The sequence below is a fragment of the Sphingobium sp. CECT 9361 genome, assembly GCF_918741285.1.
Taxonomy (GTDB): domain Bacteria; phylum Pseudomonadota; class Alphaproteobacteria; order Sphingomonadales; family Sphingomonadaceae; genus Sphingobium.
The window spans coordinates 1-223,357 of the sequence record NZ_CAKKNC010000004.1 but is presented as its reverse complement, the minus strand read 5'-3'; the positions used below and the strand labels follow the sequence as shown (position 1 = coordinate 223,357).

At 62.3% G+C, this 223,357-nt stretch carries 229 protein-coding genes, 3 tRNA genes and 1 pseudogene (1 of these 233 cut by a window edge); 115 read left to right on the top strand and 118 right to left on the bottom strand.

Going from position 1 to position 223,357, the window contains the following annotated elements:
* The 3 genes in view from LQ220_RS09165 to LQ220_RS09155 are tightly spaced (at most 15 nt apart) and all read left to right on the top strand, a layout consistent with a single transcriptional unit that may run on beyond the window.
* A protein-coding gene (locus tag LQ220_RS09165; RefSeq protein WP_230187975.1) for a cell division protein crosses the window boundary here: on the top strand, positions 1–535 show its 3' portion. The gene continues 401 nt to the left of window position 1, outside the view; the window shows 535 of its 936 coding nt (coding positions 402–936); its start codon lies beyond the left edge, outside the window; it ends in the stop codon at positions 533–535.
* Complete coding sequence (locus LQ220_RS09160; protein WP_230187974.1) at positions 532–1,062, top strand: YdcF family protein; 531 nt, start codon at positions 532–534, stop codon at positions 1,060–1,062. Before LQ220_RS09165 ends, LQ220_RS09160 begins: the two co-directional genes overlap by 4 nt.
* A gap of 15 nt (positions 1,063–1,077) precedes the next feature.
* Complete coding sequence (locus tag LQ220_RS09155) at positions 1,078–1,764, top strand: lysophospholipid acyltransferase family protein (protein ID WP_230187973.1); 687 nt, start codon at positions 1,078–1,080, stop codon at positions 1,762–1,764.
* 3 nt (positions 1,765–1,767) lie between these two features.
* Here the strand turns inward: LQ220_RS09155 and LQ220_RS09150 are convergent, their stop codons facing one another.
* Entirely contained in the window at positions 1,768–2,358 is a 591-nt protein-coding gene (locus tag LQ220_RS09150) for an ankyrin repeat domain-containing protein (protein WP_230188027.1), read from the bottom strand.
* 91 nt (positions 2,359–2,449) lie between these two features.
* Here LQ220_RS09150 and LQ220_RS09145 point away from each other — a divergent pair, with 91 nt between their 5' ends.
* From LQ220_RS09145 to LQ220_RS09135, 3 genes are read left to right on the top strand one after another with little or no spacing between them, the layout of a single operon-like run.
* Positions 2,450–3,064: an SCO family protein gene (locus tag LQ220_RS09145; RefSeq protein ID WP_230187972.1), complete on the top strand. Its 615-nt coding sequence runs from the start codon at positions 2,450–2,452 to the stop codon at positions 3,062–3,064.
* Positions 3,061–3,486 carry a YcgN family cysteine cluster protein gene (locus LQ220_RS09140; RefSeq protein ID WP_230188026.1) on the top strand — a complete coding sequence of 142 codons (426 nt, stop codon included), beginning with the start codon at positions 3,061–3,063 and terminating at the stop codon, positions 3,484–3,486. Before LQ220_RS09145 ends, LQ220_RS09140 begins: the two co-directional genes overlap by 4 nt.
* Positions 3,467–4,177: a SprT family zinc-dependent metalloprotease gene (locus LQ220_RS09135; protein ID WP_230188025.1), complete on the top strand. Its 711-nt coding sequence runs from the start codon at positions 3,467–3,469 to the stop codon at positions 4,175–4,177. Before LQ220_RS09140 ends, LQ220_RS09135 begins: the two co-directional genes overlap by 20 nt.
* Positions 4,178–4,207: 30 nt before the next feature.
* Here the strand turns inward: LQ220_RS09135 and LQ220_RS09130 are convergent, their stop codons facing one another.
* From LQ220_RS09130 to LQ220_RS09085, 10 genes are all read right to left on the bottom strand, one after another.
* Positions 4,208–5,044, bottom strand: coding sequence for a hypothetical protein (locus LQ220_RS09130; protein ID WP_230187971.1), 837 nt, complete (start codon positions 5,042–5,044; stop codon positions 4,208–4,210).
* A gap of 603 nt (positions 5,045–5,647) precedes the next feature.
* A complete protein-coding gene (locus LQ220_RS09125) occupies positions 5,648–7,735 on the bottom strand; it encodes a PBP1A family penicillin-binding protein (RefSeq protein ID WP_230187970.1) in 2,088 nt (695 codons plus the stop codon).
* 70 nt (positions 7,736–7,805) lie between these two features.
* Positions 7,806–8,213 carry a peptide-methionine (R)-S-oxide reductase MsrB gene (gene msrB / locus LQ220_RS09120; protein WP_230187969.1) on the bottom strand — a complete coding sequence of 136 codons (408 nt, stop codon included), beginning with the start codon at positions 8,211–8,213 and terminating at the stop codon, positions 7,806–7,808.
* A 36-nt stretch (positions 8,214–8,249) separates the two neighbouring features.
* Complete coding sequence (locus tag LQ220_RS09115) at positions 8,250–9,341, bottom strand: FAD-dependent monooxygenase (RefSeq protein WP_230187968.1); 1,092 nt, start codon at positions 9,339–9,341, stop codon at positions 8,250–8,252.
* A complete protein-coding gene (locus LQ220_RS09110; protein WP_230188024.1) occupies positions 9,338–9,988 on the bottom strand; it encodes a methyltransferase domain-containing protein in 651 nt (216 codons plus the stop codon). Before LQ220_RS09110 ends, LQ220_RS09115 begins: the two co-directional genes overlap by 4 nt.
* A gap of 38 nt (positions 9,989–10,026) precedes the next feature.
* Complete coding sequence (locus LQ220_RS09105) at positions 10,027–11,079, bottom strand: type III polyketide synthase (protein WP_230188023.1); 1,053 nt, start codon at positions 11,077–11,079, stop codon at positions 10,027–10,029.
* Positions 11,080–11,164: 85 nt separating this feature from the next.
* On the bottom strand, positions 11,165–12,196 hold the full coding sequence (gene holA, locus LQ220_RS09100; protein WP_230187967.1) for a DNA polymerase III subunit delta: 1,032 nt from the start codon (positions 12,194–12,196) through the stop codon (positions 11,165–11,167).
* The gene (gene lptE, locus LQ220_RS09095; protein ID WP_230187966.1) at positions 12,183–12,707 is read right to left on the bottom strand and encodes an LPS assembly lipoprotein LptE; all 525 of its coding nucleotides are present in this window, start codon (positions 12,705–12,707) and stop codon (positions 12,183–12,185) included. Before lptE ends, holA begins: the two co-directional genes overlap by 14 nt.
* A gap of 96 nt (positions 12,708–12,803) precedes the next feature.
* A complete protein-coding gene (gene leuS, locus LQ220_RS09090) occupies positions 12,804–15,362 on the bottom strand; it encodes a leucine--tRNA ligase (RefSeq protein WP_230187965.1) in 2,559 nt (852 codons plus the stop codon).
* 48 nt (positions 15,363–15,410) lie between these two features.
* Positions 15,411–15,863: a DUF3576 domain-containing protein gene (locus LQ220_RS09085; protein ID WP_230187964.1), complete on the bottom strand. Its 453-nt coding sequence runs from the start codon at positions 15,861–15,863 to the stop codon at positions 15,411–15,413.
* A gap of 256 nt (positions 15,864–16,119) precedes the next feature.
* Between LQ220_RS09085 and LQ220_RS09080 the strand changes: the two genes are divergently transcribed.
* The 6 genes from LQ220_RS09080 to LQ220_RS09055 all read left to right on the top strand — a co-directional run bounded on the left by LQ220_RS09080 (position 16,120) and on the right by LQ220_RS09055 (position 23,198).
* Positions 16,120–16,848, top strand: coding sequence for a hypothetical protein (locus LQ220_RS09080; RefSeq protein WP_230187963.1), 729 nt, complete (start codon positions 16,120–16,122; stop codon positions 16,846–16,848).
* A 113-nt stretch (positions 16,849–16,961) separates the two neighbouring features.
* Positions 16,962–17,123, top strand: coding sequence for a hypothetical protein (locus LQ220_RS09075; protein WP_230187962.1), 162 nt, complete (start codon positions 16,962–16,964; stop codon positions 17,121–17,123).
* 160 nt (positions 17,124–17,283) lie between these two features.
* Entirely contained in the window at positions 17,284–19,578 is a 2,295-nt protein-coding gene (locus LQ220_RS09070) for a glycosyltransferase family 4 protein (RefSeq protein ID WP_230187961.1), read from the top strand.
* Positions 19,579–19,594: 16 nt separating this feature from the next.
* Positions 19,595–20,878, top strand: a complete 1,284-nt coding sequence (locus tag LQ220_RS09065; RefSeq protein ID WP_230187960.1) for a glycoside hydrolase family 130 protein — start codon at positions 19,595–19,597, stop codon at positions 20,876–20,878.
* 38 nt (positions 20,879–20,916) lie between these two features.
* Complete coding sequence (locus LQ220_RS09060) at positions 20,917–21,684, top strand: ATP-binding cassette domain-containing protein (protein ID WP_230187959.1); 768 nt, start codon at positions 20,917–20,919, stop codon at positions 21,682–21,684.
* Positions 21,681–23,198 (top strand): ABC transporter permease/substrate-binding protein, encoded by a 1,518-nt coding sequence (locus LQ220_RS09055; protein ID WP_230187958.1) that lies wholly within the window; start codon positions 21,681–21,683, stop codon positions 23,196–23,198. The genes LQ220_RS09060 and LQ220_RS09055 overlap by 4 nt, the downstream gene beginning before the upstream one ends.
* A gap of 4 nt (positions 23,199–23,202) precedes the next feature.
* On the opposite strand, the gene LQ220_RS09050 is transcribed toward LQ220_RS09055, so the two are convergent.
* Positions 23,203–23,958, bottom strand: a complete 756-nt coding sequence (locus LQ220_RS09050; RefSeq protein ID WP_230187957.1) for a hypothetical protein — start codon at positions 23,956–23,958, stop codon at positions 23,203–23,205.
* A gap of 159 nt (positions 23,959–24,117) precedes the next feature.
* On the opposite strand from LQ220_RS09050, the gene LQ220_RS09045 reads away from it, so the two are divergent.
* The gene (locus tag LQ220_RS09045) at positions 24,118–25,734 is read left to right on the top strand and encodes an alpha-amylase family glycosyl hydrolase (protein ID WP_230187956.1); all 1,617 of its coding nucleotides are present in this window, start codon (positions 24,118–24,120) and stop codon (positions 25,732–25,734) included.
* A gap of 1 nt (position 25,735) precedes the next feature.
* Positions 25,736–26,746: a glycosyltransferase family 4 protein gene (locus LQ220_RS09040; protein ID WP_230187955.1), complete on the top strand. Its 1,011-nt coding sequence runs from the start codon at positions 25,736–25,738 to the stop codon at positions 26,744–26,746.
* A gap of 62 nt (positions 26,747–26,808) precedes the next feature.
* On the opposite strand, the gene LQ220_RS09035 is transcribed toward LQ220_RS09040, so the two are convergent.
* Positions 26,809–26,884, bottom strand: a tRNA-Val gene (locus LQ220_RS09035).
* Positions 26,885–27,028: 144 nt separating this feature from the next.
* Entirely contained in the window at positions 27,029–27,934 is a 906-nt protein-coding gene (locus LQ220_RS09030; protein WP_230187954.1) for a winged helix DNA-binding protein, read from the bottom strand.
* Between the two features lie 560 nt (positions 27,935–28,494).
* Here LQ220_RS09030 and LQ220_RS09025 point away from each other — a divergent pair.
* Both LQ220_RS09025 and LQ220_RS09020 read left to right on the top strand, forming a co-directional pair.
* Positions 28,495–30,216 carry a DUF885 domain-containing protein gene (locus LQ220_RS09025; RefSeq protein ID WP_230188022.1) on the top strand — a complete coding sequence of 574 codons (1,722 nt, stop codon included), beginning with the start codon at positions 28,495–28,497 and terminating at the stop codon, positions 30,214–30,216.
* Between the two features lie 78 nt (positions 30,217–30,294).
* On the top strand, positions 30,295–31,257 hold the full coding sequence (locus tag LQ220_RS09020) for a retroviral-like aspartic protease family protein (RefSeq protein WP_230187953.1): 963 nt from the start codon (positions 30,295–30,297) through the stop codon (positions 31,255–31,257).
* On the opposite strand, the gene LQ220_RS09015 is transcribed toward LQ220_RS09020, so the two are convergent.
* The gene (locus tag LQ220_RS09015) at positions 31,225–32,097 is read right to left on the bottom strand and encodes a rhodanese-related sulfurtransferase (protein WP_230187952.1); all 873 of its coding nucleotides are present in this window, start codon (positions 32,095–32,097) and stop codon (positions 31,225–31,227) included. The genes LQ220_RS09020 and LQ220_RS09015 overlap by 33 nt on opposite strands.
* Positions 32,098–32,139: 42 nt before the next feature.
* Here LQ220_RS09015 and pdeM point away from each other — a divergent pair, with 42 nt between their 5' ends.
* Positions 32,140–32,841, top strand: coding sequence for a ligase-associated DNA damage response endonuclease PdeM (gene pdeM, locus LQ220_RS09010; protein WP_230187951.1), 702 nt, complete (start codon positions 32,140–32,142; stop codon positions 32,839–32,841).
* Positions 32,842–33,021: 180 nt separating this feature from the next.
* Positions 33,022–35,868 (top strand): TonB-dependent receptor, encoded by a 2,847-nt coding sequence (locus LQ220_RS09005; RefSeq protein WP_230187950.1) that lies wholly within the window; start codon positions 33,022–33,024, stop codon positions 35,866–35,868.
* 57 nt (positions 35,869–35,925) lie between these two features.
* Here LQ220_RS09005 and LQ220_RS09000 read toward each other — a convergent pair whose 3' ends face one another.
* Complete coding sequence (locus LQ220_RS09000) at positions 35,926–36,612, bottom strand: YggS family pyridoxal phosphate-dependent enzyme (RefSeq protein ID WP_230187949.1); 687 nt, start codon at positions 36,610–36,612, stop codon at positions 35,926–35,928.
* Here LQ220_RS09000 and LQ220_RS08995 point away from each other — a divergent pair.
* On the top strand, positions 36,611–37,192 hold the full coding sequence (locus LQ220_RS08995; RefSeq protein WP_230187948.1) for a thiamine phosphate synthase: 582 nt from the start codon (positions 36,611–36,613) through the stop codon (positions 37,190–37,192). The two genes, LQ220_RS09000 and LQ220_RS08995, sit on opposite strands and share 2 nt — an antisense overlap.
* On the opposite strand, the gene LQ220_RS08990 is transcribed toward LQ220_RS08995, so the two are convergent.
* From LQ220_RS08990 to LQ220_RS08970, 5 genes are all read right to left on the bottom strand, one after another.
* Complete coding sequence (locus LQ220_RS08990; RefSeq protein ID WP_230187947.1) at positions 37,189–37,620, bottom strand: biopolymer transporter ExbD; 432 nt, start codon at positions 37,618–37,620, stop codon at positions 37,189–37,191. The genes LQ220_RS08995 and LQ220_RS08990 overlap by 4 nt on opposite strands.
* An 80-nt stretch (positions 37,621–37,700) precedes the next feature.
* Entirely contained in the window at positions 37,701–40,112 is a 2,412-nt protein-coding gene (locus LQ220_RS08985) for a ligase-associated DNA damage response DEXH box helicase (protein WP_230187946.1), read from the bottom strand.
* A gap of 268 nt (positions 40,113–40,380) precedes the next feature.
* Positions 40,381–41,763: a phosphoglucomutase/phosphomannomutase PgmG gene (gene pgmG, locus LQ220_RS08980; RefSeq protein WP_230187945.1), complete on the bottom strand. Its 1,383-nt coding sequence runs from the start codon at positions 41,761–41,763 to the stop codon at positions 40,381–40,383.
* A 34-nt stretch (positions 41,764–41,797) separates the two neighbouring features.
* Positions 41,798–42,250 carry a J domain-containing protein gene (locus LQ220_RS08975; RefSeq protein WP_230187944.1) on the bottom strand — a complete coding sequence of 151 codons (453 nt, stop codon included), beginning with the start codon at positions 42,248–42,250 and terminating at the stop codon, positions 41,798–41,800.
* The gene (locus tag LQ220_RS08970) at positions 42,250–43,080 is read right to left on the bottom strand and encodes a division plane positioning ATPase MipZ (protein ID WP_230187943.1); all 831 of its coding nucleotides are present in this window, start codon (positions 43,078–43,080) and stop codon (positions 42,250–42,252) included. Before LQ220_RS08970 ends, LQ220_RS08975 begins: the two co-directional genes overlap by 1 nt.
* 115 nt (positions 43,081–43,195) lie before the next feature.
* Here LQ220_RS08970 and panC point away from each other — a divergent pair, with 115 nt between their 5' ends.
* Together panC and LQ220_RS08960 are read left to right on the top strand one after the other, a co-directional pair.
* On the top strand, positions 43,196–44,047 hold the full coding sequence (gene panC / locus LQ220_RS08965) for a pantoate--beta-alanine ligase (protein ID WP_230187942.1): 852 nt from the start codon (positions 43,196–43,198) through the stop codon (positions 44,045–44,047).
* Positions 44,048–44,185: 138 nt separating this feature from the next.
* A complete protein-coding gene (locus tag LQ220_RS08960) occupies positions 44,186–44,482 on the top strand; it encodes an SEL1-like repeat protein (protein WP_230187941.1) in 297 nt (98 codons plus the stop codon).
* Between the two features lie 3 nt (positions 44,483–44,485).
* On the opposite strand, the gene LQ220_RS08955 is transcribed toward LQ220_RS08960, so the two are convergent.
* The 4 genes from LQ220_RS08955 to LQ220_RS08940 are packed head-to-tail and all read right to left on the bottom strand — an operon-like array spanning position 44,486 to position 47,101.
* Entirely contained in the window at positions 44,486–45,634 is a 1,149-nt protein-coding gene (locus LQ220_RS08955) for a GNAT family N-acetyltransferase (RefSeq protein WP_230187940.1), read from the bottom strand.
* 54 nt (positions 45,635–45,688) lie between these two features.
* Positions 45,689–46,150, bottom strand: coding sequence for a RidA family protein (locus LQ220_RS08950; RefSeq protein WP_230187939.1), 462 nt, complete (start codon positions 46,148–46,150; stop codon positions 45,689–45,691).
* A 31-nt stretch (positions 46,151–46,181) separates the two neighbouring features.
* A complete protein-coding gene (locus LQ220_RS08945; protein WP_230187938.1) occupies positions 46,182–46,820 on the bottom strand; it encodes an HAD family hydrolase in 639 nt (212 codons plus the stop codon).
* Positions 46,817–47,101, bottom strand: a complete 285-nt coding sequence (locus LQ220_RS08940; RefSeq protein ID WP_230187937.1) for a DUF3572 domain-containing protein — start codon at positions 47,099–47,101, stop codon at positions 46,817–46,819. The genes LQ220_RS08945 and LQ220_RS08940 overlap by 4 nt, the downstream gene beginning before the upstream one ends.
* Positions 47,102–47,164: 63 nt before the next feature.
* Here LQ220_RS08940 and LQ220_RS08935 point away from each other — a divergent pair, with 63 nt between their 5' ends.
* Positions 47,165–47,539 (top strand): response regulator, encoded by a 375-nt coding sequence (locus tag LQ220_RS08935; protein ID WP_230187936.1) that lies wholly within the window; start codon positions 47,165–47,167, stop codon positions 47,537–47,539.
* 98 nt (positions 47,540–47,637) lie between these two features.
* On the opposite strand, the gene rpmG is transcribed toward LQ220_RS08935, so the two are convergent.
* Positions 47,638–47,805 carry a 50S ribosomal protein L33 gene (gene rpmG, locus LQ220_RS08930; RefSeq protein WP_066599119.1) on the bottom strand — a complete coding sequence of 56 codons (168 nt, stop codon included), beginning with the start codon at positions 47,803–47,805 and terminating at the stop codon, positions 47,638–47,640.
* 223 nt (positions 47,806–48,028) lie between these two features.
* On the opposite strand from rpmG, the gene LQ220_RS08925 reads away from it, so the two are divergent.
* The 3 genes from LQ220_RS08925 (at position 48,029) to LQ220_RS08915 (ending at position 49,539) form a co-directional block, all read left to right on the top strand.
* Positions 48,029–48,346, top strand: a complete 318-nt coding sequence (locus LQ220_RS08925) for a hypothetical protein (RefSeq protein ID WP_230187935.1) — start codon at positions 48,029–48,031, stop codon at positions 48,344–48,346.
* A gap of 12 nt (positions 48,347–48,358) precedes the next feature.
* Complete coding sequence (locus LQ220_RS08920; RefSeq protein ID WP_230187934.1) at positions 48,359–48,925, top strand: TMEM165/GDT1 family protein; 567 nt, start codon at positions 48,359–48,361, stop codon at positions 48,923–48,925.
* Positions 48,926–49,047: 122 nt separating this feature from the next.
* A complete protein-coding gene (locus tag LQ220_RS08915) occupies positions 49,048–49,539 on the top strand; it encodes a DNA starvation/stationary phase protection protein (RefSeq protein WP_230187933.1) in 492 nt (163 codons plus the stop codon).
* Positions 49,540–49,678: 139 nt separating this feature from the next.
* Here LQ220_RS08915 and LQ220_RS24895 read toward each other — a convergent pair whose 3' ends face one another.
* Positions 49,679–50,515, bottom strand: a complete 837-nt coding sequence (locus LQ220_RS24895; protein ID WP_290369026.1) for a cold-shock protein — start codon at positions 50,513–50,515, stop codon at positions 49,679–49,681.
* A 205-nt stretch (positions 50,516–50,720) separates the two neighbouring features.
* Entirely contained in the window at positions 50,721–51,083 is a 363-nt protein-coding gene (locus LQ220_RS08900; RefSeq protein WP_230187932.1) for a hypothetical protein, read from the bottom strand.
* 74 nt (positions 51,084–51,157) lie between these two features.
* Between LQ220_RS08900 and LQ220_RS08895 the strand changes: the two genes are divergently transcribed.
* The 6 genes from LQ220_RS08895 to rpoN all read left to right on the top strand — a co-directional run bounded on the left by LQ220_RS08895 (position 51,158) and on the right by rpoN (position 56,303).
* Entirely contained in the window at positions 51,158–51,964 is an 807-nt protein-coding gene (locus LQ220_RS08895; RefSeq protein WP_230187931.1) for a TerC family protein, read from the top strand.
* Positions 51,965–51,995: 31 nt separating this feature from the next.
* Positions 51,996–52,613: a ribonuclease D gene (locus LQ220_RS08890; RefSeq protein ID WP_230187930.1), complete on the top strand. Its 618-nt coding sequence runs from the start codon at positions 51,996–51,998 to the stop codon at positions 52,611–52,613.
* Between the two features lie 6 nt (positions 52,614–52,619).
* Complete coding sequence (gene lptC, locus LQ220_RS08885; protein ID WP_230187929.1) at positions 52,620–53,264, top strand: LPS export ABC transporter periplasmic protein LptC; 645 nt, start codon at positions 52,620–52,622, stop codon at positions 53,262–53,264.
* A 2-nt stretch (positions 53,265–53,266) separates the two neighbouring features.
* Positions 53,267–53,812 carry an LptA/OstA family protein gene (locus LQ220_RS08880; RefSeq protein WP_230187928.1) on the top strand — a complete coding sequence of 182 codons (546 nt, stop codon included), beginning with the start codon at positions 53,267–53,269 and terminating at the stop codon, positions 53,810–53,812.
* A 115-nt stretch (positions 53,813–53,927) separates the two neighbouring features.
* Entirely contained in the window at positions 53,928–54,719 is a 792-nt protein-coding gene (lptB, locus tag LQ220_RS08875) for an LPS export ABC transporter ATP-binding protein (RefSeq protein WP_230187927.1), read from the top strand.
* Positions 54,720–54,764: 45 nt separating this feature from the next.
* Positions 54,765–56,303: an RNA polymerase factor sigma-54 gene (rpoN, locus tag LQ220_RS08870; protein ID WP_230187926.1), complete on the top strand. Its 1,539-nt coding sequence runs from the start codon at positions 54,765–54,767 to the stop codon at positions 56,301–56,303.
* Here rpoN and LQ220_RS08865 read toward each other — a convergent pair.
* Together LQ220_RS08865 and LQ220_RS08860 are read right to left on the bottom strand one after the other, a co-directional pair.
* The gene (locus LQ220_RS08865) at positions 56,300–57,043 is read right to left on the bottom strand and encodes a glutaminyl-peptide cyclotransferase (RefSeq protein ID WP_230187925.1); all 744 of its coding nucleotides are present in this window, start codon (positions 57,041–57,043) and stop codon (positions 56,300–56,302) included. The two genes, rpoN and LQ220_RS08865, sit on opposite strands and share 4 nt — an antisense overlap.
* 5 nt (positions 57,044–57,048) lie before the next feature.
* Complete coding sequence (locus LQ220_RS08860) at positions 57,049–57,786, bottom strand: folate-binding protein (RefSeq protein ID WP_230188020.1); 738 nt, start codon at positions 57,784–57,786, stop codon at positions 57,049–57,051.
* 66 nt (positions 57,787–57,852) lie between these two features.
* Between LQ220_RS08860 and LQ220_RS08855 the strand changes: the two genes are divergently transcribed.
* Positions 57,853–59,181 (top strand): dihydroorotase, encoded by a 1,329-nt coding sequence (locus LQ220_RS08855; RefSeq protein ID WP_230187924.1) that lies wholly within the window; start codon positions 57,853–57,855, stop codon positions 59,179–59,181.
* A gap of 33 nt (positions 59,182–59,214) precedes the next feature.
* Here the strand turns inward: LQ220_RS08855 and rarD are convergent, their stop codons facing one another.
* Together rarD and LQ220_RS08845 are read right to left on the bottom strand one after the other, a co-directional pair.
* Positions 59,215–60,135, bottom strand: a complete 921-nt coding sequence (gene rarD / locus LQ220_RS08850; RefSeq protein ID WP_290369025.1) for an EamA family transporter RarD — start codon at positions 60,133–60,135, stop codon at positions 59,215–59,217.
* A 15-nt stretch (positions 60,136–60,150) separates the two neighbouring features.
* Complete coding sequence (locus tag LQ220_RS08845; protein WP_230187923.1) at positions 60,151–60,372, bottom strand: hypothetical protein; 222 nt, start codon at positions 60,370–60,372, stop codon at positions 60,151–60,153.
* Positions 60,373–60,501: 129 nt separating this feature from the next.
* On the opposite strand from LQ220_RS08845, the gene LQ220_RS08840 reads away from it, so the two are divergent.
* From LQ220_RS08840 to LQ220_RS08810, 7 genes are all read left to right on the top strand, one after another.
* Positions 60,502–61,263, top strand: a complete 762-nt coding sequence (locus LQ220_RS08840) for a hypothetical protein (protein ID WP_230187922.1) — start codon at positions 60,502–60,504, stop codon at positions 61,261–61,263.
* A 57-nt stretch (positions 61,264–61,320) separates the two neighbouring features.
* Complete coding sequence (gene crcB, locus LQ220_RS08835) at positions 61,321–61,701, top strand: fluoride efflux transporter CrcB (protein ID WP_230187921.1); 381 nt, start codon at positions 61,321–61,323, stop codon at positions 61,699–61,701.
* Entirely contained in the window at positions 61,698–63,140 is a 1,443-nt protein-coding gene (locus LQ220_RS08830; protein WP_230187920.1) for an RluA family pseudouridine synthase, read from the top strand. The genes crcB and LQ220_RS08830 overlap by 4 nt, the downstream gene beginning before the upstream one ends.
* Positions 63,137–63,796: an HAD-IA family hydrolase gene (locus LQ220_RS08825; protein ID WP_230188018.1), complete on the top strand. Its 660-nt coding sequence runs from the start codon at positions 63,137–63,139 to the stop codon at positions 63,794–63,796. Before LQ220_RS08830 ends, LQ220_RS08825 begins: the two co-directional genes overlap by 4 nt.
* Positions 63,793–64,053 carry a hypothetical protein gene (locus tag LQ220_RS08820; RefSeq protein WP_230187919.1) on the top strand — a complete coding sequence of 87 codons (261 nt, stop codon included), beginning with the start codon at positions 63,793–63,795 and terminating at the stop codon, positions 64,051–64,053. Before LQ220_RS08825 ends, LQ220_RS08820 begins: the two co-directional genes overlap by 4 nt.
* A 10-nt stretch (positions 64,054–64,063) precedes the next feature.
* Complete coding sequence (locus LQ220_RS08815; RefSeq protein ID WP_230187918.1) at positions 64,064–64,759, top strand: ATP12 family protein; 696 nt, start codon at positions 64,064–64,066, stop codon at positions 64,757–64,759.
* A gap of 90 nt (positions 64,760–64,849) precedes the next feature.
* Positions 64,850–65,596: a hypothetical protein gene (locus tag LQ220_RS08810; protein WP_230187917.1), complete on the top strand. Its 747-nt coding sequence runs from the start codon at positions 64,850–64,852 to the stop codon at positions 65,594–65,596.
* A 24-nt stretch (positions 65,597–65,620) separates the two neighbouring features.
* Here the strand turns inward: LQ220_RS08810 and LQ220_RS08805 are convergent, their stop codons facing one another.
* The 5 genes from LQ220_RS08805 to LQ220_RS08785 form a co-directional block, all read right to left on the bottom strand.
* Entirely contained in the window at positions 65,621–66,268 is a 648-nt protein-coding gene (locus tag LQ220_RS08805; protein ID WP_230187916.1) for a hypothetical protein, read from the bottom strand.
* Positions 66,269–66,344: 76 nt separating this feature from the next.
* Positions 66,345–67,025: a guanylate kinase gene (gene gmk / locus LQ220_RS08800; protein WP_230187915.1), complete on the bottom strand. Its 681-nt coding sequence runs from the start codon at positions 67,023–67,025 to the stop codon at positions 66,345–66,347.
* 40 nt (positions 67,026–67,065) lie between these two features.
* On the bottom strand, positions 67,066–67,410 hold the full coding sequence (locus tag LQ220_RS08795; protein WP_230187914.1) for a hypothetical protein: 345 nt from the start codon (positions 67,408–67,410) through the stop codon (positions 67,066–67,068).
* 83 nt (positions 67,411–67,493) lie between these two features.
* Complete coding sequence (gene fumC / locus LQ220_RS08790) at positions 67,494–68,882, bottom strand: class II fumarate hydratase (protein ID WP_230187913.1); 1,389 nt, start codon at positions 68,880–68,882, stop codon at positions 67,494–67,496.
* Between the two features lie 142 nt (positions 68,883–69,024).
* Positions 69,025–69,504 (bottom strand): ClpXP protease specificity-enhancing factor SspB, encoded by a 480-nt coding sequence (locus LQ220_RS08785; RefSeq protein ID WP_230187912.1) that lies wholly within the window; start codon positions 69,502–69,504, stop codon positions 69,025–69,027.
* A gap of 119 nt (positions 69,505–69,623) precedes the next feature.
* Here LQ220_RS08785 and hisB point away from each other — a divergent pair, with 119 nt between their 5' ends.
* The 8 genes from hisB (at position 69,624) to LQ220_RS08745 (ending at position 75,214) form a co-directional block, all read left to right on the top strand.
* The gene (hisB, locus tag LQ220_RS08780; protein WP_230187911.1) at positions 69,624–70,220 is read left to right on the top strand and encodes an imidazoleglycerol-phosphate dehydratase HisB; all 597 of its coding nucleotides are present in this window, start codon (positions 69,624–69,626) and stop codon (positions 70,218–70,220) included.
* A gap of 33 nt (positions 70,221–70,253) precedes the next feature.
* Positions 70,254–70,538, top strand: a complete 285-nt coding sequence (locus tag LQ220_RS08775) for a YciI family protein (protein WP_230187910.1) — start codon at positions 70,254–70,256, stop codon at positions 70,536–70,538.
* On the top strand, positions 70,535–71,146 hold the full coding sequence (hisH, locus tag LQ220_RS08770; protein ID WP_230187909.1) for an imidazole glycerol phosphate synthase subunit HisH: 612 nt from the start codon (positions 70,535–70,537) through the stop codon (positions 71,144–71,146). The genes LQ220_RS08775 and hisH overlap by 4 nt, the downstream gene beginning before the upstream one ends.
* Positions 71,143–71,877 carry a 1-(5-phosphoribosyl)-5-[(5-phosphoribosylamino)methylideneamino]imidazole-4-carboxamide isomerase gene (gene hisA, locus LQ220_RS08765; protein WP_230187908.1) on the top strand — a complete coding sequence of 245 codons (735 nt, stop codon included), beginning with the start codon at positions 71,143–71,145 and terminating at the stop codon, positions 71,875–71,877. The genes hisH and hisA overlap by 4 nt, the downstream gene beginning before the upstream one ends.
* Positions 71,878–71,992: 115 nt before the next feature.
* Positions 71,993–72,793: an imidazole glycerol phosphate synthase subunit HisF gene (gene hisF / locus LQ220_RS08760; protein WP_230187907.1), complete on the top strand. Its 801-nt coding sequence runs from the start codon at positions 71,993–71,995 to the stop codon at positions 72,791–72,793.
* A gap of 5 nt (positions 72,794–72,798) precedes the next feature.
* A complete protein-coding gene (locus tag LQ220_RS08755; RefSeq protein ID WP_230187906.1) occupies positions 72,799–73,119 on the top strand; it encodes a phosphoribosyl-ATP diphosphatase in 321 nt (106 codons plus the stop codon).
* A gap of 22 nt (positions 73,120–73,141) precedes the next feature.
* The gene (locus LQ220_RS08750; RefSeq protein ID WP_230187905.1) at positions 73,142–73,519 is read left to right on the top strand and encodes a histidine triad nucleotide-binding protein; all 378 of its coding nucleotides are present in this window, start codon (positions 73,142–73,144) and stop codon (positions 73,517–73,519) included.
* A 162-nt stretch (positions 73,520–73,681) separates the two neighbouring features.
* Entirely contained in the window at positions 73,682–75,214 is a 1,533-nt protein-coding gene (locus LQ220_RS08745) for an amino acid permease (protein ID WP_230187904.1), read from the top strand.
* A 56-nt stretch (positions 75,215–75,270) separates the two neighbouring features.
* Here LQ220_RS08745 and LQ220_RS08740 read toward each other — a convergent pair whose 3' ends face one another.
* The gene (locus LQ220_RS08740; RefSeq protein ID WP_230187903.1) at positions 75,271–76,542 is read right to left on the bottom strand and encodes a multidrug effflux MFS transporter; all 1,272 of its coding nucleotides are present in this window, start codon (positions 76,540–76,542) and stop codon (positions 75,271–75,273) included.
* Positions 76,543–76,635: 93 nt separating this feature from the next.
* Between LQ220_RS08740 and LQ220_RS08735 the strand changes: the two genes are divergently transcribed.
* The gene (locus tag LQ220_RS08735; protein WP_281821551.1) at positions 76,636–77,229 is read left to right on the top strand and encodes a DUF2585 domain-containing protein; all 594 of its coding nucleotides are present in this window, start codon (positions 76,636–76,638) and stop codon (positions 77,227–77,229) included.
* A 21-nt stretch (positions 77,230–77,250) separates the two neighbouring features.
* Here LQ220_RS08735 and gyrB read toward each other — a convergent pair whose 3' ends face one another.
* Positions 77,251–79,746, bottom strand: coding sequence for a DNA topoisomerase (ATP-hydrolyzing) subunit B (gene gyrB, locus LQ220_RS08730; protein WP_230187902.1), 2,496 nt, complete (start codon positions 79,744–79,746; stop codon positions 77,251–77,253).
* Positions 79,747–79,828: 82 nt separating this feature from the next.
* Between gyrB and LQ220_RS08725 the strand changes: the two genes are divergently transcribed.
* Positions 79,829–80,347, top strand: a complete 519-nt coding sequence (locus tag LQ220_RS08725) for a hypothetical protein (protein ID WP_230187901.1) — start codon at positions 79,829–79,831, stop codon at positions 80,345–80,347.
* A 2-nt stretch (positions 80,348–80,349) separates the two neighbouring features.
* Here LQ220_RS08725 and LQ220_RS08720 read toward each other — a convergent pair whose 3' ends face one another.
* On the bottom strand, positions 80,350–80,751 hold the full coding sequence (locus LQ220_RS08720; protein ID WP_230187900.1) for a DUF1489 domain-containing protein: 402 nt from the start codon (positions 80,749–80,751) through the stop codon (positions 80,350–80,352).
* 17 nt (positions 80,752–80,768) lie between these two features.
* A complete protein-coding gene (mgtE, locus tag LQ220_RS08715; protein WP_230187899.1) occupies positions 80,769–82,187 on the bottom strand; it encodes a magnesium transporter in 1,419 nt (472 codons plus the stop codon).
* Positions 82,188–82,345: 158 nt separating this feature from the next.
* Between mgtE and LQ220_RS08710 the strand changes: the two genes are divergently transcribed.
* Entirely contained in the window at positions 82,346–82,795 is a 450-nt protein-coding gene (locus LQ220_RS08710) for a peptidylprolyl isomerase (protein WP_230188016.1), read from the top strand.
* 18 nt (positions 82,796–82,813) lie between these two features.
* Here LQ220_RS08710 and LQ220_RS08705 read toward each other — a convergent pair whose 3' ends face one another.
* From LQ220_RS08705 to LQ220_RS08690, 4 genes are all read right to left on the bottom strand, one after another.
* Positions 82,814–83,452: a hypothetical protein gene (locus tag LQ220_RS08705; RefSeq protein ID WP_230187898.1), complete on the bottom strand. Its 639-nt coding sequence runs from the start codon at positions 83,450–83,452 to the stop codon at positions 82,814–82,816.
* Positions 83,452–84,129, bottom strand: a complete 678-nt coding sequence (locus tag LQ220_RS08700; protein WP_230187897.1) for a peptidase — start codon at positions 84,127–84,129, stop codon at positions 83,452–83,454. The genes LQ220_RS08705 and LQ220_RS08700 overlap by 1 nt, the downstream gene beginning before the upstream one ends.
* 439 nt (positions 84,130–84,568) lie before the next feature.
* Positions 84,569–87,253 carry a phosphoenolpyruvate carboxylase gene (gene ppc, locus LQ220_RS08695; protein WP_230187896.1) on the bottom strand — a complete coding sequence of 895 codons (2,685 nt, stop codon included), beginning with the start codon at positions 87,251–87,253 and terminating at the stop codon, positions 84,569–84,571.
* Positions 87,254–87,330: 77 nt separating this feature from the next.
* Positions 87,331–89,250, bottom strand: a complete 1,920-nt coding sequence (locus tag LQ220_RS08690) for a methyl-accepting chemotaxis protein (RefSeq protein WP_230187895.1) — start codon at positions 89,248–89,250, stop codon at positions 87,331–87,333.
* Between the two features lie 104 nt (positions 89,251–89,354).
* Here LQ220_RS08690 and LQ220_RS08685 point away from each other — a divergent pair, with 104 nt between their 5' ends.
* Positions 89,355–90,818, top strand: coding sequence for an ATP-binding protein (locus tag LQ220_RS08685; protein WP_230187894.1), 1,464 nt, complete (start codon positions 89,355–89,357; stop codon positions 90,816–90,818).
* 15 nt (positions 90,819–90,833) lie between these two features.
* Here LQ220_RS08685 and LQ220_RS08680 read toward each other — a convergent pair whose 3' ends face one another.
* The 6 genes from LQ220_RS08680 to ptsP form a co-directional block, all read right to left on the bottom strand.
* Positions 90,834–91,208 (bottom strand): hypothetical protein, encoded by a 375-nt coding sequence (locus LQ220_RS08680; RefSeq protein WP_230187893.1) that lies wholly within the window; start codon positions 91,206–91,208, stop codon positions 90,834–90,836.
* Positions 91,209–91,273: 65 nt separating this feature from the next.
* A complete protein-coding gene (gene ftsH, locus LQ220_RS08675; protein WP_230187892.1) occupies positions 91,274–93,223 on the bottom strand; it encodes an ATP-dependent zinc metalloprotease FtsH in 1,950 nt (649 codons plus the stop codon).
* A 144-nt stretch (positions 93,224–93,367) separates the two neighbouring features.
* Complete coding sequence (gene tilS, locus LQ220_RS08670) at positions 93,368–94,303, bottom strand: tRNA lysidine(34) synthetase TilS (protein WP_230187891.1); 936 nt, start codon at positions 94,301–94,303, stop codon at positions 93,368–93,370.
* A 118-nt stretch (positions 94,304–94,421) separates the two neighbouring features.
* Positions 94,422–95,333 (bottom strand): tetratricopeptide repeat protein, encoded by a 912-nt coding sequence (locus LQ220_RS08665; RefSeq protein ID WP_230187890.1) that lies wholly within the window; start codon positions 95,331–95,333, stop codon positions 94,422–94,424.
* A 66-nt stretch (positions 95,334–95,399) separates the two neighbouring features.
* Positions 95,400–96,278 (bottom strand): RodZ domain-containing protein, encoded by an 879-nt coding sequence (locus LQ220_RS08660; protein ID WP_230187889.1) that lies wholly within the window; start codon positions 96,276–96,278, stop codon positions 95,400–95,402.
* A gap of 131 nt (positions 96,279–96,409) precedes the next feature.
* A complete protein-coding gene (ptsP, locus tag LQ220_RS08655) occupies positions 96,410–98,683 on the bottom strand; it encodes a phosphoenolpyruvate--protein phosphotransferase (protein ID WP_230187888.1) in 2,274 nt (757 codons plus the stop codon).
* A 151-nt stretch (positions 98,684–98,834) separates the two neighbouring features.
* Between ptsP and LQ220_RS08650 the strand changes: the two genes are divergently transcribed.
* The gene (locus LQ220_RS08650) at positions 98,835–100,001 is read left to right on the top strand and encodes a pyridoxal phosphate-dependent aminotransferase (protein ID WP_230187887.1); all 1,167 of its coding nucleotides are present in this window, start codon (positions 98,835–98,837) and stop codon (positions 99,999–100,001) included.
* A 101-nt stretch (positions 100,002–100,102) separates the two neighbouring features.
* Here the strand turns inward: LQ220_RS08650 and LQ220_RS08645 are convergent, their stop codons facing one another.
* Positions 100,103–101,116 carry a nitronate monooxygenase gene (locus LQ220_RS08645; RefSeq protein WP_230187886.1) on the bottom strand — a complete coding sequence of 338 codons (1,014 nt, stop codon included), beginning with the start codon at positions 101,114–101,116 and terminating at the stop codon, positions 100,103–100,105.
* Between the two features lie 127 nt (positions 101,117–101,243).
* A complete protein-coding gene (locus tag LQ220_RS08640) occupies positions 101,244–102,503 on the bottom strand; it encodes an aspartate kinase (RefSeq protein ID WP_230187885.1) in 1,260 nt (419 codons plus the stop codon).
* 95 nt (positions 102,504–102,598) lie between these two features.
* On the opposite strand from LQ220_RS08640, the gene ubiG reads away from it, so the two are divergent.
* Together ubiG and LQ220_RS08630 are read left to right on the top strand one after the other, a co-directional pair.
* The gene (ubiG, locus tag LQ220_RS08635) at positions 102,599–103,360 is read left to right on the top strand and encodes a bifunctional 2-polyprenyl-6-hydroxyphenol methylase/3-demethylubiquinol 3-O-methyltransferase UbiG (RefSeq protein ID WP_230187884.1); all 762 of its coding nucleotides are present in this window, start codon (positions 102,599–102,601) and stop codon (positions 103,358–103,360) included.
* 121 nt (positions 103,361–103,481) lie between these two features.
* Complete coding sequence (locus LQ220_RS08630) at positions 103,482–103,844, top strand: hypothetical protein (RefSeq protein ID WP_230187883.1); 363 nt, start codon at positions 103,482–103,484, stop codon at positions 103,842–103,844.
* A 6-nt stretch (positions 103,845–103,850) separates the two neighbouring features.
* On the opposite strand, the gene LQ220_RS08625 is transcribed toward LQ220_RS08630, so the two are convergent.
* From LQ220_RS08625 to LQ220_RS08615, 3 genes are all read right to left on the bottom strand, one after another.
* Positions 103,851–104,990: an ATP phosphoribosyltransferase regulatory subunit gene (locus LQ220_RS08625; protein WP_230187882.1), complete on the bottom strand. Its 1,140-nt coding sequence runs from the start codon at positions 104,988–104,990 to the stop codon at positions 103,851–103,853.
* Between the two features lie 197 nt (positions 104,991–105,187).
* Positions 105,188–106,768 carry a phosphoglycerate dehydrogenase gene (gene serA / locus LQ220_RS08620; RefSeq protein ID WP_230187881.1) on the bottom strand — a complete coding sequence of 527 codons (1,581 nt, stop codon included), beginning with the start codon at positions 106,766–106,768 and terminating at the stop codon, positions 105,188–105,190.
* A 99-nt stretch (positions 106,769–106,867) separates the two neighbouring features.
* A complete protein-coding gene (locus LQ220_RS08615; RefSeq protein ID WP_230187880.1) occupies positions 106,868–108,001 on the bottom strand; it encodes a phosphoserine transaminase in 1,134 nt (377 codons plus the stop codon).
* Positions 108,002–108,184: 183 nt separating this feature from the next.
* On the opposite strand from LQ220_RS08615, the gene LQ220_RS08610 reads away from it, so the two are divergent.
* Both LQ220_RS08610 and LQ220_RS08605 read left to right on the top strand, forming a co-directional pair.
* Positions 108,185–108,859, top strand: coding sequence for an extensin family protein (locus LQ220_RS08610; RefSeq protein ID WP_230187879.1), 675 nt, complete (start codon positions 108,185–108,187; stop codon positions 108,857–108,859).
* Positions 108,860–108,912: 53 nt separating this feature from the next.
* On the top strand, positions 108,913–109,791 hold the full coding sequence (locus tag LQ220_RS08605; protein ID WP_230187878.1) for an LOG family protein: 879 nt from the start codon (positions 108,913–108,915) through the stop codon (positions 109,789–109,791).
* 9 nt (positions 109,792–109,800) lie between these two features.
* Here the strand turns inward: LQ220_RS08605 and LQ220_RS08600 are convergent, their stop codons facing one another.
* From LQ220_RS08600 to LQ220_RS08585, 4 genes are all read right to left on the bottom strand, one after another.
* A complete protein-coding gene (locus LQ220_RS08600; protein ID WP_230187877.1) occupies positions 109,801–111,225 on the bottom strand; it encodes a UdgX family uracil-DNA binding protein in 1,425 nt (474 codons plus the stop codon).
* Between the two features lie 58 nt (positions 111,226–111,283).
* Positions 111,284–111,640 (bottom strand): hypothetical protein, encoded by a 357-nt coding sequence (locus tag LQ220_RS08595; RefSeq protein WP_230187876.1) that lies wholly within the window; start codon positions 111,638–111,640, stop codon positions 111,284–111,286.
* A gap of 104 nt (positions 111,641–111,744) precedes the next feature.
* A complete protein-coding gene (locus LQ220_RS08590) occupies positions 111,745–112,998 on the bottom strand; it encodes a putative DNA modification/repair radical SAM protein (protein WP_230187875.1) in 1,254 nt (417 codons plus the stop codon).
* A gap of 72 nt (positions 112,999–113,070) precedes the next feature.
* Entirely contained in the window at positions 113,071–114,474 is a 1,404-nt protein-coding gene (locus tag LQ220_RS08585) for a methyl-accepting chemotaxis protein (RefSeq protein WP_230187874.1), read from the bottom strand.
* Between the two features lie 122 nt (positions 114,475–114,596).
* On the opposite strand from LQ220_RS08585, the gene LQ220_RS08580 reads away from it, so the two are divergent.
* Complete coding sequence (locus tag LQ220_RS08580; protein WP_230187873.1) at positions 114,597–115,796, top strand: serine hydrolase domain-containing protein; 1,200 nt, start codon at positions 114,597–114,599, stop codon at positions 115,794–115,796.
* A 3-nt stretch (positions 115,797–115,799) separates the two neighbouring features.
* On the opposite strand, the gene LQ220_RS08575 is transcribed toward LQ220_RS08580, so the two are convergent.
* From LQ220_RS08575 to LQ220_RS08535, 9 genes are all read right to left on the bottom strand, one after another.
* Entirely contained in the window at positions 115,800–117,323 is a 1,524-nt protein-coding gene (locus tag LQ220_RS08575; RefSeq protein ID WP_230187872.1) for a fumarate hydratase, read from the bottom strand.
* A 69-nt stretch (positions 117,324–117,392) separates the two neighbouring features.
* Positions 117,393–117,758 carry a DsrE family protein gene (locus LQ220_RS08570; RefSeq protein WP_230187871.1) on the bottom strand — a complete coding sequence of 122 codons (366 nt, stop codon included), beginning with the start codon at positions 117,756–117,758 and terminating at the stop codon, positions 117,393–117,395.
* The gene (locus LQ220_RS08565) at positions 117,751–118,512 is read right to left on the bottom strand and encodes a HesA/MoeB/ThiF family protein (RefSeq protein ID WP_230187870.1); all 762 of its coding nucleotides are present in this window, start codon (positions 118,510–118,512) and stop codon (positions 117,751–117,753) included. The genes LQ220_RS08570 and LQ220_RS08565 overlap by 8 nt, the downstream gene beginning before the upstream one ends.
* Positions 118,509–118,958: a dUTP diphosphatase gene (gene dut / locus LQ220_RS08560; RefSeq protein ID WP_230187869.1), complete on the bottom strand. Its 450-nt coding sequence runs from the start codon at positions 118,956–118,958 to the stop codon at positions 118,509–118,511. Before dut ends, LQ220_RS08565 begins: the two co-directional genes overlap by 4 nt.
* Complete coding sequence (gene coaBC, locus LQ220_RS08555; RefSeq protein ID WP_230187868.1) at positions 118,939–120,165, bottom strand: bifunctional phosphopantothenoylcysteine decarboxylase/phosphopantothenate--cysteine ligase CoaBC; 1,227 nt, start codon at positions 120,163–120,165, stop codon at positions 118,939–118,941. The genes dut and coaBC overlap by 20 nt, the downstream gene beginning before the upstream one ends.
* Positions 120,162–120,509, bottom strand: coding sequence for a HepT-like ribonuclease domain-containing protein (locus LQ220_RS08550; RefSeq protein ID WP_230187867.1), 348 nt, complete (start codon positions 120,507–120,509; stop codon positions 120,162–120,164). Before LQ220_RS08550 ends, coaBC begins: the two co-directional genes overlap by 4 nt.
* Positions 120,509–120,811 (bottom strand): nucleotidyltransferase domain-containing protein, encoded by a 303-nt coding sequence (locus LQ220_RS08545; protein WP_230187866.1) that lies wholly within the window; start codon positions 120,809–120,811, stop codon positions 120,509–120,511. Before LQ220_RS08545 ends, LQ220_RS08550 begins: the two co-directional genes overlap by 1 nt.
* Positions 120,812–120,815: 4 nt before the next feature.
* The gene (gene ubiB, locus LQ220_RS08540; RefSeq protein WP_230187865.1) at positions 120,816–122,348 is read right to left on the bottom strand and encodes a 2-polyprenylphenol 6-hydroxylase; all 1,533 of its coding nucleotides are present in this window, start codon (positions 122,346–122,348) and stop codon (positions 120,816–120,818) included.
* Positions 122,349–122,478: 130 nt separating this feature from the next.
* Positions 122,479–123,210 (bottom strand): class I SAM-dependent methyltransferase, encoded by a 732-nt coding sequence (locus tag LQ220_RS08535; RefSeq protein WP_230187864.1) that lies wholly within the window; start codon positions 123,208–123,210, stop codon positions 122,479–122,481.
* Positions 123,211–123,290: 80 nt separating this feature from the next.
* Here LQ220_RS08535 and mutM point away from each other — a divergent pair, with 80 nt between their 5' ends.
* From mutM to dnaA, 3 genes are all read left to right on the top strand, one after another.
* On the top strand, positions 123,291–124,103 hold the full coding sequence (gene mutM / locus LQ220_RS08530) for a bifunctional DNA-formamidopyrimidine glycosylase/DNA-(apurinic or apyrimidinic site) lyase (RefSeq protein WP_230187863.1): 813 nt from the start codon (positions 123,291–123,293) through the stop codon (positions 124,101–124,103).
* Between the two features lie 129 nt (positions 124,104–124,232).
* Positions 124,233–124,496: a 30S ribosomal protein S20 gene (rpsT, locus tag LQ220_RS08525; RefSeq protein WP_230187862.1), complete on the top strand. Its 264-nt coding sequence runs from the start codon at positions 124,233–124,235 to the stop codon at positions 124,494–124,496.
* A gap of 449 nt (positions 124,497–124,945) precedes the next feature.
* Positions 124,946–126,376: a chromosomal replication initiator protein DnaA gene (gene dnaA / locus LQ220_RS08520; protein WP_230187861.1), complete on the top strand. Its 1,431-nt coding sequence runs from the start codon at positions 124,946–124,948 to the stop codon at positions 126,374–126,376.
* Here the strand turns inward: dnaA and LQ220_RS08515 are convergent.
* From LQ220_RS08515 to secB, 5 genes are all read right to left on the bottom strand, one after another.
* Entirely contained in the window at positions 126,373–127,632 is a 1,260-nt protein-coding gene (locus LQ220_RS08515) for an HD-GYP domain-containing protein (RefSeq protein ID WP_230187860.1), read from the bottom strand. The two genes, dnaA and LQ220_RS08515, sit on opposite strands and share 4 nt — an antisense overlap.
* A 188-nt stretch (positions 127,633–127,820) precedes the next feature.
* Complete coding sequence (locus tag LQ220_RS08510) at positions 127,821–128,483, bottom strand: DUF4136 domain-containing protein (protein WP_230187859.1); 663 nt, start codon at positions 128,481–128,483, stop codon at positions 127,821–127,823.
* A gap of 141 nt (positions 128,484–128,624) precedes the next feature.
* Complete coding sequence (gene trpS, locus LQ220_RS08505) at positions 128,625–129,629, bottom strand: tryptophan--tRNA ligase (RefSeq protein ID WP_230187858.1); 1,005 nt, start codon at positions 129,627–129,629, stop codon at positions 128,625–128,627.
* An 8-nt stretch (positions 129,630–129,637) separates the two neighbouring features.
* Positions 129,638–131,224, bottom strand: a complete 1,587-nt coding sequence (murJ, locus tag LQ220_RS08500; RefSeq protein ID WP_230187857.1) for a murein biosynthesis integral membrane protein MurJ — start codon at positions 131,222–131,224, stop codon at positions 129,638–129,640.
* 116 nt (positions 131,225–131,340) lie between these two features.
* Positions 131,341–131,838 carry a protein-export chaperone SecB gene (secB, locus tag LQ220_RS08495; protein WP_230188015.1) on the bottom strand — a complete coding sequence of 166 codons (498 nt, stop codon included), beginning with the start codon at positions 131,836–131,838 and terminating at the stop codon, positions 131,341–131,343.
* A 223-nt stretch (positions 131,839–132,061) separates the two neighbouring features.
* On the opposite strand from secB, the gene LQ220_RS08490 reads away from it, so the two are divergent.
* The 4 genes from LQ220_RS08490 (at position 132,062) to LQ220_RS08475 (ending at position 136,291) form a co-directional block, all read left to right on the top strand.
* Complete coding sequence (locus tag LQ220_RS08490; RefSeq protein WP_230187856.1) at positions 132,062–132,718, top strand: Tim44/TimA family putative adaptor protein; 657 nt, start codon at positions 132,062–132,064, stop codon at positions 132,716–132,718.
* Complete coding sequence (locus LQ220_RS08485; RefSeq protein WP_230187855.1) at positions 132,715–133,995, top strand: murein transglycosylase A; 1,281 nt, start codon at positions 132,715–132,717, stop codon at positions 133,993–133,995. Before LQ220_RS08490 ends, LQ220_RS08485 begins: the two co-directional genes overlap by 4 nt.
* Positions 133,970–134,509 (top strand): Smr/MutS family protein, encoded by a 540-nt coding sequence (locus LQ220_RS08480; protein WP_230187854.1) that lies wholly within the window; start codon positions 133,970–133,972, stop codon positions 134,507–134,509. The genes LQ220_RS08485 and LQ220_RS08480 overlap by 26 nt, the downstream gene beginning before the upstream one ends.
* A 108-nt stretch (positions 134,510–134,617) precedes the next feature.
* Positions 134,618–136,291: a bifunctional diguanylate cyclase/phosphodiesterase gene (locus LQ220_RS08475; RefSeq protein WP_230187853.1), complete on the top strand. Its 1,674-nt coding sequence runs from the start codon at positions 134,618–134,620 to the stop codon at positions 136,289–136,291.
* Here the strand turns inward: LQ220_RS08475 and dapE are convergent.
* On the bottom strand, positions 136,267–137,421 hold the full coding sequence (gene dapE, locus LQ220_RS08470) for a succinyl-diaminopimelate desuccinylase (RefSeq protein ID WP_230187852.1): 1,155 nt from the start codon (positions 137,419–137,421) through the stop codon (positions 136,267–136,269). The genes LQ220_RS08475 and dapE overlap by 25 nt on opposite strands.
* A 48-nt stretch (positions 137,422–137,469) precedes the next feature.
* Here dapE and LQ220_RS08465 point away from each other — a divergent pair, with 48 nt between their 5' ends.
* Positions 137,470–137,931 (top strand): cupin domain-containing protein, encoded by a 462-nt coding sequence (locus LQ220_RS08465; protein WP_230187851.1) that lies wholly within the window; start codon positions 137,470–137,472, stop codon positions 137,929–137,931.
* Positions 137,932–137,989: 58 nt separating this feature from the next.
* On the opposite strand, the gene LQ220_RS08460 is transcribed toward LQ220_RS08465, so the two are convergent.
* On the bottom strand, positions 137,990–139,426 hold the full coding sequence (locus LQ220_RS08460) for an FAD-binding oxidoreductase (RefSeq protein ID WP_230187850.1): 1,437 nt from the start codon (positions 139,424–139,426) through the stop codon (positions 137,990–137,992).
* 74 nt (positions 139,427–139,500) lie between these two features.
* On the opposite strand from LQ220_RS08460, the gene LQ220_RS08455 reads away from it, so the two are divergent.
* The gene (locus LQ220_RS08455) at positions 139,501–139,929 is read left to right on the top strand and encodes a hypothetical protein (protein ID WP_309298541.1); all 429 of its coding nucleotides are present in this window, start codon (positions 139,501–139,503) and stop codon (positions 139,927–139,929) included.
* 123 nt (positions 139,930–140,052) lie between these two features.
* Positions 140,053–141,504: a DEAD/DEAH box helicase gene (locus tag LQ220_RS08450; protein WP_230187849.1), complete on the top strand. Its 1,452-nt coding sequence runs from the start codon at positions 140,053–140,055 to the stop codon at positions 141,502–141,504.
* A 21-nt stretch (positions 141,505–141,525) separates the two neighbouring features.
* Here LQ220_RS08450 and LQ220_RS08445 read toward each other — a convergent pair whose 3' ends face one another.
* Entirely contained in the window at positions 141,526–142,524 is a 999-nt protein-coding gene (locus LQ220_RS08445) for an NADP-dependent oxidoreductase (protein ID WP_230187848.1), read from the bottom strand.
* Between the two features lie 116 nt (positions 142,525–142,640).
* Here LQ220_RS08445 and LQ220_RS08440 point away from each other — a divergent pair.
* Positions 142,641–142,716 (top strand) — tRNA-Ala (locus tag LQ220_RS08440).
* 430 nt (positions 142,717–143,146) lie between these two features.
* On the opposite strand, the gene LQ220_RS08435 is transcribed toward LQ220_RS08440, so the two are convergent.
* The 8 genes from LQ220_RS08435 to LQ220_RS08400 all read right to left on the bottom strand — a co-directional run bounded on the left by LQ220_RS08435 (position 143,147) and on the right by LQ220_RS08400 (position 148,311).
* Positions 143,147–143,680, bottom strand: coding sequence for a type 1 glutamine amidotransferase domain-containing protein (locus LQ220_RS08435; RefSeq protein ID WP_230187847.1), 534 nt, complete (start codon positions 143,678–143,680; stop codon positions 143,147–143,149).
* Between the two features lie 81 nt (positions 143,681–143,761).
* Complete coding sequence (locus tag LQ220_RS08430; protein WP_230187846.1) at positions 143,762–144,379, bottom strand: MarC family protein; 618 nt, start codon at positions 144,377–144,379, stop codon at positions 143,762–143,764.
* Positions 144,376–145,011: a nuclear transport factor 2 family protein gene (locus LQ220_RS08425; RefSeq protein ID WP_230188013.1), complete on the bottom strand. Its 636-nt coding sequence runs from the start codon at positions 145,009–145,011 to the stop codon at positions 144,376–144,378. The genes LQ220_RS08430 and LQ220_RS08425 overlap by 4 nt, the downstream gene beginning before the upstream one ends.
* A gap of 26 nt (positions 145,012–145,037) precedes the next feature.
* Positions 145,038–145,931, bottom strand: a complete 894-nt coding sequence (gene folD / locus LQ220_RS08420; protein ID WP_230187845.1) for a bifunctional methylenetetrahydrofolate dehydrogenase/methenyltetrahydrofolate cyclohydrolase FolD — start codon at positions 145,929–145,931, stop codon at positions 145,038–145,040.
* On the bottom strand, positions 145,928–146,239 hold the full coding sequence (locus LQ220_RS08415; protein ID WP_230187844.1) for a DUF167 family protein: 312 nt from the start codon (positions 146,237–146,239) through the stop codon (positions 145,928–145,930). Before LQ220_RS08415 ends, folD begins: the two co-directional genes overlap by 4 nt.
* A complete protein-coding gene (locus LQ220_RS08410) occupies positions 146,236–146,535 on the bottom strand; it encodes a YggT family protein (RefSeq protein ID WP_230187843.1) in 300 nt (99 codons plus the stop codon). The genes LQ220_RS08415 and LQ220_RS08410 overlap by 4 nt, the downstream gene beginning before the upstream one ends.
* 109 nt (positions 146,536–146,644) lie before the next feature.
* Positions 146,645–147,547, bottom strand: coding sequence for an acetylglutamate kinase (argB, locus tag LQ220_RS08405; protein ID WP_230187842.1), 903 nt, complete (start codon positions 147,545–147,547; stop codon positions 146,645–146,647).
* A gap of 116 nt (positions 147,548–147,663) precedes the next feature.
* Complete coding sequence (locus tag LQ220_RS08400) at positions 147,664–148,311, bottom strand: queuosine precursor transporter (protein ID WP_230187841.1); 648 nt, start codon at positions 148,309–148,311, stop codon at positions 147,664–147,666.
* Between the two features lie 217 nt (positions 148,312–148,528).
* On the opposite strand from LQ220_RS08400, the gene LQ220_RS08395 reads away from it, so the two are divergent.
* Entirely contained in the window at positions 148,529–149,767 is a 1,239-nt protein-coding gene (locus LQ220_RS08395; protein WP_230187840.1) for a NupC/NupG family nucleoside CNT transporter, read from the top strand.
* A 385-nt stretch (positions 149,768–150,152) separates the two neighbouring features.
* On the opposite strand, the gene LQ220_RS08390 is transcribed toward LQ220_RS08395, so the two are convergent.
* Both LQ220_RS08390 and purD read right to left on the bottom strand, forming a co-directional pair.
* Positions 150,153–150,671, bottom strand: a complete 519-nt coding sequence (locus LQ220_RS08390; RefSeq protein ID WP_230187839.1) for a hypothetical protein — start codon at positions 150,669–150,671, stop codon at positions 150,153–150,155.
* Positions 150,672–150,731: 60 nt separating this feature from the next.
* The gene (gene purD / locus LQ220_RS08385; protein ID WP_230187838.1) at positions 150,732–152,009 is read right to left on the bottom strand and encodes a phosphoribosylamine--glycine ligase; all 1,278 of its coding nucleotides are present in this window, start codon (positions 152,007–152,009) and stop codon (positions 150,732–150,734) included.
* Positions 152,010–152,016: 7 nt separating this feature from the next.
* Here purD and xseA point away from each other — a divergent pair, with 7 nt between their 5' ends.
* Genes xseA through LQ220_RS08370 form a run of 3 tightly spaced genes read left to right on the top strand, consistent with a single transcriptional unit; the run spans position 152,017 to position 154,608 of the window.
* Entirely contained in the window at positions 152,017–153,516 is a 1,500-nt protein-coding gene (gene xseA / locus LQ220_RS08380) for an exodeoxyribonuclease VII large subunit (RefSeq protein ID WP_230188012.1), read from the top strand.
* Positions 153,517–153,532: 16 nt separating this feature from the next.
* The gene (locus tag LQ220_RS08375) at positions 153,533–153,757 is read left to right on the top strand and encodes a DUF2093 domain-containing protein (RefSeq protein WP_230187837.1); all 225 of its coding nucleotides are present in this window, start codon (positions 153,533–153,535) and stop codon (positions 153,755–153,757) included.
* Positions 153,754–154,608 (top strand): M23 family metallopeptidase, encoded by an 855-nt coding sequence (locus LQ220_RS08370; protein ID WP_230187836.1) that lies wholly within the window; start codon positions 153,754–153,756, stop codon positions 154,606–154,608. Before LQ220_RS08375 ends, LQ220_RS08370 begins: the two co-directional genes overlap by 4 nt.
* Positions 154,609–154,612: 4 nt before the next feature.
* Here LQ220_RS08370 and LQ220_RS08365 read toward each other — a convergent pair whose 3' ends face one another.
* The gene (locus tag LQ220_RS08365) at positions 154,613–155,146 is read right to left on the bottom strand and encodes a hypothetical protein (protein ID WP_230187835.1); all 534 of its coding nucleotides are present in this window, start codon (positions 155,144–155,146) and stop codon (positions 154,613–154,615) included.
* Between the two features lie 411 nt (positions 155,147–155,557).
* Between LQ220_RS08365 and LQ220_RS08360 the strand changes: the two genes are divergently transcribed.
* Positions 155,558–158,503 carry a TonB-dependent receptor gene (locus LQ220_RS08360; protein ID WP_230187834.1) on the top strand — a complete coding sequence of 982 codons (2,946 nt, stop codon included), beginning with the start codon at positions 155,558–155,560 and terminating at the stop codon, positions 158,501–158,503.
* Between the two features lie 73 nt (positions 158,504–158,576).
* Here LQ220_RS08360 and LQ220_RS08355 read toward each other — a convergent pair whose 3' ends face one another.
* The gene (locus LQ220_RS08355) at positions 158,577–159,611 is read right to left on the bottom strand and encodes a hypothetical protein (protein ID WP_230187833.1); all 1,035 of its coding nucleotides are present in this window, start codon (positions 159,609–159,611) and stop codon (positions 158,577–158,579) included.
* Positions 159,612–159,797: 186 nt separating this feature from the next.
* Here LQ220_RS08355 and LQ220_RS08350 point away from each other — a divergent pair, with 186 nt between their 5' ends.
* Positions 159,798–160,952 carry an aspartyl/asparaginyl beta-hydroxylase domain-containing protein gene (locus LQ220_RS08350; RefSeq protein ID WP_230187832.1) on the top strand — a complete coding sequence of 385 codons (1,155 nt, stop codon included), beginning with the start codon at positions 159,798–159,800 and terminating at the stop codon, positions 160,950–160,952.
* Here the strand turns inward: LQ220_RS08350 and LQ220_RS08345 are convergent.
* The 3 genes from LQ220_RS08345 to LQ220_RS08335 all read right to left on the bottom strand — a co-directional run bounded on the left by LQ220_RS08345 (position 160,949) and on the right by LQ220_RS08335 (position 167,236).
* On the bottom strand, positions 160,949–162,421 hold the full coding sequence (locus LQ220_RS08345; protein WP_230187831.1) for a sulfotransferase: 1,473 nt from the start codon (positions 162,419–162,421) through the stop codon (positions 160,949–160,951). The two genes, LQ220_RS08350 and LQ220_RS08345, sit on opposite strands and share 4 nt — an antisense overlap.
* 406 nt (positions 162,422–162,827) lie before the next feature.
* The gene (gene clpB / locus LQ220_RS08340; protein ID WP_230187830.1) at positions 162,828–165,407 is read right to left on the bottom strand and encodes an ATP-dependent chaperone ClpB; all 2,580 of its coding nucleotides are present in this window, start codon (positions 165,405–165,407) and stop codon (positions 162,828–162,830) included.
* A gap of 170 nt (positions 165,408–165,577) precedes the next feature.
* Positions 165,578–167,236, bottom strand: a complete 1,659-nt coding sequence (locus LQ220_RS08335) for a M28 family metallopeptidase (RefSeq protein WP_230187829.1) — start codon at positions 167,234–167,236, stop codon at positions 165,578–165,580.
* Between the two features lie 182 nt (positions 167,237–167,418).
* Here LQ220_RS08335 and LQ220_RS08330 point away from each other — a divergent pair, with 182 nt between their 5' ends.
* Together LQ220_RS08330 and LQ220_RS08325 are read left to right on the top strand one after the other, a co-directional pair.
* Complete coding sequence (locus LQ220_RS08330) at positions 167,419–170,343, top strand: pitrilysin family protein (protein WP_230187828.1); 2,925 nt, start codon at positions 167,419–167,421, stop codon at positions 170,341–170,343.
* 25 nt (positions 170,344–170,368) lie between these two features.
* Positions 170,369–170,671 carry a hypothetical protein gene (locus tag LQ220_RS08325; protein WP_230187827.1) on the top strand — a complete coding sequence of 101 codons (303 nt, stop codon included), beginning with the start codon at positions 170,369–170,371 and terminating at the stop codon, positions 170,669–170,671.
* A 105-nt stretch (positions 170,672–170,776) separates the two neighbouring features.
* Here the strand turns inward: LQ220_RS08325 and pal are convergent, their stop codons facing one another.
* From pal to LQ220_RS08260, 13 genes are all read right to left on the bottom strand, one after another.
* Positions 170,777–171,289, bottom strand: coding sequence for a peptidoglycan-associated lipoprotein Pal (gene pal / locus LQ220_RS08320; protein ID WP_230187826.1), 513 nt, complete (start codon positions 171,287–171,289; stop codon positions 170,777–170,779).
* 117 nt (positions 171,290–171,406) lie between these two features.
* Positions 171,407–172,735 (bottom strand): Tol-Pal system beta propeller repeat protein TolB, encoded by a 1,329-nt coding sequence (gene tolB, locus LQ220_RS08315; protein ID WP_230187825.1) that lies wholly within the window; start codon positions 172,733–172,735, stop codon positions 171,407–171,409.
* The gene (locus tag LQ220_RS08310; RefSeq protein WP_230187824.1) at positions 172,732–173,697 is read right to left on the bottom strand and encodes a cell envelope biogenesis protein TolA; all 966 of its coding nucleotides are present in this window, start codon (positions 173,695–173,697) and stop codon (positions 172,732–172,734) included. The genes tolB and LQ220_RS08310 overlap by 4 nt, the downstream gene beginning before the upstream one ends.
* 12 nt (positions 173,698–173,709) lie before the next feature.
* Positions 173,710–174,180 (bottom strand): protein TolR, encoded by a 471-nt coding sequence (gene tolR, locus LQ220_RS08305; protein ID WP_230187823.1) that lies wholly within the window; start codon positions 174,178–174,180, stop codon positions 173,710–173,712.
* Complete coding sequence (tolQ, locus tag LQ220_RS08300; protein ID WP_230188011.1) at positions 174,180–174,875, bottom strand: protein TolQ; 696 nt, start codon at positions 174,873–174,875, stop codon at positions 174,180–174,182. The genes tolR and tolQ overlap by 1 nt, the downstream gene beginning before the upstream one ends.
* Positions 174,876–174,877: 2 nt before the next feature.
* A complete protein-coding gene (locus LQ220_RS08295; protein ID WP_230187822.1) occupies positions 174,878–175,369 on the bottom strand; it encodes a YbgC/FadM family acyl-CoA thioesterase in 492 nt (163 codons plus the stop codon).
* A gap of 103 nt (positions 175,370–175,472) precedes the next feature.
* Positions 175,473–176,495, bottom strand: a complete 1,023-nt coding sequence (gene ruvB, locus LQ220_RS08290; RefSeq protein WP_230187821.1) for a Holliday junction branch migration DNA helicase RuvB — start codon at positions 176,493–176,495, stop codon at positions 175,473–175,475.
* Between the two features lie 40 nt (positions 176,496–176,535).
* Entirely contained in the window at positions 176,536–176,862 is a 327-nt protein-coding gene (locus LQ220_RS08285; protein WP_230187820.1) for a GIY-YIG nuclease family protein, read from the bottom strand.
* 73 nt (positions 176,863–176,935) lie between these two features.
* On the bottom strand, positions 176,936–177,541 hold the full coding sequence (gene ruvA, locus LQ220_RS08280; RefSeq protein ID WP_230187819.1) for a Holliday junction branch migration protein RuvA: 606 nt from the start codon (positions 177,539–177,541) through the stop codon (positions 176,936–176,938).
* Positions 177,542–177,587: 46 nt separating this feature from the next.
* The gene (gene ruvC / locus LQ220_RS08275) at positions 177,588–178,076 is read right to left on the bottom strand and encodes a crossover junction endodeoxyribonuclease RuvC (RefSeq protein ID WP_230188010.1); all 489 of its coding nucleotides are present in this window, start codon (positions 178,074–178,076) and stop codon (positions 177,588–177,590) included.
* On the bottom strand, positions 178,073–178,816 hold the full coding sequence (locus LQ220_RS08270; protein WP_230187818.1) for a YebC/PmpR family DNA-binding transcriptional regulator: 744 nt from the start codon (positions 178,814–178,816) through the stop codon (positions 178,073–178,075). The genes ruvC and LQ220_RS08270 overlap by 4 nt, the downstream gene beginning before the upstream one ends.
* Before the next feature lie 106 nt (positions 178,817–178,922).
* Complete coding sequence (locus LQ220_RS08265; RefSeq protein WP_230187817.1) at positions 178,923–179,837, bottom strand: dienelactone hydrolase family protein; 915 nt, start codon at positions 179,835–179,837, stop codon at positions 178,923–178,925.
* 62 nt (positions 179,838–179,899) lie between these two features.
* On the bottom strand, positions 179,900–180,316 hold the full coding sequence (locus LQ220_RS08260) for a gamma-glutamylcyclotransferase family protein (protein ID WP_230187816.1): 417 nt from the start codon (positions 180,314–180,316) through the stop codon (positions 179,900–179,902).
* A 382-nt stretch (positions 180,317–180,698) separates the two neighbouring features.
* On the opposite strand from LQ220_RS08260, the gene LQ220_RS08255 reads away from it, so the two are divergent.
* The 6 genes and pseudogenes from LQ220_RS08255 (at position 180,699) to LQ220_RS08235 (ending at position 185,519) form a co-directional block, all read left to right on the top strand.
* Positions 180,699–180,881: a PspC domain-containing protein gene (locus LQ220_RS08255; protein ID WP_230187815.1), complete on the top strand. Its 183-nt coding sequence runs from the start codon at positions 180,699–180,701 to the stop codon at positions 180,879–180,881.
* A gap of 342 nt (positions 180,882–181,223) precedes the next feature.
* Positions 181,224–181,970, top strand: a pseudogene (locus tag LQ220_RS08250) (sulfite exporter TauE/SafE family protein).
* Positions 181,971–182,061: 91 nt separating this feature from the next.
* Complete coding sequence (locus tag LQ220_RS24890; protein WP_281821643.1) at positions 182,062–182,187, top strand: hypothetical protein; 126 nt, start codon at positions 182,062–182,064, stop codon at positions 182,185–182,187.
* 15 nt (positions 182,188–182,202) lie between these two features.
* Positions 182,203–182,502, top strand: a complete 300-nt coding sequence (locus LQ220_RS08245) for an alkylphosphonate utilization protein (RefSeq protein WP_230187814.1) — start codon at positions 182,203–182,205, stop codon at positions 182,500–182,502.
* A 78-nt stretch (positions 182,503–182,580) separates the two neighbouring features.
* Entirely contained in the window at positions 182,581–184,245 is a 1,665-nt protein-coding gene (locus LQ220_RS08240) for an MFS transporter (RefSeq protein WP_230187813.1), read from the top strand.
* 65 nt (positions 184,246–184,310) lie between these two features.
* Entirely contained in the window at positions 184,311–185,519 is a 1,209-nt protein-coding gene (locus LQ220_RS08235) for a UbiH/UbiF/VisC/COQ6 family ubiquinone biosynthesis hydroxylase (RefSeq protein WP_230187812.1), read from the top strand.
* On the opposite strand, the gene LQ220_RS08230 is transcribed toward LQ220_RS08235, so the two are convergent.
* Genes LQ220_RS08230 through LQ220_RS08220 form a run of 3 tightly spaced genes read right to left on the bottom strand, consistent with a single transcriptional unit; the run spans position 185,516 to position 187,235 of the window.
* On the bottom strand, positions 185,516–185,686 hold the full coding sequence (locus tag LQ220_RS08230) for a Trm112 family protein (protein ID WP_230187811.1): 171 nt from the start codon (positions 185,684–185,686) through the stop codon (positions 185,516–185,518). The genes LQ220_RS08235 and LQ220_RS08230 overlap by 4 nt on opposite strands.
* Positions 185,683–186,321, bottom strand: coding sequence for an LON peptidase substrate-binding domain-containing protein (locus LQ220_RS08225; protein WP_230187810.1), 639 nt, complete (start codon positions 186,319–186,321; stop codon positions 185,683–185,685). The genes LQ220_RS08230 and LQ220_RS08225 overlap by 4 nt, the downstream gene beginning before the upstream one ends.
* 2 nt (positions 186,322–186,323) lie before the next feature.
* Positions 186,324–187,235 carry a tetratricopeptide repeat protein gene (locus LQ220_RS08220; protein WP_230187809.1) on the bottom strand — a complete coding sequence of 304 codons (912 nt, stop codon included), beginning with the start codon at positions 187,233–187,235 and terminating at the stop codon, positions 186,324–186,326.
* A gap of 209 nt (positions 187,236–187,444) precedes the next feature.
* On the opposite strand from LQ220_RS08220, the gene LQ220_RS08215 reads away from it, so the two are divergent.
* The 4 genes from LQ220_RS08215 (at position 187,445) to LQ220_RS08200 (ending at position 189,999) form a co-directional block, all read left to right on the top strand.
* Positions 187,445–187,519: transfer RNA gene (locus tag LQ220_RS08215), tRNA-Gly, on the top strand.
* Between the two features lie 403 nt (positions 187,520–187,922).
* Positions 187,923–188,120: a hypothetical protein gene (locus LQ220_RS08210; RefSeq protein ID WP_176592467.1), complete on the top strand. Its 198-nt coding sequence runs from the start codon at positions 187,923–187,925 to the stop codon at positions 188,118–188,120.
* The gene (locus LQ220_RS08205) at positions 188,120–189,298 is read left to right on the top strand and encodes a nucleoside triphosphate pyrophosphohydrolase family protein (protein ID WP_176592466.1); all 1,179 of its coding nucleotides are present in this window, start codon (positions 188,120–188,122) and stop codon (positions 189,296–189,298) included. Before LQ220_RS08210 ends, LQ220_RS08205 begins: the two co-directional genes overlap by 1 nt.
* The gene (locus tag LQ220_RS08200; protein ID WP_176592465.1) at positions 189,295–189,999 is read left to right on the top strand and encodes a uracil-DNA glycosylase; all 705 of its coding nucleotides are present in this window, start codon (positions 189,295–189,297) and stop codon (positions 189,997–189,999) included. Before LQ220_RS08205 ends, LQ220_RS08200 begins: the two co-directional genes overlap by 4 nt.
* Here LQ220_RS08200 and LQ220_RS08195 read toward each other — a convergent pair.
* The 5 genes from LQ220_RS08195 to LQ220_RS08175 are packed head-to-tail and all read right to left on the bottom strand — an operon-like array spanning position 189,966 to position 193,125.
* Positions 189,966–190,745, bottom strand: a complete 780-nt coding sequence (locus LQ220_RS08195) for a hypothetical protein (protein WP_176592464.1) — start codon at positions 190,743–190,745, stop codon at positions 189,966–189,968. The genes LQ220_RS08200 and LQ220_RS08195 overlap by 34 nt on opposite strands.
* Complete coding sequence (locus tag LQ220_RS08190) at positions 190,717–191,397, bottom strand: C1 family peptidase (RefSeq protein ID WP_230187808.1); 681 nt, start codon at positions 191,395–191,397, stop codon at positions 190,717–190,719. The genes LQ220_RS08195 and LQ220_RS08190 overlap by 29 nt, the downstream gene beginning before the upstream one ends.
* A gap of 5 nt (positions 191,398–191,402) precedes the next feature.
* Positions 191,403–192,413: an ImmA/IrrE family metallo-endopeptidase gene (locus LQ220_RS08185; protein WP_176592462.1), complete on the bottom strand. Its 1,011-nt coding sequence runs from the start codon at positions 192,411–192,413 to the stop codon at positions 191,403–191,405.
* Between the two features lie 2 nt (positions 192,414–192,415).
* Positions 192,416–192,790 (bottom strand): helix-turn-helix transcriptional regulator, encoded by a 375-nt coding sequence (locus LQ220_RS08180; RefSeq protein WP_176592461.1) that lies wholly within the window; start codon positions 192,788–192,790, stop codon positions 192,416–192,418.
* Positions 192,787–193,125 carry a hypothetical protein gene (locus LQ220_RS08175; RefSeq protein ID WP_176592460.1) on the bottom strand — a complete coding sequence of 113 codons (339 nt, stop codon included), beginning with the start codon at positions 193,123–193,125 and terminating at the stop codon, positions 192,787–192,789. The genes LQ220_RS08180 and LQ220_RS08175 overlap by 4 nt, the downstream gene beginning before the upstream one ends.
* 476 nt (positions 193,126–193,601) lie before the next feature.
* Here LQ220_RS08175 and LQ220_RS08170 point away from each other — a divergent pair, with 476 nt between their 5' ends.
* A complete protein-coding gene (locus LQ220_RS08170; RefSeq protein WP_230187807.1) occupies positions 193,602–195,683 on the top strand; it encodes a ParB/Srx family N-terminal domain-containing protein in 2,082 nt (693 codons plus the stop codon).
* A gap of 96 nt (positions 195,684–195,779) precedes the next feature.
* On the opposite strand, the gene LQ220_RS08165 is transcribed toward LQ220_RS08170, so the two are convergent.
* Positions 195,780–197,417: a Na/Pi cotransporter family protein gene (locus tag LQ220_RS08165; RefSeq protein WP_255325819.1), complete on the bottom strand. Its 1,638-nt coding sequence runs from the start codon at positions 197,415–197,417 to the stop codon at positions 195,780–195,782.
* A gap of 229 nt (positions 197,418–197,646) precedes the next feature.
* Between LQ220_RS08165 and LQ220_RS08160 the strand changes: the two genes are divergently transcribed.
* Together LQ220_RS08160 and LQ220_RS08155 are read left to right on the top strand one after the other, a co-directional pair.
* The gene (locus LQ220_RS08160; protein WP_230187806.1) at positions 197,647–198,312 is read left to right on the top strand and encodes a heme-binding beta-barrel domain-containing protein; all 666 of its coding nucleotides are present in this window, start codon (positions 197,647–197,649) and stop codon (positions 198,310–198,312) included.
* 387 nt (positions 198,313–198,699) lie between these two features.
* Positions 198,700–198,999: a DUF736 domain-containing protein gene (locus LQ220_RS08155; RefSeq protein ID WP_176592457.1), complete on the top strand. Its 300-nt coding sequence runs from the start codon at positions 198,700–198,702 to the stop codon at positions 198,997–198,999.
* A 55-nt stretch (positions 199,000–199,054) separates the two neighbouring features.
* Here LQ220_RS08155 and LQ220_RS08150 read toward each other — a convergent pair whose 3' ends face one another.
* The gene (locus LQ220_RS08150) at positions 199,055–199,861 is read right to left on the bottom strand and encodes a methyltransferase domain-containing protein (protein WP_230187805.1); all 807 of its coding nucleotides are present in this window, start codon (positions 199,859–199,861) and stop codon (positions 199,055–199,057) included.
* A 178-nt stretch (positions 199,862–200,039) separates the two neighbouring features.
* Between LQ220_RS08150 and LQ220_RS08145 the strand changes: the two genes are divergently transcribed.
* The 26 genes from LQ220_RS08145 (at position 200,040) to LQ220_RS08020 (ending at position 221,705) form a co-directional block, all read left to right on the top strand.
* Entirely contained in the window at positions 200,040–200,480 is a 441-nt protein-coding gene (locus LQ220_RS08145; protein ID WP_176592455.1) for a hypothetical protein, read from the top strand.
* A gap of 17 nt (positions 200,481–200,497) precedes the next feature.
* The gene (locus tag LQ220_RS08140) at positions 200,498–200,794 is read left to right on the top strand and encodes a hypothetical protein (protein ID WP_176592454.1); all 297 of its coding nucleotides are present in this window, start codon (positions 200,498–200,500) and stop codon (positions 200,792–200,794) included.
* Positions 200,795–201,005: 211 nt separating this feature from the next.
* Positions 201,006–201,848, top strand: a complete 843-nt coding sequence (locus LQ220_RS08135; RefSeq protein ID WP_176592453.1) for a DUF932 domain-containing protein — start codon at positions 201,006–201,008, stop codon at positions 201,846–201,848.
* Positions 201,849–202,048: 200 nt separating this feature from the next.
* Positions 202,049–202,300, top strand: coding sequence for an XRE family transcriptional regulator (locus LQ220_RS08130; protein WP_176592452.1), 252 nt, complete (start codon positions 202,049–202,051; stop codon positions 202,298–202,300).
* A 140-nt stretch (positions 202,301–202,440) separates the two neighbouring features.
* Positions 202,441–202,704 (top strand): DUF2285 domain-containing protein, encoded by a 264-nt coding sequence (locus LQ220_RS08125; RefSeq protein ID WP_176597273.1) that lies wholly within the window; start codon positions 202,441–202,443, stop codon positions 202,702–202,704.
* 159 nt (positions 202,705–202,863) lie between these two features.
* Entirely contained in the window at positions 202,864–203,643 is a 780-nt protein-coding gene (locus tag LQ220_RS08120; RefSeq protein ID WP_176597272.1) for a DUF2285 domain-containing protein, read from the top strand.
* Between the two features lie 119 nt (positions 203,644–203,762).
* On the top strand, positions 203,763–204,029 hold the full coding sequence (locus LQ220_RS08115; protein WP_176592449.1) for a DNA-binding protein: 267 nt from the start codon (positions 203,763–203,765) through the stop codon (positions 204,027–204,029).
* Between the two features lie 6 nt (positions 204,030–204,035).
* A complete protein-coding gene (locus LQ220_RS08110; RefSeq protein WP_176592448.1) occupies positions 204,036–204,929 on the top strand; it encodes a replication initiator protein A in 894 nt (297 codons plus the stop codon).
* A gap of 238 nt (positions 204,930–205,167) precedes the next feature.
* Positions 205,168–205,689: a DUF2840 domain-containing protein gene (locus tag LQ220_RS08105; protein WP_176597271.1), complete on the top strand. Its 522-nt coding sequence runs from the start codon at positions 205,168–205,170 to the stop codon at positions 205,687–205,689.
* Positions 205,686–206,243: a S26 family signal peptidase gene (locus LQ220_RS08100; protein WP_176592446.1), complete on the top strand. Its 558-nt coding sequence runs from the start codon at positions 205,686–205,688 to the stop codon at positions 206,241–206,243. Before LQ220_RS08105 ends, LQ220_RS08100 begins: the two co-directional genes overlap by 4 nt.
* Before the next feature lie 36 nt (positions 206,244–206,279).
* The gene (locus LQ220_RS08095) at positions 206,280–206,615 is read left to right on the top strand and encodes a DUF736 domain-containing protein (protein WP_176592445.1); all 336 of its coding nucleotides are present in this window, start codon (positions 206,280–206,282) and stop codon (positions 206,613–206,615) included.
* A 211-nt stretch (positions 206,616–206,826) separates the two neighbouring features.
* Entirely contained in the window at positions 206,827–207,552 is a 726-nt protein-coding gene (locus LQ220_RS08090; RefSeq protein ID WP_230187804.1) for a lytic transglycosylase domain-containing protein, read from the top strand.
* 259 nt (positions 207,553–207,811) lie between these two features.
* Complete coding sequence (locus LQ220_RS08085) at positions 207,812–209,542, top strand: VirD2 family relaxase/mobilization nuclease (RefSeq protein WP_230187803.1); 1,731 nt, start codon at positions 207,812–207,814, stop codon at positions 209,540–209,542.
* Positions 209,543–209,562: 20 nt separating this feature from the next.
* A complete protein-coding gene (locus LQ220_RS08080; protein WP_230187802.1) occupies positions 209,563–211,575 on the top strand; it encodes a conjugal transfer protein TraG in 2,013 nt (670 codons plus the stop codon).
* Positions 211,572–211,991: a ribbon-helix-helix protein, CopG family gene (locus tag LQ220_RS08075; RefSeq protein WP_176592442.1), complete on the top strand. Its 420-nt coding sequence runs from the start codon at positions 211,572–211,574 to the stop codon at positions 211,989–211,991. Before LQ220_RS08080 ends, LQ220_RS08075 begins: the two co-directional genes overlap by 4 nt.
* Before the next feature lie 140 nt (positions 211,992–212,131).
* The gene (trbB, locus tag LQ220_RS08070) at positions 212,132–213,118 is read left to right on the top strand and encodes a P-type conjugative transfer ATPase TrbB (RefSeq protein ID WP_176592441.1); all 987 of its coding nucleotides are present in this window, start codon (positions 212,132–212,134) and stop codon (positions 213,116–213,118) included.
* Between the two features lie 32 nt (positions 213,119–213,150).
* Positions 213,151–213,447, top strand: coding sequence for a TrbC/VirB2 family protein (locus LQ220_RS08065; protein ID WP_230188009.1), 297 nt, complete (start codon positions 213,151–213,153; stop codon positions 213,445–213,447).
* Positions 213,447–213,716, top strand: coding sequence for a VirB3 family type IV secretion system protein (locus LQ220_RS08060; protein WP_176597267.1), 270 nt, complete (start codon positions 213,447–213,449; stop codon positions 213,714–213,716). Before LQ220_RS08065 ends, LQ220_RS08060 begins: the two co-directional genes overlap by 1 nt.
* A complete protein-coding gene (gene trbE / locus LQ220_RS08055) occupies positions 213,713–216,184 on the top strand; it encodes a conjugal transfer protein TrbE (protein ID WP_176592438.1) in 2,472 nt (823 codons plus the stop codon). Before LQ220_RS08060 ends, trbE begins: the two co-directional genes overlap by 4 nt.
* Positions 216,181–216,897 carry a P-type conjugative transfer protein TrbJ gene (trbJ, locus tag LQ220_RS08050; protein WP_230187801.1) on the top strand — a complete coding sequence of 239 codons (717 nt, stop codon included), beginning with the start codon at positions 216,181–216,183 and terminating at the stop codon, positions 216,895–216,897. Before trbE ends, trbJ begins: the two co-directional genes overlap by 4 nt.
* A gap of 9 nt (positions 216,898–216,906) precedes the next feature.
* Positions 216,907–217,212 (top strand): putative entry exclusion protein TrbK-alt, encoded by a 306-nt coding sequence (trbK-alt, locus tag LQ220_RS08045; RefSeq protein ID WP_230187800.1) that lies wholly within the window; start codon positions 216,907–216,909, stop codon positions 217,210–217,212.
* Positions 217,209–218,594, top strand: coding sequence for a P-type conjugative transfer protein TrbL (gene trbL, locus LQ220_RS08040; protein ID WP_230187799.1), 1,386 nt, complete (start codon positions 217,209–217,211; stop codon positions 218,592–218,594). The genes trbK-alt and trbL overlap by 4 nt, the downstream gene beginning before the upstream one ends.
* Positions 218,595–218,597: 3 nt before the next feature.
* Entirely contained in the window at positions 218,598–219,281 is a 684-nt protein-coding gene (gene trbF, locus LQ220_RS08035; RefSeq protein WP_176597263.1) for a conjugal transfer protein TrbF, read from the top strand.
* Positions 219,278–220,294: a P-type conjugative transfer protein TrbG gene (gene trbG, locus LQ220_RS08030; protein ID WP_230187798.1), complete on the top strand. Its 1,017-nt coding sequence runs from the start codon at positions 219,278–219,280 to the stop codon at positions 220,292–220,294. Before trbF ends, trbG begins: the two co-directional genes overlap by 4 nt.
* Positions 220,291–221,487: a TrbI/VirB10 family protein gene (locus tag LQ220_RS08025; RefSeq protein WP_176592432.1), complete on the top strand. Its 1,197-nt coding sequence runs from the start codon at positions 220,291–220,293 to the stop codon at positions 221,485–221,487. The genes trbG and LQ220_RS08025 overlap by 4 nt, the downstream gene beginning before the upstream one ends.
* The gene (locus tag LQ220_RS08020) at positions 221,484–221,705 is read left to right on the top strand and encodes a DUF2274 domain-containing protein (RefSeq protein ID WP_176592431.1); all 222 of its coding nucleotides are present in this window, start codon (positions 221,484–221,486) and stop codon (positions 221,703–221,705) included. Before LQ220_RS08025 ends, LQ220_RS08020 begins: the two co-directional genes overlap by 4 nt.
* A 15-nt stretch (positions 221,706–221,720) precedes the next feature.
* On the opposite strand, the gene LQ220_RS08015 is transcribed toward LQ220_RS08020, so the two are convergent.
* The 3 genes from LQ220_RS08015 to LQ220_RS08005 form a co-directional block, all read right to left on the bottom strand.
* A complete protein-coding gene (locus tag LQ220_RS08015; protein ID WP_176592430.1) occupies positions 221,721–222,020 on the bottom strand; it encodes a hypothetical protein in 300 nt (99 codons plus the stop codon).
* On the bottom strand, positions 222,017–222,964 hold the full coding sequence (locus LQ220_RS08010) for a LysR family transcriptional regulator (RefSeq protein WP_176592429.1): 948 nt from the start codon (positions 222,962–222,964) through the stop codon (positions 222,017–222,019). The genes LQ220_RS08015 and LQ220_RS08010 overlap by 4 nt, the downstream gene beginning before the upstream one ends.
* Positions 222,965–223,066: 102 nt before the next feature.
* Positions 223,067–223,357 (bottom strand): alpha/beta fold hydrolase (locus tag LQ220_RS08005; RefSeq protein ID WP_230187797.1); only part of this gene is annotated, 291 nt, incomplete at its 5' end.

Below are 223,357 nucleotides of genomic sequence, written 5' to 3'. Positions count from 1 at the left end.
CGCGCTGATCGACGTGCAACTGTCGCAGGCGGACGGCGATACGCTTGCCACCCTGCGGCGCGCCGTCGCGACCGCAGCGCCCAAGGCGCGGGTCGAACCGCATGCCGCTTTCCTCGCGCCGCTCTCCGGCCTGATGACGTCGATGGCATGGCTTGCGACCGCGCTCGTGCTGCTGATGGCGCTTGCGACCGGCGCAGTCGTGGTGCTGGCCGCCCGCGGGGCGCATGACAGCCATCGCGGGACCATCGACGTGCTGCATCTGATGGGTGCAACCGATGTGCAGATCGCCCGCCTGTTCCAGCGACGGATCGCGCTCGACGCGCTGTTCGGCGGTCTGCTCGGCTTCACTTCCGCCGCTGCGATCATCCTCATCATCGGGCAAAGGCTCGGCGCGACCGGATCGGACATGCTGCAAAGCATTTCGCTGCCTGCGCCAGCATGGTTGCTGCTTGCCGCGTTGCCGCTCGCAGGGGTGGCGCTGGCCATGCTCACGGCGCGGATGACGGTCATCTCCGCATTGACGCGGCAATTATGATCGTCCGCATCGCTTCCTTCGGCCTCATCGCCTGGATATTGGGGTTCGCTTGGTTCGGTGCCTTCCTGCCGCAGCCGCTGGACGGACGCACCACCGATGCCATCGTCGTGCTGACGGGCGGCGGCGGGCGGATCGACCGGGGACTGGCCTTGCTGAAGGGCAATGCGGCCAAGCGGATGCTGATTTCCGGCGTCGACCGCTCCGTGCGCCCCGTCGAACTGGCGGAACGGTACAAGACGCCGATGCGCCTGTTCGATTGCTGCGTCACGCTGGGCCGCGAAGCCATCGACACCCGCTCCAACGCGCTGGAAACCGCGCGCTGGCTAAAGCGTCGCGACTTTCGCACCGTGCGGCTGATCACGACCGACTGGCACATGCGCCGCGCCGCACTCGAACTGCGGCAGGTGCTGCCCCGCGACGTGATTCTGGTATATGATGCCGTACCCAGCCGCCCCAGCCTGACGATGCTGTTCAAGGAATATAACAAATATCTCCTGCGCCGCGTCGTGGCGCTGATCGGGATTTAAGGACCGTTTACCCCCATGATCGTGCTTCGTTCGCTGGCCTTTTCGGTCGTTTTTTATGGCCTCTCGCTCTTCTGGGTGCTGTGGACCATCGCTGCCGTGCCCTTCGGCGCGCGCGCGGTACAGTTCGCCGCCACGAAATGGAGCCAGTTTCATCGTGGCTGCGCACGCATCATCCTGGGGCAGAAGGTCGAGGTGGTCGGCACTCTGTCCTCCGAACCGATGCTCTATGTCTTCAAGCATGAATCGATGTTCGAGGCGATCGACATGCTCTGCCTGTTCGACGCCCCTTTGGTCGCCGCGAAAAAGGAGCTGACCGACATGCCGCTCTGGGGCTGGGCCGCGCGGCTCTATGGCCTGATCCCGGTGGAGCGCACGGCAGGTCCAGCAGCAATGCGCGCGCTGCGCAAGGCGGCGCTGGATGGACTGGCGACGGGCCGCCCGCTGTGCCTGTTCCCCGAAGGCACCCGCGTCCCCCATGGCGAATCGCCCGATCTGCGCGCAGGCTTTGCCGGACTCTATATGCTGCTCAAGGTGCCCGTGGTCCCGGTCGCCGTGAACAGCGGCATCGTCGCCCCGCGCAAAAGCTGGCTGAAACGCCCCGGCACCATCACCTATCTGGTGGGCGAGACGATCCCCGCAGGCCTTCCCCGCGCCGAAGCCGAAGCCCGCGCCCACGCCGCCATCAATGCGCTCAACCGCTAAGCCCTAAAGCGTCGGACCCTGCACCGCGCTGTTTGCGGGCTTGGCCGGTTTCGCTGCAGCCAGCGCATCGCTCAACCCTGCGGCGCGTCCTTCGCGCTCGGCATAATCGCGGGCGGTCATACCGGCGATGCTGTCCTTCTTGTCCGGGTTAGCGCCCTGCGTCACCAGAAAGCGCACCATGGCCAGGTCGCGGAGCTGCACTGCCCGAATCAACGGCGTTTCGCCATTATCGTTGGGCTTGTCGATGCTGGCCCCGTTCGCCAGCAGCACGCGTGCGCCATCGATCCAGCGCAATTGCGTTGCCGCCATTAACGGCGTGTCGCCCATTGCATTGGTCAGGTCAGGCTTGCCGCCCTTCGCCAGCAAAAACTGGAGCCAGGTCTCATCGCGGCGTGCGACCACGATGTGCAACGCTGTCTCGCCATTCTTGATATCGCGCGTGTTGACCACAGTGCCGCCCGGCTTTTCCAGAAGTTCGGTTGCCTTGGCACCATCGCGGTCGCGCACGGCTTTGAGAAAGTTATAGCTGTTGGAAAACTGTGCTTGCGCCACGCCCGGCATCAATAAAGCGGCTGCGGGCAGGCCCAGCATCATGCTGCGCCCTGCAACCGAAAGTGCCGTGCGAAGGAACGTCCGTTTCATGTCTCTGCCCTGTTCTTAATTGCTAAATGCAACCTAGCAGGGCATGGCTGGCTACGCCATGAACAAAGCAACTCTCCTGATCGCCTGCCTCGCTTTTGCAGGGCTTTCCGCTTGCTCCGCCGGGGGCAACAACGCCCAGCAAGGGCCGCTTGCCGGCGCGCGTATCGGCGCGCCCTTCGCCCTCACGAATCAGGATGGCAAGGCCGTGACGTGGGATAGCTTCAAGGGCAAATATCGCCTCGTCTATTTCGGCTACACCTATTGCCCCGATGTCTGCCCGGTCGACCTGCAGAAAATCACGCAGGCGTTCACTGCCTTTGAAAAACAGGACCCCAAGCGCGCCGCAAGGATTCAGCCGATCTTCATCACGCTCGATCCGCAGCGGGACACCGTGCCCGTCATCAAGAATTACGTCGCGGCTTTCCACCCCCGCCTCATCGGCCTTACCGGCACGCCCGATCAGATTGCGAAGGTCGCCAAGGATTTTGCCGTCGTCTACACCAGGGAAGGCACCGGCAAGGACTATCTCGTCAGTCACAGCCGCACCCCTTATCTCTTCGGCCCGACCGGCGATCCCATCGCGCTGATCCCGGTGGGCGAAGGCGCGGACAGCACGCCGGACGCCATCGTCAAAACGCTCGACCAATGGGTGAAATAGCCTTCTGGGAAAAGCCGCTTGCCGCCCTCGACCGGGCCGAATGGGAAGCGCTCTGCGATGGCTGCGGCAAATGCTGTCTGCACAAGGTGGAGGATGAGGACACGGGGAACATCTACCCCACCAACGTCGCTTGTCGTCTGCTCGACCGGGACAGCGGCCAGTGCAGCAATTATCGCGGTCGGCGCGCCTTCGTCCCCGATTGCGTGCGGCTGACAGAGAAGCTGGTCGACGAAATCTCCTGGCTCCCCCGCACGTGCGCCTATCGCCTGCGCGGCGACGGGCAGCCGCTGCCCGACTGGCACTATCTTATCAGCGGCGACCGGGAAGCGGTGCATCGTGCAGGCGAATCGGTGCGCGGTTGGACCGTGGCAGAGGTGGAGGCAGGCGATCTGGAAAACCATATTGTCGATCGGGACATCTGATCCCGCGATCACCGTGGACGGTATGCGCGTCGCGGTCCGCATCCGCCGCTCCGCCCGCGCCCGCAATTACCGCCTGACGCTCGACGCGACCCGGGGCGAGCTGCGCCTCTCGGTCCCCGCGCGCGCCAGCATCCGCAAGGCGCTGGGCTGGGCGCAGGGCCACGAAGCCTGGGTCCGCGACCAGATGGCCCGCGCCCCGCAGACGGTGCCGCTGGCCGATGGCGTCACCTTCCTGCTGGAAGGGCGCGACACCCTGATCGTCTGGGATGCCAAGGCCCCCCGCCGCGTCGTGCGACAGAACGACCGCCTGATCGTCGGCGGCCCACCCGATGCCGTCGGCGCGCGCGTATTGCGCTGGCTCCGCGCAGAGGCAAAGCGCGTGCTGGAAGACGAAACCCGCGCACTGGCACAGGCGCACGGCCTGCACGTCGCCACCGTCGGCATCGGCGACCCCAAATCCCGCTGGGGCAGTTGCGCCTCCTCCGGCGCGATCCGCTACAACTGGCGCCTGATCCTCACCCCCCCCGAAGTCCGCCGTGCCACTGTCGCCCACGAAGTCGCCCACCTCCTCCACATGGACCACAGCGCAGCCTTCCACGCCGCCCACACGCGGCTGCTGGGTGAAGACCCAAGGCCGGCGCGGGCGTGGCTGAAAGCGCATGGCGCGGGGTTGCATGGGGTGGGGGTTTAGGGGGGGGCGTAGCTAGCGTTTGGGAACTCGTTATTCCAAGCCAGAGTATGCGCGCCGTACATCTGTTCCTTTGGGCATCTCAACAAAACGCCTTAATTCGCCTATTTCTTTCCAATCGCGACCATTGAAGACCTGAATTGTCTCGGAAACTGCTTGGCTACCGCAATCTGGGCATTCCAAAACGCGCGTTTCCATGTTGATAGTACCTTTTTCAGCTTTGCCTGCTGAATACTCGGTCCCAACATGTCGTGCGAACTCGGCACTGCCTATTGGATGAGCAAATTCATTGTCATAATACTCGGCAAAAGACTCTTGGTCGCCAAAGCTGTCCTTCTTCTTCACAAGCGGCTTTAGATATTTATTGCATGGTTCACATGTTGGCTCCTGAAGAAGCGTAAAATAGACAAAGCCCCCACCAACCAAAAATCCCAAAAAGTCCAAAGCCGCGAGCCAATAGCCACCTTCGCCCACCGCACCGCCATCAATATGTGCGCCACGTCCAAATTTCAGGTGCTGGGTGGTTAGCGATATATCCATATACTGGCCAAACGGCATGAAGTCGGCAACATGGATGCCTTCAACCACAAGGGTTTGATATTCGAGCCAATAAATAAGAAATTGGGTGATCGCTGCGATGACGATCATTTGAAAAAGCAAAACTTTATTAGGTCGAATATGGAAAAACTTAGCTGCGAAATAGTAACCGTAGGCTGCTGCAAATCCACATAGGAGAGCACCTGCGGGCACTATAACAAAGAATGAAAGGCTAAAAAGATTAAATCCAGTAAACCAATGGATTAAGGTGTTCCCCGCCGCGGTTAAGATCGAAGTCACAAGGCCAGCGCCCGCTACGGCACTGATCTGCATGGTCCTATTCATATCTACATCCCCCCGGCGTTTTGCCCAGTTCCGTCAATACCGAAATCCCAAGAAATCGCTAGATTTTCTTGCAAATCCCACCCCAAATTCCCCTGTCCTACACCCCACCGCTAAACCCCCGCACGCGCCCAGCCTGACGCCCTGCACGAAATATAAGGCAACATCCCCTCCGCCCCGTTTCGCGCTACGCGGGATTAAGGGCGGACAGCCGAACAGCCGTACGATTTCACCTGTGCATTTTGGCGACATTCGGTGTGGCGCAACCGGGACTGCAGCACCCCAATGCTGCACCTATATCCGCTTCGGGCGGGGCGCGTTCGGCTGGCCTGAATGTGTGTCGATGAGGGAAGGGACGGGGGTCATGACTATTGCCGACATCGGTGTTCCTGCGAAGGCAGGAACCCAGGGCGCTTCGCGATGCTGGTGCCAGACACCTTGGACACCTGCGTTCGCAGGAGAACGGGAAGGCATATTTCTTGCTCCGCAATACAGCGTAACGCGCACCGCAAATCACCCGGGGAAATGCCCAATGGGTGGTGACGTAGTGGGGCTTTTGAGGCTTTCCGCGCCAACAAGGACCAAACGGCCCCCTCAATTTGGCGGAGGCTGCCCATTCCTCGGGCGTTCCCGCGCCGGACGTTCCCGGCCCAGCACATTGTCGATCCAGTTCTGGTCCATCTTCTGCGGCGCGACTACGTCCTGCGTGCTATCATCCACGGGCGGTTCGGGATCGACGGGCGCTTCGGTGCGGCCGCGTTCCACGGGCATGCCGTTTTCGTCGACATACATGCCGTTGTCCGGCTCCCCGAAATAGGATTCCTCGTCCGGCTCCAACTGCCATTCGGGCAAGGTCACTTCGGTCTCGAACTGTTCGACCGGGCGCTTGGCGACCGCGACCTTCATATATTGGGCAAAGGCTTGCGCAGGCGCGCGCCCGCCCTGCAATCCGCCGACCGCGCGGGCATTGTCGCGGCCCATCCACACGCCGGTGGTGATGCCGCTGGAAAAGCCCATGAACCAGCCATCCTTGTTGCTGTTCGTTGTGCCGGTCTTCCCCGCGACCGGGCGACCGATCTGCGCGGCCTTGCCGGTGCCGGTGTTGACGGCGGTCTGCAACAGGTCGGTGATCCCGGCGGCCACCCACGGCGCGACCAATACGCGGCTGGTGTCGTCCTCATGCTCATAGAGCATACGCCCGTCAGCGGTCGTCACCTTGGTAATGCCATAGGGCGTCACCGCCACGCCCTTGCGCGCGACAGAGGCAAAGGCCCGCGTCATGTCGATCAGGCGCACGTCGGACGTGCCCAGCACCATGGAGGGATGCGTGTTCACTGGCGTCGATATGCCAAAGCGGCGGGCCATGTCGGCAATCGTCGCAAAGCCCACTTCCATGCCCAGCTTCGCCGCGACAGTATTGATCGAATAGGCAAAGGCAGTGCGGATATCCATGTCGCCCGAATAACGGCCGGAGCTGTTGCGCGGCTGCCATCCGTCGATGTCCACCGGCTCGTCCTTGACCGCGGTGTCGGGGGTATAGCCTGCCTCCAGCGCCGCCATATAGACGAACAGCTTGAACGCGGAACCCGGCTGGCGCACCGCCTGCGTCGCGCGATTATAGTTGGAGGTGACATAATCATTGCCCCCCACCATCGCGCGGACCGCGCCGTCGCGGTCCACCGACACCAGAGCGCCTTGCGTTCCTGCCGGGGTGTTGTCCTTGATCGCGGCTGTCGCGGCGCGCTGCATATTGAGGTCGATGGTCGTCCACACTTCCAGCGGCTCGGCAGGCTCGTCGATCAGCGTATCGAGCTGCGGCAGCGCCCAGTCGGTGAAGTAACGCACACTGTTCTGCGGCGCTTCCGGCGCAAGCTTTACGCCCGCAAGGTTCGCGTCGGCGCGCTGCACGGCGGTAATTGCGCCATTCTCCCGCATCACGTCCAGCACCACGCCCGCGCGCCCGATGGCGGCTTCCGCGTCGGCGGTGGGGGAATAGCTCGACGGCGCTTTCACCAGCCCCGCGATGATTGCCGCTTCGGGCAGCGACAGCTCGGTGCCGGGATGGCCGAAGAATTTGCGGCTGGCGGCATCCACGCCATAGGCTCCGCCGCCGAAATACACTTTGTTGAGATACAGCTCCAATATCTGCCGCTTGGAGAATTTGCGCTCCAGCGCCATCGCCAGGATCATCTCGCGGACCTTCCGGCCCCAGGTGTAGCTGTTGTTGAGGAAGATGTTGCGCGTCACCTGCTGCGTGATCGTGGACGCGCCCTGCAAGCGCCGCTTCGTGCCGCGATTCTCCACCGCAAACCACGCCGCGCGCGCCAGCCCGATGGGGTCGACGCCCGGATGGCTATAAAACCGCTTGTCCTCGACCGAGACCATCGCATCGGTCATCACCGCCGGTATCTGATCGAACGACAGCCAGCGCCCGAAACTCGGCCCCAGCGACACGATCACGCTGCCATCGGCGGCATGGACGCGGATCATCTGGCCATTGGGCGAGGATTTGAGCGCTTCGTAATTGGGCAGCGACTGCATCGCCACGATGACCGCGATCACCAAGGCGATCAGCCCCGCGACCGACGCGAGCGCGCCGACCTTCAGCCCACGAATGAGCCATCGCTTCACGTTTGCGGACGTCCCGCCGGAGGATGCTGTGCTCTTGCCCGCTCGTGCCATGTTCTTCGCCGGATACGCATTAACTGCGTGTCCTACAAGCGGTTGGCACGTTTATGAGGGCTGAACGCAGTTATTCTGACGTTTCATCGCGCGGTTTGAAATCCAGCGACGCACTGTTCATGCAATAGCGCATGCCGGTGACGCCGGGACCGTCGGGAAATACATGCCCCAGATGCCCGTCGCATTTCGCGCAGCGTATTTCGACACGGCGCATACCGTGGCTGGTGTCGACCATTTCCTCGACCGCGTCGGCATCGACCGGCGCGGTAAAGCTGGGCCAGCCTGACCCGCTGTCATATTTTTCGCCTGCATCGAACAATTCGGTGCCGCACCCGGCGCAATAATAGACGCCATCGACCTTGTTGGCGTTGAGCGGCCCGGTAAACGCCCGCTCGGTGCCGCCTTCGCGCAGCACATGATAGCGTTCGGGGGAGAGGCGCTGGCGCCATTCGGCGTCGGTGAGATGCAGTTTTTCCATGGGTGGAATATGGGAGACATACGTGACCGGATCAAGTCACACCCGCGTCAGCCGCGCGACGATCTGCGCCGCACCCGGCAAGGCCAGCAGCGCGCGGGCGAGGGCAGGGCGGCTGCCCAGCCCTTTGACCAGACCCGCCAGCGCCACGGGCCGCGCGACATGGCGAGCAAAAGCGCGCTGATGCGGATGCGCACCCTTGGCTCCGTCCGAGAGCCAGTGGGCAACGGCACTCTGCGCACTCGCCAGCGCAATGCCGACGCCTTCCCCCGCGACCGAGGGAATCACCGCCGCCTGATCGCCCAGCCGGAACAGGCCTGTCCGTGTATCGGTCGCGCGCCAGCCATAGGGGACGTTGCCGATGGCATCGATCTGCGGATCGGCGGGCATATCGGCCAGGCGATCCGCCAGCGCAGGCATTTCGTCCGCCAGCCGAGCAAACAGGCGCGCAGGCGTCCCGCCCGCATCGGCCAGCCGACTCTTTCGCACCGCCATGCACGCATTGACGCTGCCATCCTCCTGCATGACGAGGCCGATATAGCCCCGGTCGAACAGATGCAGCTCGATCCGCCCGCCGACCATCCGCGTCAAAGCAGGCGAAGGCGCAAGACGCAGGCGCAACCCCAGTTCCGGGTCACCCCCCGTCCCACCACGAGGGCGCGATACCCCGCGCAGGTCGGACTTGCCGGTCGCAAGGAACAGGCTGTCCCACGGCACGATATTTCCATCCGCCAATGTCAGATCGGCATCGCCCAGCGCACGCACTGTCTGCCCGCGCCGCACATCGACCCCGCGCCCCTGCGCCGCATCCAGCAGGATGCTATCGAGCCGCTGCCGCGACACGCCCAGCGCCGGGGCGGGCAGGGTCGCACCCTGCTCCTTGCCCCCGACATACAGCGCGACGTCGCTCACGCGATGACCGCCCAGACTATCCGGATCGATCCCCAGCGCCGCAATCCGCTCCACCGTCCGCCAGCTTAGAAACCCGCCGCAGATCGTGTCTCCGGGCACATCGAGCCGTTCGAGCAGCACGGCCCGCACCCCGGCTTGCAACAGCGCGATCCCTGCCGCCGCCCCAGCAGGACCGCCGCCGACGATCACTGGTGCGACGGTTACTGGTGGCCGACTCACTTGTGCCGCTCTACGCACAGCCGGAAGGGAAAGACCCGCTTGACCTGCGCCACGTCGCCAAGCCCCGCCGTCGCCAGCATCGCCTCCCATTCGGCAGGGCGAAAACTCCGCGCGATCGACAATTGCCCATCCTCGCGCACGATCCGATGCACGCCCAGCAATCGCGCCAGCAGGGGATAGCCATGATAGGCAAAGCCATGCCGGTGCAGGTCGTTCACGAACCACCCGCGCCGTGCAACCCGCTCCATGAATGTCAGGAAATCGACGCGCTGCGCGTCGCTCATATGATGCGTGACTAGGCTGGAGACGATGAAATCCCACGGCTCGTCCGCCAGCGCCGCATAGTCGCCCGTGCGATATGCGATTCGCGCACCCGCCGGATGCCGCACCTGCGCCACTGCTTCGCTACGCGGGTTGAGGTCGATGCCGACCAGTTCGCATTCGATTCCATGCTTGCGCGCCCAATGCCAGATCGTGCGCAACATGCCGCCATCGCCATAGCCGACATCCAGCAACCGAAACGGCTTGCGCCCCGCCCGGTCGAGAAACGCCAGCGTAGGCCGCGCCGCCATCGTCGCCACATTCACCCGCGCCAATCCCGCCAGCACCTGCGCATAGACCGCAGGCGACAGCGTCTCGGCGTCCATCTGCTCCTCTTCCTGGGCGCGGACGGACAGGTCGCGTGTCACGGCTGTACGCCGGTAAAGGGGAACCCCTCGGCAGCCAGCCCTGGCCCGAAAGCGAGCGCCAGCCCCTGCGTCGGCGGCGGTCCGTCGAGAATGCGGGCAAGCACGAACATCAATGTCGCCGAGGACATATTGCCATTGGCGTCCAGCACCGCACGGCTGTCGTCCAGCGCATCGTGGGACAGATGCAGCGCATGGGTAACGGCATCCAATATCGAACGCCCGCCCGCATGCACCGCCCAGCTATCGACCGTTTCGGGCGCAACCGGCAGCATCGCCGGGTCGGCCAGTGCCGCACCGATGGCGCCGGGGACTTCACCCGACAGATGCATGGCAAATCCATGATCGCCCAGATCCCAGCGGATCAGATCGCCGCTCGCCGGCAGGTTGGTGGAAAAAGGCTGCCCGATGGCAAGCCCGCTCGGATCAGACGTGACCAGCGCCGCCGCAGCGCCATCCCCGAATTGCAGCATGGCAAGCAGCGGCTCCAGTTCGCTGTCCGCCTGCAAATGCAATGTGCTCAGTTCCACGCACACCACCAGCACCCGCGCATCGGCCTGCGACCGCACGATATGCCGCGCAGACCGCAACGCCGCCACCGCTGCATAGCACCCCATATAGCCCACCAGCAGCCGCTCGACCGAAGGCGAAAGATCAAGGCGCTGCGCCAATATCTGATCGACACCGGGCGCGGTGAAGCCCGTGCAACTTGCCAGCACCAGATGCGTGATGCCGTCCAGCGACACCTTCGCCGCCAGCGCATCCACCGCCTGCGCCGCCAGATCGGGCGCGGCGCGACCGTAAATCGCCATACGCTGCGCCGTGGTCGGCCAGCTATCGGCATAGAAGCCTTCCGGATCGACCGGCGACCCGGTCACCTGCGGCAAGACCGACCAGCGATGTGTGATGCAGCTGCGCTGCGCCATCCGGTCGAACAGCTTGGCCTGTCGCGGATCGCGCAATTGCGCCCGCGCCCAGCCGATAAAGGCCTGATGAATATCCTGATCGGGAACGGCGGTGCCGATGGCATTGATATGAGCAGTCACGGAAATGGGCGACACCTTGGGGTGATTTATCGGCGACACTACGCCACAATGTTCGGCGCTCCAACGGATCAGTTGAGGCGGGGGTTCCGCTTCAGCCTGCGCGTTCTCGGGCCGCCTGCCGCGCGATGGTCAGCAATTCGTGCGTGACCATGATGTCGCCAGCGTTGCGGCTGGACCGGCTGGCGCGTTCGGCCGCGCCCAGCCGCTGGATGACGCGCGCTATACCATTGGCATCCCACAGCTTTACCTGCCGCGTGATCGTGGCCTTGTCTTTCCAGAACACGGATTTGCCCGCGCTTTCGACCGCCGCGTCCAGCCGCCCCGATGCGTCGAATTCCGAACGGATCACCGCCAGCAGGATCGCCCGGTTCTGCAACGGACGCAATATGCTGCCCATATTCGTGCCGATCACGCGCAAGCTCGCCAGTTCGCTATGCATGGCCTTGAGGTCACCGCCCAGCACGGCATTCACCAGCGGTCCGATGTCCTCTTCGACCGATTCGGCGGAAAGCGCGTTCAACGCTTCGGCGGTCGCTTCGACGGGATGGTCGGGCGCAGCATCCAGAAACAGCGCCAGCTTCTCGATCTCGCCTGCCATCAGCGCGCGGTCGCCCCCGGTCAGGTCGCTTATCCGCCGCGCCAGGTCTTGCGGCAGTCGCAAGCCCAGATCGCGGGCGATGCCGATGGCAATCTGGTCGGCATCGCGCCCTTCCGGCACATAGCTGATGCACGCCATCACCGCCTTGTTATCGAGCGCCAGCTTGACCAGCTTCGACGTGTTCTTGAGCGCCCCGGCAATCGCGACCACGGGATTGCCGGTATGCGGCGCCTGCAACAATGCTTCGATGGCGGGCAGCGCTTCGTCGCCCAGCGGCGTCACGCGCACCCATTGCTTGTCACCGAACATGGACATGGACGCAGCTTCATCGGCCAGTCGTGCCGGATCGGCTTTCAGCGTCGCACCGTCCAGATCGATACGCTCGGCCCCCGGACCCATGGCGCGTTCCAGCCGCTTGGCCAGCGCAATGCTCCCCGACTCGTCGGGACCGTAGAGAAAGAAGAGGCGGATATCGGCGGGCGGCGCATCCAGCGCCCGCTCGATCTGCCCCTTATTGGCCTTCACGGGCCGAAGCGGCTTGGATCGCCTTCTGGTTTTCCACCGCGAACAGGGCCAGCCGCGAAATGATCTGATCGGCGATGGTCTGCGACAGGCGTTCCAGCGCGGTGTCTTCCGCCGCGATGGTGGCATATTCGCTGGATGTCACATCGATGCCTGCATCCGATCCGGCGGAGGCATCGACCATCTGCGTACCCGTCGCTTCATCGACCAGTTGATAGCGCGCGCGCAACGTCCGCCGTTCGCGAGTGATCGCGTCATCGGCGCGCACGCCAAAGCCTTCGATGCTGTCGTCCAGCTTCACCACCAGGCGATAATGCGGACCGCTCCCGCCGTGGATCAGGCGATCCTGCAACGCATTGCGCACCAGCCATCCTGCCTTGCCTTCGATCGGCGCGACTTCGACATTGGCCAGCGCCTGCGCCACCGGACCCGTGCTGCCCCCGCTATAGAGCGGGCGCAGCCCGCAGGCGGAGAGCAGGGCCGTTGCGGCGAGAAGGAGAACTATGCGCTTCATCACAAACTCTCTAGCCGTTCGCCCTGAGCTTGTCGAAGGGCAGTTCTTTCTTTGGTCGAAAGTGCGGGGCTTCGACAGGCTCAGCCCGAACGGAAATCAGATAACCAGATTGACCAAACGATCCGGCACCACAATCACTTTCTTCGGCGTCGCCCCGTCCAGCGTGCGGATCACATTGGGCGCAGCCATGGCCAGCCGCTCCAACTCGTCCTTGGGCGTACCCTTCGCGACCGTGATCGTGTCGCGCAGCTTGCCCATAACCTGACAGGCGATGGTCACTTCATCCTCGACCAGCAGGGCGGGATCGACGGCAGGCCATGCGGCGTCCGCAATCAGGCCTTCGCCGTTCATGTCCGCCCACGCTTCCTCCGCCAGATGCGGCGTCATCGGCGCGACGAGCAGTGCCAGCGTGCGGATCGCGGTCGAACGCGATGCCGATGGCGCAGCCTTTTCGACGGCGTTGGTCAGTTCATAGATCTTGGCCACCGCCTTGTTGAACGACAGTGCCTCGATATCGCGCGCCACGCCGTCGATGCTCTGGTGCAGCTTGCGATCCAGTGCCTTGTCTTGCCCTTCGGCAGCGGCATCGATCTGCCCGAACAAACGCCACAGGCGATTGACGAAGCGCCACGATCCTTCGATCCCGCTGTCCGTCCACGGCAAATCGCGCTCCGGCGGACTGTCGGACAGCATGAACCAGCGCACGGCATCCGCGCCATATTGCTCGATGATGTCATCGGGATCGACGACATTCTTCTTCGACTTCGACATCTTGATGACGCGGCCCTGAGTCACTTGTTGACCAGTGGCAATTTCAAAAACGCCCTCTGAACGCTTTTCTACTTCAGATGGCGAAAGGTAGATCGTTTTAATCTGAACAGGTTCATCTGCTTTTTGGATGCCTTGGAAGACAAATTCATTCTTCTCGTACGTCTCATGCGTCACCATCCCCTGCGTAAACAGGCCAGTGAACGGCTCGGCAATGTCCAGCGCACCAATATGCTTGAGCGCCCGCGTCCAGAATCGCGCATAGAGCAGATGCAAAATCGCATGTTCCACGCCGCCGATATACTGGCCGACGGGCAGCCAACGTTCGGCCTCCGCCTTGTCGAACGGCTTGTCCTTGGGCTGGCTGGCAAAGCGAATGAAGTACCAGCTTGAATCGACAAAAGTGTCGAGCGTGTCAGTTTCGCGCCGCGCGGGCTTGCCGCATTTGGGACAATCGACATGCTTCCACGTCGGATGCCGGTCCAGCGGATTGCCGGGAATGTCGAAGGTGATGTCTTCGGGCAGGACGATCGGCAACTGATCCTTGGGCACGCCAACCGGTCCGCAATCCTCGCAATGGATGATCGGGATCGGCGTTCCCCAGTAACGCTGGCGCGACACGCCCCAGTCGCGCAGCCGCCAGACGGTCGTGCCTTTGCCCCAGCCGCCGTCTTCGGCGCGGGCGATGACAGCCGCCTTGGCGTCCTCGATCCCCATGCCGTCCAGGAAGCGGCTGTTCACCAGCGCGCCCGGACCCGTATAGGCTTCGTCGTGAATAGGTTCGTTCGCGTCACCGACAACGCGCGGAACCGGCAGCATATATTTCCGCGCGAAATCCAGATCGCGCTGGTCATGCGCCGGCACGCCCATCACTGCGCCCGTGCCATAATCCATCAGCACGAAATTCGCGACGAACAGCGGCAACGTGATCGCCGGGTCGAGCGGATGCACCACCGAAATTCCGGTGTCGAAGCCCAGCTTCTCCTGCGTCTCGATATCCGCCGCCGCCGTGCCGGACTTGCGGCACTGATCGGCGAACGCGGCCAGATTCGCGTCGTCTTTCGCCAGCGCCAGCGCGATCGGATGATCGGCGGCAATCGCGGCAAAGCTCGCGCCGAAGATCGTGTCGGGCCGGGTGGAGAACACCTCCAGCCGCTCGATCCCCGCCACGGCTTTGTCGAGCGCGAAGCTGAATTGCAGGCCGACCGACTTGCCGATCCAGTTTTCCTGCATCAACCGCACCTTGTCGGGCCACTGGTCCAGCGTCCCCAAACCATCGAGCAGTTCATCGGCAAAGTCGGTGATCTTCAGGAACCATTGGCTGAGCTTCCGCTTCTCGACCGGTGCGCCGGATCGCCAGCCCTTGCCGTCGATCACCTGCTCGTTCGCCAGCACGGTCATGTCGACCGGATCCCAGTTTACGGCGCTTTCCTTGCGATAGACCAGACCGGCTGCATAGAGGTCGAGGAACAGCGCTTGCTCATGCCCGTAATAATCGGGTTCGCATGTCGCCAGTTCACGGCTCCAGTCGAGCGCAAAGCCCAGCTTCTTCAACTGTGCGCGCATCGCGGCGATATTGGACCGCGTCCAGTCACCCGGATGCACCTTCTTTTCCATCGCGGCGTTTTCGGCGGGCATACCGAAAGCGTCCCAGCCCATAGGGTGCAGCACTTCATGCCCCGTCATCCGGCGGAAACGCGCCAGCACGTCGCCCATCGAATAATTGCGCACATGGCCGATATGGATACGGCCGGAGGGATAGGGGAACATCTCCAGCACATAGCTGCGCGGCTTTGTGGACGTGTCGTCCGCGCGGAAACTCTGCCGTTCGTCCCAGACGGCCTGCCAGCGGGCATCCGCCTCAAGCGGGTTGAAGCGTCTTTGCATTGTCAGCTCCTGCGGCGGGCGGCCTTTGGCGCGTCCGTCGGATGGGGGTTATTGGCTGGTGATCGCCATGCGGCGAAGATCGCGGGCCTTGGTGAGGATGATTTCCTCCAGCTTCTGGACCGTGGCAGCCTGCAACGGCGCATCGACCCATTGTCCGCCCTGATTGACCTGACGGCTACCCGCGACGCGCAGGGCATCGGCGCGCAGATCCTGATCCAGAATCGTGACGGTCAGCTTCATGCGTTCGCTCGGCGAATTGGGGTTAGCGTACCAGTCGGTCACGATCACGCCGCCATTCGAATCGGTCTGCACCAGCGGCATGAACGACAGCGTTTCCAGGCTCGCACGCCACAAATAGCTGTTGACGCCAATGGTGGTGATCTTGGCGGCGGCCAGATCGGCCTTCGGGCGATCCTTCGATCCACCGCCACAGGCGGCCAGCGGCAGCGCCGCCATCAACACAATAGCCGTTGCACGCAAGCGGGCCGAAAGAGGGCGCATAAGCCTTGTCCTGTATAAATTCTGGAGCATTCGCGGCATCTATAGGGAAGATAGGGCGTGGAGCAAGCCTCCGTTTGTGTGTCGACCGCCAAAGGAATAGGGCGGTTCGATTGCTGCGGTGGCTCTAAGAAACGGGAATCTGTGTGAACTGTGCAACAGCAGGGTATAAAACGACTCCCGACCCTAGCCATTTCCGTTTCTGAAGTGTTATGTCGGTATTCAAGAATTTCTCGGGGCGGAAGAGTCGTTTAGGGTCATGGTGAGCAAGGGTGGATATCTGGGTTGGATGGGCGCAGCGGTCGCTGGCGTCACCATTGCCCTGTCCCCTGCGATGGGCGCGGCATCCGATCTGATCGCTGCGCGCAACCTTAACCCTGTGTCCCTGGGCAGCCTGGGTAGCATCGGTTCCTTTACCCCCGCCACCAAAGACCCGCGCTTGTCAGCCGCTTATGCCAGCGCCGTGATGAACGGCAGCGGCAAGAGCTTCCGTTTCACGCCGTCCAGCGGTTCGATGAGCGGTCGCCGCTCCATCACCGTATTGGTGCGCGCTGATGACGATCTGCCGGTACGGACCGACCGTACCTTGCCGTCGGTTGGCATTACACCTGTTGCGTTCAATCTGAACGTGTCGCGCGGCTGGCGCAAGTTTGCGTTGCCCGACTCGGTCGGTCGCAAGGCGCTCGATCCCATTCCGATGGAAACGCCGTCTGCAGCGCGCAACTTCTCGCTCGATCAGGGTAAGAAGAAGCAGCGGTTCAGCACCAATGTATTGATCGACGACAAGAACGAAGTCGGCACGACGGCTGTGACGCTGGGCGCGGAAAAGAACTACTCCGTCGATGTCGGCAGCTCCTACTCCCTGTCGCGCAACGTGAATGTGACCGCGGGCGTTCGGTATAACGGGCGCGCAAATCGCTTGGCACCGGTCACGGACGACCGTCAGGATGCGCAGGCCTTGTATCTCGGCACGATCTTCAAATTCTGATCTGTCCGACCTAATTCTACCATCGAAAATTTAATAGCCGCCTTGATACAGGTCAAAGCTGGCCTTGTTTTTGCGTGATATATTCCTCGGCGAATCCTGATAGGAGACACGTCGTGGCCAGTGATGCCGATCTTCAATATTATCAACGTCGCGCGATCGAAGAGCAGAAGCGCGCGGAAACCGCCGCCGATATCTGCGTCGCGCTCGTCCATCGTTCGCTTCAACGCGCCTATGAACGGAAAATGGCGGGCCAGAACATAATGTCTGCGATATAATTCGCACGATATTCGGTCTTAAAATGCCTTTAGTAGGCGCAGAACATTAAATAATTTCTTTGTTGCGATGCAACATGAAACTTTGCTTCCATACGGTCGTTGTGACATTGTGCAGATGCGGCTTTCGACAGCTCTGCACCCCCTTTTTTGAGGACGGCCGATGAACGAGATGTCATTCGACGCGCGTTTCGCGCGCGCGACGCCGACGCATGTGGCGCTTATTGGTAATGCGATGCCGCGCCGTTGTGGAATGGCCACCTTCACGAATCATTGTCGCGATGCCTTGTTCGGGCAGTTTCCGGATATCAAGATAGATCATTACGCCATGGATGACGGCCGGGCAGAGGTCGAATATCCCGATGACATCTACCTCATCGATGACAAGGATTCCCGGTCCTACGCCCGCGCCGCCCTGCATATCGAGGAAAGCGGCGCGGAGGCGATCTGGCTCCAGCATGAATTTGGTATTTTCGGCGGATCGGCGGGAGAGCTGATCCTGCATCTATTGGCGCGCACGCGGTTGCCGCTCGTCACGACTTTTCACACGATCCTTAAAAATCCGAACGCTGATGAGCGGCGCGTCATGGATCAGTTGCTGGCGCGCTCGCGTGACATCGTCGTGATGTCGGAACTGGGCCGGACGCTGTTGCAGCGCGTTTATGGCGTCGCCGATCATCGCATCAGTGTGATCCCGCATGGTGTGCCGGATCGCCCGCGCGTCGATGCAGACAGCATGAAGCCGCAGTTCGGCTGGGCCGGTCGTCAGGTCATCCTGACTTTCGGCCTGCTCGCGCCCGACAAAGGCATTCAGCACATGATCGAGGCGATGCCCGCCATTGTCGCGCAATGCCCCGGGGCACTGTATGTGGTCGTCGGCGCGACTCACCCCAACCTCATTCGGGAACAGGGCGAAAAGCTGCGCGAAGACCTTATTGCGCTGACACACAGCCTCGGCGTGGCGGACCATGTGCAATGGGTGGATGCTTATCAGGAGCAAGAAGAGCTTCTCGATCAGTTGCAGGCTGCCGACGTCTATGTGACGCCTTACACTAACCCTGCGCAGGTCACATCTGGCACGTTGAGCTATGCAGTAAGCATGGGCAAAGCGGTCGTTTCGACCCCCTATGTCCACGCCACCGAGATACTCGATGCGGATCATGGTATCCTCGTGCCGTTCCGCGACAGCGCCGCGATGGCGGAGGCGATCATTGGCCTGCTCACCGACGACGCGGCTCGCGAAGCTTATGGTCAGCGGGCCTATGCGCGGGGACGCAACATGTTGTGGCGCGAACTGGCCCGTCGCGTCGGCGATCTGCTGGTCGGGTCGGACGCCACGGCACCCGCCAAGCTGCCTATGCGGCGCAAGCAAGTGATATTGGAACCCGATCTTTCGGCGGTCCTGCGCATGAGCGACAGCACCGGCATTTTCCAGCACGGCATCCTCTCGGTGCCCGACCGTCGCCACGGCTATTGCATCGACGATAATGCCCGCGCGCTGTTGTTGATGACCCAAGTGCCTGCGATGGACGAGGAACTGCGCGACCGCTGGATCAGCACCTACGCAGCCTTCGTGCAGCATGCCTGGAATCCCGATAAGGGCCGTTTCCGCAACTTCATGGCCTTCGACCGGAGCTGGTGCGAAGACGAAGGCTCGGAAGACAGCAGTGGACGGGCAATGTGGGCGCTGGGCGTCACTGCCCGCGATGCCCCGCTCCCCAAGCATCGCGAATGGGCGCGGCATCTGTTCAACACTGCGATTGTCCCCATGCGCAGCGTCACGTCGCCGCGCGCGCAGGCCTTCGTGATGCTCGGTGCCAGTGCCATGCTGGAAGTCGAAGCCGATCATGTCGAAGCGAAGGGCGCGCTGGAAGATTTCGGCAACCATTTGCTCTTGCTGATTGCCGAAGCGCGTCGCCCTGCCTGGGTATGGTTCGAAACAGTCCTTGCGTATGACAATCCCCGCTTGCCCGAGGCCTTGCTCCGTGCGGGTGCCATGTTGGACAACGCGGCTTTCATTCAGTGCGGTCTCGACACGCTGGATTGGATCACGAAGCAGCAAACGGCACCGGCGGGTCACTTCCGTGCTGTCGGTTCGGAAAGCTTCGGCACGCCCTATGCGCCGCCCTTGCCCTTCGACCAGCAACCGCTGGAGGCGCAGGCGATGATCGACGCGGCAGACGCTGCGTTCGCTATCGATCCCGATAGCCGCTGGCTGGAATATGCGCAGATGGCCTATCGCTGGTATCTGGGCGACAACGACCTGTCCTTACCCTTGGCTACACGCAGCGACGGCGGTTGCTATGACGGCTTGACCCCCACGGGCGTCAACCGGAACCAGGGCGCGGAATCGCTGCTTGCGCTGCAATTGTCCTCCTGCGCGATGAACAGGATTTCCCAACGACAGGCAAACATGGCAATAGGGGCGGCCTTTGGGGATGAGATCATCCCCGCCTGACAATGGATGATCTCTTTTGCTCGAATGTCATACTTTGCCGCTGCGTCTTTATGCGGACGCCACCCGTGTTGTTGTGCGGCCGTTTCATCTGGGTTGGCAAAGCACCAAGGGTGGGCCTAGCCGTTCCCAGCGCATAGCGACCGAAGTCATCGGTTTCAGCGAAGAAACCGTTACCGAGCAACTGGCGCACGTTCTGCGCGATTTCGAAGCGCGGCATTGGCAGACGCGCCGGGTGTTTCGGACCCGCTACGAAGAAATTCGCGCGCAACTCGATCTGGACGACAGCGCCTTGTCCGAAGAACGGCGATTGCTGATCGGGGCTTATTTCTGCCACGAATATAGCTACGCCGCTGCCGCATTGATGAACCCCAGCGTGGTGTTGCACTACGATCAGAGCGGCATGGCCAAGGGAAGCTGCCGCATCATATTATCGCTGCGCGCCGTAGGCGAAGGGCACATCAGTTCCGTGGCGTTCCGGGAGGGCGTCATTACCACCGATGGCGAACTGCAACTCGCGCATCAACCGCCTTTCGCCACCGCCGCCGACGCTTATGGTGCCGAGGATGTGAAGCAGGAAGGGGTGGTGTCCGTATTCCGCCATCCCGACAGTACGGTATCCGGCACGGTGCTGTTCCCGATCACCGCTGCGCAGGCCAACGGTTTGGAGGATCTCCGCCTGGTGCAGTTCCATCATGACGACGGCATGGTCGAATGGCTGGGCACCTATACCGCGTATAACGGCCATGTGATCCAGTCCGAAATGCTGCGCACCCGCGACTTCCGGCGCTTCGACATGGTCCCGCTCACCGGCAGCGCCGCGCGCAACAAGGGCATGGCGCTTTTCCCGCGTAAGGTCGGCGGGAAATATATGATGATCGGACGACAGGATGGGGAGAATCTCTATCTCATCAAGTCCGATACGCTGACCCACTGGGACGAAGGCGAAAAGATACTCACCCCCCTCTATCCCTGGGAACTGGTGCAGATCGGCAATTGCGGCGCGCCTATCGAACTGGACGAAGGCTGGCTGCTGTTGACGCATGGCGTCGGCGCGATGCGCGAATATGCCATCGGCGCCGTGCTGCTGGACAAGGAAGACCCCTCCATCGTCCTGCGCCGCACACGGGCGCCGATATTGGGTGCAGGGGAAGGCGAACGCGAAGGCTACGTGCCCAACGTCGTCTACACCTGCGGCGCGATGAAGCATGGCGGCAATATCTTCATGCCCTATGGCGTCGCGGACAGCTCGGTGGCGTTCGCGTTCGTGCCGGTGCCGGAACTTCTGGCGCTGATGGATTAGGGGGAGGATCGTGCCGGTCCTCCTTCCGCGATAGCCAAGTGGGCAGGGAAGCCGGTCCGTCGATCCATCTCACCGATGTGACATTGCGCTTCGGCGATGTTCTGGCGCTGGACGATGTGCGCGTCACAATCGACGGCGGCAGCTTCGTTGCCTTGGTCGGCGCATCGGGTTCGGGCAAGTCCACCTTGCTGCGGTCGATCAACCGGCTGGTCCAACCAGACAGCGGCGTCGTTCAGTTGGACGGCCGATCCGTGTTGGAAGGTTCCGCTGTCGAACTGCGCCGAAAAATAGGCTATGTATTTCAAAATATTGGTCTTTTTCCGCATATGACGGTCGCCCAGAACATCGGCATCGGCTTGCGGATCGCCGGTGAATCGTTTTTCGCGTGTCGACTTATTGAACTGCTGACCCTCGTCGACTTGCCCGAAGACATCGGATCGCGGATGCCCGATCAGCTTTCGGGCGGACAGCGGCAGCGCGTCGGCGTGGCCCGCGCTCTGGCGACCGAACCGCATGTCCTGTTGATGGACGAACCCTTCGGCGCCCTCGATCCAGTGACCCGTGACGCCTTGGGCAAGCAGGTCCGCGCCCTGCACGACCGGCTGCGCCTCACCACCGTCATGGTGACGCATGACATGGCCGAAGCGCTGCTGCTCGCCGACCGCATCATGGTGATGGAGGCGGGCCGGATCGTCGCCGATGGCACACCCGCCGACCTGCTGGCCGGGAGGGGCGGAGCCGCCGCCGACGCGCTATTGGCCGTGCCGCGCGATCATGCCCGGCGACTGGCGGCGCTGGGCGCATGACCGATCTGCTCGCGCCTTTGGCAGCGCATGTGCAACTCGCCGCCGCCGCCTTGCTGCTCGGCCTGCTGATCGCCTTGCCGCTCACCCTCTGGGCGTCGCGCAACGCCCGCGTCGCGCAAATCGCTCTGGGTGCTGCCAGTCTGGTGCAGACCATCCCCGCGCTGGCGCTGCTGGCGTTGTTTTATCCGATCCTGCTCTGGCTGTCGGGATGGGTCGGCGGCGGTATCCCGGCGCTCGGCTTTCTGCCCGCCCTGCTGGCCCTCGCCCTCTACGCTGTCCTCCCGATCCTGCGGAACGGTGTGACGGGGCTGGCGAACCTCGATCCCGCCGTGCTGGAGGCTGCCGATGGCGTCGGCATGTCGGCGGGGCAAAAGCTGCGCTTGGTCGAACTGCCACTGGTCGCACCAGTGCTGATGGCGGGGATCAGGACAGCGGCCGTCTGGACCATCGGCGCGGCGACACTGTCCACCACCGTCGGCCAACCCAGCCTCGGCGATCCGATCTTCGCAGGGTTGCAGACGCAGAACTGGGCGCTGGTGCTGAAAGGCTGCGCCGCCGCCGCCGGACTGGCGCTCGTCACCGATATGCTACTCGCCTGGGCCGAACGCGGCATCCGCCAGCGCAAGCCTCGCCAGAGCTGGCTGGCCCTCGCAATTGTGTTTTCAGGTGTCGGCTTATCCTGCCTGCCCCTCCTGCACGCCGCCCCCCGACAAGTCGTGACCATCGGCGCCAAGAACTTCTCCGAGCAGTATATCCTTGCGCGCTTGATCGGATCGCGGCTGGAGGCAGCGGGCTACACCGTGCGCTATCGCGAAGGGCTTGGCTCCGCGGTCATCTACCGGTCGCTGGCGAGCGGCGATATCGACGTCTATGTCGATTATGCCGGAACGCTCTGGGCCAATGAAATGAAGCGAACCGACATCCTCCCACCCGCCAAAATGATCCCGGCCATCGACACATGGATGCAACGGACCAGTGGCGCGCATGTCCTCGGATCGTTGGGTTTCGAAAATGCCTATGTCTTCGCCATGCGCAGTACCGATGCGAAGGCGCGCCGGATCGCAACGCTGGCCGACTTGGCCCAAGCCTCCCCGCAGCTTCGCCTCGGCTCCGACCTGGAATTTCTGGAGCGGCCCGAATGGAAATCGGTCAAGGCGGCTTACCCGATGGCGTTCGCCCAATCGCGCGCCTTCAGCCCGACCTTCATGTATCGCGCCCTGCAGAGCGGCACCGTCGATGTCATATCGGCCTTTTCCTCAGACGGTCGCATAGCTGCTGACAAGCTGGCAGTGCTCAGGGATCCCAAAGGCGCCATCGCCCGCTATGACGCGCTGCTCCTGCTATCTCCGCGCCGCGCCAAGGATGACACCTTCGCCAAGGCTCTCCGACCGCTCATCGACAGTATCCCGGTCGAGAAGATGCAGAACGCCAACTATACCGTGGACCGCGACTCGGACAAGTTGACCCCGCAACAGGGCGCGCAGAAACTCGACGCCGCGATCCGCCGGAAATAAAGGCTCAGGGCGCGGCACCGCTTTCAGTATAGTCGATCCGGATACGCACCCACGCCCCGACCTGTGACTTGCCCCCGATACGCGGCGGACGAACGAGAAATTGCCACGCCGCCTGCCGCACCGCCCGCGCAAAGCCGGAACCGAGCGGCGATTCCCCCAGCGACTGGCAGTTTTCGACATGGAAATTCTCCACCGTCTTGCACGCCACCAGCCCCCAACCCGTGCGCGGCGCGTTGGATGGCAGATAGGTCGCCAATTCCGCATTAGTGGGCCGTCTGTACCAGTCGGCTTCGAACAGCGGTTCGCCGCCGGGACCTTCACCGGGACCATAAGTCGAGCTGCTGGTCTTGCCGCTGCCCGCTCCGGCGGAAGCCCCGCCGCCCTGTGTCGATGGCTTGTTGCCGATGTCGGCCGCTGCGTAATCCTGTCGGCTCATCTTGATGAAGGGCAGGTCCGGCGTCGGCGGCGTCTTTTCCACCACCGCAGCGGGGGGCCGGACGGTGGCGGGCACCGGCGGCGCGTCCTCACTGCTCTTATTCTTCGACTTTACCGGATTGGGTGCGGTCTTCGGCCCCGCCTCCGGCTCCGGCATCAACGTGAACGTGACCGGCATCCGATCCTCCAGCTTTTTCCGGATCGACGCTGGCCCCAGATTGAGCAGCAGGAACAGCAGCAGGAGATGCACCAGCAGCGTCAGCGCGAGGGCCGTGATCCGGCGTCGCGTTGCGGGGGTGGTATAAGAAGTCGATGCGGGGGGCATTGCGCGACTGCCTAGCCGCCGCAAAGGCGCGCGGCAATCCAGTGGCAACGGATTAAGTGTATCAAATCGTATCTAGCTGTACGCTTTGACTTCCCGTTGCAACGACCGCGCCTGCCGATCGTTGAGCGAGCAACTATCTGTCACAGATCGGACCCGCTCATGTCATCACCCACCTTATCAGGTGCGGTCGCGCACCATCCATGGTGGGAAAGCGGCGTAATCTATCAGGTCTATCCGCGCTCGTTTCAGGACAGCGACGGGGATGGCATCGGCGACCTTGCGGGTGTTTTGGCGCGCCTCGATTACATCGCGGCGTTGGGCGTGGACGCCATCTGGCTATCGCCCGTCTTTCCCTCACCCATGGCGGATTTCGGATATGATGTGGCCGACTATTGCGGCATCGACCCGATGTTCGGTGACCTTGCCGCGTTCGACAGCCTGCTGGCCGCAGCCCATGCGCGCGGGTTGAAACTCATTCTCGACTTTGTGCCGAACCATAGCTCCGACCAGCATCCCTGGTTCCTTGCAAGCCGATCATCGCGGGACGATCCCAAGCGCGACTGGTACATCTGGCGCGATCCTGCGCCGGGCGGTGGACCGCCGAACAACTGGATCAGCGATTTTGGCGGATCGGCTTGGGAATGGGATGCCCAAACCGGCCAATATTATCTCCACGCCTTCCTGAAGGAGCAACCGGACCTCAACTGGCGCAACCCGGCGCTGCGGGCAGCCATGATGGACGTCCTCCGGTTCTGGATGGATCGCGGCGTCGATGGCTTTCGCATCGACGTGCTCTGGCACATCGTCAAGGCTGAGGGACTGCCCGACAATCCCCCGAACCTCCATTGGACGTCTGCCCAGACCGAACGTGACAAGCTGATCCAGCGTCATTCCACGGACCAGCCCGAAGCCCACGCCATTTCAGCCGACATGCGCGCGCTTGCCGACAGCTATGGCGAGCGTGTCCTGATCGGCGAGATTTTCCTCCCCAACGACCGCCATGCCCGCTGGTACGGTACGCCGGATCGTCCGCAGGTGCATCTGCCTTTCAACTTTCAGTTGATCGAGAATGACTGGAACGCCGCGACGCTGACCCGCATCATTGCCGACTATGAGGCGTCGTTGCCGCCCTTCGGCTGGCCCAACTGGGTGATCGGCAGCCACGACGCGCCCCGCATTGCCGCGCGGATCGGCGAGGCGCAGGCGCGCGTCGCGGCCATGCTTCTCCTCACATTGCGGGGCACGCCGACGCTCTATCAGGGCGATGAGATCGGCATCGGTCCCGTCGATATCCCCCCGGACCGCATCCGCGATCCCCAGCATTGGCGACAGCCCACGCTCGATATCGGGCGCGATAGGTCGCGCACGCCGATGCCGTGGGACGCGTCCGCCAACGCAGGCTTCACGGCCGGCAAGCCCTGGTTGCCGCTCAACGCCGACTGGCCGGTGCGCAATGTGGACGCGCAATTGGCCGACCCGGATTCAATGCTGGCGCTCTACCGCGCCTTGATAGCCCTGCGCCGGGTCGCGCAAGCGCTGGCAATCGGCGGCATAGCGATCGCAGTTGGTGATAGCGACGTGCTGGCCTATGAGCGCTGGCATGACGATGACCGCCTGTTGATCGCCCTCAACCTTTGTGCCGAACCCCGACAACTGCTGTTGCCCGTCGGCGTCCGCATCGCGGAGGTGCTGGCTTCCACATTACCCTCCCACCCGATGGACGGGACGCTCCACGGGGATGAAGGGCTGGTCCTGCGCCTCGAACGGGATAACTGACATGAAGATCGCAATGCTTGCGCCCATCGCCTGGCGAACACCCCCGCGCCATTATGGTCCCTGGGAACTGGTGACGAGCCTTCTGACCGAGGCACTCGTTGCGCGTGACGTAGATGTCACCTTGTTCGCGACTCAGGACAGCATCACTTCCGCAAAGCTGGATGGCGTGGTCCCCGCCCCCTATTCCGAAGATCCGGCGATCGATGCCAAGGTCTGGGAATTTCGCCATCTCGCGCATCTGTTCGAGCAGGCCGGTAAGTTCGACCTCATCCACAATCAGGCCGATTTCCCCGCCCATGCTTTTTCCGGACTTGTCGATACGCCCATCGTCACAACCATTCATGGCTTTTCGTCGGACCGCATCCTGCCGATGTATGCGCCTTTTCAGCATCGCGTTCACTATGTCGCGATCAGCGATGCGGACCGTCACCCGGACTTGCGCTACGCCGCCACGATCCACCACGGCATCCCGATCGACGATTTCACCTTCAATCCTGACGGCGGAGACGGCCTTCTGTTTTTCGGGCGCATTCATCCTGACAAGGGGGCCAAGGAAGCCATAGTGGTCGCCCAGGCGGCCAACCGATCGCTCGACCTCTATGGCATCGTTCAGGACGAAGGCTATTATGAACGGGAGATCGTCCCTTCTGTCGATGGCGACATTGTCCGTTATCATGGCGCGGTCGGAGGGGCGGCGCGCAGAGAGGCGCTCGGTTCGGCACAGGCGCTGCTTCACCTGATCAATTTCGATGAGCCTTTCGGACTATCCGTGATCGAAGCGATGGCATCGGGCACCCCCGTCATCGCGACGAACCGGGGTTCCATGCCCGAATTGATCGAGCATGGTGTCAACGGCTTCCTCGTCGATGACATCCACGGTGCGCTCCGAGCAATCGATCGTCTGGATGAGATCGACCGTGCTCAGGTCCGCAAAACCGTGGCCGACCGCTTCTCGATAGAGCGCATGGCGGACGCCTATATCGACCTGTACCGGCGCATACTCGGGGCATGACCACAGCCACACGCCCGGCGCATCTGTGTATCTGCTAAGGGATTAGGCGGGATATGGGGAGGTGGTGGGCGATGACGGGCTCGAACCGCCGACATTCTCGGTGTAAACGAGACGCTCTACCAACTGAGCTAATCGCCCCCTTTTCAGGGTGGATCGGACATCTAGGTCGTTTTGGTCAAAGGTCAAGCCACATTGACCGCTATCCGGGAACATTCCTGATAACATATGATCGACTGATTTCGTAATCCCCCTTCGAAAACAGCCTCGGCGCGCTTTGGGTGTTTAGTCCAACCCCTCGCGCGTCAGGCTGCGTGTAGTGGAATACCAACGATGTATCGCGCTTGCAGATTGGTCTGATAAAGCAATGAACACCCGCCGGCCGTCATGCGGATCCGGGCGACGTTCGACGATGCCCCGATCGGTCAGGTGGCGTATCCATCGCAGCGCGGTCGTTGGCGGAACGGCGGAGGCAATGCACAGGCTGGATACGGACACGCGCTCTCCCGACAGGCGCGCTGCCATCAGGTCCAGCATCATATCCCACGCCGGATCGGCAAACAGCTCCTCCCCGAAAAACTCATCGCGCAAACGCCGCGATCGTAACAGTGCGCGGACGGTTGCAGCGGTCAGGGTATCGTCCTGATCGCGCAGCGGCATGTTCCGCCCTGCCGATTGCAAGGGCCATTCTCGACCGGAGTGCATGGTCGCTACCGGTTTGCCGGAACGATGATGGGGTAGCGCGTCTTGTGCGCTGTCGTGCATGTCGCCGTTTTCAGCGTCTCCGCCATTGTAGCGGAGCTTGTCCAGCCTGCGCGCCAGTTGCTCCACTTCTTCGCTCAGCTTCTGGAGTTGCGCGTAATCGCGTTCCTTCCCGCTATCCTGCAAGCTGGGCGAAACACCCGTGCGATGTACCGCCTGGCCTAACGCGGACTCCCAATCCGTTTCGACCGGATCGAACATCCACTGCACGGCCGCCTCTATCGGTGTGCAGAATCCGAGGTCTGCAAAGGCGGCATCGAGCGTATGGGCGTTTGTCGCGATCACGAGTGCGGCACGGTTGTCACGAACCAGCGCCACCACCGAAGGAAGCAAACCGGGTAAGGCGCCATCGGGATGCGCGCAATCGATGGCCACTACATCCACATCGACGATGCGCGGCAACCGCACGATCGCTTCCTTTTCGGTCATGCATCCAATGCACCGCGCGCCAGCGGCTTCCGCCATGGCACGTAGCCGGGGCTGTACTGCATTGCGCCCGATGATCAGAAGGGATGGTCGCTTATCTTGCATCCAATCCGGGGCAAAGCTGGAAACGGTTGCTGCCCGATGATGTATTGCCGATGTTTCGGATGCATTTCGTTGCAATGCCATCATCTGCCGCCCCATAAACCACCTCCATGCTCACCTGCTTTATAACTCTAAGGGAAGAATCCGTTTTAGTTCCGCACGCATTCCTCGGTTTTGGAGGTAATTCAAAAAGTTGCGCACAGAGTGCCTCCCTACGCCGCAAAAGCGGCGAACTGCCATGAGCGACCACAACCGTAATGGATCATTCTCTATGAATGTTCTTTATATGTTCTGGCGCTAAGTGTCTAGTCTGGAGCTGGATGGCCCTGATTTTCTGCCTTGCATCTGAATTCGATATCCCGGCACTATCGCGACGGTCGACAGTGCGGAGGGGCAAGACGGTGCATATTCTTTCCAAGTCCATATTGGCAGTTTCCCTGTTGTGCGCCGCACCGTCCGCATTGGCGCAACAGGGGCAGGTGCGACCCGAAGCGGCTTCGCAGCGCTTGCAGTCGGTCATCGACGATCACTGGAAATGGTGGCTTTCTGCTCATCCGTTCGATGCGACGGCTTTGGGAGTGCGGGACTATGACGCGCAGGTGCCGGATATCTCTTTGGCCGCGAGAGACCGTGATGCCGCAGCGGAACAGGTGTTGCTCGACAGGTTGAACGCTATTCCAGATGCCGACCTGGCACCGTCAGAGCGTACCAACAAAGGCGTGTTGCGATTCATGCTGGCGGAGGATGTGGAAGACAATCGGCACGGCGCACGCATGATGCTGTTCACGACCTATTATGGCTGGCATCAAAGCTTTGCCGGGCTGGGCGACAATCTGCCCTTTGCCACGCGCGCGGACTATGAAAGCTATCTGGCTCGTCTGGCGCAATATCCGCAGTTCAACGATCAGGCCCTGACGATCACGCGGCAGGCAGTGCAAAAGGGCTATGTTCAGCCCTGCTCGGTACTGGGCGGCTTTGAAAAGACGATCAGCGGCGCGGTTGCCGGACCGCCGGAGGATACGCGCTTTTACGGGCCGTTCCGCCGTACCCGCCCACGCGACATGAGCGCTGCGGAGTGGACCGCCATGCAGGCCCGCGCAACGGCGCTAATCCGCGATGTACTGACGCCCGAATATGAGAAATTCCGTGCATATTTTGTGTCCGGCTATCTTCCCAAATGCCGCAAGGCCGATGGTGCAGCGGCTCTTCCGGGCGGAGCGGCCTGGTACGCTGCGCGTGTGAAGGCGCATACGACCACCGATCTGACGCCTGAGCAAATTCACCAGATCGGCCTGAAGGAAGTGGCGCGTATCCGTGCGCGCATGAACGAAACGGCAAAGGCTGCAGGCTTCCCGACCCGTGAAGCCTTCATCGCGAGCCTGCGCACCGATCCGAAATATTATGCCAAAACGCCGCAGGAATTGCTCAATGCAGCCGCATGGCAGGCGAAGGTCATCGACGGCCTGATGCCGCGCTATTTCGGGCGGCTGCCACGTTTGCCTTATGGGGTCCGCGCTATCCCTGCCGAAATCGCGGAGACCACGACGACCGCGTATTACAACCCTGGTTCGCCGCAGAGCGGGATTGCCGGCACCTATTATGTCAATACGTCGAAACTTGATCAGCGGCCGTTGTGGGAATTGCCCGCGCTGACGGCGCATGAGTCCGTGCCGGGTCACCATAATCAGATCGCGCTTCAGCAGGAACTGGATCTTGCACCGTTCCGCAAAAGCGCGGCGGGGTTCACAGCCTTCGTGGAGGGCTGGGGGCTGTATACCGAATATCTGGGTGAGGAGATGGGGCTGTACGATACGCCCGAAAAGATGATGGGGCGCTTGTCGTACGAAATGTGGCGAGCTTGCCGTCTGGTGGTGGATACTGGCCTGCATGCCAAGGGCTGGGACAAGGCGAAAGCGGTGGCGTTCATGACCGACAACACCGCGCTCAGCGCAGCGAATATCGACGCGGAGGTCAACCGTTACATCAGTTGGCCGGGGCAGGCACTTGGCTATAAGATCGGCGAGATCCGCATCCGCGAACTGCGGGAAAAGGCGGAAAAGGCGCTCGGGCCAAAGTTCGTGCTATCGCGCTTTCACGATGCCGTGCTGGCGCAGGGGGCAGTGCCATTGGATGTGCTGAACGCGCAGATTGACGAGTGGATTGCGACTGAAAAGGCGAAATAGCGTCGACGTGCTTGCGTTGAGAGCGACCCTGAACTGTGTTATGCTGCTCACACAATAAAATGAAGTGGGAGAGCAGCGATGTCGGGATTGCGGCACACTATGATGGGGCTGCTCGTTGCGGTCGCTCCTGCTGCCGCTTTGGCGCAGGTCGCTGGCACCGCCTCACTCGATCCCGCCGAGCCGCCTGCAGTCGTGCAGACGACCAACGACCCCGACAATCGCGTCAGCATCCCCATCCGCATAGACGATAAAGGGCCCTATGCGTTCATAGTCGATACCGGATCGCAGCGCACTGTCGTGTCCCGCGAGCTTGCCGATCGGCTCGCTCTTGTCGCCGACGTGCAGGTCAGGGTGTTGAGCATGACCGGCACGACCAATGTCGACACGGTAACCGTGCCGCGTCTGTCTTTCGGTACGACATATGTAAACGACATTCAGGCGCCGGTCTTTTCCGGCGAACATCTGGGTGCCGAGGGACTATTGGGGCTGGACGGGCTGCAGTCCAAACGCCTGGTCCTCAATTTCCGTACCGGCCGCATGGAAATTGGACCGACGCGGCACCGCAAGGCTAAGGACGAACCCGACGCCATTGTGGTGACTGCGCGCAGCAAGCTGGGGCAGTTGATATTGCTCGATTCCCATGCGGAAGGGCAGCGTGTGAACGTCATTCTGGACACCGGCACGGAATATAGTGTGGGGAATGCTGCCTTGCTCAAGCGTCTGACTCGCAAGCAGAAGGGCCGCTTTTCGGGTACCGCGACGATGATGAGCGTGTCGGGACATACGATCACCGGGCAATGGGGCGTGATGCGTAAATTGAAGATGGGCAATCTGACCATGACCGATGTACCGATCATGTTTGCCGATGCTGCCCCTTTTGCTGAATTGGGATTGTCGGAGAAACCCGCGCTCCTCCTCGGTATCAATGCCCTCCGCGCATTTCAGCGCGTTGCCATCGACTTCGGCGCCAAGCGCGTGGACTTTCTGCTGCCCGATCAGGGCGCGCTTTCAGGGCAGCAACTCGCCGCGCTTAACCCCTGATCGATTGCCGCAATCATGCGCTGCGCCCTCTGGAAAGGCAGCGCCGCAAGATTGGCACAGGCTATGCGTGCCAGGCTGCAACCCGTGCCCCACCGATACGCGGTCGTCGAATACGAAGCATTCGCCATGCCAGAGGCTCTGCTCCTCCGGCACTTCCTCCAGATACCGCAATATCCCGCCATTAAGGTGATATACGTCTCCTAGGCCTTGCACCCGGGCATAGGCCGTCGACTTTTCGCACCGTATGCCGCCGGTGCAGAACATGGCGATTTTCGGGCTACGCCCCTGTGCCGCCAGCTCCGCCGAAAACGCATCGAACCATGCCGGAAACTCTCGGAACGACCGCGTTCCCGGATCGACCGCGCCTTCGAATGTCCCAATCGAAACTTCATAAACATTGCGCGTATCGATCACGACCGTGTCAGGATCGGCGATCAGCGCGTTCCAGTCTTGCGGATCGACGTAGATGCCGGCCTGCCGCGCGGGGTCGAGGTTACCTTGGCGCATGGTCACGATTTCCTGCTTCACGCGCACCTTCATGCGACCGAAGGGCATAACGTCTGTCTGCGCATATTTGACGTCGAGCGCCGCACAGTCGGGCAAGCCGCGAATATGGGTCAGAACCTGTGCAATCCCGTCCTTTGGGCCGGCAATCGTGCCGTTGATGCCTTCCTTCGCCAACAGCAGCGTGCCGCGGATGCCCCCCGCTTCGCACACGGCCAGCAGCGGCTCACGCAAGGCTGTTGGATCGGAAAAGTGCGCGAACCGGTATAAGGCTGCGACGGTAAGCGGTTCAGGGTTTTGCGATGGATCGAGCATATCGGCCCTATAATCCCGCATCCCGCCAGTTGAAAGCCCATGCCGCACAGCGCATAGAGGGGCATGGTTCCCCTTTCGTTCGCCGGTCACACACTGCACGCTTTGCCTCAGGCTGCCCTGTACTGGCCTGCGCGCAAGGCGCTGCTGGTGGCCGATCTGCACTTTGAAAAGGCGAGCTGGTATGCCCGGTCGGGGCAGATGCTGCCGCCTTATGACAGCATGGCAACGCTTCATGCCGTCGAGCGACTTGTCGCCGATACCGGCGCGGAGGAGCTTTGGTGTCTGGGCGACAGCTTCCACGACAGCCATGGGCCCGCCCGTCTCCCTGCCGATGTTCGCGCACGTCTGGTCGCGCTGACATCGACACTTCGGTGGATTTGGGTGACGGGCAATCACGATGTTGCCATGACAGAGTCGGTGCACTTTGCGGCGCTGGGCGGGCAAGTCGTTACTGAAGCCATAGTGGACGGTATCGTGTTGCGGCATGAAGCCAGCAGCGAAGACCCGCGCCCGGAAATATCGGGACACTATCATCCCAAGCTGCGGATGTCATTTCGTGGACGGAACGTGGCCCGTCCCTGTTTCGTCAAAGGCGCTGGCAAGATGATCCTGCCCGCGTTCGGTGCGCTGACCGGCGGGCTTGACGCCGGGCATGCACAGATTCGGAAATTGGTCGGCGATACCGGTGAAGCGCTGGTGCCTCTGAACGGCCAATTACTGCGCTTTCCGCTGCTCTCGCCGCAGCTTTGTCGTCGCACCGCTTAAGGCACGTAAAGGTGACGGTACGGAAAGCTCAGGCTGTTGCAATGCAGCATCGCTGACTGTTGCATAAGCGCCGCATTTTCCTGAAAACACAGGGCTGTATTGCTATGCGGCCTTATAAATCCTACGATTATCCTGACGATCGACGTGGTAACATAGCCACGCAGTTAGAGAGGGTGTCCCATGAACAAAAAGCCTTGGTTGCAAACTGCGAGCGCCGTAGCGCTCATCGCCATCGCTGCGGTCCCTGCTTATGCGCAGGAAGCTGTTGCGCAAAATTCGGATGCTGCGCCCCAGGCTGAACCGACGGGTAATGAAAGCGACATCATCGTTACGGCTACGCGCCGCGCCAGCCCGTTGTCTGACGTGCCGATCGCTGTGTCGGCGGTTACGGCGCAGTCACTGCAGAACAGCGGCGCCAGCGACATCCGTCAACTCAACCAGCTTGCACCATCCTTGCTGGTGTCGTCGACCGGCTCCGAAGCCAATGGCTCGGCACGCATTCGTGGCATCGGCACCGTCGGCGATAATCCCGGTCTCGAAAGCTCGGTCGCTGTGTTCATCGACGGCGTGTATCGGTCGCGTACCGGCGCTGGCCTCAACGAACTTGGAGAGATCGAGCGGGTCGAAGTGCTGCGCGGACCGCAAGGCACGCTGTTTGGCCGCAATGCTTCTGCAGGTCTGCTCAACATCGTCAGCAAGAAGCCCGAATTCAAGCTGGGCGGCAGTGGCGAGATCACATACGGTAATTACGATTACTGGCGTCTGGCCGGCCGCATCACCGGCCCGATCACCGATACGCTGGCAGTCAGCCTCGACGGTGTCCTGTCGAAGCGTGACGGCTTTTACGATCTGATCGACAGGACGGGCAACAAGGTTGGCGATACCAACGATCGCGACCGCTATTTCCTGCGTGGGCAGATGCTGTTCGAACCCACCGATGCCCTGTCGGTGCGTTTGATCGGCGACTATACCAACCGCGACGAAAGCTGCTGCGGCGCTGCCTATATCGAAACGCGCGAACGCCGTCCCGCTTCTGGTGGAGAGACATATAGCGTTGCGCCGTTCAACAGGATCGTATCGATCCTGCAGGGACAGGGCGCCGTATTTCCCGCCGATCCCTATGATCGCGAACTCAGCATCACACCCGGCCGCGAATATGTCAGCAAGCTGAAGGATTGGGGCGTTTCAGGCGAAATCAACTATGACTTCGGCGGCGCAACGCTGACCAGCATTACGGCCTATCGCGACTATAAGAGCAAGGATTATGGCGATTACGACTACGGCACTGCCGATCTGCTCTACCGCGATCCCGGTACGTTCCGTCAGTTCAAGACGTTTACGCAGGAATTGCGTCTGCAGGGATCGGCTTTCAGCGACAAGCTCGACTGGCTTGTCGGCGGCTATTTCGCCAATGAAAAGCTGACACTGCGGGATAATATTCGCTTCGGTGCCGATTACGGGCGCTTTGCGGCCTGCCGCCTGATGGCGGGCTCAGGTGTGAACAGCAACTTCACGGCGGGACAGCTTGCGGCCTGCTCCAGCGGCGCAGCGACTACGCCGCTGATTGCCGCCACGCAGGGCAATCTGAACACCGGGCTGAACGCTGCATTCCTTAACGCGGGCCTTCCTGCAGGCACTGCGGCTGCACAGGCTGGCGCCATTTCGACGGGTTTGGGCAACGGCCTTAGGGCGTTGGCAGCTATCCCCAACGGTGCTGGCGATGTCGACAACCGCTACTATCAGAACAGCCGCAACTGGGCGCTCTTCACGCACAATATCGTGCATTTGACCGATCGGGTCGATCTGACCATCGGCGTGCGTTACACCCGTGAGCGCAAGAAGTTCTCGGCGGACCTCAATAACAACAATGCGACCTGTGCTGCGTTGCAATCCTCCAGCCTGCCTGCGGTGGCGATCAACCCGGCCCTGGGCAGTGCGCAGGCGCTTGCCGGTGGTATCCTGACGCTGGGGTGCCTGGGTAATAGCAGCACGACACTTAATGCTCTGGACCTCAACGACAGCTTCAGCGACGGTGAATTCTCGGGCACGGGCGTTCTTTCCTGGAAGCCCACCAACAACCTCCTGACCTATGCCAGCTATTCGAAGGGCTACAAGGCTGGCGGTTTTAACCTCGATCGCTTCCAGTTAGGAACGACCGGCGTAAACCCGGTTCCAGCCGTGTTCTCTCCCCGCTCCAATGCCGACGTGACGTCGCTTCGCTTCGACGCGGAGAAGGTCGATGCCTACGAACTGGGTATCAAGTTCAGCCAGCCCAAATGGAGCATCAACGTCGCGGCGTTCCGGCAGGAGTTCAAGAACTTCCAGTTGAACACGTTTAACGGCACCGGGTTCGTCGTGCAGAACATCAACGGCTGCGGCAGCGATCTGACGGCAGGATCGCCAGCAGCGGGCGGTGGCCGTTGCGATAGCGGCGATGTGAAGCCGGGCCTGATCAGCCAGGGTGTCGAACTGGAAATGACCGCTTCGCCAGCACGCAATCTGCGTTTGACGGGTGGCTTTACCTACGCGCGTGCAAAATATGCCAACCGCCTCGTCGGTAGCTCCAATGGTCAGGTGCCGCTCGACCCGGCATTGTTCCTGCTGCCCGGCAGCATCAACTCGAACGCTCCGGAACTCGTGACGACAGCGAGCGTCGCCTGGACCCCGGACATCGGCACAAGCGGTCTTTCGGCCTTGTTCTATGTCGATGGCCGCATGACCAGCGACTACAATACCGGGTCCGATCTGTTCCCCGAAAAGGGCCAGGACGGTTTTGCGATCTTCAATGCGCGTGTCGGCTTAAGGGGCAAGAATCAGGCCTGGGCCGTGGAATTCTGGGGACAGAACATCTTCAACAAGGACTATACGCAGGTTGCCTTCAGCAGCCCGCTACAGTCAAGCAGCCCTTCGACATCCAGTGTCGGTCAGTTCGGGCGGGTATCGGGCGCTGTCATGGCGAACCAGTTGATCTCCGCGTATCTCGCCGAACCGCGCACCTACGGGGTTACCCTTCGCGGGAAGTTCTAATCGTCTGATCGGTGCAAATAAAGGCCCGCTCCACCGCATGATGGGGCGGGCCTTTTACTATGCGACAGGCCGTCCGCCGAAGAGCGCCGTGCCGACACGCACATGCGTTGCGCCCAGCATGATTGCGGTCTCATAATCGCTCGACATGCCCATGGAGAGGCCAGCCAGCCCTTCCTCCTGCGCGAGCTTCGCCAGCAATGCGAAATAGGGCGCTGCTTCGACATCCGCAGGCGGCACGCACATCAGGCCGAGCAGCGGTACATCCGCGGCGCGTGCCTGCGCGATCAGTCCAGGGACTTCCCCGATCGGGCATCCACCCTTCTGGGCCTCCGCGCCGATATTGACCTGCACGAAACAGGGCACCTGCTTGCCCGCTTTATCCATCGCCTTGGCAAGTGCGGTCAGCAGGGAAGGCCGATCCAACGAATGGATCGCATCGAACAGGGCAACCGCCTCGTCGGCCTTGTTCGATTGCAACTGGCCAACGAGATGCAGGGTGATATCGGGTGTATCGGTACGCAAGGCAGGCCATTTGCCCTGTGCCTCCTGCACGCGGTTTTCTCCAAACACACGCTGTCCCGCCGCGATCAGCGGCGTGATTTCCGCCGCGTTATGGGTCTTCGACACGGCGATGAGGGTGACATCCTGCGCCGTACGTCCGGTGAGGGCTGCGGCGCGAACGATGTCGTTGCGGACAGTCGCGAGCCGCGTTGCGGCATCGACAGAAGAAGTGGCAGAGGTCATGGCGCTTGCTATAAGCCTGCCCATGCCAGCGCGTCACTGCAAAAAATCCCTGCCGACGCTTTGGTTGATGACCGACGAGCGGATTGGCACTGACGCCCTGATGAAAGCGCTGCACCATCTGCCGCGCGGTGCGGGCGTCGTGTTTCGCCACTACGGGCTGAAACGCAAATCCCGGCGCAGGCTGTTCGACAATGTACGCGCAGTTACGCGCAGGCGTCGGCTTTTATTGCTCCTGGCCGACGACGCCCGGACCGCGCGCGCATGGAAGGCTGACGGATGGCATGGGCGGTCGCAAGGCCCGGACACTCTGATCCATAGCGCCCCTGCCCATAATGTACCGGAAATGCGAAGCGCTGAGCAGTCCGGCGCGGACATCCTGTTTGTCTCGCCCGTCTTTCCAACACGCTCGCATCCCGGATCCCGCACACTGGGTCGTGTGCGTTTTGCCATGTTGGCGCGACAGGCCAATCGACCCGTCATCGCCTTGGGCGGTATGACGGCAAGTCGCTGGCGCGGATTGCACCCATCCTGCGCTAAAGGATGGGCAGCAATTGATGGGTGGCTAGAGTGCGCCGGTTAAAACGCTGCATAGTCCTCATTACCCACGAAACCCATGTGCGTGACACCAGCGCGGCGAATATCGGCCAGCACTTCGTCAACTGTGACATAGCGTGTCCGAGCATCGGGCTGGAATTGCAGTTCAGGCTCCACCGGAAGCATCATCGTCCGATTGAGATAGCGCCGCAACGTCAGCCGGTCGATCGCCGCGCCGTTCCAGCGGATCGTGTCGGTTGCATCGATAGTCAGTCGGTTCTTCAGCGTGTTGACGGGATCAAGCACCGACTCTGTAGGTTTTTGCGGTAGGTCCACGCGGATGCCATGAGTCTGCATCGGAATGGTGATGATGAACATGATCAGCAAAACCAGCATCACATCGATGAGCGGCGTAGTGTTCATGTCACTGACCGGCTCTTCGCCATGTCCAACCGCTTTTACAAACGCAGTCATCCCACCCTCCCACATAATGTTATACCATAACAATATTCCTTACTCTTGGCGGTTGGCAAGTGGATTTTAACCGTCTGCCTCTATTCCGTCCGCATTGCCTCGCGCACCAATGCCTCCGCTTCGACCAGCAAGGCATCCTCCGTCGCGCGACTCCCCACCGCCTCGCGACCCATCAGGATCAGGGTGGGTACGGCAAGCGGACTGACGCGGTCCAGCGTGATATGCAGCATCGTATCGGCCGCCCGGTCGATCAGATCGCCTAGCCGACCCACATCGGTCATGCGCGCGCGGGCATCGGCCCATGCGGCATCCATCAGCATATGGTCGGGCTCATATTTGCGGAGCACATCGTAGATAAGATCGGTCGAAAACGTCACCTGTCGCCCCGTCTTGCGTTTGCCCGGATGCTGCCGCTCGATCAGGCCACTGATGACCGCCACATCGCGGAACGCCCGCTTGAGCAGGCTCGATTGCTCCACCCACTCGACGAACTCGTCCGTCAGGATATCGCGCGTGAACAGGCTGCGTGGGTCTGTGACGGGTTTCAGGCTGTTGATCGCCAGCGCATAGTCGTTCGCCACGAAGCCGACAGGCATCAGTCCCTGCGCCTCCATACGGCGGGTCAGCAGCATTCCCAGCGATTGATGCGCATTCCATCCTTCGAAGCTGTAGCAGATGAGATATTCGCGACCTTCATGCGGGAAGGTCTCGACCAGCAATTGTCCTGGCTGGGGGAGGGCGGAGCGTAGCAGTTGCGTTTCCAGCCACTCATGAACGTCGGGCGGAAAGCGATGCCATTGGTCAGGGGAGGCCAAAAATTCACGAACCCTGTCGGCCAGCCGCGTCGACATCGCCATGCGCGTTCCACCCCAACTGGGGATGCGCGCCGGACGACTGGTCGCGCGGACGATCAGATCGGTGGTATCCATCTTCACGACTTCCAGCGCCGTTCCCGAAAAGAAGAAACAGTCGCGCGGTGCCAGTTGCGCGGCAAAGCCTTCCTCGACCGTACCCAGCGTTCGCCCGTTGGCAAAGCGCACGTTCAGTACAGGCTGATCGACGATGATGCCTGCGTTCAGCCGATGCTGCGCGATGAATTGCGGATGGGCCACGCGCCATTGCCCGTCAGGATCCTTCACCAGCCGTTTGAACCGGTCATAGGCTTTCAGCGCATATCCGCCGCCTTCGATGAAGGAGAGGACGCGCGCAAATTCCTCTGCGGTCAACGCACTATAGGGGAGGGCGGACCGTATCTCCTCCAGCATCGCTGCTTCCTGAAACGGTCCGGCACAGGCGACACCCATGATGTGCTGCGCAAGGACATCCAGCGCACCGGGGCGAAAATCGTCGGCATCGCGTTCGCCCGCTTCGACGGCGTCGAGCGCCGCACGCGCTTCGAGATATTCGAATCGATTGCCGGGGATCACGATCGCTTCGCTCGGCGTGTCGAGCCGGTGGTTGGCGCGCCCGATCCTTTGCAGCAATCGTGAGCTGCCTTTGGGGGCGCCCATCTGAATCACGCAGTCCACATCGCCCCAGTCGACACCCAGGTCCAGTGATGCTGTCGCCACAAGCGCGCGAAGTTTACCGGCGGCCATCGCATTTTCCACCTTGCGCCGTGCTTCTCGCGACAAACTGCCGTGGTGGATACCGATGGGAAGATTGTCGTCGTTGGCGGACCACAGTTCCTGAAAGATCAGTTCCGCCAATCCGCGCGTATTGCAGAATACCAGCGTCGTGCGGCGTTTCTTGATTTCCGCCATGACTTGGGTGGCGGCGTACTTCCCCGAATGACCGGACCACGGCACGCGGCCCTCGGGGATCAGTATGTCGATGACGGGGTCGGCACCTTGCTCGCCGATCACCGTTTCGACAGTGTTGATGTCGCCATCGGGTGCAAGCCAGGCGCGGTAGGCGTCGACGTCGGCCACCGTCGCGGACAAGGCGACACGCCGCAAAGCGGGATGGATGGTCTGCAGCCGCGCCATGCACAGAGCCAGCAGGTCGCCGCGCTTTTGCGTTGCGAAGGCATGGACCTCATCGACGATGACGGTTTTGAGATTGGTGAACAACAGCGCGGCGTCGGGATAGCTCAATAAAAGCGAGAGCGATTCCGGCGTGGTCAGCAATATGTGCGGTGGCCGCACCCGCTGGCGTGCCTTCCGGTCGCTGGGGGTGTCGCCCGTTCGTGTCTCGACGCGGATCGGCAAATCCATTTCGTCGATTGGCGTCAGCAAATTCCTCTGGACGTCAACAGCCAGCGCCTTGAGCGGGGATACATACAAGGTGTGCAGCCCGACATGCTGCGTTTCGATGAGATCCGCCAACACGGGCAGAAACCCGGCAAGAGTCTTGCCAGCGCCGGTGGGTGCGACAAGCAGCGCATGCTGTCCAGTCTCCGCCGCGGCCAGCATGTCACGCTGATGGCGTCGAGGGGACCATCCACGCGCAGCGAACCAGTCGTTCAAAGCGGCGGGAAGTGCGGAAGCCATCCACGGATATAGGTATCGATTGGCCAACACCACAACAGTACCATCGCCAAACAAAAAAAGGCCGCCCCGAAGGACGGCCTGAAAGTTTTAGGAGAGGATGCCTGAAAGGCCTGATCGTTGTGCATCGCAGCAAGGGTTGCTGCAAATGCGAAAAACAAAACACTGGTTGCAAAAATTGCAACTCTACAAAGACGCTAGACTTCCGTAACGGAAGGTAGCGTGCCGTCCTGTTGTTTTTAACAGGCCGATATGGCGTCTCAGGCGAAAATCAGTGTCCCGCTTGCGGGCCGCGTTCCAATCCGGACGCCGCAAGTTGCGAATCGATCTGCGCGAGCAGCTTGTCGAGTCCCGCCTGATCCTTGGCTTCTGCGCGGGCAACCAGCACATCCTGGGTGTTGGATGCACGCAACAACCACCAGCCGTCGGGCGTGTTGACGCGTGCGCCGTCAGTGTCATTCACCGTTGCGCCGGATTCCTTCAGACGTGCGAGCACTTCGTCGATGACAGCAAATTTGCGGCTTTCATCGACCTGGAACCGCATTTCGGGTGTGTTGACCATGGCGGGCATTTCGCTGCGCAATTGGGTGACGCTCTTGCCCAGCGATGTTGCCGCGCGGATCAGACGGACGGCAGCGTATAGCGCATCGTCGAAACCATAATATTCATGTTTGAAAAAGATATGACCGCTCATTTCGCCGGCCAGCGGGCTGCCGGTTTCCTTCATCTTCGACTTGATGAGGCTATGGCCCGTCTTCCACATCAAAGGCACGCCGCCCAGTTCCGCCACGCGATCGTACAGTGCCTGACTGGCCTTTACGTCCGCGATGATCGTCGCACCGGGCAGTTCCTTCAACACCGGCTCTGCATAGATCGACAGCAACTGATCGCCCCAGATCACCCGACCTTCGCCATCGATGGCGCCAATACGGTCACCATCGCCATCGAATGCCACGCCGAAGTCGAGTTTCTTGTCGGCAACCAGCGCCTTGAGATCGACGAGGTTCTTTTCCTCGGTTGGGTCGGGGTGATGATTGGGAAAATTGCCGTCAACGTCGGTAAACAGGGTGTAATGCTCACCCGGCAGCAGCTTGATGAGCTTCTCGACGATCGGCCCGGCCACGCCATTCCCGGCGTCCCAGCCAATACGATAGGCTGCACCGTCGAAGCCTTCGACCAGTCGCGCGACATACTGATCCATGATCTCGGCGCTTTCCGACCCGGCAGTGCCGTCGTCCCAATCGCCGTTTGCCGCCATCGTGCCGAGCTGCTGGATATCGGCGCCAAAGAAAGGACGGTGCTGAAACACCATCTTGAAACCGTTGTAATTGGCAGGGTTGTGGCTGCCCGTGATTTCGATTCCGCCATCCACGTCCAGCACGGCTTCGGCGTAATAGAGCATCGGGGTCGGACCTTCGCCGATCCGCACGGCATGGATGCCGCTTTCATTGAGACCTTTGACGAGAGCGGCCTCCAATATCGGCGAGCTGACGCGACCGTCATAACCTACGGCGACTTTCTTGCCGCCTGCACGCCCGATCAGCGTGCCGAAACCGCGACCGATGGCATAGGCATCGGCTTCGCCCAGCGTTTCGCCGATAATGCCACGAATGTCATATTCGCGCAGAGATGTAGGGTGAAAACTGTGCGTCATGCGTCTTCCTGTCTTTCTGAAATTGTTCGTGGCGTTACCGATCGCGGCCCGAATCTTGTTCATTGTGCATGTGCAATATCGCATAATGCTGCAATAGCACATCGCGCGCTTCGTTGATTTTTGCTGCTAGCGCCTGCGTGCCGCCTTTGTCGGGATGGACCGTGGCAATCAAACGACGATGTGCCGCCCGAATGTCTTCAGCATCAGCATTGGCCGCCAACCCCAGCAGTTCTCGCGCATCCGCGACACGGCTTTCATCCGGTGCTGCACGAACAGCTTTTGCAGGTTTGCGGATACGCATCGCCGCGTAAATGACAGAGACGATCACCGGCAACACGCCGATGAGCGGCTTGCCTTTGGCCGCCATCACCGCGCCTACGATGGCGATGCCAAGCATCAGGCCGTCCTTGGCAGTTATCCGCTGCAGTCGCCCAGTCCAGACAAGCCATCCGGCCACCCCGATGAGCAGAATGGCCAGCAACCCCATCAGGCAGCGTCCAGCGGCTCTTGGTTGTGGGCTTCGGCGGAAGCGGCTTCCTGCTCATGCACCACCGACGGCAAGGCCAGGCCGGCCACCATTTCGCGCAGCTCCTGTCGCGCCGCGATGTGGCTGACGCCCAGTTCGCCCAGATGCCCTTTGTCCAGCAAGGTCAGGCCTGACGGAAACAGCTCACGATAGATCACACGCTCGGAGAGGCCGGGAATAACACGAAAGCCGACACGTCGCGATAACTCGGTGAGCGCATCACCCACACGCTTCTTGTTGCGAGCGTCGTGATGCTGGACGCGGTTGCGCAACACGACCCAGTCGATCGACACCCCGTCGGCTTTCGCACGGCTTTTGCGCGCTTCGAAAATTAGTTCGGAATAAAAGGACAAGCGCTTGACCTTGAATGTCTCGGCATCGACTTGCCCGATCAGATCGAAATCGACGAAGCTGTCGTTCATCGGCGTTACCAGCGTATGCGCCTGCGATGCCATGGCACGGGCGAACACATCGTCACGACCGGGTGTGTCGACTATCAGGAAATCCTTGCCCTGCGCTACGGCAGCCACTTCCTCCGCCAGCGCCTCCAGCGTGTCGCCCTTGAAAACGGCGTATTCAGGCGCAGGCAGCACGATGTTGCGCCGCTTCGCTGTGTCGCCCCGATTCTCCATATAGCGCGTGACGGTCCGCTGCCGGGGATCGAGATCGATCATCCCGACTCGGTGCCCCTGCGTGGCCAGCGCTACGGCGACGTGCACCGCCGTCGTCGATTTGCCCGTGCCGCCTTTTTCATTGGCAAAGACGATGGTGTGCGCCTTGTGGCTGGTCATTGGACCTGCAGTTCCCTGTTCTGATCGTTGGTATTATCGTTTGATTCTTGACCGGCCGGGCATTGACGCCTTAGCGGAAAAGGATCGTTCAGCCCTTATCGGAGCCTCCCGCCACGTGCAAACCCTCCGTGATCTTCCTGCCCTTCGTGGCGCACTTGCAACCCTTCGTGCTGATGGAAAGCCCGTCGCGCTGGTTCCTACTATGGGGGCATTGCATGACGGACATATGGCGTTGGTCGACGAAGCCAAGCGCCAGGCCGCGCATGTCGTCGTCTCGATCTTCGTCAATCCAAAGCAATTTGGCCCTAACGAGGATCTTGCGGCCTATCCCCGCCGCGAAGCGGGCGACAGCAAGATGCTGGCCGATGCAGGCGTGGCGATACTCTGGGCACCATCCGTCGACGCCATGTACCCGTCGGGTTATTCATCGAATGTCTCCGTCTCTGGCGTCAGCGAAGGGCTGGACGGCGCGGCCCGACCGGGCCATTTCGATGGCGTCGCCACCGTGGTCTCAAAACTCTTCAATCAGGTGCGACCCGATGTCGCTGTGTTCGGCGAGAAGGATTATCAGCAGCTTGCCGTCATCCGCAGGATGGTTCTCGATCTCGATATGGACGTGCAGATCATCGGCATGCCGACGCAACGGGCCGAAGACGGCCTGGCGCTGTCCAGCCGCAATGCTTATCTCACCGAGCAGGAGCGCAGGGATGCGCTCGCCTTGCCGCGCGCTCTTGGTGAAGCGGCCCGACAGATGAAAAAGGGCATGCCCGTCCGGGATGCATTGCATGCAGCGCAGGCATTGTTGCTTGGCCATGGTTTCGGGTCGGTCGATTACGTACAGCTTTGCGATGCCGTGACGCTGGAGCCGATGGAGGTGCTGGATCGTCCCGCCAGATTGCTTGGCGCGGCGCGCATTGGGTCCACACGGCTGATCGATAATATTGCGGTCGATCTCCTCCGAGCGTGATTAACCCTGCCTTGCGATGAAAACGCTACATAATTTCATTTTCGGGCCACCGCGTCGTTAACCATTTATTATCACCGACTCGCCAAGTTGCCATTTGCGGAAGTCCATAGTGGGACCGTCCAAGAGGGGTTCGGTGAGATGGGTAACAGTATTTCGAGTGCGCGGTTTCTGATGGAAAGCCGATTGGCCGATGCGGCGCGCGGCAATGGCCATGCGCTGTATGAACTGGGCATAGCGTACAGCAGCGGCAGCGGCGACATCGAAATCGACTATATCGAGGCTCACAAGTGGTTCAATCTTGCCGCGCTGGCGGGTATCGAAGAAGCGCAGTCGCTTCGTGCCGATGTGGCTGAAGAAATGACGGCGCGCGAAATCGTCGAAGCACAGCGGCAGGCCCGCGCATGGATCGCTGCTACGACCCGCGCTGCCGCCTGAACTTTACGCCTTTTTGAAAGGCGTACGCTCTTCCAGAAATTCACGGTCAAGCACTACTGCGGCGCGCTCTTGCGTCAGAAACCCGGCGACTGCCCGGCGAAAGCCTGGGTCCGCGATGTAATGGGCCGACCAGGTCGGCTGCGGGGCATAGCCGCGCGCGAGCTTGTGCCCGCCTTGCGCACCGGCCTCCACACGCTTCAGCCTCAGCGCAATGGCAACATCGATTGCCTGATAATAACATAGCTCGAAATGCAGGAAGGGTATGTCCTCGCTGCATCCCCAATAGCGACCGAACAAAGCGTCGCTCCCGATCAGGTTGAGCGCTCCGGCGATCGGTTTGCCCGCGCGATAGGCCAGGATCAGCAACATCTTGTCGCCCATCCGTTCCCCCAGCATCGAAAACGCAACCCGCGTCAGATACGGCGTGCCCCACTTGCGCGCGCCTGTGTCCTGATAGAAGCGCCAGAATATGTCCCAGTGCTTCTCCGTCAGGTCGCTCCCGGTCAGATGGAATATCTCCAGCCCCTCGACCGCCTTCGCACGCTCCTTGCGAATGTTCTTTCGCTTGCTGCTCGACAATTCCACCAGAAATTCATCGAAGCTTGCATAGCCTCGGTTGGTGAAATGGAATTGGCTGTCCTCCCGAATCAGCCAGCCAGCCGCTTCGAACAGTGCAACCTGGCTTTCCTCCACAAAAGTGGCATGCGCCGAGGACAGATCGTTGTTCCCGACCAGCATTTCGATGCCGCCGATCAATGCCGGGGCCATCGTCGGATCGCGCAGCAGCAGGCGGGGACCGGGGACGGGGGAAAAGGGCGAAGCGATCTGGATCTTGGGATAGTAGCTTCCGCCTGCCCGCTGCCAGGCATCCGCCCATTGATGATCGAACACATATTCGCCCTGGCTATGCGTCTTGCCATAGCATGGTGCGGCTGCTGCCAGCATCCCATCAGGACCGTCGATCAGCATGGGTAGCGATTGCCAGCCCGTTCCAGGGCCAACGCTGCCGGACTCCTCCATGATGCTGAGAAAAGCATGCGAGACAAAGGGGTTGTCGGGGCCCGCGCAAGCGTCCCATTGTTCGGGTATAACCGCGCAAACGCCGCCCGGCTCCACGCGAACGGTCACTGCGTCCTGAGTGGAATCATTCATAACGTGTCGGCTTCCGGTTTCGGAAAACCGTAGTCTTGGTTTGCACCCGTCGGCTTAACCTTGCCGGACGGCGATGATTGCATCGATCTCCACCGCAGCCCCGCGCGGCAGGACAGGAACGCCGACTGCACTACGGGCATGGCGTCCCGCTTCACCGAAGATCGCGACCATCAGGTCCGATGCACCATTGGCGACAGCGGGCTGATCGGTGAAATCGTCCGTGCTGGCGATAAACGCACCCAGCTTCACGACGCGCTCGACGCGGTCCAGCGATCCCAACGCGGCCTTCATCTGCGCAACCAGCATAAGGCCGCACTTCTCGGCGGCTTTCTGCCCGAAGGCGATATCGCGATCATCACCCAGACGTCCCGTCAAGATGACATCGCCATCGAATGGCAACTGGCCGGAGATATGGAGCATGCCATTGACCTCAACGGCTGCGACATAGGATGCGATAGGTGCCGCAGGCTGGGGCAGGACGTGGCCGAGTTCGGCGATATGCGATTCAATGCTCATTGCGCTCTTCTGATCGTGGTGAGGGAAAGGGTCAAGCGGAGAACGGCGCAGCGTGCTCGCCTTGCGCAAAGCGATCCATGATCCATGCTTCGGCATCCGGCCAATGATCGATACGGGCATGAGCCGCAGGTTCAGAAGGCACCTGCCCGGCGATTTCGGGTTCGCCAATCATATGGAGGCGCCATGCCTGCGGTGCATGTTTGGCAACCGATTGATGATGAACGCCCAGATCGTCGATGAATACGGTTACACTTGGCTGTTTGCGCTCGATTATCTTTGCGAGCGGAGCGCCTTTGCCGCCCTGGTTCCAGTGGACCCGGTGCTCGATCCCTAACATGCGCAGTTGCTCCACACGCCCGGCGTGCGCGCGTTCGCCAATATTCGTCAACACCTCTATGTCGGCAACATGTGACAGCCGGGCCAGTGCATCGACGGCACCGGCGATCGGCTGCTGCCGGTGCATTTCGGTATCGAAAAAGGCACTCAGCAATGTCCAGACCAACTCGCGTTCCAGCACATCGCCGCTGTCCTTGTGTCGCAATGCGTCCGTAAACTCCTGGCCTCGCATATCGAAATGCACGCCGTGCGCTTCGTCAAGCCAGTGTCGGAAGGGTACGACCATGTGCAGCAGCACCTCATCGCAGTCGGTAACGATCAAGGGACGGTTCATGCGGTCAGTGCCTTATGCGCGTGGATCAGGGCAGTTGGTTTGCAGTCTATCGCATCGGCACAGGCGATGAGATCCGGCTCATAGTTCGCCAGATGGTCGAGAACGGCGCTGAGTATCAACGGATCGCCAATCCCCGCCCGAAGCGCGTCAGCGTCCAGCCCGGTAATTGCCAGCAGCCGATCGGCGCGCCGCGTGTCGGACAGCATCCACACCAGTGCCTGCAAAGCCAGCGTTTGCGGGTCGGGCGCGCTGTTCTTGCTTTCCATGTCGCTGGGGGGCATTTAGGTACTGCCTCGTGAGGGGTACGGGATGTCCCGTGGGTCAATGAGTTTCCGGAGCTTCTGTTGGCAAAGCGCGTGCTCGTTGTCGAGGACAACGAACTCAATCTGAAACTTTTCTGCGATCTGCTGCGCGCGCATGGTCATGACGCGCTGGCGGTGCGTGACGGGCGTGACGCGCTTGTACAGGCCCGTGCTTTTTTGCCTGAGCTTGTCATCATGGACATTCACCTGCCCCACATCAGCGGTATCGACATTATTATCGCGCTGAAGGCCGACCCGGCGCTAAGGCATGTGCCAGTAATGGCGGTGACAGCCTATGCGGGGAAGGGCGACGAAGAAAAGATCCGGGCTGCAGGGGCCCAAGCCTATGTCTCAAAGCCCATTTCGGTCATGAAGTTCATGGACGTGGTCAATGGACTGTTTCAGCCTGCACCATGAACATGCGCCCAACGACAAAGGCCCGCGCCGAAATCCGGAGCGGGCCTTTGTAGGCAAGCAACGCATTGGATCGAACCGGACGGTTCGATCTCAGCGGCTTACTTGATCTTGGCTTCCTTGAACTCGACATGCTTGCGCACGACGGGATCATATTTGCGGAAGCTGAACTTTTCCGTCTTGGTGCGCGGATTCTTCTTCGTCACGTAGAAGAAGCCGGTGTCAGCCGTGCTGACGAGTCTGATCTTGACGGTGGCTGGCTTCGCCATATCCGTATCCTTGCAAAAAAGACGGAGGATCTACCCCCGCGAATCTGTTGAAAAATAAAGGCGGCATCGCAGCCGCCCGGTTTCAGCGCCGCCCATTGCGGCAGATTCGCCTTCCTGTCAAGCGCCGGGCTGTTTTCTTGCGGCTTCCGCCAGCACTTTACGGGCCATTAACTATCGAGCGCGCATGATCGTGACAGGGACAGGCAAACAGGGAGCCGCACCCATGAAGCATGATGCAATGTCGATGATTCGGACTGACGTAATCAATCGCATCGACGCGATAGCGGCGCAACGGGGGCACATCCGCCTCACCAATATGTGCGAGGAAGTCGACCACATCCGGCATGTCGCCCGCAGCTATGGCATGGAACCGCTCGAACGCCTGGCGTCCATGCTCGAATCGGCGCTGGCGCTGGATGGACACGGTCCCATCGTTCTATCCTACCTTGATATGATGCGCGATGCCGCGGCCTGCGAAGAGGTCGGCCCGCACGTCAGCACGGCCTATATGGCGGCGATGTCCCTGCGCATGGGCGCCTGACGTCCAGCGGATATGGATGCATTGCTGTCAGCACTTCTGGCATGCGCGCTATGCGAGATGGGCGGCGGCAACCAGATGTTGTCGCTGGCCCTGGCACAGCGCTTCCAGCGCGATAGCGCGGTCCTTGTCGGCATAGCCGTTGGCGCGATGGCCAATGCCGCACTTTCTGCGGCAGGCGGCTGGCTCATCTCCACTATGATCGCGTCCGATGCGCGGACCTTATTCCTGGCGCTCGCTTTGGTGCTGGGCGGGGTAGGATTGTTCATCGCAGCCAAACACCCCGACACACTCGATAGCTGGCGCACGGGGCCAGCATTGACCGCATTTGCCGGCATCTTCATTCTGGGATTTGGCGACGGCGCACAGTTCATAATTCTCGGTTTGGCAACACGCACAGGCGATCCCGTCATGGCGGCCATTGGCGGAGCGATCGGGATATTCGTCGCCTGCGCTCCGGCGGTGTTCCTGCGCAAACCCATACTCGCGTCTGGTGGACTCCTCTGGATACGCCGCATGGGCGGCAGCATTCTGATGTCGATTGGCGCGGTTATGGCACTGTCCGCTACGTCCCTGCTTTGATCGGCTGGAACGATCACATTAGATGATTCTTTTTCCGAAAGTTTGTTGGTATCCCGTGGCACTAATTCGCTAGTCGATCATTATGTGTCCGTAACCTTTTTTGCTCGATCGGGAGAATATTCATGACAGCAGCCGAACTCAAAACCCCCACGGATCTCAAAAGCAACGCGACGAAGTCCGTAGCCGACGCACTGAATGGTGTGCTCGCCGACAGCTACGCGCTGTATCTGAAGACGAAGAATTTCCACTGGCATGTCTCGGGCCCGCATTTTCGCGATTATCACTTGATGTTCGACGATCAGGCTGCGCAGATTTTGGCCACGACCGATGCAATTGCAGAACGTGTCCGCAAGACGGGGAACACCACGCTGCGGTCTATCGGCGACATTTCCCGTCATCAGACGATCAAGGACAATGACGCGACTTTCGTAAGCGCCGAGGACATGCTGGCTGAACTGCGCCAGGACAATCTGGATTTTGTCGAAACGCTGCGCGCTGCCAAGGAAGCGGCAACCGAAGCCAAGGATAATGCAACCGAGGGCATTATCGATGACTGGACCGATCAGGCCGAAGAACGCGCATGGTTCCTGTTCGAAGCCAGCCGCAAGGGCTGATTTCAAATCTATACCGTCGCCCGGTCGTGAAAACCGGGTGGCGGCATATTGATTAGTCTAAAACAAAAGGGCCGATGCACCATCAAGTGCATCGGCCCTTTTGTGTATATTCGTTCCGTTGGGAACGACGATATTTCTATCAGTCGGACTTTGGCTGAAGGTTCACAGCCGCGTACTTGCCGCGACGATCGACTTCCAGTTCGAAATCCAGACGATCGCCTTCATTGAGCGATGCCATGCCAGCACGTTCAACGGCGCTGATATGAACAAACGCATCGGGCTGACCGTCATCGCGCTGAATGAAGCCGAAGCCTTTCATAGCGTTGAAGAACTTGACCGTGCCGCTCGAACGTTCGCCGGTAAGCTGACGCTGAGGTCCGCGATCACCTGCAGGGGCGCCACCGCCGAAACCGCCGGCGCGTGGTTCACGTGCTTCACGCGGCGGGCCGCGATCGGTCACAGGAAGGGGTTCGCCATCGATCTTCAGATCGGTCGCCGAAACCTTGCCGCCGCGATCGACCAGGGTGAAGCCCAAAGGCTGACCTTCGGCCAGACCTGTCAGGCCGGCCTGCTCGACTGCGCTGATGTGAACGAACACATCTTCGCCACCATCGTCACGCACGACAAAGCCGAAGCCCTTTTGTCCATTGAAGAACTTTACAACGCCGGTGCCTTCCCCAACGACCTGGGCAGGCATGCCGCGACCGCCGCCGCCAGCACCCGCGCCACCGCCGCGGAAACCGCCGCCGCCGCCAGCACCGCCGCCGAAGCCGCCGCCACCGCCGAAGCGATCACCGCCGCCGCCGCCGCCGCCGAAACGGTCGCCGCCACCAAAGCCGCCGCCGCCACCGCCGAAGCGATCACCGCCGCCGCCAAAACGGCCGCCACCCTGTTCTGCGTATCCGCCGAAATTCTCGTCGCCGAAACCGTCCCGCTTGTCCTTGCCGCGCCCGCGGCGACCTCTATCAAAACTCATGCCCTGTTAGTCACTTTCGCTTCGCCCATCGAACTTCGGATGAACATGCCGGACGAAGGGACATGCAGAATCCGCCGCAAAACCACGGTTTGGAATCAGTATAGACAGATTTTTTAGGTTACGCGAATGATTTTCCTGACGTTCCGTTGTCTTTACGTCTCGAAGCACTCGAAGTGCGCAAGTCGATATTCCGTTTACCAACAATTCAGATAGTCCACGTCGCAGGATCGGCGATGGCTTCCTGCTTTTGCGCCTTCAATAACGCAACAACGCTGCGCACGATTACCCAGATGCCGATAGCCAGCATGATCAGGAATCCGATGCCGATGATCAGCAATGTGAAGCCTATGACGGAGCCTGCAAATGCTATCCAGAACGTCCGGATATGAAAACGGTAATGGCTTGATTCCCAAGGCGCGCGGGCCTCACCTTTCCAGATATAGGCCAAGACAAGCCCGATGATGCCCGTCACCCCCAGCACAAAACTCGCGAGGTAAAGCAACGCAATAATGGTAGGGCCGTTAAGCGAAAAGCTGCTGGTTTGTGTGCTTCCATTGCCGTCATTCATGATCGAACATCCCCCAACTGATCAACATGCAAGGGCATCTTGTACGCAGCGCTACATTTAGGCAAGGAGTCGCCATGACCGAGATGTTCTCCATTTTCGCCGATCCCGCTGTCTGGGCTGCGCTATTTGCGCTGGTGATCATGGAGGTGGTACTCGGTATCGACAATTTAATCTTCATATCGATTCTTTCCAACAAGCTGCCGCCGGAACAGCAGGGCAAGGCGCGCAAGTTGGGGATCGGCCTTGCCCTCGGCCTCAGGCTCTTGCTCCTTTCGGGCATCGCTTGGCTTGTCGGGCTGACACAACCGGTTATCGACCTAGGCATTACGGGCACACCCGGAAGCCATGGGGAGCCGACGTTCGAAACGGCATTTTCCTGGCGTGACATCATATTGATTACCGGCGGCCTGTTTCTGGTGTGGAAGGCGACCAAGGAAATCCACCATAATCTGGACACCGAAGAATCGGGCGCCTTGCTCGATAAAAAGGGCTCGAAGGTCGTGAGCTTCGGTGCGGTGATCGTTCAGATACTGCTGCTCGACATGGTGTTTTCCATTGATTCGATCCTGACGGCCGTGGGCATGACCGATCATTTGCCGGTCATGGTGATTGCCGTGATCGTTGCGGTAACGGTGATGTTGCTGGCCGCCGATCCCCTGGCCACGTTCATCGGAAAGAACCCGACGGTCGTCATGCTGGCTTTGGGTTTCCTGCTCATGATCGGTTCCGTACTCATTGCCGACGGCTTTGGCGTGCACGTGCCGAAAGGGTATATTTATGCCGCGATGGCGTTTTCGGCCTTCGTCGAAATGCTCAACATCGCCAGCCGACGCCGTCGGATGAACAAGGCCGGGGATGACACGACCAAAACGGTTCATTGAATGGCGAGGATTCCCTCTCTAAAGGGATCGGATGACAGTCCATTTTCATGAAGAAGACTTGCCGGCAGATGTCCTTGCCGAAGGGTCCGTAGCCATCGATACCGAAACCATGGGGCTCATTACCCCGCGCGATCGCCTTTGCGTCGTGCAGATCAGCGATGGAAAGGGCGACGAACATCTTGTCCGTTTCAATCCGGGCAGCCGTTACGATGCGCCTAATCTTAAGGCCATCGTCGCCGATCCGGCACGGCTCAAGCTGTTCCATTTCGGCCGCTTCGACATTGCCGCCATGCAGCATTACCTCGGTGTGCTTGCCGCGCCAGTATATTGCACCAAGATCGCGTCGCGCCTCGTGCGGACCTATACCGATCGCCACGGCCTGAAAGAACTGGTGCGGGAATTGCTCTCGCAGGATTTGAGCAAGGTACAGCAAAGCTCCGACTGGGGTGGCCCGGTCTTGTCGGACGCGCAAAAGGATTATGCAGCGTCGGACGTCCGTTATTTGCATATGCTGAAAGAGGAACTGGACCGTCGCCTGATTCGCGAAGGGCGCATGGAATTGGCGCAGGCCTGTTTCGATTTCCTGCCGCATCGTGCGCAACTCGATCTGGCCGGCTGGCCCGAAGCCGACATTTTCGCGCATATCTAAACCGAGATGTCGCTTCAAGCCGAACAGCAACGTTCCCATCGCCAGCACTGGGCCGTGCCGGGCGGCGCACATGATCGGCTGATCGGCACGCTGAAGAACATTTTGCCGGTGATGGTCGGCGTCCTGTCGGCTTTCCTCGCGATGGCGCCGTTTACCGGGTCGGGCGATGTCAGCTTCGTTCTCGACAAGAACAAGGTCGCTGTCGCCAAGGAGCGCATGCGGGTCACCGAAGCCCTGTATCGGGGGGAAGACAGCAAGGGGCAGCGCTTTTCCCTGCGGGCCGGGTCAGCCGTCCAGAAAAGCTCGCGTGAGCCGATCGTCGATTTGCAGGACTTGTCGGCACGTATCCTGTTGTCGGATGGCCCCGCTGTGCTTGTCGCGCAGCGCGGTCGCTACGACATGGATGCCGAGCGTGTTAAGATAGACGGCGCAGTACAGTTTCAGGCGGCCGGTGGTTACCGCATGACGACTCGCGACGTCGGCATCGACCTCAAAACACGGCGAATGAAGAGCGACGGGCGCGTCGATGGACGCATGCCTATCGGTACGTTCAGCGCCGACCATCTGGAAGCGGACCTCAGCGAGCGGACAGTGACCTTGAATGGTCGCGCCCGCTTGCGTATCGACCAAAATGGCCTCAAAGGGCGGTGACTATGAACCGGCTATTGTCTTCTTCCACTCTTGCTGCGGCCATACTGGGCGCGCTGGCGTGTGCCGGGTCCGCGCATGCGCAGATCATGGCGAATCACAATAGCAACGCGCCCGTCAACTTTGCCGCCGACAGAATCGAAGTGCAGGATCGGGCGGACCGGGTTGTGGTGTCGGGCAATGTCGTCGTCGATCAGGCCGGACTGCATTTGACTGCGGCTCGTATGACCGTGGCCTATCGGCAAGTGGGCAGCGTCGAAATCGACCGGATCGACGCATCGGGCAGTGTCGTAGTGACTCGCGGCAATGAAACGGCCCGTGGGAATGTCGCGATATACGATCTCAATCGACGGCTCATCACGATGCTGGGCAATGTCCAATTGAACCAGGGCGCCAATCGGCTGACGGGTGGGCGGTTGCTGATCGACCTCGTCAGTGGTCGCTCGACTGTCGATGGCCGTTCGGCAGGCGGTCCGCCGGGATCGACCACCGGCTCTTCGGGTCGCGTTTCGGGCACGTTCACCGTACCGCAGCGGACCACCAAACCCTGATAATCCGGGCATGGTTTCGCGTGGCGGTGCAAAGCCCCTTGCCGACATCCCTCCTTCCATGCACAAAGCCTGCCAGATTGAAGGCGGGGCTGCACGAGGCTCATAAGGACAGGCCATGAACGAAGTTGCCAGCATCGACCCCGGTGTCGACCATAGCGCGTCCTCCATCGCACCGCATGACGTGAACGACGGGCTTTCGGTTGTATCCATCGCGAAAAGCTATGATCGCCGCGCGGTATTGAGCGATGTTTCGTTGACGGTCGGCAATGGCGAAGTCGTTGGTCTGCTTGGTCCCAATGGTGCGGGCAAGACGACGTGCTTCTATTCGATCATGGGGCTGGTACGCCCGGACAGCGGCCGCATCATGCTCGACGGCCATGATATCACCAGCCTTCCCATGTATCGCCGCGCCATTCTGGGCCTTGGCTATCTGCCGCAGGAAACATCCATCTTTCGAGGGATGACGGTCGAGCAGAACATCAGCGCGGTTCTGGAACTGGCAGAGCCGGACAAAGCTGCGCGGGCCGACCGGCTGGAAACGCTGTTGTCCGAATTCGGGCTGGCCCGGTTGCGCGGCGCATCGGCGATGGCGCTGTCGGGCGGCGAGCGGCGGCGCTGCGAAATCGCGCGTGCGCTGGCGGCGAACCCATCGATCGTGTTGCTGGACGAACCCTTTGCCGGGATCGATCCGCTATCGATTGCCGATATCCGCGATCTGGTGAAGCAATTGAAGACACGCGGCATCGGCGTTCTCATCACCGACCATAATGTTCGTGAGACGCTGGAAATCGTCGATCGTGCTTGCATCATCTACGACGGGAAAGTGCTGTTCGCGGGGAGCCCGACCGAACTGGTCGCCAATGCGGATGTGCGCCGTCTGTATCTGGGCGAGAGCTTCTCGCTGTGACATGACGATCCTGCCGCACATTTCTTTTTGCGGTAGGCACGGCTGATGGCGCTCGGTCCACGCCTCGATCTGCGGCAGAGCCAGTCGCTTGTCATGACGCCGCAGTTGCAGCAGGCAATTCGCTTGCTTGCGCTGTCCAATCTTGAAATCGAAAATTTCATCGCGGGCGAGCTGGAAAAGAACCCGCTGCTGGAATCCGCGCCGGGTGGCCCCGAAGACATGTCGTTGGGCGATCTGCCCGAGGCTAGCTTCGACACCCCGATACTGTCGTCTGAAACAGCGACCGCCGATTCGCTCATCGCGCAGGGCATGGGTGCATCCGACAGTCCGCTCGATGTCGATTACGGGGCAGAAACTTTTATCGACGATGGTCCCGGGGATCGTGTGGCGGAACGTGTCGCCATGTCCGATCGGAGCATCAGCAGCACGTCACAGGAAAGCAGTGTCGGCTTCGGCGAGGATGGGCCGGATTTCGACAGCTTCGCTTGCGCCGACATGGGGTTGCACGAACATCTCATGGCGCAGGCAGGTGCGCGCCTTTCGGGTACGGAACTGATCATCGCCGGCCAATTGATCGGCCAGATCGATGACGCGGGGTATCTTGAAGCCGATCTGTTGCAGACTGCCTATAATCTCAACGTACCGCTCTACACGGTCGAAGCAGTGCTGAGCGTCATTCAGTCCTTTGATCCCACCGGTGTCGGAGCGCGAACGCTGTCGGAATGTCTGGCGCTGCAGGCGAAGGAAGCGGACCGCTACGATCCGTGTATGCAGTTGCTGCTCAACAATCTCGACATTCTGGCCAAGGGCGCGCTGCCGCATCTGCGCCGTATCTGCGGCGTCGATGAAGAAGATATGGCGGATATGATCCGGGAGCTGCGTAATTACGACCCAAAGCCGGGCCTGCGATTTGGCGGCGATGCGACGCAGGCGGTGGTGCCGGACGTGTTTATAGCGCCGCGCGGAGATGGCTGGGCCATCGAAGTGAATACCGCCACCTTGCCGCGCCTGCTGGTCAACCGCAGCTATTATGTCGAGCTGTCGGGCGGCGCGCATGACAAGAATTCGAAGGCATGGCTCGCCGATTGTCTCGCCAGCGCCAACTGGCTGGTAAAGGCGCTCGATCAGCGGCAGAAGACGATCATCAAGGTCGCCAGCGAAATCGTGAAGCAGCAGGAAGCGTTTTTCCGTAAGGGTGTCGCGCATCTGCGGCCGCTGACGTTGCGGATGGTGGCCGATGCCATCGAGATGCACGAGTCGACTGTCAGCCGAGTGACATCGAACAAATATCTGTCGTGCCCGCGTGGGCTGTTCGAGATGAAATATTTCTTCACCAGCGCGATCCAGTCTTCCGATGGTGGCGATGCGGTGTCCGCTGAAGCGGTGAAAAGCCATATCAAGGCACTGATCGCGGGCGAGAACCCGCGCAAGATATTGTCGGACGACACGTTGGTCGACCTGCTTCGCGAAAAGGGCTTCGACATTGCCCGGCGTACAGTCGCCAAATATCGCGAAGCCATCGGGATCGGATCGTCGGTGCAGCGGCGGCGGCAAAAGGCTTTGGGCGGCAGCAAAGCGGCCTAACGCTGGAGCTTGATCTCGAACAGTTGCGGCCAGAATTTGCCGGTGACGAACAGCCGGTCTTTGGCAGCATCATAGGCGATGCCGTTCAATACGGCGTCGTGATCGTTCACCTGTGCCTTGGCGGCGAGAGGGGACAGGTCGATCCAGTCGATGACCGCGCCGGTCGCAGGGTCGATGCGCGCGATGCGGTTTTCGTACCAGATGTTGGCCAGCACTTCGCCTTTGACATATTCCAGTTCGTTAAGCCGATCCACCGGTTGCCCGTTCCAGGTGACCGTGACGCGCCGCTTCTCGGCCAGCGTGTCGGGGTCGAGAAAGCGTAGCTGCGCTGTGCCGTCGCTCATGATGATCTGCTTGCCATCCTGCGTCAGCGCCCAGCCTTCGCCTTCGTAACGGAAGGTGCCGGTTTGCTTGAAGTCCTTCCGGTTCCAAACGAATCCCAGTCGATGTCGCCAGGTCAGGCTGACGATCTTGTCGCCCCAGTTGACGATGCCTTCGCCGAAATACTGCCGATCCAGAGTCGTGCGGCGCAGAACTTTGCCGTCCTTCAATCGCACCTGCCGAATGTCGGACACCCCGTTCAGGCCTGTGCTCTCATACAGCCCGCCATCGGCCCACAGTAGGCCTTCGGTAAAGGCCTTGGGATCGTGCGGATAGGTTTTGACGAGCGTCCAGCGTGTATCTGCCTGAGCGACGGCGGGGATCAAGCAAAGTAGTGCGGCAATGACGAGACGGCGCATTCGGTTCAGCTTTCGACGGGCGCAGCAATGGCCTGAGCGAGCCATTCGGGCAGGTCCAGCGAACCCATATCCTCGACGCGTCGATGTTCGATCGAGAGGCCCAATTCGGGCAAGGCCAGACGCTGTCTCTTGGCATCAGCCTGCGCCAGCGGGACCGCCACCAGCCGCCGGTTGACCTTCGAACGGTAATGCATCCGCGCCGTGTTCTCCTGCCCGATATAGCAGCCCTTGGTAAAGTCGACGCCGTTCAGTTCCTCGGCATTGGCTTCAAGCCACAGCGTCTGATCTTGCCCAAGTTCTTCGACTCCTTCGAAAATCTGCAAAATAAGTCGATACGCGAAAAACGATTCACTGGCGTCGCCGTCCGTCGCCGGGGCAAGCCAGCGATGTCCAAGCGCAGGGTGGCGCGGGTCCAGCGGCTTGCCTTCCGCCACCTTTGCCCAATGCACCGCGAGGTCCGGTTCGCGGGCAATCGTCACCGGGCGGCGCAAGCGATAGAGGGACAGGCGGCGGATGAGCGCGTCGGCTTGTTCCGCTTCGCAATCGATGAGGACATCGGTGCCGTCGGCCCACAGCATGAAATCGAACAAAGCCTTGCCCTGCGGGGTCAACAGGCCGGACCAGCGCGGCTGATCGGGCAATAAGCCGATGACCTCCTGCGTTATCAAACCTTGCAGGAAGGGGCGGGCGTCCTCGCCGCCGACACGAATGACGGCGCGGTTGGAAAGGGTGGTGTTCGCTATGGTATCGGGCATGGCCTTTAGGTAGGACGGATGTAGACGTTATCCAACAGCAACTTGGCCGGTATCATGACCCAGACATATGACCTGATCCTCAAGAACGGCACCGTCCACACACCGGGCGGACCGGCGCAGGCCGATGTCGCTGTGTCGGGGGGCAAGATCTCGGCGATAGGTGTCGGCTTGTCCGGCGGCGAGACGATAGACTGTACGGGCCTCGACATCCTGCCCGGCGTTATCGACAGCCAGGTGCATTTCCGCGAGCCGGGGCTGGAGCATAAGGAAGATCTGGAAAGCGGGAGTCGCGCGGCGGTGCTGGGCGGGGTGACGGCGGTGTTCGAGATGCCGAACACCAATCCCAATACCGACACCGCCGCCCGCGTGCAGGACAAGCTGACGCGCGCGCATCACCGGATGTGGTGCGATCACGCATTTTATGTTGGAGCGACTGCCGACAATGCCGAGCAACTGGCAGAGTTGGAAAAAATCCCCGGCACGGCGGGCGTCAAAATCTTCATGGGCGCATCGACGGGCAGCTTGCTGGTCGACGACGACTCGGCTTTGTCGCGCGTGCTGGCATCGGGCAAGCGCCGCGTGGCGATCCATGCCGAGGATGAGACGCGGATGAATGCGCGCAAGCCTCTGGCGCTGGAAGGCGATCCGTCGACGCATCCGATCTGGCGCGACGATGAAAGCGCAATGATCGCGACGAAGCGGATCATCAAACTCGCGCGCGCAGCGGGGCGGCGCATCCACATTCTGCACATCACTACACCGGCGGAACTGGAATATATTGCGCAGAACAAGGATATCGCGACTTGCGAAGTCACGCCGCAGCATCTGACGCTGGCCGGCGAGGATGCCTATCCCCGCCTTGGCACTTATGCGCAGATGAACCCGCCGATCCGCTCAGGCGCGCATCGCGACGGGTTGTGGAAATGGCTCAATCAGGGCGTTCCCGATGTGCTGGGGTCGGATCATGCGCCGCACACGCTTGAGGAAAAGGCGAAGACCTATCCTGCATCGCCCAGCGGTATGCCCGGCGTGCAGACGCTGGTGCCGCTGCTGCTCGACCATGTCGCCCATGGGCGCACGACGCTCGCGCGGTTCATCGAGCTGACGAGTGCAGGGCCGCAGCGCATCTTCGGGCTGGTGGGCAAGGGCCGGATCGCGCTTGGCTATGACGCCGATTTCACCATCGTCGATTTGAAAAAGCGTTGGACGGTGGGCACCGACTGGCTCGCCTCACGTTGCGAATGGTCGCCGTTCACCGACATGGAACTGACCGGCAAGGCAATCGGCACGATCATTCGCGGGCATCGGGTTATGTGGGACGATACACTGGCGAATGCGGCCATCGGCGAGCCTGTTCGGTTCGAAGCGACGCAGTTTCCGTAAAGGGTCGCTGAGCGCTGATCGCCTGCTTTGATTTTATGTCAAAGCAAGGCGGGCCGCACGGGTGGACCGCAACAGATCGACCGTGAAGAGTATCAAGCCAGCCCAGATCAACACAAAGCTGATCATCTGACCGCGGCTGAGCGTTTCGTCGAACAGCAGGACGCCAATCAGAAACTGAATTGTCGGTGCGAGATATTGCAGCAGCCCCAGCATCGATAAAGGCATGCGCCGCGCAGCGGTCGCGAACAACAGCAACGGCACCGATGTAACGATTCCGCTAAGCGCCAGCAAGATCGAGGTTGCTACATCCTTGCCGAACGCCGCTTGCCCCTGACTGACGAGCCAGATGGCATAAGCCGCGGCTATAGGCGTGAGGATTAAAGTTTCAGCGGCAAGCCCCTGGCGAGGGCCAACCGCCGCCGTTTTGCGGATCAGGCCGTACAATGCGAAGCTGACCGCCAAGGTTATGCTGATCCATAGCGTATTTATTGCCGACACTGCCATGACCGCCACGCCTATGGCGGCGACGAGGATTGCGGCGATTTGAACCGGGCGCAGCTTTTCTTTCAGCACCAAGACGCCCAGAAGGACGTTGACCAGAGGGTTAAGAAAATAGCCCAGGCTGGCCGCAACGATATGATCGTTGGCAACGGCCCAGATATACACCAACCAATTGATGGCAATCAGCAGGGCGCTGCCGGTCATGGCAATCATCGTGCGCCGGTCGCGCAGAGTGCGGCCGAAATCGCCCAAAGCACCGGTCGCCCCCAGTATCGCAATCATCAATATCAGCGAGAACAGGATGCGGCTGGCCACAATTTCGACCGGACCGACCGTCGGCAGCAGCTTGAAATAAAGGGGTAACAGCCCCCACAGGAAATAGGCCCCGATGCCGAAGAGGAGACCGTTGGGCGGTGTGTGCGCTTCGGGATCGGGCGCTATCGATTTGACCACGGTCGCTGCAGCAGATCAGATAAGACCGCCGCCAAGCACCAGACGAAACACGCCCAACGCCGCGACGATCAGGCAGAAATTACGCCCGCCATTCCGGGAGGATACAACGCCCACCAACGCCCCGAACAGGGCGATCGGTACGATAAGCCAGTTCGCCCAGCCCAAAAACGGAATGATCGTCGGCAACATGAAGAGCAAGGCGACGAGGCCGATCAGGCCGGAAAGAATGTTCAGCATGTGTAGAAGATGGCCTTCCCCGCCTATTGCTTCAAGGACCAATGCAGCGAAAATGGCATGGCAATCCGGCGCGCACCTGTCTGTTTACCATTTCGTGATATTCGAAGGCCTTGGGAAAGGAGCCCGCCTATGATCCGCACTGTTTCGACGAAGCTGGCTTTATGCCTTGCCTCTTCTCTGCTGCTCGCAGGATGCAGCAGCGGCGGCAAGGACGACGCGCTCAACGCGCTCGATGCGGACCTGACGAACACTGTCAGCGATCCGGCTATCAGGGGTGCGCTGGAAGGGCCGATTGTCGTCGATCCCAATCTGACGGCGCAATCCAACATCAATGCCGTGCGGACCGGCGAGAAGCCCATTAGTGGCGGCGTGCCTACGCTGAAAGGTGCAGAGGCGTCGGCGCAGGCGCTCAGGCTGGTTGGCGGCAAGCTGCTCCATGCGCCCGAGGCGACCCAGGCACAGCCTTGCCCCGATTGCGGGCCGGATGGTCCTGCTACTCTGGGGGCGCTGGCCCGCGAACAGGGGAAGCGTCACGCGACCGCAGGTGGCTGCAATGCGAAACCCGATTACGGGATGCAGTGGGCATCGCGCTTGCCCGAACCTTTTGGGCTCTATCCGGGCGCTGCGCTCGTTGAAGCGGCGGGAGCGGACGGCGCGTCCTGTGCGATCCGGGCAGTCAGCTTTGTGGCAGGCGCGCCGATGCAGGATGTGATCGACTTTTACTACACGCAGGCAAAGCGCGCAGGGTATAATGCCGAGCATCAGTTGATGAATGGCGAGCATGTGCTGGGCGGGGTGCGAGGCAGCGACGATGGTGCCTATTTCATGACATTCGCGAAGGCACCGGGTGGCGGCACTGCTGTCGATATGGTTGCCAATAAAGGTCGCTAGGGGCCTTTGCCGACGCAGGGGTGACGCCGGAGGCAAAACCCTCTAGGGCGTATTCCCATGAACCAAACCTTCCTCGTCATGGCGGGCGGCGCCGTCGGGGCGGCGCTGCGCTATCAGCTCGGGCGCATATCCACGCACATGCTCGGCGCATCCTATCCCTGGGGCACGCTTGCCGCCAATCTGCTTGGCGGCCTCGCCATGGGCTTGCTCGTGGGGACATTGACCCGCACCACGCCCGCCAATGGCGAGCAGATTCGATTGCTCCTGGGTGTCGGCGTGCTGGGGGGCTTCACAACTTTTTCCGCGTTCAGCCTTGAAACGGTGCTGATGATCGAGCGTGGGCAGGGCCTTATGGCTGTCGGTTATGTTCTTGCGTCCGTGCTGGGTGCGCTGGCCGCGCTCAGCTTTGGCCTGTTTATCGTTCGGAGTGTAGCATGAAGAGTGGACCGACCGGACGTGGTCCCGGCAGACCGACCAATGGGCCGACAAAGGGGCCAACGAGTGGGGCCACGGGTCGACCGACTGGCAAGTCCGCAGCGCCCAAGGGTGCGCCCAAGCCGCCTTCGCGCGGCCGCAGTGCCGGGAAATCATTCCCCGTTGCCAAGGATGGCGCGAAGCCGGGCAAGGGCTTTGGCGCAAAATTCGGCGCCAAGAAGCCGACCGGCAAGAGCGGCCCGCCGCGCGATACGAAGGATGTTGCCAGAAAAGCACCTGCGCGCACTGCCAAGCCGAAGGTCGAAAAGGTCGCCGTCGCGCCCAAGCCGGTGAAGGACGCGGGCGTTACGCTGGACGTACGCCAGTTCCGCGTGGCGCAGGACGATGACGGTATTCGCCTGGATCGCTGGTTTCAGCGGCATCTGCCCGATGTGGGGTTCAACGTCGTATCGCGCTGGGCGCGGACCGGGCAGTTGCGCGTCGATGGCGCGCGCGCCGCGCCGGGGGATCGCGTCGCCGATGGCCAGACGATCCGGGTGCCTCCCGCTGAAGCGAAAGCGCCGCGCCCGGAAAAGCCCGCGCGGGCAAAGAAGCAGATTTTGCTGTCGGACGATGAAATCGCGTTCGCGCAGGACATGGTCATCCATCGCGACGATCAGGCGATTGTCCTCAACAAGCCGCCGGGTCTGGCGACGCAGGGCGGCACGAAGACCGATTCGCATGTCGATGGTTTGCTCGATGCGCTGATGTTTGACAGCGAACAGCGGCCCAAGCTGGTGCATCGGCTGGACAAGGATACGTCCGGCGCGTTGCTGATTGCGCGCTCGGCGCGCTCGGCAGGCTATTTCGCCAAGGCGTTTTCCAGCCGTACCGCGCGCAAGATTTACTGGGCGCTGGTCGTCGGTGTGCCCGATGTGCGCGACGGCATGATCGACTTGCCGCTTGCCAAGCAACCCGGCACCGGCGGCGAGAAGATGCATGTCGATGAGAAGGAAGGGCTGCCTGCGCGCACCCGCTATCGCATCATCGAACGCGCAGGCAATCGCGCGGCGTGGGTGGAACTACAGCCATTTTCCGGTCGCACGCATCAATTGCGCGTGCATATGGCGGCGATTGGGCACCCTATCGTGGGCGACGGCAAATATGGCGGCAAGGAATCGTTCCTGTCCGGCACGATCAGCCGGAAGATGCACCTGCATGCGCGGCGTATCCGCATCGACCATCCCGATGGCGGGCATGTCGATGTGATGGCGGAACTGCCCACCCATTTCGCCGAAAGCATGGCCGACATGGCGTTCGACATGGAACTGGGCGACATGCCGCTGGACGATGAGATCGACACCACGCCCACGCGCGACGATGAAAAGAAGTTCGCGCGCCAGCATGCCAAGGCCGTGCGCAAGGAACGGCGCGGCGAACGGCGGGGCAGAGGCACGCGCTGATGCGTCCGCTGGCGCTTTTCGACTGCGATGGGACGCTGGTCGACAGCCAGCATAGCATCTGTGCCGCCATGGCACGCGCATTCGATGCGGTTAAGCTGCCCGCGCCGGATCGACCGGCGATCCTGTCGGTCGTCGGGCTTTCGCTGCCCCATGCCATGGCGAAGCTGTTGCCAGAGGCGGACGATGCGTTTCACAACCATGTGTCGGACCAGTATCGCGAAGCCTTTCGCGCCATGCGGAGTGAGGGCGACGTCAGCGAACCGCTCTATGAAGGCATCGCCGAACTGCTCGATATATTGCTGGCGCGGGGCTGGTTGCTGGGCGTGGCGACGGGCAAATCGGATCGCGGCCTCAATCTGTGTCTGACGCAGCATGGGATACTCGATCGTTTCGTGACGCTCCAGACGGCGGATCGCCATCCGTCGAAGCCGCATCCGGGGATGTTGATGGAAGCGATGGCGGAGGCAGGCGCTGTGCCAGAAACGACCGTGATGATCGGCGATACGACATATGACATCGAAATGGGGGTCAGCGCAGGGGTGCGGGCCATCGGCGTCAACTGGGGCTATCATTTGCCCGAAGAACTGATCGAAGTCGGTGCGGTGGCCGTCGCGGTGGACAGTGTCGACCTTGGTCGCCATATCGGCACGCCATGAGCGATAGCGAACCCAACCTTCCCCCGGTCGACCCGAACAAGGCAGCGCGCGAGCGATTGCTGTTCATCAACCTGTTCCGCCTGTCGGGCGTCTTCATCCTGATGTTCGGTTTTCTCATCATGATGCAGCGCTTTTCCTGGGTGCAGGGCAAGGAAGCCAAGATCATGGGCGCGATCATCGCGACGGTCGGCATGGCGCAGACGATCGTCATCCCCCGCATGCTGCTGCGCGCATGGCGCACGCCGCCATCGGCCTGACCCCAAAAAAATGAAGCGTTTCTACAAACAGGTGGAGGCTCGTCCCGTCGAGGATGGCTGGCAGATTGCGCTGGATGGCCGCATGGTACGGACCCCGGCGCGCGCGCCTTTGCTGCTGCCGACGCAGGCGATTGCGAATGTAATCGCGGCGGAATGGGATGCACAGGGGGACGATCTGGACCCGCTGACCATGACGGCAACCGGCTTTGCGAACGCGGCAATCGACCAAGTCGGCCCTAATCATGAGAGTTTCGCCGCAGGAATCGCTCGGTACGCCGAAACCGACCTGCTCTGTTATCGTGCGGAAAACCCGCAACCGCTGATTGCGCGACAGGCCGCCGAATGGGATCCGTGGCTGGAGTGGGCGCGGCGGCGATACGATGTCGCGTTTCGGATCACCAACGGTATCGTTCATGTGGCTCAGCCTGACGAAACGGTAAGCCGATTGGCCGAAATAGTGGCGGCGCACGGTGCTTTCACGCTCGCGCCGCTATCGACCTTGGTGACCCTGACAGGCTCCCTCGTTCTCGGTCTGGCGGTGGTAAATGGCGATGCGGAACCCGACGTCATCTGGAACGCGTCAGAACTGGATTCGATCTGGCAGGCGGAGCTTTGGGGGCAGGATGCGCAGGCCCAAGCGCAAGCCGATGCCCACCGCCGTGAATTTGACGCTGCCGTTGCTTTCTGTAGGATGGTTTCTGTCTGATGATCGTCCGATTGTCAGCCCGTTTCAATTCATTACGGATGCGTGCCTGACCCCAAGCCGGTGCGCACCGCCAGTCAGGAGACTATCGCGTTGACCCGTACCGCTCTTATTGCCCTCATGTTGACTGCATCCGCCCCTGCTTTTGCGCAGGAGGCCGCTCCGGCTCAGCCAGCAGCGGCTCCCGCCCCCGCCGGACAAATGACCCCCGATCAGGTCACTGCCTTCAACAAGGCCGTTACCGATTTCACCGCCGGACAGGCTGCGCAGCAAGCTGGCGACAATGCCGGTGCATTGGCTAAATACGAGGCTGCTCTCCCCGCCATCCGCACCGCCGTACAGACGCAGCCCGCCAATATGGACAACGTCAACTTTCTGGCGAATGCGCTCTATGCTGCTGCGGCCGCCGCAGGGGCGCAGCAGCAGATCGACAAGACCCTTACGCTGTACGAGGAAAGCGTTCCCCATTGGCGCAAGCTCGTCGCTGCCAAGCCCACAGATGCGACCAGCCGCAATATTCTGGGCGGGATTTTGGTCCAACTGGGTAACGCCAAGCTGATCAAGCAGGACAAGGCAGGGGCCGATCCGTTGTATGCCGAAGGCATTACGCTGGCCCGCAAGTCGGTGGCGGAAAATGCTGCCGATCCGATTGCGAAGAACCTGCTGCTGAGCGGCTTGATCGGCGCCAGCCAAACCAGCGCCGATCCCAAGGCGAAGGAAGAAGCCACGACGATGGCGAAGGCTATGATGGCTGACGGTTCGGTCGATGCATCCAACAAGCCTGCTGCCCAGGCATTGACCGGCACTGCGGCCCCTGCGGCCCCAGCACCGGCGCAATAATTCTGAGAAAAGCGACCCCTGCCGTTATGGCAGGGGATCGTTATCCGTACGAAGCGGCGAACCGAAGCTGTTGCTGTCGGTTGTGTCGCTATATTTCGGCGCAGGTGTAACCGGGGCGGCAGCGACGGTAGCCGGTGTGTCCGTCATCAGCTTGGCCGCGATCAGGCCTGCCAACACTATCCCGACGAAATCGCTGAAGGCGAAATACAGGAAATAGCCCCAGGGCGCGTGGTTGAAGATCGGCTGTCCGACATGCATCCACAGTACCGCAGCCATGGCGAACGCCACGGTCGCACGAACGCGGGTGGCTGTGTCGCCAGCGATCAGCCTTAGCGCCAGGGCGATCAAAACGCCAACCACCAACGCCAGGATCAGGCCGCCAATCAGCGCCGAACTGTCGAGCGAGGGATAACCGCTGGTGTTGAAAAATACCTGCGCAATCGGTCCCTTGCCGTACAATATGGTGCCTTCGCTCGTCGTGGTGGAGGGGATCAGATAGACGCCCGTTCCGGTCTGCGTCAGCGTTTGCGCCAATGCCGCCTGAAGGTTCGTGCTCGCGGCAGGCTCAGCCGTAGTATAGCCGATGTTCGCCAGCGGCGTTCCCCAGAACACAAATCCCGTCAGGAACAGCGCGAGCCCGCCGAGCAGGCCGCCGAATAAAGTGCGTATCATGGACGAAGTCCCTCCTGTTGTGCCGTAAGGCTGACGCAGGAACGCCTATGTGTCCAATTTTATCCGTATCGACGCGTTAATCGGCGTCGCCGGTGGCCTTCTGCAGTTTGCGGATGAAGCCGATCAAGCCGGTCTGGCGGCTGCGCTTCATGCGTTCCGAATAGAGGATGCCGCGCACCTTTTCGAAACAGGCGTCGGCATCGTCATTGCACAGGACATAGTCGTACCCGTCCCAATGTGCGATTTCGCCTGCCGCGCGGCTCATGCGGCCTTCGATGACTTCCTCGCTATCGGTGGCGCGACCGCGCAGGCGGCGTTCGAGTTCTTCCATCGATGGCGGCAGGATGAACACGCGGACGACGTCGCCGCCCGCAATCTGGTGAAGCTGCTGCGCGCCCTGCCAGTCGATGTCGAACAGGACATCGCGCCCGGACTTCAGCATCGCTTCCACCGGCGCGCGCGGCGTGCCGTAACGATGGCCGAAGACATGGGCCCATTCGAGAAATTCGTGATCGGCCACCATCTGCCGAAACTGGGCAAGATCGACGAAGTGATAATCTTTCCCGTCCACTTCGCCCGGCCGCATGGGGCGGGTGGTTGCGGAGACCGACATGACGAGCGACGGATCGGCAGCCAGCAGCTTGCGCGCGATGGTCGACTTGCCTGCGCCCGATGGAGAAGACAGCACGAAGAGAACGCCGCGGCGCTTGAAACCGTGGGGGTCGTTGATCGGATCGATTCTGGAGGTGTCGGCCATGCCTGCTACTGCCGTGGGCGGGCCGTTGCGTCAATGTCCGCTATGCGGTTTTGCTCGCGGGCTTGCGCTTCCTGACGGCTTTTGTCGGCGCGGGTAATGCCTTTGGCGCTGTCGTCTCGTCGGTCAAAGGGGGCGTGCCGGGTTCGACAAGGCCGTCATGGACGGCGGCGCCATGCGGACCAAGGGCGTCGATTTCCCGCTTTTTTTGCAGCATCTTGTGCGCGATATAGCCGCCGCCCAGCACCAGCGCACCCAAGGGAGAGCGCGCGATGACGCGGGTGGCGAGCAGACCGGCCGCGACGCCGAGTACGCCCGATGACTTGCCGGTATCCGCAGCAATACGGGTGCCGATTACACTGGCCATGACCTTACGGAGCATACTCATCCTTTTTATCCCGCGTTCGTTCCGCATTCAGAATGTATAGCGCGCTATCGCGGTTCCTGAAAGGCGCACGTTCGCGCCATTGTTCAGACCATGTCCTGCGGTCGGACAAGACGGTCGAAGGTAGCGTCGTCGACGAGACCCAGCGCGAGGCCCGCCTCCCTGAGCGTCAAGCCATTCTGATGGGCGTGTTTGGCGATCTTGGCGGCATTGTCATAGCCGATTTCGGGGGCGAGCGCAGTCACCAGCATCAGCGAGCGGTCCACCAGTTCGGCGATACGCGCTTCATTGGCTTCCAGCCCTTCGACGCAGCGTTCCGCAAAGCTTTCCATACCGACGGCAAGCAAATGGATGGAGCGCAGGACATTGGCACCGATCAGCGGCTTGAAGACGTTAAGCTCCAGATGCCCCTGCATCCCGCCGACGGTCACGGCCTGATGATTGCCGATGACTTGCGCCGCGACCATCGTCAGCATCTCGCACTGGGTCGGGTTGACCTTGCCCGGCATGATCGAGCTGCCCGGTTCGTTGGCGGGGAGGTCCAACTCGCCGAGGCCTGAGCGCGGGCCGGAGCCGAGCAGGCGGATGTCGTTCGCGATCTTGGTCAACGCGACGGCGAGGGTGCTGAGCGTGCCGGAGAGGTGTACCAGCGGATCGTTCGATGCGAGCGCTTCGAACTTGTTGTCGGCGGTGCGGAAGGGGAGGTTGGTGAGGTCCGCGATCTCCGCCGCGATGGCCACGTCGAAGCCTTCCGGCGCATTGAGGCCGGTGCCGACAGCAGTGCCGCCCTGCGCCAGCGCCATCATGCCGTGCATCACCGCCGGCTCGATGCGGGCGCGGCATCGGTAGAGCTGATGGACGTAGCCGGAGAACTCCTGACCCAGCGTCAAGGGGGTCGCGTCCTGCAGATGGGTGCGCCCTATCTTCACTAACATCGCCCATAGGGACGCCTTGGCATCCAGCGCGTGTTGGAGACGGTCGAGGGCCGGGAAAAGCCGATCCGTAACGGCGCGGGCGACCGCGATGTGCAAGGCTGTTGGAAAACTGTCGTTGGACGACTGGCCCATATTGACGTGATCATTGGGGTGGACGGGCGTCTTGCCGCCGCGCGTTCCGGTCAGCACTTCGTTGGCGCGACCGGCGATCACTTCGTTGACGTTCATGTTGGATTGGGTGCCGCTGCCCGTTTGCCAGATGACCAGCGGAAACTGATCGTCATGGTCGCCCGCGATCACTTCGGCGGCGGCGGATTCGATGGCGTCGGCGATTGCGCCGTCCAGCCCGTGCGACCGGTTCACACGGGCTGCGGCCTGTTTCACGATGGCGAGCGCATGAACAATGCCGATGGGCATCCGTTCGGTGTCGCCGAAGGGGAAATTCTCGATGCTCCGCTGCGTCTGTGCGCCCCAATAGGCGGCGGCGGGAACGTCGATGGCGCCGATGCTGTCGGTTTCGCTGCGGGTGGGGATCGTCATGGAGGCGGATGTCCAATGTCCGTTCGCATTGAGCGTGCCGGAGAACCGTGTTTCCTTAAGAAGGAGCAGGCTTCGACAGGCTCAGCCCGAACGGGGTGAGAGGGTATCCTAATGTGGGAAGCGCGGCGCAGTTGCGCCAGCGTTATTTCTTCTTGCCGAAATCCACGGTGACGACGTTGGAGCCGTCTTCCGCCGTGATGGTCGGGCCGTCATTTTCCGCTTCTTCATGCACCGCTGGCGTGTCGCCATTGTCCTGAACCTGAAATTGCAGGGCGAAATTGACGGCGGGATCGACGAAGGCGCTGATCGCCGAAAAGGGAATGACGAGGTGCGAAGCGATCTGGTTGAAGGTCAGGCTGACTTCGAACAGGTCGGGGCTGACTTTGAGATCCCAGAACTTGTTCTGCAGCACGATCGTCATTTCATCGGGGAAACGCTCGACCAAGACGCGGGGAATATCCACGCCGGCTGCCTGCGTCTTGAACGTGATGTAGAAATGGTGCCCGCCGGGCAGCCCGCCGGAGCGTTCGACTTCGCCCAGCACACGGCCGACGACAGCGCGCAGAGCCTCCTGCACGATTTCATCGTAGGGAATCAGACTATCTGGCAGCGTGTCGCTCATCGGCCATCTTCCTAACGTCCCACGAAGTTCGGTCAAGAGGCAGGGGGCAAGGGCGTGCGTTAAGGATAGTCGCAGTGCGGAATCGTTGCACGGCGCGCGCCAAACGCTATAGGAGCGCCATGCGCACCGCCGAAATCCATCGCAAGACCGGGGAAACCTCGATCGACGTCGTCGTCAACCTCGACGGCACAGGTGTTTACACCGTGTCGACGGGCATCGGCTTTCTCGATCATATGCTCGAACAATTGTCGCGGCATTCGCTGATCGACCTCGATGTGAAGGCAGTCGGCGACCTGCATGTCGATCAGCATCACACGACCGAAGACACCGGCATCGCCATTGGCGAAGCGGTGGCCAAGGCGCTGGGCGACAAGAAGGGCATAACCCGTTTCGGTTCGGTCTATTCGCCGATGGACGAGACGCTGACGCGCGTGTCGCTCGACATTTCGGGGCGGCCCTATTTCGTGTGGAAGGCGGCCTTTACACAGGCCAACCTTGGCGAATGGGATACCGAGCTGATCGAGCACTGGTTCCACAGTTTTGCGCAATCGGCGGGGCTGACGCTGCACATCGAAAATCTCTATGGCAGCAACAACCATCATATCGTGGAAAGTTGCTACAAGGGGCTGGCCCGCGCGTTGCGGCAGGCGGTCGAGATCGACCCGCGCAAGGCAGACAGTATCCCTTCGACCAAGGGCATATTGGGCGCGGCCTGATCCGCATCGTTCCAAAGGAAAGAGGCCGAAGCCATGTTCATCGTGTCGCTGCGCTATATCGTCGATCTGCCCACCGTGGACGCGCATATGGAAGCGCATGTGGCATGGTTGAAGGACGCGCTGGCCGATGGCTGGATGCTGGTTGCGGGACGCAAGGTGCCGCGCGAAGGCGGAATACTGATCGTTCGCGGTGAGAAAGCCGACATCGAAGCGAAGGTCGCCACCGATCCTTTCGTGACGAACGGGGTGGCGGAAGTCACGATTACCGAGTTCAATCCCAGCTTCGTGGCGCCGGGACTGGAATTTCTAAAAGCATGATCGCGCTTATCGATTATGGCGCGGGCAATCTTCATTCGGTCCACAATGCGCTGCGGCAGGCCGGGGCGCAGGATGTCAGCATCACTGCCGATCCCGATGTCGTGCGCGGGGCGGACCGAATCGTCCTGCCGGGGGTGGGCGCGTTTCGGGCGTGCCGCGATGCACTGGTTGGCGTAGACGGTTTGGTGGACGCGATGGCTGAGGCCGTGCTGAAGCGCGGCGTGCCCTTTCTGGGCGTGTGCGTGGGGATGCAGTTGCTGGCCGATGCCGGTGAGGAATTCGGGCGGCATGACGGGCTGGGCTGGATCCCCGGCACGGTGCGGCACATCGAACCTGCCGATCCGAGCGCCAAGGTGCCGCATATGGGGTGGAACGATGTCGTTCCCGGCGTCGCGCATCCGCTGATCGAGCCGGGCGAAGCCTATTTCCTGCACAGCTATCATTTTGCCGCCAACGATCCGGCGCATATCGCCGCGACGAGCGATCATGCCGGTCCGCTGGTTGCCGCCGTGGCGCGCGACAATATCATCGGCACGCAGTTTCACCCGGAAAAGAGCCAGCGTTACGGCCTTTCCTTCCTCGCCCGTTTTCTGGACTGGAAACCATGAGTCTGATCGTTTTCCCCGCCATCGATTTGAAAGCCGGACAAGTGGTGCGTCTGGCCGAAGGCGATATGGATCGTGCGACCGTCTATGGCGACGATCCTGCTGCGCAGGCGATGCTGTTTGCGCAAGCGGGGGCACAGCATCTGCATGTCGTCGATCTGGATGGCGCTTTTGCGGGGCAGGCAGTCAATGCGGCGGCCGTCGAAAGCATCGTCGCGGCGTTTCCGGGGCATGTGCAACTGGGCGGCGGCATTCGTGACCGCGCGGCGGTGGAGCGCTGGTTCGATCTGGGCGTCTCGCGCGTGGTGATCGGTACGGCGGCGCTGAAAGACCCTGAGTTCGTGAAAGCGGTAGCCAAGGATTTCCCCGGTGGCATCGTCGTCGCGGTCGATGCGCGGGATGGCTTCGTCGCGACCGAAGGTTGGGCGGAAAGGTCCGACATGCCGATCGTCGACATGGCTTATCGGTTCGAGGATGCAGGTGTCGCGGCGTTGCTCTTCACCGATGTCGGGCGCGATGGGATGCTGAAAGGCTGCAATATCGAAGCGACGGTCGATCTGGCGCGGGCGACGGAGATTCCGGTGATCGCCAGCGGCGGCGTGGCCGGGATTGCGGACATCCGTATCCTGAGCCTCCATACCGAAGATGGGATCGAAGGCGTGATTACCGGACGCGCGCTGTATGACGGGCGGCTCGATCTGGCGACGGCGCTGGCATTGGCGGCGGCGGGATGAACGTGCCCGCGCTCTCCTTCGTCATTCCTGCGAAAGCAGGAATCCCGCTTTTCTGTCGGTGGGAAGAAGAGAAGCGGGATTCCTGCTTGCGCAGGAATGACGGGTGGGCAAGCGCATGACTGTCCGCACTCGCGTTATCCCTTGTCTAGACGTTGCCAATGGCCGCGTGGTCAAGGGCGTGAACTTTGTCGATCTGGCCGATGCGGGCGATCCGGTGGAGCAGGCGCGGCTGTATGATGCGGCGGGGGCGGACGAGCTTTGCTTTCTGGACATTACTGCCAGCCATGAGGCGCGGGGGACTATTCTCGACGTGGTGCGGCGCGTGGCCGAGGTGTGCTTCATGCCCGTGACCGTCGGCGGCGGGGTGCGGACGCCGGAGGATGCGCGCGCGCTGCTGCTGGCGGGGGCGGACAAGGTGGCGGTGAACAGCGCAGCGGTGGAGCGGCCCGAAGTGGTGGCGGACATTGCCGACCGCTTCGGCAGCCAGTGTGTCGTCGCCTCGGTCGATGCGCGGCGGGTCGCTGACGGGCGATGGGAAATCTTCACGCATGGCGGTCGGCGCGCGACGGGGATCGACGCGCTGGAACATGCGTTGCGGCTGGCCTCGCTGGGGGCGGGCGAGTTGCTGGTGACCTCAATGGATGGCGACGGCACGCGCGGGGGATATGATCTGGCTTTGACGCGGGCGATTGCCGATGCGGTGGCGGTGCCGGTGGTGGCGAGCGGGGGAGTCGGCACGCTCGACCATCTGGTCGATGGCGTGATCGAGGGACATGCGAGCGCGGTGCTGGCGGCGTCGATATTCCATTTCGGTCAGCATACGATTGGCGAAGCGCACGCAGCGTTGGCGGCGGCGGGCATCCCGGTGCGGCATCCGGTTTTTCCGTTGACGGCACCGGCGGGGCTGGCACTATGAGCGGCATGATCGACACTCTCGCCCGTCTGGAAGCCACAACCCGCGCGCGGCGCACCGCCGATCCCGACAGCAGCTATGTCGCGAAGCTGAGCGCCAAGGGCCGCGCCAAGATCGCGCAGAAAGTCGGCGAGGAAGCGGTGGAAACTGTGATCGCCGCGATGGCAAACGACCGGGACGGCGTAACGTCCGAGGCCGCCGACCTGTTGTTTCATCTCAGCGTGCTGCTGGCGGACATGGACCTGTCGATGCAGGATGTGTGCGCCGAACTGGACCGGCGCGAAGGCGTGTCGGGCATCGCCGAGAAAGCCGCCCGCCCGCAGGAGTGATCCCGCCCAAAGGAGTGATATCGTGCCGATCGATCCGACGCTGCCTTATGATGACGACAATATCTTCGCGCGCATCCTGCGTGGGGAAATTCCATGCAAGAAAGTGTATGAGGACGAGGGTGCGCTCGCCTTTCACGACATTAATCCGCAGGCGCCGACGCATATCCTGGTGATTCCCAAGGGCCGCTATGTGAGTTGGGACGATTTTTCGACCAAGGCGAGCGATGCGGAAATCGGCGCGTTCGTGCGCGCAGTCGGGCATGTCGCGCGGGAAGCGGGGATGGTGGAGAAGGGCTATCGCCTGCTCGCGAATATCGGGCAGGACGGGCATCAGGAAGTGCCGCATCTGCACGTGCATATCTTTGCCGGGCGTCCGCTCGGACCGATGCTGGCGGCTTAGTCAGTCCTGCGCCCAGGGTGCGCGGCGTGAAGAAGATTACCCATTTGCGCAACATGCTTGCACGACACACTTGCACAGGCGGATTTAGGCGATAGTCTCGTTACCCATATTAGGGGAGGCGCGCCGGTCGGCGTGCCGCGATACACAGGAAGACACAATTTCATGATCTTCGGGCGCATAAAGTCACTCGATGCGATCTTGGCCACCGCCGAGAAGAAGTCGCTGACCCGGTCCTTGGGGGCATTCCAGCTCACCATGCTGGGCATCGGGGCCGTGATCGGCACCGGAATTTTCGTTCTCACTGCCGAAGCCGCGCAAAAGGCGGGGCCGGGCATGATGCTCTCCTTCGTCATCGCCGGGTTCGTCTGCGCAGTAGCGGCGCTGTGTTACGCAGAGATGGCAGCGATGGTCCCGGTTTCGGGGTCGGCTTACACCTACAGCTATGCCGTGATGGGCGAATTGATCGCGTGGATGGTCGGCTGGGCGCTCATCCTCGAATATGCTGTCGCGGCGGGCGCGGTGTCGGTGGGCTGGTCGGGCTATGTGGTTGGATTGCTGGAAAACGCGCTACATATCGACATTCCCGACATGCTGGTGCGTGGTCCCTATGATGGCGGTCTGGTCAATCTGCCCGCTATGGGCATCGCCGGCCTTGTGACGTGGCTGCTGGTGATTGGCACGAAGGAAAGTGCGTCGGTGAACGCCGTGCTGGTTATGATCAAGGTTGCGGCGCTGACGTTGTTCATCGTGCTGGCCGTGCCGGTCATCAACATGGAGAATTTCACGCCCTTCTCACCGCTCGGTTTCGCAGGCGTTTCGGCGGCGGCGGCATCGATCTTCTTCGCCTATGTGGGCTTCGACGCAGTGTCCACCGCAGCGGAGGAAACCAAGAATCCGCAGCGCAATATGCCCATCGGCCTCATCGGTTCGCTGGCGATCTGCACCATCTTCTACATTCTCGTCGCCGCTGGCGTCATCGGCAGCGTCGGCGCTCAGCCGGTCAATGGCCCCAGCGGTCAGGTGCTGGCACCCGGCAGTATCGAATTGTCGCAGCAGTGCGCGGCGCTGGCTGCCACCGGCAAGGAAGCGGTCGTCTGTTCGAAGGAAGCACTGGCGTGGACCCTGCGTGAAATCGGCTGGCCGCAGGTCGGCAACCTTATCGGCCTTGCTGCCGGTCTGGCGCTGCCTTCGGTCATCCTGATGATGATGTTCGGGCAAACGCGCATCTTCTTCGTCATGAGCCGCGATGGCCTGCTCCCCGCAGTCTTCTCGAAAGTGCATCCCAGGTTCCACACCCCGCACGTCATCACGATCCTGACGGGTATATTCGTGGCGCTGTTCGCGGCGTTCTTCCCCGTGGGCAAGCTGGCGGATATCTCGAACTCCGGCACATTGTTCGCTTTTGCTGCCGTGTCGATTGCGGTGCTGATGCTCCGTCGGACCGATCCTTCGCGTCATCGTCCTTTCCGCACCCCGGCGATCATGGTGACGGCACCGATCGCAGTGGCAGGCTGCCTCTATCTGTTCTGGAGCCTCGGCTTCGAAACGAAAATGATGTTCGTCGGCTGGGCAGCAATCGGTCTGGTCGTGTATTTCGCCTATAGCTACAAGCGCAGCCATGTTGGCCTGGGCCTCAACGAAGTGCATGAAACCGATCCGGATGTGCCGCCTTCGTCGGTGCCGCCGATCAACTAGGCGCTACTGCTAACCTACGAAAAGCCCCGCCGGAGCGATCCGGCGGGGCTTTTCGTTCAACGAGGCGGTTGCGCCGCACCACTGCGAAGGGATGACAGGCCGGGTCGGGTGAACAGTTTCCACCGCTCGGCATAGGCAACGATGAGCAATGCGAGCGTGCCATAGCCGAGGAACCCGAGCGCCAAAGGCAAGGTCGTGCCGTTGAATTGCGACCCGATATAAGCGCCGAGCAAGGCGGACACGATGGTCGTCAAGCCCGCCTGAAAGGATGACGCCATGCCCGCACCACGTGCAAAAGGCTCCATCGAGATCGCGCCGAAATTAGAGCCGGTGAACGCAAAGCTGAGCATCGTGGCGGCCTGGAATCCGATGAAGCTGTACACCGTTTCCAGTCCGGCCCAGGCGTAGAGCGCATGGCCGCCCGAAATCAGTATAAGCGCGATCAGCGCCCCCTGGCTTAACCGGCGGGCACCAAAGCGCTCGACCAGATGGCTGTTCAGGAAGCTGCCTATGCCCATGAATCCCGCAATGCCCGCAAAGCTGATTGCGAAAATCTCCTCCCGATGAAAGATATCGAAGAAGATTTGCTGAACAGAGGTAATGAAGCCGAGAAGTGCCCCCATTATGACGCCGCTGGCCAGCATATAGCCAAAAGCACCACGGTGCGTGAGAACTGCCTTCAGGGTATTGCGCAGATCGTCCACCCGTATTTCCACGCGATTGGCGGGGTCGAGCGTTTCCGGCATCCGGATCAGCATCCAGACGACGATGAAGGAACCGACGATAAGCAACGCGCCGAATATCCAGCGCCACGGAGCAATCAGTAGCACTGCCTGTCCAAAGCTGGGCGCCAGGATGGGAACGATCATGAACACGATGAAGATCAACGACATGATCCGCGCCATCTCATCGCCCCGAAACCGGTCGCGCACAATGCTGACGGCGATCACCCGACTGGATGCCGCGAAGAAACCGCACGCGAAACGGCTGGCCAGCATCATCTCAAACGTCTGGGACAGCGCGCAAAAGGCAGTCGAGACCAGAAACAGGCTGAGCGCGATGGCCATTACCTTCTTCCGTCCAAAGCGGTCGGACAGCGGGCCATAGATCAGAGAACCTAGACCCAGCCCGATGAAATAGCTGGTGATGATCCATTGCCGATCATTCGGATGGGGAATGCCCAGCGTTTCGCCAATGGCGGGAAGCGCGGGCAGCATCGGGTCTATCGACAAGGCATTGACCGACATGAGAGCGGCGATCAACGCCACGAACTCTTTAAACCCCAAACCAAATTTCGGTTCGGGGGGACGGGTCTGATCATGTTGCATCGCAGCGATATGTGGTCTCAAACCCTTTTTGGCTAGTGCAAATGGCGCACCCCGTTCATGGTCGGTCGCAATTGCTGTGAAAAAAACGGGGGTATGATGCGCGCCAATCCTTATGGGGGCCCGTCGCTACGCGACATTCGGCCGGTTCACTGGTTCATCGTGCTGGGCATATTAGCGGCGACGGCGCTGTTCGAATTATCGATGGGGCGCAACGCGATCTGTACCTGCGGCTATGTCGATATGTGGCATCCGGCCCTGGATTCGGGGAACAGTCAGCATATCGCGGACTGGTATACGCTCAGCCATATCATTCATGGCTTCCTGTTTTACGGTCTTGGCTGGCTGGTAATACGTTCCCGCCCGCCGGGCGACCGGCTGGTGCTGGCGGTCGCGATCGAGGCTGCGTGGGAAATGCTGGAAAATTCGCCGATCATCATCAACCGCTATCGCGAAGCGACGATTGCGCTGGGCTATACAGGCGACAGCGTCATCAATTCCGTCGCCGATGTCGCGTGGATGGCGCTGGGCTTTGCGTTTGCGCGACGTGTGCCGGTGTGGGTAACGGTGACGGTCGGAATGGCGTTCGAACTGATCGCGCTTTGGGCGATCCGCGATAACTTGACGCTGAATGTCGTGATGCTGGCCTGGCCCATCGAAGCCATCAAAACGTGGCAGAGCGCGTTATAGGCGCCCCGCCACGTTCACAGATCACACGTCGAGATTGGCGACGTTCAGGGCGTTATCTTGAATGAACTCGCGGCGGGGTTCGACGACATCGCCCATCAGCCGGGTGAAGATTTCGTCGGCAATGTCGGCCTGATCCACTTCGACGCGCAGCAGCGAGCGGGCGTTGGGATCGAGCGTGGTTTCCCAAAGCTGTTCCGCGTTCATTTCGCCAAGACCTTTATACCGCTGGATCGATAGACCCTTGCGTCCTGCGGCAAGGATGGCGTGCAGCAAGTCGCTGGGGCGCGAAACGGTCACGCCTTTCGCGGCGGCTGCGGCGGTCGGTGCCTCTTCGCCTTCGGGGGCTTCGTCCTGCACGGTGGCGGCTTTTGCCGAGACCAGTCGGCCCGACGTCAGATAAGCCGACGCTTGCTCGGTCGCGAGCGTGTGCAGCTTGCGCGCTTCGGCGGAGCCGAGGAACGCTGCTTCGATGATGTGATGGTCGGTCACGCCACGCCAGAAACGCTGGAAGTGATAGCCGCCTTCCTCGCTGACGATGCCGGTCCATTTGCCGTCGGTGTCCGCCAGATCGAGCCAGCGCACGGCTTCGGTCAACGCGGCCTGGCGACGCGGGGTGTCGATATCGGGATCGAGCGCCCCGGCCAGCGCCAGCGCTTCGATGATCCGGGGATCGTAACGGCGCGGCATATAGCGCATCAGCGTCCGCATCCGGCGCGAATGGTCGATCAGCGCACGCAGATCTTCGCCGAAGATTTTGCCTTCGCTGGTTTCCAGCGCCATTGTCTCCACGCCATTGTCGACCAGATACTGATCGAGCGCCGCTTCGTCTTTCAGATAGACTTCGCTGCGTCCGCGCGATGCCTTGTACAGCGGCGGCTGGGCGATGAAGAGATGCCCGTTCTCAATGATCTGCGGCATCTGGCGATAGAAGAAGGTCAGCAACAACGTGCGGATATGCGCGCCGTCGACGTCTGCGTCGGTCATGATGACGATCTTGTGATAGCGCAGCTTCTCGATGTTAAACTCTTCACGGATGCCGGTGCCCATCGCCTGAATGAGCGTGCCGACTTCCTTCGATGACAGCATCCGGTCGAGGCGGGCGCGTTCCACGTTCAGGATCTTGCCCTTCAGCGGCAGGATCGCCTGATAATGGCGGTCGCGGCCCTGCTTGGCCGAGCCGCCTGCGGAGTCGCCTTCGACCAGGAAAAGCTCGGACTTGGCCGGATCGCGCTCCTGACAGTCGGCAAGCTTGCCGGGGAGCGAGGCGATGTCCATCACGCCCTTGCGCCGGGTCAGTTCGCGCGCCTTCTTGGCGGCTTCGCGGGCGGCAGCGGCATCGATCACCTTCTGGATGATCATTTTGGCATTGCCCGGATTTTCTTCGAGCCACTCAGCCATCTTGTCAGCCATCAGGCTTTCGAGTGGCTGGCGCACTTCGGAGGAGACCAGCTTGTCCTTGGTCTGCGACGAGAATTTGGGATCGGGCAGCTTGACCGAGACGATGGCGGTCAGCCCTTCGCGCATGTCATCGCCGGTGAGGCTCACCTTTTCCTTCTTCAACATGCCCGATTTGTCGGCATAATTGTTGAGGGTGCGGGTCAGCGCCGCGCGGAACGCGGCCAGATGGGTGCCGCCGTCGCGCTGCGGGATGTTGTTCGTGAAGCACAGCACGTTTTCGTAATAGCTGTCGTTCCATTCCAGCGCGACGTCGATGGTCACATCGTCGCGGGTGCCGGAAATGGCGATCGGCTCGGGCATCAGCGCGGCCTTGTTACGGTCGAGATATTTGACGAACGCTGCGATGCCGCCTTCGTAATACAATTCGACGGTCTTGCTTTCCTCGTGCCGTGCGTCCGTCAGGAACAGGCGCACACCGGAGTTGAGGAACGCCAGTTCGCGATAGCGATGCTCCAGCTTGTCGAAATCATATTCGGTGACGTTCTTGAACGTCTCGGTCGAGAACATGAAGGTGACTTTCGTACCCTTCTTTCCCGCTGGCGCATCGCCCAGCACCTTCAGAGGTGCCTCGGCATCGCCGTTGCGGAAGCGCATCCAGTGTTCCTGTCCGTCGCGCCAGATGTTGAGTTCCAGCCAGTCGGACAGCGCGTTCACCACGGACACGCCCACACCGTGCAGGCCGCCCGACACCTTGTAGGCGTTGGTGTCCGACGTGTTCTCGAACTTACCGCCTGCGTGAAGCTGCGTCATGATGACTTCGGCGGCGGACACGCCTTCTTCGGTATGAATGCCGGTCGGGATGCCGCGGCCATTGTCCATGACGCTGACCGATCCGTCAGGGTTCAACGTGATGTCGATCCGGTCGCAATGTCCGGCGAGCGCTTCGTCGATGGCGTTGTCAGAGACTTCGAACACCATATGGTGCAGGCCGGACCCATCATCGGTATCGCCGATGTACATTCCGGGCCGCTTACGGACGGCGTCCAGGCCTTTTAAAACTTTGATGCTGTCGGCGCCATAAGCGTTGGCGTTCGGGGTGGCTTGGCTGTCTTCGTTCATGGTCCATCATATAGGTTGAGATGCAGCGAAACTAAAGGAAAAACAGGTGTAGGGGCAGGGTGGATAGTCTAGGGTCGGTTCCATGAAATGTGTTCTGCTATCGATCTGCGTTCCCCTTCTCCTGACGGGCTGTTCCGACAGCCGGGAAGTGGCCGACGAATTGCCCAACAGCTCCATCGCCGGCGCCCCGCGCGAAGCGATGACCGAGACGCGGATGGAGTCCACGCTGGCGCGCGCAGTGACCATCGGCGAGGATGGGCCGCGTTTGGATGCGTGCGGCGCGCTGGGCGTGGTGCGCGGTGTGGCGAATGGAGGGACGCTGGCGATGCGCGCTGCGCCGTTCCAGGATGCGAAGGCGACGGCGCAACTGACGAACGGCGCGCGGGTGCACATCTGTTCGCGCAGTATCGATCAGCGGTGGCTGGGTGTGGTCGTCGTGCCGGTCACGCCGCCGCCGGTGCCGGGGGCGGACGGCAATGTTGTTGAGCCGGTCGCGCTCGATTGCGGGGTGTCGTCACCGGTGGATCGCAAACAGCCCTATGACGGTCCGTGCGAGAGCGGATGGGTGTCGAGCGGGTTCGTGCAGTTGATCGCGGGGTAGGGCTACACCAGCCCAAGCCGCGCCAGTTCGCTCAGCATCGCAGGCGGCATGATGTCCACGCCCACCGCGTCGCCGCCCAGATCGGCGGGCGTGTCCTTACCCTCCAGATAGCGCCAGCCTTGATGCGCGCGCTTGGGTCGTGCCTCGACCGGGATCAGTCGCGGTTCGAGGCGTATCCAGTGGCGCCCCTCCGGCGTCGGTGCAAAGCCGATGATCGGACTGCGCCCGACGATGATGTGGCTGTGTATCCAGTAGAGCGATCCGCCGGTCATCTCCGCCACCCGCTTGGGCAGGTAGCGGGTGGTCAGCCGCGCCTCGCCCTGTCCGTCATGCGATTCCAGCCATGCCCGCAACGTATCGGGGCTTTCGCTCATGAAAGCGATCTTGGTCATGTGCAGGGGCATGATGCCTATGTCGGCAATCAGTGCAGGTTGAACAAGGTCGCCAGGCCCAGAAACGCAAAGAAGCCCAGGCAATCGGTCGCCATGGTGACGAACACGGCGGAGGATATCGCCGGATCGACATCGTGCCGTTCCAGCGTGATCGGGATCAGTACCCCGGCTAGCCCCGCGACCATATTGTTGCTCAGGATCGCCAGTCCGAACACCAGCGAAAGGTTCGCGCGGCCATACAGGAAATAGGAGCCTATCCCGATAAGCACGCCCAGAGTCGCGCCATTGGTCGCCGCGATCCGAAACTCGCGCCCGATCATGCGGACGGTGTTGGAACTGGTAAGCTGATTCGTTGCAAGCGCGCGGACGACCACGGCCAGCGTTTGTGTGCCAGCGTTGCCGCCCATGCCCGACACGATGCCCATCAGCGCCGCAAGCAGGGCGAATTTGGCGATGGTGTCTTCGAATAAGCCGACCACCGAAGCCGCTATCGTGGCCGTGCCGAGGTTCACCACCAGCCATGTCAGGCGGGTGCGAACCGTCATCAGGATCGGCTGGTTGATGTCGCCTTCGCCGGCACCCGACAGGCGGAGGATATCCTCGCCCGCTTCTTCCTGAACGATGTGCAGAATGTCATCGACGGTGATCATCCCGACCAGCCGACCGTCATGATCGACCACGGCGGCGGAGATGAGCGCATATTTCTGGAAGCGGAGCGCAACTTCTTCCTGATCCATGTCGACGGGGATCAGCGTCTGTTCGCGCTTCATCAGGTCCGCCATCGGGATGCTGCGCGGGCAGGTGAGGATCCAGCTCAACTGGCAAGTGCCGATCGGCTTATGCGCGGGATCGACTACGAAAATTTCCCAGAAGTCGCTGGTCAAGTCGCCAAAGTCGCGCAGATAGTCGATGACCTGGCCCACCGTCATATGCTCCGGCACCGCGACCAGATCGCGCTGCATCAGGCGTCCGGCGGATTCCTCGGGGTAGGACAGCGCGCTTTCGATGGCGGCGCGGTCTTCGGGGTCCATCGCTTCGAGGACGGCCTGCTGGTCGGCCTCTTCCATGTCCTCGATGATGGCGACGGCATCGTCGGTATCGAGTTCGCGCGCAAATTCGGCGACCTGCTCAGGGCGCAATACGTCGATCAGGTCGTCGCGGACCCAGTCGTTGAGTTCGGAAAGCACTTCGGCACCGACGAGATCGCCCAGTGCGGCCGCCACATCCGCGCGGCGGTCGCCGGGCGTCAGTTCGAGAAGGTCGGCAATGTCCGCAGGATGGAGCGGCGATACGAGGTCACGCGCGGCGTCCGCATCGCCTTCTTCGACAGCATCCAGAACGGCACGGACGAAGCTGGGTTTCAGCCGGTCGTCCTCGTCATGCCGCGACTCAACGGCTTCGACGATCTCCGGATCGACGGTATGATCGATTGCGCCATTGTCGCTCATCGCCGCCTCCTTCGCTGTCGTCATCCTGGGTCATGGGCAGTCTTTCGCTGATGCACAATATAATTGCAAGGACTGCAAACGTGCGAACGCCGCACCTTTCATCATTCGTGCGAGCGCCTATATGGGCCTCAATTCAAACGGCATGAAAAGGATGCATGATGGCGGACGAAACCCTTACCCTTACCCTCGATACCGGCGATGTCGTCATCAAGCTGCGCCCCGATCTGGCCCCCGGCCATGTCGAGCGCATCACGACGCTGGCCAAGGAAGGCTTCTACGATGGCGTTGTGTTCCATCGCGTGATCCCCGGCTTCATGGCGCAGGGCGGCGATCCGACCGGCACCGGCATGGGCGGATCGAAGCTGCCTGACATCAAGGCGGAATTCAGCCGGGAAAAGCATGTGCGCGGCGTGTGCTCGATGGCGCGGTCGTCCAATCCGAACAGCGCGAACAGCCAGTTCTTCATCTGCTTCGACGATGCGACCTTCCTTGACGGCCAGTACACCGTCTGGGGCGAAGTGACCGAAGGCATGGACAATGTCGATGCGCTGCCCAAGGGCGAACCGCCTCGCACCCCTGGCAAGATCGTGAAGGCCAGCGTCGCCTGACCTTCACGTTCCGATCTACTACTGCGTTTTAACGGGGGCCTGTTCCATATTGGACCAGGCCCCTATGTTTTCGATATGCCAGCGGCGTTGCTCGGCGGTCGATCCCGGCACATCGTTGACGCGCTTCAGCGTAACGAGCCGCAGGGCATAATAGGGTTTGCCAGTGGCACGGACCCGCGCATAGATTTGCACCGGCACGGCAACATAGAGCGATCCTGCCGCCCCTTCAGGGTCGCCCGGCGCGCCGATATTGGCGTGAATTTCACTGAATTGATCGAACCGCCCGGCAAAGACCTTGGGGTCTTCATCGCCATGGGGCGTGCCGTCGCGCCACAGATCCTGCGCGTCGGCGAAGCGTTTTTCTTCCAGCAGCGCATAATAGCCTTGCACGAGTTGCCCCGCACCCTGCGCGCTCGCCGGATCGATTGTGCCTTCGACGATGGGCTCGGGATCGACGGGAAGGCCGCCGGGCGTGCCGGGCGCAGGCGGCTTGAGCGGTTCCATGACCGTCAGCGCCTGCTGCTCGACTTGCTCGCCAACTTCGGTCACGTTCGCGCCGTTGGCGACATCGTCCAGCGTCTTGCGTTCCTGCGGCGCGCAAGCCGCCAGTCCCACCAGAGTCAGCAGGACAACGATGCTTCCCCGCGACACAGGCATTATTCCGGCTGCGTCCGGGGGGCGGCTTCGCGGCCCTGCGCGCGCGGGCCCTGCGGTGCAGGACGCGCGCGTTCTACACGAACGCCCTGGCCGCTGCTGGCGCCCGGCGCGCCGCGCATATCCGGTCCGCGCTGGCGATAGCCGGACCGATCCGGCCCGCCGTCGGGGCGTCCATAGCGGCGACCGTCGACCGGGCGACCGGGCTGCCCATCGGGCCGACGGTCAGGCCGCGCATAGCCGCGCGGATCGGGGCGACCGTCGCCGTTTCTATCCCGCACATAATCCCGCCCGCGGTGATAGCCCGGTCCGCGCCCTGCATCGGGACGACCGTCGCCGTTGCGGTCCCGCACATAGCCGCGACCGCGATACTGCGCCCGCCGCCCTTCCCAATAGGACCTCTGGCCATCGTTCCAGCGATGGCGGCGTCCGCCACGGTCGAACACATAATAGCCTGTGCCGGGATAATAGAAATCATTGTACCAGCCGCCATAGCCGGCGTTGCCATAGCCGCCCGGACCATAGCTGGCGGGGCCATAATAATCCCCGGCATAGCCTGTGCCGACGGACATGCCGCCATAGCCGTAGCCATCGTCATAGGCGCAGCCGCCCAGCGCGAGGAGTGACGCCAGGCCAATAAACATCGAACGGGGCATCGAACGGGGCAAACGGAAAGCCATGGGCCTTCTCCTTTTTCGGGTATGTTATCTACCTTCGTAACGCCCTGCGGTTGAATTGGTCGTGAACAATATTTAATGTGCTTAACGGTCCACCGGGCGATGGACTGCGCCGAATATTTGCACATTCGATAGTGTAAAACCGTTGCCTTACGATAACAATCGGCCTCTCCGGCCAATTTCCGCGACGAGCCGAGCAACGCATCGGTGACCTGATGCATTGATCGCTTTGCCAGTGCGAAGTGCATTGCCCGATAATTATCCGGCGTCGCTTCATCGCGACAGTTCATTTATTGGACCTGTCGAGAATACTGACACAGTTCCGGACGTCTTCTTTTGGATGCGTTCGGTAATCGGTCGTCGCGACATGTCTGTCGATACGAACCGGGGTCCAGGGCGGTATGACTGCAACCGCTCTGGGCTTCCCCGGCGGTAGTGTCGCTCAACCGCTGTTGCGCAGCGCCGTGGCGATGGCATTGATCGACAATTCGATCCCTTCCTTGATCCGCGCATCGTCTTCCCCGGCACGATGCCGCTTGAGAAGCTCAATCTGCAACAGATTGAGTGGTTCGATATAAGGGAGGCGCAGACGGATCGACGTTTCGAGTGCCGGGTTATGCTCCAGCAGCCGCGACTGGCCGGTCAGGGTGAGCAAGCCGTCATGGGTCTTGGCCCAGCCATCGGCAATCCGACCGAAGATGCTGTCCGCCGCAGCCTGATCCTGCACCAGCGGGAGATAGCGACGGGCTATCCCCAAATCCGACTTGGCGAGCACCATCTCCAGATTGGCCATCGCCGATTGGAAGAACGGCCATGCCGCGGCCATGTCCGCCAGCAGCGCCTTGTCCTCGAACTCTGCGAGTGCATGACCCACGCCGTACCAGCCCGGCAGCATCACGCGCGCCTGCGCCCAACTGAATACCCAGGGGATAGCGCGCAGATCCTCGATCCGTGTGCTCTTGGTGCGGCTGGCGGGGCGCGACCCGATCTTGAGGCCGGAAATTTCCTGAATGGGCGTGAGTTCGCGGAAAAATTCCTTGAACCCGTCGGTGCCGTAGACCAGCGCGCGATAGGCGGTGAACGCGCCGTGCGAGAGCCGGTCCATCGCGGTGGTGAACCGCGCCGCATCGCGTTCCGACAAGGCTTCGGGTTCCAGGCTGGCGAGCAGCGTGGCGCTGGTCATCGCTTCCAGATTGATGGCGGCGACATCGCGGGTGCCGAATTTGGCAGCGATGATCTCGCCCTGCTCGGTCACGCGGATGCGGCCCTGCACCGTGCCTGGGGGTTGCGCGCGGATCGCGGCAAAGGCCGATCCGCCGCCGCGCCCCACTGCGCCGCCGCGTCCGTGGAACAACTGCATCGCTGTGCCTGCCTGCGCGAACACCGGCTCCAGCGCCTTGGACGCCTGATGCAGGCTCCAGGTGGAGGTTAGATACCCGCCGTCCTTGTTGCTGTCGGAATAGCCGATCATCACTTCCTGATGGCCGCGCGCTTTCACGACGCCGCCGATCTCCGGCAACCCGAAATAAGCCGTCATGATGCTGGGCGCCGCTTCAAGATCGGCGATGGTTTCGAACAATGGCACGGACATGATCGTTGCTTGCGGCGGTGCGCCGTCGATCCCGGCCTGCCACAGCCCTGCTTCCTTCAGGATGATGTTGACTTCCAGCAGGTCGGATACGCTTTCGGCCTTACTGATGATGTAGTGCGTGATGCACTGCGGCCCATAGGTCTTGAGCGCTTGTGCAGCGGCATCGACGATGGCGAGCTCGGACGCCGTTTCCTCGCTATACGTCGCGAAACGCGATCCGAGCGGGCGGTTGTTCGACAGTTCGCGGCGGAGCAGGGCGATCCGTGCAAACTCGTCGAGCGCGGCGTAATCCGCTTCGACGCCTGCCTGCTTAAGCAGTTCGGCAACGACGCGCTCATGCACGTCACTGTTCTGGCGCATGTCGAGTGTGGCGAGGTGGAAGCCGAACGTCTCCACTGCACGGATCAGCCGCCCGAGCGCGCCGCCCGTGGCCAGCGCGCCGTCGCCTTCGGCCGCCAGCCCCTGTGCGACGGTCACGAGATCGCGACGGAGCGCGGATGGCATATCATAGGGTTCTGCGGAGAGGGTCGATGCCCGCGCGGGCGCGTGGCCCGTCAGTGCCACATGCGTTGCGCACAGCCGCGCGTAAATCCCGGCTATCGCGCGCCGATAGGGTTCGTCCTTGCGGCTGGGCGCGGTATCGCCACTGGCATCGGCCAAGTCGAGAACCGCCTGCGGCACCTGCGCCAGTTCGGTGGATACCGAAAGCTCGGCGCCCAGCGCGTGGATCGCTTCGAGATAGAAGCCGATGGCAGCCTCACAGGCGCGCGACAGAGCGAAGCGAAGCTGGTCGGCCTGCACATAGGGATTGCCGTCGCGGTCGCCGCCGATCCAGTTGCCGACGCGCAGGAAACTTTGCGGACGCGCACCCAGTACCCGTTCCCATCGCGCGTACAAGGCGGGCAGGACTGGCAGGAAGATATCGCGGAAGTAGGACAGGACGTTCTCTATCTCGTCCTGCACATACAGGCGCTCCCGGCGGAGCGGGCGCGTCTGCCACAGCAAGGCGATCTGCCGCGCGATGGCTTCCTCGATCTGCTCGCCATTGTCGGTTTCGGTCCGCCCGCCGTCCATCAGCAGCATCAGGTCGGCGATGCGGTTCTTATGGTCGATCATGCTCTTGCGCCGCACTTCGGTCGGGTGGGCGGTCAGCACGGGAACGATCAGCGATCTTTCGAGCAGCGCGAGCACGGCATCCTTCGATATACCATGCCCCTCCAGTGCAGCTACGGCAGAGGCAACGTCGGCGCCCGGCTCGATGGCGACGCCCTGGCGGTCCTCGGCCAGATTGGCGAGCATCGAAAACAGCATGAACCCGCGCACGAAGGCGAGCGTGTCGTCCAGACCCAGCGCATCCAGCCCGGTATCGACCAGATCCGCCCCCGCCACGCCACGGGCGCGATCCACCGAAGCCGATCGGATATATTCGGTCTGCCGATACAGCTTCTCCCCGCCATAAGCGCGGATCACGTCACCCAGAAGGCGACCGAGAAAGCGGATGTCAGGGTTCTGGGTTATCGGTGGAAAGCTGGCCATGCCTCATGCTGCATTGCAACAGAGACGCGGTCAACAATTTTGCAGCCAAGGCGTCGGGGTTGCTCCGATAACGGGGTTCAGGCGGCCTTCAATGCATTGATGAGACGTGCGAATTCCTGCTGCAGATTTTCCGCGCGCTCCCGCACCACCGATCCATTGTGCCGTGTGCGCTGCGCTGCGGTGGCAACTTCGTCCAACGACTGCGTTATGGCTTCTACGGCCTGATCCGCGACATGCGCGTGCATGGCAACGCCATGCGAGGTCCGCTGTATGTCCGTTGCCGCGGACAGTTGCTGTTGCATGGCCGATGAGGCGCCCGCGATCGATTGGATCAGCTTGCTGAGCGTCGCATCCACCGAACCGACCAGCTCCACCGTTACCGCCGCCGCACTTTCGACGCCCGCCACGCGATCGTGAATATCGCGCGTCGTTTGCGCGGTCTGGCTCGCCAAAGCCTTCACTTCATTGGCAACAACCACGAAACCGCGACCCGCATCGCCGGCACGCGCGGCTTCTATCGTCGCATTAAGGGCCAGCAAGTTGGTTTGACCGGTGATTTCGGCGATCAGATTCGCGGCGTCATTGATGGACCCGACATGGCGCAGCAAATTGTCATTCGCGTCGCGCGCGGCGGCGGACTGGCGATTGGCACTGTCCGCCGCACTGCAAATCTGTTCGGTAGCACGGCTGATGTCGGTGATCGAATGCGTCAGTTCGTCGATGGTTGTCGCGATGGCGCGCGCGGCCTGCGTCGACTCGCGCGATCGGTCGATCACGATGTCGGCCTGCTTCTGCTGAGCGCTGATGCAGTCCATTGTCTGATCGGCATCCCGCTCCAGGTCGGTGGCGGTTTCAAGCAATTGCGTCACCAGTATCGCCATTGTTTGTTCGAGAGCGCAGGCAATATCGCGACCATGGCCGCGCAACTCTTCTTGATGCCGTTGCTGTTCCGCTGCTTGCTGTCTGGCACCATCGGCCATTTGTGTGCGGGCTGTCTCCGCCTGCAGCAACGCTGTTTCCGCGTCCGCCACGGCTGCTCTGGCTATCTCCGCCGAGGCAAGCGCTGTCGCGCTTTCCGCGCGCAGGGCGACGTTCCCCCGATAAAGCTGGCGCAACAGCCAGGCCGAAAGCAGCAGGCTGAGGAGACCGGCAGATATTGCCACCGCTGCAATATCGGACAATGCCGACCATCCAGCCTTGCGATGCGGCCACTCGATGCGCCCCAGAACCGCGCCATGCGGCCCTTTGACGTCGATATGCTGCCAGTCCGGTTGTCCCGCGCCATTGGCCCAGCGAACGGATACCAGGCCGTGAATGGCGCCCAGCTTTTCCACTACGGGCTGCTTGAGCTCTTCGATCACGATGAGATGGCGCGGCTCCTTGGGAAGCGGCATGTCGGTGCGTTTCCAGGGGATGATAGCCATGCCGGCGACCACCGCTGGACGCCCTTCGAATTTCGCCATGATGGCTTTGCCCTGCAGCATTTTCTGGGCTTCCCGCGTGCTTCGGGGCAATACCGCCAGCAGATGAGCCAGTGCGTCGGGAGCTTCCATACGCAACGGGCGTAGCGGCTGCGCGTCATTCTGCTGCTCGGATCGGCGTGACCACAATGTGTTGCCTTCCGCATCGACCACGAAGCTATGCAGGTCGTGATATACGAAATTCGTGTCGGCCCAACGGGTATCGAAGCCTTTGGGATTATAGACTGCCCGTGCCGCGTCATCCCAGCGACCGGCCGCCGATACGGAGTCGAGTGTGGAACACTGCTCCCGCTGGACCGCACCCATAACCATGCGTTCCATATATCTGGCGTTGTTGCGGTCCATCTGCCCGGTCAGCAAACCGATAACCAGAATCGCACTGGAAACCAGCACAGCGACCAGAGATATCAACGGGACAAGTGTGCTTGCCAACGGATGCCCGAGCCAGCGGGCGATCCCCGGTCGTCGCAGGATAGTGTCGGTCCAGGAATGCCAGGATGAAATTGTGCGCGTCATAGTCCAGCAAGGCATAGTGTTCAGTCGTTTAGAATTGATGAGCGGGCCCGTAACGATCTATTGCGCTCTTGCCTGTCTGGCATGGCTTGGGCCATGGCAGCGCGGTGACAGCAGGAATCGAAATCGGGACGGACAGCGCCGGGCAGAGCGTGCGCATGGATGTGGAGGAATTGCTCGCCACGCGTCTGTTGGTGCAGGGCAATTCGGGATCGGGTAAATCGCATCTCCTCCGCCGTTTGCTGGAGGAAAGCGCGCGGCTGGTGCAGCAGGTCGTGATCGACCCGGAAGGCGATTTCGTAACGCTGGCCGACAGTTTCGATCATGTCGCCATCGACGCCGGCGCCTATAATGAGCGGGAGATTGCGGCGCTGGGTGCGCGCATCCGGCAGCATCGTGCATCGGTCGTGCTGAACCTGGAATCCCTCGAAATCGACGCGCAGATGAAATGCGCGGCGATCTTCCTCAATGCCCTGTTCGATGCCCCGCGCGACTTCTGGTATCCGGTGCTGGTGGTCGTCGACGAAGCGCAGATGTTCGCACCGGCGGCAGCGGGCGATGTGTCGGAGGATGCGCGGCGGGTATCGCTGGCGGCGATGACGAACCTCATGTGTCGTGGGCGCAAGCGCGGGCTGGCGGGCGTGATCGCGACGCAGCGACTGGCGAAACTGGCGAAGAATGTGGCGGCAGAAGCCAGCAACTTCCTGATGGGCCGCACCTTTCTGGACATCGACATGGCGCGCGCCGCCGACCTGCTGGGGATGGAGCGGCGGCAGGCGGAACAGATCCGCGATCTGGAGCGCGGGCGCTTTCTGGCGCTTGGCCCGGCAATTTGTCGCCGCCCGGTATCGGTAAAAATCGGGCCGGTGCAGACCAGCACGCGCATGGGCACGCACAGCCTGCTGCCGTTGCCCGACGCTTCCACGGGCGGCGCGGTGCAGGCTATGCTGTTTGCCGAAATGGAAACCGATGCGCCGCCACCGCGCGCCGAGCCCAAACCGCAAGCCATCGCGGCGGAGGAGCTGATACGTAGCCTCTCCGGGCCGGACCTGTCGGCCCCGGCGGCAGAGCGTCCTTCCGAACCGCAGCCCGATCAGGCCGTGGCGGACGCTGCCATCATTGCCGTGCTGGAGGAAATGGTGGCCGATCCCGGCAGCGCGTTTCAATCCATGGCTGTGCTGTATCAGGATTTCACGGTGCGATGCCGGATGCACCGCCTTACCAAAGTGCCGCTCGACCTGCCGGTCTTCCGCCGTCGCTTCGCCATGGCGCGGGCGGGGATATTCGATCCCGCCGACGTGCGGTTCGAACAGGCGCTGATCGTCGCGGAACGTCTGCCGGAGGATATGCTCGCGCCGTTCCTGCTGATCGCACATGCGGCGTTGATCGGGCAACCTTGCCCCGATGACGATGCGCTGGCGCGGGCTTATGGCACCAGTTCGCCGGGGCGGGTGCGGCGGCTGATCGAATATATGGAAAAGCAGGGTGTCATCGTCGCGCGCACCGATTTTGGCGGAAGGCGGTCGATTGGGGTTCCGGAGCTGGGCCTGAGTACAGCGGCGGCTGAATAAGGCGAGGCGTGCGGCTTATTTCCCGCAGGGATAGCGTTTCTTCATCATGGCATAGAAGGCAGTTTTGACACTGGTGCGGGCCTTTTCAGCCGTCGGGAGGGATTGCAGTTCCGCCATCACATCGTCGCTGCTGATCGATGCCTTGCCCTTGGGTGGCGGACAACTATGGGGCGGTTTACCCGCCTTCTGCGCAGCGTCGATATCTGCACGATAGGCGGTCGAAACGCTTTTCATTTCGTTCCTGAGCAGCGTCAAGTCCGAGGACATCATGGCCATTACGCCCTTGGCCTTCACAGCATCGGATTTGGCCAGAAACTCGGCAACGGTCATGGCTTGCGCAGCCGGAACATAGGCTGAGATCAGCAATGCTGGGGCAATTATTCTACGCATTGCAGCCTCCCGATACGAAAAGGGCGGCGCCCGCTGGCACCGCCCTCTTTCCAGTTTCTAGAAAATCAGATCCCCTGCGGTGCCGGATCGCCGAACGGCCCCTTGCGGCGGCGCGTCTTGGGGATAGCGGTGCCGGCGGTGGGGATGCTCGACGGACGGATCGTGGTGCCGTCGTCACGGATGATCTCACCCTTGTCGAGCAGCGTCTTGATCTCGTCGCCCGAGAGCGTTTCATATTCCAGCATCGCATTGGCCAGCAGGTGAAGCTGATCCTCATGCTTGGTCAGCAATTCGCGTGCCCGGTTATAGCCTTGTTCCACCAGCGTGCGGATTTCCTTGTCGATCAGCTTGGCGGTTTCGTCCGACATGTTGACGCGCGCGCTTTGCGAATAGCCAAGGAAGGTTTCGCCCTGTTGCTCTTCATATTGCAGCGGGCCGAGCTTTTCCGACATGCCCCATTGTGTGACCATGTCGCGGGCCAGCTTGGTCGCATATTGAATGTCGCTCGACGCGCCGGACGATACCTTGTCGTGACCGAAGATCACTTCTTCCGCGACGCGGCCACCCATGGCGACGGCCATGTTCGCGTGCATCTTGTCACGGTGATAGCTGTAGCTGTCACGTTCCGGCAGGCGCATAACCATGCCCAGCGCACGACCGCGCGGAATGATCGTCGCCTTGTGGATCGGATCCGAAGCGGCTTCGTGGACCGAGACGATGGCATGACCCGCTTCGTGATAGGCGGTCATCTTCTTCTCGTCGTCAGTCATGACCATGGAGCGGCGTTCCGCGCCCATCATGACCTTGTCCTTGGCCATTTCGAACTCGTCCATCGCCACCAGACGCTTGCCGCGACGCGCCGCCATCAGCGCCGCTTCGTTGACGAGATTGGCGAGGTCCGCGCCGGAGAAGCCGGGCGTACCGCGCGCAATCGTGCGTGCATTGACGTCGGGGGCCAGCGGCACCTTCTTCATGTGCACGGCAAGAATCTTTTCGCGGCCTTCGATATCCGGACGAGGCACCACGACCTGACGGTCGAAGCGGCCCGGACGCAACAGCGCAGGATCGAGCACGTCGGGGCGGTTGGTCGCCGCGACGATGATGATGCCTTCATTGGCTTCGAAGCCGTCCATTTCGACGAGAAGCTGGTTCAGCGTCTGCTCGCGCTCGTCATTGCCATTGCCGAGGCCCGCGCCACGATGGCGACCGACCGCGTCGATTTCGTCGATGAAGACGATGCACGGTGCGTTCTTCTTCGCCTGCTCGAACATGTCGCGCACACGGCTTGCACCGACGCCGACGAACATTTCCACGAAATCCGAACCCGAGATGGTGAAGAACGGCACACCGGCTTCGCCCGCAATAGCGCGCGCCAGCAGCGTCTTGCCCGTACCCGGCGAACCGACCAGCAGCGCCCCCTTGGGGATCTTGCCGCCCAGACGTGCGAACTTGGTGGGGTCTTTCAGGAACTCGACGATTTCTTCCAGTTCTTCGCGGGCTTCATCGATGCCTGCGACGTCCTGAAACGTCACCTTGCCATGCTTTTCGGTGAGCAGCTTGGCCTTCGACTTGCCGAAACCCATCGCGCCGCCTGCGCCGCCACCCTTCTGCATCTGACGCAGAACGAAAAAGGCGATGCCGAGGATCAGCAGGAATGGCAGCGATTGATAGATGAGGATCATCCAGAAGCTGGGCTGTTCTTCGGCCTGGCCGCTATACTTCACACCATAATCGTCGAGCAGGCCGGGCAGGCTGGGATCGGCCACAGGAACGGTGGAGAAACGCTGGTCGTTGGTCAGCGTGCCGGTGATCTTGTCCGGCGCGACGGCCACTTCCTTGACCTGACCGTCCTGCACCTTTTGCCGGAATTCGGAATAGGCAATGCCGGTGCCCGATGTCGCGGCCGTGCGGCTGTCGAACAGGGACACGAAGAGCAGCAGGGCGACAATGACGCCCGCCCAAATCATCGCGCTCTTGATCCAGGGATTGCCCTGCGGTTCCTTATCGTCGTTCATGACATCTCGCTTTCATCGACCAAGATAGGGTGTGGGGAACAAATGGCAATATGACTCCGCCCCGTCGCCCGTTCCGGCTGCAAAAGAGTTAGACCAGCAGGTGTTTCACTATGGTGAACGGCGCGCGGATTGCTGTGCTGCGGGTCACTGCCCCGAATGTCTGCGGGGCGGGGCGGGGCGGAGCGTCCACGACTCGCCGCCGGACAGTATCCAGTCGCCCAGCATCGCCTTGCCGCCGACGATAAGCTGGGCCAGCGCCCCGTCGAGCGCATCGCCACGCGGCGCAGGCGCGTCGGGCGCAGCCAGCGCCAGCATATGCAGCACGAGACGCCGCTGCACTTCGCGCGGGAAATCGGTGGCCGTAAGGCGCCAGCCTTCGCCATCGGGCACAACATGCCGTGCGGCAAGATCGGCGGTCAGCCATTGCAGCGCGTCCGCCGCTTCGGCGAGCGCCGCAGCGCTGCGGGTCGCGGCCGCAGGATCGAGCCAATCGGTTTGTGCAAGACGCTGGCGCAACGCTGCCCGGTCGAAACGGTCGTCGGCGTTACTGGGATCGTTCACGAACGGCACGCCCTGTTCCCTGGCCAGCGCCAGCAGTTCCGCCTTGCGCCAGCCGAGCAGGGGCCGCAGCACCGCGCCGTTGCGCGCCCGAACGCCCGCCAGACCCGATACGCCCGAACCCCGATTAAGCCGCATCAGCAGGGTTTCGAGCTGATCGTCGGCATGATGCGCAGTCAGCAGCCAGTCGATGCCGCGCTCGCGCCGCCAATCGTCGAGCAAGGCATAACGAGCCTTGCGCGCCGCCGATTGTAAGCTGCCGGTAATGGGGCTGGCGGGGCGCAGGATGCGATGAGGGATGCCCTGTGCGGTGCAATAGTCCGCCACCATCGTCGCTTCGTCGGCGGATGCAGCGCGCAGCCCATGGTCGACGGTCGCAGCCTCCACTTGTCCGGGCAAAGCCTCATGCGCCAGCCACAGCAACGCCATGCTGTCCGGACCACCGGACACGGCAATGCCGATGCGAGCGGGCAGGGGAACCAGTCGGGCAAGGTCTTTCAGGAAACGAACCGCTAGCACCATGATCTATCACGCCAATCTATGCCGAGCCGTTCTCCTGCGAAAGCAGGAGTCCAGGAGGCTTGGCGCGGTGCCTGACGCCCTGGGTTCCTGCTTTCGCAGGAATACGATCAGCAGGTCGTTAAGCCGCGCACTTTGCCCGTTCGCGGCCCTTGGTCATCATGCCGCGCAATGTGGCACTCATCGTTGCGCCGTACATCTGCTCAAGCTCGCTATACACTTTGCACGCATCGGCAGGCTTTTTAAGCTGGATCAGCGCTTCGCCGAGATAGGTCAGGCTGTCGGCAGCGCGGTCGCCCTTGGGCCGCTTCTGATAATTTTCGTAGAACGCCACAGACGCCAGCGCGGGCTTGCCATCGTCCAGATAGGCGCGACCGAGCAAGTTGGCGGTGCGGCTGGCCAGCGGGGAGGTGCCGAATTTGTCGAGCGTTGCCTTCAACTGCGTCTGCGCCTCGGGATAGAATTTCGCATCCCACAGCCGATAGCCATAAGTGTAGGCATCCATCGGAGCATCGCCGGTGTCGGGCAATTCGATGGCCGCCACCGCTGCCTTTCGCGCGGCACTGGCAGCGGGGGTTGCGGCCGGGGTGGATTTTACGGGCGATGCTGCGCTGCTTCCGCCCTGCGTCGCGCCCATCGCGGGCGGTGCCGCATCGGCGGGTGTCAGCTTTGCGTCGGTCTCCGCCTTGTATTTCGCAAAGGCGTCCTCAAGCTGCTTGATCTTGAAGCTGTTCTGTTCGGCCTGACCGGTCAAAGTCGCAAGCTGTCCCTCCAGCGCGTCGACGCGCGCGATCAGGTCCGACACGGGCGTCGCAGCGGGGGAACCGGGCGCGATCACGGGCGTGGGTGCGCGGGTGATATCCGGCTCGATCGGGGTGCCGCCGGGAAACACCTTGCGCTGGACCGCCTTCATTTCCTTTTCCAGCCGGTCGACGCGCGTCTGCACCGATGGCGCGACGGATTGCGCCGCGACCGGCGCAGCAAAGGTGATGGCCGCCGTCAGGACGGACGCTGTAACGAGCAGGTGACGCATGAAGGATCCCCAGGCAATGAATATGCCGTCAATCATAAGAGCTTTGCAGCGGCGGTAAAGCGCCCTTCACTCCTGAACGGACGGAACGGGCGCAGGGGAGGCCGGTGCGGGTGCGGCGGGCGTTGCCGTCGCTCCGCTCGGCGAGGTGGCGGTGGGGGCCGTGGCGGGAACAGTCGAGGCAGGCCGCGCCAGCAATGCCGCCGCACTGATCGGGACATCCGAAATCGTCCGTTCCGGGGCGCCCAAGGGCGGCACGGGCCGTCCGCCGACCGTCACGGCAATGGCATTGGGTCGACCGGTCAGGATCATCGGGTTATTGGCATCGGCGGGCACCGTGAAGGTCTCGCCTTTCTTCATCTGCTTTTCCAAAAGCCGCTCGCCGGTGCCATCGTAAATGCGCAACCACACTTCATCCACGGCGGTCAGCACGACCGGCCCCTGCGTCGGCGGCAAAGTGGGTCGGGCAGCAGGTGCGCCGTTGCCGGTGGCGGGGCGGGTGGATTGGGGATCGACTTGCGCGGCGATCTGTTCTTCGCTGGGCGGGGTGAACATCTGCGTGCGCCACACGCCATAGCCGACCGCAAACAACAGCGCGATTGCCGCCGCCGTCCAAGCCAGATAGCGCGGCGGTACGCGTGCGGGATCGGCCGGTTCGAACATTTCGTAACGCGGCGCATTCATCACATCGGCATCGACCAGCTCGCGGCGGACACTTGCGGCAATCACCGTTTCGTCGGCGCCCACGGCACGCGCATAGGCGCGCGAAAAGCCGATGGCATAAGGAATGCCGGGCAATGCCGCATATTCGTGGTTTTCGACCAGCGCGAGTTGCCGCATCGGGATGCGTGTACGGGTTGCGACGTCCTGCAACGACAGTCCCTGCGCCTCGCGCGCCCGGCGTAACACGTCGCCGGGTCGATCCATGTCCAGAGACCCTTGTTCCATCTCTTCCATCTGTTCCGTATTGCCCCTCTCGCGGGGGCCGCAAATGCGACCTTGCGATGCTCTTGTCTCATTCCCGCGCGCCTGCTGTCAACGCCGCACCCTAAGGAAATGCGATCAGTTTCAGCTTGATGTCAGTTGAGGTCGATCCGTCGCTGCTGCGCCCAGGCCAGCAACGCCGCGCGCGCATTGGGTGTACCGTCCGTCAATAGCTTTGCCATTTCCTCTTTCAGAGGCGCAAGATCGAGCGACCGGATCATTGCCTTCACCGGACCGATGGAAGCAGGCGTGATGGAAAGGCGGCGGATGCCCAGCCCAAGCAGCGCCATCGCTTCCAAAGTCCGCCCGCCCATCTCGCCGCATACACCCACCGGCACCTTATGGGCCTCGCATGCTTTCACGATCCGCGAAAGGAAGCGCAGGATGGCGATACTGAGCCAGTCGTAGCGTTCGGCGAGCTTGGGATGCGCGCGGTCGGCGGCGAACAGAAACTGAGTCAGATCGTTGGTGCCGATCGACAGGAAATCGAGGCGCGGCAATAGCAGGTCCAGCACTTCGGCCAAGGCAGGCACTTCCAGCATCGCGCCATAGCGTACGGCGTTGGGCACAGCCTTACGCTGATTGACCAGCCACGCCCGCTGCTTTTCGATCAGCGCCTTGGCTTCGTCGAATTCCCACGGCTCGGAAATCAGGGGGAACATGACATATAACGTCTTGCCCGCTGCCGCTTCCAGCAACGCGCGCGCCTGCGCCTTCATCAGCCCGTCGCGTTCCAGCGCAAGGCGCAGCGCCCGCCAGCCCATTGCCGGGTTTTCCTCGGTATCCTCGCCTTGCCGCATATAGGGCAAGGCCTTGTCACCGCCGATATCGACGGTGCGGAAGATAACCGGGCGATCCCCCGCCACGTCCAGCACATCCTTGTAGAGCCGCTGCTGGCGTTCCCGCTGCGGCATGGTGGCGGACACGAGGAACTGGAACTCGGTGCGAAAAAGCCCGATGCCATCCGCGCCGGTCACGTCCAGCGCCGCGGCATCGTCACGCAGCCCGGCATTGACCATCAATTCGATGCGCTCGTTGTCCTTGGTCACCGGCGGCAGGTCGCGCGCGGCGGCAAAGGCGGCGCGGCGCTTTTGCGTGAGGTTCAGCTTGTTTTCGAACGCTTCTTCCATGTCCGGGCTGGGGCGCACGAACACGCGGTTTTCGATGACGTCCATCAGGATCAGGTCGCCTTCGTTCACCTGATGCCGGATGTCGCGCAGGCGGCCCAGCACCGGCACGCCCATGGCGCGCGCGACGATGATGACATGCGCGGTCAGCGATCCTTCTTCCAGAATCACGCCTTTCAGCCGCCGCCGGTCATATTCCAGCAGCTCGGCCGGACCCAGATTGCGCGCGATCAGTATCGCGTCCTGCCGCAAGCCCAGTTGTGCCGCCGTACCCAATTGGCCCGACACGATGCGCAGCAGCCGGTTCGCCAAATCCTCCAGATCGTGCATCCGGTCCTGCAGCAAGGGGTCCTGAATCTGCCGCATCCGCATACGGGTGCGTTGCTGCACGCGCTCAATGGCCGCTTCGGCGGTCAGGCCGCTGTCGATCGCTTCGTTGATCCGCCGCGCCCATCCTTCGTCATAGGCGAACATCTTGTAGGTTTCGAGAACCTCCTGATGCTCGCCATCGACCCCGAATTCTGATGCGCCGGCCATCCGGTCGATCTGTTCGCGCATCTTGGTGAAGGCGGAATAGACGCGCTGCCGCTCTGCCTCGGTATCTTCTGCAACGGTATGTTCGATGTGGATGCGGGGCTGGTGGAAGACCGCATGACCCCGCGCCATGCCCATCACCAGTTGCAGGCCGGTGAGCATGTTCGATCCGGTGCCGGTTACACGGTCGTCGGTCCGGGTGTCGTCGACCAGTTCGGCATTGGCGATCAGTTCGGAAAGGACCATGGCCACGGTTTGCAATGCTTCGATCTCGACCTCTTCATAGCGGCGGGGATCGACATGTTGCACGCACAATACGCCGACTGATTTCTCCCGTCGGACGATCGGAACGCCCGCGAAGCTGTGGAACAGTTCTTCACCGGTTTCAGGTAGATAGGCGAAGTCGGGATGGGCGGCGGCTTCGTCGAGGTTCAGCGTTTCGACATTGCCCGCGATGGTGCCGACCAGACCTTGCCCCAACGCCAGCTTGGCGACGTGCACCGCTTCCTGCTTCAGTCCGCGTGTCGCGTAGAGTTCCAGCAGACCCTCACGCAGCAGGTAGATGGAGCACACTTCGCTGTGCAGTTCCTCGCCGATGATCTCCACGACCTTGTTCAGCTTTTGCTGCGCAGCAGAGCGCGAAGCCATCAGCTCATGCAGGCGGCTGAGAATTTTGCGGGCAGCGGTGGTGGCTGGCGTAGTGACCATGTGGAACCGCTATCAGAAACAGGCTGCTGCTTCCAACAAGGAACTGCGCGTTTCTCATATTGCTGCAAAATGTCGGGGCGGATGGCGGGTCTGGCACGCCCATTCGTTGCGTCATTGCAGTAGAGATGTATTGTTCGGAGGGCAGCAGGATATGAGCACTGTGGGTATCGACGCGACGGCGCGAAACGACCTTCTGGATCGCGGCTATTCCCGCCGCCAGATCGGGCAGGTCGCAGCTCTTCTGGGCGCTGCGGCAAGCATTACCGCATTCAAGCCCGCCTTCGCGCAGAGTCAGGCGGCGCGCGCGGTGGCGGGCGCGGTACAGATCGGCGCGAACGAATGCTGGACCGGGCCGTTCCCGGTGGCGGCCGAAGCTGCTGCCAAGGTCGTGGCGCAAGGCAACCGCTACGATCCGGGCGATCTGCGCGGTCAGTTCATCAAGACAGTGGCGCAGGTCGAAGGCGTTGCCGAAGATCGTATCCTGCCCTGGCCCGGTTCGGGCGATCCGTTGGTCCGCTCGGTCATTGCCTTCTGTTCGCCGGAAAAGGGTCTGGTCACGCCCGATCCGACCTTCGAATCGGCGTGGCGCGCGGCGGCGTGGCTCAAGGCACCAGTCGCCAAGGTGCCAATGACACCGGGCAAAGGCGCCGACGTGAAAGCGATGCTGGCCGCCAATCCCGCTGCGGGCCTCTATTACATCGTGTCGCCCAACAACCCCACCGGCACGGTCACACCGCTTGCCGATCTGGCATGGCTGGCCGCGAACAAGCCAGCCGATTCGGTGCTGCTGATCGATGAGGCTTATCTCCATTTCTCCGAAGCGCCGAGCGCGATTGCGCTGGCCAAGGATCGCAAGGACGTGATCGTCATGCGGACCTTTTCCAAAATGTTCGGCATGGCCGGGATGCGCCTTGGGCTGACGTTCGCGGACCCAGCATTGCACAAGGCGATGATGCGCTACGATGGCTATCAGGTGACTGGCACCCTGCCGGTGACGGCGCTGGCCTGCGGTACGGCGGCTTATACCGCAGCGGACGCGATCAAGGCGCGCCGTGCGCAAATGATCGGCGTTCGGGAAGAAACGTTCGCGCATCTCGCAAAGCGCGGGATCGCGTATCACCCCGGCAGCGAAGCCAATATGTTCATGCTCGACTGGAAGACCAGGCCGGCCAAGGAAATGCAGGCGAAGCTGCTGGCGGAGAAGGTTCAGATTGGCCGGTCGTGGGAAATCTGGCCCACCGTGTCCCGCGTGACAGTGGGATCGTCCGAGGAAATGGACAAGTTCAAGATCGCGCTGGACAAGGTGTTGATGGCGTAGGCTGGACTATATAGCTGGACCCCGGCGCAGGCCGGGGTCCAGCCTCACGCGCTGAGCTGGACCCCGGCCTGCGCCGGGGAACAGCTATTGGTGCGACTAGCTTAGACCGATCGTGCGCTGAGCGCCGCTTCCGCTTCGTCCATCAGCGTGGCGAGGATGTCCGTTACCGGTTCTTCCTTCGTCACCATGCCGACCGACTGGCCTGCCATCAGGCTCCCGCCTTCGACATCGCCGTCGATCACCGCGCGGCGTAGTGCGCCTGCCCAGTAATGTTCGATCTGGAGCTGCGCTTCCATCATGTCCACCGCGCCGGTGTCGAGCAGATTGGCGACTTCGCGCTGCTTGGCGGTGAAGTTCTCCGTACCGGGATTTTTGAGCGCGCGAACGGGGATCACCGGCAGGCGCGGGTCAATCTGTACACTGGCAACGGCATCGCGGGCCGACGCGCGCAAGAAAGCCTTCTTGAAGTTAGGGTGCGCGATGCTCTCTGTCGCGCATACGAATCGCGTGCCAAGCTGCACGCCCGCCGCACCCATTTCCAGATAAGCGGCAATGGCTTCGCCCCGACCGATGCCGCCCGCGACGAACACGGGAAGCTGTGGCGCCATTTCAGGCAGGATTTCCTGCGCCAGCACGCTGGTCGATACCGGGCCGATATGACCGCCCGCTTCCATCCCTTCGACCACCAGCGCATCGACGCCCGACCGCGCCAGCTTCTTCGCCAGCGACAGCGCCGGGGCGAAGCAGATCAGCTTCGCGCCCTTTGCCTTGATCGCTTCGATGCTGCCCTTGGGTGGCAAACCGCCAGCCAGCACGACATGCGTGACGTCATGCTTCGCGCATATGTCGATCAGGTCGAAGAGCTGCGGGTGCATGGTGATGAGGTTCACGCCGAAGGGCTTGGCCGTCAGCGCCTTCGTCGCGGTGATTTCTTTGTCGAGCAGTTCGGGCGTCATCGCCCCACAGGCAATCACACCAAAGCCGCCAGCGTTGGAGATGGCGGACACCAGATTGCGCTCGCTCACCCAGCTCATCGCGCCGCACATGATGGCCGTTTCGCAGCCGAAGAATTCGGTCCCGCGTAGCATGAGGGCGGCGAGTTTGGGGTGAGTCATGCTTTTTCTCCGTCATTCCCGTGAAAGCGGGAATCCATCTCCTGCCCTCTCCCTTGGCGAAACGTCGGGAGATGGATCCCCGCCTTCGCGGGGATGACTGCGTTAGTAAAGTCCTGCCTGCGAAATTTCACGCAGCAGGCGCGTCGGCATCCAGCCCGTAGGCCGTGTGCAACACGCGCACCGCCAGTTCGGTTTCGTCCTCGTCGATCAGCACGCTGACCTTGATTTCGCTGGTCGAGATTGCTTCGATGTTGATCCCGCGATCCGCCAGCGTCTTGAACATCGTCGCCGCGACACCTGCGTGGCTGCGCATGCCGACACCCACGACGCTGATCTTCGCGACTTCGACATCGGTGATGATGCGATAGAAACCGATCTGATCCTTCAACGATTCGAGCAGGTCGACACTGCGAGCAAGATCGGCGCGCGGCACGGTGAAGGTTACGTCGGTTTCTTCCTTATCCTTGCTGTCATTCTGGATAATCATGTCGACGTTGATGCTGGCTTCGGCAAGCGGGCTGAAGATGCTGGCGACTGCGCCCGGTCTGTCGGGCACGCGCGTCAATATGATCTTGGCTTCGTTCTTGTCATGGGCGATGCCGGTGATGAGCTGACGTTCCATCTTGCTTTCCTCCAATTCTTCTTCGCTGACGATCAGCGTACCGGGCAGGTCGTCCTGTGTGGGGTCGTCGAAGGAGGACAGCACCTGAACGCGCACCCCTTCCTTCATCGCGAGGCCGACCGAGCGGGTCTGCAACACCTTCGCGCCGACCGACGCGAGTTCGAGCATTTCCTCATAGGTCACCATGTCGAGCTTGCGCGCGCGGGCAACGATGCGGGGGTCGGTGGTGTAGACGCCATCGACATCGGTGTAGATGTCGCAACGGTCTGCGCCGATCGCAGCAGCCACGGCAACGGCGGACGTGTCCGATCCGCCGCGCCCCAGCGTCGACACGCGGCCATCCTCCATCATCCCCTGAAAACCGGGGATGACCGCAACTTGACCGGATGCCATTGCGGCGAGCAGCGCGTCCGTCTCGATGCTTTCCACCCGCGCCTTGGCGTGGGATTCGATAGTGTGGATCGGCAACTGCCACCCGAGCCAGCTCCGCGCGTCCACGCCCATGGCTTTCAGCGTCATGGCCAGCAGGCCGCTGGTGATCTGCTCGCCCGCCGCAACGACGACATCATATTCCGCCGGATCGTAGAGCGCGCTGGCTTCGCGGCAGAAACCGACGAGCCGGTCGGTCTCCCCCGCCATTGCCGAAACCACGACCGCGACTTCGTTACCCTGGCTCACGACATGCTTCACACGCGCGGCAACATTGCGAATTCGCTCCATCCCCGCCATGGAGGTGCCGCCGAATTTCATCACGATGCGCGCCATATTTGCTGTCAGCCTTGCCTGTGGGTAAGATTATGTCGGAAAACGGGTCCGCGAGGGGTGCAAAAGCGGGCCTCCCTTAGTAAGTTGGAACAGATATGGCAAGCAATGTGGCCCCTGAAAGCATCACGACCATCGATCCGGCAGAGGCCGCGCATTTCGGTACGATGGCCGCCGACTGGTGGAATCCCAAGGGCAGCAGCGCGATGCTGCACAAGTTGAACCCGGTGCGCCTGTCCTATATCCGCCACGCGGTGGACGCGCATTGGCGTGGCGACGCGAAATCGCTGCGCCCGCTCACGGGGAAGCGCGCGCTGGATGTGGGCTGCGGCGCAGGCCTGCTGTGTGAACCGCTGGCGCGGATGGGCGCGCAGGTGACAGGCATCGACGCAGCGCATGAGAATATCGCTGCGGCGCAGGCCCATGCGGCGGGGCAGGGCCTCAGCATCGATTATCGCGCGGTCGGCGTGGAGTCGCTGGGCGAAACCGGCTTCGATCTGGTGACGAGCATGGAAGTGATCGAGCATGTCACCGACCCCGCGTTGTTCCTGCGCGGGCTGGCGGATGCGCTGGCGCCCGATGGGCTGCTGATACTCTCGACACCCAACCGCACGCCCTTGTCGCGGCTGGCGATGATTACGCTGGGCGAAGGCCTGGGCCAGATTCCGCGCGGCACGCACGACTGGAGCAAATTCCTGACGCCCGAAGAAATCGAACCGATGCTGGTGGCAGCGGGGCTGGAAGTGACGGGGTGGAGCGGGATCGCGCTGGACCCGGCGAAGGGATTCGTGCTGTCGGAGAAGAAGGGGTTGAATTATCTGCTGACGGCGAAGCGGGCGGGCGAGTTAAAGGATGGATGAATCACTAAATATTTACTTAAGTAAATCGTACTTATCTATTATTAGGCTTATATCTGTTTTTGTCATAATTTCAGTATTATCATTTGACGGGGTAAATGTATTCGAATTTATTGCAATAGTGATGTTGATAGCTTCTTTGATTAATAAATTACACGGCATTATTGGTTTCTTTCATCGAGAACCAATAATGACTATTAGCCGGGACGGCATTCATCTCCCCTGCGCCGAAAATGCATTCTTGCCTTATGACATTGTCAATAATTATTGGATTACTAAACACCAAATATATAATGATATTTGGAATACATTCTCTATTCAATGCTCCCCACGCCAGTCTTTAAATACTAAATTATGGTACAAGATAAATGGAATAAAAGTAGATACTCTGTTAGAAGGCGATATTGTTTTCATCGATAAACACCTTGAATGCAAATTCCAAGATATCGCTGAAACAATAGATTTATACCGTGAAATGCCAGTCTGACTATTTCTAATACCCCCGCGCCGAATCCCCATCCAGCCAGTGCGAACATCCCAGGGCCGCGCCGTCATCCACGTCGGACAATGCCGCGACCGTCCGCCAGCCTTCGCCGCGCAATGCCTTCGCCACCAGTGCATCATGCCCCAGCGGCAGGAACAGCCGCTTGACGGGCATCGCGCCGAAGCCTGCGTCGATCAGCGGGTCGGGGTAGAGGGAGAAGCCGATGGCGGGTTCTTCGCTGCCGTCGCTGCGCAGGATGGCGTAGCTGCCGCCGCGCCCGATTTCGCCGACGAACCCCTCTGCGAAAACGGAAAATCCGAACCAGCTTTGATATTCGAAGCCATGGCGTTCGGTCGGGTCGAGCGTCAGGGTAATGTCCCAGCCAATGGGCTTGGCGATGGCCCGCAACGCAGCGATGCGGCTGGCAATCGCGCCTTGCCCGGTGGCGGCGTCGATGGCTTCCAGCTTGTCCATCGCAGCATGGAACGGCCCCGCCGCTTCGATCAGCGGCAGATAGGACGCCGCGCCTGCACCCAGCGCGACGAGCGCGCCTGCATCCTTCGCGTCCAGTTCGGTCCGCACCGCTTCGCGCTCTGCGTCGCTCAGCGGCATCGGTCCGGCGGCGAGGGTGTCGATCAGGTCGGGCAAGGTGAAATCGATGGTGATCCCCGTGACGCCTGCCGCCTGCAACGCTTCGATGGCGACGTTGACGATCTCGACCGCTGCGGCGACGCTGTCCGTTCCGATCAGTTCCGCGCCGACCTGCAACTGTTCGCGCTCCGGCCGCAGCTGATTGGCGCGCAGTTTCAGCACCGGGCCGCCATAGGACAGCCGCAATGGCCGCGCGGTGGTGGCGAGACGGGTGGCGGCGATGCGCCCGACCTGCGCCGTCATGTCCGGGCGGATCGCCAGTGTCCGCTGCGACACGGGATCGACGGCGCGGAGCAAATCCTGCGCACGGGCCGATTTAAGCCGCTGCGTCAGTGTCTCCTCGAACTCCGCAATCGGCGGCATCACGCGGGCATAGCCATGCGCTGCTACGGTATCCAGCACGCTGCGCGCCAGATGCGCCGACGCCTCCGCCGCAGGGGGGAGACGGTCGGACAATCCTTCGGGCAGAAGGCCGGTGATGGCGTTGGGCTGGGTCATAGCTGGCGCTTCTAGCGGATTTTTGGGGAGAGGCGAGTCCCCCATGCCAATCCCCCTACACATTCAAACCCGGTCGGTTCGAGCAGCTTCGAGCGTAGCCGAGAAGCGCCCGTCGAGAACGAGTCGCTTGGGCCAGTTCTCGACAAGCTCGAACCGAATGAGGGCGGAGGGGGCGGGTTTCCGGTTAGTCTACTGCCTCACGCAAAGCGCAGCAGCTTCACGGTCTTCACGCCGTCGAGCTTGCAGATGTCCCACAGCAGCGGCTCGGTGACCACGCCGTCGACCGACAGCAGCAGCACCGCTTCGCCACCCTGATTGCGGCGACCCAGATGGAAGGTGCCGATGTTTACGTCCGCATGACCCAGCGTCGACCCGATACGACCGATGAAGCCGGGCGCGTCCTGGTTGACGATGTAGAGCATGTTGCCCGCCAGATCGGCTTCCACCTTGATACCGAACAGTTCGACCAGACGCGGCTGCTCCGGTCCGAACAGAGTGCCAGCGATGGAGCGTTCGCCGGTCGGCGTCTGCACCGTGACGCGCACCAGCGTCTGGTACGCACCTTCGCGATCGTGGCGCACTTCGCGCACGTCGAGGCCGCGTTCCTTGGCGAGATACGGCGCATTGACCATGTTCACCGTGTCGGAATAGGCGCGCATCAGGCCCGCCAGCACCGCTGCGGTGATCGGCTTCTGGTTCAGTTCCGCTGCATGGCCTTCGACTTCGATCGAAATGCCCTGCACCTTGTCGCCTTCAAGCTGCCCCAGCAGGCTGCCCATCTTTTCGGCGAGCGCCATGTAGGGCTTGAGCTTGGGCGCTTCTTCCGCAGACAGGCTGGGCATGTTGAGCGCGTTGGTCACGCCGCCGTCCAGCAGATAGTCGGACAGTTGCTCGGCCACCTGCAGCGCGACGTTGACCTGCGCTTCGTCCGTGGACGCGCCCAGATGCGGGGTCGAGATGAAGTTGGGGGTGCCGAACAGCGGGCTTTCCTTCGCCGGTTCGGTCACGAACACGTCGAGTGCTGCGCCGCCGATATGGCCGCTGTCCAGACAGGCCTTCAGCGCCGCTTCGTCGATCAGGCCGCCGCGCGCGCAGTTGACGATGCGCACACCCTTTTTGGTCTTGGCCAGCGCTTCGGCGGACAGGATGTTGCGGGTCTGGTCGGTCAGCGGCGTGTGCAGGGTGATGAAGTCGGCGCGGGCGAGCAACTCGTCCAGCGTGACCTTTTCCACGCCCATATCCACGGCGCGCTCGGGCGTCAGGAACGGATCGAACGCAACCACCTTCATCTTGAGGCCCAGAGCACGGTCGGCCACGATGGAGCCGATGTTACCCGCGCCGATCAGGCCCAGCACCTTGCCGGTGACTTCGACGCCCATGAAGCGGTTCTTTTCCCACTTGCCCGCCTGCGTGGACGCATCGGCTTCGGGCAGTTGGCGCGCGAGGGCAAAGATGAGGGCAATGGCATGTTCGGCGGTGGTGATCGAGTTGCCGAACGGGGTGTTCATGACGACCACACCCTTGGCGGATGCTGCGGGGATGTCGACATTGTCGACGCCGATGCCTGCGCGACCGATAACCTTCAGGTTGGTCGCGGCGTCGAGGATCGCTTTCGTCACCTTGGTCGAGGAACGGATGGCGAGGCCGTCATACTGACCGATGATCGCGATCAGCTCTTCGGGTGTCTTGCCGGTGATTTCGTCGACTTCGACGCCCCGGTCGCGGAAGATCTGAGCGGCGCGGGGGTCCATTTTATCGGAAATGAGAACTTTGGGCATGATATATACTCCTGTCATCCCAGCGAACGCTGGGATCTCCCTTGTTTTTCAAGGGAAGTGAGACCCCAGCTTTCGCTGGGGTGACGAATTACGCAGGTGTTAAGCGGCAGCCTTCGTCTGGGCGTAAGCCCAGTCGAGCCAGGGGCCGAGCGCTTCGATATCGGCGGTGTCGACGGTCGCGCCGCACCAGATGCGCAGGCCGGCAGGAGCATCGCGATAACCCGCGATGTCGTATGCCGCGCCTTCCTTCTCCAGCAGACCGGCGAAGCTCTTGATGAACGCTTCGTCGGCGCCTTCGACGGTCAGGCACACGCTGGTCTTGGAGCGCGACGCCGGGTCCGCCGCGAGATGGCCGAGCCAGTCACGATCCGCGACGATCTTGTCGAGCGCGGCGGCATTGGCGTCGCTGCGTGCGATCAGGCCAGCCGCGCCACCGATGGACTTGCCCCATTCCAGCGCGAAGATCGCGTCTTCCACTGCCAGCATGGAGGGGGTGTTGATCGTCTCGCCCTTGAACACGCCTTCGGTCAGCTTGCCCTTCGATACCAGACGGAACACCTTGGGCAGCGGCCATGCTGGGGTGTAGGTTTCGAGCCGTTCGACCGCGCGGGGGCCGAGGATCAGCACGCCATGCGCGCCTTCGCCGCCTAGCACCTTCTGCCAGGAGAATGTCGCGACGTCGATCTTCGTCCAGTCAATATCGTACGCGAACACCGCGCTGGTCGCATCGGCGAAAGTCAGGCCTTCGCGGTCATCGGGAATCCAGTCGGCATTGGGGACGCGCACGCCAGAGGTGGTGCCGTTCCAGGTGAACAGCACGTCGGTCGAGAAATCGACGGCGGAGAGATCGGGCAACTGGCCGTAATCGGCGCGCACGATTGTCGGGTCGATTTTAAGCTGCTTGGCGGCATCCGTCACCCAGCCTTCGCCAAAGCTTTCCCACGCCATCGTGGTCATCGGGCGCGCACCCAGCATCGTCCACATCGCCATTTCAAAAGCGCCCGTGTCCGACCCCGGCACGATGCCGATGCGGTGCGTTTCAGGCAGGTTGAGCAATTCGCGCATCAGGTCGATGCAATATTGCAGACGTGTCTTGCCGATCTTCGACCGGTGCGAACGACCCAGCGATTGGGTGGCGAGTTTTTCGGGGGTCCAGCCGGGCGGTTTCGCGCAAGGGCCGGAAGAAAAGAAAGGACGCGCAGGCTTAGAGCCCGGACGGGTAACTTCAGTCATGTAGTCTCTCCTCACAGAGAGCACGCGCGGCGTTGGGACCGCGTGGCCCGTCGGCGGCCCTACAGGCGGCAGCGGATTAGTCAAGTGCGATGAAGGTCGCTGGCCAGTCAGTGCGCACGGCACGACCGACTGAAACGCAAAGCCGTTGCCACAGGTTCAGCATTGACGGATATACTGGCCCCAATGAGCGGGCGAGACACTAAAGGCGGATTTTCAGGGCGTTGGGTTGCGGCCGTTGCGCTGTTGGCACTCGTCAGCGCCTGCGCCGGGCCATCGGAAAAGCGGCGCAGCGTGCGCGCACGACAGCCCGCTAGGGTCGCCCCGCCACAGGTCGATATCAAGCAATGTGTGGCCGATTTACGACGATTGGGCGTTCAGTTCTCTACCTTGCCGGACCGCAGTTTCGGCGGCGGCTGCTCGGCGGTCGGGTCGGTCAAGCTGCTGGATACCGGCGTGCCGACGACCAATCTGGGCGCCATGACCTGCCCTCTTGCGGAGAAATTTTCCGCTTGGACGCGTTACGCCGTACAGCCTGCTGCGCGGCTGTTCCTGGGGAGCGAGCTGGTGCGGATCGAGACGTTTGGCACCTATTCCTGCCGTCCCATCGCCGGATCGGGGCGATTGTCCGAACATGCGCGCAGCAATGCCGTGGATGTGTCGGCATTCGTGCTGGCGGACGGGCGCCGCATTTCGATCAAGGGCAACTGGAACGGCGACAGTCGTGAGCAGCAATTCCTGCGCACCATCCGCGGCAGTGCCTGCAAGCGTTTCCGCACCGTGCTCAGCCCCGATTACAATGCCGCGCATCAGGATCATCTGCACTTCGATCTGGGGGGCAAGGGGCTGTATTGCCGCTAAGTCTCGGGCGGTTGCGTCTTGGCAATGTCATGCCCCTTGGCTAATGGCCGTCGATGACCAAGAAAGAGATTGAAGAGCGCAAGTTCCGCCCTGCCAAGCAGGAAGCCAAGGACGCCGCCAAAAACCTGCACACCCCGCAAACCATGAGCGCCGCGTACAAGCTGGCGTTTCAGGATACCGATTTCCTGCTGCGCGAGGATTTGCGCCCCATCCGTTTTCAGCTTGAATTGCTCAAGCCCGAATTGCTGATGAACGAAGCGAAGATTGAATCGACCTTCGTATTCTATGGCTCGGCCCGCATTCCCGAACCGGATCGTGCGCAGGAGCGGATCGACGCGGCGACCACCGACAAGGAACGGGAGATCGCGCAGCGCCTCGCCGCCAAGTCGAAATATTATACCGAAGCACGCAAGCTGGCCGGGATCGCAGCGCGCTATCCCGTCGACGAACATGGGCATCAGAATTTCGTTGTGTGTTCGGGCGGCGGCCCTTCCATCATGGAAGCGGCCAATCGCGGCGCAGCCGATGCGGAAGCGCCCTCCATCGGCATGAATATCGTCCTGCCGCATGAGCAGGCGCCTAATGTCTATGTGACACCTGAATTGTCGTTCCAGTTTCACTATTTCGCACTGCGCAAGATGCACTTCCTGCTGCGCGCACGGGCGCTGGCAGTGTTCCCCGGCGGCTTTGGCACGTTCGATGAAATGTTCGAACTGTTGACCCTCGTCCAGACCGGCAAGATGAAGCCGATCCCTATCCTGCTGTTCGGCAAGGACTTCTGGACGAAGGTCGTCGATTTCGAAGCCCTTGCCGATGAAGGCGTCATTGCGCATCGCGATCTCGACCTGTTCACATGGGTAGAAACGGCGGAGGACGCATGGTCGGCCGTCTGCCATTTCTACAAGGATGACAATCTGATGGGGTGCGAATAACCCGGACGATCAGACCGTCTCCAGCCGCGCCCCGTCCAGCCGCGCCCTGACCAGCCGCAGATCGTCCAGAAAGCGTGCGCGTTCCTCCTCGGCTTTTTGGGCGTCGGGAATGCGCAGCAAATAGCTGGGATGGACGGTCACCCATAATTCCTGGCCCGTGGGCAGCGGGATCGCAGCGCCCCGCACCTTGCCAATGGTTACGGCCTTGCCCAGCACCGCACGCGCCGCCGTCGCTCCCAGCGCAAGGATCACCGGCGGGCGGATCGCGTCGATTTCGCGGCCCAGCCACCATCGGCAGGCTTCGATTTCGGGGGTTTGCGGCGTCTGGTGAATACGTCGCTTGCCGCGCAGCTCATGTTTGAAATGCTTCACGGCGTTGGTCAGATAAGTGCGCGACCGATCAATCTCGGTTTTGGCCAGCGCATCGTTCAGCACCTGCCCCGCCGGGCCGACAAAAGGCCGCCCCGCCAGATCCTCCTGATCGCCCGGCTGTTCTCCGACGATCATCAGGCGCGAATCGGCCGGACCTTCGCCGAACACGGTTTGCGTGGCGGTGCAGTGCAAGGCGCAGCGGGTGCAGGTCATCGCCTCGGCGCGTAGTTCAGTCCAATTTTCCCTCGCGCCTGGGATCGCTTCGATATTCTTACTGGGCACCGGACTGGCGGCGATCATGGCGGACTCGCGCGCTTGTGCGCCTGCGATCAAATCCGGGATCAGCGAAGCCTCCGGCAAGTTGCGCCAGTATTTCTTCGGCATCTCCGACATCATCGCACCGACCTTCAGCCGCGCCGGATTGAAGATCGCGCTGTAATAGCCTTTCCAGATATCCTCGACCGGATCTTCGGCAGGCGCGTCGCCCCGTTCGGCACCTGGCCCTTCGCGCAAAATGTTCCCGTCCCAATGGATGCTGCATTCCGGCGTCAGGATCGACCAGCACATATTGGCGAAGCGGCGGATGAAAAATCCGGCATTGGCGCGGACAATGTGATGATCCGGCTCGAACCACGCGACGAACCGGGCGGGCGCGCCATCAACCGCTTCGATTTCGCGGAAGCGGACGAAGGCATGCATCTTGTGAATGTCGCGGCGCACTGCCTTCGCCAGCATATCGACCCGGCGCAGGAGGGGGTCGGCTCGATCCTGCACGACACCGGGACCGGCCCGGACGTGCAGCAACAGCGCGTACAGCAAGGCAAAGCGTTCGGGGTCGCTGTGCAGTATCGCCGACTGCGCAAGATCCACAAAGGGCCGGGGCACGGCGAAAGAGGCGGAAGGATCGACCTGCGGTAACGCTGCACCGCCGAACAGATCGCCGCTCGATGCACCTACGTGCCAGCTAACTTCCTGCGCAGGCACCTTGGACAGCGCCAGATTGCGCGCTGCATTGCGCCACCCATCGAAATCGTCCGGCGCGTCGAGGGTTACGCAGAACATGCGCGTACACCGTCGGCAACCGCACCGCCGTCGTCTATGTTAGAAAAAAGGGCTGTTGCTAGTTGAACATGAGCCCGAACATCATCCCGACCGGTATCCAAAGGAACGGGGCGACGAGGCTGGCGGCCCAAAGCGGAATTATATCTGCGCGGAAACAGCGCGCCAATTGATCTGTATCCGACTTTTCCGAAAGAGCGATCCAGCGACTTTCCAGGCTGCGAGCCGCAATCGCAAAGCCGCCAATTGCGATGAATATGCCAAGGTGCATGACGAGCGATCCGCCCAGCTTCGCTACGACAGCGATCTGCAACACGGCGAAGATCACCAGCGCTGCTGCGACATGGCTGCTCATCCGTCGACCATAGTCGACCGACTGAACATTGTCCGCCGTGCGTGTCGGAAATATCGAAGCCATCGCAATCCCCTTTGTCGATTGAAGGCACAGCGAAGGTTTCATGAGAACGCCACAGAATCAATCGGAAAAGTGCAAAATGGGCCCAAAAAGCTGACATTTCCGCTTCACGTGCCGAATAAATCGAGTTGTCGGAGTTTGGGCGCAAGCAGCGACCGTAAATCGGCCCGATCCGCCAGCATGACGGGGCGCCAGTCCGACGCGATCAGAAACGGACGTATCTTCACGATGGATGCCGTCAAACGTGCGACATCGCTGAGCCGCAGCGTACGGAAGCGGCGCGACTGCAAGATCGCATTGACGGCTTTCACCCCCAGCCCCGGCACGCGCAATAACTTTTCCCGTGGCGCACGGTTCACATCCACAGGGAAGTCCGCGCGATGCTTGAGCGCCCAGGCCAGCTTTGGGTCGATATCCAGTGGCAGATTGCCCGTCACGCTGTCCGCCGCATCGGCAATCTCATGCGCGGCATAACCGTAAAAGCGCATCAGCCAGTCGGACTGATACAGCCGATGCTCGCGGATCAGCGGCGGGCGTTGCAACGGCAGCACCGCACTGGCCGAGGGAATGGGGGAGAACGCGCTATAATAGACGCGCCGTAGCCCGAAGTTGCCGTAAAGCCCGCTTGCCCGTGTGACGATGGCCGTATCGCTGGCGTCGTCCGCGCCCACGATCATCTGCGTCGACTGGCCGGCCGGTGCGAAACGCGGCGCGTGGCGATAGCGTTTGCGCGCGTCCTTGTTATCGATCATTTCCGTCTGCATCGACCCCATTGCGCCTTCGATGCGGTCGGTGTCTTTTTCCGGTGCCAGCCGTTTTAGCCCCGCGCGTGTCGGCAATTCGACGTTGATCGATATACGGTCGGCATGAAGCCCCGCCTGCCGGATCAGTTCCGGATCGGCATCGGGTATGGTTTTCAAATGAATATAGCCGCGAAAGTCATGATCCTCGCGCAGGCTGCGCGCCACTTCCACGACTTGCTCCATCGTATAGTCCGGCGAGCGGATGATGCCGGATGAGAGGAACAGCCCCTCGATATAATTGCGACGATAGAAGGAGAGCGTCAGGTCGACGACTTCCTGCGGCGTGAAGCGCGCGCGGCGAACATTGCTGCTCTTGCGGTTGATGCAATAATGGCAATCGAAGACGCAACTGTTGGTCAGCAGGATTTTCAGCAGCGAGATGCAGCGGCCATCGGGGGCATAAGCATGACAGATGCCCATGCCTTCGGTCGATCCGATCCCGCCCTTCGGGCCGCTGGTGCTGCTGCGTTTGGATGTTCCCGACGACGCGCAGGACGCATCGTATTTCGCCGCATCGGCAAGGATTTCAAGTTTCTGCCGAGTGTCGAGCCATGCCATATGTTCTGTCTATGTTCTTTGACAGCGCTTGCCAAGGCATTTTTATAACAGGTTTTTTTTTCGGAAGGTCGTTCAGCTCTGGTCGGCGTAGGCGATCTGCAGAATGCCCCAGTGGCGACCGCGAATATGGATCGAGGCAATAACCTGTTTCAACAGGATCACGCCGCCGCCGCTGATCGGGCGGCGATAGGCCTTGATGCAGAATGGCTGCGTAGTCTTCACTTGCTCGACCGTGTCGGGGGTATCGAAAATCTGCCCGGCCCGCGCGAACTCCGCGTTCCAGATCGGATCGTTGGGACGCTGTGGGAGCGATCTTTCGGGCATGGCGACACCGCCCCAGGATGTGCGGTCGGTGCAGGTCATGCCGAAAAAGCCCGGCAAGGCCCGCGCCTGTTCTTGCAACGGACGTGCCGCAGCCGTTATGAACGGCTGAATGGGGTGCGTAAACAGCTTGGGATCGGAGAAAGCGACCGGCGCATAAGTGCCGCTGAATGCGTCCGCCTCTGCAATCCGGCCTTCGCCGATATCGCGTTCGAGCTGCTCGGCAATGGCTTCCGCCGCGCGCAATCCGAAGTGGATATACGGCGAATCGGGTATTTCGACGCCGCTTTCGGCGAGATACTGCAACAGGATGTTGGTGTCGTCGCTGACCGTGCTGACTCGGCCTGACAGCCTTTGCAGGCCCAGGGCATTATCGGTCGAGGTGGTCGACAACGCATCGAGACCGCTGTGGATCTCGCTTACCGAACTGACCATCGAGCTGATGCGGTTCGCCACCGACGCGCTGTTTTCCGAAAGCCCCCGCATCAACGTGGCCAGTCGATCGACCAGCGCTTCGATGTCGCGCGTTCCCTTGTGCGCCGATTTGGCCTTTTCCACGCCCTTGCCGATGCGGCTGAGCATGCCGTCGGCTTCGCCCGCCAGCGCACGGATCGACACTTCGATCGTCTTGGTGGCGGCGGCGGTTTCCTGCGCCAGTTTTTTGACTTCGCTGGCCACCACGGCAAAGCCGCGCCCCGCGTCGCCCGCACGGGCCGCTTCGATGGTCGCGTTGAGCGCCAGCAGGTTGGTCTGGCTGGCAATGCCACTGATCACGCTGGTGACATGGCCGACCTTGGTCAATGCTTCGGTGAAGCCGCCCAGACTGTCATGGATGCGGCTGACCTGTTCGATCATGTCGACGACATCCACGGTCGCTTCGGAAAGCTGGCGATTGGAATCGCTGATCACGGCATGGGCAGCGGTCGCCTTCTGCTGTGCGTCATTGGCTGCATCGGACACGTTGGCGCTGTCGTGGGCCAGTTGGACCGCTTCGCTGCCAATGACGTCAATGGTTTTCGCCTGCGCGGTGACGCGACCGGCCAGTTCCGCGATGTCCGCCTGAAGGTCGAGCGTCCGCAGTCCCAGATCGCCTGACAGCTTTGCGGCCTTGGTTATCGTTTGATATATGTCAGTCGTGAGCGCGGCATGCTTCATCCTTTCCTGCGTAAACCGTTGTGGTTAAATAAGGATTAGTGACATATCCGAGGTCGAACCCCGGCCCGGCAAAAAGCGTCCGGGGGCGCGGGAGGTGCAGGGCGGTGCAAGCGATACGGTCCATGAAACGACCCTTCCCTCTATGGGTGGCAATGACCCTTTCGGCATGGGCAATTTCCCCGGCATCGACTGCCAATGCCGCCGCCGAAGTCCCCGAACCGGCATCCGCCTGGGCGCGTTTCGACGGGCGACAGGTCACGGCCAGCGGCGCACAGGGCATGGCCGACCGTAGCGCCGGTCGTTATGCAAAGGCCGACGATCCCGTCCGGATCGCATCTATCTCCAAACTGGCAACGGCGCTGGCCGTCATGCGGCTGGTGGAGCGCGGCGCCCTCGATCTGGATCGGGACGTGTCGCAGGTACTGGGCTGGCCCTTGCGCAATCCCGCCTTCCCGGATCGCCCGATCACGCTACGGTTGTTATTGTCGCATACTGCCGGAGTGCGGGACGGCGTGGAGTACGCGCTGCCTCTCGATGCGCGGCTGGACGTAGCGATGCGCGATCCCAAGGCGTGGGACAGCGCGCACGAGCCGGGTGCGTATTTCGCCTATTCCAATCTCAATTTCCCGATTGTCGCGGCGGTAATGGAGGCGGCTACCGGCGAACGTTTCGACCGCTCCATGCAGCGAGAGGTTTTCGCTCCGCTCGGCCTAGACGCCTGCTTCAACTGGACGACCTGCTCACCGCGCGCGGTGCGCCACGCCGTCGTTCTGTATAATGCCGGCGGCAGCGTGGCGCGCGACGATCTGCACGGCACGAAGCCCGATTGCCCGGTGGTTCCTGCAACTGACGGTAGCTGCGATCTCACGCGCTACCCACTGGGGCGTCACGGCGCGGCCTTCAGTCCGCAAGGTGGTATGCGGATCGGGGCACGCAGTCTGGCAACGCTCGGCATGGTCCTGACCGGCCAGCGTCCCGATTTCCTCAAAGCCGCCAGCCTTGCGGAAATGACCCGCGCGCAATGGACTTTTGATGGCAGCAATGGCGACACCGAAGGCGGCTTTCACTGCGCCTACGGATTGGCGGTGCAGATACTCGCGCTACCGGGGCGCAACGCGCAATGTCGCGACGATCCCTTTGGCGACGGGCGTACGCGGATCGGCCATGCGGGCGAAGCCTATGGCTTGCGCTCGGGCCTGTGGGTCGATCCGGTGTCGGGCAAAGGCCTGGCGTTCTTCGCCACCGCCAATGCCGCCGACGCACCAAAGGGCGGCTCCGCCTTCACCGCTGCCGAGGAAGCGATGATCGCGGCCCACCATTAGCGGTCAGGCGCGCTCCAGCAGCTTCTCCCGCTTGATCTTTTCCTGCCAGACCAGCGGCGCAAGATGGTGGACCGACTGGCCTTCGCTATCCACGGCAACCGTCACCGGCATGTCCTGCACTTCGAATTCGTAGATCGCTTCCATGCCCAGATCGGCAAAGCCCACGACCTTCGATCCCTTGATCGCTTTCGCCACCAGATAGGCCGCGCCGCCGACTGCCATCAGATAGGCGCTCTTGTGGTCGCGAATCGCGTCGATGGCCATCGGCCCGCGTTCCGCCTTGCCGACCATCGCCAGCAAGCCTTCTTCCAGCATCATGCGCGTGAACTTGTCCATGCGCGTGGCGGTGGTGGGGCCAGCGGGGCCGACCACTTCCTCACCCACCGGATCGACCGGCCCGACATAATAAATGACGCGACCCTTGAACTCCACCGGCAACGGTTCGCCCGCATCCAGCATGTCCTTGATCCGCTTGTGCGCGGCGTCGCGGCCGGTCAGCATCTTGCCATTGAGCAACAGGCGGTCGCCATGCTTCCAGCTTTGCACCACTTCCGGCGTCAACGTATCGAGATCGACGCGGATCGCGGCCTTGTCCGGCGTCCAGTTGACGTCGGGCCATTCGCTCAGCTTGGGCTGTTCGAGATAGGCGGGGCCGCTGCCGTCCAGCGTGAAGTGCGCATGGCGCGTCGCGGCGCAATTGGGGATCATCGCCACCGGCTTGCCAGCGGCGTGGCAGGGCGCGTCCATGATCTTGACGTCGAGAATGGTGGAAAGCCCGCCCAGACCCTGCGCGCCGATGCCCAGCGCGTTCACCTTGTCGAAAATCTCGATGCGCAGCGCTTCGATATCGTTCTGCGGCCCGCGTGCCTTGAGCGGTCCCATGTCGATCGGGTCCATCAGCGCTTTCTTCGCCAGCAGCACGCAATGTTCCGCCGTGCCGCCGATGCCGATGCCCAGCATCCCCGGCGGGCACCAGCCTGCGCCCATTTGCGGGATCATCTCCAAGACCCAGTCGACGATATTGTCGCTGGGGTTCATCATTTTGAACTTGGACTTGTTCTCGCTGCCGCCGCCCTTGGCCGCTACATCGACGCTGACTTTCGATCCCGGCACCATCTCGACATGCAACACGCAAGGAGTGTTATCCTTGGTATTGCGGCGGGTGAAAGCCGGGTCGGCGAGGACCGAAGCGCGTAGCTTGTTTTCCGGGTGCAGATAGGCGCGGCGCACGCCTTCGTCGATAATCTCCTGCATTGACTTTGCGGTGTCGTCCAGGCGGCAATCCATGCCCCATTTCACGAACACATTGACAATGCCGGTGTCCTGACAGATCGGGCGATGACCCTCGGCGCACATGCGGCTGTTGGTCAGGATCTGCGCGATAGCGTCCTTGGCGGCGGGCGACTGTTCCGCTTCATATGCTTCGCCCAGCGCGCGGATATAATCCATCGGGTGATAGTAGCTGATGAATTGCAGCGCGTCGGCCACGCTTTCGATCAGATCCGCTTGGGTGATGGTGACGGTCATGGCCCGGAAATCCCTGCTCTGCTGCCTGTTTTGCGGATCGCTATAGTCGCTTTGGCCCTTGTGTCCAGATTACACGAAAAGCAGCCGGTCGCTATCGCCGACGCCTTGCAGGAAGCCGACCGACCCTCCGGTCGCGATGCGTGAGTCCAGCGTGGCGGCATCCATTCCGGCAAGTGCCAAGCCGCTCTGACAGGCGATCAGGGTCACGCCCAAACCCAGTGCCTCTTCGATCAACGCGGCAAGGCGCGGCATCCCCGCAGCGACGTGGGCTGCATCGCGCGGAGCGGACGCAGCGTCAGAAAGAAGCGCCACGGCATCCATCTGAAAGAACATCTGTGCAGCGCCCCCCAATGCCGCGTGGGCCGCCGCCATCGCCAGCGCGCCGCGCAACCGCTCCGGGTCGGCGGTCAGCACAACGATCTTCATGTCACGCATGGGCCAGCGCGCAACGCGGGCAAGCGGGATCTTTCGGCACCGTCAACGTCCGGAACCGCAGCGACAGCAGGTCGGCGATCAGCAACTTGCCCGCACTGTCGTCCCCGAACGGCACCATCGCGCGGATCGCTTCCAGCGCGGCGAGGCTGCCCATCATGCCCGTCAGCGCACCCATCACGCCCTGCTCGGCGCAGCTTGCTTCGGCCCGCCCCGGATCGCCCCCGACCAGGCAGCGATAGCACGGCTTGTCCGCTTCCCACCCGCGATAGACGGCAAGCTGCCCCTCGAACTGCCCCACGGCTGCGGACACCAGCGGAATGCGCAATCGCTGCGCCGCATCCGCCACCGCCAGCCGCGTTTCGAAGCTGTCGCTACCATCGATCACGACATCCACGTCCCGCAGCATAAGTGCAGCATTGTCTGCGGTAAGACGCTGAAGAATGGCAATAACATGCACATCGGGCGTCAATCGCGCAACGGCGGCGACGGCGGCCTCCGCCTTGGGCGCATCAATGTCTGCCGTCCCGAAAAGCACCTGCCGCTGCAGGTTCGACAAAGCCACCGCATCGTCGTCGATCACCCGTAAGGTGCCGACACCCGCCGCCGCCAGATACTGGATCGCCGGACTGCCGATCCCGCCCGCACCGACCAGAGCCACATGCCCCGAAAGCAACCGCGCCTGCCCCGCCCCGCCAATTTCCTTCAGCACGATATGCCGCGCATAGCGCTCAAGCTGGGAGTCGGTCAGGCTCATTGCCCGGTCGAACCAAACCCGCCTGTGCCCCGCGCCGTGTCGTCCAGTGCGTCGACTTCGGTAAAGCGCGCCTGCTGGACTGGTGCCGCAACTATCTGTGCGATGCGGTCGCCTCTGCGGATCGGGAAGGGCGTGTCGCCATGATTGATCATGATGATTTTCAACTCGCCACGATAATCGCTGTCGATCGTGCCGGGGGTATTGGGCACGGTAACGCCATGCTTGAGCGCCAGGCCGGAGCGGGGCCGCACCTGCACTTCATAGCCTGCCGGAATGGCCATCGCAAAACCGGTGGCGACCGCATGACGCGCGCCGGGGGCAAGATCGAGTTCTTCGGCCGCCACCACGTCCATGCCCGCAGCCCCTGCGGTCGCATAAGCGGGCAGGGGCAGGTCGGCGCCATGGGACAGGCGCATTATGGCAATCTCAATCGGCGGCAAGGACATGGATGACTTTCTCGATCAGGCGGTTGGCGACGGCATCTTTTGGCAGGCGTTCCCATGTGTCGATGCCTTGCGCGGTGACGATATGCACGCTGTTCGCGTCCCCGCCCATCACATCGCCCGACACGTCATTGGCGACGATCCAGTCCGCGCCTTTGCGCGCCAGCTTGGCCTGCGCATGGTCCGCCAGCTTCTCGGTCTCCGCTGCAAAACCGATCAGCAAGCCGGGGCGCTTGGGGTGCTTGCCCAAAGTCGCGAGAATATCCGGATTCTCGATCAGCGTCAGCGGGGCAGGGCCATCGCCCGATTTCTTGATCTTCTGCGCGGCTTCATCCTGCGTACGATAATCGGCGACGGCGGCAACCATGAAGGCCACATCGGCTGGCAGCGCCGCTTCGACCGCCGCCAGCATTTCCCGCGCTGTCTCGACATCGACCCGCGTAACCCCGCGCGGCGTGGGGAGCGCAACCGGCCCGCTCACCAGCGTTACCCGCGCACCGGCATCGGCGGCGGCGCGCGCAATCGCAAACCCCTGCTTCCCCGAAGAGCGATTGGCGATGTAGCGGACCGGATCGATGGGTTCGTGCGTCGGTCCGGCGGTGACGAGGACATGCTTGCCGTGAAGAGCGCGCGAATGTCCCTCGACTTCGCTCGGGACGAACGGAGAGGGGGCGGAGAGGAGGTTTCTAATTTCCGCCGCCACGACTTCCGGCTCAGGCAGTCGCCCCTTGCCCCATTCGCCGCAGGCCATGCCGCCGCTATCCGGCTCCATGATCGTGATGCCGTCGGCGCGCAATTGCGCCAGATTGCGCTGCATCGCGGGATGGTGCCACATCCGCACATTCATCGCAGGCACCGCGAGCACCGGCGCATCGGTGGCAAGCAGGATGGTCGTGGCCAGATCGTCGGCAATGCCTGCCGCCATCTTCGCCATGATGTTGGCGGTGGCGGGACAGATCACGATCAGATCGGCTTCGCGGCTAAGCTGGATATGCCCGATCTCGCTCTCTTCCTTCAGGTCGAACATATTGCCGTACACCTGATCGCCTGTCAGCACGCCCAGCGACAGCGGCGTCACGAACTCGCGCGCACTCTCCGTCATCACCGCCCGCACCGCAATATCCTCACGCCGCAGCAACCGCACCAGCTCCAGCGCCTTGTACGCCGCGATACCGCCAGAGACGATGAGGAGGATGCGCGGGGTCTTCATATATCGAATTTCGCCAGTTCAATGATGCAGGCCCGGTGCAGCGCAGCCAGATTTTCCGTTGCCGCTATCCAGATACGCTCCGGGTCGATAGCCAGATAATTATGCGCCACGACATTGCGAAGGCCGTAAATGGCTTGCCAGGGAAGATCGTGGCGGCCCTTTATCGTTTGACTAAGTTTGTTGCACTCTTCGCCGATAACCGAAAGGCGATAGGATGTAAGGTCGATCTCGTCGCCATCGGCTACGAATTTCTCAGACGTTATCTGCGACAGCCGCCTGTCAAGCGCATCGATCAACTGAATGATGAGTTCGAGCCGACCGGCATCCCGGTCTTGGTCCTCCATCAAAACACCTGAACGGAGTCGTGGTGCATCGCTACCGCTACCCGTGGCCGCGCGCCCATCGCCTTGCGTTCCACCAGATCGACACGCGTGCCGAGCAGTTCTTCGAGTCGCTGTTGCATGGCGATGAATTCGAACAGTCCGATCTTGCGCGCGTTCGTAATGTCGCAGGCTAAATCAACGTCTGACTGCGGCCCTGCTTCGCCGCGCGCGGTGGAACCGAACAGATATAGCGCGTCCATCCCCGCCGCGCGCATTTCCTGTTCATGCGCCCTAATCCGTCCGATGGCTTCGTCGCGTGTCATGAGTCTATGATAATAGGAATGTGAGCAAAGCGCCACCGGCGGCGGCAAACACGGCCACGGCCCCATATTTCCATCCCGACCCCATCCCGATCAGCTTTATCTCGGTCAGCGGAGGCGGCAGCGGTGCGGCGCCCTTGGCCGGGTAATGTTCTTCGATCCGACGAACCAGATCGGGCAAGCGCTGCAGCGTGCGCCAGTTCTCGATCAGCGTGTCGGCGGCCTTGGCTTCCGGCCCCAGTTCGGTGCGCAGCCATTCTTTCACATAAGGGCCGCTCGTCTCCCACATGTTGATGTCGGGGTCGAGCGCGGTGGCCACGCCTTCCACCATCACCATCGTCTTTTGCAGCAGCAGCAGATGCGGCTGGGTCTGCATGTCGAAATCGCGGGTGATGGCGAACAGCCCGTCCAGCATCCCGCCCACCGACAATTCGCTGACCGGCTTGCCGCGCATCGGCTCACCCACTGCGCGCAGGGCCGTCGCGAACTCTGCGACATTGTGATGCGCGGGCACATATTGCGCTTCGAAATGGATTTCCGCGACCCGGCGATAATTGCCGGTAATGAGGCCATAGAGAATTTCGGCGAGCCACATCCGTGCCCGCCGGTCGATGCGCCCCATGATGCCGAAATCGATGGCGACGATGTCGCCATTGGCCTTCACGAACAGGTTCCCCTGATGCATGTCTGCGTGGAAGAACCCTTCGGCGATCGCTTGGCGCAGGAAGGCGTTGACCAGCCGCGCGGCAATCGCCTTGGTATCGTGGCCTGCCGCGACGATGGCGGCGCGGTCGGCGATCTTGATGCCGTCGATCCACTCCATGGTCATCACCCGGCCCGACGTGCGGTCCCAGTCGATTTCCGGAATGGTATAGCCCGGCTCGGCCTGCATCGCTTCGGCCAGTTCGGAAGACGAAGCCGCTTCGCGGCGCAGGTCCAGTTCGCGCGCCGTCCAGCGTTTGAGGTTCGCGATGACGAGGCGCGGGCGCAACCGCGCGACTTCGCCGCCCAGTTGCTCCAGATGCGCGGCGGCCCATTCATAGGTCACGATGTCGCGATTGAACTGCTCGATCACGCCGGGGCGCAGGACTTTGACGGCAACGTCGCGGCCCTGGATGGTGGTGGCGCGATGCACCTGCGCGATGGACGCGGCGCCCACCGGCACTTCGTCGAAATGGCTGTAGAGCGCTTCGAGCGGACGGCCGAAGCTTTGCTCGATCTGCTTGCGGATCAGATCGAACGGGACGGGGGGAAGCGCATCCTGCAGGCGCAGCAGATCCTTGGCCGCTTCGTCCCCGACCAGATCGGGCCGCGTTGCCAGCGTCTGCCCCAGCTTGATCGCTGCCGGACCGATGGATTCGAACGCTTCGGCATAGCGCGGCTGCTTCGGCACGCGCGCGCCGAATCGTGCAATGCGTGCCAATCGGCGCACCGCCACCGGCGTCATCGGATCGCGCTCGATACCGCGGAGCGCGCCGTGGCGCGCCAGCGTGCGCCCCCATGTCAGGAGCCGCCAGAGATGCGTCGCGTGGGATGTCATGCGGGGAAAGCCCCTCCCTTCAGGGAGGGGTTGGGGGAGGGGCTGTTCGTGATAATGCGAGGGGGGTAAGCGGCTGACATGCCCTCCCCCGACCCCTCCCTGCAGGGAGGGGAGAAAGCGATACGCATCCTCACGCCTTCCAGCCGCTGTGGATCGCGACCAGCCCGCCCAGTATCGGTTCCACCTTGGTCTGGGTGAAGCCAGCCGCGCGGATCATGCCTTCGAACTTCGCCATGTCAGGAAAGCGCCGAATCGATTCGATCAGATAGCGATAGCTTTCCTCGTCATTGGCGAGCAGTTTGCCCAGCTTGGGCACCAGATGATGCGAGTAGGCGTCGTACACATCGGCAAAGCCGGGCCAGAGCGTCGTCGAAAATTCCAGACAGAAGAACCGCCCGCCGAATTTCAGCACGCGGTGCGCTTCGGCCAGTGCCTTGTCGATATGCGTGACGTTCCGAATCCCAAAGGCAATGGTGTAGGCGTCGAACTGCCGGTCCGGGAAACTCAGCGTCTCGGCATTCTGCTCGGACCAGGCAAGGCCGGTCAGCCCCTTCTTTTCCGCGCGCTCCATGCCGACGGCCAGCATTTCGGGATTGATGTCGGACACGGTGACGTTTGCGCCCTTGGTATGCATGCGAAAGGCGATGTCGCCCGTGCCGCCCGCCATGTCGAGAATCGCTTCGCCCGGCTGCGGTTTCACCCGCTTGACGAACTGGTCCTTCCACAGCCGATGCGCCCCTGCGGACATTGCATCGTTCATCAGGTCGTATTTGCCTGCGACGTTGGAAAAGACGCCTTTGACCATGCCGGTCTTTTGCGTGGCATCGACATCGCGATAGCCAAAGGAAACTGTGTCGTTCATGACCCTCGCTCTAGCCAGAGATTGGCGCGGGTTCCAGCATAAGGTGGAAACGCGGCAGATCGCATCTACATTGGTGTTCCATGCCCGAATTACCAGAAGTCGAAACCACTGTTACCGGACTTGCCCAGGTGCTCGACGGAGAGCGCCTGACGCTGGTCGAGCCGCGCCGTGCCGATCTGCGCTGGCCGATCCCGGTCGACCTGCGTCAGCGACTCACCGGATCGACGGTGACGGGGCTATGGCGGCGCGCCAAATATGGGCTGATCGGCACGGATCGCGGCGATGCGCTGATCTTTCACCTTGGTATGTCCGGGCGTTGGCGCGTCGATCCTGAGAGCATAGGCACGCACGATCATCTGGTGCTGGAAACGGCCAGCGGGCGACGGCTGGCGCTCAACGATCCGCGGCGGTTCGGATCGCTCGATCTGGTGCGGACCGATGCGTGGGAAGTACACACGCCCTTCACCCGCATGGGGCCGGAGCCTTTGGGGCCGGATTTCACCGCAACCTATTTGCGCGGTGCGCTCGCGGGGCGGACCAGCCCGATCAAGGCCGCGCTGCTCGATCAGCGAATCGTCGCGGGGCTGGGCAACATCTATGTGTGCGAAGCGCTCAACATTGCGCGCATCGCGCCGGGGACGCTGAGCGGGCGAATCGGCGGGCCGCGGCTCGCACGTCTGGTCGAAGCGATTCGCGCAGTGCTGACATCGGCCATCGCGGCAGGTGGATCGACGCTGCGCGATTATGCGCGACCCGATGGCGAACTGGGCTATTTTTCCAAGCAATGGCGCGTCTACGGGCGCGAGGGAGAGGCCTGTCCCTGTGGCGGCACGGTTTCGCGCCGTGTGGACGGCGGGCGCTCCACCTTCTATTGCCCAACGTGCCAGCGATAATCTCGGGCGTCGCGATCGCCACAATGGTTGACGCATTGGGCGTTCCACGGTAAGGCGCGCTCCTTCACGGGCCGGCGGGCCGAATCCGCATGGCCCTTTTCTTTTTGTATATTCGGTTCGAGGACAGGCATGGCAAATACGCCACAGGCAAAGAAGCGCATTCGCCGCAACGCGGCTCGGGCAGTTGTAAACGGTAACCGCGTCGGTCGTATCCGCACGCTGGTCAAGAAGGTCGAATCGGCTCTTGCTGCCGGTGACAAGGATGCCGCCGCAACCGCATTGCAGACCGTTCAGCCTGAACTGGCGCGTGGCGTTGCCCGTGGCGTGCTTCACAAGAACACGGCATCGCGCAAATTCAGCCGTCTGACGAAGCGCGTTTCCGCTCTGGGCTAACGCCTTGCGCTTTGCGCATGTCAAATAGCTGCAATTCAAAAAACCCGCCGGGCACTGCTTGGCGGGTTTTTTGGCGTATCTGCGAGATGCTGCACCGCAGCGCTCCTTCGTCATTTTTATGTCATGAATCCGTAACTCTAGGATTTGTGCCGATTCGTGCAGTATGATTACTTAATTGGCCAAATAACTCATTGATTTATAACAGTATAAATTGAAGTCCAGTGATTCCGCGGGCTAAGCTGAGTCAACGTCTTTATTTCATTTATTTGACCCATAGCGGTCTTGATAGACTCCGGTCCTGCTGTCTAAGTCTTGTGTCTGGGTTGCGGACCGAATCGGTTCCGTAACATTGCAGTGTTTGTCAGGTGGTGAAAAGCGGGACGGTCGGGGGCGACTTTCCGCAAGTGTCTTCTGCGCGCTGCCGAAAATGGTTGGTTCGAAGGGGCGGAATGAAGACACAAGCGGAATCGGTATCGGGCCTTTCAACGGGCCACGAACAGGCGAGTGAATCCGCTGCCGACGTGACAGGTGGCTCCAGCCATTTGGAGGCCGCCTGGGCGCAATTGCGCGTGGGATTGCGCAGCGACATCGGCGCACGGATGTTCGACCAGTGGCTAAAGCCTGCGCGGCTTGGCGCTTATTGCGACATGACCGAAACGCTCGATATTCTGGTCGCGTCCGAATTTTCTGCCAACTTCGTGTCCGCGCAATTCGGTGACCGTCTGCGCCTCGCCTGGCGCAGCGCGCATGCCGGGGTCCGCGATATCCGCATCGTGCGCGCTCCCGATTCGACTGCACTGCGCGTGCTGTCCGCGCCTGCTCCCCAGGCGGCTGCGACGGCTCCGGCGGCACAGGCTGCGCCTTCCTTCCTGCCGCGTCATGATTTCGCCAGCTTCATCACGGGCGAAAGCAATCAACTTGCCTATTCCGCTGCGCAGGCAATGGCCGCGCCGGAGCAACCGCGTTTCAGCCCGCTGTTCATTCATGGCGGAACCGGGCAGGGCAAGACTCACCTGCTCCACGCGATTGCCGGGGCGTATCTCGCCCATGCTCCTGAAGCATCGGTTGTCTATATGTCCGCAGAGCGGTTCATGATGGAATTCGTGAACGCGATGCGCGCCAATGAAACGATGGCGTTCAAAGCGCGGCTGCGCGCCGTGCGGCTGCTGTTGATCGACGATATTCAGTTTATCGCAGGCAAGGGCGCAACGCAGGAGGAGTTTCTCCACACGATCAACGAACTGGTCGAAAGCGGCGCGCGAATCGTCATCAGCGCGGATCGCGCCCCGCAACAGCTCGATGCCGTCGATCCGCGGATTCTCTCGCGGCTGGCGGGCGGCCTTGTCGCTGACATTCAGCCTGCCGGTATCGATTTGCGGCTTGCCATCCTCGAAGCCAAGCGGCTGGTTGCGGGCGACCCGCCGGTGCCGGACGCCGTGATCGATTTCCTCGCGCGCTCCATCCGCAGCAATATTCGCGAACTGGAAGGGGCGTTCAACAAGCTGCTCGCTTATGGCCAGTTGACTGGACGCACCGTCGATCTGGAATTTGCGCAGGCGATGCTGGCCGATGCCGTGCGCGCCAATGCCCGCCGCATCACCGTCGATGAAATTCAGAAGGCCTGTGCCGCGCATTACCGGATCGATGCCTCGGAAATGCGCTCGAAGCGCCGCGCCCGCGCCATCGCCCGCCCGCGTCAGGTCGCCATGTATCTCGCCAAGAAGATGACGCCGCGTTCCTTACCCGAAATCGGCCGGATTTTCGGCGGGCGCGATCATTCGACGGTGATCCACGCTGTTCGCACGATCGAGGCTTTGCGCGAATCGAATCCGGATATCGATGCCGACGTCCGCGCGTTGTTGCGGCAGTTGGAAGGTTAAGCGGCCGCGCTTTTGTCGACGGTGCCTTCGGCCATGATCGTTTCGCGCAGCACTGGCCAGCCACGCAAATCCCATGCAGCGGGATCTTCCTCGCCCATGATCTGATTGGCGGTCTGGGTGTCGGAAATAATCACTTCGAAGGGATCGACGAAGCGTCCGTCGGCAATCACGTAGAACGCCTTTACCCGCACGCGGGAACCGCGCCGACCGTTGGGTAACACAACGGCCAGATGACCCGTTCCCAGACGGACCAGCATGCCTGGCGGAAACAAAGCCAGACTGCGCATGAAGCTGAACAGCAGGGCGGAATCGAAATGCCCTTCCCAGGAACGCATGGCCGTAAGCGTTTCGGCGGGCGTAAGCGGTGCCTTGTAACAACGCTGCGATGTCATCGCATCATATACGTCGCAAATCGCACCCATCCGCGCGTGCAGGCTTATTTCTTCGCCCGACAGCCCGTGGGGATAGCCGGTGCCGTCCATCTTCTCATGATGGTTGAGGCACACGTCCAGCGCGGCGGCGGGAATGGCGCTCCCTTTCTTGAGAAGGGCATGTCCGTCGACCGTGTGGCGCTGGATCTCTCCAAATTCATGGTCGGTGAGCGGACCGGGCTTGTTCAGTATCGCTTCGGCCACCACCATCTTGCCGACATCGTGCAACAGGCCGGCCATGCCCGCATCCCGCGCCGCCGCATCGTCCAGCCCGATTTCCCGCGCCAGATTGACCATCAGCGCGCACACGGCCACCGAATGAAGGTAGGTATATTCGTCCTTGGACTTGAGACGTGCGATGCCGAGCAGCAGGGAACGGTTTTGGGCGAGCGACGCGGATATATCCTCGACCACCGCGATCACGTCGGCGGATCGCACCGCTTTGCCCATTCTTATGCCATCGAATACCTGTTTGACGACTTGCTTGGCACGCAACACAGTCTGGGCTGCGGCCCGTTTGTCGGTCTGGAGGCGGGAAGGGGGCGGGAGCGCGCGGATGGCGGCCTCCCGCGCATTCTTGATTCGGTCGCCCACCGATTCGCTGATTTCGGGGGCCGGGGTGCGTTCCCGCCGGGCCGGTGCGATGGCGCTTTTCTCGTCGTCGATCCACACGGCATCGATGTCACTGTCGAGGATTTTCCGAAGGTCTTCAGCGTCGGAAAGAAGGAAACGCGCGCGCCAGAAAGGGTGCGACAGCCAGCCGCCCTCGAATTTCTGGATAAACATGCCGAGCCGAATTTGGCTTGGCGTGATGCGCCGCAACATGGATATGAATGGCCTTCTTTCTGCAGTGACAGAACACCATTGCGCTTGAGTAATTAAATTTTTGTATAGGCCGCAGAACCGGCGATGGCGGCACATTGCCAAATATAAAGAAAGCCCGACGATTCGAAGCGAACCGCCGGGCCACATTCAGGTGTGCTTGGGAGCCAACACCTAAACCATGTAACGCGCTACTTAGGCTCTGGTGCCACAGTAATCTTAACATTTTCACCGCTGCGACCCGGGAAATCTGTAAACATGGCTTCGACAAGGTTGGGAACCAGATAAGTCAGGCGATTGCTGAGCGACTGCGCCGACGCGGTGCCTTCGAACAACCGCTTGCCGCTGCCCGCTTCCTCGATCTTCAGCTCAAGCAGACTTGTATATACGGTGTAGCTGCTGACGTCGTTGAAGCCGGGGCCGAACAGGAACGGATCGTAGAAGCCATAGCCAAACCGGCGCGGGCCATAGAAACCGGCATAGCCGCCACGGCCCCAGCCGCCCCAGCCACCACCCCAGCCGCCGCCCCAACCACCGCCGGTGCTGCGGACCTTTTCACGGCCATTGTCGACATCGTACCGCATCCGCACGATCAGGTTCGCGGTCGCCGGATCGGCAGCGGGTACATAACCCAGTTGCGCCATGCGAGACGACACGACGCTCGCATATTGCGCAAATTCCAGACCGCCGGCCAAACGCGGGTCATCCGCTACCACAGCGAAGCTCTGCCCCTGCGGCGCGGGCAGTTGCTGGAAGCGCGCCACATTCGCGTTGAAATTCTGAGTGCAGCCCGCCAGCGCAACCAGCGCCAGAGCGGGGGCTGCGAGAAGGCCGATTTTCCGAAATCTAGACATAGATATGATCCTGCTTATGGCCGTTTCCGGCACTCCCCGCCTACATATGAGAGTTCGCATAGCAAAGCGCAACTGAACGGCGATTGAACGCCGATCAGAAACGTCTCATCGGGGAAAAGAGTTTTAGGAGCGGCGATCTACTCAGCGCATCAGCCCAACGGCGTCATAAGCCCCGCGCAGCGTCGGTTCTGCCGCAGCGCTCGCTTTCGCCGCGCCTTTCTGAAGAATGGCGTCCAGCGCCACGTCATCATTTTTCAGCGCTTCGAACCGCTGCCGGATGGGCCGCAGCGACTCGACCAGCACATCGGCCAGCGCAGGCTTGAGCGCGCCGAACCCCTGGCCTGCGAATCGCGCGCAGATCGCATCGGTGCTTTCACCCGTCATTGCCGAGAATATGCCCACCAGGTTCTTCGCCTCGGGCCGCTCCGCCAGATCGGCATAGGTTTCGGGCAGCACATCCGCGTCGCTCTTTGCCTTGCGCACCTTGCTCGCGATGGTGTCGTCGTCGTCGGTCAGGTTGATGCGGCTCATGTCCGACGGATCGGATTTTGACATTTTCGCGCTACCATCGCGCAGCGACATGATGCGTGCGGTTTCCTTGGGGATGATCGGCTCGGGCAGAGTGAACAGGTCCACGCCGAAATCGGTGTTGAACTTGATCGCGATATCGCGGGTCAGCTCCAGATGCTGTTTCTGATCCTCGCCCACCGGCACATGCGTCGCCTGATACAGCAGCACGTCGGCGGCCTGCAGCACGGGATAAACGAACAGGCCCACCGAAGCGCCTTCGCGATTCTTGCCTGCCTTGTCCTTGAACTGGGTCATGCGGTTGAGCCAGCCGATCCGCGCAGTGCCGTTCAGCAACCAGGCCAGCTCTGCATGGGCAGGCACCCGCGCCTGATTGAACAGCACGCTGCGATCCGGGTCGATCCCGGCGGCGATCAGCGCGGCGGCCATCTCGCGCACATTCTTCAGCCGCTGGGCGCGCTCCTCATGCACGGTGATCGAATGCATGTCGGCGAGGAAGAAGAAGCACTGGCTCCCGCTGGCCATCTCATCCTGCATCTTCACCCAGTTACGGATCGCGCCGAGATAATTGCCAAGGTGCAGATTGCCGGTGGGCTGGATGCCGGAAAGAACGCGCATGTGTTGTCTCAGTTCGTCTTGCTGGGTCGCCGAAACAGCGACCGGAGTTCGGAAAGCGCATAGGTGCGAAGGACCAGCGCCGCCACCCCATAGACCAGCCCGCCGATCCCGCACAACAGCATCAGGGCAATGACTCGCTCCGTCACGCTCTTCGCCATATAGGGGTCGAGCAACGGATTGAGGAACCACAGCGCCACGCCCATCGCGGCGCTGGCGCCGATGATCCGGATCGCCTTGCTCTTGAACCGTGCATCCATCCGCAACTGATCGCGGCGATGGAGGAGCCAGTAGAGGACCAGCACATTCACCCATGCGGCAACGGCGGTGGACACGGCGACGCCCACATGCCCCAGCGGCCAGATCAGCACCAGATTGCCGACAAGGTTGAACAGCATCGAAAACACCGCGACCCGCACCGGCGTCTTCGTGTCCTGCCGCGCGTAGAAACCCGGTGTCAGCACCTTGATCAGCACATAGGCCGGAACGCCCAATGCAAAGGCCGAGAGCGCGCCTGCCGTCCCGATGGTGTCGGCAGCAGTGAATGCGCCATGTTCCAGCAGCCCGCGGATCAGCGGCACCGCCGAAATGCACAGCGCCACGGCGGCGGGCAGCGCAAGGAACAGCGCCAGTTCCAGCGCGCGGTTTTGCGTGTGTGAGGCCGCGGCTTCATTGCCCGACCCGATCTGGCGCGAAAGCGCGGGCAGTATCGCGGTGCCCACGCCGATCCCGATCAGGCCCAGCGGCAACTGATTGAGCCGGTCGGCATAATACAGGTAACTCACCGCGCCTTGCGGCAGAAACCGTGCGGCCAGCGAAGTCGAGATCAGCAGGTTGAACTGAATAGCCCCCGCGCCCAATGCCGCCGGGCCGATCAGCGCCAGCATCCGCTTCACTTGCGGCGAGAGGCGCGGCATGCCCAGTTTCAGCACGACCCCCGCCTGCCGACACGACCACATCAGCCACAGCAATTGCGCCAGTCCGGAAATGGTGACGGCAACCGCCTGCGTATAGGCAGTCTCCACCGGTGTATCGCCCCGGAAGAAAATCACCGCGCCGATCATGCAGACATTGAGCAGCACCGGCGCGGCGGCGTTGACCCAGAATCGGTCGAGTGAATTGAGAATGCCGCCCAGCAGCGACACCAGACTGATGAGCGCGAGATACGGGAAGGTAATCCGGGTGAGGTTCACCGCCAGATCGAATTTCTCCGGCCCGCCATCGGGAAAGCCACCGGTCATCGCCCACACAACCGGCGCAGCGGCGACCATCATGATAGCCGTGAAGACCAGCACGACCGGGAACAGCACGGACAATATCTGTCCGGCAAAGGCCACGGCAGCGGCCTTGCCGCTCCCCGGATCTAATTTGTCGCCTTCGGCCATCGTGCGATTGAACATCGGCACGAACACGGCGGCGAATGCGCCTTCGGCAAAGAGCGCGCGGAACAGATTGGGCAGCCGCCAAGCGATCAGAAAGGCGTCCGACGCCAGTCCCGCGCCCAGATAGCGCGCCACGAGCATATCGCGGACCATTCCGAGGATGCGGCTGACCAGCGTCAGCCCGCCAATGGTGCCGGTGGCTCTTAACAGGCCCATATATGCACACCACCCATCAGCCGTTCGCCCTGAGCCTGTCGAAGGGCTTTTCTTCCTTGGAAAAAGGAAGGGGCTTCGACAGGCTCAGCCCGAACGGTATTAGAAGTGGTAAAGTCTTACGCATTCCCGACGGGTGCATCCACCAACTGTCCGGCGGCTTGCGCCTGCTGCAGATACAGCGCCTGGAAATCGATGGGATCGAGCAGCAGCGGCGGGAAGCCACCGTCACGCACGGCATCCGACAGGATCCGGCGGGCGAAGGGGAAGAGAAGGCGCGGCGCTTCGGCCAGCATGAACGGCTGGATCTGATCTTCGGGAACGTTGCGCATACCAAACAAACCAGCATAGACCAGTTCGACGGCAAAGGCGGTGCCGTCGTCGGTCGTTGCCTTCACTTCGATCTTCAGCGCGACTTCATGCACATCGTCGGCCACCTGATCGGCGCCGATGTTGAACTGCACGTCGATATTGGGCTGCGACTGCCACTGATACACGGCGGGCGCGTTCGGATTTTCGAACGACAGATCCTTCACATATTGGGTGATGAGCCCGATCTGGGGCGTGGTGTCCGCGCCATTGGCCAGTGCGTCGTGGGTATCGGCCTGATCCGCCATGATATCGTCCTTATTGTCCATGGTTGCCGCCACCGGAAAGCCCAGCGCACCCGGCGCGACAGTGATGCGGGCGCTTAGCAGGGGCCCGAACGCAGGGCAATGGCGACTTAAGGCGCAACTATACGGGCATGGCGTTTGTTATACCGGGTGATCGCCATTTGAATCTGCGCCCGAACATGCCTATGTTGGGGCAACTCACGCTTGCGAAGGTTGTAAAAGCACAGTGTACGTTATTGTCATACTCGCTCTCGTCGCCGGCTTTCTGGCCCTGCGGCTCTATTCCGTGCTCGGCAAGCGCACGGGGCATGAGCAGCAACCCGCGCCGTTGCAGGCGGACGACCGCGCTAAAGTCGCCGTGCTCCAGCCGCGCAATGCCGGTGAACAGGGTACGGACAACGTGCGTCTGTCCGATGGCATGCTTGCGCCGGGTGCGGACGTTGGCGTTCGCGCGCTGATCGCGGCGGATCGTCGTTTCGACGTGCCGCAATTCATCGATGGCGCAAAGACCGCCTATCGCATGGTCCTCGAAGCGTTCTGGCGCGGCGACCGCGAAGATCTGGCATGGCTGTGCGATGCCGATGTGCTGGCGTCGTTCGAAGAAGCCATTGCCGCACGCGAAGCGGCTGGCGAAACGCTGGAAAATCGCCTCGTCCGCATCGACAAGGCTATCATCACCGAAGCCGTGCTGAGCGGCCGCATCGCGCATGTCACCATGCGTTTCGATGCCGATATCGCCGCGATCACTCGTGACAAGGATGGCAACATCATTGCCGGGTCGATGACCGACGCCGTGCCGACCCACGATGTCTGGACGTTCAGCCGCGATCTGCGCGCTACCGATCCCAACTGGAAACTGACTGAAACCGACGAGGAAGCATGAGCTTCCTCCGGTCGGGTGCGGCGCTGCTCCTTGCGGCGGCGCTCTCCGCATGTGCGGGCGGCGTGATCCCGGCCAGTCCCAATCGCCCAGCGCCCGCTCGACCCTCAACCGATACTGCCGCGCGCCCAAAGCCCGCCACGCCTCGCCCGACTGTGCCAACGCCTGCCGTGCCCGTTGTCGCGGGCGACAACGCCCTTGGCGCAGGCCTCGTCGCCGGTCCGCCGATTGCGGACTTGCTCCCATCCGGCGAACGCTCGCGCTTGGCACTCCAGGCTTTCCGCATATCCTGCCCTTCGCTGCTCCGCCGCAATGACCAGAGCGGCCTGACACGCGGTGCCGACTGGCAGCAGGCGTGCAGCGCGGCGTCAAGCTGGCCCGACACGACCGCCACCGAATTCTTCTCCCGCTATTTCGAAAGCGCGCAGGTCGGCGATGGCAAGGCATTCGCCACCGGCTATTTCGAACCGGAAATCGCCGGATCGCGCACCCAGCGCGCCGGCTATGCGGTCCCCATCTACGGGCGACCCGCCGATCTGATCGATGTCGATCTGGGCCAGTTCAGTGACACGCTGAAGGGCAAGACCATTCGCGGCAAGGTCACCGGCAACACATTCGTGCCCTTCGACACGCGCGCGCAGATCGTGGAAGGCTCGCTGGCTGGTCGCGCACAGATCGTCGCCTGGGCCGCCGATCCCGTCGAATTCTTCTTCCTTCAGGTGCAGGGCAGCGGACGCCTGCGCCTGCCCGATGGCGGCATCATGCGCATCGGCTACGAAACGCAGAACGGGCGCGATTATACCGGCATCGGCAAGCTGATGAAGGATCGCGGGCTTATTCAGGCCGGGTCGATGCAAGATATCATGGCGTATTTGCGCGCCAACCCGGTCGAAGGCGCAGCGATCATGGACGAGAACAAGAGCTTCGTCTTCTTCAAGGAATTGACCGGCGCAGGGCCGCTCGGCGCGCTCGGCCTGCCGGTTACAGCCGAAGCATCGGTTGCCGCCGATCCGCGCTATATCCCGCTCGGTGCGCCGATCCTGCTGTCGATGGATCGCGCCGAGCCCAATGGCATCTGGATTGCGCAGGATACCGGCGGCGCGATCAAGGGACCGAACCGCGTCGATACTTTCTGGGGCGCTGGCGAGCGTGCCCGCGCGATAGCGGGCGGCATGGCGGCACGGGGAAGCGCCCTGCTGCTCCTGCCCATCGGCACCGTCGCACGGGTAACGGCGCAATCCACGATGATGAGTGATGGCCGGACGCCGCCTCTCCGCTGAGGAGCGCACGCTCTGGGCGCGGCTCGCACAAAGCGTGCGGCCCTATCGCACCGACGCATCCATTTCGACACCGGAGGTGGCCTCTGCGCCGCCGCCGAAAATGGCGACCCATTCGTTAACACATTCGCCTGTGCTGCCCCTGCATCCTCAACCTGCCAGACGCCCTGCCGCAGTGCTGGATGACCGCTGGGAAAAGCAGATCAAGCGCGGCGCGCTGGCACCGGAAATGGCCATCGACTTGCACGGCCACAGCCTGTCCGCTGCCCATGTCCGTCTCAATCAGGCACTGGCATCGGCGCGTGGGCAGGATGTGCGGATATTGCTTGTCGTCACCGGAAAGCCCCGCGCGAACAGGGAAAATGGCGGCTCCGGGCAGCGCGGCGCAATCCGCGCGGAGATCAATCACTGGCTCGATACCAGCCCCCATGCCGATGCGATCGCCAGCGTGCGCTCGGCCCATCCGCGCCACGGCGGGGACGGCGCGCTCTACATCATATTGCGGCGCAAAAAATAATCTGCCGATGATGCCGCCCTTGGTGGGATTTTCTTAACCAATGGGACTCATAACCGGCCCATTCCGCGCGGTATGCGGACCGATCCAACGGCAATATTTAGGGGACTGGTGCAAAGCATCACCTTCAGGAATCGCGCGGTCGCTTTTGCGGTTGGCGCTGGGGCGGTTGCCTTTATCCTGGCCTTGGTGGCGGGTGGATCGGCGCGTGGCGGCCTGCATCCGCTCGGCTATGCCCTGATCGCAGCGGTTCTGTGCGGTGTTTTGAGCTGGGCTTCGGCGCGTCGCAGCATGCTGGGCATTGCCGCATCCGTCGAAAGCGCGACCGAGCGTCTGGTCGCCGCAGCCCATGGCGATCTCCAGACGCCCGTGATTCAGGTCATCCGCCGCGATCTGCCGGATCTCGCTGTGGCGATGGACAGCCTCTTCAGCCAGGTACGCGCCAGTCTCGATAACATCCACCTGCTTGCCATGTTCGATGCCGTCACGGGCCTGCCCAATCGCATGAGCTTTTGCCGCCAGGTCGAAAGCCTGATCCTCGATCGCGCCATCGACCGTCCCGCCGCCATGTTCTTTCTGGATCTCGACGGGTTCAAGGCGGTGAACGACACCTTCGGCCATGCAACCGGCGATCAGTTGCTCGCCCGCGTCGCCGGTCGACTGCGGGAGGTGGTGGTCAGCCAGCTACAGGCCGGGGCAGGCGATGCCGTTGTCGGGCGGCTGGCGGGCGATGAGTTCACCTTGTTCTTCCCTGACATTCCCAGCCACGCCGCTGCAGAACGCATCGCGCGTGCAATCCAGTTTGCCTTGGGCGAGCCGTTCGACCTAGGCGGGCAGCAGATCGATCTGGGCGCATCTATCGGCATCGCTTATTATCCCGACCATGGCGAAACCCTGAGCGCCCTGCTGCGCTCGGCCGACATCGCCATGTATCATGCCAAGAGCATCGGCGGCGGCAAGGTCGAGACGTTCACGGCCGCACTGGCGCAGGAGGCAGCGGGCAAGGCCGAGCTGGAACGCGACTTGCGTATCGCGTTGGAGCGCGGCGAGTTCCTCCTGCAATTTCAGCCGCAGCTCGATGTCGGACAGGGGCGCGTGGTCGTTGCCGAAGCACTGGTACGCTGGGCGCATCCCGACCGCGACATGCTGATGCCCGCCACCTTCGTGCAGGTTGCGGAGGAAAGCGGCGTCATCGTGGAGCTTGGCGACTGGATCATGGATCAGGTGTGCGAGACGGCAGCCCGCTGGGCGCAGCAGGGGCTGGATCAGCGCGTCGCCATCAACATCTCGACCCGCGAACTGTCACAGGCCGATTTCTTCCTGCGCCTGCGCCACACCATGGCGCGGCACGGCACGCCCGCCGATCGGATCGAGCTGGAAATCACCGAATCGCTTGCAATGGAAATGGACGAACGACTGATCGATCAGTTGCACGCCTTGCGCGAAATCGGGGTGCGGATCGCTATCGACGATTTCGGCACGGGCTATTCCAACCTCGCGCGCCTGCGCGATCTGCCCGTGGACAGAGTGAAGATCGACCGCAGCCTTGTCCGCGATATCGCAAGCTCCGCCGAAGCGCGCACGATCTGCAGCGCCGTAATCGCGCTCATTCAGGGGCTAGGTCTCGAAGTCGTGATCGAAGGCGTCGAAAGTCAGGAGCAGGTCGATATCCTGCGCGTGGCTGGCTGCACGGTGTTTCAGGGCTATCATATCGCCCATCCCACGAATGAGTCCGCCTATCTCGGACGTTTCGGTAATAATCAGGCCGAAGCGCGCGAAGCCTGAGCCGCACGCCGCAGGATATCGGCGTAAATCGCCGTCAGCGTTTCCAGATCTTCGACAGCCACCGCTTCGTCCAGCTTGTGCATCGTCGCGTTGCACAGCCCGAATTCCACCACCGGACACAGGCGCGAGAGGAACCGCGCGTCCGACGTGCCGCCAGTGGTCGATAGCTCCGGCACGATACCCGTCGCGCTTTCGATGGCATCGCTGATGAGGGAGGAAAAGGCGCCCGGCGGTGTCAGGAACGGCTCGCCGCTGATCTTCGCCGTCAGTGTCCCGCCTTCGGCTTGCACGATGGCCTTGATCCGCTTCACCAAGCCCGCGCCGCTGTGGCAATCGTTGAACCGGATCGACAGGCGCGCGGTCGCTCGGGCGGGAATCACATTGGTCGCCGGATTGCCCACGGTGATGTCGGTAATCTCGATATTGCTCGGCTGGAACCAGTCGGTGCCGTTGTCCAGCTCCACCGCTTCGATGGCGGACAGGATGCGGATCAGCCGGGGGATGGGATTGTCGGCCAGATGCGGATAGGCGACATGCCCCTGCGCGCCCTCAACCGTGATCCACATATTGACCGAACCACGCCGCCCGATCTTCACCATGTCGCCCAGCCGGTTGACCGACGTAGGCTCGCCGACCAGACACAGGTCCGGCACGATCCCGCGCGCAGCCATCCGCTCCATCAGCGCCACTGTGCCGTGCACCGCCGGACCTTCCTCATCGCCGGTGATAATCAGGCTCACCGTTCCGGGCAGATCGGGATTGCGCGCCAGCGCCGCGACGAAGCATGCAATCGACCCCTTCATGTCCACCGCACCGCGCCCGTGGAGCAGATCGCCGCGCACCTCCGGCACGAACGGATCGCTGGCCCAGCCATTACCCGGCGGCACGACGTCCAGATGCCCGGCAAAGGCGAAATGCGCCCCCGGTCCATTTTCGCGCACCGCCAGCAAATTCTCGACTGGCCCGTCCGGCGCATCGCCCGCGACGAACCGTTCGACCGCGAAACCCAGCGGCGCCAGCATCGCTTCCATACAGTCGAACACCGCTCCGGTGGCCGGGGTGATCGAAGGGCAGGCGATCAGCCGCTCGGCAAGAGCCAAAGGATCGGGAGTGGCACTGGTCAGGGTCATGCGCGTGCGTTAGCGAAGGTGACAGCGATTGACCAGATGGAGCGCCACATGCCCAAGATCGACCTCGATGCTCTCCCGCCGGCTAACCGTACCGGCTATCCGCCCGAATTTGCCGATGCGGTGGCCGGTCGCTGGTATCGGCGGCTCGCGCCCGCCACAGGCCTGACCGAATTCGGGATGAGCCATGTGGTCCTGAAACCCGGCGCATGGTCCGCGCATCGCCACTGGCATGTCGAGGAAGACGAAGTCGTCATCATGCTGGCGGGCGCAGCCGTGCTGATCGACGACAATGGCCGAACGGACATGCGCCCCGGCGACGTGGCGGTCTTCCCGAAGAACGATGGCAACGGCCATCACCTCGTCAACGAAAGCGACAGCGACTGCACCTTCATCGCCATCGGCCGCCCCGCGGAGGGCGAATGTCACTATCCCGATATCGACATGCACATCGGCCCTGATGGACGCTATCGCCGCAAGGATGGTACGGCGTTTGAGCAGGCATCAGGCTAAAAAAGGCGCGGTGTACGTACACATCTGTACGTACAAACGATAAATTTTACGTGTCGGTTTATTCGCCGGCCATCGGCACCAGCTTGCCCGGATTCATGATCCCCTTGGGGTCGAATGCTGCCTTGATGGCGCGGAGCGACGCCAGATGGGCGGGGCTGGAAAGGCGCGCAAGTTCGGTGCGCTTCATCTGGCCGATGCCATGTTCGGCGGAGATCGATCCCCCGGACGCCACCACCGCATCGTGGACGAAAGCATTGATGGTCGCCCCTTCCGCGGCGATCCACGCCGGGCCGTCGGTCGTGCCTTTGGGTGCGCGGACATGGAAATGGACATTGCCATCCCCCAGATGCCCGAAGGACGACGCCGTCGTGCCGGGAAAGCGCGCTTCTGCTGCGGCCGCCGTGTCGATCATGAATGCGGGCATCCGCGCCACCGGTACGCTGACATCATATTGCAGCGCCGGACCCTGCGCCCGCTCGGACTCGGATAGCGACTCCCGAATCCGCCAGAAGGCTTCCGCCTGCGCTTCGTTGGCGGCGATGGCTGCATCCTTGGCAAGTCCCGTCTCCAGCCCTTCGGCCAGCGCCGCTTCCAGTTGCTCGGCGGCCGACGGCGTCTGCACATCGGGCAGATCGACTTCGATCAGCACATGCCACGGCGTCCGCGTGTCGATGGGGCAGCGGGTGGCGGGAATGTGGGAGAGAACATGGCCCAGCCCGTCGTCGGCAATCACCTCGAACCCCTCGACGATATTCCCCAACCGCATTTCCAGCAGGCGCAGCAGCGCCAGCGCATCCTGCGGGCTGTCCACCCCGATCCAGCCCACCGCCCGGTCCGCTATGGCGGGGACAAGGCGCAGCGAGGCTGCGGTCACGATGCCGATGGTTCCCTCCGCGCCGACCAGTAACTGCTTGATGTCATATCCGCGATTGTCTTTCTTCAATGCGGCCAGCCCGTCGAATATGCTTCCGTCAGGCAGGACCGCTTCGATCCCCTCGACCAGGGCCCGCATGGTTCCGTGGCGCAGCACCTGCGTCCCGCCTGCATTGGTCGACACCAGCCCGCCGATGGTCGCCGATCCCTTCGCGCCCAAACTCAACGGAAAGCGCCGACCGATCCCCTCGGCGGCATCGTGCAGCACCGACAGAATCACCCCCGCTTCGCACACCGCCAGATTATCGTCCGCCGAGAGGCTGCGAATCGCGTTCATCCGGCGCAGCGACAGGATCAGCGCGCTTCCGTCCATCGGCGGCGTCGCGCCCCCGACCATCGATGTGTTCCCCCCCTGCGGCACCAGCGCGATGTCCAATTCGGACGCCAGCGTCATGCACGCCGCGACTTCCTGCGTGTTGGCGGGCGACAGCATCGCTACGGCATGGCCATGATATCGCCCGCGCCAGTCGGTCAGCCACGGCGCGATATCGTCGGCATCGTCGGTAAAACCCTTGGGGCCAAGCAGGGCCGCAAAGCGCGAAAGGCTATCGGAAGAAATCATAGACTCGTTATGCCCCGGAATTCATCGGTTGTTCAACCGCCGCTGCGTAGGGCATGATATTCCCCAGGGGGACTATGTTGTTTCATTCTGCCATTGCCTTGTTATTGGCCCCGGTCGGTGCGCCTGTCGAATTCGCTCAGCTCAGAATCGAGCAGCGGGTGATCATTCGTGTGCCTCTCGTTCGTCAGCCGCGCGCAGGCCAACCGACTCCGCCCCCTGAGCCTCAGGAGTGGGATGAGAAGAAAGGGCCCCGCTGTGTCGCGATCAAGTCGGTACGTTCCGCGGCCTTGGGTGGGCGCAACAGCGTTGACCTGATCCTGTCGAACAATCAGCGTTTTCGCGCGCGTTTCGGCAAACAATGCCGGGCAGCGGATTTCTACGCTGGCTTCTATATCGAACCGACCGACGATGGATCGCTTTGCGCGGGGCGGGACTATATTCAGGCGCGCAGCGGCCTGACATGCGAAGTGGAGAGTTTCAAACGACTGGTCCCGGAGCGATAGAATAGCGTAGGATCGGGCGTCGCAGCCCGGATTTTCTTGACAATCGGCCACTATTTCCGCATTGGCCAGCCAGCTTTGACCGGGCCCGCACACTCGCGTGGCCCTCTTATTCCGGACATATGAATGAATTTTGCCGATCTCGGCCTATCCGATGAATTGTTAAGGGCGGTCACAGAGGCCGGCTACGACACCCCGACGCCTATTCAGGCGCAGGCTATTCCGTCCGTGCTGATGATGAAGGACATCGTCGGCATTGCCCAGACGGGCACGGGCAAGACGGCCAGCTTCGTGCTGCCGATGATCGATATCCTGGCGCATGGCCGCAGCCGCGCGCGGATGCCGCGTTCCCTGATTCTTGAGCCCACGCGCGAACTCGCTGCGCAGGTTGCCGAGAATTTTGAGAAGTACGGCAAATATCATAAGCTTTCGATGGCGCTCCTTATCGGCGGCGTGTCGATGGGCGATCAGCTTGCGGCGCTTGAAAAGGGCGTGGACGTATTGATCGCGACGCCGGGCCGCTTGATGGACCTGTTCGGTCGCGGCAAGATCATGCTCAACGGTTGCTCGCTACTCGTCATCGACGAAGCCGACCGTATGCTCGACATGGGCTTCATCCCCGATATCGAGGAAATCTGCACGAAGCTGCCCGCGCAACGCCAGACGTTGCTGTTCTCCGCAACCATGCCGCCGGTCATCAAGAAGCTGGCCGACAAGTTCCTCTCGAACCCCAAGTCGATCGAAGTGGCGCGGCCCGCGTCCGCCAGCATCAACATCACCCAGTGGCTCGTGAAGGTCGAATCGCGCAAGAAGCGCGACATGATTGCCCACATGCTCAAGGCCGAGGATGTGACCAACGCGATCATCTTCTGCAACCGCAAGACCACCGTCCGCGACCTCAACAAGACGCTACAAAAGAGCGGCGTGCGGTCGGGCGAAATTCATGGCGACATGGATCAGGGGTCCCGCATCGCCGAACTGGATCGGTTCAAGCGCGGCGACGTGAACGTCCTCGTCGCGTCGGACGTCGCTGCTCGCGGTTTGGATATCAAGGGCGTCAGCCATGTGTTCAACTATGACGCGCCCTGGCATCCCGACGATTACGTCCACCGCATCGGTCGCACCGGCCGCGCCGGCGCAACGGGCGTTGCCTACACCTTCGTCACGCCGGAAGACGCCGAGGCACTGGACAATATCCAGAAGCTGATCGGCACGAAAATCCCGATCTTCGGCGGTGAAAAAGCCGCCGCCGTTGCTGCCGAGGTCGATGGCGAAGATGCGCCTGCTGCGCCCGCCAAGAGCAGACGCGCGCGCAAGCCTGCCGCCAAGAGCGAAAAGCCCCAGGCTGCACCGAAAGCCGAGCCCAAAGCCGAACCTGTATTGGCGACGGAGTCCGAACCGGTCGTCGCTGCGCCGCGCACCGAAGCACGTCCGGCTCCCGCACCCCGCGCTGAGCCGCGCCGCGATGCGCCACCGTCGCGTCGTCGCGATACCAATCAGGATGACGGTCCGGACGACGGCTGGAACGGCCCGATGCCGGACTTCCTCGCTTTCGGGTTTAACAGCAGCGCCGCTTAAAACAGCGCTGCCGTCAAACGGTCAAAGCCTGACCAGCATCTTGCCCATGTTGGCGCCGCTGAACAGGCCCAGAAAAGCCTCCGGTGTCCGCTCCAGCCCGTCATAGACGGTCTCGTGCGACACCACCTGTCTGGCCTTTATCATCTCTCCCATGTCCGCCTGAAACGCGGGCAGGTCCGCCATATGATCGGAATAGAGAAAACCGGCGATGCGGATGCGGTTGATGATGATGAGGTTCGCGAACTTCAGCGTCAGGGGCGTGTCGCTATTATACCCGTCGATCATGCCGCAAATGGCAAAGCGCGCATCCTTGGTCGACATGGCCAGCGCCGCATCCAGATGATCGCCACCGACATTGTCGAAATACACGTCGATCCGGCCGCCCACGTCGCGGGTCGCTGCACGCAACTGGTCCAGCACCGGACCGGCGCGGTAGTCGATCATTGCGTCCGCCCCCAGTTGCTTGACCCAGGCGCATTTGTCCGGACCGCCGGCCGATCCAATGACCGTCATGCCCTTGGCCTTCGCGATCTGCACCGCCACCGATCCGACTGCGCCTGCCGCTGCCGACACGAACACCCGGTCGCCTGCCTTTGCCTGCGCGATCTTCAGCAGACCGATCCACGCCGTTGCGCCGGTCAGCCCCATGATGTGCAACCACGATTCGACTGGCAGGTCGCTCTGCGGCAGTTTCACCGGCGTCAGGCCCGCATCGACGATTGCTTCATCGCGCCAGCCGCCCATGTGCAGCACCCGGTCACCTACGGCAAAGCCGCCGTTCCGGCTCTCGATCACTTCGCCCAGCGCGCCGCCGGTCATCGGCGCATCGATTTCGAACGGCGGGACATAGCTTTTAATGTCGTTCATCCGCCCGCGCATATAGGGATCGACCGACAGCCAAAGGTTGCGGACGCGGATTTCCCCTTCGGCCAGCGCGCGGTCGTCAATCGCCTTCAGCGCGAAATTGTCCTGCGTCGGCAGACCTTGCGGGCGGCTGGTCAGGCACCATGCACGGGCCATAAACGTCTCCTTTGATCGTAACTGTGAGCGCGCTTTATCTTAGCACGACCCGGCTATTCCATTGCAGGAAAAGGGCGTTGCAACGCCGCATCGCCCCGCTTATAGCCAAACGCCTTGGGGCCGTAGCTCAGTTGGGAGAGCGCGTCGTTCGCAATGACGAGGTCAGCGGTTCGATCCCGCTCGGCTCCACCAATGCTTCTTTGTGCGAAATAAAGGCGTGAGCAATTTAGTAGGATGCTTGACTGATTTAGTCATTCTATTCTATATGTGTATTAGATTGTAAGGCTCCGCATCGTTCTAGCGCAATGTCGGCCCTTTCGATTTACGGAACAGCGCCTCAGCTAGTTGAGCCGCTACAATCCGGAAACAGATCTAGAGCAAATGCTCTTTGGACATATCGTCCTCCGTTAATCGTTGCAACGACTGCCCATTAATTGCTGGGTGCGCATCTGGCTATTCAAGGTGAATAGCCATGGATTTTAATTGCCGCGGATTCAGCTTTTCCATGAATGCCCGCTTTCTTGCGGTGCTGCTTATGGTGCTGCATCTATAGACATTGGACGGCGGGCTTTACGGCCTGCCGTCCAACTTAGCCTTACCCGCAATGTGAAGGCGACCAAAATTACTGAACAGCCGCGACGATGGCCTTGTTGAAGGCCGGGATGTCATCCGGGTTGCGGCTGGTGATGAGGTTGCCGTCGATAACCACTTCCTGATCGACGACCTGCGCGCCTGCATTGCGCAGATCGGTGCGGATCGATGGCCAGGATGTTACCTTGCGCCCATCCAGCACATCGGCTTCGGCAAGCAATGACGGCGCATGGCAGATGGCCGCTACCGTAGCATCGCGGTTGAAGAACGCCTGGATGATATCGATGGCGTCCTTTTCCATCCGCAACGTGTCCGGGTTGGCGACGCCGCCGGGCAGGACGAGCATATCGTAATCGTCCGGCTGCACGTCGGACAGCACGATGTCCGGCGTGATCGTATCGCCCTTTTCGTCATGCTCCATGCCCTGGATCGGGTCGAGCGCGACGGACGCCAGCGTAACGTCATAGCCAGCGTCGAGAAGGGCCTTGCGCGGTTCGAACAATTCGGACTGCTCGAAGCCGTCGGTCGCCATGATCAAAACCTTGGCGGGTGTCTGGTCTGTCATATCTGCTCCTGTCTTTGGATGCAGAGGTAACAGGTCGGCGGGATAGCTGTTCCAACCGGCACCGAAAAATTCAGGGCGCGGTCAGAAACTCGCCTTCAATCCGTCGATCACGAATTGCGCCGCCAGCGCCGCCAGCAACACGCCCAGCAGGCGCGTGATAACCGCTTCGATCTTCTTGCCGAGCAAGTTCATCAGCGGCCCTGCAGCCACCAGCGCGACCAGCATCATAAGCAGCACCGTGGCCAACGCACCGAGCACGACCATCCGCTCGCTCAGCCCGTTCGCCCGCGCCATCAGCAGCATGACGGTGGCGATCGATCCCGGCCCGGCGATCATCGGCATGGCCATCGGGAAGACCGACACGTCCTCGATCTCCGGCGTATCGGCGATCTTCTGCGCGCGGTCCTCACGGCGTTGGGTGCGCTTTTCGAAAACCATGTCCATTGCTATCAGGAACAGCATGATGCCGCCCGCTATACGGAAGCTGTTGAGGTCGATCCCCAGCACGCCCAGCAGTTGCTTGCCCCAGATCGCAAAGACCAGCAGGATGCCGGTCGCGATCACAACGGCGCGGATCGCCATCGACCGCCGCTGCAGGTCGCTCGCGCCGCTGGTCACGCTGGCGTAGATCGGTGCGCAACCGGGCGGATCGATCACCACGAACAGCGTGATGAAAGCGGATATGAACAATTCCATCATGATGCCGGGGCCGCCACGTCGTTGATCAAGGCCTCTTCATAGGCAGCATTGTTCATAAGGGAAATGGTGATGCGGCGCGATTTGTCGGCGCGCACTTCGGTTGTCCATTTCAGGCTGCCGTCTTCGGAGGCACCGATGCCCGGTGTCGGGACCGGTTTTACGTCGGCAGCGGGCGGTGGCGGGGGACGCATCCCGCGCGGGCAGATCGCAAGCCGCGTCGCTATGAAATCGGGGGCAGGGGGCGGCGCGGCCACGGCGTCGCCATGATCGAGCACCCATTTCCAGCGGCCCTTGTCGTCGCGCCGCCAGATCGTCGTGAAATAGCCTTGGGTGCCATCGGGCTGCTGCCAGCGTCCGGTGGTGACGCCGATGCTGCCGTCGCACGACATCAGCACCTTTTCCGGCTGCCACTTGACCGAAGCGGGCGGATCCTTGCGGCCTTTCAGCCAGGCTTGCGCGCTCACCATGTCCGGCACGAACATCACGGCATCCTTGGCGGCGGTCTCGCGAAAGGCGGTCCATTGCCCCTTGGTCTGTGCCAGCCGATTGAACGCGATCTCTGCGGCGACCACAGCGCTGGGGTTGGCGGACAGGCGCATCGGTGGCCGCGCAGCCTGCGCCCCACCCGCCATCAGCACCAGCGCCAGAGCGATACGCTTCACAAGCCTTCAGGCGCAGCCAGGCCCAGCCGCGCATGGGCCGCGACCAGCGTATTGCGCAACAGCACCGCAATAGTCATCGGCCCCACGCCACCGGGCACCGGCGTAATCGCGCGCGCGTGCAGGATGGCCTCAGCCGTCGCCACATCGCCGACGATCTTGCTCTTGCCCTCTTCGTCCGCCGGAACGCGATTGATGCCAACGTCGATCACGGTCGCGCCGGGCTTGATCCATTCGCCCTTCACCATTTCCGCGCGCCCCACGGCGGCGACTACGATATCGGCGCGATGCACCACGGAGGCGAGATCGCGCGTCTTGCTGTGTGCGATGGTGACCGTGCAGCTTTCGTTGAGCAGCAACTGCGCCATCGGCTTACCCACGATGTTCGACCGCCCGATGACCACCGCTTCCAGCCCGGAAAGATCGCCCAACTCGTCCTTCAATAGCATCAGGCAACCCAGCGGCGTGCAGGGGACCATGCCCGGTTCGCCCACCGCCAGCTTGCCGCTGTTGATGACATGAAACCCGTCGACATCCTTGTCCGGATTGATCGCCGCGATAACCGCCGCTTCGTCGATATGCTTGGGCAAGGGCAGTTGTACCAGAATGCCGTCGATCCGGTCGTCGCCGTTCAGTTCCTCGACCAGCTCCAGCAACTCGTCCGCACCGATCGTGGCGGGCCGCTTGAACTCGAAGCTCTCCATGCCCGCTTCGACGGTCATCTTGCCCTTGTTGCGAACATAGACGCTGCTTGCGGGATCTTCGCCGACCAGCACGACGGCCAGCCCCGGCTTGCGCCCCTGCGACGCCACGAAAGCCTCGACCCCCAGCGCAACCCGCGCGCGCAATTGCGCTGCAAAAGCCTTGCCGTCGATAGTCCTGCCGATCGTCATATCTCGTCCATCAGTTGAGAGAGGCGCGCGATACAGTCCGCGCCGCCGGTTATCCGCAGCCGCTTTAGACGGTTGGTGTCACCCGCTTCCAGTGAAATCGCCCCGGCGGGGATTTTGAGTGTCTTCGCCAGCAAGCCAATCAGCGCGGCATTGGCCTTTCCCTTTTCGGGCACCGCGCGCACCATTGCCTGCAACCAGACTGCGCCATGTTCGTCGGTGCGAAGGCCTTTGAAGCCCTCAGAGGCACTGCGCGGCGTCAGGCGAACGGCCAGAACAATGCCGTCACCATCCTGCCGCCAGGGGATCATCCCACGATAAGCGGGGTGAAGATCGCCGGCAAAATAACCCGCTGCAGAATATAGACGGCCAGCAACACAACCATCGGCGACAGGTCGAGCGCACCCAGATCGGGCAGTATCTTGCGGATCGGGCGATAGATCGGCTGCGTCATCCGGTCGAGCGCATAGAGCGCGTTACGCACGAAGTCGTTGTAGGTGTTGATCACGTTGAACGCGATCAGCCACGACAGGATCGCCTGAATCACGATGATCCACCACACCACGTTCAGCAGGATGTTCAGGATCTGATAGATGACGAGGGCCATGCGGTCTCCGATATGAACTTGCGTGCGCCAATCGGCGGGTTGTCTGTGGCTTTACGCGACTGCGGGTCGTGGGGGCAAGCGTGGCCCCCGATTATTCCACCAACGCCTGTTATGCGCGCACCAATGTCCCGGCGCCGCGCTTGGTAAAGATTTCGAGCAGCATCGCATGGGGCACGCGCCCGTCGAGGATGACGGCAGCGTCCACGCCCGCCTCGACCGACAGGACGCAGGTTTCCAGCTTCGGGATCATCCCCCCGGAAATCGTCCCGTCGCCTTGCAAAACCTTGATCTGCTCGGGCGTCAGGTCCGTCATCAAATCGCCTGCCTTGTCCAGCACACCCGGCACATCGGTCAGCAGGAACAGGCGCGCCGCGCCCAGCGCTGCCGCTACTGCGCCCGCCATCGTGTCCGCGTTGATGTTATATGTCGCGCCATCCTCACCGATGCCGATGGGGGCGATGACGGGGATCATCCCTGCATTGCTGATCGTGTCGAGGATCGTCGTGTCGATATGGCTGGGTTCACCCACGAAGCCGAGGTCGACCGCCTGCTCGATCAGGCTGTCGGGGTCTTTGCGCGTCCGCTGGGCCTTGGTGGCCTTCACAAAGCCGCCATCCTTGCCCGAAATACCCACTGCGCGGCCGCCCGCTTGCCCGATCCAGTTGACCAGTTCCTTGTTGATCGCGCCGGACAGCACCATTTCGGCAACCTTGGCGGTTTCCGCGTCCGTCACGCGCAGCCCGTCGACGAAGCTGCTTTCGACGCCCAGCTTCTTCAGCATCGCGCCGATCTGCGGCCCGCCGCCATGCACGACCACCGGGTTGATGCCGACCGCCTTCATCAGCACCACGTCCTCGGCAAAGTCGCGCGCCAGTTCCGGGTCGCCCATCGCATGGCCGCCATATTTCACCACGAACGTCTTGCCCGCATAACGCTGCATATAGGGCAGCGCTTCGGTCAGCGTCTCGGCTTTGGCCAGGAGTTCGGGTGCGGGATCGTGCTTGCTGCTCATGCCCGCGCGCATAGGGGAAAGGGGGGCAGGGGGCAAGGATTGAGGATGGTCCCCAAATCCACGTCATCCCCGCCCTTCGGCAAGAAGGGCGGGAATGACGATGAAGGAAAAGACTCTCAGGCAGGCGCGTCCAGCTTCCGCCCAATCCACACCACCAGCGAAATCAGTGGCGGCACCAGCACGATGGACAGGACTATCTTCGCCACCATCTGCCCTGCCATCAATTCCATGATCGGCCGCTCTCCATAAAAGGAAATGGTAATGAACAGCAGCGTGTCGATCACCTGCGATATTATGCTCGCGGTCATGCCGCGCAGCCAGACGAGCTTGCCCTTGCCCCGCGACAGCTTGGCGAAGATGAGGACGTTGAGCGTCTGCGAAATGCCATAGGATATCAGCCCCGCCAGCATCATCCGCGCGCCTTGCCCCACAACGATGGGGAAGGCGTCGACGGCAGGCGGATACATGCCCGCATCATGGGGCAGTGCGATGACAAGCTGGATCAGCAGAGCCGACATGATCAGCGGAATGAACCCCAGCCGCACCAGCCATGTCGCGACTTTCTGCCCATGCAACTCGGCCACTGCGCTGGACAGAATGACGAGTTGCAGGAACGCGAAAATCCCCGCCTCCACCGCCAGCGGCCCCAGTGCGACTTGCTTCACCCCCAATATCCCCGCCGTGCAGGTCATGCCCCCGTACAATACGGAGAAGACGAACAAGGAACGCGGGATGGAAGCGGGAGCGGTGGATGCACTGGTCATCGTCCTTCTCATATCGCCTTTTGCAAAAAGGGGAAGACGGGCTTCATCCATTGTTCCCCGGCGCAGGCCGGGGTCCAGGAGTCGCGCGCGCAGTGCTATGCCTCCCTGGACCCCGGCTTTCGCCGGGGAACAACAGCTACCGCAGCATAAGCCCCTAGCCCCCCGCCAAACCGCGTGTATAAAACACCGGTTCTCCCGCGCTTGTTTGAAAGCATCCATGACCAGATTTCTGATCGGCCTGGCCGGTATCGCCCTGATCCTCGGCATTGCCATCGCTTTTTCTTCCAACCGGCGGGCCATCCGGCTGCGTGTCGTGGGTGCCGCTTTTGCGTTGCAGACCGGCATCGCGCTGCTCGTCCTCTATGTCCCTGCGGGCAAGGCGGTGATCGCGGCCATGTCCAAAGGCGTCGCCAATCTATTGGGCTATGCGCAGGCAGGGACGGACTTCATCTTCGGCCCGTTGGCCAGACCGGACATCGGCGGGGCCAGCTTCGCCATCGCCGCGCTCCCGGTCATCATCTTCTTCGCCAGCCTCGTGTCGATCCTCTATTATATCGGCCTGATGCAGCTCATCGTCCGCTGGGTCGGCGGCGCGATTCAGAAGGTGATCGGCGTGTCGAAGGTCGAATCGCTCTGCGCGGCGGCCAATATCTTCGTCGGGCAAAGCGAAAGCCCGCTGGTGATCCGCCCCTATCTCGCTGGTCTTACCCCGGCCCAGCTTTTCACGGTGATGACATCGGGCATGGCGGGCGTCGCGGGGACGATCCTTGCGGCCTACGCCTCGATGGGGATCAAGATCGACTATCTCCTCGCGGCGAGCTTCATGGCCGCACCCGGCGGCATCCTGATGGCCAAGATCATGATGCCCGACAATCCCGAAGACCCGCAGGTCGATCCGGTGATCCTGCCCGAAGGCAGCCACGACGAGGAACGCCCCGCCAACATCATTCAGGCGGCGGCGCAGGGCGCGCAGACCGGCGTGAAGCTGGCCGTCGCAGTCGGCGCGATGGTGCTGGCGTTCGTGGCACTGGTGGCGCTCGCCAATGGGTTGCTCGGCGGGATCGGCGCATGGTTCGGCTATCCGACGCTCAGCTTTCAGCAGATACTGGGCTATCTCTTCTCGCCGATCATGTATCTCCTCAACATTCCGTGGACGGAGGCACAGGTGGCAGGTGGCCTGTTCGGGACGAAGGTCGTGCTGAACGAATTTGTCGCTTACATTCAGCTCGGCACGGTGCAGGAAACGCTGGCCCCAGCGACGGTCGCGATCATCACCTTCGCGCTTTGCGGCTTTGCGAATTTCAGCTCGATCGCCATCCAGATGGCGGTGACAGGCAACCTCGCCCCCAATCAACGCCCGATGATCGCGAAGCTGGGGCTAAAGGCGCTGGTCGCCGGCAGCCTCGCCAACCTGATGAGCGCCGCGCTGGCCGGATTGATGCTCAGCCTGCGGTGATTGCGGCAGGGTAGGATATTTCCCTGTCCTACACGGCGTCTTCCTCGCTACACCCTCGCCCGTACTCCACGCCAACGCCACGTAAGCACGTTCATGCCAGAAACCCCTCGACCCTTTCGGGTCGACCAGCCGGGCGGCACAGGACGGCATATATGCATAGGCTATTAAGCAGCGGGTATGATGAAGCGGGTTGGCAGCGCCCCAAAGCTGCACGCGACCCACGGGGGGCGGCTGGCCCGTATGGCATGGTTACTATGCACACCCCCACATTCCCTTTCAGCATCCGCCGATAAAGTCAGAAGGGCTCAACGGGGGGTGACGTAGTGAGGCTTTTGAGGCTTTCCGGTCCAACATGGACCTGGCTGGAGGGCTTATAGTAAGCGTCCTACAGCTTCCCGTACTTCGCTTCGAACCCGGCCACATCGCCCGCAGCCAGATACTTCGCCTGATCGACCCAATGATCGCGCACGGGCCGACCCTTGAAGTTGCCAAGCCGCGCATCGACCGCAGCGAGATCGGCGTCGGTCCACGCCGCGATCTGACCAAAGCGCGTCACGCCCAGTTCGTTGAGCAGCGTGACCAGCTTGGGACCGACGCCTTTCAACTGGATAAGGTTATCGGACGCTTCGCCCGCCGTAACCGGCGCAGTCGCTGCGCTGGGGACGACAGCGTCCGCAATCACCGCTTCGGGCACGGGCGTCACCGGCATGGGATCGACGACGGCGGGCGGGACGGCGGTCACGACTACCGGCGGCGGGGCCACTTCGCGCACCGGTTCGATGGGCGGCGCCGATGCCGCAGGCGCATCGCTGCCCGACTTGCGCGACAGCAGATATACGACCGCGATCAGCACCAGCAGCGCGATCACCAGCCACAGGCCATAGGTCGTCAGAAAATCGTTCATGCTTTCAGCCTCCTGTTCGCACTGGCATATGGGCACCCACCGCTTTATGCCAGCGGGCTATTACAGTCCTTCGCGTTCCACTTCGCGCCAGCCGATATCCCGCCGACAAAAACCGGTAGGGAAATCGATGGCATCGAGCGCGGCATAAGCGGCAGCCTGTGCCGCGCGGACGGTCGCGCCACTTGCGGTGACGTTCAGCACGCGCCCACCATTGGCGACGAGCGTATCGCCCGCCATCGCAGTGCCGGCATGAAACACCTTAACGCCCTGCGCCTCAGCCGCATCGATACCCGCGATCGCGCCACCCTTTTCGGGCGTGCCGGGATAGCCCTTGGCCGCGATCACGATAGTCAGCGCCGGATCGGAAGACAACGTCACCGACCCCAGTTCGGCCAATGTCCCCTGCGCTACCGCGAGCAGCAGTGTGACCAGATCGTCCTGCAACCGCATCATCAGCACCTGACACTCCGGGTCGCCGAAACGCGCATTATATTCGATCAGCTTCGGCCCCGTCGGCGTCAGCATCAACCCGGCATACAGCACGCCGCTATAGGGCATCCCCTCCGCCGCCATCGTCGCGACGGTCGGCTTAATGATCTCATCGATCACCTGCGCCTCCAGCGCAGGGGTCAGAACGCGGGCGGGGCTATACGCGCCCATGCCGCCGGTATTGGGTCCGGTGTCATTGTCGCCGACGCGCTTATGATCCTGCGCCGATCCGAACGGCAGGATGCTGGTGCCATCGGTCAGTGCAAAGAAGCTCGCTTCCTCGCCCGTCATGAACTCCTCGATCACCACTTCCGCGCCCGCTTCACCAAAGCTGCCGGAGAACATGTCCTCGATGGCCGCTTCCGCTTCGGCAAAGGTCATCGCAATGATGACGCCCTTGCCCGCCGCAAGCCCGTCCGCCTTGATGACGACCGGCAAACCGAACGGTTCCAGCGCCGCATGGGCATCGGCTTTGTTGGTGACGCGCGCATAACCCGCCGTCGGGATATTGGCCCGCGCGCACAGATCCTTGGTAAAGCCCTTCGACCCTTCCAGTTGCGCGGCCAGCTTCGACGGACCGAAGACTGGGACGTTAGCGGCGCGCAGGCTGTCGCCCAGTCCATCGACCAAGGGCGCTTCGGGTCCGATCACCACCAGCCCGATGGCATTATCGGCACAGAACGCCAGAACGGCGGGATGATCGGTCGGGTCGAGGTCGACCAGCTTTGCATGTTGCGCTATGCCGGGGTTGCCCGGTGCCGCGAACAGCGTATCGCAACGCGGCGATTGCGCCAGCTTCCACGCCAGCGCATGTTCACGCCCGCCACCGCCAAGCAAAAGGATGTTCATCGCCATCATGTCCCCGGAATATGAGTCTGCCTATGATCCGTCGGGCCGCCTGTTAGCGGAGGATGCGCCGGGCGACAACGCACCGCCGCTCTCGGTCAGCGAATTGTCCGCGCGGCTGAAGCGCACGGTCGAGGATCGCTTCGGCCATGTGAAGCTGCGCGGCGAGATTTCGGGGTTCAAACGCGCGGCGTCCGGCCATGTCTATCTGGCGCTGAAGGACGAATCGGCGGTTATCGACGGGGTGATGTGGAAGGGCGGGGCAGGGCGGCTGGCCTTCTCCCCCGCCGACGGCATCGAAGTGATCGCCACCGGCAAGCTCACCACCTATCCGGGCCGCTCGAAATATCAGATCGTGATCGAGCGTATGGAACTGGCGGGCGAAGGCGCGCTGATGCAGTTGCTGGAGAAGCTCAAGCAAAAGCTGGCAGCCGAAGGACTGTTCGCCGCAGAGCGCAAGCAACCGTTGCCCTTCCTGCCCAAAGTGATCGGGGTAGTGACATCGCCGACGGGTGCGGTGATCCGCGACATTCTTCATCGTCTCGCGGATCGCTGCCCCACCCACGTCCTCGTCTGGCCAGTGCTGGTGCAGGGGGAGGGCGCAGCAGCCCAGATCGCCAACGCCGTGCGCGGCTTCGATGCAATGCCCGCCAACGGCCCGGTGCCGCGCCCCGATCTCGTGATCGTCGCGCGGGGCGGCGGATCTATCGAGGATTTATGGTCGTTCAACGAGGAGATCGTCGTCCGCGCCGTGGCGAACTGCTCGATCCCCATCATCTCCGCCGTAGGCCATGAAACCGACACCACCCTGTGCGACTTCGCGGCCGACGTCCGCGCGCCTACGCCGACCGCTGCCGCCGAAATAGCCGTGCCGGTGCGCGCGGACCTGATCGCGCTGCTCACCGAACAGGGCCTGCGCGCGCAACGGGCTGTCCGCCGCAACGCCGCCCAGGCGCGCGAGCGGCTGGACACGCAAGTGCGCCTGCTCCCCGCGCCCGATGTGCTGCTCGCCATGCAGCGCCAGCGTGCCGACGATCTGGGTGAGCGGCTGGGTCGCGGCCTGCGCCATCGCGTCACCGACGCCCGTGCGGAGTTGGCGGGGAAGGCAGGCGCGCTACGCCCCGCGCTGTTGCGCCAGCGGATAGTCCGCGAGGGACACCGGCTGGACGGATTGCGCCTGCGCCCTGAATTGCTGACTCGCCGACTGACCGATGCGACGACCGCGCTGGACCGTATGTGGCGACTAGCCGCATCGCTCAACCCCGACTTGCCGCTGCAACGCGGCTTCGCGCGCGTCATGGCGCAGGGGCGGCTGGTCCGCAGCCGCACTGACGCCGCGCAAGCGGGCCAAGTCATATTGACCTTTGCCGATGGCCCCATCGATGCAACCGTTGGTGGGGTTGAGCCAGCGCGCGCGACGGATATACTGCCGCCAGCCCCTGCTACTCGACCTGCCCGCGCCAAACCGCGAGAGACGGGCGTAACGCAGCAGGATCTCTTCTCCTCCTGACCGGACCGAATGACCCATGTTGATGTCGAAAAGCAATCAGCCCGCACGGCTGCATTTCCTGCCCTATAGCTTTCGCGTGCTCAGCCCCGGCGATCATGTGCTGTGCGTCGTTTCCGGCAAGCGCATCGCGCTGGAAGATCTGCGCTATTGGAGCATCGCGCGCCAGGAACCCTATGCCAGCGCGGAATATTCGGTGCAGGCCGAACTTGCGGATCGAAAGTCACGCGGTATGCTTGCATGAAGATATGGGTTGCGGCGTTGTGTTGTATAGCGTCGGTGTTTCTAAGCGGTATCTCCCTGGCGCAATCGAACGTGCGCGGAAATACATCGCCCCTCGATTTCGCGCTGCAGGGAACGGTGATTCAGGGCGGAACTGCCATCGGCATAGCGCCGCAGAATGTGACTTCCCTTACACTCGATGGTCGAGCGATCCCCGTCACCTCCGACGGTCGTTTTCTGATTGCTTTCGACCGAGATGCGCCGCCGACCGCCCAGTTGGTCGCCACCCTAGCCGATGGTCGACCCCTCGCGCAGTCTCTCAACGTCTCCCCCCGCGATTGGCGCATAGAGCGCGTGAATGCGCCCCTGCGTCCCACGCGAAACAGCCAAGCCTTCATGGCGCTCCGTATGCCTGAACTCGCACGCATCGCTACGGCGCGCGCCATCCACAGCAACGCTCAGGGTTGGCGGCAGGCGTTTCTATGGCCCGTGACGGGGCGCATATCCGGCTTGTTCGGCGCTCAGCGCATCTATCGTGGAGAGCCCGGCGCATATCATGGCGGTGTCGATGTGGCTGCCGTGGCAGGCACGCCTGTCCGTGCGCCGGCCGATGGCGTCGTAACACTCGCTGCCGATCATCCCTTCACGCTGGAAGGCAATCTGCTCATGATCGATCATGGTGCGGGCCTGAACAGCGCGTTCCTCCACCTCTCCCGCATCGATGTGGCCGAAGGGCAACATGTGACCCGCGGCCAGATCATCGGAGCAGTCGGCGCCACCGGCCGCGCCACCGGGCCGCATATGCACTGGGGCATGAAATGGAACGACGCCCGCATCGACCCGCTACTGTTGGCGGGGCCGATGGGCGAATGAGCGTTTAGCCGACGCGTTTGATGCGGACGCCCCGGCCGCCAATAGTCGCCATAAAACTGCCCATCGCTGCGCGTTTGATCACGATGGGCATATCCACCTTCGGCACGCGGTTAAACAGCTCTTCGGTGGTCTGCCACAACGCGCCATCATCCAGCTTCAGAGCATATCGACCGTTACCCAAGCTCTGGACAGCAGCGATCTTCGCCTCGATCAAAGAGGATTCCGATCGTTTGCCTTCGTCACCATCTCCGCCCAGAAACGGCAAATTGGGTAGCGAAAAGCCGAACAGTGAACGACGCGTTTTGCGCAGCCCTTCCTTGTCCAGCACCACAACTTCGTCATCTTTCGCGGCCTGATCCATCGCTGCGACTTCCTTGTCATAGCACGCCAGACGTGCCGATTCCGTGGCGACCGTACGACAATCGAGCAAACGTGAGAAAATTTCCGGTTTCGGACCGTATTTCGGTGCGGCGGCTTGAACGGGGCCGATGGCCAAGCAAGTAGCAAGAGCCCCAGCACCAAAGGCAAAACGCATCATAAATACTCTCCACAGAATTGTGCTGGCCAGCATGACGAGGAACCTATTCGGAGGCAAGCCACCCTCTCAAGAGATCGACAGTCAGGTTTGTTTCAATATTCCGCGCACCACGAAAATTAACGTGCATAGCGCGACGTTCATTGGAAACATCCTAACGCTTTTAAAGATTTGATGATGAAGGAGCTATGTGGCAATTATGCTACAATCGCACCTAAAAGCACCACCTTTCCTGAACCTACGCTTTACAGGGTTTGCGCACCTGCGCAATCTAGGGGCAGCCCGTGTGAAAATCATGCTGTCGGGTAACTCTGGGCTTGGAGCTATTGGCTTCGGTCCAAAGTTGGTTTTCACACGCAAGCAATAACAGGGCAGGCGAAAATCTGCCTGAACTCCAGAGCAAGGGACTGGATAGTGACCAATATCTCGAAAATCGCGCTTTTGCGCGCAGGCGTAGCGCCGCTCATTATGGGCGCTGCACTTATTTCTATGCCTGTAAGCGCGCAAGAAGCGCCGCAGGCCGCTGACGATGCTGCGTCCACCGATGCGATCGTCGTTACGGGTTCGTTGATCCGCAACCCCAACCTGACGGCGTCCTCGCCTGTCACCGCAATCGGCGAAGCTGAAATTCAGCTCCGTCAGAGCAACACTGCAGAGACGCTGCTGCGTGACATTCCTGGCGTTGTTCCAAGCATCGGTCAGAACGTCAACAACGGTAACAACGGCTTCTCGCTGGTTAACCTGCGTGGCCTCGGCTCCAACCGTAACATCGTTCTGCTTGACGGTCAGCGCATTGCTCCTGCCAACTTCGGCGGCAGCGTCGATCTCAACAACATTCCTGTCGCTCTGGTCTCGCGCGTCGACGTGCTGACCGGTGGCGCTTCGACCACTTACGGTGCGGATGCCATCTCGGGCGTGGTGAACTTCATCACCAAGCGCGATTTTGCTGGCGTCGATCTTCAGGCGAGTGAGCAGATCACCGGCAAGGGTGACGGCAATGTGTTCCGCATGGACCTTACCGTCGGTGCCAACTTCGACGACGGTCGTGGTAACGCTGTCCTGAGCGTAGGTTATCAGGAAGCCGATCCCATCTATCAGGGTGATCGCGACGTGTCCGTTTTCGGCATCTCGTCTAGGACTGGTGTTGCATCGGGTGAATCCTTCACCTCGGTTCCGACCGGTATTTCGACCGACACTGATTTTCAGGTCAGCCCAGATGGTCAATCGCTCGTTCCATTCTATCAGGGCTTTAACTTTAACCCCTATAACATCTTCGTAACGCCGTTCGAACGCTTCAACATTTACGGCGCAGCGCGTTATGAAGTTTCCGACACGGTTGAGGTGTATTCCCGCGCGTTGTTCTCCAAGAACACCGTTGATACGATCATTGCTCCCTCGGGTCTGTTTGGCGTTCCACTCACGATTCCTGGCAACAATCCCTACTTGCCTGCTGGTATCCGCGATCAGCTTTGCGGCTTTGCGGGTATTCCAACCGGCGCAACGTGCAACACCAATGCTGCCATTCCTCTTCCTGCAGTATATCGCCGTACGGTTGAAGTTGGTCCGCGTATTAGCAGCTACGTTACGCAGATTTTCGACATCAACATCGGCACGAAGATCAAGCTGACCGACAGCCTGAGTCTCGATGTGTACGGTTCGCATGGTGAGAGCGAAAACGTTCAGACCCAGTCGGGCTATGTTCTGAACTCGCGTGTTCAGCAGGCATTGAACGCTACGAACACCGCTTCGTGCATCAACACCGCTAACGCATGTGTACCGCTCAACCTGTTCGGTACGATCTCCCCTGCTCAAGCGAACTTCCTGAATGGTCAAAGCACCATCACGAACAAGTCTTCTCTGTCGCAGGCGCATGCTTTGCTCACCGGCGATTTTGGTTTCAGTTCGCCGGCGGCTTCCGATCCGATCGCGTTTGCTGTCGGTGCGGAATATCGTAACTACAAGGCAGAGCGTATCCCTGATATTCTCGCTCTCGTTCCGGGTGAATTGGGCGGCGCAGGCGGCGCAATCCTTCCGCTGACCGGCGGCTACGATGTTCAGGAATATTTCGGTGAAATCATTGCACCCTTGGTGTCTGACAAGCCTTTCTTCCAGGAACTGACGGCTGAAGGTGGCGTTCGTTATTCGAAATACGCCGTCGATGCTGCTGGCAAGCCTTCGTTTAACGCGACTACATGGAAAGCGGGCCTCACCTGGGCGCCGGTGGACGATATCAAGTTCCGCGGCAACTATCAGCGGGCTGTGCGTGCGCCTAACATCGGTGAACTGTTCGCTCCAGTTGTGACTGGCTTGACCAACTTGCTGGTTGATCCATGTGCTGGTGCAGCGCCAACGACCGACGCCAACCTGCGTGCCATTTGTCTTGCGCAGGGTGCACCTGTTACCTCGATTGGTACAATCCAAAACCCCAGCGCCGGTCAGGCCAACGCAACAGGCGGTGGTGACCCTAACATTCGTCCGGAAAAGGCAAAGACCTTGACGGTCGGTGTAGTGTTGCAGCCGAAGAACTTTGTTAGCGGCCTGACGTTGACGGTCGATTACTACAACATCAAGGTAGACAACGCGATCACGTCGGCCACTCCAGCTGATATCATTGACGCTTGCTTTGGTAACATTACTGCTGCTTCCGCTGCGTCGGCTGCCTGCACGGGCATTCAGCGTAACCGCGCTAACGGTCGCCTGAGCGGAACATCAACGCCAACAGCGCCCATCTTGGGTCTGCCTCAGCCACTGACGAATAACGGCCGTCTGAAAACCGATGGTATTGACCTCATAGTCAACTATCAGAGTGATATGGGCTTTGCGAACCTGGCGTTGAACTTCCAGGGTAACTGGACGAACTCGTCGACGTTCCAGGCTTCGGGTACAGCGTATAATCGCGATTGCGTAGGCTACTTCAGCGCGAACTGCGCATCGATTCAGCCTGAGTTCTCGTTCAATCAGCGCACGACATTGTCGTTCGGTGACGTAGATGTCTCGCTTCTGTGGCGCTATATCCACAAGGTGAAGTATGAGGGCTCCGCCAATGATTTCGTTGCCCGCGGCTTCACCAGTGGAAACCGCACCTTGTTCAACGGCACGATCACCGGTTCGGGTCCGCTGGTAGGCAAGAGCTACAACTTCAACGAAATCAAGGCGTATCACTATTTCGACTTCACGACCCGTATCGGCGTGATGGAGAATTTTGACTTGACGTTGAACGCTTACAACATCTTCGACAAGAAGCCTCCGGTGGTTGGTAACTCGGCCGGTTCGACCGCTTACAACAGCGGCAACACCTATGCGTCGACATACGACACGGTTGGTCGTCGCTTTGCGATCTCGGGCCGTCTGAAGTTCTGATAAACTGAGCAACAAGGAAAAGGGGCGGTTCATGGAACCGCCCCTTTTTTTGTGCTCGCGGGACGCCGCTGCTTTACACGGCTCTGGTTCGTAGGAGCCGATTTGATAGAAACAGTGGGACGTCCGCCGTTGCGGCTACGGCTTGTGCCCAAACCATCACTTTATCAATTTCATCGGCATGCAGTGCTTCTCCATTTTGCTGGGTTCTCTCCCGTTGACCGGGGAGAAAGACGGTGCCGTCTTTGGCGTCACGGTTAAAGGCCTGTTCGATATTGTTTGGGTAACTTTCAGGATTAGTGGCCAAACCGAAAAAAGTTGCACAGGCTTCGACCGCTGTTATGGGGCTTGCGGTCAACTCTTCGCTACATAGAGTCATGACTCTGGACGGCCAACGCGCGGCCAACTGGCTAAACAATTTCTGCTGCGCCAGCCAACCTACCGCCGCAGCTTGCAGATCGGTGTGTCGAAGATAGTCCGGTGGCGAGAATCCCAGATCGACTAACCCGTCCTTCAACTGCAGAGACAGCAATTCTCTCACCCACAAACGCCCCCACATTCCTTTCCGCGCTATCGACGTGAGGAAAGTCCTGAGCGGTGCGTAGAGCAAGATGGCATGAGCGTTGGGTCGCAGGGTCATCATCGCAGCGGCCAAGCCATTGACGGCATTGGACGGCTTGACGATCACGGCCTCGGTGCCTTCAAATGGCCTGGCGAGTAACCCCAGCGTCGAGGTCAATACTTCTGCAATTTTGGTTGGGTCCCCGCCGCGATGGCGCCACCCGACCAGGTCGTTGAGAACGACTGGTTCTTTGAGGCCGGAAGCCGATCCTGATTGATCGAGCGCATTCACCAAAAGAGTGGAACAGCAATATGCCGAATGGAAAATGTAATGCAGCGGACGATGCATATCGATAAGCCCGGTTACATTCGATCTGGCGATAACCAGCGGTTCGGCCGCGCTGCCAATATGTTCATCTGTCAGGAACGGTACGCTTTGGCGATGGACGCGGTCGACTGACACAAACTGGAAGGCGTCGTGGATCGGATCGAAGCGATGCGCGAGCCACTGAGTGGATAACGGCGGTGTCGGTGTCAAAATTTCAGCCATTCAATCCATGTGCCGCCTTCTCAATATTGCTTCAAGTACGAGCGTTGCGCTCTTATCGTGTTTATGTTTAACAACCTCATGGTAGAGCAATCAGCTAATTTGTCCGCAATTCTGTCGGCTGCCGCAGACGCGCGACGGAGCGGCGATCGAACAGGTGAAATGCGCTGGTTGAGTCAGGCGATGCAAATGGCTCCTGACGATCCGCTGACTTTGAATGCACATGGCATCTCTGCTTTGGCCAGCGAGGCGTTTAGCAATGCAATTGCATATTTTTCTGCAGCAGCAAAAATAGACTCCAAGGAGCCAGCGCTTTGGATGAACCTTGCCGCCGCGTTTCGGGGTGCAGGGGATGATCGCGCGGAACAATCGAGCCTTGAGCATGTGCTTAGTATCGATCGTCGACATTTCATGGCTCAGCTCAGGATGGCTGAGCTAAAGCAGCGACAGGGGCAGAATGCAGCCGCCGCGCAAAGCTGGAGCAACGTCGTCCAACTGGCTACAGCCATAGAGCATAAGCCAGAGCTGGTTGCGGATGCGCTGAGTCGGGGGCAGTCCTTTCTATCTCAGCATAACAAAAGCATATCGGACAGCCTGGATCGGAGTTTGGGTGACCGCCTCGCCAGTATGAGCGAAGGAGCCAGGCGTTTCAAAGCATGCGTGGACCATAGCTTGGGACGACGCGCCATCTATACCAATCAGTGCGCAGGGGTGCAGTTTCCATTTTTACCTGCAGACGAGTTTTTTGAAGACGCGCATTTCCCTTGGTTCCCGGAAATCGAACGACACACAGATGCCATAGCGCGGGAAGCCATGGCGCTTGTAACGTCCGGGTCCGATCTGGTCCGTCCCTATGTTCGTATGCCCGACGGCTCGCCACAAACGAAATGGTCGCCATTGGACGGCTCACTGAATTGGGGTGCCTGTTTTTTATGGGAATATGGTGTTCGTAACGATCCTGTATGCGATCAGTGCCCTACAACAGCAGCTGCGCTATCGGCTATCGCTCAACCGCAAATTGCTGGAAAATCGCCATCGGCGTTCTTTTCCATTCTACAGCCGGGAGCCCATATTCCGCCGCACACTGGCGTGACAAATACCCGTGCGATCGTTCATCTGCCACTGATCATACCGAACAATTGTAGTTTCAGGGTCGGCGGCGAAACGCGGCAGTGGGTCACGGGCAAAGCATTTGCGTTCGACGATACCATTGAACACGAAGCCTGGAATCAAAGCGATCAAGCGCGACTGATATTAATTTTCGAAGTCTGGAATCCTCATTTGACTGTCGAGGAAAGACAGCTTCTCACAGAGTTCTATGCAATTACTGGAAGCATCGATTAAAATGCAGAAATATCAGCGTGCTGGCTAAGAAATTTCTCGTAATTTTTCCAACGACCTGACGACTTGTTATGGAGCGGCTGACGTACTTGCCAGTTACTGGCCGTTTTTACAGCCTTGGTCTTAGAAGGCACCATAAGGCACTGCGGTTCCCAATCAATTCCACAGAATTCGACGAGTCTTCGAATTCGATCCTCAGGATATTTAACGACCTCATCATAATCCAGATCGTAAATATCGTCGGGGTAAAGGCCCTTCCAGTGGTCCATCAATTCACGATATTGGTCGATATAATGAACTATATCGGGTATCCTAAAACCATAACTCACGCTGCTGGCGAAGTATAGAAAATATATGGAAAGAATATTATCCAGCGTGTTTCGAAATGTATGAATTATTTTTGCATTTGGAAATATTGATTTAATCAATCCTATATGTAAGAAGTTGTCAGGCCGCTTGTCGGTGAAAATGCTATCCGCTAACTGTAGTTCTTTCAGATTGTCATTATATGTCTTGGCAAAAGCTGCAAAATCGGTGTCAGTAAGTGATCGCGCAGCTTGGGGATAAGGCTGTAGTTGATCGCCTATTATTGCAGGTATGAACTCCCGTTCTCCTCCGGCCGTTACACGTGAATGACGCGACAATATCTGTTCGGCCAAGGTCGATCCTGATCGAAACATGCCACAGATAAATATGGGTGCCGGAACATCACGAATGCTGGATGCAATCCGGGTCCGGAAAGTGCATTTAATGTCTTGCACGTGCTGCTTATGCGCTTGCGGATTGTAGCGTTGGAGAGGATCGAGCATTCCGTACGCCAGGCTGTTAGCTGCACTGAAGGCTGCCCATGCCTCATCGAAGCGGCCCTGATCATCCATAGCATGCCCAAGCGCAAATTGCATTTCGGCTATGTCTTCCCGATCGTTAGCTGCGCGCGCTAGCTTCTGCTGCAGATTTTCGGCAGCCTGCGCACTCTTTCCCTCGAATATGTCGATTGCAGCAATCCGGGCGTGCGCCCGGCCATTTGCGGGATAAATAGCGAGCGCGGCTTCGTAAGCGGATCGCGCTTCGATTTGTCTGCCGCAATCCTCATGCAGATTGCCCAGATTCAGCCATGCCGTAATGTATCGGGGGTTAAGGGATAATGCCTTTTCAAGTTCAATTTGTGCATCTTCGCTACGATCCAAATGATCCATAAGAATAGCGGCACGATTGACATGCACCTCTTCTGGTTGGGACACTCCAAGTGTCAGAGCCCTCTGATATGCATCGAGCGAAGGGTGAAACTGCCGAAGGCAGCGGTGCAGATAGCCGAGATTGAACCAGTCGTCTGCGTTGTCCGGCCTTACCGCGATTAGGCGTTGAAAGGCGTCCAAAGCTTCGGCAAATTGACTTTGCTGAAGATGGCGGACGGCTACCTTCGCCAACTCCGCGATCTGCGCTATGGAACGGTCGCTTTGGCCAGCTTGCAAATTTACCTCACACTATCTTTATATCACGTCGCTCGGCGGTCATTGCCTCATCGCCAGTTGCGCGCCTACCATTGCGTACCAATTGAAAGACTACAAAAGTCGCGATAGACCATATGCACATCTTAGGGGATAATACAGATGAAAGCTTATTTGGCAGTTGCTATCGTTTGCTCCGTTTTGCCTTCCGTGGCCTTTGCTGATGCACCGCCTGCCAAGCAGAGGATAGATCGAAAGGCCCCGAACTATGTTCGTTGCGTAAGCGTTCTGGAAACGGGATCACTGGTCAAAAGGCATAAGACCTGCAAAACCAATGCCGAGTGGGACCGCGTGGACACGGGGCAGCAGCGTGAAGCCGACGACCTCATTAATAGGGCCCGTGGTGCTATTACGACCTCGGGCACGTAAGTCACCCCACCTTCAACACCAGCGCCCCGTCGCCATCCTCCACCTGCACTGTTGCGCCGTCAGGCACGTCGCCGCGCAGGATTAGGTCGGCGAGCGGATCCTGCAGATAGCGTTGCACCGCGCGCTTTAATGGTCGCGCCCCATAGACCGGATCGTAACCCACCCGGCCCAGCCACGCGCGTGCGCCATCGCTCAGGTTCAGTGTCACCTTGCGATCCTTGAGCAGTTTCTGCACGCGGCTCACCTGAATATCCACGATCGGACCCATATGGTCCGCCGCCAGACGGTGGAACAGGATGATCTCGTCCAGGCGGTTCAGGAATTCCGGACGGAAATGCGCGCGGACAATTTCCATGACCTGCGGTTCGACGTCGGCGGTCGTCTGGCCTTCGGTCATAGCCGTCAGATACTGGCTGCCCAGATTGGATGTCAGCACGATGATGCTGTTGGTGAAGTCCACCGTACGGCCCTGACCATCGGTCAGACGCCCATCGTCCAGCACCTGCAGCAGGATGTTGAAGACGTCGCCGTGCGCCTTCTCAACTTCATCAAACAGGATCACTTGATAGGGTCGCCGCCGGATCGCTTCGGTCAGCACGCCGCCTTCTTCGTAGCCGACATAGCCCGGAGGCGCACCGATCAGCCGCGCGACTGAATGCTTCTCCATGAACTCGCTCATGTCGATGCGGACCATTGCGTTGGGGTCGTCGAACAGAAATTCCGCCAATGCCTTGGTCAATTCCGTCTTGCCGACGCCCGTGGGGCCGAGGAACAGGAATGATCCGAGTGGACGGTTGGGGTCTTGCAATCCCGCGCGACTGCGCCGCACGGCGGTGGACACCGCTTTCACAGCATCGGCCTGACCGATCACGCGCTTACCGATGGTTTCCTCCATCGCCAGTAATTTTTCGCGCTCACCCGCCATCATCCGCTCGACCGGAATGCCCGTCCAGCGTGCGACGACACCAGCGATATCCTCCGACGTCACTTCCTCGCGCAACATCGCCCCTTCCGAAGCGATTGCCGCAGCGGCCAGTTGCTTTTCCAACTGTGGAATCGTGCCGTAGGACAGCTCGCTCATCTTGGCGAGATCGCCTGCACGTTGTGCTTGTTCCAGCTCAAGGCGCGCTGCTTCCAGTTGCTCCTTGATCTTCGACTCCCCGGCGATTTTGTCCTTTTCCGCTTGCCAGCGCTGGGTGAGCTCGGACGATTGCTGCTCAAGGTTCGCCAGTTCCTCGTCCAGCGCGACCAGGCGGTCGGCGCTGGCGCGGTCGGTTTCCTTCTTCAGCGCTTCACGCTCGATCTTGAGCTGGATGATACGCCGGTCGAGATTCTCGATTTCTTCCGGCTTGCTTTCCACTTCCATGCGCAGGCGCGACGCGGCTTCATCCATCAGATCGATGGCCTTGTCCGGCAAGAAGCGATCGGTGATATAGCGATTGGAGAGCGTCGCGGCGGCCACCAGCGCGCTGTCGGTGATCCGCACGCCATGATGCAGTTCGTACTTCTCCTTCAATCCGCGCAGGATCGACACCGTATCCTCGACAGTCGGTTCACCCACGAAGACGGGCTGGAAACGCCGTTGCAGCGCCGGGTCTTTCTCCACGTGCTTGCGATATTCGTCGAGCGTGGTCGCGCCGATGCAGTGCAGTTCGCCACGCGCCAAAGCAGGCTTGAGGAGGTTGGACGCATCCATCGCGCCATCGCCTTTGCCTGCACCGATCAGCGTATGCATTTCGTCTATGAACAGAACGATCTGCCCTTCGGCGCCCTTCACCTCATCGAGCACACCTTTCAGGCGCTCTTCGAATTCGCCGCGATATTTCGCACCCGCGATCAGGCTGCCCATGTCGAGCGCCATCAACGTGCGGTCCTTGAGCGTATCGGGCACGTCGCCATTGACGATACGCAGGGCCAGTCCTTCGGCAATCGCCGTCTTGCCGACGCCGGGTTCGCCGATCAAAACGGGATTGTTCTTGGTCCGGCGGGCCAGTATCTGGATCGTGCGGCGAATTTCCTCATCGCGACCGATGACAGGATCTAGCTTCCCGTCGCGCGCCGCCTGAGTCAGATCGCGCGCGAATTTCTTGAGCGCGTCGTAGCGATCCTCGGCACTTTGCGTGTCCGCAGTACGCCCCCCGCGCAACTGATTGATCGCCGCGTTCAGCGCTTCTGCGCGCACGCCCGCTGCAGCAAGCGCCTTGCCCGCAGTTGTAGTGGAGGACAGCACCAGCGCGAGCAACATGCGCTCGACGGTGACGAAGCTGTCGCCTGCCTTTTGTGCGACTTGCTCGGCCTGATCCAACACGCGAACGGCATCGTTGTCCAGACCGGGCGTCTGCTGCGCACCGCTGCCCGATACCGCCGGGACTTTCGCCAATGCCGCATCGGTTTCGCGCAAGGCAACCCCCGCATCGCCGCCCGCTGCCTTGATAAGGCCGGACGCCATGCCCTGCTCATCTTCCAGCAACGCCTTCAGCAAATGCTCCGGGCTGATCCGCTGATGGTTCATGCGGATCGCCACGGTTTGCGCCGATTGCAGGAAGCCTTTGGCGCGGTCGGTGAATTTTTCGAGGTTCATATGCTTACCCTAAGCTAACGTCTTGGGTGGATATGGTGTTGCCAAAATACAACACAAGGGGCGGATGGCAATAATATCCCTACACTCGCCCCTTTGGTTTGAGCTTGGTCAAGACTGCGTCGCAGGAAGATGGTTCGACATGCATGAACTGAACAACGGTAGGGGCATTATTACTTCTTCGCCTTGATCGCCCCCGGTGCGAACACCTCGCCGAAAAAGTCCTTTTCATACCACATGGGCGCTACGTCACCGTCCGCCATCGCTCGTGTAATGCGGTAGTTGGCTTCGGCAAAGCGGGCACCGGCTTCCCAATCGATCTTCTGCTTCATGTCGTCACCGACGTTATGGTAATTCCCAGACAGAAAACTTTCCCACGCCTTTGCGCCACCATTGGCATAGCCAGTCGCGAGGAAGACGGCGGGCACGCCCTGCTTCACAAACATATAGTGGTCGGAACGCACGAAGATGCTTTCCTGCGGCATCGGGTCGGGCGAGAGCTTAAGGTTCATCGGCGCAACGGCCTTGGCGACAATCGGCCCCAGTGTCGAATGATCTGCGCCGAAAGCAATGACATCGGTGAACGGATAGAGGAGCAGCGGCATGTCCAGATCGACATTGCCGACGATCTTGTTGCCCGGAACGCTGGGATGCCGCGCAAAATAATCGGCCCCCAGCAACCCGCGCTCTTCCGCCGTAGAGGCGAGGAAGATGATCGAACGGCGTGGCTTGATCGGTGCGCTGGCAGCGGCGCGCGCAACTTCCAGCATGGTGGCGATGCCTGCGGCATTGTCCAGCGCGCCATTGTTGATGTGGTCGGAGCCTTCGGGCTCGCCGGGTTTCGCCTTGCTGATTCCGATGTGATCGAGATGCGCCGACAGTACGACATATTCGCTGGCCAGCGTCGGGTCCGATCCAGGCAGGATGGCCGCAACATTAGGGCTGGTGATGCGCTTGCTGACGCTTTCGTTCTGGATACGGATACTGGTTTTCAGTGCAAAGCCCTTCGGGCGTCCACCGGCCTTGTCCGCTTCTTTCCGGATGGCCGTCAGGGTTTTTGGAGCGCTGACGAAGAGGGCGTCGGCGGCAGGGCCATTGAGCGAAGCACCGGCGCGGATGTTTGGTGCTTCATCAAAAGCCTTACCATCCTTGCCGACCCAGGCATAGCTGGCGCTATCGGCCATCTGCACCATCCGCGACCAGGGGCGGGCCTTCATGGATTGAAGCGTGCCGATGCTGACCATGCCGATCGCGCCGTGTTTTTGTGCGGCTTGCGCTTTGGTCGCGCCGACATGCGCGCCTTCCTCGCTCGGCATACCCTTCGGGAAGCCACGCAACGTGACGACGATCTTTCCCTTCACGTCCAGCCCGGCATAATCGTTGATGCCCAATGGCGCACTTTCGATGCCATAGCCGACGAACACCAGCGGCGCGGCAACGTCCAGCTTCGGTTCGTTCGCGCTGGTGCCGATCAGTACGTCACTGGCATGTTTCCAGCTTTTTTCGCCCGCCGGTCCGCTGATTGTGACCGTGCCGGGTGTGGCGCCCCGGTCGGTCTGCTGAAAGGTAACGGTCTGATACCACGTCCCATTTTCGCCTGCGGGTTTGAGGCCCATCGCTTCGAACCGCGTCGCGACGTAACGTGCCGCAATCTCCAGCCCCTTGCTGCCGGTGTCGCGCCCTTCGAGCAGATCGTCGGCAAGAAAATCGACATGCGCACGCACGCCCTCGGGCGTGAACACCGGAGCGTCGGCCGCCTTATCGACCTGCGCAAGTGCCGACGTGGAAAGCAGGGCAATCGCCAATGCGGCGCTGAAGGTTCGGATGGTCATGGATCGGCTTCTCTCACAAAAGAAAAAGGGCGCGTCTATGTCGCGCCCCATTGCGCACAAAACTATCGTCGTCCAAGCGCCTGTCCAGTGGAAAGCGTATTGCGTCGCTAAAACGGCTCGCTATTCTGGGCCCATTACAGTCGGCTTCTCCACTGACTTGTTGCGTCGTTGAAGGACACTCCATGCTTCCTGCTTTTGCTCCCCGCCTTGCACTGGCTTTCGCTGTTTCTCCCCTTGCGCTTGCCGCTGCGCTCACGCCTGCCATCGCGCAGACCTCTGCGGCTGCCAAGCCCGCGCCGATTGCCGACCTCGTGACGGCCGTCAAAATTCCCTATGAGCAGTTCACGCTTAAGAACGGCCTGCGCGTGATCGTGCACACCGACCGCAAGGCGCCCGTGGTCGCGACATCCATCTGGTACGATGTCGGATCGAAGCATGAACCCAAGGGCAAGACGGGGTTTGCCCATCTGTTCGAGCATTTGATGTTCAACGGATCGGAAAATTCGCCCGGCGATTTCTTTGAGCCGCTGCAGCAGGTCGGTGCCACCGATTTCAACGGCACGACATGGTTCGACCGCACAAATTATTTCCAGACAGTCCCCAAGTCTGCACTCGAAGTCGCGCTGTTCCTTGAGAGCGACCGCATGGGCCATCTGCTCGGTGCAGTGACGCAGGAGAAGCTGGATAATCAGCGGGGCGTCGTTCAGAATGAAAAGCGGCAGGGCGACAATCAGCCTTATGGGTTGGTCGAATATGCCCAGCTTGAAGGCCTGCTGCCCGCTGGCCATCCTTATGCCCATTCCACCATCGGTTCGATGGCCGATCTTGACGCCGCGAGCCTGACCGACGTCAAAAGCTGGTTCACCGATCATTACGGCCCCAACAATGCTGTGTTGGTGCTGGCGGGGGATATCGACGTTGCCACGGCCAAGCCACTTGTAGAGAAATATTTCGGCGACATTCCGGCAGGCAAAAAGGTTCAGCCAGTAAATGTACCCGTCCCGTCGCTGGCTGCGCGCAAGGACATGGTGATGAAGGATCGCGTAGCAACGACGCGCCTTTATCGCTGGTGGGCTGTGCCGGGCCTGAACGATGCGGACGAAACGCCGCTGGAGATTGGCGCGAGCGTGCTGGGTGGTCTCGCAAGCTCACGACTGGACAATGAACTGGTGCGCAAGGAGCAGGTCGCGGTCGGCGTGACGGCGTCGCTGCAGGAATTCGCGCAGCTTTCGTTCTTCGAAGTGACGGTGGATGTGAAGCCCGGCACGGACGCCAAGATGGTCGGCGACCGTCTCGATGCCTTGCTCAAGGACTATATTGCCAAGGGTCCGACCAAGGATGAAGTTGCGCGCGTAGCCACGTCGCAGATTTCCGGCACCATTGGAGGGCTTGAGTCCGTCGGCGGCTTCTCCGGAAAAGCGGTAACGCTGGCCGAAGGTGCGCTTTATTCTAACGATCCATCCTTCTACGCCAAGCAATTGAAGGAAATGGCCACCGCCACTCCGGCGCAGGTCACCGCCGCCATGCAGAAATGGCTGACGCGCCCCGTATTCGCGCTGACGGTTGAGCCGGGCGACCGCGATGCCTATCAGAATGCAGGCGGCAAAACCTCAATCCGCAGCGGTGTAGTCAGTGCGCCTGCTTATTATCGCATGCCTGCCGATGGCGGCGCACGCAATGCCACGGTCGATGTCCCGCCAGCCGCGACCAGTGCACCGCGCACCGTTGTCGACCGCAGCAAATTGCCCGAGGTCGGCGCGATCCCCAAACTGGATTTCCCGACCGTCGAAACGACGACGCTGTCCAACGGGATCAAGGTCCATTTCGCGCGTCGCGATACCGTGCCCACGCTTCGCCTGTCGGTGGTATTCGATGCAGGCAATGCCGCCGATCCGCACGACAAGCTGGGAACGCAGGCGATGATGCTGGCGATGCTGAAGGAAGGTACGCGCACCCGTACCAGCATCCAGATCGCTGAGGAGCAGGAGCGACTGGGCGCAGCCATCTCCGTTGGTGCCAGCATGGATCGCACGAGCGTCGGCATGTATGCGCTGATGCCGAACCTCGCGCCTTCGCTCGATCTGCTGGCGGATATCATCAAGAACCCGGCGTTCGACGCAAAGGAACTGGAACGGGTCCGCTCGCAGCAGTTGTCGAAGATCGCGCAGGAATTGACGCAGCCGCAGGCGCTCGCCAGCCGCACCCTCCCGCCGCTGTTATATGGCAAGGATCATCCTTACGGTGTTCCTTCTAGCGGTACTGGGGATCCGGCAGTGGTCAAGGTGTTGACTCCGAACAACCTCGCCGGTTTCCACAACAAGTGGATTCGCGGCGACAATGCGGAGATTTTCGCAGTTGGTGCGACAACGCTTGCCGACCTTAAGCCGATGCTCGAAGCACGTTTTGGGACGTGGCGGATGACGCGCGACTTGCCAGGCCAAAAGAACTTCGACGTCGCCACACCGCCCGCCCAATCGCGGATCGTGCTCGTGGATCGGCCGCAGTCGCCGCAGTCGGTGATCTATGCCGGTACGCTGCTGGATGCCAAGGGGACAGACGATCTCGTCACCTTCCTTTCCGCCAACGACATATTGGGCGGCAGTTTCCTCAGCCGCATCAACATGGACCTGCGCGAGACGAAGGGGTGGTCCTACGGCGTGTTCTCGACCATCAATCGCTTCGAGAACCAGTTGCCCTATATCATCGTTGCGCCGGTGCAGGCCGATCAGACCGGCCCTTCGATCGCTGCATTGAAAAGCCAGATAAGCGATTTCCTGACATCCAAAGGCGTAACGCCGGCGGAACTGCAACGGACGGTGAATGGCAGCACACGCGAACTGGCGGGCAGCTTCGAAACCTCCGCCGACGTGCTGGGAGAGATGCAACGTGACGTGTTGTACAAGCGGCCGTTCGATTATGTCGAAACACTGGAAGATCGTTACAAGGCCCTGACTGCGCCGCAACTCGACGCTGCTGCGCGCAAGATGATCGACCCCAGCAAGGTCACCTGGGTGGTTGTGGGCGACAAGAAGGTGGTGATGCCTCAGCTTGAGAAGCTGGCTATTCCCATCACCGTCGTTGACAGCACCAGCATAGCCACCAAATAGGCAACGGATTTTCAGGAGAGACATTATGGCGACAGTAGACGGTGCTTATGACTGCGTGACCAAAACCCCGATGGGCGATCAGTCCAGCGTGTTCACGGTCATCAGCAATGGCGACAGCTTTCACGGCACCAATGCCGGGGCGATGGGTTCACTCGACGTGAAGGACGGAAAGGTCGACGGCAATCTGTTGACGTGGAAGATGGAAATGACTGTCCCCATGCCAATGACGCTGGAGGCTGAAGCCGTTGTCGAAGGCGACACGCTGACCGGCACGATCCAGCTTGGCGCATTTGGTTCAGCAGCGATGACGGGCAAAAGGCGCGCATAACAACCTCACAGGCTGTCATCCTGAACTTTTTCAGGATGACAAGACACGAAAAAGGCCCGCCAGTCATACGACCGGCGGGCCTTTTCATTGTCCGCTAAACTGCGATCAATATTGCACGGTCACCGTAACGGCACGACGGTTCTGCGCCCATGCACTTTCATCCGAACCCAATGCAGCGGGACGTTCCTTGCCATAGCTGATCGTCGTCATGCGCGACGAATCGATACCGAGCGAAGCCAGGAAATTCTTCGCCGAATTGGCGCGCTTCTCACCGAGCGCGAGATTGTAGTCGCGGGTGCCGCGCTCGTCGGCATGGCCTTCGATGGTTACGCGGATATTGGGATTGGCCTGCAACCACTGCGCCTGACTTTGCAGAATGCCCTGGCTCTGCGCATCGACGTCGAACTTGTCCGTGCCGAACAGAATGCGATCCGACTGGACGCTCGCCACAAAGTCCTCCTGACTGCCTTTGACGACACCGCCTGTGGTGGCGCCAGTATCGGCAGGCATCGTGTTATCCACAGGTGCCGGCGGCAATTCCTTCGGCGGCTTCTTGGCACAAGCGACAAGGGATATGACGGCTGTCGCCATCAGCAGGCTGCGGGACAATGCGTTCATGATGTTCTCCTTCGTGGGGGAAAGCGAGGGTGCCGATCATTCGTCACCCGAAAACTCGGTTCAGATCGTTACGCTGTCAAGACGATTACGCTTCAACGCTTCGACAGTTCCCTCCGATCAAGGAAGCAGTGGTCCCCAGGCCGGATCGGACCCGTTCAGCGGCGTGGGGATACGACGCTCGTTCACACCTGTCAGATCGACTTGCCAAACCTGGCTACCGCCACTGCGGCCTGCACTGGTGCGGAAGAATTGCAGGACGCGGCCATTGGGCGACCATGTTGGTTGCTCATCCTGCCAACCGTTGGTCAGGATGCGCTCATTGCCACCATTGGGGCTCATGACCGCGACCTTGAAATCGCCGCTGATCTTGGTGAAGGCAATCAGGTCGCCACGGGGCGACCATTCCGGCGTTGCATAACGTCCGCCGCCATGGCTGATCCGCTGCTGGCTCGATCCATCGGCATTCATCACATAGAGCTGCTGTCCGCCGGAACGGTCGCTTTCGAATACGATCTTGCTACCATCGGGCGAATAGCTGCCACCCACGTCGATGGCGGGCGATGTCGTGAGACGAACCGGTGCACCGCCTTGTGCGGATACGCGATAAATGTCGGTGTTGCCTGCGACTGCCATCGAAAACAGGATATTCCGGCCATCGGGCGACCAGCGGGGTGCGAAGGTCGCGTTGCTGCTTTCGGTCACCAACCGTTGCTTGCCGGTGCCGATGTCATAGACATAGATGCGCACGCGATTGTTGAGGTAGCTCACATATACGATGGACTTGTAATCGGGTGAGAAACGCGGGGTCAGGGCCAGGCTCTGCCCGTTGGTGATAAAGCGATGGTTGGCGCCATCGCTATCCATGATCGCCAGCCGCTTGACGCGCTTGTCCTTCGGCCCGCTCTCCGCGATGTAGGCGATGCGGCTGTCGAAGAACGGACTTTCGCCCGACAAGCGCGCATAGATGGCATCCGCGCATTTATGTGCAGCGCGCCGCCAGTCGCCGGGGGAAACGACATAGCCCTGCCGCGTCAGTTCGGATTTCAATGCCACGTCATAAAGATAGCAGCCTACGGTGATGTCGGCATTGCCTCCGGTGGAGCGCACAAAACCCTGAACCAGCGCTTCGTAGCTGCTCCACTTATCATAGGACGGAAAAGTGACTTCCGGCACCGTCACGCCGGGCAAACCGCCCGGACCGGAAGGCTCAAACAGGCCGGATCCTTTGAGGTCGGACGCGATGACTTCGGCGATCTTGCGACCCAGTTCGTCCGTCGTGCCAGCGGGCGTCTGGACAGATTGCTGCGTCGGCAACACAGGAACCGCGATCTTCAGGCTCGACGCGCTTTCGTCGGTCACGTCCACGCTCAACTGCGCCATCGCAGGGGTGGCGAAAGCTGCGAGTGTGAGCGCCGTTGTGGTCGCCAGTTTCTTCCAATGGATCATTGCGATAGCCTCTTGTCGAATGCGATGCGGAGCGATTTCCAGCCGTCATACAGATCGGGCGGCAATTTGAACGGTGCTGCTAAACGTATGGCCTTCACCGCCAGTTCCTGATGCAGCTTGACCTGCGTACGATTGCTGGCCGTAATGCCGGTGGTGTCCACAACTTCGGGCGATCCGGAGATGGCACCGCTGGGCGTCAGTTCGACCGCGACAATAGTGCGCAACTGCTCGACATCGGCGCCGGTCGGTGCCTTCCAATGGGGTTTCAACTGCCGACGAATTTCCGAATCGAGCGCCGATTTCTGCCGCGCGCCAATTACGGCTGCGGCCGGAGCGGCGTTGCGCGGGGCGGGCGTTTCATTTTGGATGCCCTTGAGGAAATCGGGGCCAAGCTGCGATCCGCGCGGTTTGTCGGTCTTGCCCTTGCCGGTCGTCGCCGCGGCAGGCTTTGCAGGCGTCGGCCTATCCTTGCTGGGCGCGGCCTTCGCGGTCGGCTTGGCCGGAGCAGGCTTGGCTTGCTTTGCGGGCGGCGTCGGCTTCGCCTTTTCCGCTGGCGGCGTGACTTTGGCGGGCTTTGGCTTTGCGGCGGCAGGCTTTGGCGCAGGCGGTTTGGGCTTGGCGCGCTCCACGGGCCGCGTTGGCGGTGCAGGCGTCGGCTTTGGCGCAGGCTTGGGCGTCGGTGGAGGCGGTGGAGCTACGACCGGCTCACTCGGCGCAGCCACGCTGGGCGCCGGTTCCGCTGTCTCGCCAAGCTCAGGCGCGACGCTGGGCGGAGGCGGGTCGCGCGAAATCTGCGGTGCTGCCGATTGCAATGCAACTTCATCGACCAGCGAAACGTCCATCGGCGGGGAATTCAGCTTCAACGGATTGGGCGTGGTCAAAAAACCGGTTGAGAGCAGGCCAAACAACAGCACATGCCCGGCGGTCGCAACGCCAAGTCCGATTTTCTCCGTGCGCTCCATTACCGACAGTCCTTAGCGCTGCACGTCTGAACGCGCGCTGACGCTAGCATCGGTAGCACTGGTGCTGACCAACGCGACCTTGTTCAGGCCCGCCGCATTCAATTCCCCCATCACCTCCATCACACGTCCGTAATCGAGGGCGGTGTCGGCCCGGAGGAATATCTGCGGCGGGTCCATCCCGGCCGTCGCTGCGCGAATTTCCGCCAGCCGCCCAGCGAGATCCCCCATCGATATTTCGGTCTCGTCGATGAACAAACCGCCATCCCGATCGATCGAAACGACTGTCGGCTTCTGGTCCTGATCCAGCCCCTTTGCCTTGCTGTCAGGCAGGTTCACCGGCACTCCGGTCACCAGTAACGGTGCCGTTACCATGAAGATGATGAGCAGCACGAGCATCACGTCGACCAGCGGCGTCACGTTGATATCCGCCATCGGCGCACGCCGGCCACCGCGACGCGCAGAGGGAGGGCCACCCATCGCCATTAGCGCTGCGTCTCCAGTTCGCGGCTCAACGTCGCATAGAATGCATCGGAAAAGCGATTGAGGCGCGCTTCCAGCTTGTTGATGCCATGGCTGAACCGGTTGTACGCGATCACTGCCGGGATGGCCGCGAACAAGCCTATAGCGGTCGCAAACAACGCTTCGGCGATCCCCGGCGCCACGACGGCAAGGCTGCTATTCTGTTCCGCCGCTATCGACGTGAACGCGCGCATGATGCCCCAGACGGTGCCGAACAGCCCGACGAACGGCGCAACGCTGCCGACCGTCGCTAGGATGTTCAGCCGATCCGACATTCTGTCGATCTCCGCCCCTGATGCGCTGCCCATGGCGGTAGCAAGGCGGTCACGGGTGCCATCGCGGTCAATCGACTTCGCTGCGGTCGAGCGTCGCCATTCCGCAACGCCTGCCGCCATCACCTTTGCACTCGGCAAATCGGACTTCGCGCGCGTTTCATAAAAACGGTCAATATCCTCGGTTTGCCAGAAATCGCTTTCGAACTTTGCGCACCCTTTGGACGTGCGCCCTATCGAAAAGCCGAAGCTAATGATGATCGCCCACGTCCAGATGCTGGCTGCAAGCAGACCGATCATCACGCCCTTCACGACGATGTCGGCCTGAAGGAACAGCGCCAGCGGCGATATGGTGGCGGCCTGAGTGGCCAGAGTCAGCGTAGGCATGGTCATGAAGAAATATCTTCCCCTTGGGCAAGGCGCGAGAAAATGGCGATCCAGGGCTTGGGTTGCCGTTGCGGGCGGCCCTGGGGAGTCAAATAGGCAGCGGTCACATCGCCGTCGGTGACTATGTCCGCACCGCGCATGACCGTTTGATGAATGGTGCATGTCGCAGCGCCAATGGCGGTGACATGGCTCCTGACGATCAGGTCGTCGTCCAGCCGGGCAGGGCGGCGATAGGCGACAGCGACATTGGCCACGGCATAGACTCCTTCGCCGCCTTCATGGTTGCCGCGCTGATCGATCCCGGCGACCCGCAGCATGTCCGACCGGGCGCGCTCCATATAGCGCAGGTAATTGGCGTGATACACGACGCCCGACAGGTCAGTGTCCTCGAAATACACCCGCACCGGAAAATAATGCACACCGCCAACGAACCGCCCCGTTGCTGGGTGCAGATCGGCAGGCGGATTAGACAACGGGAGGGGCGCGACGCTCATGACCGCCGTTTAACCATGATCGGACTCGGGGGCAAAGGCGTAAAATGGCCATTATGCAACCATTTGGTCGGCAGGAAGGGGCAACTGGTCCGAAGAATGGGCGTCAGTCGAACAAACCCTCCTGAGCGCCCTCCGGTGGATTGAGGCCGAGATGCTTCCAGCCGCCAGCATTCAGGCATCGCCCGCGCGCTGTACGGGCGATCAGCCCCAATTGAATGAGATAGGGTTCGATGACTTCTTCTATGGTATCGCGGGGTTCGGACAGACCTGCAGCCAGCGTCTCCACGCCCACCGGCCCACCGCGATAAATGTCGGCAATCATGGTCAGGTAGCGACGATCCATCAGGTCGAGGCCCAGATGATCGACGTCGAGCCGCAACAGCGCTGCGTCGGCGATCTTCGCATCGACAGTCGCGTGGCCCGCAACATTGGCAAAGTCGCGCACCCGCCGCAGCAACCGTCCGGCGATGCGCGGTGTCCCCCGCGACCGGCGCGCGATCTCAGTCGATCCGTCGTCCGTGACGCTAAGACCCAGCAGCCCTGCTGCCCGCCGCACCACCAGTTCCAGTTCAGGCACCGTATAGAATTGCAACCGCACCGGAATGCCAAAGCGGTCCCGCAATGGTGTCGTCAGCAAGCCCTGCCGTGTGGTTGCTCCCACCAGCGTGAAGCGCGGCAGATCGATCCGCACCGATCGCGCCGATGGGCCTTCACCGATCATCAGATCAAGCGCTCGGTCCTCCATCGCGGGATAGAGAATTTCCTCCACAGCGGGCGCAAGCCGGTGGATTTCATCCACGAACAGCACATCGCCTTCGTCCAGATTGGTCAGCAGCGCAGCGAGGTCGCCGGACTTGGCGATCACCGGACCCGATGTTGCCCGAAAGCCGACCCTCATTTCCTTGGCGACGATTTGCGCCAGCGTCGTCTTGCCCAGCCCCGGCGGCCCGAAGAACAGCACATGGTCCAGCGCCTCTCCCCGCTGCCGCGCAGCCTGAATGAACACGCGCAAATTCTCGCGCGCCGTCTTCTGCCCGATAAACTCGTCCAGCGTCTTGGGCCGCAAAGCCGCGTCCGCGTCCTCCGCGCGACGGACCGGCGTGATAAGGCGTTCGGCGTCGGTCATTACGGGGCAATCCTCCGAAAATCGTCATGCTGAACTTGTTTCAGCATCCATCGTGCCTCACGATCGAGACTAAAGGCGGTAGGCCCAGCCCCACCGCTAGATCGATCCAATGTGGATTTTCGGACTGAATAAGATTGATCTTCCATTGCCGATGCCATCGCTTTAACCGCTTCTCGCGCGTAATTGCCTGCTCCATCGTCTCGCATGGCTCGAACCGGACTAGGCGATGCACGCCATATTGCGCAGTGAAACCGGGCACTGTGCCGCTCCGATGCTGCATCAGACGTCCGATCAGATTGGATGTCACGCCTATATAAAGAGTGCCGTAAGGCTGGCTCGCCAGAACATATACACACGGTTCCTTCACCCCACCGGCAACTGCGCGAGCGGCGACATGGATGCTGAAACAAGTTCAGCATGACGGGCTGAGAGGAAGGCCCTCACTTCGCCGCCTTCCGCAACGCCAGCCGCACCAACGCATCCAGCGAAGCCCCTTCGCCCAGATCTGCCTCTGCCGCTGCTACGGCGGCGCTGGCTTCACCCGGCTTGAATCCCAAATTCTGCAACGCCGACACGGCATCGGCGCCGTGGCTGCCCGCAGGCATAGGCACCATGCCTGCACCAATCGAAACACCCGCTGGCGCCACGCCGATCTTGTCCTTCAACTCGTTCACGATCCGCATGGCGAGCTTCGGCCCCACGCCATTGGCGCGCGCGACCATCGCCTTGTCGCCCATCGCAATGGCGCGATGCACTTCGGCGGGTTCCAGCGCGGACAGGATGGCCAGCGCCACCCGCGCGCCTACGCCTTGCACGGCGGTCAGCAGGCGGAACCAGTCGCGTTCCTCTGCGCTCGCAAAGCCCATCAGGCGGATGGCGTCGTCGCTCACCAGCATTTCGGTGTGGATCGTCACTGCATCGCCGACAAAGCCCAGTGCGGACAGCGTGCGAGACGATGCGCCGACGAGGTAGCCCACGCCCCCGACATCGATAATTGCATGGTCTAAACCAGTGCTGTCGAGGCGGCCTGAAAGTTTCGCGATCATGTTATGTTCTTTAGCGTCATTTCGCGGAAGGACGCAACGGGAAGTGTCAGCGGCCTATCCGCCGCGCCGTTGCGCTATGGTGGGCGTGCGTGATCGCCACCGCCAGCGCATCCGCAGCATCCGGTCCGGCAATCGCTGCACCAGGGAGTAAGCGGCTGATCATCGCATGGACCTGATCCTTGCTCGCGTTGCCAACGCCGACGACCGATTTCTTGACCAGCCGCGCGGCATATTCGCCAACCTCTATGCCAGACTTCGCAGCGTTGAGCAGGCAAATGCCCCGAGCCTGTCCCAGCTTCAACGTCGATTGCGGATTGGCGTTGACGAACACTTCCTCCACCGCCGCCGCACTCGGGCGATACTGAAGAATAAGGTCAGTCAGCGCAGCATCCAGCGCCAGCAGCCGCGCGGCGAGAGCCGCCTTGGTGTCGGTCTTGATCTGGCCGTTGGCGATATGGCTCAGCCGGTTGCCGTCGACGGCGATCAGCCCCCAGCCCGTGGTGCCAAGGCCGGGGTCGAGGCCAAGCAGGATCAGCCGAGTTTCTCCATCACCTCTTCGGAGACTTCATAATTGCCCCAGACGGTCTGCACATCGTCGTCATCGTCGAGCACATCGATCAGCTTGAAAAGCTGCTGCGCGGCATCGGCTTCCAGTTCGACGGTCGTTTGCGGACGCCATGCGAGTTTCACGCTTTCCGCTTCGCCCAGTGCAGGCTCAAGGCCTTTCGCGACTTCATGGAGCGCATCCATGGCTGTCCAGATTTCATGCTCGTCTTCAGACGACGACACGTCCTCCGCGCCTGCTTCCAGCGCCGCTTCGAACACCGTGTCGGGATCGCCGACCTTCGCCGGATAAGTGATAAGGCCCAGACGATCGAACCCGTGGCTCACCGCACCCGATGCACCCAGATTGCCGCCATTCTTAGCAAAGGCCGTGCGCACATTGGTCGCCGTGCGGTTGCGATTGTCGGTCAAGGCTTCGACGATCAAAGCCACACCCGCCGGGCCATAGCCTTCGTAGCGGATTTCTTCGTAATCGTCTCCGCCGCCCTGCGTCGCCTTGTCGATGGCGCGCTGGATATTGTCCTTGGGCATCGACTGCGCCTTGGCCGCGTTGACGGCGGCGCGCAGGCGCGGGTTCATGTTCGGATCGGGCAGGCCCATCTTGGCCGCGACGGTGATTTCGCGGCTGAGCTTGGAAAACATCGAGGAGCGCTTTTTGTCCTGCGCGCCCTTGCGATGCATGATGTTCTTGAATTTGCTATGGCCGGCCACGGCCTGCTCCTGACATATCTGGTGGAACGAAGCGCGCTGTCTAGCGGGGCGGCAAGCGGCTGGCAACCACCGCAGAAATCTTCGATGCGATGGCTGCCGACAGCGCTCATTTCCTTACGTATTTGCCGAACCAGTCGAGCGTTGCGGTCCACGCCGCCTTCGCTGCCGGTTCATTATAGCTCGGGCGATAGTCCGCCATGAATCCGTGATCGGCATCGGGATAGACAGTGATGTCGGAGGGCGGAGCCTTGCCCAGCTCCTTCAGCTTCGCTTTCATCAGGTCGAGATCGGCAACCGGAATGCCTTTGTCCTTGCCGCCATATTGGCCCAGCACCGGCGCGTTAATCTTGGCGGCTTCCTCGATTGCGCTGCTCGGCTGCAACGGCGTCGGCTTGCCGACCACGCGCCCATAAAAGGCAACCCCGCCATCCAGCGCCTTGCTGTGTGCCGCGTACAACCACACCACACGCCCGCCCCAGCAGAAGCCGGTGATCCCGCGCCGCGAAGCATCCCCACCATTCTGGGCTGCCCAGGCGTAGGTGCTGTCGATGTCTGCCATCACCTGCGCATCGGGCGCCTTCGAAACGATGGTGTCGATGAGGATTTTAAAGTCCGCTTCCTTGGTCGCGTCGCCATGCCGCGCAAAGAGATCGGGCGCGATGGCGCAATAGCCTGCCTTGGCAAAGCGGCGGCATATGTCCTTGATCCATTCGTGGACCCCGAAAATTTCGTGGACGACGATGATGACCGGGGCAGGTCTTCCACCCTTGGGCTTTGCAACGAACAGCGGCACGGCAAAGCCATCAGTGGCTTTTACGCTGGCGGTCTGTTCGGTGATGTCCTCGGCATCCGTCTGGACCGTGGTCGAAGCCACCGGTTGACAGGCCGCAGCGAAACCGGCGGCGAAGGCTCCGCCCACCAATAGCTTGCGGCGATCCATCCCGGTGGATGCAATCCAGTTGCGGTCTTCGGGAAGGCGGTCGGTTGCTTCGACGCTATCGGGTGTCTTGTCGTCACGCATGGCACTCTCCTGATGGCTTCCCCCGCGCTCAGCCTACGCCATTGGAGGCGTGTTGCAACGGGTTAGCGCTCGTCGTCGAGAAAGTCGCCGCTTTCGATCCGACGAACCCCGTCCGTCGAATAGCGGTAAACATAGGTCCATGCCGGTATCGTCGCAGTGCCCATTCTTACATCTATGACGACACGCGCATATTCATGCGGTTCGGGGTTATGCGCAGCACATTCTTCGTAGTCGTCGAGGCCAGCGAACAGAGGAGCGTCATCTGCAATCTTGAACACATCCCCCTGAACCCATCCCGCAGCCGGATCGGGTACGAAGCCAGGATAGCCCTCCAGTGCGTATAATCTGCCGCGCGCTTGTGCCGCGCCTGTCCATGACGCATGCGTCGCCAGCCAATGCGCCATAGGTGAAATGCTGCCGCACCGCAGCGTGCCATAAACAAACAGGTGATCGACAGACAGCAACGACGAATTTGGCATGCCTTGGCTTAACGGACCAACAATGCTGAATCCAGTCTGACTATTTTCCTACGAAGCGATGAATTTTCCTAACCTGTGGGGATTATTTCCGCGGCGTTGTCGACCTTTGCCTCGCTAATCCCCGTATTTTCGGGGAAAACGCAAATTGGCACGACCCCTGCAATGAAGTCTGCATCAGCCGGATCGTCCGGCCGCACGCAAACAGGGAGTACCTACAATGACCTATTCCAAGCTTCAGAACGCCGCATTCTCGCTGGTCGCCGCTTTCGTCGTCGCCACCGTTTTCGTCAGCGCAGCCGTCGGTCCGGTTGTCACGCTCGCCTGAGCCGACGGCCCCGCCACAACCTTCAAACCGCAAACCGAACATAAGGACATATATATCATGGACCGCAGCTTCACTCTCGACCGCCGCAATGGAAAGATCATGGGCGTCTGCGCCGGTCTGGCCGAGCGCACGGGTGTCGATGTCGTGATCATCCGCCTTGCACTTGTATTACTGACGCTGCTGGCATTCGGACCGATCGGCGTGGTCGGCTATCTGCTCGTGGGCTGGCTCGCCAACTGATCCGGTGGGATGTCAGATACAAAAACGCCGCCCCGGCCATAGGCCTCGGGCGGCTTTTTGTCGGTCCGCACATGGCACGGACCTAAAAAACAGCAGGTTTCGAATTAGGCGTACAGAACGCCATAGAATGCGATCATCTGAGCGCTCAAGGCCACCAGTGCTGTGACACCATATGTTGCGTAACGCATTTTTAATTACTTTCTATTGAACGATAATTGCGGGATGGCGCAACTACTCGCGGGCCTATCTTGTCACAATCGCAAAAAGTGACGATGCGATTGCACATAACGCAACTCTTGTTTCCCGATGGCCCGCTGCTCGATATCCCGCTAGGGCGCGAAAATGTTGAGCGATCCCCTATTCCTATTCACCGCTTGTTTGGCGGTGATCCTCATCGGCTTTGCCAAAGGCGGATTTTCGGGCCTCGGTTCCCTTGCTACCCCTCTGCTAGCTCTTGCATGCGGGCCAGTGCAGGCTGCGGCCATTCTGCTGCCGATCCTGATCGCCGGTGACGTGGTCAGTGTCTGGTCGTTTCGGCATAGCTGGAACAGGCGGATCGTGGCGATCATGCTGCCCGGCGCGCTGCTGGGCATCGGCATTGGCTGGGCGATGGCGGCATCCTTGCCGGTGGCGGCCATCATGGCGGCTCTTGGGATAATTTCCATCGCATTCGGCGGATGGCGTCTGTGGGTCGAGCGCGGAGGCGCGGTGCCTGCACCTGCGCAGTCCTCGCCCATCATCGGCGCGGCGTTTGGCATTGCGACCGGCTTTACCAGCCAGATCGCCCACGCGGGCGGGCCGCCGTTTCAGATGTGGGTTTCTCCGCAAAGACTGCCGCACACCGAGTTTGTGGGCACCAGTGCCGTCCTGTTTGCCATCATCAACTGGGCCAAGGTGCCCGCTTATGTTGCGCTCGGGGAATTCAGTTCGGTCAATCTCACCATCTCTGCGGCGCTCATCCCCCTCGCGTTTCTGTCGACTCTGGCGGGGGTCTGATTCATCCGCCGGATGCGCGGGGACAAGTTTTACACGTTGGTTTACATTTTGATGATTGCACTTGGCGGCAAGCTTCTCATCGACGCATTTTAGCGGGGGAGGCCCAAGCGTCCGAATTCATGCTTCATAGGAAGGCCGATCTGCTATCTTCCGCGCCCACGCATAATATATAAGGATAAGCGCCATGGCCAAAGGACAGAAAAAGACGAGCCGCGAAGCGCGCAAGCCGAAGGCTGAGAAGCCGAAAAAGCCCAATGCATCCAATCCGTCGACCAAGCCCGGTGGCCTTAGTATTGTAACCATCAAGTAAACGAAGAGCAGAATAATGGCTGAAGAAGAATTCATCTACGACGAAGCAACGGGTGAATGGATCAATCCCTCGCAAGCGGCCAGCGTAGGCAATGACGATGCGGTTGCGGTGGTCGACGCGGTGGGCAATCCACTGGCCGACGGTGACAGCGTGACGCTGATCAAGGATCTGAAGGTCAAGGGTGCCGGGCAGACGTTGAAACGCGGGACGGTGATCAAATCGATCCGCCTGACGGGCGATGCGCAGGAAATCGATTGCCGCTTCGAAGGGATAAAAGGGCTGGTGTTGCGCGCGGAATTTGTCCGCAAACGCTGATACAACGCTTTCCTTGCCTGAAAACATGGTCTTGACGATAGTGTTGCACGGCATTCTTCGATAGGGATCGTGTCGCTTATGCCGACAACGACCGCAAGCCCGCCATCCATATCGCCGCTGCGCATCCCGATTTTTCGCGCTGTGTGGCTGGCCAGTATGGCGTCGAATTTCGGCGGCCTGATCCAGTCGGTCGGCGCGTCGTGGATGATGACGTCGCTGGCTACGTCCAATACGTTGGTGGCGTTGGTGCAGGCTTCGACGACGTTACCGATCATGCTCCTGTCGCTGTTGGCAGGCGCGATGGCCGACAATCTCGACCGACGCCTGGTCATGCTGTGGGCGCAGGGTTTCATGCTGGCAGTATCGCTGGCGCTCGCCGCCTTTGCCTGGGCCGGTTGGTTGACGCCCGTGCTGTTGCTCGGGTTCACTTTTCTCATCGGTTGCGGCACGGCATTCAATGGTCCCGCATGGCAGGCATCGGTCGGCGACATGGTGCCGCGCGCGACTCTGCCGGGTGCAATTGCGCTCAACAGCATGGGTTTCAACATTGCGCGGAGTCTGGGTCCGGCGATCGGCGGCGTAATCGTGGCGGCGGCCGGGGCTGCCGCAGCCTTCGCGATCAATGCGGTCAGCTATGTGGGGTTGATAGCGGTGTTGGTCGGTTGGCGGCCTGAGCGTGTGCCAAGGGTGCTCCCCCGGGAGGATATCGGCACGGCGATGGGTGCAGGCGTGCGCTATGTCGCCATGTCCCCCAATTTGCGCATCGTGCTGGTGCGGTCTGCCTTGTTCGGCTTTGCGGCCAGCGCAATCCCGGCATTGATGCCGCTGATCGCGCGCGATCAGGTGGCAGGCGGCCCGCTCACTTATGGTTTGCTGCTCGGCGCATTCGGCGTGGGGGCGGTCGGCGGTGCATTGGGCAGCGGTCGGTTGCGCAACGCCCTGTCGACCGAGTGGATTGTCCGGATCGCGGCAACCGCCCTGACGGTAGGAGCGGCGGTAGGGGGTGTCAGCACCCTTATGCCACTCACGCTGATGGCGCTATTTCTCGCTGGGGCGGGCTGGGTGCTGGCGCTTTCGACGTTCACCGTAACGGTGCAGATGGCTGCGCCCCGCTGGGTCGTCGGTCGCGCCGTCGCGCTTTACCAAATGGCTGCATTCGGGGGCATGGCGTTGGGAAGCTGGGTATTCGGCGAAGTGGCGGACATGCACGGCGTTGCGATCGCTCTTGCCGCTGCTGCAGCCGTGCAGGCATTGAGTGTGCCTTTGGGACTGTTTCTGCCTCTGCCGCAGGGGGAAGCTTTGAACCTGGACCCCCAGAACCGCTGGAGCGAGCCGGACACGGCCGTTCCCATCGAACCCCGCAGCGGCCCCGTGGTCGTTACGATCGAATATCGCATCCTGTCGCAGCATATTCGCGATTTTCTTGCGGTCATGAATGAGCGCCGCCGTATCCGTGTGCGCGACGGTGCCAGACACTGGACGTTGCTGCGCGATCTGGGTGACGAGAACCTCTGGATTGAGCGCTATACCGTGCCAACCTGGCTGGAATATATCCGGCATAATCAGCGGCGTACCCATGCCGATACGGCGAATTCCGATCTGATCCAGGCTTTGCATCAGGGGCCGAACCTGCCGCAGGTACACCGTATGATCGAACGCCAGACGAGCCTGTTCCTGCCTTCTCGCACCGATCCGCCGCCTGCCGCCATCGATCCCCTGACCGATCCTACGCGGTCGAGTTGATGCGATCCCTTTCCTTCCACCGCCGGACACCCTAAATCATAGCAAAGGTTTCAGGGGTTTTCGCGATGCAGCGGTTTGACGTTATCATTCTGGGCGGTGGGTTGGTCGGGCTGACACTCGGCATTGCGTTAACCAGGCATGGCGTGACCTGCGCAGTCGTCGATCCCGCGAATGCAGATGCTGCCATCGCCCCCGGTTTCGATGGACGAGTCTCGGCGATTGCCAGTGCGACGTGGAACATGCTTTCTGCCATTGGGGTCGGCGCGAAGATGGAAGGGAAAGGCTGCCCCATTGAACGCATTTGGGTCAGCGATGGCCTGAAACCGGGCGCACTCGATTTCGTGACGCCCGAAGGCGATGGCGCGATGGGCATCATGTTCGAAAATCGTGAGCTTCGTATCGCCCTGCGCGACGCAGCCAAGGAAGCCGATGGCCTTACGCTGTTTCAGCCTGACCGCGCTGTCACCGTGAACCGTGATGCCGACGGCGTCACAATGACGCTGTCCAGCGGCGCGGAGCTGTCCGGCGCGCTTCTGGTGGCTGCGGAAGGTCGCAACAGCCCTACCCGCGATGCCGCTGGTATGCGCGTCGCGCGATGGTCCTATGAGCATGTTGGCATGGTAACGGCAATCGAACATGAAGTGCCGCACGCCAATACCGCCTATGAGATTTTCTATCCCGGCGGGCCTTTCGCGCTGCTGCCGATGCAGCCAGGCAACCGTTCCGCAATTGTCTGGACGGTTCCCGCCAAACATGCGCCGGCCATGCTGGCGCTGAGCGATCGCGCCTGGCTTGCCGAAGCGCAGAAGCGAATGGGTGGTTTTCTCGGGGAAATCTCCCTCGTATCGCCCCGTTCCAGCTATCCGCTTGGCTTCCACCATGCCGCATCGATCACCGATACGCGCCTCGCCCTCGTGGGGGACGCGGCGCATGGCATTCATCCGATTGCAGGGCAGGGGCTGAACCTTGGCCTGCGCGATGTGGCGACCTTGACCCAGGTTCTGGTCGAAGGAATGCGACTGGGCCTCGACCCGGGCGACGCGCAACTGCTGACCCGGTATAAACGGTGGCGCAGCCTGGATACGTTGAGCGTCGCGGTCTCCACCGATGGCCTTGTTCGATTGTTCGACATGCACGGCAAGCTGCCGTCGGCCATACGCCGCTTCGGTCTTGGCGCCGTTCAGAAGCTGACGCCGCTCAAGGATTGGTTCATGGCCGAAGCGCGCGGCGAATCGGGCGCATTGCCGAAGCTTTTGCTGGGCGAAGCCGTTTAATCGAGTGGCTGTGCCGCTCGCGCCAGCAGTATCGGTACGCCGTTTCTGACGGGGTAGGCCAGCCTTGCCGTGTCCGACTCCAACGCGGTGCGGTCCTCGCTCAGACGCAAAGGCGTCCGGCTTACCGGACACACCAGCTTTGCGATCACATCCGGCGCTATGCTCATTGGAGCGTAGCGTGACCGTCACTATCGGTGCGACCGAAAAACTGCATCAATTGGATGGTTCGCTCTGCGCGTTCGCGAAGCGACATAGCCTCCAGCAGCACTTGCTTGGACGCCGGATCGAACGGCGCTATCTGCGCAATGCCATTCACCAGCGAAGCGTCGTCCAGCCGCGATACCGCTTCCCAATCGACGATATAGCCCTGTGCCTGCGCAAAGCGTTGCGACTCCTGTTCCAGCGCCGCCCGTTCTATCGACGCCAGCACATCGTCATTCTGCACCGCCAGGCTTTCGACCTCCGCTTCGACCTGCCGAAAAGGCGTCGTGACATCCAGCTCCTTGATGATCCGAAAGCGCGCGATGCCCGTCAATATGATATTGAACCGGCCGTCCTCCAGCGCTTCGAACTCCCCGATGTGACCGACACAGCCAATCCCATAGAGCGCTGGCTTGTCGGGGTTTGTCTTCCCACTAGCCCCATCGCCACGCGGCTGAATCATGCCGATCCGCCGATCCCGCGCCATTGCATCGCGCACCAAAGCGCGATAGCGCGGCTCGAATATATGCAGTGGCAATTGCATGCCGGGAAACAGCAGCGCTCCCGTCAGCGGGAACAGCGAAATGCGCTGGGCTGGCATCGTCAGCCGAACAGGATCGCGGAAAGGCGACGGCGTTGGGCGGATACCCAGGGGTCTTCCAGGCCTACCGCCTCGAAAACCTTCAACAACTGCTGACGCGCCGCGCCCTCATTCCAGTCACGATCGCGCGCGACAATGTCCAGCAAAGCGTCTGCGGCAGCATCGCGATTGCCGTTCGCCATGTGGCCTCCGGCCAGCGCGAATCGTGCTTCATGGTCATCGGGATCGGCGGCAAGACGCGCCTCCAGACCGGACAGGTCTTCCACAGGCTTGGTATCCACGGCCAGTGACAAAGCCGCGCGCGCCCGCTCGATTGGCTGCTCCTTGGCAACATCCTCCGGCACCGCGTCCAACACGGCTTGCGCCTGCTCGGTCTCGCCCATCGTCACCAGCGCGCGGATCTGACCCGAAAGAACTTCGGCATTGTCCGGCGCCATATCGCCGATCTGGCGAAATATCGTCAATGCGCGCTCGGCTTCGCCTTGCGCCAGCGCTTCCTCACCCATGGCGATCAGCGGCGCAATTTCCTGCGCCTGTGCCTTGTCTTCCGATTCGATGGGGAGCTGCGCGAGCAACTGATCGAACATCTGCTTGAACTGGCCTTCGGTGCGCGCCTGGGTAAGGTCGGCAACGGGTTGTCCCTGGAAAATGGCATATACCGTGGGGATCGACTGCACGCGAAATTGCGCCGCGATAAAGGCATTTTCATCCACGTTGATCTTGACCAGCTTGACGCCCTTGGTGGCATATTCTGCGCACACCTTCTCGATGACTGGCGTCAGCTGTTTGCAAGGGCCGCACCATTCCGCCCAGAAATCGACGATAACCAGCGATGTACGCGATGGATCGACTACGTCACGACGAAATGCCTCGACGGCCAGCTTGTCACTTTCGCTCATCCCTAGCGTTGCCAATGATCGTCTCCTGTGCGGTAGTAGGCAGAATTACGGTCCTTATGTGGGGGATCACTGCTGCTGCGCAAGCCATGCGAACGAAAACGCCCTGCTTACAGCGATTTTGCCACTGTTTTGCAAAAGGGTCAAAAACACGCTTGCCGCATCGCGAAACCGATGCTAGTTGCCGCGCCTCACCCGCCGGAAGGACTTGTTCCCCGGCCGCCAGAGCGGGCGTAGCTCAGGGGTAGAGCACAACCTTGCCAAGGTTGGGGTCGAGGGTTCGAATCCCTTCGCCCGCTCCATTTTTCATTAAAGAAAACAGTGGATTAGCGGCCTTCGGGCGCTTTTTCGTTGGAGACAATGCTGGGCGCGGAGGCCGTTGTCTCCATAATGTCTCCAGATAATTGCCAGAAATAGGCCACCCATAGCGTTGACTAGCGAAAGTTGCGTCAATTGGCCGTGTCGCGAAGCAACCCGTCCGCTCTGCCTGATAGGCCACTGGCTGGAGACAATGGCCGATCCGGGCTGGAATCAGGCAAGTGTGGTGACAACACTTGCCTGGCGACGCCGAGCCGACAGCGAGAGTCCGCTGTCCGCTCTCTGTCCGGGTGCTTTCCCGCATCCCTCAAGCTCCTCCGCGATCGTATTACTCCCGCGAGCAATTCGTAGCTTCATAGTTTCATGAAACTATGATTTAATGTTTTCATGAAACAAGCGGAGGCTCGCAGCGATGCCGATGACGAGCATCTTCAAATTCAGGTCCCAGGGGTGACTAAGCGCGATCTTGGTCAGCGGGCGCTCGACGCCCGCGAACCGATCCGCATGATCGTACTGCGGGCGCTCCAAGCCTACGGCGTCAATGTGCCCCCGGAGGCAATCTCCGATCGCCGGAAGCGCAGCTGATGGCGGACGAGTTTGCGGCCCTGACGATCGATGACTATGCCAAACAGGCTGCTCGCACGGACCAGCGAAGCGGGAAAAGCGCACTCGGATTCTCGATGCTCGGTTTGTTCGGCGAAGCGGGAAGCCTTCTAAGCGAGGCCAAGAAGAAACAGCGCGATGCTGCCTCCTACCTCGGCTATGCTGATGCCGTTGCCGAGGAACTTGGCGATGTTCTTTGGTATCTCGCGGCCGTTGCGCGTCGCAGTGCGCTGGAGCTTAGCGACATCGCGGCGAACGCCGCGCGTGGCGACGATGAGTGGCGGGCCGGAGGCAACGGCGCCTTGAGCTTCCATGCGCTCCAGCCCGCCCATATTCCGCTGGCCAAGGCGCCCATGCCGCAGTTCGAGCACACGCTGCTCGCGCTCGCCGGCGAGGTTGGCGTCCTCGTCAATGGCTTCCAATTGGGGGCGTTGACGCGAGACAAGGCGATGCTCGCCGGTCAGCTTGTAGCGGTCATGCGCAGGCTGATCCAGGCCGCCAACGATTCCGGGGTTACGATTGAGGCCGCAGCCGTCAAAAACCTCCATAAGATCTTTGACCGCTGGCCCCGCGAGAAAGTCTATCCGGCACCAACCGATGCGACGATGGACCCCGAGGAGCAACTCCCTCGGCGGATGACGATCGACGTCTATGAGCGCACGGTTCGCGGCCAAACCTTCGTCTATCAGCGATCAAGCGGCGTCTACGTCGGTGATCGGCTCACCGACAATGCGGTCGAACCCGACGATTACCGCTTCCACGACGTCTTTCACTATGCGCATGTGGCGGTCTTGGGCTGGTCGCCTGTCATCCGTGCGTTGCTGCGCCTGAAGCGCAAGAGCGACCCCAAGCTCGATGATGCGGAGGATGGTGCGCGGGCCATCCTGATCGAGGAAGGCGTCACCTCGTGGATTTTCGGTCAGGCCCAGCAGCTTCGCTACTTCGACAAGGTAAAATCAGGCGGCCTGCCGCTGGACATGCTCAAGCATGTCCGCCAGTTCGTCGCTGGCTACGAATCCGAACGCTGTCCGTTGTGGCTCTGGGAGGAAGCGATCCTCCAGGGCTACGCGGCCTTCCGCTTCCTCCAGAAACACCGGCGCGGTCGCGTTACGATCGACTTCGCCCATCGTCGCCTGCGTATCAAGGAACTGCCGTCATGAGCCCTAAGCATTTCGTTTCCACTCTGGCGGCAACCGAGCTTCCTTCTGTTTTCAATCCCTGGCGTGACCGTTGCGCCGTTCATGACCGGCGCGACGCGGCCGCCAAACGGCGCGACAATCTGGAACGGCTACTGACCGCTGCCTTGGACGCGAAGGTGGAGACAATCTGGATTGCCCGCGACCTCGGCTATCGCGGCGGCCGGCGCACGGGCGTTCCCCTCACGGATGAGATTCATCTCGACAGGGCGGGCGCGTTGATGGGCGGCATCGCACTTCAACGTGCGACGCAAGGCCCGGCGGTCGCTGAGCGGACGGCGGCGATTGTCTGGCGCGTGCTCGAACAAATCGGACAGCCGGTCATGCTCTGGAACGTCTTCCCATTCCATCCGCATGAAGCGGGCGATCCCTTGTCGAACCGTTGTCATACCCGTGGAGAACGTGAAGCGACCTGGCCTTTGCTTCAGGCGCTGATTGCCATGCTCCAGCCCCAGCGCATTGTCGCGATCGGGCGCGATGCTCACCTAGCCCTTGGCGATGTCGGTATCCCGACGACGGCCGTCCGCCATCCGAGCTATGGCGGGCAGCGCGACTTCATCGAAGGCATGTTTGCGATGTACGGAATTGATGGCAGCGCTCTCGAAACGCCGCGCCTACCATTGGAAGCGCCTTATGCTGCGGCGAGGAGCTGCGCGCTCGCCTGATCGCAGCGCGCAAAAAGCTCCTGGAGATCACCGCGATTCCATTTGCCGGTGTCTATCTCGGCATGGGTAGAGACGATCGTCAGCGGTCCAAGCCCAACCCGCCCCTCCTTGGCGATGAACGACTGCAACCTACCCAGGCCGATCAGATTGCCCAGTAGCTTTTCGATGTAGAAATGGTTGCGGTAGAACGCCGTCATGGCGATCCGGCGTTGATCGCCTTTGCCGATCAGCTTGAGGCTTGCGAAGCTCAGACACTGCCCGCCGTAAGGCGAATCGTTCACGTCGCGGGCAGGGTCGAAAATGCTCAGCTCGAACTTGTTGAGGGCGCGCACCTTCGGATTGCGCAGGCGCTTGACGATCCCCCAAATCTGATTGATCGGCGGCCCGTCGAGTTGGGGCAACTGCATCATCCGCTCGAAATAGTAGCCCGACCAGGCTTCCTTCAACCTGACCTTCGGAAGCACATTGTCCCGGAACCGATCGAAGAAGAGCGGCGCGCCATGGCGGTGGTAGAGCGCTGCCGGAAAGATCGTGTTGGCGACCGTCTCAATCGGCTTCTTGCCCCGCCCGGCGAGAAAGGCATCTACCTCCGCGACCACGGGATCGGCGAGCGTCGCGCGCGCCGAGGGATTGGCAACGTCGATGATGACATTATAGGCTTGATGGCCGGTTGTGCCATCAACTGCCCGCACCGCCTCGCGCCACGCGGAAACGCAGTCAGGCTGCGAGGGTACTGGAAGATACATCGACTGCCTCCATCAAATTCGCTGTGGCGAAGAGCCGCGGCGCCAGGAACCTTTCCGTGAGCCATGCATGTCCGTCGAGGCCCCATCCCGTACCCCAGCTATTGCGGACGAGAATTGCGGCTGTGCCGTCGACCTTGCCGTGGCCTACGGCGATCACGGCATGGCGCTGGCTCGCCTCAGGCTGCTCGTCATTGGCCGGATCGACGACACCATCGCCTGTCGGCATGAAGAAGGAGCGCGAGAGCATCGTCAGAATCACGACTGGCCGACCCGTGTCGAGCAAGGCGATGATCGAGGCGAGATTCTTCGTCCCCGGCTGGCCATCGCGCCCATAGCGATCCCCGACCACAGCAGGCGGGTTCCACAGGCCGTGATCTTCGGGGACGGCTTCAAGATAGGGCCAGCCATGTTCTTCAGGTTGTCCGTCGCCGCGCAGCGCATCGAGCATCGCCGACAGCAGCGCGCCTTGTGCCGGCGATCGGCCCGCACGTCGCTGGGCATGATAGAAGGCAAATTCGCAGGATAGCGGCGCCCATCCATCACGCAGCCCGGCATGAGCATCGCTTGCGGCAAAGGCCAAGCAGGTAGGTCGCGCTCCCTGATCGCGCGCAGCACCCAACAAGGGCCGAAGATCGGTCGTGATCTCGATCATGGGAGCTAGGCGGCCTCAAGCAGATGCCGCCGCTCGGCGCGCGAAAGACCTTCGGGTTCGGGGCCGGTCAGGTCGAAGTCGAACGTCAAATGGGCCAACGCCGGCACCGGCTGCCATGGCCGCCGTTCCTCGATCGACATCCGACCCCGTTGTGCCGCTTCAATGGCGGCCGTGACCCGCCGAACGATCGGCCCGCCGATCCCATCAGCATCGACCGCTTCGCGGTCGTCGCGAACGATGGCAAAGCCGCTCGCGATAAGCTGGTCAAAATCCCACAGATACCCGCCACCGCTATGCTCCTTGAGCCGGAGCACGAACAGGTCGTTGCGGCTCCCGTCGATTCTCGTGCCGGCATCGCGTTCGGTTAGGAGCCAGACGTCGCCACGATAATTGGCTGGTCGATAATCCTTGAGCAGATCGACCTTCAGCGCACGCGGCTGCGTCCGCAGCAGATCGGTCATGGTCGATTGCGAGATCAGATTGTAGCGCAGCAGCGTTCGGCACGTCGCTTCGTAGCTGGCCCCCAAGCGCAGCGAGAGTTGATACACGACGTTGGGACGGCGGAAATCATCGACCTGCCAATCCTGGCGCGCGCTGTGTGACAGGATCAGCCATTTTGGCATCATGAAGGCGATAGCAAAGGCGTCCGCCTCGGTTTCCTGAAACAGCCCACCGGGCTCGGGCGAGTTCGGCATCCGCCGCAAGATGCTTTCGTCATCCAGACTGGGTTGATGTTGCATCGAGAAATGGCCCAGCTCGTGAGCGGCCGTGAAGCGCTGAATGCTCATTGGCCGCTCCGTCGTCACCAAGACGCCATGCGCCGGCGCGCTCAGATAGGCACCGAGCAGCCCCTTGAGTGGCCGGAGCAATAACGGCAGATCGACCGCGTGGATCGCGCTGAACACATCGACATTGCCGCCCTGCTGTTCAATCACTTCGCGCGTATTCAACTGCCGATGTAGCCGCCCAGCGGCCATGGCCCCGGCGCGAACCGCGCTCGCGTAGTCGAGCGCCATGGTCAGCTCTGTCCTCCGCCTGACCGCGCGCGCAGATAGTCGGCGAAGCGGCCAAGCTCTTCGCGGTCCTGCGTGGACAGATCGGCAACGCGCCGCGCCAAATGTGCGACATCTGCCGGCAGGCTGGCCGAGGCTTCGTCCTCGCCAGTGAAATAGCCTACCGACTGCCGATACAGCCGCGCGAGCCGAGTCAACTCGATCGCCTCGACGCGGCGCTGCCCGTTTTCAATATCGGTGAGTCCCGTGCGCGGGATCTTGAGATAGGCCGCTACCTCTTCTTGTTTCAGGCCCAGATATTTCCGGGCCTCGCGCAGTCGCTCCCCCAAGCGTCGCCGCTCCTCCTCGTCGTCCTCGTGACGCAATGCGAGATTGGTCATGGTTTCGATCCTTTCTTGCGAATCCATACGCGCTCGATCTTGGGGACAAGATGTTCGAGCGCAGCTTCGATCGAACTGTAGCCACCCGTGCGGACGATGCTCTCGCGCAGTTCGAAGCCGACAACAGGTTCAAGCGCACACAGCGTGTCGACGACCGACAGCGAATCCATCGGAATGGGAGCCTTGATGATCTTCGGATTATCCGGGGGAAGCGGAATGCCGCGAACCTGCGCCTCCGCCTTTGCCACTTCGATCAGCTCAGCCACGAGCGTCGCAATGACGTCGTTCGTGGGGAATGCTACCGTAACCGGCTTGGTAGGTGCAATTGTCGCCATCTACGCCTCGCACGATTTGCCTACATAGGCTATATGTAGTGTCGGATATTCCGACATGCAAGAGAGAAGTAGTGATGTGAAAGTCATGGCGCCTCCCTGCGGGACCGCCGCCCTATCTCCGCTGCGCTTCGACCGAGTCCCTGACGGGTCTCATCCCATGCGGGTGACGACCGGACTGGCGTGGGGCGCTCGTGCGCCCATGGGTCAATCCGCCATGCGGATCGGGGTTCTTCCCTCTGCGGAAATCGCGCCAGGGCGTTCGCCGGCCCGATCGCGTTGATCGTTGCACTCCCGCTATGGGATGGGCGTCGCTTCCCTTTAGGCCCGCCGCGCCGGGCCGCAACGCGCGTGGCCGCGCTTACCTTCTCTTTGTTCCAGCCCTTCGGGTGCGTCCCGGCTCCGCCGCCGGGCCTGCCGGTCGCTCTTTCGCCGCCCACCCCATTCCGGGGTGCGTGTGGTTTTGAAGGAGAAGTGTGATGAACGCTGTTACCGAAACCGCAGCCGCCGAGCCTGTGTCCGGCATCGAGATTTTCGTGCCGCTTGCCAAGCTCAAGAAGTCCCCGCGTAATGCCCGCAAGGTGCCGCATGGGGAGGCCGCCATCGCGGCGCTGGCCGCTTCCATCCAGCACAAGGGGATGATCCAGAACCTTGTCGTGGAGCCCGAGGTCAAGGCGGACGGGACGCCGACGGGCTGCTATTTCGTGACCGCTGGCGAAGGCCGCAGACAGGCGCAGTTGCTGCGCGCCAAGCGCAAGCAGATCAGGAAGTCGGAGGCCATCCGCTGCTGGTTGGACACGCAGAATGATCCGGCCGAGGTCAGCCTTGACGAGAATGTCACCCGGACGCCGATGCACCCCGCCGACCAGTTCGAGCGGTTCGCGGAGCTTTCCCGCGACAAGGGATGGGGCGCGGAAGAGATCGGCGCGCGGTTCGGGGTGTCCGCCCATGTGGTGAAGCAGCGGCTTCGCTTGGGCGCTGTCAGCCCGAAGCTGTTGCAGGTCTATCGTGAGGACGGCCTTACGCTGGACCAGCTTATGGCCTTCGCCATCACCGAGGACCACGCCCGTCAGGAGCAGGTGTTCGAGAACCTGCACCACAATCGCGAGCCGTGGATCATCCGCCGCGACATGATCGCGAGCAATGTTCCGGCGACCGACCGGCGCGCGGTGTTCGTCGGGGCCGACGCCTATATCGAGGCGGGTGGCAATATCATCCGTGACCTGTTCAGCGAGGATCGGGGCGGTTTCTTCGAGGACGTGGGCTTGCTCGACATGCTCGCCATCGAGAAGCTGCGCGAGGTTGCCGCCGAAGTGCAGGCCGAGGGCTGGAAATGGACCGAAGCGCATATCGACTATCCCCATGCACACGGGATGCGGCGCTTCTATCCGCAGACCGTCGCCCTGTCCGACGAGGACGAGGCGCGACTTGATGCCCTGTCCACCGCGCATGACGAACTGGCAGAGGGCTATTCGTCCTATGACGAGATGCCCGAGGACGTGGCGGCTAAGCTGGAGGCGATTTCCGACGAGATCGACGCGATCTCCGAGAAGCGCCACGCCTACGACGCCAACGTGATCGCGCATGGCGGGGTGTTCGTGGTGCTGACCCATGACGGCGTTCCCCGTCTCGAGCGCGGCTTTGTCCGGCCCGAGGACGAGGCGCTGGCCGACCCGCAGCCCGAGGAGGAGGGCGAAGGCGAAGCCATCGGGCGGGAAGCCGTCGAGGACGAGCAGGCCGAGGACGGCGACGAGGACGTGCAGGGGATCGAGGAAGAGGACGGGGAACCGGGCAAGCCGATTTCCGACAGCCTCACCCGCGACCTGTCCGCCCATCGGACGCTGGCCTTGCGTGTCGCCCTTGGAGAGCGCCCCGGCATGGCCTTGATCGCCCTGACCCACACGCTCACGGCGCAACTGTTCTACAGCTATGCCGAGGCCGGTTGCCTTGAGGTTCGTCCGACCGTGACGCCGCTGGGCAGCCACGCGGACGGGATCGAGGACACCCCATTGGCGGCGCGAGCGAGCGAGCAACACGAGGCTTGGGCCGAGCGGATGCCGCGTAACGTGGCCGACCTTTGGAGCTTTGTCGTCGGGATGGACGACGACGAGCGGCTGGCGCTGCTGGCGCATTGCGCGTCCCGCACCGTCAACGCCCTGCGCCTCCCGTGGGATCGCAAGCCCCCCTCGCTGCAAACGGCGGACAGGCTGGCGCGCGCGCTGGCGCTGGATGTGGCGAAGGACTGGACGCCCACCGTGGACAGCTACCTTGGCCGCGTCACCAAGGCGCATATCGTGGAGGCCGTCGCCGAAGGCGTATCGGAGGATGCCGCGCGCCGGATTGCGGACATGAAGAAGCCGGACATGGCGCAAGCCGCCGAGCAGCTTCTGGCTGGGGCCGGCTGGCTTCCCGCCGTGCTGCGGACGCCCGAGCCGGAGGTGGACCAGCCTGCGCCCGTCGAGGCCGGGGATAGCGGGACCGTGGAGCAGCCGTTCGCAGCGGAGGCCCCCGATACCGGAGCGGAGGACGGCGAAGCGTTCTATGCCGTCGCCGCCGAATAACGGCATGGGCCGGGGCCGCGCGAGCGGTCCCGGCCTTCTTTCCGTCGCCACCTCAAAAAACCGCGGCCGCGCCCTTTGCCGGGCGCGGCCGCTCGCTCATTTGAGGGTCCGCAATCTTGTGGGGAGCAGATCGCCCCGTTGCTTGAGGATCGGATAGGCCGACGCCTCGATCAGATGGCCGCTGACCCGCTTGAGATCGCGCAGCGCATCGAGATGCAGCGCGCTCGTCTCCACCGTTTCCACATTGCCCGACCGCAGCCGGTCGAAATGCGCGGCGGTCGCTTCATCCTCCAGGCGGCGGAACCCGTCCTTCTCGGCCGCCAACGCCCGCGCGGCCGTCACATCGCCGCTCAGGAACACCGCCGTCGATTGGTGGAGCGTCTCCACGAGTCGATCGACCTGCGAGATCAGATCCGCCGTCCCCTCACGGGAAAAGGCCAGGCCCCGCTTGATCCGGCGATTGGCGACGCCCAGCAGGCCGCGGTCGATCAGGTCGCCGGCCTGTTCGAGATTGATTGAGAAGGTGAGAATGCGGGCCAGCTTCTCATTGTCCGCCTCGTTCAGACGCGCCGTGTCGATCGCCAGCAGGTTTTCCTTGATCGCACGGTTGAGCCGGTCGAGCCGGTCATCCAGCGCTTTCGTCTCCTCGATCCGCCTGCGGTTGGGGTTGGCGAGCGCCTCGCGCAGGCCGGACAGCATTTCCTCCAGCACGTCGGCCATGTGCAACGCCTCGCGTGTCGCGCCGGCGAGCGCCCCCGTGACCGGGGCGCCGACCGCCACCGACTGGAGATAGCGCGGCGTGTCGGGTCCGACCTGTTCGGGCCGCGACGGCAGCAGCCGTTCGAGAAGCCGCGCATAGGGCGTAAGCAGGGGCAAGAAGATCAGCGCCAGCGCCAGATTGAAGCCGGTGTGGAAGTTCGCGATGGCCCGGCCGGGCGCGCTCTCGATGCTCGTGATTATCGGCGCGACCCACGGATAGATCGCCAACACCGCCAGCACGCCGACCACGCGGTTGAGCAGGTTGCCGATCGGCAGCCGCCGGGCGCCGGGATCGCGCGCGCCGCCCTCCAGCACCGGGTTGATCGCCGTGCCGATATTGGCGCCGAGCGCCAATGCGATCCCGGCGGGCACGGTCAGCGCGCCCTTGGTCGCGAGCGACATGGCGAGCAGCACGACCGCCACGCTCGAATGCGACGCCCAGGTCAGGACGATCCCGAGCAGGACGATGAAGACGAAATGGGTCGAGAGCATCGCAACGAAGCTCTGCGTCGCCTCCATCGCCGTGAGCGCGTCGAGCAGGCTCAGGAGTTGGTGGAGGGCGAACAGCATGAGCCCGAGGCCGATGAAGATGCGGCCCGAATCCCGCGTCCCGGCCTGTCCGCGCCGGAACAGGAGATAGCCGATCAGCACCAGGATCGGGGCGATGATCGAGATTTCGAAAGCGAGAAGCTGGACGATCAGCGTCGTGCCGACATTGGCGCCCAGCATCACGGCGAGGCCCGGCGCGAGCGCCACCAGTCCCTCGGACGCGAAGCTGGTGAGCATCAGGCCGGTGGCGGTGCTGCTCTGGAGCAGCGCGGTGACGCCGAGCCCGGCGAGGAAGGCGCTGAACTGATTGCCGAGTCGATGGGCCAGGAAGGATCGCAGCCCCGCCCCGAGCGCGCGCTGCGCGCCGGTCTGGACCATGTGGACGCCCCACAGCAGAAGCGCGACGATGCCGGCAAGATCGAGCAGGGTCAGCGTGATACTCGTCGATCATACTCCTCAATAGGCGCGACACCCGTCGATGCGGGGGCGCTATTGTCACCCGCGAGCGCGCGCCCGCGTCGAACGGCCGGCGACCAGAGCCCGTTCACGACATTCCCGGTTGCGCTGGCTATGGTCGATTTCCGACAGACGAATCGAGACGGGCGCGGAAGCGCCCTGAACGGAGGCTGCTAGTCCGACGAGAGGAAGGAACCATATGGATATACCGGACGACATCTTCACCGAACCCGATGCAGCTTCCGACACCCTTGCTAATCTCGGACCGCTCCGCCGTTTGGCCGGGATATGGGAAGGTCATCGTGGCGTCGATCTCAACCCCAAGGCCGATGGACCCGAACAGCGGGACTATTATGAGCGCATCGAGATTCAGTCGATCGACGCGCAGACCAACGGTCCACAGCTCTTCTACGGCCTGCGCTACCACGTCCACATCAACACCACGGAAGAGCAGATCGCCTTCCACGACCAGGTCGGCTACTGGCTGTGGGAGCCGGCGACCGGCCTCATCCTCCAGACCGTGGCGATCCCGCGCGGCCAGATCGCCATCGCCGCGGGACAGGCGGAGCCGGACGCCACCAAGCTGATCCTGAAGGCCGAGCGCGGCCAGACCGAATACGGGATCTGCTCGACGACCTTCCTTGAGCTGGCCTTCCGCACGGACTCCTATCAGATCGAAGTCGATTTCCACGCCGACGGCTCATGGAGCTATGTGTCCGAGACCAGCCTGCTGGTGCGTGGGCGTGACACGCCGTTCCTGCACCGCGATACGAACACCCTGACGAAGATCGCCGAGCCGGACCTGAACCCCTGGGCGCGGATCATGCGCGACACGCAGAAGCCTTCCCCTGGCGGCGGCGCCTGATCCGCCGCTCCGGTAGCGGGCGTCGGCCCCGCCTGTTGTCCCGCACGTCCGTCCTCGCGTGAGCGACTGAGGCTGGATACTCCTTCCACCGAAGCGCCCGGTGCTGCGGATTCGCCGAGCACGCCTGTCGCCACCTGAGAACTGCCGTCGCCGCGCCACACGGCCTCTCCAATGGCTTGTCTGACCGAGGCTGATCGCCTTCCCGCAAGGGCGGCGGGCGGCTTTTTTCCGCCGCCTTCGGCTTTGCATCGCGAAGCAAAAAAGCCGCCCGCCGCCCAACCTCCACTGCGTTCCAGCCGCAAGCGGTGCGGGGTCGATCGCGCCCCGACCAACGCCGAGCCATCGAGGCCGCGATGGGCGTGGCCCGAGCAAGCAGGAGATTACGACATGGCTACGATCGGCACCTTCACCGCCAACAGCAAGGGCGAGTTCAACGGCGTCATCAAGACGCTCACCCTCAGCACCAAGGCGACCCTTCGCCCGGTCGAGAAGGAAGGCGAGAAGTCCCCCGACTTCCGCATCAGCGCCGGCGACATGGACATCGGCGCCGCCTGGAAGAAGACCAGCCGCGAGGGCCGCGACTACATCTCGGTCAAGCTGGACGATCCGAGCTTCCCGGCTCCGATCTACGCCACCCTGGTCGAGACCGAGACCGCCGGCGAATACGCCCTCATCTGGTCGCGCTGAGCGGCCGACGACGCCCCGCTCCACAGAGCGGGGCGTCTTCCCCTATTGAACGCCGTCAACTTAGCGGATTGTGCGCCGCGACGATCCAGGCCGCGCCATCGATCATCACCGACCGCTCGCCGGGACGTCCGGCGAGAGCGCGCGACAGCGGGCCGACCTCGAACGCCATCTCCACCGCGTCGTCGATCGCCGCGTCCCGCGTCGCGCCCTGGCCGAACGGGATCGAGTCGTCAAAGGGCGCGATAGTGATGTCGCTATACCCGGCCGCCGTCAGGATGCGTGCGACGCGATCCCGGTCCCCGAACGAGAACGGACCAGGCGCTTCGGGGTCGGGCGGCGCAGGCGGCGGGATGATGTCACGGATGGCGCTCATCGGCAGGCGCACCCAATCGTTCTCGGCCGCACCGCGCCAGCAGACGAAGGCAAGCCGGCCGCCGGGCCTGAGCGCGCGGCGCATATGGGCGAAGGCCGGTACCGGATCATCGAAGAACATCACCCCGAAGCGCGAGAATAGAATGTCGAACGCGCTTTCGGGCAGCGGCGCGCTGCCGACGTCGGCCACCTGAAACACGACCGGCGCCTCCTTCGGCATCAGCGCGCAGGCCCGTTCGATCAGCGGCTCGGATATGTCCACGCCCAGCACTTCGCCTTTCGCGCCGACGCGAGCCGCCAAAGCCAGGCTCGACGCGCCCGCGCCGCAGCCGACGTCCAGCACGCGCTCGCCCGCCCTTGGCGCGGCGGTCTCGATTGCAGCGTCGCCGAACACCGCCAGCATGGCGTCGAGCCGCGCCTGGTTGGCGACCCAGCGCTCCCCGCTGGGGCCGTTCCAGTCGGCGACCTGATAGGTGTTCTGCGCTGACATCGCGATTCCTAATTGAGAATTATTCGCAAATAGGCTATCCGAACGGTCGAGGCAAGGGGAGCCGAACCGAGGAGAGCGACGCCATGACCGCCCGGCAGGACCGATCCATGACGACCAGCCTGCCGGCCGTGACGACGCTGCTCGTCGGCGCCGGCCGGCTGGCGTTGAGGCGGGTCTCATGATGCACGCGACCGTCGCACGCGGCGAGGCGATTCCCGCTCCCGACGAGCTGGTGACGGCCGCCGCCCGCTGCTGGCGCGCGGCGCGCGATGCGCGCGCTCCCGTTCAGCAACGCCTTTACATGACGCTGTCGCCCCACGACTGCGGGATGCTCGCGCCGGTGTTCGCCAGCCTGATGGCGCTATGCGAAGCCGCGCTTGGCCGACCGATCGCTGTGGGCGGAGTGATGCTGTCCGACGACGAACATCTGCTGATCGGTCTGCTCGACGGCTCAAAGCCCCGCCGCGCCTGCATCGACTGCGCCGACGGCGTGGCATCCGCACTCGACTGTGCCATCTGCTCGACCCGGATCATGATGGCGCTGACGATGGGCCGTCCCACCGGCTATCCCAACCACCAACTCGATCCGACGCGCATCCGCTTGACGATCCCGAGCTGAAAGGCGGGAACGTCGGGATGGGCAAATACGATGCGCTGGGCGCTTTCCTGAGACGGTGGAAAGTCCGTAACGACGCCGAGGACGTCGAACTCGGCTTCGCGCAGATCGAGAGCATCATCGGCGGCCTGCTGCCGCGTGGCGCGGCCGAGCCTGAATGGTGGTGCGCTAAGGGAGATGCGGATTGCAGCGCGCCGCAACGCCGGGCCTGGCTGGATGCCGGGTTCGAGGCCCTCGCCGAGCCCAAAACGGAGCGGGTCTATTTCCGAAAGCGAACAGCTACGGTCGTTCCCGCTAGCCGGGACCGAATGCTCTAGATCGGCGCCGCTGGCGCGGCGCGGTGCTTGGGGCGCTGCCCCTGGCGCACTTCGGATCAGCTTCCGCCCAGCTTCCTCCACGCTTCGCGTTCCGTGCAGCCGGTTCCCCGCGAAGCCGCCCCTCCGTTTGCACCCCCGGTCTCGCCGACGGGCAGGGTTTCAGCGCGGCGCTCCGCTGCGCGGAAACCCAAGCCCAAGGAAGGAACCGACCATGTATCATCAACTCGCGACCCGGTTCGGCCGCAACGCCCACCAGATCAGCGGCTATGAGGCGCTCGACAACGAGGCGCTGTATCGGCACGTCCCGTCCATCTTCGCCCGCGAGGCGCATGACAGCCGTTCGGAGCGCTATGTCTATGTTCCGACCATCGACATCGTGGAGGGGTTGCGCCGGGAAGGGTGGTTCCCGTTCTTCGCCGTCCAGTCCGTCCCCCGCGACGGCGGCCGCCACGGTCACGCCAAGCACATGCTGCGCCTGCGCCGCGATGACGGCATCGGCAAGCCGGAGGCCGCCGAGGTCATCATCGTCAACAGCCATGACGGGACCAGCGCCTATCAGATGTTCGCCGGGATGCTGCGCTTCGTCTGCACCAACAGCATGATCGCGGGCGAGCGGTTCGAGGAAGTCCGCGTCCCCCACAAGGGCAACATTCAGGACGACATCATCGAAGGCGTCTATACCGTTGCCGAGGATTTCCCGCGCCTGATCGACGCCAGCGAGGGCATGAAAGCGACGCAGCTTTCCGATGACGAGCGGCGGTTGCTCGGCGAGGTGAGCCTGGTCGCCCGCTATGGCGAGGACGAAAGCCCGCTTCGTCCCGAGCAGATCATCGAGCCGCGCCGCCGCGAGGATGTAGGCTCCAGCCTGTGGAGCACGTTCAACGTCATTCAGGAAAACGTCGTTCGTGGCGGATTGCATGGCCGCAAGCGCAATGCCGAGGGCCGCATCCGCCGCAGCCAGACCCGCGCCATCAACGGCATCGACCAGAACGTCACCCTTAATCGCGCGCTCTGGACGCTGGCCGAAGGCATGCAGCGTTTGAAGGCGGGATAACCACGCGCCGCCGCAGGGCCGGTTTCGGCCCTGCGGCTTTAGGCTTCCCGGCAGCTATGGATTTGCGCCGATCCGGCTCGACCCGGATCGGCGACGGCCGCGCGGCCGTTTTCATGAGCGCGTATATTCACATTATCCCAAGACGACTATAATAGTCGTTTTCATGGCGTACAGCGCGTTGCTTGTGGAGGTGGTCATGCATGATCACTTCCCGCCAAGTGCGGGCCGCACGCGCGCTTCTCGGTTGGACACAGGAGATGCTTGCCGACAAGGCCCTTGTTGCTCTGACCGCGCTGAAGCGCGTCGAGTCAGAGAGCGGCCTGCCCGTGCGCGAAGACACGCGGCATCAGGTGGTCAGGGCGCTGGAGGCGGCTGGCGTCGTCTTTCTCGATTCGGATCGCGGCGAAGGCCTGATGGTGGTGCGCGAGGCTCTGGAGAAGACCCGGAAGTAAACGGGCCTTGCTGTTGAGTAGATTATCCCCTCGACATGACTCGGCCATAGCCGCGTCGGGGCGATTATTTCGATCCATTATGGTGTATGTTTGGTGAATCGGCACGCGCAGGGGGCAATGGCTGAAGGCGGAGCGAGGCGATGGCGATAGCCGCTTTCGAGGACCGCGCGCCCGATGCGCCGCACGTCACCGAGTATGACGAACGCCATCATCGGACCTATTGGCGGCTGCTCGATGCCGCCGAGGAAAAAGCCGATTGGCGCGAAGCCGTGCGGATCATCTTCGGGATCGACCCGGCCGCCGAACCCGAACGCGCGCGCCTCGTCCACGACTCCCATCTCGCTCGCGCCCGGTGGATGAGCGAGACCGGCTACCGCCATTATCTGCGTCCGCCAGGGTCGTAGAATCGACCTTGGCCGCCCGCCGGCGGTTCGGAAAAGCCAGTCAAAACGCTGACTTGAATCCGCTATGCGCTCGCCCGCTCGGCAGGGCTTCTCGCCAACGGCGAGCCTGAGAACATCTTCCAACGCGCTCCCCAGAGGGCCATGCTTGGGAGGGTTACGATGCCGCCTGAGAAGGATTGGCGCGTGTCCCCGGACGAAGCCGGGGACGACGCGCTGCAATATTCCGACATCGCCATCGGCTACGTCAGCCGGAATGAACAGTATCGCACCGACTACCACCGCGCGCTCGGCCGCGTGAAGCGCGGCGCGATCACCGCAGACGAGGCGACCGCCGGTCTGGTGCGGCGCTGGGGAATCAGCTTCCACGCCGCGCCGGCTTTCGCCTTCGATCCGAAGCTGGCGGTGGCGCGGCCGGACCTGTCCCCGGCCAGCATCGTCCTGGCGCCGGCCTTGCCCGACATCGGCGCTGTCCCGGGCCTCGACATGAAAATGCTGGGCGCCGTTCGCGCGCGGACGAGAATCGGCGACTTCCTCCATCTCATCCTCGCTGACACCGATGGCGACGCGCATCTCTGGGTGTCGGGCTCGCTCGACCGGCCGCTGGCCATGATGCTGCCGATCGGGAGCGATCCCATCACCCGCCTCGCGGCCGCCGAGCGGCTGTCCCGCCGCCTGGGTGGCTTGGCGGCCGGGCCGCCGCCCTTGCGTCCGACGCCCTTCCGGCGGCGTCATCTGCTCACGCTGTTGCAAGTGCTCGACGGCCTTCAGGCCGGCGCCACCCGCAAGGAGCTGGCCGCCGCGCTGATCGACGGCGACGTCTGCGCCTACAACGCCGCCGATTGGACCGAAAGCCGCGAGCGCAAGCGCATCAGCCGATGGATCGCCGAGGCCGTGGAGCTGCGCGACGGCGGCTATATCCGCTTGCTGCGCGGCGGTTGAGGGGGACATTCCCGACCCCCTCGACTTTGTCCCTTCTTCGGCTTGGGGTCATTTCGCCACCATCGCCTCCTGTCCGCCGGCCCCGCTTTTCGGAGCCGGCCATCATCAGGAGGATCATCATGGCCGAGCCTGTCGCCGTCACGACGCCACGCTATCTCAAGACGCCCGATGCGGCGATCCATCTCGGCCTGTCGGCGCGGACGCTGGAGAAACATCGCTGCTTCGGCACCGGGCCGGTGTTCCGCCGACTCGGCGGCCGCATCGTCTACGCGATCGACGACCTCGATGCCTGGGCGGCGCTTGGCACCCGCCGCTCGACCTGTGATCCCGGCGCCGGCGTGGTTTACCCCGCCAAGCGCCTGCCCACCGATTGCGTGCGGCGCTGAGCACCCATGCCCGCCGCGTCGTCCCCGTCTGACCGGTCCAGCGTCGAGCGGACGCAGCTTGAGCTGTTCCGTTCCGTCCCCGGCGACCTCGCCGTCCGCGACGCGCAGGACTTGATGGCCTGGCCGTTCTTCAGCCTCGCCAAGACCAGGCGCGCGGCGCCGATCGACTTCCGCATGGGCGCGACCTGGATCTCGGTCGAAGCCGTGCCCGAGCACGGCATGGCGACTATTTGGGACGCCGACGTGCTGATCTGGGCGGCCAGCCAGCTCATCGAGGCGCGCGATGCCGGACGGCCAACCTCGCGCCTGATGGCGACGACGCCGCACGAGATATTGGCGTTCACCCGGCGCGGCTTCGGCAAGGCGAGCTACGAGCGCCTGAAGGCGGCGCTCGACCGTTTGCAATCCACGACGGTCGCCACTTCGATCCGGCAGGAGCATCAGCGCCGGCGCCATCGCTTTTCCTGGATCAACGAATGGCGCGAGCGGGCGGACGGCAATGGTCGCGCGCTCGGCATCGAACTGATCCTGGCGGACTGGTTCTATGCCGGCGTGCTGGATCGCGCGCTCGTCCTGACGATCGACCGCGCCTATTTCGATCTCACCGGCGGCCTGGAGCGCTGGCTTTACCGCATCGTCCGCAAGCATGGCGGCCGCCAGCACGGCGGCTGGAGCTTCGACGTTCCACACCTCCATCTGAAATCGGGTGTGCTCTCGCCGCTCCGGCGCTTCGCGTTCGAGCTGCGCGGCATCGTCGCCCGTCAACCGCTGCCCGGCTACGTCCTCGCGCTCGAACATGCGCTCGGCCGCGACCGGCTGACCTTCACCCCGATCGCGCAAGATCCGTTCGACGCCGCCGTGCGCCGCGTCGGCCTCAAGCCTGTGGATAACCGGCCATGAGGCTCGGACTATCAGGAACAGGCGGATTCGGACGATCGGGAACGCCGGACACGGACTATCGGGAACGCGCGGTCCTCGCAAACCTGCGGAAATCCTCGCGAAATCGACTCCCTTCTAACGGTGCTAATAGAAAAGAATCCTTCGGATTCTTGCTAACGGCGCGCGCGGCTGTGGACAGCCCGGCGCTGAAGGCCGCGCGCCACACGCGCGCTGCGCACCCTAATCCCGGAGACCGCCAATGAATCCCGACAGGCCCGCCGGCCCACGCGGCGGTGGCGCGCTGAGCGCGCTGGCCCACGACGGCCTCACCCATGTCGAGCTGACCTGGATCGAGAAGAAGCTGGAGCATTGGATACGCTTCGGCCGGGCCGCGCAGGATCGCATCACCACACGCCGCACGCGCGTCGCCAGCTTCCGGCCAGGCGCCGTCTTCGCGTTCGTCCGCTGGGCGTCCAACGATTTCGGCACGATCATATCGCGCATCGACGTGGTGCGCGCGGTTGCGGCGGGCGAGCCCTACACGACGCTGCCGTTCGTCAGGCCGGGCGGCGACATCCTGCTCAAGATCGAGGGCTGGCCGAAGGTCGCCCAGGTGCTCGCCGCGATCGACGCGGTGGAGGCGGCCGGCGTCGATCCCTGCGACGCCGCGCCCGATCATTGGCGACACGTCCACAACCGTATCGCCGGCGGTCATCAGCCGCGACCCTACACGATCGAGCGCCATCGCGCCTGGCTCAAGCGCCGGGAGATCGAGGGATGACGCGCCTCGGCTATGTCATCGCAACGGTGCTGGCGGGCGAGTTGTTCGCCGGAATGTTTGTCACGGTGGCGATTTTCGATCCGCGCCCGCGGCTCATCTGGAACGCCAGCGCCAGCGCGCCGATCGGGCTCTACCGGATACAGACCGACAGCGATCCGCCGGCCGGCGTGCTGGTCGCCGTGACGCCGACTCCGCCGCTGGCCCGCTGGCTGGCCGCTCGCCGCTATCTCCCCGAGGGGGTGCCGCTGCTGAAGCATGTCGCGGCGAAAGCCGGACAACGCATATGCCGGAAGGGCGGCGCGGTGAGCGTCGACGCACGGCCCGTCGCCGTCGCCCGCGCGCGGGACGGCCGCGGCCGTGCTCTGCCCGCTTGGCAGGGTTGCCGGACGCTGAAGCCAGGCGAACTGCTGCTGCTCAATCCAACCGTCCCCGACAGCATGGACGGCCGCTATTTCGGCGCGCTGCCGGCCTCGACGCTGCTCGGCCGGGCAACCCCGCTGCTGACCCGCGACACGCCGGACACGCCGCTGCGGTGGCGCGGCCTGCGGCCATGACCCCTGCAACCACCCTGCCAACGAAAGGAGTATCCCATGCAGATCGGCAGCTTCACCCGCACCCGCCACGGCTATGAGGGCCGCATCCATACGCTGACGCTCGACGCGCCGCTCTGCCTCGTGCCGGCCGACCGCCAAGACGGCGAGAACATGCCTGACTGGCGCGTCCATCTCGGCGACAGCGAGGACGGGCCGGAAGTCGGCGCGGGCTGGAATGAGACCGGCGAGCGCGCCGGCGAATATGTCTCGCTGCGCCTCGACGATCCCGCCCTCGTGCAGCCGATCCGCGCCGCCCTGTTCCAGAACGACGGCGACCAATCCTCCTGGTCGCTGCGGTGGAACCGTCCGCAGAAGCGCCGCGAGCAGGACTGAGGCCGTGCGTTCCACCGTCAGCACCGCGGTGATCGCCGTTGTTCCGGTCATCCCTTTGTTCGCGGGAAAGCCGTCTCATCCCTTTGTCCCACTCGGTCGCAGGCCGGCCGGGGCCCGCAGCGAAGGTCCAGGGCGGCCCCCGGCCGGCGCTTCGCGCGCACCCTTGGCCGCAGCGAGCACGCTGGCAGGCTGGCGTCGGAGCGAGGGCGGATTGCCTGCTTGGTTTGCGATCCTGTTGCTGCTGTCGCCCGGCGCTGCGCCGGTCGCCGCGCTGGCGCAGGACGCGCCGGCCGAGCGGGCGAGGGCGAGTCATCCCTATGCCGCACACGTCGCCGACGCCGCGCGTCGTTTCGGCATCCCGGAGGCGTGGATATGGGCGGTCATGCGCGTCGAAAGCAACGGCGATGCCCGCGCGGTCTCGACCGCTAGCGCAAGGGGTCTGATGCAGATCATGCCCGCCACCTGGGCCGGTCTGCGCGCGCGTTACGGGCTCGGGTCCGATCCCTTCAATGTGCGCGACAACATCATGGCGGGCACGGCCTACTTGCGCGAACTGCACGATCGCTATGGCGACGTGACGGCGATGCTGGCGGCCTACAATGCCGGGCCGGGTCGCACCGACGAGCATCTCTCGCATGGCCGTCCGCTGCCCGCCGAGACGCGCGCCTATCTCGCAAAGCTGGCGTCGATCACTGGCGGTTCGCCCGACACCCAGCTTGCCGCCGCACCGCCGCCTGACCCGTTCGCCTGGCGTCGCGCCGCATTGTTCACGGCACGCTCGGGCGCGGTTTCGCAGGTGCAGTCGGACGCTGAACGTGGCGTCGCCGCCGTGTCGCCAGAGCATCCGCCTGCTGATCCTGCGGCTATCGCGGTGGCCGCCGTGTCGCCGCGTCAGGCCGGCCTGTTCGTCTCCCTTTCCGGCCGAGCCGCGCAATGAGCGGCTGCGGCGCCCTCTGGCGAATTGCCTCGCAGACTTTCGCAGCGCCGGAAGGGGTGAAGGTTCTGACTTTGCAGGGGAAGGAACGAGGGCAAGATAAAGGGCGGCAATGTGCGATGCCATTTTGCCCCGGTCGGAGCCTTGATACTCAAGGCTTTTGGCCACTGCTGCGCAATGTGCGCGCGAAACGCGCAATGTGCGGCGAGCGCCGAACACCAGCAAACATCACGGTTTTCCGCACATTGCGGAGCCTCGCGCCATGAGCGGCGACGACGATTTCCGCATTCGGCTAGGTCGCATCCGTTCGCGCGGCGGCCAGCGCGCGCTGCCTATCATCGCCCAGGCGCTCGTCGCCGCCCAGCGCGCCGGCGGCCATGTCTCGCGCCGGGGCCGGATCATCGCGCCCGGCCGCTCGACCTTCGGGCGGGGCCGGGTCGCCAGCCTGCGCGCCACCCATCGGCTCGGCCACCGATCGCGCCAAGTCATCGTCAAAGCCCGCGTCGTCCGGCATGGCGGCCGCGCCTCGCTTGCGGCCCACCTCAACTATTTGCAACGCGATGGCGTCACCCGCGACGGCGAGAAGGGCGTGTTGTTCGGCGCCGAGGCCGAGGGCCTGGACCGCAACGCGTTCGCGGCACGCTGCGAGAACGACCGGCACCATTTCCGCTTCATCGTCTCGCCCGAGGACGCGGAGCAGGTGCGCGACCTCAAGGGCTTCACCCGCGAACTGATGACGCGGATGGAAAAGGATCTCGGCACGCGCCTGAACTGGCGGGCCGTCGAGCACTGGAACACCGACAATCCCCACGTCCACATCATCGTGCGCGGCGTCGGCGAGGACGGGCAGAACCTCGTCATCTCGCGCGACTATATCGGCGAGGGACTGCGAGCGCAGGCGCGCGAGATCGTCACCCGCGAGCTGGGCCTGCGCAGCGACCTCGACATCCGGCAATCGCTGGAGCGTCAGGTCGAGGCGGAACGCTGGACCGAGATCGACCGCGATCTATCACGCACCCTGCAGCGGGATGGCGTAATCAACATGGCGCCCGAGCCGGGCGTTCGGCCGGACGGCGAACACACGCTGCGGATGGGACGGCTGCGCAAGCTGGAAGGTCTCGGCCTCGCCAGCGAGATCGCGCCCGGCCAGTGGACGCTGGCGGGCGATGCGCAGGCCGGCTTGCGCGAGCTGACCGAGCGCGGCGACATCATCAAGCGGATGCACAAGGCGATGAGCGACCGCGGCATCGACCGGGGCGCCGCCAGCTACGTGCTCGACGCCGATCCCGCCCAGCCCGTCGTCGGCAGGCTGGTCGATCGCGGCCTGCATGACGAGCTGACCGGCGGCGGCTACGCGATCGTGGACGGCATCGACGGGCGCACCCACCACATCCGCTTTTCCGACATCGAGGCGACCGGCGATTGCAGGCCTGGCGCGATCGTCGAGCTGCGCCATTTCGAGGATCGTAAGGGCCGGCGGCGGGTGGCGCTGGCCGTGCGCTCGGACATGGACTTGTCGGCGCAGGTCCGCGCGCCGGGCGCCACCTGGCTCGACCGCCGCAACCTGTCGGGTGATGGCCGCGATCTTGGCGGCGGGTTCGGGACTGAGGTGCGCGCCGCGATGGAGGCGCGCGCCGAACATCTCGCCGACGAGCAGCTGGCGCGGCGGCAGGGGCAGCGGATCATCTTCGCCCGCAACTTGCTCGACACGCTCAAACGGCGCGAGCTGGACACGACCGCTAAGGACTTGTCGGCCGAGATCGGCCTGCGGCACACACCGTCCAAGGCCGGAGAGTATGTCGCCGGCACCGTGCGCCAGCGCCTGACGCTGGCCTCGGGCCGCTTCGCCATGATCGACAACGGCCTCGGCTTCCAGCTCGTGCCCTGGTCCCCCTCGCTCGACCGCCAGATCGGCAAGCACATCTCGGGCGTCATGCGCGGCGACGGCGGCGTGGACTGGTCGCTCGGGCGCGGCCGGGGGCTCGGCCTGTGAGCCGGCAAAGGAGATAGTTCATGTCCGCAACCAAGATTCTATGGGGCCAGGTCATCACCGTCTTTCTGATCGTGCTCGCCGCGGTCTGGGCGGCGACGCAGTGGACGGCCGCGGCGCTGGCCTATCAGCCGAAACTCGGCCCGCCCTGGTTCAGGCTCGGCGACTTGCCCGTCTATCCGCCGCCGGCCTTCTTTTGGTGGTGGTTTTCGTTCGACGCCTATGCGCCGGAGATATTCCAGACCGGCGCCTTCATCGCCGCCTCTGGCGGGTTCGCCGCGATCGTCGTCGCCATCGCTATGTCGGTATGGCGGGCACGCGAGCTGAAGAACGCCCAGACCTACGGCTCGGCGCGCTGGGCGGCGCGCAAGGAAGTCGGCGCAGCCGGGCTGCTCGGGCCGAACGGCGTCATGCTCGGGCGGCTCGGGCCCGACTATCTGCGGCATGATGGCCCCGAGCATGTGCTGTGCTTCGCGCCGACGCGATCAGGCAAGGGTGTCGGCCTGGTCGTGCCGACGCTGCTCACCTGGCCGGGCTCCGCCATCGTCCATGACATCAAAGGCGAGAACTGGCAGCTCACCGCCGGCTTCCGCGCACAGCACGCGCGCGTCCTGCTGTTCGATCCGACCAACGCCGCGTCGGCCGCCTACAACCCGCTGCTCGAAATCCGAAAGGGCGCCTGGGAAGTGCGCGACGTGCAGAATGTCGCCGATGTGCTGGTCGATCCCGAAGGGAGTTTGGAGAAGCGCAATCATTGGGAAAAAACCTCCCACGCGCTGCTGGTGGGCGCGATCCTCCATATCCTCTATGCGGGCGAGGACAAGACGCTGGCCGGTGTCGCCGCCTTCCTGTCGGACCCGCGCCAGCCCATCGAGTCCACGCTACATGCCATGATGACGACGCCGCACCTGGGCGAAGCCGGTGTGCATCCCGTCGTCGCCAGCGCTGCACGCGAGCTGCTGAACAAATCCGCCAACGAGCGATCCGGCGTGCTGTCCACCGCCATGTCGTTCCTGGGCCTCTACCGCGATCCCGTCGTCGCGCAGGTCACGCGGACCTGCCAGTGGCGCATAAAGGATCTGGTCGAGGACGAGCGGCCGGCGACGCTCTACCTCGTCGTGCCGCCGTCCGACATCTCGCGCACCAAGCCGCTCATCCGCCTCATCCTCAACCAGATCGGACGGCGGTTGACGGAGGATTTGCAGGCGCGGCAATCGCGCCATCGCCTGCTCTTGATGCTCGACGAGTTTCCCGCGCTGGGGCGGCTCGACTTCTTCGAGAGCGCGCTGGCGTTCATGGCCGGCTACGGCATCCAGAGCTTCCTGATCGCGCAGAGCCTCAACCAGATCGAAAAGGCTTATGGGCCGAACAACGCGATCCTCGACAACTGCCATGTGCGGGTGTCGTTCGCCACCAATGACGAGCGCACCGCCAAGCGCATATCGGACGCGCTGGGCACCGCGACCGAGATGCGGGCGATGAAGAATTACGCCGGGCATCGCCTCTCGCCCTGGCTCGGGCATTTGATGGTGTCGCGCTCCGAGACCGCCCGCCAGCTCCTGACCCCCGGCGAAGTGATGCAGCTCCCGCCCGACGACGAGATCGTCATGGTCGCGGGCATCGCGCCGATCCGGGCGAAGAAGGTCCGCTACTATAAGGACCGGCGGTTCACCGAAAGGGTGCTACCGCCGCCGGGCGTGAAGGCCGGCGCTGGCAAGCCACGTCCCGACGACTGGAGCGGCTTGTCCCCGATCGCTGCGCCGCCGGAACCCGAACAGCCGCAGCAGGACCAGCCGCACGAGACCGCCGGCGAGGATGAGGACGCGGCGAATACGGGCCTGCGCCGCCAGCCCGACATGGAACGCCATATCGACGTTGCGCCCCCGCCCAAGCCTGCGCCCGCCAACGAGTTCGAGCTGGACGAAATCGAGGCCGACACCGACACCGACGCGGCGCGGCAGGCGGCGGTGCGTCGCCAGATGCAGGGGCTCGCACAGAGGGCGTCGCTCGATCCCGGCGACGGCATCGAGCTATGAGCACCAAGACGCCGTTCTCGGTCTATCTCGACCCCGAGCTGATGAACGCGCTCGCGGCCTATGCCGACCGGCGCGGCAAATCCCGCTCCCTGGTCGCCGAGGCCGCCATCGCCTCATTCCTGTCGCCCGACGCCGACGAGCAGCGCGAAGCAGCCATCGCCAAGCGGCTCGACCGGCTGGACCGGCGCACGACCCGGCTGGAGCGTGACGTGGGGATCGGTGTCGAGATGATTGCGCTGTTCGTGCGCTTCTGGCTGTCGAACACGCCGCCGCCGCCCGAAGCGGAGCGGGCCGCCATGCGCCGCCAGGGCGGTGATCGCTACGACGCTTTCATGGAGGCGTTGGGCCGTCGACTCGCGAAAGGTCCGAGAGTCCGGCAGGAGATCAGCGAAGACTTGCCGCCTCAAGAAGAATGAGCCGCCTACGCCGCTCCCTGTCTTTCTTCGCCAGACTACGACGTCCGCATTTACTTGTTGAATCCTGGCCTTTGCTGTCTCTCTTGATGTGCCCCTGACGCCGGGCGGCGGTACGCCCGGCCCATTTCAGGGGCCTTCACTTGACCGTCCAACCGATCCGTTCCGAGGCCAGGACACGCGGCGCGCGGATGCTGCGCACGGCGCTGGGACCGTCGATCGCGGGCTGGCTCGACGATCCCGCCGTCATCGAGGTGATGCTGAACCCCGATGGTCGGCTGTGGGTCGATCGGCTTGGCAAAGGCATCAGCGACACCGGCATGACGCTAACCGCCGCGGATGGCGAGCGCATCGTGCGCCTGGTCGCGCATCATGTCGGCGTCGAGGTTCATGCTCGCAGTCCCCGTGTCTCGGCGGAGCTGCCCGAGGGGGGCGAGCGGTTCGAGGGATTGCTGCCGCCTGTTGTCGCGGCCCCGGCCTTCGCGATCCGCAAGCCCGCCGTCGCCGTCTTCACGCTCGGCGACTATGCGGCGGCCGGGATCATGTCGCCGGCTGCGGCCGAGGCGTTGCGGCACGGTGTCGAATCCCGCGCGAACATCCTCGTCGCGGGCGGCACCGGCAGCGGCAAGACCACGCTGGTCAACGCGCTGCTCGCCGAGGTCGCCAAGACCACCGACCGCATCGTCCTGATCGAGGACACGCGCGAGCTACAATGCGCCGCGCCCAACCTGGTCGCCATGCGCACGAAGGATGGCGTCGTCTCGCTGTCAGATCTCGTTCGGTCATCGCTGCGCTTGCGGCCCGACCGCATCCCCATCGGCGAGGTGCGTGGCGCCGAGGCGCTGGACCTCCTCAAAGCGTGGGGCACCGGACATCCGGGCGGCATCGGCACGATCCACGCCGGGACCGCGCTCGGGGCGCTGCGCCGTATGGAGCAGCTCATTCAGGAGGCCGTTGTGACGGTCCCGCGCGCGCTGCTGGGCGAGACCATCGACCTCATCGCCGTGCTGGTCCGCGACGGACACGGCCGCCGGCTCTCCGAGCTGGCCCGCGTCGAAGGGCTCGACCCGGCCACCGGCGACTACCGCCTCACGCCGCTTTCCACCACCCAACCGGGAGACCTGCCATGATCCATGCCTTTCGGCATGGCGCACGCCGCGCCATGCTTGCCGCCACTACGAGCGTCGTCGCGCTAACCTTCGCCGTTCCGGCCCATGCGGGCGGATCGTCGATGCCGTGGGAAGCCCCGCTCCAGTCGATCCTCGAAAGCATCGAGGGCCCGGTCGCCAAGATCATAGCGGTGCTGATTATTATCATCACCGGACTGACGCTCGCCTTCGGCGACACGTCGGGCGGCGCGCGGAAGCTTATTCAGATCGTGTTCGGCCTGTCGATCGCGTTCGCCGCGTCGAGCTTCTTCCTGTCGTTCTTCTCGTTTGGCGGCGGGGCGCTGGTCTGATGGACACAGCCGAGCCGATCGCGGGCTTTTATGCCCCCGTCCACCGGGCGCTGACCGAGCCGATCCTGCTCGGCGGCGCCCCACGCGCGCTCGCCATCGTCAACGGCACGCTGGCGGGCGCGATTGGCCTCGGCCTGCGCCTCTGGATCGCCGGCCTCGTCATCTGGGTGATCGGCCATGCGCTGTCCGTCTGGGCCGTGCGCCGCGATCCGCAATTCGTGGACGTGGCCCGCCGCCACCTCCGTTATCCGAGCTGGATGCAGCCATGATGAGCTTGCGCGAATACCGCAGCAAAGCCGCCCACCTGGCCGACTTCCTGCCTTGGGCAGCGCTGATCGCCGAGGGCGTCGTCCTCAACAAGGACGGCTCGTTCCAGCGCACGGCCCGTTTCCGCGGCCCCGATCTCGACAGCGCCACGCCCGCCGAGTTGGTCGCCACCACGGCGCGGCTCAACAATTCGCTGCGCCGCCTGGGCTCGGGCTGGGCGATCTTCGTCGAGGCGCAGCGCACGCCGGCGCGCGACTACCCGGACTCGGAGTTTCCCGATCCGGTGTCGGCGCTGGTCGATATGGAGCGGCTCGAACAGTTCCGCGAGGAAGGCGCGCATTTCGAGAGCGCCTATTATCTGACGCTGCTGTGGATGCCGCCGGCCGAGGACGCCGCGCGGGCCGAAGCCTGGCTCTACGAGGGCCGCGCGAATACGGGCGTCGATCCGTGGGAGCTGCTCAAGGGCTTCAGCGACCGCAGCGACCGGGTGCTCAACCTGGTCGAAGGCTTCGTGCCCGAGGTCCGCTGGCTCGATGACGCCGAGACCCTGACCTATCTGCACAGCACGATCTCGACCCGGCGGCAGCGCGTGCGCGTGCCGGAAACCCCGATGCACTTGGACGCGCTGCTCGCCGACGAACCGTTAACCGGCGGGCTGGAGCCCCGCCTGGGCGACCATCATCTGCGCACGCTGACCATCATCGGCTTTCCGAGCGTCACCTTTCCCGGCCTGCTCGACGAGCTGAACCGGCTGGCGTTCGAGTATCGCTGGTCCACCCGCGCGATCATGCTCGACAAGACTGACGCGACCAGGCTGCTCACCCGCATCCGTCGCGAGTGGTTCGCCAAGCGCAAGTCCGTCGCAGCGATCCTCAAGGAAGTGATGACCAACGAGGCGAGCACGCTGCTCGACAGCGACGCCTCGAACAAGGCCGCCGACGCCGACACCGCCCTGCAGGAGCTGGGCGCCGACTATGCGGGGATGGCCTATGTCACCGCGACGGTGACGGTGTGGGATCGCGATCCCGCCATCGCGGCCGAGAAGTTGCGGCTGGTCGAGAAGATCATCCAGGGCCGCGACTTCACCGTCATTCCCGAGGGGATGAACGCGATCGAGGCATGGCTGGGAAGCCTACCCGGCCACACCTACGCCAATGTCCGCCAACCCCCGGTCTCCACCGTCAATCTCGCCCACCTGATCCCCCTGTCAGCGGTATGGGCGGGGCCGGAACGGGACGAGCATTTCGGTGCGCCCCCCTTGCTCCACGGCAAGACCGAAGGCTCGACCCCGTTCCGGTTTTCCCTTCATGTCGGCGACGTCGGCCACACGCTGATCGTCGGCCCGACCGGCGCGGGCAAGTCCGTGCTGCTCGCCCTGATGGCGATGCAGTTCCGCCGCTACGAAGGCGCACAGGTCTTCGCCTTCGATTTCGGCGGAAGCATCCGCGCCGCCGCGATCGGCATGGGCGGCGACTGGCAGGACTTGGGCGGGATGCTTGCCGACGAGGCGGGCGATGGCGTGCAGCTCCAGCCGCTCGCCCATATCGACGATCCCGCCGAACGCGCCTGGGCCGCCGAATGGCTGGCGGCGATCTTCGCGTCCGAAGGCGTCGCGGTCGATCCCCAGGCCAAGGAGCATATCTGGTCGGCCCTGGGTTCACTGGCGTCGGCGCCCATGTCGGAGCGCACCCTGACGGGCCTGGCCGTGCTGCTCCAGTCGCAGCAGCTCAAGCAGGCGCTCGCGTCCTATTGCATCGGCGGGCCGTGGGGCCGGTTGCTCGACGCCGAGGCCGAGCGGCTGGGCGCAGCCGATGTGCAAGTGTTCGAGACCGAGGGCCTGGTCGGCGCCGGATCGGCCGCGGCCGTGCTGTCCTATCTGTTCCACCGGGTCGAAGGCCGGCTGGACGGACGCCCCACGCTCATTATCATCGACGAGGGCTGGCTTGTCCTCGACAGCCCGGACTTCGCCGCCCAGCTCCGCGAGTGGCTGAAGACGCTGCGCAAGAAGAACGCCAGCGTCGTGTTCGCGACACAGAGCCTCGCCGACATCGAGACCAGCAGTATCGCGCCGGCCATCATCGAGAGCTGCCCGACGCGCATCTTCCTGCCCAACGAGCGCGCGGCCGAGCCGCAGATCGCGGCGATCTACGAGCGGTTCGGACTCAACGACCGCCAGATCGAAATCCTCAGCCGGGCGACGCCCAAGCGCGATTATTACTGCCAGTCGCGGCGCGGCAACCGGCTGTTCGAGCTGGGGCTGGGCGAGGTCGCGCTGGCCTTCACCGCCGCCTCGGCCAAGGCCGACCAGCTCGCCATCGCCGAGATCATCGAAACCTACGGGACATCCGCCTTCGCCGCTGAATGGCTGCGGCATCGCGGCTGCGCCTGGGCCGTCGAGCTGCTGCCCGAACCTGTGTCCGACCGCCAGCCCGAACTCCCTCTCACGCCTGACATGGAGATTTCCTCATGAAACTGCCGCCCGCCCGCCGCGCCCTCGTGGCCAGCGTCTTCGCCGCCTTGGCCATCGCGCCGACCATCGCACCCGTGCCCGCGCACGCGCAGTTCGGGGGCATCGTCTATGACCCCACCAACTATGCGCAGAACGTGCTGACGGCCGCCCGGTCGCTCCAGCAGATCAACAACCAGATCCAGCAAATCCAGAACCAGGCGACCAGCCTCATCAACCAGGCGCGCAACCTGACCTCGCTGCCGTTCAGCTCGCTCCAGCAGTTGCAGCAGCAGGTGCAGCGCACCCAGCAGCTTCTCGGCGAAGCGCAGCGCATCGCCTACGATGTGCAGAACGTCCAGGAGGCGTTCACCGATCGCTATAAGGGCGCGGCGCTGACCGGCGATCACGCGCGGATGGTCTCCAACGCCAATGCGCGCTGGGAGGATAGCGTCGGGGCGTTCGAGGACGCGCTGCGCGTCCAGGCCGGCGTGGTCGGCAATATCGAGGGCGCGCGCACGACGATGGATGGGCTGGTCTCGGCCAGCCAGTCGGCGACCGGCGCGCTTCAGGCGACCCAGGCTGGCAACCAGCTTCTCGCCCTGCAATCGCAGCAGCTCGCCGACCTCACCGCCGCGGTCGCGGCGCAGGGCCGGGCGCAGGCGCTGCAATCCGCCCGTCAGGCCGCAGAAGAGGCCGAGGGGCGCGAGCGGTTCCGCCGCTTTATGGGCAATTGAGGCTCGTCCATGTCGCGCACGGCGAAGATCGCGGGCATTGCGGCGCTGGCCGGCATGATGATGGCGGTGGCGATCGTCGCCGTCACCCGGCCCGATGAGCCGGCGCCCGCGCCGGCTCTCGCCTTGCCGGCGGAAGAAAGCCAGCACCGGCTTGCCCGCGAGTTGGACCGCTGCGCCACGCTCACGATGCCGGACAGCGGCTGCGAGGCGGCGTGGGCCGCAAACCGCCGCCGCTTCTTCCGCCAGGACGACGTTGCCCCGGCCGTAGAGCACGACGGCGGCGCGTCGCCGTCCGAAGAAGGCTTCGTGCCATGAACGACACCGGCGTCATCGACACCTTCCTGGGCGTTTTCCAAAGCTACATCGACAGCGGTTTCGGGCTGCTCGGCGGCGAGGTCGCGTTCCTCTCGACCACGCTGATCGCTATCGACGTAACGCTGGCCGGCCTGTTCTGGGCCTGGGGCGCGGACGAGGACGTGCTTCAGCGCCTCGTCAAGAAGACGCTCTATATCGGCACCTTCGCCTTCATCATCGGCAACTTCTCGACCCTGGCCACCATCGTTTTCGAGAGCTTCGCGGGCCTCGGCCTCCAAGCCAGCGGCGGCGCGATGTCGATCGCCGATTTCATGAAGCCCGGCATGATCGCCGCGAAGGGGCTTGAAGCCGGCAAGCCGCTGATGGACGCGGCGGGCCAATTTTCCAACCTGTGGGCCGTGTTCTCGAACCTGGCGCTGATCCTCGTGCTGCTGCTCGCCTGGGTGATCGTGGTGCTCGCCTTCTTCATCATCGCGGTGCAGGTCTTCATCACGTTGATCGAGTTCAAGCTGGTGACGCTGGCCGGCTTCGTCCTGTTGCCCTTCGCCTTCTTCAACAAGACCGCCTTCATGGCCGAGCGCGTGCTGGGCCATGTCGTCTCGACCGGCATCAAGGTGCTCGTCCTCGCCGTCATCACCGGCATCGGCACCACGCTGTTCGGCCAGTTCACCGGCGCGAACCTCGGTGTCGCGCCCGACATCAATCAGGTCATGGCCATCGCGCTCGCCGCGTTATCGCTGCTGGGCCTCGCCATCTTCGGCCCCGGCATCGCCAACGGCATCGTCTCGGGCGGCCCGCAGCTCGGCGCGGGCGCGGCAGCCGGCACCGCGCTCGCGGCGGCGGGCGCCGTGGTCGGCGGCGCAGCCGCAGCACGGCTCGGCGTGGGAGCGGTTGGTTCCGCCGCCGGCGCGGCCGCCCGGATGACCGGCGCCACCGCGCGGGGTGGCGCTCAGATGGCAGGCGGCGCGACCAGCGCCTACAGCCTCGGCTCCCTGGGCAAGAGCGGCGCGGGCGCAGTCGCGGGCGGTATGTCCGCGGTCGGCCAGGCGGCGGCGGGAAGCGCGGCGAACGCAGTCCTCTCCCCCTTGCGCAAGGCGGCCGCCAAGGGCGGCGAGGCGATGAAGGCCAATTTCCGCGCGGGCGTCCGCGCCGGCTTCACCGCCAGCGGCGGCACGATCACCGGCGGGCCCGCGCCCGCCGCCGCGACCGCCGGAGCGGCGACCACTTCCTCTGCCGCCGGCGCCTCGGGTGCGCCCGCTTGGGCGGCGGCGATGAAACACCGCCAGTCGATGACCCACGGCGCGACCGTCCTCGCCCACACCATGAAGGCGGGCGACAGCCACGGTGGCGGCGGTGGTCCCGACATCAAAGAGAAGGACTGACCCATGTTCCGACGCCCCACCATCCGCTACGGCCAGACCGCCGAACCCGTCACGCCCTACCAGCGCGCCGCGCAGGTCTGGGATGACCGCATCGGCTCGGCGCGCGTGCAGGCGAAGAACTGGCGGCTCGCCTTCTTCGGTGCGCTGGCGCTTTCGGGCGGCCTCACCGGCGGCATCATCTGGCAGTCGGCCCGCGGGCATATCGTGCCTTGGGTGGTGCAGGTCGATCGGCTGGGCGAGGCGCAAGCGGTCGCGCCGGCCGACGCCGGCTACCGCCCGACCGACCCGCAGATCGCGTTCCATCTCGCCCGCTTCATCGAGCAGGTCCGCGCAATCCCCGCCGATCCGGTGATCGTCCGCCAGAACTGGCTACGCGCCTACGACTTCACGACTGATCGCGGGGCGATGGCGCTCAACGACTATGCGCGCAGCAACGACCCTTTCACGCAGGTCGGCAAGGTGCAGGTCGCGGTGGATGTATCCAGCGTCATCCGGGCCTCGCCCGACAGCTTCCGCGTCGCCTGGACCGAGCGCCGTTATCAGGACGGCAGCCTCGCGGCCACCGAACGCTGGTCCGCGATCCTCACCATCGTCGTGCAGCCGCCGCGCACGCCCGACGCGCTGCGCAAGAATCCGCTCGGCGTCTTCGTCAACGCCCTCAACTGGTCAAAGGAGCTGTCGCAATGACGCACACGCCTTTCCGTCGCTCCGCCTCGGCGGTCCTGCTGGTCTCCGCCACCGCGCTCGCCGGCTGCGCCACTACGTCGGCGAAGTCGCCCGCCATCACCTATGACGATCCGCCGGTGGAGATCGCGGCGACGCCCGCTGCAGAGCCCTCGCGTGTAGTCGAGGTCGTGACGATCCCCGAGCCGCTGCCGCTTCCCGGCCAGTTGAAGCCGGTGGTGCAAAGCGCATCACCGCCGGAGCCAGCCGATCCGCGCAGCCGCGTCGGCGCGGCGAACGCCGCCGCCCGCGTGCAGCCGGTGCGCGACGGCTTCCTCAACGCCATCCAGCAATATCCCTGGACCGACGGCGCGCTCTATCAGGTCTATGCCGCGCCCGGCCAGGTGACGGACATCGCGTTGCAGGAGGGCGAACAGCTTGTGGGCGCCGGGCCGGTCGCGGCCGGTGACACCGTGCGCTGGATCATCGGCGACACGGTGAGCGGCAGCGGCGCCACGGCCCGCGTGCATATCCTCGTGAAGCCAACGCGGTCCGACCTCGCCACCAACCTCGTCATCAACACCGACCGTCGCACCTATCATCTGGAGCTGCGCGCCACGGCCGCGACCTACATGGCGTCGGTCTCGTGGACCTATCCGCACGACGCCCTGATCGCCTTGCAGGTGCGCAACGCCGCCGCCGCATCCGCCGCGCCGGCGGCGACCGGCGTGAACGTGGCGGCGCTCAATTTCCGCTACCGGATCGAAGGCGACCGCGCGCCGTGGAAGCCTGTCCGCGCCTTCGACGATTCCGTCCAGGTGTTCATCGAGTTTCCCGCCGGGATCTCGCAGGGCGAGATGCCGCCGCTGTTCGTGACCGGCGCGGCCGGCGACGCCGAGTTGGTCAACTACCGCGTCCAGGGCCGCTATATGGTGGTGGATCGGCTGTTCGCCGCCGCCGAGCTGCGCCTGGGCGACAAGCGCAGCGAGCAGCGTGTCCGCATCGTGCGCGACCATGCACGGGGGCGGCGGCCGTGAGCGATCCCGTCGAACCGGCCGCGCCGCAAGCGGCACGATCCGATCCCCAAGCCTTCCAGCTTCGGGGCGACCCGCCCCGCGTCATGCGCCTGTCGCGCAAGGCGCTGGCCGTCATCGGCGTCGCCGCCGGCCTCGGCATAGGCGGCTCGCTGATCTATGCGCTCAAGCCTGCGGGCCAGGAGGAAGCGAAGGAACTCTACAGCACCGAGAGCCGCGCCACGGCCGAGACGATTACGTCGGGGCCGAAGGATTACGGCCAGGCGCCGCGGCTCGGTCCTCCGCTTCCCGGCGACCTCGGCCGCCCGATCGTTTCGGCCCAACAGCGGGGGGAGAATGTGCCGGTCCCGCCGGTCGGCGCTCAGGTCGACGGCCGCGCTCAGGCCGAGGAGGCCGCCCGCCAGCGCGCCCAGCAGGAGCGCGACGCCGCGCGCATGAGCGGCGTGTTCCTTGGCGGCGGGACCGCAGGGGCGGGCGCGGCCATGCCGCAGATCGCGGTTGTGCCGGAAGCGCCTGCCGCCACGCCACCCGCCGAGACGGCGCAGGGCGACCAGGCCGCCAAGCGCGCCTTCATGGCCCAGGCGTCCAGCCAGCGCACGGTGAGCGTCGAGCGGCTTACGGCTCCGGCATCGCCCAACATCGTGCAGGCCGGCAGCATCATCTCGGCCGCGCTCATCACCGGCATCCGTTCCGACCTGCCCGGCCAGATCACCGCCCAGGTGACGGCTAATGTCTATGACAGCCCCACGGGCCGCATCCTCCTCATCCCGCAGGGCGCGCGCCTGATCGGCGAATATGACAGCGAGATCGCCGCCGGGCAGACCCGCGTGCTGCTGGCCTGGGATCGGCTGATATTGCCGGACGGCCGCTCGATCGTTCTCGAGCGCCAGCCCGGCGCCGACGCGGCCGGGTTCGCCGGCTTGCAGGATCGCGTGAACCAGCATTGGGGCAATCTGCTCAAGGCTGCCGCCATCTCGACACTCCTCGGCGTTGGCACAGAGCTGGGCGCGGACGAGGACGACGACCTCACCCGCGCGCTGCGCCGCGGCTCGCAGGACACCATCAACCAGACCGGCCAGCAGATCGTGCGGCGGCAATTGAACGTGCAGCCGACGCTCACCATTCGGCCGGGCCATCCGTTGCGGGTCGTTCTGACCCGCGACCTGGTGCTCGAACCTGTTGGAGCGACACGATGACGAAGTTGAAGCTGGGGCCGCTGGCCGACGACAGGCCGGTGAAGCTCACCGTGGAGCTGCCGGCGCCGATCCACCGCGATCTTGTCGCCTATGCCGCCGCGCTCGCGGGCGAGACCGGGGGACCGCCGGTTCCGCCTGAAAAGCTGGTCGCGCCGATGCTGGCCCGGTTCATGGAAACCGACCGGGCCTTTCGCCGGCATCGCGCGCAGGGGAATTGATGGGCCGCGCGGTCCTCAGTTGCCCATGAACTTCTTGAAGCGCGCTCGGCCTTCCGCCTCGGTAACAGCGGCCTGGGCATTCGCGCATTCCTCGCCGCGCGCCGAATCATCCGCGCATTGCGCCACGACTTGCCGCGCCTCATCCAGATGCGCCGCGAAATACTGTGTTCCGCGCGCCTCGGCCGACGGTGCGGTCGGGACGGTGCCGACCGCCGTCTGACTGACGGGGCTGATGACCGGGCGCAGCACGAACCCCGCGCCGAACCCGATGATGAGCGTGACCAGCACGATGATGAGTGTCTTGCCTTGCGTCATGACGGCTCCTTTCCTGGTTGCTGATGCGAGGACGGCCGCGCAGGGATCGGCGGCAACGAATAGCGCGTGGCCACGAAATCGAGGAACCGGCGCAGCACTGCGTTCTCATTGTCCTCGCGCCAATAGCCGGAAAAGCCGATCCGCATGTGCCCGTTGGTTTCGTGGATCTCGCGGAAGACCACTCCCGGCACCTGAATGCCGAGCGCTGATTCCGCAACGATCGAAATGTGTCCGCCAAGCGCGATGGCGCTCAGCACCGTGTCACGGCCGATGTCGTCCATGTCGATCTCCGGCGTGTAGCCGGGCATCCCGAGCTTGCCCAAGAGCATGTTGCGCGTCTCCGGGCCGGGATCTCGCTCAGTCAACAGGAAGCGTGCGCCGGTCAGGTCGCTCCAGTGGATACGGTCGCGTGCGGCAAGCGAGTGGCCTTCCGGTATCGCCACCAATATGCGTTCACTCCAGAAGGAGCGGCTCATCAGCCCCGGATAAGGTGTGTCGCCAATCATGATCGCGATATCGAGCAGACCGTTTTCGATTCCTGCAAGGAGCAAGTCGCGGTCGCGCTCGAATCCGCGCACTTTCACATCGGGATAGCGTTCGCCGAACTCGCTCAAGGTGGCGCGCAGATTTCCGGCCGAGAAGGACGTGTAGAACCCCACGGCCAGCTTGCCGATTTCGCCGTTCTTTGTAGCACTGACCCAAGCGTTCAGCTCCTCAAACTCCCTCACGATACGCTGGGCCGTCCGCAGATAAGTCTTGCCGTTCGGCGTCAAGGTCGCGCCGCGCGTTCTGCGGTCGAACAGCATCATACCAAGGCGCTTCTCGACTTCGAGGACGTGCCGGCTGAGGGTGGCCTGCTTAATATTCATACTGCGCGCCGCGCGACTGAAGCTGCCCGCCTCGGCCGCCGCAATCAAGTAGCGAAGCTGGCGCAATTCAATCACCGGCTCGCTCACATGATACGAAGCGGGCCGAGATATATCGGAAATACATTGATGATGATTGATCACGCCGGTTTGGGCGTGATTTGGCTCAGCGTAGAACAGCTATTGGTGATTAACGAAGTTATCCACCAGTGCGTTGAACTCGTCGGGACGTTCCCATTGTGCCCAGTGGCCGCATTTGGAGAAGATGTGCATGTCGGCATTGGGGATGAGCTTGCGCAGGATGAACCCGGCGTCGAGCGGTAGGACGCGATCTTCGGCGCCCCAGACGATGAGGGTCGGGCTTGCGAGCCTTTCGAGCCCCTGTTTCCAGAGATGGTCCTTGGGGTGCGCCATCAAGGTGCGCAGGGGCGGATTGGCGACCGTCTCGGGCAGCGAGGCGATCCTGAGGCG

Excerpts from the sequence above, each read along its gene's own strand:
- LQ220_RS09160 (WP_230187974.1), top strand. The coding sequence starts at position 532 with ATGATCGTCCGCATCGCTTCCTTCGGCCTCATCGCCTGGATATTGGGG.
- LQ220_RS09155 (WP_230187973.1), top strand. The coding sequence starts at position 1,078 with ATGATCGTGCTTCGTTCGCTGGCCTTTTCGGTCGTTTTTTATGGCCTC.
- LQ220_RS09150 (WP_230188027.1), bottom strand. The coding sequence starts at position 2,358 with ATGATGCTGGGCCTGCCCGCAGCCGCTTTATTGATGCCGGGCGTGGCG.
- LQ220_RS09145 (WP_230187972.1), top strand. The coding sequence starts at position 2,450 with ATGGCTGGCTACGCCATGAACAAAGCAACTCTCCTGATCGCCTGCCTC.
- LQ220_RS09130 (WP_230187971.1), bottom strand. The coding sequence starts at position 5,044 with ATGCAGATCAGTGCCGTAGCGGGCGCTGGCCTTGTGACTTCGATCTTA.
- LQ220_RS09125 (WP_230187970.1), bottom strand. The coding sequence starts at position 7,735 with ATGGCACGAGCGGGCAAGAGCACAGCATCCTCCGGCGGGACGTCCGCA.
- msrB (WP_230187969.1), bottom strand. The coding sequence starts at position 8,213 with ATGGAAAAACTGCATCTCACCGACGCCGAATGGCGCCAGCGCCTCTCC.
- LQ220_RS09110 (WP_230188024.1), bottom strand. The coding sequence starts at position 9,988 with ATGGACGCCGAGACGCTGTCGCCTGCGGTCTATGCGCAGGTGCTGGCG.
- lptE (WP_230187966.1), bottom strand. The coding sequence starts at position 12,707 with ATGAAGCGCATAGTTCTCCTTCTCGCCGCAACGGCCCTGCTCTCCGCC.
- leuS (WP_230187965.1), bottom strand. The coding sequence starts at position 15,362 with ATGCAAAGACGCTTCAACCCGCTTGAGGCGGATGCCCGCTGGCAGGCC.
- LQ220_RS09085 (WP_230187964.1), bottom strand. The coding sequence starts at position 15,863 with ATGCGCCCTCTTTCGGCCCGCTTGCGTGCAACGGCTATTGTGTTGATG.
- LQ220_RS09080 (WP_230187963.1), top strand. The coding sequence starts at position 16,120 with ATGGTGAGCAAGGGTGGATATCTGGGTTGGATGGGCGCAGCGGTCGCT.
- LQ220_RS09070 (WP_230187961.1), top strand. The coding sequence starts at position 17,284 with ATGAACGAGATGTCATTCGACGCGCGTTTCGCGCGCGCGACGCCGACG.
- LQ220_RS09055 (WP_230187958.1), top strand. The coding sequence starts at position 21,681 with ATGACCGATCTGCTCGCGCCTTTGGCAGCGCATGTGCAACTCGCCGCC.
- LQ220_RS09050 (WP_230187957.1), bottom strand. The coding sequence starts at position 23,958 with ATGCCCCCCGCATCGACTTCTTATACCACCCCCGCAACGCGACGCCGG.
- LQ220_RS09045 (WP_230187956.1), top strand. The coding sequence starts at position 24,118 with ATGTCATCACCCACCTTATCAGGTGCGGTCGCGCACCATCCATGGTGG.
- LQ220_RS09040 (WP_230187955.1), top strand. The coding sequence starts at position 25,736 with ATGAAGATCGCAATGCTTGCGCCCATCGCCTGGCGAACACCCCCGCGC.
- LQ220_RS09030 (WP_230187954.1), bottom strand. The coding sequence starts at position 27,934 with ATGACCGAAAAGGAAGCGATCGTGCGGTTGCCGCGCATCGTCGATGTG.
- LQ220_RS09020 (WP_230187953.1), top strand. The coding sequence starts at position 30,295 with ATGTCGGGATTGCGGCACACTATGATGGGGCTGCTCGTTGCGGTCGCT.
- LQ220_RS09015 (WP_230187952.1), bottom strand. The coding sequence starts at position 32,097 with ATGCGGGATTATAGGGCCGATATGCTCGATCCATCGCAAAACCCTGAA.
- pdeM (WP_230187951.1), top strand. The coding sequence starts at position 32,140 with ATGGTTCCCCTTTCGTTCGCCGGTCACACACTGCACGCTTTGCCTCAG.
- LQ220_RS09005 (WP_230187950.1), top strand. The coding sequence starts at position 33,022 with ATGAACAAAAAGCCTTGGTTGCAAACTGCGAGCGCCGTAGCGCTCATC.
- LQ220_RS08995 (WP_230187948.1), top strand. The coding sequence starts at position 36,611 with ATGGCGCTTGCTATAAGCCTGCCCATGCCAGCGCGTCACTGCAAAAAA.
- LQ220_RS09000 (WP_230187949.1), bottom strand. The coding sequence starts at position 36,612 with ATGACCTCTGCCACTTCTTCTGTCGATGCCGCAACGCGGCTCGCGACT.
- LQ220_RS08990 (WP_230187947.1), bottom strand. The coding sequence starts at position 37,620 with ATGACTGCGTTTGTAAAAGCGGTTGGACATGGCGAAGAGCCGGTCAGT.
- LQ220_RS08985 (WP_230187946.1), bottom strand. The coding sequence starts at position 40,112 with ATGGCTTCCGCACTTCCCGCCGCTTTGAACGACTGGTTCGCTGCGCGT.
- pgmG (WP_230187945.1), bottom strand. The coding sequence starts at position 41,763 with ATGACGCACAGTTTTCACCCTACATCTCTGCGCGAATATGACATTCGT.
- LQ220_RS08975 (WP_230187944.1), bottom strand. The coding sequence starts at position 42,250 with ATGGGGTTGCTGGCCATTCTGCTCATCGGGGTGGCCGGATGGCTTGTC.
- LQ220_RS08970 (WP_230187943.1), bottom strand. The coding sequence starts at position 43,080 with ATGACCAGCCACAAGGCGCACACCATCGTCTTTGCCAATGAAAAAGGC.
- LQ220_RS08960 (WP_230187941.1), top strand. The coding sequence starts at position 44,186 with ATGGGTAACAGTATTTCGAGTGCGCGGTTTCTGATGGAAAGCCGATTG.
- LQ220_RS08955 (WP_230187940.1), bottom strand. The coding sequence starts at position 45,634 with ATGAATGATTCCACTCAGGACGCAGTGACCGTTCGCGTGGAGCCGGGC.
- LQ220_RS08950 (WP_230187939.1), bottom strand. The coding sequence starts at position 46,150 with ATGAGCATTGAATCGCATATCGCCGAACTCGGCCACGTCCTGCCCCAG.
- LQ220_RS08945 (WP_230187938.1), bottom strand. The coding sequence starts at position 46,820 with ATGAACCGTCCCTTGATCGTTACCGACTGCGATGAGGTGCTGCTGCAC.
- LQ220_RS08940 (WP_230187937.1), bottom strand. The coding sequence starts at position 47,101 with ATGCCCCCCAGCGACATGGAAAGCAAGAACAGCGCGCCCGACCCGCAA.
- rpmG (WP_066599119.1), bottom strand. The coding sequence starts at position 47,805 with ATGGCGAAGCCAGCCACCGTCAAGATCAGACTCGTCAGCACGGCTGAC.
- LQ220_RS08925 (WP_230187935.1), top strand. The coding sequence starts at position 48,029 with ATGAAGCATGATGCAATGTCGATGATTCGGACTGACGTAATCAATCGC.
- LQ220_RS08920 (WP_230187934.1), top strand. The coding sequence starts at position 48,359 with ATGGATGCATTGCTGTCAGCACTTCTGGCATGCGCGCTATGCGAGATG.
- LQ220_RS08915 (WP_230187933.1), top strand. The coding sequence starts at position 49,048 with ATGACAGCAGCCGAACTCAAAACCCCCACGGATCTCAAAAGCAACGCG.
- LQ220_RS24895 (WP_290369026.1), bottom strand. The coding sequence starts at position 50,515 with ATGAGTTTTGATAGAGGTCGCCGCGGGCGCGGCAAGGACAAGCGGGAC.
- LQ220_RS08900 (WP_230187932.1), bottom strand. The coding sequence starts at position 51,083 with ATGAATGACGGCAATGGAAGCACACAAACCAGCAGCTTTTCGCTTAAC.
- LQ220_RS08895 (WP_230187931.1), top strand. The coding sequence starts at position 51,158 with ATGACCGAGATGTTCTCCATTTTCGCCGATCCCGCTGTCTGGGCTGCG.
- LQ220_RS08890 (WP_230187930.1), top strand. The coding sequence starts at position 51,996 with ATGACAGTCCATTTTCATGAAGAAGACTTGCCGGCAGATGTCCTTGCC.
- lptC (WP_230187929.1), top strand. The coding sequence starts at position 52,620 with ATGTCGCTTCAAGCCGAACAGCAACGTTCCCATCGCCAGCACTGGGCC.
- LQ220_RS08880 (WP_230187928.1), top strand. The coding sequence starts at position 53,267 with ATGAACCGGCTATTGTCTTCTTCCACTCTTGCTGCGGCCATACTGGGC.
- lptB (WP_230187927.1), top strand. The coding sequence starts at position 53,928 with ATGAACGAAGTTGCCAGCATCGACCCCGGTGTCGACCATAGCGCGTCC.
- rpoN (WP_230187926.1), top strand. The coding sequence starts at position 54,765 with ATGGCGCTCGGTCCACGCCTCGATCTGCGGCAGAGCCAGTCGCTTGTC.
- LQ220_RS08865 (WP_230187925.1), bottom strand. The coding sequence starts at position 57,043 with ATGCGCCGTCTCGTCATTGCCGCACTACTTTGCTTGATCCCCGCCGTC.
- LQ220_RS08855 (WP_230187924.1), top strand. The coding sequence starts at position 57,853 with ATGACCCAGACATATGACCTGATCCTCAAGAACGGCACCGTCCACACA.
- LQ220_RS08845 (WP_230187923.1), bottom strand. The coding sequence starts at position 60,372 with ATGCTGAACATTCTTTCCGGCCTGATCGGCCTCGTCGCCTTGCTCTTC.
- LQ220_RS08840 (WP_230187922.1), top strand. The coding sequence starts at position 60,502 with ATGATCCGCACTGTTTCGACGAAGCTGGCTTTATGCCTTGCCTCTTCT.
- crcB (WP_230187921.1), top strand. The coding sequence starts at position 61,321 with ATGAACCAAACCTTCCTCGTCATGGCGGGCGGCGCCGTCGGGGCGGCG.
- LQ220_RS08830 (WP_230187920.1), top strand. The coding sequence starts at position 61,698 with ATGAAGAGTGGACCGACCGGACGTGGTCCCGGCAGACCGACCAATGGG.
- LQ220_RS08820 (WP_230187919.1), top strand. The coding sequence starts at position 63,793 with ATGAGCGATAGCGAACCCAACCTTCCCCCGGTCGACCCGAACAAGGCA.
- LQ220_RS08815 (WP_230187918.1), top strand. The coding sequence starts at position 64,064 with ATGAAGCGTTTCTACAAACAGGTGGAGGCTCGTCCCGTCGAGGATGGC.
- LQ220_RS08805 (WP_230187916.1), bottom strand. The coding sequence starts at position 66,268 with ATGATACGCACTTTATTCGGCGGCCTGCTCGGCGGGCTCGCGCTGTTC.
- gmk (WP_230187915.1), bottom strand. The coding sequence starts at position 67,025 with ATGGCCGACACCTCCAGAATCGATCCGATCAACGACCCCCACGGTTTC.
- LQ220_RS08795 (WP_230187914.1), bottom strand. The coding sequence starts at position 67,410 with ATGAGTATGCTCCGTAAGGTCATGGCCAGTGTAATCGGCACCCGTATT.
- fumC (WP_230187913.1), bottom strand. The coding sequence starts at position 68,882 with ATGACGATCCCCACCCGCAGCGAAACCGACAGCATCGGCGCCATCGAC.
- LQ220_RS08785 (WP_230187912.1), bottom strand. The coding sequence starts at position 69,504 with ATGAGCGACACGCTGCCAGATAGTCTGATTCCCTACGATGAAATCGTG.
- hisB (WP_230187911.1), top strand. The coding sequence starts at position 69,624 with ATGCGCACCGCCGAAATCCATCGCAAGACCGGGGAAACCTCGATCGAC.
- LQ220_RS08775 (WP_230187910.1), top strand. The coding sequence starts at position 70,254 with ATGTTCATCGTGTCGCTGCGCTATATCGTCGATCTGCCCACCGTGGAC.
- hisH (WP_230187909.1), top strand. The coding sequence starts at position 70,535 with ATGATCGCGCTTATCGATTATGGCGCGGGCAATCTTCATTCGGTCCAC.
- hisA (WP_230187908.1), top strand. The coding sequence starts at position 71,143 with ATGAGTCTGATCGTTTTCCCCGCCATCGATTTGAAAGCCGGACAAGTG.
- hisF (WP_230187907.1), top strand. The coding sequence starts at position 71,993 with ATGACTGTCCGCACTCGCGTTATCCCTTGTCTAGACGTTGCCAATGGC.
- LQ220_RS08755 (WP_230187906.1), top strand. The coding sequence starts at position 72,799 with ATGATCGACACTCTCGCCCGTCTGGAAGCCACAACCCGCGCGCGGCGC.
- LQ220_RS08745 (WP_230187904.1), top strand. The coding sequence starts at position 73,682 with ATGATCTTCGGGCGCATAAAGTCACTCGATGCGATCTTGGCCACCGCC.
- LQ220_RS08740 (WP_230187903.1), bottom strand. The coding sequence starts at position 76,542 with ATGCAACATGATCAGACCCGTCCCCCCGAACCGAAATTTGGTTTGGGG.
- LQ220_RS08735 (WP_281821551.1), top strand. The coding sequence starts at position 76,636 with ATGATGCGCGCCAATCCTTATGGGGGCCCGTCGCTACGCGACATTCGG.
- gyrB (WP_230187902.1), bottom strand. The coding sequence starts at position 79,746 with ATGAACGAAGACAGCCAAGCCACCCCGAACGCCAACGCTTATGGCGCC.
- LQ220_RS08725 (WP_230187901.1), top strand. The coding sequence starts at position 79,829 with ATGAAATGTGTTCTGCTATCGATCTGCGTTCCCCTTCTCCTGACGGGC.
- LQ220_RS08720 (WP_230187900.1), bottom strand. The coding sequence starts at position 80,751 with ATGCCCCTGCACATGACCAAGATCGCTTTCATGAGCGAAAGCCCCGAT.
- mgtE (WP_230187899.1), bottom strand. The coding sequence starts at position 82,187 with ATGAGCGACAATGGCGCAATCGATCATACCGTCGATCCGGAGATCGTC.
- LQ220_RS08710 (WP_230188016.1), top strand. The coding sequence starts at position 82,346 with ATGGCGGACGAAACCCTTACCCTTACCCTCGATACCGGCGATGTCGTC.
- LQ220_RS08705 (WP_230187898.1), bottom strand. The coding sequence starts at position 83,452 with ATGCCTGTGTCGCGGGGAAGCATCGTTGTCCTGCTGACTCTGGTGGGA.
- LQ220_RS08700 (WP_230187897.1), bottom strand. The coding sequence starts at position 84,129 with ATGGCTTTCCGTTTGCCCCGTTCGATGCCCCGTTCGATGTTTATTGGC.
- ppc (WP_230187896.1), bottom strand. The coding sequence starts at position 87,253 with ATGGCCAGCTTTCCACCGATAACCCAGAACCCTGACATCCGCTTTCTC.
- LQ220_RS08690 (WP_230187895.1), bottom strand. The coding sequence starts at position 89,250 with ATGACGCGCACAATTTCATCCTGGCATTCCTGGACCGACACTATCCTG.
- LQ220_RS08680 (WP_230187893.1), bottom strand. The coding sequence starts at position 91,208 with ATGCGTAGAATAATTGCCCCAGCATTGCTGATCTCAGCCTATGTTCCG.
- ftsH (WP_230187892.1), bottom strand. The coding sequence starts at position 93,223 with ATGAACGACGATAAGGAACCGCAGGGCAATCCCTGGATCAAGAGCGCG.
- tilS (WP_230187891.1), bottom strand. The coding sequence starts at position 94,303 with ATGGTGCTAGCGGTTCGTTTCCTGAAAGACCTTGCCCGACTGGTTCCC.
- LQ220_RS08665 (WP_230187890.1), bottom strand. The coding sequence starts at position 95,333 with ATGCGTCACCTGCTCGTTACAGCGTCCGTCCTGACGGCGGCCATCACC.
- LQ220_RS08660 (WP_230187889.1), bottom strand. The coding sequence starts at position 96,278 with ATGGAACAAGGGTCTCTGGACATGGATCGACCCGGCGACGTGTTACGC.
- ptsP (WP_230187888.1), bottom strand. The coding sequence starts at position 98,683 with ATGGTCACTACGCCAGCCACCACCGCTGCCCGCAAAATTCTCAGCCGC.
- LQ220_RS08650 (WP_230187887.1), top strand. The coding sequence starts at position 98,835 with ATGAGCACTGTGGGTATCGACGCGACGGCGCGAAACGACCTTCTGGAT.
- LQ220_RS08645 (WP_230187886.1), bottom strand. The coding sequence starts at position 101,116 with ATGACTCACCCCAAACTCGCCGCCCTCATGCTACGCGGGACCGAATTC.
- LQ220_RS08640 (WP_230187885.1), bottom strand. The coding sequence starts at position 102,503 with ATGGCGCGCATCGTGATGAAATTCGGCGGCACCTCCATGGCGGGGATG.
- ubiG (WP_230187884.1), top strand. The coding sequence starts at position 102,599 with ATGGCAAGCAATGTGGCCCCTGAAAGCATCACGACCATCGATCCGGCA.
- LQ220_RS08630 (WP_230187883.1), top strand. The coding sequence starts at position 103,482 with ATGTTGATAGCTTCTTTGATTAATAAATTACACGGCATTATTGGTTTC.
- LQ220_RS08625 (WP_230187882.1), bottom strand. The coding sequence starts at position 104,990 with ATGACCCAGCCCAACGCCATCACCGGCCTTCTGCCCGAAGGATTGTCC.
- serA (WP_230187881.1), bottom strand. The coding sequence starts at position 106,768 with ATGCCCAAAGTTCTCATTTCCGATAAAATGGACCCCCGCGCCGCTCAG.
- LQ220_RS08615 (WP_230187880.1), bottom strand. The coding sequence starts at position 108,001 with ATGACTGAAGTTACCCGTCCGGGCTCTAAGCCTGCGCGTCCTTTCTTT.
- LQ220_RS08610 (WP_230187879.1), top strand. The coding sequence starts at position 108,185 with ATGAGCGGGCGAGACACTAAAGGCGGATTTTCAGGGCGTTGGGTTGCG.
- LQ220_RS08605 (WP_230187878.1), top strand. The coding sequence starts at position 108,913 with ATGACCAAGAAAGAGATTGAAGAGCGCAAGTTCCGCCCTGCCAAGCAG.
- LQ220_RS08600 (WP_230187877.1), bottom strand. The coding sequence starts at position 111,225 with ATGTTCTGCGTAACCCTCGACGCGCCGGACGATTTCGATGGGTGGCGC.
- LQ220_RS08595 (WP_230187876.1), bottom strand. The coding sequence starts at position 111,640 with ATGGCTTCGATATTTCCGACACGCACGGCGGACAATGTTCAGTCGGTC.
- LQ220_RS08590 (WP_230187875.1), bottom strand. The coding sequence starts at position 112,998 with ATGGCATGGCTCGACACTCGGCAGAAACTTGAAATCCTTGCCGATGCG.
- LQ220_RS08585 (WP_230187874.1), bottom strand. The coding sequence starts at position 114,474 with ATGAAGCATGCCGCGCTCACGACTGACATATATCAAACGATAACCAAG.
- LQ220_RS08580 (WP_230187873.1), top strand. The coding sequence starts at position 114,597 with ATGAAACGACCCTTCCCTCTATGGGTGGCAATGACCCTTTCGGCATGG.
- LQ220_RS08575 (WP_230187872.1), bottom strand. The coding sequence starts at position 117,323 with ATGACCGTCACCATCACCCAAGCGGATCTGATCGAAAGCGTGGCCGAC.
- LQ220_RS08570 (WP_230187871.1), bottom strand. The coding sequence starts at position 117,758 with ATGCGTGACATGAAGATCGTTGTGCTGACCGCCGACCCGGAGCGGTTG.
- LQ220_RS08565 (WP_230187870.1), bottom strand. The coding sequence starts at position 118,512 with ATGAGCCTGACCGACTCCCAGCTTGAGCGCTATGCGCGGCATATCGTG.
- dut (WP_230187869.1), bottom strand. The coding sequence starts at position 118,958 with ATGTCCTTGCCGCCGATTGAGATTGCCATAATGCGCCTGTCCCATGGC.
- coaBC (WP_230187868.1), bottom strand. The coding sequence starts at position 120,165 with ATGAAGACCCCGCGCATCCTCCTCATCGTCTCTGGCGGTATCGCGGCG.
- LQ220_RS08550 (WP_230187867.1), bottom strand. The coding sequence starts at position 120,509 with ATGGAGGACCAAGACCGGGATGCCGGTCGGCTCGAACTCATCATTCAG.
- LQ220_RS08545 (WP_230187866.1), bottom strand. The coding sequence starts at position 120,811 with ATGACACGCGACGAAGCCATCGGACGGATTAGGGCGCATGAACAGGAA.
- ubiB (WP_230187865.1), bottom strand. The coding sequence starts at position 122,348 with ATGACATCCCACGCGACGCATCTCTGGCGGCTCCTGACATGGGGGCGC.
- LQ220_RS08535 (WP_230187864.1), bottom strand. The coding sequence starts at position 123,210 with ATGAACGACACAGTTTCCTTTGGCTATCGCGATGTCGATGCCACGCAA.
- mutM (WP_230187863.1), top strand. The coding sequence starts at position 123,291 with ATGCCCGAATTACCAGAAGTCGAAACCACTGTTACCGGACTTGCCCAG.
- rpsT (WP_230187862.1), top strand. The coding sequence starts at position 124,233 with ATGGCAAATACGCCACAGGCAAAGAAGCGCATTCGCCGCAACGCGGCT.
- dnaA (WP_230187861.1), top strand. The coding sequence starts at position 124,946 with ATGAAGACACAAGCGGAATCGGTATCGGGCCTTTCAACGGGCCACGAA.
- LQ220_RS08515 (WP_230187860.1), bottom strand. The coding sequence starts at position 127,632 with ATGTTGCGGCGCATCACGCCAAGCCAAATTCGGCTCGGCATGTTTATC.
- LQ220_RS08510 (WP_230187859.1), bottom strand. The coding sequence starts at position 128,483 with ATGTCTAGATTTCGGAAAATCGGCCTTCTCGCAGCCCCCGCTCTGGCG.
- trpS (WP_230187858.1), bottom strand. The coding sequence starts at position 129,629 with ATGCGCGTTCTTTCCGGCATCCAGCCCACCGGCAATCTGCACCTTGGC.
- murJ (WP_230187857.1), bottom strand. The coding sequence starts at position 131,224 with ATGGGCCTGTTAAGAGCCACCGGCACCATTGGCGGGCTGACGCTGGTC.
- secB (WP_230188015.1), bottom strand. The coding sequence starts at position 131,838 with ATGGCGGATCAGGCCGATACCCACGACGCACTGGCCAATGGCGCGGAC.
- LQ220_RS08485 (WP_230187855.1), top strand. The coding sequence starts at position 132,715 with ATGAGCTTCCTCCGGTCGGGTGCGGCGCTGCTCCTTGCGGCGGCGCTC.
- LQ220_RS08480 (WP_230187854.1), top strand. The coding sequence starts at position 133,970 with ATGGCCGGACGCCGCCTCTCCGCTGAGGAGCGCACGCTCTGGGCGCGG.
- dapE (WP_230187852.1), bottom strand. The coding sequence starts at position 137,421 with ATGACCCTGACCAGTGCCACTCCCGATCCTTTGGCTCTTGCCGAGCGG.
- LQ220_RS08465 (WP_230187851.1), top strand. The coding sequence starts at position 137,470 with ATGCCCAAGATCGACCTCGATGCTCTCCCGCCGGCTAACCGTACCGGC.
- LQ220_RS08460 (WP_230187850.1), bottom strand. The coding sequence starts at position 139,426 with ATGATTTCTTCCGATAGCCTTTCGCGCTTTGCGGCCCTGCTTGGCCCC.
- LQ220_RS08455 (WP_309298541.1), top strand. The coding sequence starts at position 139,501 with ATGTTGTTTCATTCTGCCATTGCCTTGTTATTGGCCCCGGTCGGTGCG.
- LQ220_RS08450 (WP_230187849.1), top strand. The coding sequence starts at position 140,053 with ATGAATTTTGCCGATCTCGGCCTATCCGATGAATTGTTAAGGGCGGTC.
- LQ220_RS08445 (WP_230187848.1), bottom strand. The coding sequence starts at position 142,524 with ATGGCCCGTGCATGGTGCCTGACCAGCCGCCCGCAAGGTCTGCCGACG.
- LQ220_RS08435 (WP_230187847.1), bottom strand. The coding sequence starts at position 143,680 with ATGACAGACCAGACACCCGCCAAGGTTTTGATCATGGCGACCGACGGC.
- LQ220_RS08430 (WP_230187846.1), bottom strand. The coding sequence starts at position 144,379 with ATGATGGAATTGTTCATATCCGCTTTCATCACGCTGTTCGTGGTGATC.
- LQ220_RS08425 (WP_230188013.1), bottom strand. The coding sequence starts at position 145,011 with ATGGCGGGTGGGGCGCAGGCTGCGCGGCCACCGATGCGCCTGTCCGCC.
- folD (WP_230187845.1), bottom strand. The coding sequence starts at position 145,931 with ATGACGATCGGCAGGACTATCGACGGCAAGGCTTTTGCAGCGCAATTG.
- LQ220_RS08415 (WP_230187844.1), bottom strand. The coding sequence starts at position 146,239 with ATGATCCCCTGGCGGCAGGATGGTGACGGCATTGTTCTGGCCGTTCGC.
- LQ220_RS08410 (WP_230187843.1), bottom strand. The coding sequence starts at position 146,535 with ATGGCCCTCGTCATCTATCAGATCCTGAACATCCTGCTGAACGTGGTG.
- argB (WP_230187842.1), bottom strand. The coding sequence starts at position 147,547 with ATGAGCAGCAAGCACGATCCCGCACCCGAACTCCTGGCCAAAGCCGAG.
- LQ220_RS08400 (WP_230187841.1), bottom strand. The coding sequence starts at position 148,311 with ATGACCAGTGCATCCACCGCTCCCGCTTCCATCCCGCGTTCCTTGTTC.
- LQ220_RS08395 (WP_230187840.1), top strand. The coding sequence starts at position 148,529 with ATGACCAGATTTCTGATCGGCCTGGCCGGTATCGCCCTGATCCTCGGC.
- LQ220_RS08390 (WP_230187839.1), bottom strand. The coding sequence starts at position 150,671 with ATGAACGATTTTCTGACGACCTATGGCCTGTGGCTGGTGATCGCGCTG.
- purD (WP_230187838.1), bottom strand. The coding sequence starts at position 152,009 with ATGAACATCCTTTTGCTTGGCGGTGGCGGGCGTGAACATGCGCTGGCG.
- xseA (WP_230188012.1), top strand. The coding sequence starts at position 152,017 with ATGTCCCCGGAATATGAGTCTGCCTATGATCCGTCGGGCCGCCTGTTA.
- LQ220_RS08375 (WP_230187837.1), top strand. The coding sequence starts at position 153,533 with ATGTTGATGTCGAAAAGCAATCAGCCCGCACGGCTGCATTTCCTGCCC.
- LQ220_RS08370 (WP_230187836.1), top strand. The coding sequence starts at position 153,754 with ATGAAGATATGGGTTGCGGCGTTGTGTTGTATAGCGTCGGTGTTTCTA.
- LQ220_RS08365 (WP_230187835.1), bottom strand. The coding sequence starts at position 155,146 with ATGATGCGTTTTGCCTTTGGTGCTGGGGCTCTTGCTACTTGCTTGGCC.
- LQ220_RS08355 (WP_230187833.1), bottom strand. The coding sequence starts at position 159,611 with ATGGCTGAAATTTTGACACCGACACCGCCGTTATCCACTCAGTGGCTC.
- LQ220_RS08350 (WP_230187832.1), top strand. The coding sequence starts at position 159,798 with ATGGCTCCTGACGATCCGCTGACTTTGAATGCACATGGCATCTCTGCT.
- clpB (WP_230187830.1), bottom strand. The coding sequence starts at position 165,407 with ATGAACCTCGAAAAATTCACCGACCGCGCCAAAGGCTTCCTGCAATCG.
- LQ220_RS08335 (WP_230187829.1), bottom strand. The coding sequence starts at position 167,236 with ATGACCATCCGAACCTTCAGCGCCGCATTGGCGATTGCCCTGCTTTCC.
- LQ220_RS08330 (WP_230187828.1), top strand. The coding sequence starts at position 167,419 with ATGCTTCCTGCTTTTGCTCCCCGCCTTGCACTGGCTTTCGCTGTTTCT.
- LQ220_RS08325 (WP_230187827.1), top strand. The coding sequence starts at position 170,369 with ATGGCGACAGTAGACGGTGCTTATGACTGCGTGACCAAAACCCCGATG.
- pal (WP_230187826.1), bottom strand. The coding sequence starts at position 171,289 with ATGAACGCATTGTCCCGCAGCCTGCTGATGGCGACAGCCGTCATATCC.
- tolB (WP_230187825.1), bottom strand. The coding sequence starts at position 172,735 with ATGATCCATTGGAAGAAACTGGCGACCACAACGGCGCTCACACTCGCA.
- LQ220_RS08310 (WP_230187824.1), bottom strand. The coding sequence starts at position 173,697 with ATGGAGCGCACGGAGAAAATCGGACTTGGCGTTGCGACCGCCGGGCAT.
- tolR (WP_230187823.1), bottom strand. The coding sequence starts at position 174,180 with ATGGCGATGGGTGGCCCTCCCTCTGCGCGTCGCGGTGGCCGGCGTGCG.
- tolQ (WP_230188011.1), bottom strand. The coding sequence starts at position 174,875 with ATGCCTACGCTGACTCTGGCCACTCAGGCCGCCACCATATCGCCGCTG.
- LQ220_RS08295 (WP_230187822.1), bottom strand. The coding sequence starts at position 175,369 with ATGAGCGTCGCGCCCCTCCCGTTGTCTAATCCGCCTGCCGATCTGCAC.
- ruvB (WP_230187821.1), bottom strand. The coding sequence starts at position 176,495 with ATGACCGACGCCGAACGCCTTATCACGCCGGTCCGTCGCGCGGAGGAC.
- ruvA (WP_230187819.1), bottom strand. The coding sequence starts at position 177,541 with ATGATCGCGAAACTTTCAGGCCGCCTCGACAGCACTGGTTTAGACCAT.
- LQ220_RS08265 (WP_230187817.1), bottom strand. The coding sequence starts at position 179,837 with ATGCGTGACGACAAGACACCCGATAGCGTCGAAGCAACCGACCGCCTT.
- LQ220_RS08260 (WP_230187816.1), bottom strand. The coding sequence starts at position 180,316 with ATGCCAAATTCGTCGTTGCTGTCTGTCGATCACCTGTTTGTTTATGGC.
- LQ220_RS08255 (WP_230187815.1), top strand. The coding sequence starts at position 180,699 with ATGGACCGCAGCTTCACTCTCGACCGCCGCAATGGAAAGATCATGGGC.
- LQ220_RS24890 (WP_281821643.1), top strand. The coding sequence starts at position 182,062 with ATGGCCAAAGGACAGAAAAAGACGAGCCGCGAAGCGCGCAAGCCGAAG.
- LQ220_RS08245 (WP_230187814.1), top strand. The coding sequence starts at position 182,203 with ATGGCTGAAGAAGAATTCATCTACGACGAAGCAACGGGTGAATGGATC.
- LQ220_RS08240 (WP_230187813.1), top strand. The coding sequence starts at position 182,581 with ATGCCGACAACGACCGCAAGCCCGCCATCCATATCGCCGCTGCGCATC.
- LQ220_RS08235 (WP_230187812.1), top strand. The coding sequence starts at position 184,311 with ATGCAGCGGTTTGACGTTATCATTCTGGGCGGTGGGTTGGTCGGGCTG.
- LQ220_RS08230 (WP_230187811.1), bottom strand. The coding sequence starts at position 185,686 with ATGAGCATAGCGCCGGATGTGATCGCAAAGCTGGTGTGTCCGGTAAGC.
- LQ220_RS08225 (WP_230187810.1), bottom strand. The coding sequence starts at position 186,321 with ATGCCAGCCCAGCGCATTTCGCTGTTCCCGCTGACGGGAGCGCTGCTG.
- LQ220_RS08210 (WP_176592467.1), top strand. The coding sequence starts at position 187,923 with ATGAAACAAGCGGAGGCTCGCAGCGATGCCGATGACGAGCATCTTCAA.
- LQ220_RS08205 (WP_176592466.1), top strand. The coding sequence starts at position 188,120 with ATGGCGGACGAGTTTGCGGCCCTGACGATCGATGACTATGCCAAACAG.
- LQ220_RS08200 (WP_176592465.1), top strand. The coding sequence starts at position 189,295 with ATGAGCCCTAAGCATTTCGTTTCCACTCTGGCGGCAACCGAGCTTCCT.
- LQ220_RS08195 (WP_176592464.1), bottom strand. The coding sequence starts at position 190,745 with ATGTATCTTCCAGTACCCTCGCAGCCTGACTGCGTTTCCGCGTGGCGC.
- LQ220_RS08190 (WP_230187808.1), bottom strand. The coding sequence starts at position 191,397 with ATGATCGAGATCACGACCGATCTTCGGCCCTTGTTGGGTGCTGCGCGC.
- LQ220_RS08185 (WP_176592462.1), bottom strand. The coding sequence starts at position 192,413 with ATGGCGCTCGACTACGCGAGCGCGGTTCGCGCCGGGGCCATGGCCGCT.
- LQ220_RS08180 (WP_176592461.1), bottom strand. The coding sequence starts at position 192,790 with ATGACCAATCTCGCATTGCGTCACGAGGACGACGAGGAGGAGCGGCGA.
- LQ220_RS08175 (WP_176592460.1), bottom strand. The coding sequence starts at position 193,125 with ATGGCGACAATTGCACCTACCAAGCCGGTTACGGTAGCATTCCCCACG.
- LQ220_RS08170 (WP_230187807.1), top strand. The coding sequence starts at position 193,602 with ATGAACGCTGTTACCGAAACCGCAGCCGCCGAGCCTGTGTCCGGCATC.
- LQ220_RS08160 (WP_230187806.1), top strand. The coding sequence starts at position 197,647 with ATGGATATACCGGACGACATCTTCACCGAACCCGATGCAGCTTCCGAC.
- LQ220_RS08155 (WP_176592457.1), top strand. The coding sequence starts at position 198,700 with ATGGCTACGATCGGCACCTTCACCGCCAACAGCAAGGGCGAGTTCAAC.
- LQ220_RS08150 (WP_230187805.1), bottom strand. The coding sequence starts at position 199,861 with ATGTCAGCGCAGAACACCTATCAGGTCGCCGACTGGAACGGCCCCAGC.
- LQ220_RS08145 (WP_176592455.1), top strand. The coding sequence starts at position 200,040 with ATGATGCACGCGACCGTCGCACGCGGCGAGGCGATTCCCGCTCCCGAC.
- LQ220_RS08140 (WP_176592454.1), top strand. The coding sequence starts at position 200,498 with ATGGGCAAATACGATGCGCTGGGCGCTTTCCTGAGACGGTGGAAAGTC.
- LQ220_RS08135 (WP_176592453.1), top strand. The coding sequence starts at position 201,006 with ATGTATCATCAACTCGCGACCCGGTTCGGCCGCAACGCCCACCAGATC.
- LQ220_RS08130 (WP_176592452.1), top strand. The coding sequence starts at position 202,049 with ATGATCACTTCCCGCCAAGTGCGGGCCGCACGCGCGCTTCTCGGTTGG.
- LQ220_RS08125 (WP_176597273.1), top strand. The coding sequence starts at position 202,441 with ATGGCGATAGCCGCTTTCGAGGACCGCGCGCCCGATGCGCCGCACGTC.
- LQ220_RS08120 (WP_176597272.1), top strand. The coding sequence starts at position 202,864 with ATGCCGCCTGAGAAGGATTGGCGCGTGTCCCCGGACGAAGCCGGGGAC.
- LQ220_RS08115 (WP_176592449.1), top strand. The coding sequence starts at position 203,763 with ATGGCCGAGCCTGTCGCCGTCACGACGCCACGCTATCTCAAGACGCCC.
- LQ220_RS08110 (WP_176592448.1), top strand. The coding sequence starts at position 204,036 with ATGCCCGCCGCGTCGTCCCCGTCTGACCGGTCCAGCGTCGAGCGGACG.
- LQ220_RS08105 (WP_176597271.1), top strand. The coding sequence starts at position 205,168 with ATGAATCCCGACAGGCCCGCCGGCCCACGCGGCGGTGGCGCGCTGAGC.
- LQ220_RS08100 (WP_176592446.1), top strand. The coding sequence starts at position 205,686 with ATGACGCGCCTCGGCTATGTCATCGCAACGGTGCTGGCGGGCGAGTTG.
- LQ220_RS08095 (WP_176592445.1), top strand. The coding sequence starts at position 206,280 with ATGCAGATCGGCAGCTTCACCCGCACCCGCCACGGCTATGAGGGCCGC.
- LQ220_RS08085 (WP_230187803.1), top strand. The coding sequence starts at position 207,812 with ATGAGCGGCGACGACGATTTCCGCATTCGGCTAGGTCGCATCCGTTCG.
- LQ220_RS08080 (WP_230187802.1), top strand. The coding sequence starts at position 209,563 with ATGTCCGCAACCAAGATTCTATGGGGCCAGGTCATCACCGTCTTTCTG.
- LQ220_RS08075 (WP_176592442.1), top strand. The coding sequence starts at position 211,572 with ATGAGCACCAAGACGCCGTTCTCGGTCTATCTCGACCCCGAGCTGATG.
- LQ220_RS08065 (WP_230188009.1), top strand. The coding sequence starts at position 213,151 with ATGCTTGCCGCCACTACGAGCGTCGTCGCGCTAACCTTCGCCGTTCCG.
- LQ220_RS08060 (WP_176597267.1), top strand. The coding sequence starts at position 213,447 with ATGGACACAGCCGAGCCGATCGCGGGCTTTTATGCCCCCGTCCACCGG.
- trbE (WP_176592438.1), top strand. The coding sequence starts at position 213,713 with ATGATGAGCTTGCGCGAATACCGCAGCAAAGCCGCCCACCTGGCCGAC.
- trbJ (WP_230187801.1), top strand. The coding sequence starts at position 216,181 with ATGAAACTGCCGCCCGCCCGCCGCGCCCTCGTGGCCAGCGTCTTCGCC.
- trbK-alt (WP_230187800.1), top strand. The coding sequence starts at position 216,907 with ATGTCGCGCACGGCGAAGATCGCGGGCATTGCGGCGCTGGCCGGCATG.
- trbL (WP_230187799.1), top strand. The coding sequence starts at position 217,209 with ATGAACGACACCGGCGTCATCGACACCTTCCTGGGCGTTTTCCAAAGC.
- trbF (WP_176597263.1), top strand. The coding sequence starts at position 218,598 with ATGTTCCGACGCCCCACCATCCGCTACGGCCAGACCGCCGAACCCGTC.
- trbG (WP_230187798.1), top strand. The coding sequence starts at position 219,278 with ATGACGCACACGCCTTTCCGTCGCTCCGCCTCGGCGGTCCTGCTGGTC.
- LQ220_RS08020 (WP_176592431.1), top strand. The coding sequence starts at position 221,484 with ATGACGAAGTTGAAGCTGGGGCCGCTGGCCGACGACAGGCCGGTGAAG.
- LQ220_RS08015 (WP_176592430.1), bottom strand. The coding sequence starts at position 222,020 with ATGACGCAAGGCAAGACACTCATCATCGTGCTGGTCACGCTCATCATC.